The sequence below is a fragment of the Pseudomonas asgharzadehiana genome, from assembly GCF_019139815.1.
Classification (GTDB): Bacteria; Pseudomonadota; Gammaproteobacteria; order Pseudomonadales; family Pseudomonadaceae; genus Aquipseudomonas; species Aquipseudomonas asgharzadehiana.
The window spans coordinates 5,783,434-6,010,354 of sequence record NZ_CP077079.1 but is presented as its reverse complement, the minus strand read 5'-3'; the positions used below and the strand labels follow the sequence as shown (position 1 = coordinate 6,010,354).

Below are 226,921 nucleotides of genomic sequence, written 5' to 3'. Positions count from 1 at the left end.
AGCGTCCACACTAATCGATCTAAAAAAGTGCTGACAAATACCCTTTAGGAATGAGCTTATGGAACGGTTGGTCTACCCTGACTGCTCCATGTCACGCAAAGGCTTATTCCCGAATCGTATGAAAAAGAATGAAATAATTCTTTTTGGGTGTATGAAAAACTCATTACCCTGCAAGGACCAAATCAACTGTGATTAGACGAAGGTAGTAGACACACAAGGTTACGATTGACTTGCCAGTCACTATCCGGTGCTAATCGCGCATCTGTGGATCGAAGGCGTCAGACCTGAGACCAAAGAAATACAAAAATTAGAAATGAGAGGAGCGGTACATGAAGAAGTCCACCTTGGCTTTGGCTGTAGCTTTGGGCGCAATCGCCCAGCAAGCAGGCGCTGCCGGTTTTATCGAAGACAGTAAGGCCACACTGGGCCTGCGTAACTTCTACATCAACACGGATAACCGTGACGACGCGACCAAAGCGGCCGGCGCGCAGAACAAGCAAGAAGAATGGGGCCAAGCCTTCGACTTGCGTTTCATCTCCGGTTACACCCAAGGCACCGTGGGCTTCGGTCTTGACGCTATCGGCCTGCTGGGCGTGCGTCTGGATTCGGGTGGCGGCACCAACGGCGCTACCGCTGCGTCGGCTGGTAACGCTGGCTCTTACGGCGGCACGGTTTTCCCGAGCAAGTCCAATGGCGAAGCCGTTGATAACTACTCCAGCCTGGGCCTGACCGCTAAAGTCAAAATCTCCCAGACCGAACTGAAGTTGGGTACTTTGCAGCCTAAGCTGCCGGTAATCGTCACCAACGACGGTCGTCTGCTGCCGCAGACTTTCCAGGGTGGCCAGATCACCACCAACGACATCAAGGACCTGACGCTGGTTGCCGGTCAGATCGAAAAGGCCAAGGGTCGTAACTCCAGCAACGTCGAGAACCTGTCTCTGGCGGGTGCCAACGGCCGTACTGCCGCTGGCCGCGACAGCAACAAGTTTCTCTACGCCGGTGGTGACTACAAGATCACCAAGGACCTGACTGCCCAGTACTACTACGGCAATCTGGACCAGTTCTACAAACAGCACTTCCTGGGCTTGCTGCACAACTGGGCAATCGGTCCTGGCGTGTTGAAAACCGACTTGCGCTACTTCAATAGCCGCGCTGACGGTGCCAACAGCCACGACGCCAACTACTTCACCACCGGCGACTACGGCACTAACGCTGCGGGCGCTAACGTCACCAAAGGTAAAGTCGACAACAACCTGTACAGCGGCTTGTTCCTGTATTCGGTGGCCGGTCACACCTTCGGTGGTGGTTATCAGGTCAGCAACGGTGACAGCGACTTCCCATGGTTGAACCAGGGTGACGGCTCGTCGGCTTACCTGACCACTGACTCGCAGATCTCCAAGTTTGCCCGTGCTGGCGAACGTACCTGGCAAGCTCGCTACGCTTACGACTTCGCCAAGGTTGGCGTACCAGGCTTGACCGCCGGTGTGGTTTACCTGCGTGGCGACAATATTGATACCCGCGGCCGAATCGGTGTAGCTCAGACCAACGTGAACTCCAATGGCGCGAACGAGTGGGAACGTGACATCACTGTTGCCTACGTCGTACCAGAAGGTACGTTCAAGAACGTTGGTGTGGCCTGGAAAAACGCCATGTGGCGCAACGATATTGCCGGTCAGCGCAACCAAGACGAAAACCGCGTGATCGTCAGCTACTCGCTGCCACTGCTGTAATAGCGTAAAGCTGTTGTAAGACCGTAAACCTTGCCCGGCGCAATGCCGGGCAAGGTGTCTTGCTTTCAAGTCGGGCTAAACCCCCGCAAGCCCGTCCTGAACCCCTCTTTGTACGGCGTCTCAAGGCCTTCTCGAACCTTGGAGGCGATATTGCACCCCGCCCTTTCTCGCGTCCAATGAACACATTTTTAATATTCTTTTATCGTCTAGATAAATCGATATTTATTCTTTTTAAATCAGCGTCAATCCATGCACAGTGGGCTCCATAAGCACTCATCAGGAGCCACACCATGAGCCTAAGACTGGGCGATATCGCCCCCGACTTCGAACAGGATTCCAGCGCCGGCAAGATTCGTTTTCACGAATGGCTTGGTGACAGCTGGGGTGTGTTGTTTTCCCATCCGGCGGACTTCACCCCGGTGTGCACCACCGAGCTGGGCTTTACCGCCAAGCTCAAGGATGAATTCGCCAGGCGTGGCGTCAAGGCCATCGCCCTGTCGGTCGACCCGGTGGACTCGCATCACAAGTGGATCGAAGACATCAATGAGACCCAGAACACCGTCGTCAACTTCCCGATCCTGGCGGACGCCGACCGCAAGGTCTCGGACCTTTACGACCTGATCCATCCCAACGCCAGTGACACCCTCACCGTGCGTTCCCTGTTCGTGATCGACCCGAACAAAAAGATTCGCCTGACCATCACCTACCCGGCGAGTACCGGCCGTAACTTCCACGAAATCCTGCGAGTCATCGACTCGCTGCAACTGACCGACAACCACAAGGTCGCCACCCCGGCCAACTGGCAGGACGGCGATGAAGTGGTGATCGTGCCGTCGCTCAAGGACGAGGAAGAGATCAAGAAGCGCTTTCCAAAGGGTTACAGGGCAGTGAAGCCGTATCTGCGGCTTACCCCACAACCTAACCGCTGACGCGGGACCTCTGTGGGAGGGAGCAAGACCCCTCCCACAGGTTGACCGCATTTCAACACTCACATTGCAGGGGTTTTCAGGCCGTTTTTACGGCCTTTTTTTTCGCCTGGCGGTTTATGAACCGTATATGCACTTAAGGAATAAACAAATGAAAAAATAAGATTTATAGATATATAAATCTGCTGATAAGGTCTGTCACATATTGGCGCCATCGCCCACCCAGCGAACCGCCGGCACTTGCTCAAGGAATTCCCGCATGTTGGTCGTCACACTCGGAGGCAGCCCCAGCCAGCGTTCCCGCTCCGGGGTCTTGCTGGAAAAAACCCGTCAATGGTTGCAAGGCAAAGGCGTTGAGGTGGTGAGTTACCAGGTACGGGACTTCCCGGCCGAAGACTTGCTGCATGCGCGCTTCGACAGCCCCAGGGTTATCGATCTGTTGCAGCAGGTGGCTAACGCCGATGGCCTGGTAATCGCCACGCCGGTGTACAAGGCCTCGTTCTCCGGCGCGCTGAAAACCCTGCTCGACCTGCTGCCCGAACGCGCCCTGGCCCACAAGGTCGTGTTGCCGATGGCTACAGGCGGCAGCATCGCCCACATGCTGGCGGTGGACTACGCCTTGAAGCCGGTGTTGTCGGCCCTCAAAGCCCAGGAGTTGCTCCACGGTATTTTTGCCGAGGACAGCCAGATCGCCTATGGCGAAGGCAGCGTGCAGGCGCAATTGGTGCCGGTGCTGGAGCAGCGTTTGCACGAAGCGCTGGAAACCCTCTACAGCGCCATGGCCCGCCGCCCGAAACCGCTGGACCCACATGTGCTCAATGAGCGTTTGTTGACTGCTCGCTGGAGCATCTGAGCCTTACCCATTTAAGAAACACTCACCTTACTCAGCCGCCAACGGCCAAGCAGGTGCAGCCAAAACCCTCATCGCATAATTGGAGAGAGCGCCATGCGCACTGTCATCTTGCGTCGTGGTCTGGTCGCACTGTTTGCTGCGGCTGTGTCCTTCGGCGCCATTGTTCAAGCCCAAGCTGCCGAGACCTTGCGGATCGGTTATCAGAAATACGGCACGTTGGTGCTGCTCAAAGCCAAGGGCACCCTGGAAAAACGCCTGGCTGCCCAAGGCGTACAGGTGCAATGGACGGAGTTTCCCGGCGGCCCGCAGTTGCTCGAGGGCTTGAACGTCGGCTCCATCGACTTTGGTGTTACCGGCGAAACCCCGCCGGTGTTCGCCCAGGCCGCCGGCGCCGACCTGCTTTACGTGGCCTACGAGCCACCGGCACCGACCAGCGAAGCGATCCTGGTGCCCAAAGACTCGACGATCAAATCTGTGGCCGAGCTCAAGGGCAAGAAAATCGTGCTCAATAAGGGCTCCAACGTGCACTACCTGCTGGTGCGTGCCCTGGAAGACGCCGGCCTGAAATACACCGACGTACACACCGTATTCCTGCCGCCCGCCGATGCCCGCGCCGCGTTCGAGCGTGGCAGCGTGGACGCCTGGGTGATCTGGGACCCGTACCAGGCCGCCGCCGAGAAACAACTGCAAGCGCGCACGCTGCGCGACGGCACCGGTATCGCCGATAACCACCAGTTTTACCTGGCGACCAAGCCGTATGCCGAGCAACACCCGCAGGTGATCAAGGCGCTGATCGAGGAAGTGCGCGCGGTGGGCGAATGGTCCAAGGCCAACCCACAGGAAGTCACCGAACAAGTCGCGCCGCTGCTTGGCCTGCCGGCTGACATCACCCTGACCTCGGTGAAGCGCCAGGGCTATGGCGCGCTGTTCCTGACCCCGGAAGTGGTTGCCGCCCAGCAGAAAATCGCCGACAGCTTTTACCAACTCAAATTGATCCCCAAGCCCTTGAGCATCAAGGACGTGATCTGGACGCCATCCGCTGCCGTGGCCAAAGCGCCGTAATCCGACTTCTTCAGGAGACAACTCCATGAGCCTCACTATTTTCTGGTTCCTGCCTACCCACGGCGACGGCCATTACCTTGGCACCGCCGAAGGCGCTCGCGCCGTCGACCACGGTTATTTGCAGCAAGTGGCCCAGGCCGCTGACCGCCTGGGTTTCGGTGGAGTGCTGATCCCCACCGGGCGTTCCTGCGAAGACTCGTGGCTGGTGGCCGCGTCGCTGATCCCGGTGACCCAGCGTTTGAAATTTCTGGTCGCCCTGCGCCCCGGGATCATTTCCCCAACGGTGGCCGCGCGTCAGGCCGCGACCCTGGATCGTTTGTCCGGTGGCCGCGCGTTGTTCAACCTGGTCACCGGTGGTGATCCGGACGAGTTGGCCGGCGATGGCTTGTTCCTCAGCCACGAAGAGCGCTACCAGGCTTCGGTCGAGTTCACGCGCATCTGGCGTCGTGTGCTGGAGGGCGAAACCGTGGATTACGATGGCGAACACATCAGCGTCAAAGGCGCCAAATTGCTTTACCCACCGATCCAGCAACCGCGCCCGCCGTTGTACTTTGGCGGTTCTTCCGAAGCCGCCCAGGACCTGGCCGCCGAGCAAGTGGAAATGGTGCTGACCTGGGGCGAGCCACCGGCCGCGGTTGCCGAGAAGATCGAACAAGTGCGGGCCAAGGCGGCCAAGCTCGGGCGTACCGTGCGCTTTGGCATTCGCCTGCATGTGATCGTGCGCGAGACCACCGACGAAGCCTGGAAAGCCGCCGACAAACTGATCTCCCATCTGGACGACGACACCATCGCCCGTGCCCAGGCCTCCCTGGCGCGCTTCGATTCGGTTGGCCAGCAACGCATGGCCGCGTTGCACGGCGGCAACCGCGACCATCTGGAAGTGAGCCCCAACCTGTGGGCCGGCGTCGGCCTGGTGCGTGGCGGTGCGGGTACGGCGCTGGTGGGTGATGGCCCGACCGTTGCGGCGCGGGTCAAGGAATACGCCGCGCTGGGCATCGACACCTTTATCTTCTCCGGTTATCCACACCTGGAAGAGTCGTATCGGGTCGCTGAGCTGCTGTTCCCGCACCTGGACATCGAGCGTCCGGAACTGCCGAAAAGCGCCGGCTATGTGAGCCCGTTCGGCGAGATGGTCGCCAACGATATCCTTCCCAAAGCGGCGTCACAGAGCTGAGGTGGCGTTATGAATTATGAAAAATTGAGCCATCGCGTGGCGCCTTGGGCGCTGCCTGTTTTATTGCTGGCGGTGTGGCAGTTGTCCGTGTCGGCGGGCTGGTTGTCGACGCGCATTCTGCCGGCCCCGAGTGCCGTGATTGAAGCCGGGGTGCATCTTGTGGCCAGCGGCGAAATCTGGACCCACCTGGCCATCAGCGGCTGGCGCGCGGGCCTGGGCTTTGTGATCGGTGGCGGCATCGGCCTGGCGCTGGGGTTTATCACTGGCTTGTCGACGTGGGGCGAGCGCCTGCTGGACAGCTCGGTGCAGATGATCCGCAACGTGCCGCACCTGGCGCTGATCCCGCTGGTGATCCTGTGGTTCGGGATCGACGAGACCGCAAAGATTTTCCTGGTGGCCCTCGGTACGTTGTTCCCGATTTACCTCAACACCTACCACGGCATCCGCAACGTCGACCCGGCGTTGGTGGAAATGTCGCGCAGCTATGGCTTGTCCGGGTTCAGCCTGTTCTGGCAAGTCATCCTGCCGGGCGCCCTGCCGTCGATCCTGGTGGGCGTGCGGTTTGCCCTGGGCTTTATGTGGTTGACGCTGATTGTGGCGGAAACCATCTCCGCCAGCTCCGGCATCGGCTACCTGGCGATGAACGCACGTGAGTTCCTGCAAACCGACGTGGTGGTGCTGGCCATCGTGATGTACGCCATTCTCGGCAAGCTGGCCGACCTGGCGGCACGTGGCCTGGAACGTGTGTGGCTGCGCTGGCACCCGGCGTATCAAGTGAATAAAGGCGGTGCGGCATGACAGCTCAACAACCTCCGCGCCTGCTTAAAGGGATCCCCCTGGCAGTGCGCAAATTGCGCAAATCATTTGGCGCACGGCACGTGCTCAAAGAGATTGACCTGCACATTCCGGCAGGCCAGTTCGTGGCCGTGGTCGGCCGCAGTGGTTGCGGCAAAAGTACCTTGCTGCGCCTGCTGGCCGGCTTGGACAAAGCCAGTGGCGGCGAGCTGCTGGCCGGTTCCGCAGCGCTCGGCGAAGCAATTGAAGACACGCGGTTGATGTTCCAGGAAGCGCGCTTGTTGCCGTGGAAAAAAATCATCGACAACGTGGGCCTGGGCCTCAAGGGCGACTGGCGCCCCAAAGCGCTGCAAGCCTTGGACGCGGTCGGCCTGGCGGAGCGCGCCAATGAATGGCCGGCGGCATTGTCCGGTGGCCAGAAGCAACGCGTGGCCCTCGCGCGCGCCCTGATCCACCAACCGCGCTTGCTGTTGCTCGATGAGCCGCTGGGCGCGCTGGATGCCCTGACCCGCATCGAGATGCAGCAACTGATCGAAAACCTGTGGCGCCAGCACGGCTTCACCGTGTTGCTGGTAACCCATGACGTCAGCGAAGCCGTGGCGATTGCCGACCGGGTGATCCTGATCGAAGACGGCGAAATCGGCCTCGACCTGATCGTCGACCTGCCACGCCCACGGGCCCGTGGCTCTCATCGCCTGGCGGCGCTGGAGGCCGAAGTGCTCAACCGTGTGCTGTCGTTGCCCGGCGCTCCGCCGGAACCCGAACCTGTTTCACCGCTGCCTACGCAATTGCGTTGGGCTCAATAACTCACTTGTCCCACGAAGGAAGAACACCATGACCATTAAAGCCATCAACGTGCGTAACCAGTTCAAAGGCACCATCAAGGACATCGTAGTCGGCGACGTGCTGTCGGAAATCGATGTGCAGACCGCCTCCGGTATCGTCACTTCGGTGATCACCACCCGCTCGGTCAAAGAGCTGGAACTGGTGATCGGCAGTGAGGTGATTGCCTTTGTGAAGTCCACTGAGGTGTCGATCGCCAAGTTGTGAGGGGTGTCGGTCTTGAGGCCGTCATCGGGAGCAAGCCCCCTCCCACATTTGAGTGCATTCCAGAGTTGAAACGCGGTCAATGTGGGAGGGGGCTTGCTCCCGATGAGGCCTACCGGTCACCGCAAGGCTCAGCGCTTGGGCAAATAGGCTGGCAGGTAGAGCCCCACATACGCATCAAACACCCGCATCCCTTCCTCCGCCATACGCGGCGTAATCTGCCCATGCTGATGCACCGAGCGCGCATACACGCGGTCGCTCAGCTCCAGCGCCAGGGCGAACACATCCACGTCGGCTGGCAACCTCGGCACTTCAAAGTGGCGGTTGAACACGGTCAGCATCAGATGTCCCAATTCCAGATCGTGCTGGCGGTCGGCCTGGGTGACTTCGGTGAGGCCATGCTGGGCCAGGATCAGCTGGCGGGCGGCGGCGTCATGTTCATAGATAGTCAGCATGCGCTGTTCGACGATACTGGACAGGTCTCGCCAAGTGTTGAGCGCGTCATGTTCGATGGGCGCCTCAATGGCCGCGCGGAAGGCCGCATGCACATCGGCCGTCAACGCCTCCAGTAACGCCGGCACGTTGGCGAAAAAGTGGTACACCGACGACGGCGGAATCTGCGCCCGTTCGGCCACGCTGTAGATCGACAAACTGTCCACGCCTTCGGCGGCCAGCAAGGTGCGGGCGGCATCGAGGATTGCGTCGATACGTGCCTGGCTGCGGGCGCGGGGTTTGCGAGTGGCGGCGGGGCGGGTGGTCATGGAAGTCTCCTACAAGGCAGCGGGCATTGTATGAGCAGGGAGATTTAACTGCATTCACAAATCAAAGTGTGGGAGGGGCGGTGCGACGATTCGACTTGCTCCCGATGAGGCCACCTCGGTATCCCAAAAGAAACCCATAAAAAAACGCCACTGACCAAAGTCAGCGGCGTTCCCTTTTACTGCTTCAACCGCTTACACGGTATGCAGGTACCAGTTGTACTCAAGGTCGGAGATGGAGTGTTCGAACTCTTCCAGCTCACTTTCCTTACAGGCGACGAAGATATCGATGTATTTAGGATCGATGTACTTGGCCATCACCTCGCTGTCGTCCAACTCACGCAGGGCATCGCGCAGGTTGTTCGGCAGGCTTTGCTCGTTCTGCTCGTAGCTGTTGCCTTCCACTGGAGCGCCCGGTTCGATCTTGTTGGTCAGACCATGGTGCACGCCTGCCAGGACCGAAGCCATCAGCAGGTAAGGGTTGGCGTCGGCGCCGGCCACGCGGTGTTCGATACGTACCGCGTCGGACGAGCCGGTCGGTACGCGAATCGCTACGGTGCGGTTGTCCAGGCCCCAGCACGGCGAGTTCGGCACGTAGAACTGTGCGCCGAAACGACGGTAGGAGTTGACGTTGGGGCACAGGAACGCCATCTGGGCGGGTAGGGTCTCCAGCACACCGCCGATCGCGTGACGCAATGCGGCGTTCTGCTCGGGATCCTCGCTGGCGAAGATGTTCTTGCCGTCCTTGTCCAGGATCGAAATATGCACGTGCAGCCCGTTGCCTGCCTGGCCTGGGTAAGGCTTGGCCATGAAGGTGGTGTCCATCTCATGGTCGTAGGCGATGTTCTTGATCAGGCGCTTGAGCAGTACCGCGTAGTCGCAGGCCTTGATCGGGTCGGCCACGTGGTGCAGGTTCACTTCGAACTGCGCCGGGGCACTTTCCTTGACGATGGCGTCGGCCGGGATGCCTTGCTCCTTGGCACCTTCGAGGATGTCCTGGAGGCAGTCGACGTATTCGTCGAGGTCGTCGATCAGGTAAACCTGTGTCGAATGCGGGCGTTTGCCGGAGATCGGCGAGCGGGGCGGTTGTGGGCGGCCGTTCACGTTCTCCTGGTCGATCAGGTAGAACTCAAGCTCGAAGGCAGCGCAGATGGTCAGGCCCATGTCATCGAACTTGCTGACGACTTGGCGGAGCACTTCGCGCGGATCGGCGAAGAAAGGTTCACCTTCAAGTTCGTGCATGGTCATCAGCAGTTGCGCGGTAGGGCGCTTTTGCCAGGGCTCATTGCACAGGGTGTCGGGGATTGGATAACAGATTCGGTCAGCATCACCGATGTCCAGGCCCAGGCCGGTGCTTTCCACCGTCGAGCCGTTGATATCCAGGGCAAATAAAGAGGCAGGCAGGTTAATGCCCTTCTCGTAAACCTTGTGGAGGCTGGTGCGTTCGATGCGCTTGCCGCGCACCACACCATTCATATCCGCAATTAGAAGGTCTACGTACAGAACCTCAGGATGATCCTTAAGGAACGCGTTCGCTTCGTTAAGCTGAACGGCACGCGGGGGTACCGACATGATGCAACACCTTTGTTGTTAAAAATATCAATCATTGATCTTTTCTGGTTTCAGTCAACCCGAACGGCATGCCGAAGTCAAGCGAGGCCTTTTTTGCCCTAAAAAAGCGCTCCGCAGGCTTTTTTGGGGCTTTTTAGGGCGGTTTTTTGGGTTTGATGGGCTTGGGACTCGCGGGCTTGAGCGGGCCGTGTTGTATTTTTTACGGGGGTGTTGTGTAAAAAAATGAACAAGGCTAAGCTCGATTCAAACCCATAACAGCAATAATACCGGGGTGCTTCATGTTTCACCTGCCGCCATTCGGCGTCTCTGCCTGCTTGCGCCAGGCTTTGTCCGCAGTTCATTCATCCCGTGTGAATACCCACGCTCCGGCCAATATTCTTGACGGCCTGTCCGACCTCTTCCTTGCCCTCGCCACCGCCGATGAACGGCCCTCATCCGTTGCGCCGATCAAGATTGCGCACAACTTTGGCGTGAGGAATGCAACGCTGCAGCAAATGGCAGGTAAGCTCCTACCCTGAACGAAAAAACGACGCGGATGCTGCGTCAACCAACGCCTGGCCTTTAATGGATGCCAGGAAACCCAGCCCAGAGGCATTTATGAGTAACAACCTCGACCAGCTCACCGATTGGTTGAAAGACCACAAGATCACAGAAGTCGAATGCATGATTGGCGACCTCACCGGCATCACCCGGGGCAAGATCTCGCCGACCAACAAATTCATCGCCGAAAAGGGCATGCGCCTGCCCGAGAGCGTGCTGTTGCAGACCGTGACCGGCGACTATGTCGAAGACGACATCTATTACGAACTGCTCGACCCGGCCGACATCGACATGATCTGCCGCCCCGACCAGAACGCGGTGTTCCTGGTGCCCTGGGCCATCGAGCCGACCGCCCAGGTGATCCACGATACCTACGACAAGCAAGGCAACCCGATCGAGCTGTCGCCGCGCAACGTGCTCAAGAAAGTCCTCAAGCTCTACGCCGACAAAGGTTGGCAGCCCATCGTGGCGCCGGAGATGGAGTTCTACCTGACCAAGCGCTGCGAAGACCCGGACTTCCCGCTGCAACCGCCGATCGGCCGTTCCGGGCGCCCGGAGACGGGTCGCCAGTCCTTCTCTATTGAAGCCGCCAACGAATTCGACCCGCTCTTCGAAGACGTCTACGACTGGTGCGAACTGCAGGAGCTGGACCTCGACACCCTGATCCACGAAGACGGCACCGCGCAGATGGAAATCAACTTCCGTCACGGCGACGCGCTGTCGCTGGCCGATCAGATCCTGGTGTTCAAGCGCACCATGCGTGAAGCCGCGCTCAAGCACGACGTGGCCGCCACCTTCATGGCCAAGCCGATGACCGGCGAGCCCGGCAGCGCGATGCACCTGCACCAGAGCATCATCGACATCGCCACGGGCAAGAACGTCTTCTCCAATGAAGACGGAAGCATGAGCCAGCTGTTTCTCAACCACATTGGCGGCCTGCAGAAATTCATCCCTGAATTGCTGCCGCTGTTTGCCCCTAATGTGAACTCGTTCCGCCGCTTCCTGCCCGACACCTCGGCGCCGGTGAACGTGGAATGGGGCGAAGAAAACCGCACTGTCGGCCTGCGCGTACCGGATGCCGGCCCGCAGAACCGCCGTGTCGAGAACCGCCTGCCGGGCGCCGACGCCAACCCGTACCTGGCGATTGCCGCCAGCCTGCTGTGCGGCTACATCGGCATGGTCGAAGGCCATAACCCGAGCGCGCCGGTGGTTGGGCGTGGTTACGAGCGGCGCAACCTGCGCCTGCCGTTGACCATCGAAGACGCCCTGGAACGCATGGAAAACAGCAAGACCATCGAGAAATACCTGGGTCAGAAATTCATCACAGGCTACGTCGCGGTCAAGCGGGCCGAGCACGAAAACTTCAAGCGCGTCATCAGTTCGTGGGAGCGGGAATTCCTGCTCTTCGCCGTCTGATGCGCCGGGCGTGCGGCTCGCGCCGTGCGCCCCTCACCGAAATTTGAGGAGATTGGTATGTCCAGCAACAACCCGCAAACCCGTGAATGGCAAGCCTTGAGCAACGATCACCATCTGGCGCCGTTCAGCGACTTCAAGCAATTGAAAGAGAAAGGCCCACGGATCATCACCAAAGCCCACGGCGTGTACTTGTGGGACAGCGAAGGCAACAAGATCCTCGACGGCATGGCCGGCCTGTGGTGCGTGGCAATCGGTTACGGTCGCGATGAACTCGCCGACGCCGCCGCCAAGCAAATGAAAGAACTGCCGTATTACAACCTGTTCTTCCAGACCGCTCACCCGCCCGTGCTGGAACTGGCCAAAGCCATTTCCGATATCGCGCCCGCCGGCATGAACCACGTGTTCTTCACCGGTTCCGGCTCCGAAGGCAACGACACCATGTTGCGCATGGTTCGCCATTACTGGGCGATCAAAGGCCAACCGAACAAGAAAACCATCATCAGCCGCAAGAATGGCTACCACGGCTCCACCGTGGCCGGCGCCAGCCTGGGCGGCATGACGTATATGCATGAACAGGGCGACTTGCCGATCCCGGGCATCACCCACATCGCCCAGCCGTACTGGTTTGGCGAAGGCGGCGACATGAGCCCCGACGAGTTCGGGACCTGGGCCGCCAACCAGTTGGAAGAAAAAATCCTGGAGTTGGGCGTGGACAACGTCGGTGCCTTTATTGCCGAGCCGATCCAGGGCGCCGGTGGCGTCATCGTGCCGCCCGCCACTTACTGGCCGCGCATCAAGGAAATCCTCGCCAAGTACGACATCCTGTTCATTGCCGACGAAGTGATCTGCGGGTTCGGCCGTACCGGTGAGTGGTTCGGGAGCGATTTCTACGACCTCACGCCACACATGATGACCATCGCCAAGGGCCTTACCTCGGGTTACATCCCCATGGGCGGCCTGATCGTGCGCGACGACGTGGTCGCCGTGCTCAATGAAGGCGGTGATTTCAACCACGGCTTCACCTACTCCGGCCACCCGGTGGCGGCGGCGGTGGCCATGGAAAACATCCGCATCATGCGCGATGAAAAAATCGTCAGCCGCGTTCACGATGAAACGGCACCGTATTTGCAAAAGCGTTTGAGGGAATTGGCGGATCACCCGTTGGTGGGCGAAGTTCGCGGCGTGGGCATGCTCGGTGCAATCGAGCTGGTTCAAGACAAGGCCACCCGCAAGCGTTATGAAGGCAAGGGCGCGGGCATGATTTGCCGCACTTTCTGCTTCAACAACGGCCTGATCATGCGCGCCGTGGGTGACACCATGATCATTTCGCCGCCGCTGGTGATCAGCAAGGCCGAAATCGATGAGCTGGTGACCAAGGCGCGTACGTGCCTGGACCTGACTTTGGCGGCGTTGCAGGGCTAAGTGCTAGGCTCAGTGCGCGGTGCATTGAGCAGTTACAAATGTTGGGGGCTCTGGTTGAAAGCCGGCCCCTGAACTTGCCAGACTGTCGCCCTGTTTTGTTGCCCTCTGGAAGGGCCGCTGAACATAAAAAAACGTGGCCCAAAAAAGAAAAATTGGAGCATCACCAAATGAAGGCATTAGGTTTGAAGAACGCCGGCAAGACCCTCCTCGCCTTGTCCCTGATGGGCGCAATGGCGGGCGGCGCCCAGGCAGCCGATAAAGTGCTGCACGTCTACAACTGGTCCGACTACATCGCACCGGACACCATCGCCAACTTTGAAAAAGAGTCGGGCATTAAAGTGGTGTATGACGTCTTCGACAGCAACGAGACCCTCGAAGCCAAGTTGCTGGCAGGCAAGTCCGGCTACGACATCGTCGTACCGTCGAACAACTTCCTCGCCAAGCAGATCAAGGCCGGTGTTTACCAGGAGCTGGACAAGTCCAAGCTGTCCAACTACAGCAACCTGAACACATCCCTGCTTAAAGCCGTGTCGGTCAGCGACCCGGATAACAAGCATGCCTTCCCGTACATGTGGGGTTCGATCGGCATCGGCTACAACCCGGAGAAGGTCAAGGCCGCGCTGGGCGTGGACAAGATCGACTCCTGGGATGTGCTGATGAAGCCTGAAAACATCGCCAAGCTGAAAAGCTGCGGCGTGAGCTTCCTCGATTCGCCGACCGAAATGCTGCCGGTGGCGCTGCACTACCTGGGCCTGCCGACCGACACTCAGAAGAAGGCCGATCTGAAGCAGGCTGAAGACCTGTTCCTGAAAATCCGTCCTTCGATCGGCTACTTCCACTCCTCCAAGTACATCTCGGACCTGGCCAACGGCAACATCTGCGTGGCCGTGGGTTACTCGGGCGACATCCAGCAGGCCAAGTCCCGCGCGGCTGAAGCCGGTGGCAAGGTCAAGGTTGCCTATGACATTCCGAAGGAAGGCGCCGGTAGCTTCTTCGACATGGTCGCCATCCCTAAAGATGCCGAAAACGTCGACGCCGCCTACACGTTCCTCAACTACCTGCTCAAGCCTGAAGTGATGGCCTCCATCACCAACAGCGTGCGTTTCCCGAACGGTAACGAGAAGGCCACCGCACTGGTCGACAAAGACATCACCAGCGACCCGGGCATCTACCCACCAGCCGATGTCCAGGCCAAGCTCTACGCGATTGCTGACTTGCCGGCTGCGACCCAGCGTGAAATGACACGCAGCTGGACCAAGATCAAATCCGGTAAATAAGCCGTGCTACCTGTGGAAGGGGGCTTGCTCCCTTCCACACATAAAATGACAGAAAGTTTTGCCGGATCGGTTTATCGAGGGTAAGTTGCGCGCCGGTTTTGTTGCCGGGCAACAACTTTGGGCCCAACTATTTAAGAGGACCTCCACGTGCCAATTTCTTTATTTCGCCAAGCCATGCTGGTGGGCGCGGGTATCACGCTGGCGTTGAGCGTGCAGGCCGCACCGACGGTGCATATTTATAACTGGTCGGACTACATCGGTACCGACACCCTGGCCAACTTCGAAAAGGCCACCGGTATCAAGCCCGTGTATGACGTGTTTGATTCCAACGAAACCCTGGAAGGCAAACTGCTGGCCGGGCGTACCGGCTACGACGTGGTGGTGCCGTCCAACCACTTCCTCGGCAAGCAGATCAAGGCCGGGGCGTTCCAGAAACTCGACAAGTCATTGCTCACGAACTACGCCAACCTCGACCCGGCACTGCTCAAGCGCCTGGAAAAGAACGACCCGGGCAACCAGTACGCGGTGCCGTACCTGTGGGGCACCAATGGCATCGGCTACAACGTCGACAAAGTGAAGCAAGTGCTGGGTGTCGACAAGATCGATTCCTGGGCCGTGTTGTTCGAACCGGAAAACATGAAGAAGCTGGCCACCTGCGGCGTGTCCTTCATGGACTCGGCGGATGAAATGCTGCCGGCTGTACTCAACTACATGGGCCTGGACCCGAACAGCACCAACCCGGCGGACTACAAAAAGGCCGAGGAAAAGCTGCTGAAAGTGCGGCCCTACGTGACCTACTTCCACTCATCCAAATACATCTCGGACCTGGCCAACGGCAACATCTGCGTGGCCGCCGGGTTCTCCGGCGATGTGTTCCAGGCCAAGGCCCGTGCGGCCGAGGCGGGCAAAGGCGTGAACATCGCCTACGCGATTCCCAAAGAAGGCGGCAACCTGTGGTTTGACGTGTTGGCGATCCCCAAGGATGCCGCCAACGTCAAAGAGGCCCACGCCTTCATCAACTATTTGCTGCAACCTGAGGTGATCGCCCAGGTCAGTGATTACGTCGGTTACGCCAACCCTAACCCTGGGGCGGACAAGCTGATGGAGCAATCGATACGCACCGACGAAGCGGTTTACCCACCGCAGGCGGTTCTCGAGCGGACATTCGTCAACTTCGAGCTACCCCCGAACGTGCAGCGTTTAATGACCCGTAGCTGGACCAAGGTCAAGACGGGCAAGTAAGGCTCAAACTATCCAAGGCTGGCCCGCATTGGGCCGGCTGCACAGTTTTTTTGGGAGTTTCGTAAATGGCAGTTGCCTCCGGCGCCTATAAGAAAGCCCTCGAGGGCGACCAGACACCGAAGAAGGTGCTGGTCAAAATCGACCGGGTCACGAAGAAGTTCGACGAGACGATTGCCGTGGACGATGTGTCCCTGGAAATCAAGAAAGGCGAGATCTTCGCCTTGCTCGGCGGTTCGGGTTCGGGCAAGTCCACCTTGCTGCGCATGCTCGCAGGCTTCGAGCGCCCGACCGAAGGCCGCATCTACCTCGACGGTGTGGACATCACCGACATGCCGCCCTACGAGCGGCCGATCAACATGATGTTCCAGTCCTACGCCCTGTTCCCGCACATGACCGTGGCGCAGAACATTGCCTTCGGCCTGCAACAGGACAAGATCCCCAAGGCCGAGGTCGACGCCCGCGTGGCCGAGATGCTCAAGCTGGTGCAGATGAGCCAGTACGCCAAGCGCAAGCCGCACCAGTTGTCCGGTGGCCAGCGCCAGCGGGTTGCCCTGGCGCGCTCCCTGGCCAAACGCCCGAAGCTGCTGCTGCTCGATGAGCCGATGGGCGCACTGGACAAGAAGCTGCGTTCGCAGATGCAGCTTGAGCTTGTCGAAATCATCGAGCGCGTCGGCGTGACCTGCGTGATGGTGACCCACGACCAGGAAGAGGCCATGACCATGGCCGAACGCATCGCGATCATGCACCTGGGCTGGATCGCGCAGATCGGCAGCCCCATCGATATCTACGAAACCCCCACCAGCCGCCTGGTGTGCGAGTTCATCGGCAACGTCAACATTTTCGACACCCAGGTGGTCGACGACGCCGAAGGCCACGCGGTGCTCAAGTGCCCGGACCTGGACCGCGACATCTACGTGGGCTACGGCATCGCCACCTCGGTGGAAGACAAGTCGGTGACCTACGCCATTCGCCCGGAAAAGCTGCTGGTCACCACCGAAATGCCGACCTGCGAACACAACTGGTCCAGCGGCAAGGTGCACGACATCGCCTACCTGGGCGGCCACTCGGTGTTCTACGTAGAGCTGCCGAGCGGCAAGCTGGTGCAGTCCTTCGTCGCTAACGCCGAACGCCGTGGTCAGCGGCCGACCTGGGGTGACCAGGTCTACGTGTGGTGGGAAGACGACAGCGGCGTGGTACTGCGCTCATGAACATGAAGAAGCTCAAGCGGCGCTTGCACCGCATCGTCCCCAGCGGCAAGCAGGTGGTCATCGGGATTCCGTTCCTGTGGCTGTTCCTGTTTTTCGCCTTGCCGTTTTTCATTGTCCTGAAAATCAGCTTTGCCGAAGCCGACGTGGCGATCCCGCCGTATACCGAGATCTACACCTACGTTGAGCAAAAACTGCAGGTGGTGCTGAACCTGGCCAACTACCAGTTACTGGCGGGGGATGAGCTGTATATCTCCGCCTACCTGGGCTCGCTGAAGATGGCCTTTTTCAGCACGCTGCTGTGCCTGCTGATCGGCTATCCGATGGCCTACGCCATTGCTACCGCGCGCAAAGAAATGCAGACCGTGCTGGTGCTGCTGATCATGATGCCGACCTGGACCGCCATTTTGATCCGCGTGTATGCGTGGATGGGCATCCTCAGCAACAACGGTTTGCTCAATGGTTTCCTGATGTCCATGGGGCTGATCAACGAGCCGCTGCAGATCCTCAACACCAACATCGCGGTGTATATCGGCGTGGTTTATTCATACCTGCCGTTCATGATCCTGCCGCTGTACGCCAACCTGGTGAAGCACGACCAGAGCCTGCTTGAAGCTGCATCGGACCTGGGTTCGAGCACGTTCAACAGCTTCTGGAAGATCACCGTGCCGTTGTCCAAGAACGGCATCATCGCCGGTTGCATGCTGGTGTTTATCCCGGTGGTGGGCGAGTTCGTGATCCCTGAACTGCTCGGCGGCCCGGAAACCCTGATGATCGGTAAAGTGCTGTGGCAAGAGTTCTTCAACAACCGTGACTGGCCGGTGGCGTCTGCCCTGGCGGTGGTGATGCTGGCGATCCTGATCGTGCCGATCATCCTGTTTAACCGCAGCCAAGCCAAAGAGATGGAGGGCAAGATATGAAGCGCGTCAGTTTCTCAAGCTTCATGCTGGTGGCGGGGTTGTTGTTTATCTACCTGCCGATGCTGATCCTGGTGATCTACTCGTTCAACGAATCCAAACTGGTGACGGTGTGGGGCGGTTGGTCGATCAAGTGGTACGTGGGCCTGCTGGACAACACCCAACTGATGGGCTCGGTGGCGCGCTCCCTGGAGATCGCCTGCTACACGGCGGTGGCCGCGGTGGCACTGGGTACATTGGCGGCGTTCGTGCTCACGCGCATCAGCCAGTTCAAGGGCCGCACGTTGTTCGGCGGCCTGGTGACCGCGCCGTTGGTGATGCCCGAAGTGATCACCGGTCTGTCGCTGTTGCTGCTGTTCGTGGCCATGGCGCAACTGATCGGCTGGCCCCAGGAGCGTGGCATCGTCACCATCTGGATCGCCCACACCACGTTCTGTGCGGCGTATGTGGCGGTGGTGGTGTCGGCGCGTTTGCGTGAGCTGGACCTGTCGATCGAAGAAGCGGCGATGGACCTGGGCGCGCGGCCGTGGAAGGTGTTCTTCCTGATCACTATCCCGATGATCGCGCCGTCGCTGGCCGCCGGCGGCATGATGTCGTTTGCGTTGTCCCTGGATGACCTGGTACTGGCCAGCTTCGTGTCCGGCCCGGGCTCCACTACCTTGCCGATGGAAGTGTTTTCGGCCGTGCGGCTTGGGGTTAAACCCGAGATCAACGCGGTGGCCAGCCTGATTCTGTTGGCGGTGTCGCTGGTGACCTTTCTGGTGTGGTTCTTCAGCCGTCGTGCCGAGGAACACCGCAAGAAGGCGATCCAGCAGGCGATTGAAGAAGCCGCTGCCGATGGCTGGCAGCAGCCGGACAAGCGTCGGGCGCCAGCGCCGGTCTAACTGACGGAGCAGGCGCAAACTGTGGGAGCAGGCTTGCCCCCTCCCACAGTGTTGATCCGTTATCGAACTGGCAGCAGTTTCAGCGTGCCCCGAGTATTCGCCGTGATTTCCTCTTCGGTGAAATGCGCCTGTTCGTAACCGCCTTCGATGTAGGTTTCGGCCTGGTCGCTGTAGTGGCGATCAAACGGTACACCGCTTTGTCCCACTGGGTTGATGGTCAGCGCATGGGCCGCGTCGGCGAAGTCGATCAGGCGGCGGGTCGAGGGGCCGTAGGTCACCGGCCACGGTGCGGGGCCGATCGCGGCCGATTGGTTGTTTGGCACCTCGTGGCTGCCGGGGGCCGGGAAGGGGCCGACATTGACGATCAGGTCCAAGGGCTTTTGTGAACCCAGTGGGTGGCCATGGGTAAGGGTGTGCGCCTTGCCCCATTGCCATTGGGCGGGGTCGTCGCCGAAGGTGGCCTTGAGGTGCGCGAGGCTGTTGTCCCAGGCGAGCTTGACGGCGTCGGCGCGTTTGCCGTCCCACCAGGGCGAACTCGGGTCGGCGGCCAGGCGCGGTAAGGCGGCGTCGATTGCCCGGGTGCCGAGCAAGGTCTTGAACAGGTTATCGCCCAGTTTTGGGTGGAAGGCCGCATCCGCCAGGTTGAACAGGAACTGGTTGAACAGCGTGGCGCTGATGGAGTCCAGCGGGTAATCGCCTTTCCAGGCGGCCAGTTGTTCCACCAGCTTGAGTTGCGACGGGTCCTTGACCACCTCGCGCAACACCGGCAACAGCGGCGCCAGCAAGCGCGGGCCGAAGGCGGTCGTGGTGCCCAGTTGCAAGGCTTGGCTGTTGTTTACATCCCACTTCACGCTTTTATCGCTCAACTGCGCGTTCAACTGCTGGCCCCGGTCGGCCAGGTTGTAGTAGCCGGGGATCTCCATGCCGCTGGGCGATACCGGTTGGGCATTGGCCGAAACCACATAGCCGCGCGCCGGGTTTTCTTCCTGGGGGTTGGCGCTGAAGGGGTAAAAGCCCAGCTTGTCGGCCTGGGCGGTGCTGCCGTCGAGGATAAACCCAGGGTTGGCACCGGCCGGGCGGATCGGCAGTTGCGCCGCGGCCCACCAGCCGATATCGCCCTTGGCATTGGCCCACACAATATTCAGCCCCGGCGCAGAGACCTTGGCCGCTGCGGCCCGGGCCTTGGCCAGGGTATCGGCGCGGTTGAGCTGGTAGAAACCTTCGAGGATCGGGTTCTGGGTGTCGAGGAATGCCCACCACATCGCGATTGGCGTGTTGCCGGCGTTCTCGCCGAGTACGTCATTGATGATCGGCCCATGGGGCGACTGACGCAGCGTGAGGGTGACCGGGGCCTGGCCCTTCACCGCGATCTGTTGCGCGCTGCTGGTCATGTCTACCCACTGGTCGTGGTACCAGACCTGATTGGGGTTGGCCGGGTTGACCTTTTCGGCGATCAGGTCAAGGTCGTCGTTCTGGAACATGGTCAGGCTCCAGCCGAAGTCCAGGTTGTGCCCCAGGAACGCCACCGGCACCAGCGCGTTGTGATAGCCATACAGCTCGAAGCCCGGCGCCGACAGCTGCGCTTCGTACCATACCGACGGCACTGAAAAGCGAATATGCGGGTCGCCCGCCAGCAAGGGTTTGCCGCTTTTGGTGCGGCTGCCGCTGATGGCCCAGGCATTGCTGCCTTCGAACTGCGGCAAGCCATTGTCGGCCAGGGCCTGGTCGCTCAGGGCGGCTATCGCGCCCAGGGTTTGCCAGTCACCGGCAGCCAGGTTCAGCGCGCCCTTGGGTTGCCAGCCCAGGTCGAAGACGTTCAGGTACTCGCTGCCCAACTGGTCGCGGACGTAAGTCAGCAATGGCTCGGTACGAAACGCGGCGGCAAAACTGTAGGCCAGGTAGCCGGCGACGCTGATGGTGTCTTCGGCGGTGAACCGGCGTTTGGGAATGCCCAGCACGTCGAACTCCATGGGGCTGGCGTGGCTGTCCTGATACTGGTTTATGCCGTCCAGGTAGGCTTGCAGGGCTTCCCATGCGGGGGACTCATGGTCCATGTGTTCCACGTAGCTCAAGGCGCGTTCACGAATGCGCAGGCTGCGAAACAGCTTGTCGGTTTCCAGCAGCTTGGGCCCCAGCACCTCGGCCAGTTCGCCACGGGCCAGGCGCCGCATGATCTCCATCTGGAACAACCGGTCCTGGGCGTGCACGTAGCCCAGCGCGCGATACAGGTCGGCCTCGTTCTCGGCGCGGATGTGCGGCACGCCACGGTCGTCGTAGCGCACCGTGACCGAGCCTCGCAGGTTGGCCAGCGAAACCGTGCCCTGGCGGGTGGGTTGCTTGCTGTACACGTACCAGCCGGCACCGAGGGTGATCAGCACCAGCAGCACCGCGAGAACCCGCAAGACGCGCTTCATGGACTTTCCTTACAGAGAGTGGAGTGACTAACGAGCTTCAGGCCACGAACAATAGCAGCCCACCGCCAGGGTGTGCGTGGCATTCACGTCGCGCCCCGTTCCAAGGGCTTTGAGGATCGGCTCGATGAAGCTGTTGCTCGAATTGCACGTCAGCCCTTCGCTGTAGGGCCCGAAATACGCAAGCTTGCCGCTGCGATCCCAGATGCCCACGGCGGGGCTGGCGGGCACTTGATCGGCGCCGGGCAGGGTTGTGAGGGTTTTCATGGTGCGCAGGTTATCGGGCAGTTGGCCGTGGCTGCCGGGCTTTTGCAGGGCATAGAACTCAACGCCCTGGGGCGCGTACTGCTCGATCAGTTCGCCCAGGTGCTGCTGGTTGCCGACATTGCATGGGCAGGCCGGGTCCCAGAAGTGCACCAGGCGAATCGGGCCTGGCCCGGCGAGGTCGGCGGGCAGTTTCAAGGGGTCACCGGAAAACACCGCCGTGTGCTCGCTGAACGCACGCAGGTAGCGGCCCTGGAACCAGTTATATGCCGCCCATAGCACGCCGGCGCAGAGGATCAGGACCAGGCTGGCGAACAGGGCGTTACGGTAGGGCGGTCGCATTCAGATCTATCCTCGAAGGTCGCGTAGCTTGCCATGCTTGCCCTGACAGATGAATATCGCAGCTCGATATTCATCTTCGCCGTCAGTCTGGAAGCCTTTATGCCCGTCACCTTTGACCCCGATCATCTGCGCGACAGCTTGCGACCCCTGGTGGATGCGCAGCCGCTCAGCGCCGAGGCGCGGGTGTATCAGCGTTTCTACGGCTTGGACCTGGCCGCGCGCAAAGTGCCGGCCGTGAGCCGCCTGGGGCGTTTGGAGGTTGACGGGTTCGCGGTGGTGGCGCAGGTGTGGTGGCCACCCGCTCCGGTGGCGACGATGTTCATGTTCCACGGCTTCTACGACCATATGGGCCTATACCGCCACGTAGTGGACTGGGCGCTGGACCAAGGCTTTGTGGTGATTGCCTGCGACCTGCCGGGCCATGGTTTGTCCAGCGGCGCACGGGCCAGCATCGATGACTTCGCGGTGTACCAGAACGTGGTGCAGGCGCTGTTCGCCCAGGCCGAGGCGCTGCACCTGCCGCAGCCCTGGCACCTGTTCGGGCAGAGTACTGGCGGCGCGGTGGTGGTGGATCATTTGCTCCACCACGGCGCCGACAGCCCGGCGCAGGGCAAGACCTTCCTGCTGTCGCCGCTGGTGCGTCCGCGTGCCTGGGGCTGGTCCCAGCTGAGTTATTACCTGCTGCGGCCGTTCGTCAACGGTATCGCCCGGCGATTCAGCGAGAACACCAACGATCCTGAATTCAAGCCGTTTTTGGAAGCCGACCCGCTGCAACCGCGCCAACTGCCCACCGCCTGGGTGGGTGCGTTGTTGCGCTGGATCAAGCGCATCGAAGCCGCGCCGCGCAGCCCACGGCGGCCGATAATCGTGCAGGGCGAGGAAGATATGACGGTGGACTGGCAGCACAATTTGCAGGTGCTGCGGGGTAAGTTTGATCAGCCGCAGGTGTTGATGCTCAAGCGCGGTCGGCACCATTTGGCGAACGAGATTCCCGAGATTCGCGATGAATATTTCAGCTTTCTCACGGATCAATTGAAGTAACACAGTCCAAATGTGGGAGGGGGCTTGCTCCCGATAGCAGTGTGTCAGGCAAACATTTTTTGCTGATCCACCGCTATCGGGAGCAAGCCCCCTCCCACATTTTTATTACTGCGTCAGGCTTGAGGTGCTTTGGCCAACCGCAAGACCTGCGCGAATGGCGGCCAACGCCGCCTGGTAATACGCCTTGCCTTCCGGCGACTCCGCAAACGTCGCGAATTCTTCCAGCTCGGGGTCAGACAAGTCTCGATAGACGTACAGCAACGTGTTGTTCAGGTCGTTGCCAATCTGCTGCATCAAGCGTTCGCGCTGCCCATTCAACATGCCTTGTGCCTGGCCGCCGCCCAGTAGGCCGGGGATCATCTGGCTCAAGCTGTCTGCGGCCACGCCGGCAATCGCCAGGCTCACTTCGGCCCCGGCTTCACGGGCAGGCAATGCCTGGGCCAGGTGGCCGATGATCAGGCTGCGGGTCGCGTCGGCTTCGATCTTCGGCAGGCCCTGAGCGTTTTTTGCCAGTTGGTCGCGGCGGGTGGTGAGCAACTCGGCGGCGACAATCTTGCGGCCCAATGGCGATTGGAAGAACGCCAGCGCAGGCTTTGGGTCCGCCAGGTTTTTGCGCAACTGCGCCTCGGCGCGTTGGTCCATGGCCTGGGCGGCAAAGCGCTTGTTGCTGTTGTCCACCAACGCCTGATACACCGCCGGCGGCAGGCTATTGCGGTAGCGCTGCTGGGCCGCACTGAGGGCGTCATTGAAATGCGCACGTTGTTCGGCCCAGCCGGCGACCTTGTACAACTGGTCATGGCCGTCTGCCCAGGCGGGCAAAACGCAGAACATCAGCAAGGAAAAAAACAAACGACGCATATGGACTCCTGTCAGTCGGCCACTATTGTCCGTGTCGGGCGTAGGATTTGTCGAGAAGTCCTATCAGTCACCTGACTAAAGTGTATTCAGACGCTCGACGGCGCTGTCGGATTTGAAGACGTATGGATACTATGCGCGCCATGCAAATGCCCCTTGATCATCCCCTGCTGCAACGCATCGTCGACGACCTGGCCGAAAAAGGTTGGTCGCAGCAGAACGGCTTCCTGCCCCAGGCTCTGACCCTGGAACTGGCGGCTGAGTGCCGTAAACGTGCGGTCGAAGGTGAGTTGGCGCCGGCAGCGGTGGGGCGTGGGCCGGCCCAGGAGATTCGCGAAGGTATTCGCGGCGACCATATCCAGTGGCTGGAGGCGGGCGACGCCGCCGTCTGCGACCGCTACATGGCGGTGATGGACAGCCTGCGCCTGGCGATGAACCGGGGTCTGTTCCTCGGCCTGGAAGATTTCGAAAGCCATTTCGCGATGTACCCGCCGGGGGCGTTTTACCTCAAGCACCTGGATCGTTTTCGCGACGATGACCGGCGCATGGTCTCGGCGGTGATCTACTTGAACGATGCCTGGTTGCCGGAACACGGCGGCCAGTTGCGCATGTACCTCAAGGACGGCGTCGAATACGACGTGGTGCCCAGCGGCGGATGCCTGGTGGTGTTCCTGTCGGGCGAAGTGCCCCACGAAGTCATGCCTGCCACGCGCGAACGCCTGTCCCTCACCGGCTGGTTTCGCCGGCGCGGCAATGAGCCCTTTTGACATGCAAAAGATCCTGGTCAGCCGCTGCTTGCTCGGACACAAAGTGCGCTAAGACGGCGGCGCCAGTGGGCCGTTCGATCAACTGGCCGTGTGGCAAGCCGAAGGGCGCGTGATTGCGATCTGCCCGGAAGTGGCAGGCGGTTTGCCGACGCCCAGGCCTCCTGCCGAGATCCCCGGTGGGCAGGGCATCGATGTGTGGGACGGTCGGGCCCAGGTGCTGACCGCCGAGGGCGAAGATTTCAGCGCCGCCTTCCTCGACGGGGCCCGGCAGGCGTTGGCATTGGTGCAACGGCACGGCATCCGTATCGCCATCCTCAAGGCCAACAGCCCGTCCTGCGGCAACCTGCTGACCTATGACGGCACCTTCAGCGGCGTGAAGGTCACTGGCGAAGGCGTCACGGCGGCGCTGCTCAAGCGCCACGGTGTACAGGTGTTCAGTGAGCTGGAGTTGCCGGCGGCGGCGGTGCATCTCTCAAGTCTTGAGTAAGTGGGAGGGCAAGCCCCCCACTACTTTAGGATCTACTCAGACTTATCCACCGGTGTTGTTCCTTCAAGCCACTTCTGCGCCAGCGCCTTCAGCCGGCCATCATCCTTTACCCGCTTCAACGCGCCGTCCAAGCTGCTCTTGAACGCCGGGTTGCCCTTCTGGAACGGGATCGCCAGCTCGGGTTTCTCGTGATAAGCCTCGCTGAAATCGAACTGATTCTCTAGCTCGGCAGTCTTAGCGATATGGTTGATGGCCACGTCGTATTTGCCGCTTTCTACACCGGCAAGCAGGTCGGCCTCATCGGTGGTGATAAACGAGGAGCGTACGTCCATTTCCTTGGCCAACTGTTCACCCAGCTCCACTTCAAAGCCGGTGAGCTTGTCGCCTTCCTTGAAGTTGTAGGGCGGGGTGTTGGCTTCAAGGACGATGCGCAGCTCACCCCGATCATTGACGTCGTCGATCAGTTCGGCATGAGCCAGGGGGCTCAGCAGGGGAAGCAACAGTAACAGGCCAGGCGAAACGCGCATGGTCACTCCTAAAGAATTCGAATGTGCGAGGCGCCGTTCCGCATCGCTTTGCTATGGTGGTGAGTGCCTTGGACAGCAATTTGTCGCGAAGTTGTCATAACCCTACAGATTTCACAGAAAAACTGGAGAAGCGAATGAAAGCCTTTTTGACCCGTGCAACCGTTGGCAGCCTGCTGCTGGGGGCCTCGCTGTTGGCCAACGCCGCCGATGTTCCGCATACCCCTGCGCCGAAGGGGGCTGAGGTGTTTATCGTATCGCCCAAAGACGGTGCCACTGTCGACAAGACGTTCACCGTCAAATTCGGGGTAAAAGGCCTGGACCTGGAGCCGATCGACAAACAAGTGCCAGGGGCTGGTCACCATCACCTGCTAGTTGACCGGGACGTGCAATCGCTCAAGGCGGACGAGGCTATTCCAGCCGATGCGACCTCCATTCACTTCGGCAAGGCCCAAACCGAAACCGAACTGACCTTGACCCCCGGTAAGCACACGCTGCAATTGGTGGCCGGGGACAACGTGCATCGCCAATTCGAGCCCACGGTCGCCTCCAAAGTCATCACGGTGACCGTCAAGTAAGCGTTATTCGGACAAAAAAATGGGAGGCCCCTGCGGGTCTCCCATTTTTTGTGCCGCGCTTTTAAAGCGTTAGAACAACACGCGGCTACGGATAGTGCCGTTGATGTGCTGCAGCTTCTCTTGCGCCAGGTCCGAGTATTCGGCGTCTACGTCGATTACCACGTAGCCGACCTTCTCGTTGGTCTGCAGGAACTGACCGGAGATGTTGATGCCGTTTTCCGCGAAGACCTTGTTGATCTCCATCATCACGCCAGGAATGTTCTGGTGGATGTGCAACAGGCGGTGCTTGCCAGGGTGAGCCGGCAATGCCACTTCCGGGAAATTCACGGACGATACCGAGGTACCGTTGTCGCTGTACTTGACCAGCTTTTCCGAGACTTCCAGACCAATGTTGGCCTGGGCTTCAGCGGTGGAGCCGCCGATGTGCGGGGTCAGGATCACGTTGTCCAGGCCACGCAGCGGGCTTTCGAAGATGTCGTCGTTGGAGCGCGGCTCCACCGGGAACACATCGATGGCGGCGCCGATCAGGTGCTTGTCCTTGATCGCATCGGCCAGGGCGTCCAGCTCGACCACGGTGCCGCGTGCAGCGTTGATCAGAATGCCGCCTTTCTTGATCGCGCGGATTTCCTTCTCACCAATCATCCACTGGGTCTCAGCGGTTTCCGGAACGTGCAGGGTCACGATGTCGGACATGCCCAGCAGCTCGGTCAGGCTCGACACTTGCGTGGCGTTGCCCAATGGCAGCTTGGTCAGGGTGTCGTAGAAGAACACCTGCATGCCAAGGCCTTCAGCCAGTACCGACAACTGAGTGCCGATCGAGCCGTAACCGACGATACCCAGCTTCTTGCCGCGGATTTCGAAGGAGTTGGCCGCGCTTTTGATCCAGCCGCCACGGTGGCAGGAAGCGTTCTTCTCGGGAATACCGCGCAGCAACAGGATGGCCTCGGCCAGCACCAGCTCCGCAACGGAACGGGTATTGGAATACGGTGCGTTGAACACCGCGATGCCGCGCTCGCGTGCTGCGTTGAGGTCGACCTGGTTGGTGCCGATGCAGAAACAGCCCACTGCCACGAGTTTCTTGGCGTGATCGAAGATCTCTTCGGTCAGCTGAGTGCGGGAGCGAATGCCGATGAAGTGCGCGTCGGCGATCTTTTCCTTGAGCTGGGCTTCCGGCAGAGAACTGGTGATGTACTCAATGCTGGTGTACCCGGCGGCTTTCAGAACGTCGACAGCCGATGGGTGGACGCCTTCCAGAAGAAGGAACTTGATCTTGCTCTTATCGAGAGAAGTCTTGCTCATCTGCGTAAACCTGTATCCCGGAGAAAATTGGCAGGGAATCGGATCGCTTAAGCTGACCCGGACGGCAGGAAAGCCGTCACCGCAGAAACGCCCTTGGGCTCTGTCCTGCGGGGGCGGTATGCTAGCATACGCGCCCCGCTAACACTCATTCCTGCGACGTGAAGCGTTCTCAGGATGACCATGAATTGTTCGAGAGTTCTGTCGATGACCCATCCTGCCCTGATTGATGAGCTAAAGACCCTGGTTGAGCCCGGCAAAGTGCTGACCGACGCAGACTCCCTGGAGGCTTACGGCAAGGATTGGACCAAGCACTTCGCACCCGCGCCCACCGCCATCGTCTTCCCCAAGACCGTTGAGCAGGTCCAGGCCATTGTGCGTTGGGCCAATGAACGTAAGGTGGCGCTGGTGCCATCGGGCGGTCGCACCGGCTTGTCAGCAGCCGCTGTGGCGGCCAATGGCGAAGTGGTGGTGTCCTTCGACTATATGAACCAGATCCTCGACGTGAACCTCACCGATCGCACCGCCGTGTGCCAGCCGGGCGTGGTCACCAAGCAATTGCAGAACGTCGCCGAAGAAAACGGCCTGTACTACCCGGTGGATTTTGCCTCGTCCGGTTCCAGCCAGATCGGCGGCAACATCGGCACCAATGCCGGCGGGATCAAGGTGATTCGCTACGGTATGACCCGTAACTGGGTGGCGGGCATGAAGGTCGTCACCGGCAAGGGCGATGTACTGGAACTGAACCGCGATCTGATCAAAAACGCCACCGGCTACGACATGCGCCAGCTGTTTATCGGCGCTGAAGGCACCCTGGGGTTTGTGGTCGAAGCCACCATGCGCCTGGATCGTGCGCCGAAAAACCTCACCGCCATGGTGCTGGGCACCACCGATTTCGACTCGATCATGCCGGTGCTGCACGCCTTCCAGAGCAAGCTGGACCTGACGGCCTTTGAGTTCTTCTCGGATAAGGCCCTGGCCAAAGTCCTCGGTCGTGGCGATGTGCCTGCGCCGTTCGAAACCGAGTGCCCGTTCTACGCGTTGCTTGAATTCGAAGCCACCACCGAAGAAGTCGCCAACCACGCCCTGGAAACGTTCGAACATTGCGTCGAGCAGGGCTGGGTGCTGGATGGCGTGATGAGCCAGAGCGAAACCCAGCTGCATAACCTGTGGAAGCTGCGCGAGTACATCTCCGAGACCATCTCCCACTGGACGCCCTACAAAAACGACATCTCGGTTACTGTGTCCAAAGTGCCGGCGTTTTTGCGGGAAATTGACGACATCGTCGGCGAACACTACCCGGACTTCGAAATCGTATGGTTCGGCCACATCGGCGACGGCAACCTGCACCTGAACATCCTCAAGCCGGAAAACCTGAGCAAGGACGAGTTCTTCGCCAAATGCGCCACCGTCAACAAGTGGGTGTTCGAGACCGTCGAGAAGTACAACGGCTCGATCTCCGCCGAGCACGGCGTGGGCATGACCAAGCGCGATTACCTCACCTACAGTCGCTCACCGGTTGAAATCGAATACATGAAGGCCGTGAAAGCGGTGTTCGACCCTAACGGGATCATGAACCCAGGCAAGATCTTCGCTATTTAAGGAGTCGTTCCATGAGCTACCAGCACAAATACGTCGACGGCACCAACGTCCACTTCCCGGTGGGTAAAGTGGTGTGCATTGGGCGTAACTACGCCGAACATGCCAAGGAACTGGACAACCCGGTACCGACCGAGCCGTTGCTGTTCATCAAGCCGGGCAGTTGCGTGGTGCCGCTGGAAGGTGGTTTCGCCATTCCGACCGAGCGCGGTTCGGTGCATTACGAAGCGGAAATCGCGGTATTGATCGGCAAGCCGCTGTCGAACAAGCCAAGCCGTGAAGAAGTGCTGGACGCCATTTCCGGTTTCGCCCCGGCGTTGGATTTGACCCTGCGCGACAAGCAGGCCGAGTTGAAGGCCAAGGGCCTGCCGTGGGAAATCGCCAAGTCCTTCGATGGCGCGGCGGTGATCGCACCTTTTGTGGTGAGCAGTACCTTTGCCGACGTGACCGACATCGGCATCCGGCTGACCATCAATGGTGAAGTGCGCCAGGACGGCAACAGTTCGCAGATGCTCAACCCCATCGTGCCGATGATTCAGCACATGGCCGGCTGCTTCTCGCTGCAGGCCGGCGACGTGATCCTCACCGGCACCCCGGCTGGCGTGGGCCCGCTGAATGTGGGCGATGAGCTGGTGCTGGAACTGGCCGGCGTGAATCGCTTCGAAAGCGTCGTTCGCTGATTAACATGTGGGAGGAGGCGTGCCCCCTCCCACCTTGGCTGGGTGTACACCTTTGCATTTTTTTCACACGCCATCCGGATAATCCCCAGCCTCGACCGCGCGGGCCCGTTGATCCTGTGCTATCACCTACGCTGACTTTCCGGAAAAGCGCCCAATGGCCGTGTCCCTGCCCTCCGCCACACCCAAGCTGCGTTCTCGTTTCGCCCTGCGCTGGTATTCCTGGCTGTTTCTGGCGGGCGTGATCGTCTATGGCGTTTCCTGGGCCATGCATTGGGATGATCGCGGTGTGCTGTGGGTATTGGAGCGATTTGAAACCTCCACCGAACGCAGCGAAAGTGTGTGGCTGCCGGACTATCACGCCGTCATCGATGCCAAGGTGCTGCCGGGCATGGAGAAGGATGAGGCCTCGGACGTCTCTTACAACCCGCAGACCAAAACCCTGTTTTCCGTCATGGGCAAAAACCCCTTCCTCGTTGAGTTGACCCTGCAAGGCGATGTGCTGCGCAAAATGCCACTTAATGGCTGGAGCAACCCGGAAGGGGTGACAGTCATGGAAAATGGCCTGCTGGCGGTGGTCGACGAGCGTGATCACAGCCTGACCATTGTTAAGGTCGACGCCACCACCCAGCACTTGAACAAGGCCGATTTCCCGAGTTACGACCTGGGGCCGTCCAAGGATCAGAACAAAGCGTTCGAAGGCGTTACATGGGACCCGCGCAACCAGCAGTTTGTATTGGGCGAAGAACGCCCGCCGGCGTTGTTCACCTGGAAAAGCGACGGCAGCCAGACCCTGGTTGGCGCCAAGCAAAAACTGGCCAGTGAAGAACTGGACATGCGCAACCTCTCGGCCCTGGCCATCGACCCGCGCACCGGCCACCTGCTGGTGCTGTCGGCCGACTCGCACCTGCTGCTGGAGCTGAACGAGAAGGGCGAACAAGTCAGCTTCATGACCCTGCTCGGCGGTTTCAACGGCCTCAAGAACACCATCCCGCGCGCCGAAGGTGTGACCATGGACGAGAACGGCACCCTGTACGTGGTCAGTGAGCCGAACCTGTTCTATCGTTTCGAAAAGCAGAAGTAGCACACCGATTACGTCGAATACGTCTCCAGTTGCGGCATTCGCCAGACAGACGGGCGCGTTTAAGTTTAAATTCAGACAGGCGTGATATTCATTCGCCACTTTTGATTTTGAGCCCGCCCAATGCGTCGACTAGCCCGCCCCAAACCCATTCTCATTGTGCTTGCGCTGATCGCCCTGATCGGCGCCGGGGCCGTGGCGCAGCATTTTCGCCTGTTCGAGCGTGCCTGGTTCAACTGGCAGGCCTGGCGCCAGCCGACGGATGCGCGTTCCATTGGCCTGGCGGATTACCGCGTGGACTTGCAAGCCCAGGTGATCGAGGGGCTCGACGATGATGTCTCGGCCCTCACCTATGACCCGGTGCGCAAAAGCCTGTTTACCGTCACCAATAAAAACGCCGAACTGATCGAGCTGTCCCTGCAAGGCAAGATCCTGCGGCGTATTCCCCTGGTGGGCTTTGGCGACGCCGAGGCGGTGGAATTTATCAGCGACAACATCTACGTCATCACCGACGAGCGTCAGCAACGCCTGATCAAGGTGCATGTCGACGACGATACCCGCTTCCTCGATGCCGCCGATGCCGAACAAATGACCTTGGGCGTGCACGTCGGCGGTAACAAGGGGTTTGAAGGGTTGGCCTATGACTCGGCGGGCAAGCGCCTGTTCGTGGCCAAGGAGCGCGACCCGATGCTGATCTACGAGGTTCACGGGTTTCCCCATTTCAAACCGGAAAAAACCTACTCGGTGCACGTGATCAACAACCCCAAGCGTGACGCCGGGCTGTTTGTGCGCGACCTGTCGAGCCTGCAATACGACGAGCGCAGCGGCCATTTGCTGGCGCTGTCGGATGAGTCGTTCCTGGTGTTGGAGCTGGATATCGACGGTCGTCCGCTGAGCAGTCTTTCTCTACTCAACGGGCGTCATGGCCTGAGCAAGCGCGTGCCGCAGGCCGAAGGGATCGCCATGGACGACGAAGGCACGTTGTACCTGGTCAGTGAGCCGAACCTGTTCTACGTCTTCAAGAAACCCAACCCCTGACACACCGCCGAGCAAAAGTGTGTGAGGGGGCTTGCATCAGGCCTTGAGGGTTTTGACGCCTTCAGCGGTGCCCAGCAGCAGCACATCCGCCGGGCGCGCGGCGAACAGGCCATTGGTGACCACGCCGACAATCGCATTGATCTGCGTCTCGAGCTTCACCGGATCGGTGATCTGCATGTTGAACACGTCGAGGATGATGTTGCCGTTGTCGGTCAACACGCCTTCGCGGTATACCGGGTCACCGCCCAGTTTCACCAGCTCGCGGGCCACGTGGCTGCGGGCCATGGGGATCACTTCCACCGGCAGCGGGAAGGCGCCGAGTACCGGCACCAGCTTGCTGGCGTCGGCGATGCAGATAAAGGTCTTGGCCACGGCCGCGACGATCTTCTCGCGGGTCAGGGCCGCGCCGCCGCCCTTGATCAGGTTCAGGTGTTCGTCGCTTTCATCGGCGCCGTCGACGTAGAACTCCAGATCACTCACGGTGTTGAGTTCGTATACCGCAATGCCGTGGCCTTTGAGGCGCGCCGCGGTGGCTTCGGAGCTCGCTACCGCGCCATCGAACGCGCCCTTGTGGCGGGCCAGCGCATCGATAAAGCAGTTGGCGGTGGAGCCGGTGCCGACACCGACGATGCTCTTGTCGTCGAGTTTGGGAAGGATTAAATCGACAGCGGCCTGGGCCACTGCCTGTTTGAGTTGATCCTGGGTCATGCGGGCTCCGGAACGGGCGGGGAGTTATCGAGGGGCGCGAGTATAACCCAACAAAACCTCGGGATTCGTGTGGTCGTGCGGCCAAAAGCCGGGTTAGACTCCTCGGCCCTGCCCAACCCGCCCAGTGATGCTTTCCGATGCTCGAACAGTACGTCAAAAAGATTCTCACCTCGCGCGTTTACGACGTTGCCGTGGAAACACCGTTGCAGACCGCCCGCCAGCTCTCGGAGCGGCTGGGCAACAAGGTCTGGCTCAAGCGCGAAGACTTGCAGCCGGTGTTCTCGTTCAAGATTCGCGGTGCCTACAACAAGCTGACCCAGTTGAGCGCCGAAGAACGTGCGCGTGGCGTGGTCACGGCGTCGGCGGGCAACCATGCGCAGGGCCTGGCCCTGGCGGCCAAGGTGCTGGGGGTCAAGGCCACGATCGTGATGCCCAAGACCACGCCCGAAATCAAGGTCGAAGGCGTGCGCTCGCGTGGCGGCAAAGTGGTGTTGCACGGTGATTCCTTCCCGGAAGCCCTGGCCTACTCGCTCAAACTGGTCGACGAAAAAGGCTACGTCTACATCCACCCTTACGATGATCCACACACCATTGCCGGGCAGGGCACCGTGGCGATGGAGATCCTGCGCCAGCACCCGGGGCCGCTGGATGCGATTTTTGTTCCGGTGGGCGGCGGCGGGCTGATCGCCGGCATCGCGGCATATGTGAAGTACCTGCGCCCCGAGATCAAGATCATCGGCGTAGAGCCGGACGACTCCAACTGCCTGCAAGCGGCCATGGCGGCGGGCGAACGCGTGGTCTTGCCGACGGTGGGTATTTTTGCCGATGGCGTGGCGGTGGCGCAGATCGGCCAGCACACCTTCGATATCTGCAAAGACTATGTCGATGAAGTGATTACCGTGAGCACCGATGAAATCTGTGCGGCCATCAAGGACATCTACGACGACACCCGCTCCATCACCGAGCCTGCGGGCGCGTTGGGTGTGGCGGGCATCAAGAAGTACGTGGAGAGCCGTGGTGTCAGCGGCCAGACCTTCGTCGCCATTGATTCCGGGGCGAATGTCAACTTCGACCGCCTGCGCCACGTGGCTGAGCGCGCCGAGTTGGGCGAAGGCCGCGAAGCCATCATCGCCGTGACCATTCCCGAACAACCGGGCAGCTTCAAGGCGTTCTGCGAGGCCGTGGGCAAACGCCAGATCACCGAATTCAACTACCGCTATCACTCCGGCAGCGAGGCGCACATTTTTGTCGGCGTGCAGACCCACCCGGAAACCGACCCGCGCAGCGCGCTGATCGCCAGCCTCACAGAGCAAGGCTTCCCCGTGCTGGACCTCACGGAGAACGAGCTGGCCAAGCTGCACATTCGCCATATGGTTGGCGGGCATGCGGCGCACGTCAGCAACGAAGTGGTGTTTCGCTTTGAGTTCCCGGAGCGTCCGGGGGCGCTGTTCAACTTCCTTAACAAGTTGGGCGGGCGCTGGAACATCTCGATGTTCCACTATCGCAACCACGGCGCAGCCGATGGCCGTGTGGTGGCCGGCCTGCAAGTGCCGGCGAGCGAGCGTCACCTGGTGCCGGCGGCCCTGGAGGCGATTGGCTACCCGTACTGGGATGAAAGTGATAACCCGGCCTATAAACTGTTCCTCGGTTGAGCGACTACGCTGATTAGGGCGCGGCCTTTAAGGAAGACGACACATGGAAACCCTGATCACCCTGAAAGTTATCCACATCGCGGCCACCGTGGTGTTGCTGCTCAGCGGCCTCGGCCTGGCGCTGCTGGCCTGGCGCAAACGCAGCGCCGGCGCGGCGGTGACCGTGCAACGCCCGTGGGCGTTCGTGTGGTTGTTGATGGGCATATGCGTGGTGAGCATGCCGTTCACCGGCTGGTGGCTGGTGCACCTGACCGGCTGGCCGCTGGGGCAAACCTGGATCCTGGGCTCCAGCATCCTCTACACCGTCGCGGCGTTGGCCTGGTTCTGGCTGGTGGCGCGGCTTAATCGCCTGCGTAAGGGGGAGGGCGGCAGCTTGAATTTCACCCTGGTGCTGGCGGTGGTCAGCCTGCTGGGGTTTGTGGCGATTGCGGGGTTGATGGGGGCTAAGCCGGTTTAAGGCTTGAGACAGAGTTGCCTGCATCGGGAGCAAGCCCCCTCCCACATTTGAATGTATTCACACCTCAAAGTGTGGGAGGGGGCTTGCCCCCGATAGGGCCATCAGCTGCGCAGGGTCATCACCGGCCACCCACGCTTTTCGGCCTCGGCGCGCAAATTCGGGTCCGGATCCACCGCCACCGGGTGGGTCACCTGCTCCAGCAGCGGCAGATCATTCATCGAATCGCTATAAAAATAGCTGTCTTCCAAGCTATGCCCAGTCTCTTCGAGCCAACGATTCAAGCGCGTCACCTTGCCCTCGCGAAAGCACGGCACATCGGTACTGCGCCCGGTATAACGGCCATCTTGCATCTCGCACTCGGTGGCGATCAGGGTTTCGACACCCAGGCGTGCGGCAATTGGCGCGGTGACGAAACGGTTGGTGGCGGTGATGATCACCAGCTTGTCGCCGGCGGCGCGGTGTTTGGCCAGCAGTTCCACGGCCTTGGGCAACATGATCGGTTCGATGCAGTCGCGCATATAGTCGTTGTGCCACTCATCCAACTGGGTCATCTCGGTGCGGCCAAGGATTTCCAGGCAGAAGTTCAGGTAGGCGGCGTTATCCAGGCGGCCGGCAAGATAGTCCTGATAAAACTCGTCGTTGCGAGCCTTGTAGGCTACCGCGTCGAGAATCCCGCGTTCGCACAGGTAATCGCCCCACGCGTGGTCGCTGTCACCGCCGAGAAGGGTGTTGTCCAAGTCGAATAAAGCCAGGCGCATTGCAGTTACTCGCTGAAAAGTCTGTAAAAAGGCGTCCAGAATACGGTCTTTTCACAAGAGTGCACATAAGCTAAGAAGCCTCGTTGCCGCTGGAACAACCTTTGTGGAACAATGCGGCGACATGCGTTTGCGAGGTTGTTGCCGTGATCGACCCCGATGGTTTCCGTCCTAATGTCGGCATTATTCTTACGAATGACGCCGGACAGGTGCTATGGGCTCGCCGAATCAACCAAGATGCCTGGCAGTTTCCTCAAGGTGGAATCAACCCCGATGAAACCCCTGAAGACGCCTTGTACCGTGAGTTGAATGAAGAAGTCGGCCTTGAGCGTGAAGATGTGCAAATTTTGGCCTGTACCCGCGGTTGGTTGCGCTATCGTTTGCCGCAACGCCTGGTACGTACCCACAGCCAACCGCTGTGCATCGGCCAGAAGCAAAAATGGTTTCTCCTGCGCCTGATCTCTAACGAGCAGCGGGTGCGGATGGATTTGACCGGTAAACCGGAGTTCGATGGCTGGCGTTGGGTCAGCTATTGGTACCCGCTGGGCCAGGTGGTGACATTCAAGCGCGAGGTTTATCGTCGCGCTCTCAAAGAGCTTGCCCCGCGCCTTTTAGCGCGCGACTGACGACGGAGTTCGACCCCGAGCCATGCTCAATACGCTGCGCAAGATCGTCCAGGAAGTTAACTCCGCCAAGGATCTCAAGGCGGCGTTGGGGATTATTGTGTTGCGCGTCAAGGAAGCCATGGGCAGCCAGGTCTGCTCGGTTTACCTGCTGGACCCAGAGACCAACCGTTTTGTGCTGATGGCCACGGAGGGCTTGAACAAGCGCTCCATCGGCAAGGTCAGCATGGCGCCCAATGAAGGTCTGGTTGGCCTGGTGGGGACGCGTGAAGAACCCCTGAACCTTGAAAACGCGGCCGATCACCCGCGTTATCGCTACTTTGCCGAAACCGGCGAAGAGCGTTACGCCTCGTTCCTCGGCGCACCGATCATTCACCACCGCCGCGTTGTCGGCGTGTTGGTTATCCAGCAGAAAGAACGCCGCCAGTTCGACGAAGGTGAAGAAGCCTTCCTCGTGACCATGAGCGCGCAGCTCGCCGGCGTAATTGCCCACGCCGAAGCCACCGGGTCGATCCGTGGCCTGGGCCGCCAGGGCAAGGGCATCCAGGAAGCCAAGTTCGTCGGTGTGCCGGGTTCACCGGGCGCCGCCGTCGGTACGGCCGTGGTCATGTTGCCGCCGGCCGACCTCGATGTGGTGCCGGACAAGTCCGTCGACGACATCGACGCCGAGATCAAACTGTTCAAGACCGCCCTGGAAGGCGTGCGCGCCGACATGCGCAACCTGTCGACCAAGCTGGCGACACAACTGCGCCCCGAAGAGCGTGCGCTGTTCGACGTGTACCAGATGATGCTCGACGACGCGTCGCTGGGTAATGAAGTCAAGACCGTGATCAAGACCGGCCAGTGGGCCCAGGGCGCACTGCGCCAGGTGGTGACCGATCACGTCAACCGTTTCGAATTGATGGACGACGCCTACCTGCGCGAGCGCGCCTCGGACGTGCGCGACCTTGGCCGCCGGTTGCTGGCGTACCTGCAGGAAGATCGCTCCACCAACCTGGTCTACCCCGACAACACCATCCTGATCAGTGAAGAACTGACCGCCACCATGCTCGGCGAAGTGCCCGAGGGCAAGCTGGTGGGCCTGGTCTCGGTACTCGGTTCGGGTAACTCTCACGTCGCGATCCTGGCCCGGGCCATGGGTATTCCGACGGTGATGGGCCTGGTTGACCTGCCGTACTCCAAGGTCGACGGCATCGACATGATCGTCGATGGCCATCGTGGCGAAGTGTTCACCAACCCCAGCGAAGTACTGCGCAAGCAATACGCCGAGGTGGTTGAAGAAGAGAAACAACTGGCGCTGGGCCTCGATTCATTGCGCGAGCTGCCGTGCGTGACCACCGATGGCCACCGTGTGCCGCTGCTGGTCAATACCGGCCTGTTGGCTGACGTGGCCCGCGCGCAACAACGGGGCGCCGAAGGGGTGGGGTTGTACCGCACCGAAGTGCCGTTCATGATCAACCAGCGCTTCCCGAGCGAGAAGGAGCAGCTGGCGATCTATCGCGAGCAACTGCAAGCCTTCCACCCGCTGCCGGTGACCATGCGCAGCCTGGACATCGGCGGCGACAAGTCACTGTCGTATTTCCCCATCAAGGAAGACAACCCCTTCCTCGGCTGGCGCGGCATCCGCGTGACCCTCGACCATCCCGAGATCTTCCTGGTACAGACCCGCGCCATGCTCAAGGCCAGCGAAGGCCTGAACAACCTGCGCATTCTGCTGCCGATGATCTCCGGCACCCATGAGCTGGAAGAAGCCCTGCACCTGATCCACCGCGCCTGGGGCGAAGTGCGCGACGAAGGCGCCGACGTACCGATGCCGCCGATTGGCGTGATGATCGAAATCCCGGCGGCGGTGTACCAGGCCAAGGAATTGGCGCGGCAGGTGGACTTCCTGTCGGTGGGCTCCAACGACCTGACCCAATACCTGCTGGCCGTGGATCGCAACAACCCACGGGTGGCCGACCTTTACGACTACCTGCACCCGGCGGTGCTGCAAGCCCTGCAACATGTGGTGCGCGACGCCCATGCCGAAGGCAAGCCGGTGAGTATCTGCGGCGAAATGGCCGGCGACCCGGCGGCGGCGGTGCTGTTGATGGCGATGGGTTTTGACAGCCTGTCGATGAACGCCACCAACTTGCCGAAAGTGAAGTGGATGCTGCGCCAGGTTGAACTGAGCATGGCCAAGGACCTGCTGGCCGAGCTGATGACCATTGACAACCCGCAAGTTATCCACAGCTCGCTGCAGTTGGCGCTGAAGAATTTGGGGCTGACACGGATGATCAACCCGGCGTCTGCGAAAACCTTGTAACCGACGCTGATCAAAATGTGGGGGGCTTGCCCCCTCCCACATTCTTTTCAGGGTGTGGTTATAAATTGAGTTCGACCTCGCCCAACCGCCCACCCTGCGGCCCGAAACTGCGCTCCACCATCCGCCGTGTCCCATCGGCATTCACAATCAACGCCGTACTGGCCCGTGTTCCATAACTGGGGCTGGCGATAAACACGCTCGACAGCAGACTCTCGGTGGCCAGGCCCACGCCGGTATCCGGCAGCTCGGCAAACGGCGCTGTCTGCGGATCGCTCAGAACCTCCAATAGCGCTTCGGGCTGCGGATCGGTCAGCAATTCGCTCAGCGCGGCTTTGGCCTTAAGCAGTTTTGGCCAAGGCGTGTCCAGCCCTGCGTTGGATAACCCATACACGCCCGGTTTCAACTGCGTGGGCTCGGTGTGATTGGCGTTGTAGTGCCACAACTCATCCCGCGTCCCCACCAGCAGGTTGAACCCGGCATATTCAATCGAACGGCCGTTAACCTCGGCCAAATAATCCTCAATCGACAGCGAACCACTGAGAAACCGCGCCACCAATTCCCCGCGAGACTTGCGTGCCGGCGGCTGATGCGGATCACGGATATTGGTCAGGGCCGCAAATCGCCCTTCGGCATTGACCCCCAACCAGGTGCCGCCCGCTTCCAGATCGCGGCCGGCATAGACATGGGGCGCGTCCTCCCACTGGGCCAAGGGCAGGCTGGGGCGTGCATAAAACTCATCACGGTTGGCCGCGACGATCAGCGGTTGGGCGTGGCCCGGTCGCCAGGCGAAAACAATCAGGCACATCAGGCGATTTCCCTTTGTGTTTTTTTGCCACTCTACCCACTCAACCGCAGGCGTTCCATCGTATCCAGTTGGGTAGCACGCCTTCCATCCGTTAACATGCCGGACTTGATTCGGGGGCTCCCATGGAATTTCTGCTGTATTTGCTGCTGGGCGCCTGCGCGGGCGTGCTCGCGGGGCTGTTCGGCGTGGGCGGTGGGATTATCATTGTGCCGGTGCTGGTGTTCAGCTTCACCGCGCAGGGCTTCGACCCGCAGGTGCTGACCCATCTGGCCGTGGGCACGTCCCTGGCGACGATCATTTTTACTTCGGTCAATGCCGTGCGTGAGCACCACCGACGTGGCGCGGTGCGTTGGCCGATCTTCCTGTGGATGACGGTAGGCATTTTGATCGGCGCAGGCTTCGGCGCGCTGACGGCCGAGGCGATTTCCGGCCCGCACTTGCAGAAGATCATTGGCGTGTTCGCGCTGATCGTGGCCCTGCAATTGGGCCTGGATTTCAAACCCAAGGCCAGCCGCACGGTGCCGGGCAAGGTCGGGCTGACCCTGGCCGGTACGGTGATCGGCTGGGCCTCGGCGATTTTCGGCATCGGTGGCGGCTCGCTGACCGTACCGTTCCTGACCTGGCGCAGCGTGCCCATGCAACAGGCGGTGGCCACCTCGTCGGCCTGCGGCCTGCCGATCGCCCTGGCGAGTGCATTAAGTTTCATGATTCTGGGCTGGCACGACCCGCTGTTGCCCGCTCATAGTCTGGGGTTCGTGTATTTGCCGGCGCTGCTGGGCATTGCCTTGACCAGCATGGTGTTTGCGCGCTTTGGCGCACGCCTGGCGCACCGGTTGTCGCCACGCCTGTTGAAGCGGCTGTTCGCCGGCCTGCTGTTCTGCGTCGGTATAAACTTTCTGATTTAACGGCAATAGCTGTAACGCACGCTTAATCGCGCCCGGGCATGGTCCGGTCGCTATCACGAATGAGTTAACGAGGAGTCGCAATGCTGCCTTACCCGCAGATCGACCCGGTGGCCCTGGCCATCGGTCCGCTGAAAATCCACTGGTACGGGTTGATGTACCTGATCGGCATCGGCGGTGCCTGGCTGTTGGCGTCTCGGCGCCTGAACCGTTTCGACCCGACCTGGACCAAGGAGAAACTCTCCGACATGGTGTTCTGGCTGTCGATGGGGGTGATTGTCGGCGGGCGTCTGGGGTATGTGTTGTTCTACGATCTTCCGGCGTATATCGCCAACCCGATGCTGATTTTCGAAGTGTGGAAGGGCGGCATGGCGTTCCACGGTGGCTTCATCGGTGTGATGATCGCCGCCTGGTGGTTTGGCCGGCGCAACGGCAAATCGTTCTTCGAACTGATGGATTTCGTCGCGCCATTGGTGCCGATCGGCCTGGGCGCCGGGCGTATCGGTAACTTCATCAATGCCGAGCTGTGGGGCAAGCCGACCGACGTGCCGTGGGCCATGGTCTTCCCGCCGTTCAGCGACCCGGCGCAACTGCCGCGCCATCCGTCGCAGTTGTACCAGTTCGCCCTGGAAGGTGTGGCGCTGTTCCTGATCCTTTATCTGTTCTCGCGCAAGCCACGCCCGACCATGGCGGTGTCCGGTATGTTCGCGTTGTTCTACGGGATCTTCCGCTTTATCGTCGAGTTCGTGCGTGTGCCGGACGCACAGCTGGGCTACCTGGCGTGGGGCTGGTTGACCATGGGGCAGGTGCTCAGCATGCCGATGATTCTCGTGGGCCTGGGCCTGCTGTGGTGGGCGTACAATCGCCCGCAACCGTTGAAGAACACCGCGCTTTGAATTCGAACGCCGGGGCCTGCGAGGTCTCGGCTTCAACGATACAGGTAATGATATGAAGCAATATCTCGAGCTGCTGAACGACGTCGTGACCAATGGCCTGACCAAGGGCGATCGCACCGGCACCGGCACCAAGGCTGTGTTCGCCCGTCAGTATCGGCATAACCTGGCCGACGGTTTCCCGCTGCTGACCACCAAGAAGCTTCACTTCAAAAGCATCGCCAACGAGCTGATCTGGATGTTGAGCGGCAATACCAATATCAAGTGGCTAAACGAAAACGGCGTGCGCATCTGGGACGAATGGGCCACCGAAGACGGCGACCTGGGCCCGGTATACGGCGAACAGTGGACCGCCTGGCCGACCAAGGACGGCGGCACGATCAATCAGATCGACTATATGGTTCATACGCTCAAGACCAACCCTAACAGCCGCCGCATCCTGTTCCACGGCTGGAACGTCGAATATCTGCCGGACGAAACCAAGAGCCCCCAGGAAAACGCGCAAAACGGCAAGCAAGCCCTGCCGCCGTGCCATTTGCTGTACCAGGCATTCGTGCATGAGGGGCATCTGTCGATGCAGTTGTACATTCGCAGTTCCGATGTGTTCCTCGGCCTGCCGTACAACACGGCGGCCCTGGCCCTGCTCACCCATATGCTGGCCCAACAGTGCGACCTGATCCCCCACGAGATCATCGTCACCACCGGCGACACCCACGCCTACAGCAACCATATGGAACAGATCCGCACCCAGCTGGCGCGCACGCCGAAGAAGCTGCCGGAACTGGTGATCAAGCGTAAGCCTGCGTCTATCTACGATTACAAATTCGAAGATTTTGAGATCGTGGGCTACGACGCCGACCCAAGCATCAAGGCCGACGTCGCGATCTAAAGCCGGTCACGGCTCAAGTGTGGGAGCAAGCCCCCTCCCACATTTGAACTGCGTTCGCTTGAATTAATGGCCATGGCTTCTGCCCACATGCGAAGGCTCAGCCTCGCTGGCCTGCACACTTCCGCTGACCTCCAGCCGTTGCAAAATCCCGCACTGCTCCCCACCCCCACAGCGCTGGCGCAGGTCCAGCAGTTGCTCCTGCAACGCCAACAGCCCATCGATCCGCGCTTTTACGTGATGGATGTGTTCGTCGATCAACGCATTCACGCTTTCGCACTGGTCCTGAGGGCTGTCGCGCAGGCTGAGCAGGCTGCGGATTTCTGCCAGGGTCATGTCGAGGCTGCGGCAGTTACGGATAAAGACCAGCCGTTCGGTGTGCGCCTGGGTGTACACGCGGTAGTTGGCGTCAGTGCGTGCCGGGGGCGGCAGCAGGCTTTCTTTCTCGTAATAGCGGATGGTTTCCACCGGGCAATCGGTGAGTTTGGCCAGTTCGCCGATCTTCATCGCAGCAATCTCCAAATGGGTGCTTGACCCTATAGTGGCTACAGGGTCTTTACTTGGCAACAGGCACCTTTATGGACGCGACCTGATGAGCGATTCCCTGCACACCCCACACAAACACGACCATGACCACGGCGAGAAGAAGCTGACGCCCGTGCATAACCACGGCCACGGCGGCGCCTGTTGTTCCGGCACGCCGGCCCCTGCGGTGGTGCAACTGAGCGAAGCGCCTACCGCCGGCTCACGCCTGAGCACATTCCGTATCGAGGCCATGGACTGCCCCACCGAGCAAACACTGATCCAAAACAAGCTGGGCAAGCTGGCCGGCGTGCAGCAGTTGGAATTCAACCTGATCAACCGCATCCTCGGCGTCACCCATGACCTGCCGAGCACGGCGCCGATCATCGACGCGATCAAATCCCTCGGCATGCAGGCCGACCCGATTGAACAAGGCACACCGGCCGCCGAGCCGCCCGCCAAGAAACACTGGTGGCCGCTGGCGTTGTCCGGCGTAGGGGCGTTGGCGGCCGAAGTACTGCACTTCACCAACGCTGCGCCCACGTGGGTGATTGCCATCGTGGCGCTGGTGTCGATCCTCAGCGGCGGCCTCACCACCTACAAAAAGGGCTGGATTGCCCTGAAAAACCTCAACCTGAACATCAACGCGTTGATGAGCATCGCTGTCACCGGCGCGGTGCTGATCGGCCAATGGCCGGAAGCCGCCATGGTGATGTTCCTGTTCACCGTGGCCGAACTGATCGAAGCCAAGTCCCTGGACCGTGCGCGCAATGCCATCAGCGGCTTGATGCAGATGACGCCGGAGCAGGCGACGGTGCGACAGGCTGACGGCAGTTGGGCGGAACAGGAGGTCAAAAACGTCGAAATTGGGGCTATTGTGCGGGTAAAGCCAGGCGAGCGGATTGGCCTGGACGGAGAGGTCACGGTAGGTCAATCCACCATTGACCAAGCGCCGATTACCGGCGAAAGCCTACCGATTGAAAAGACCGTGGGCGACAAAGTCTTCGCCGGCACCATCAACCAGGCCGGTTCCCTGGAATACGCCGTGACGGCAGCGGCCAACAACTCGACGCTGGCGCGGATCATCCACGCCGTTGAGCAGGCCCAAGGGGCCCGCGCACCGACTCAGCGCTTCGTTGACAGTTTTTCCAGGGTCTACACCCCGGCGGTGTTCCTGTTTGCCCTGGGTGTGGCGGTTATCCCGCCGCTGTTCATGGGCGGTATGTGGTTCGACTGGGTCTACCGCGCCCTGGTGCTGCTGGTGGTCGCATGCCCCTGCGCGCTGGTGATTTCCACCCCGGTGACCATCGTCAGCGGCCTGGCGGCGGCGGCGCGCAAAGGCATCCTGATCAAGGGCGGCGTGTACTTGGAAGGCGGTTACAAGCTCGACTACCTGGCGCTGGACAAGACCGGCACGATTACCCACGGCAAGCCGGTGCAAACCGATTACCTGGCACTGTTCCCCAACGTTGAAGACCACGCGCAGGCCTTGGCCGCGAGCCTGGCCGGGCGGTCGGACCACCCCGTGTCGCTGGCCATCGCCAACGCGGCTGTGGATAAACACCTGCCGACCCACACGGTGGATAACTTCGAAGCCCTGGCCGGTCGGGGTGTGCGCGGTGATATCAACGGCCAGACCTACCACTTGGGCAATCACCGTCTGGTGGAAGACCTTGGCCTGTGTTCATCGGCGCTGGAAGAAAAACTCTTCGCCCTGGAGAAACAAGGCAAGTCCGTGGTGCTGCTGCTCGACAAGTCCGGCCCGCTGGCACTGTTCGCCGTGGCCGACACGGTCAAGGACAGTAGCCGCGAAGCCATCCAGCAACTGCACGAGCTGGGCATCAAGACCCTGATGCTCACGGGCGACAACACCCATACCGCCCAGGCGATTGCGGCTCAGGTGGGCATCGACCAGGCCCAGGGCGACCTGTTGCCCACCGACAAATTGCACGCCATCGAAACCCTCTACAGCCACGGCAGCCGCGTGGGCATGGTGGGTGACGGCATCAACGACGCCCCGGCGCTGGCCCGCGCCGAAATTGGCTTTGCCATGGCCGCCGCCGGCACCGACACCGCCATCGAGACCGCCGACGTGGCGCTGATGGACGATGATTTGCGCAAGATCCCGGCTTTCATTCGGTTGTCGCGGCAAACGTCGAGTATCCTCAAGCAGAACATCGCCCTGGCGTTGGTGATCAAGGCCATCTTCCTGGCAGTCACGTTCCTGGGCATGGCCACCATGTGGATGGCCGTGTTCGCCGACATGGGCGTGAGCCTGCTGGTGGTGTTCAATGGCCTGCGCCTGTTGCGCAAATGAGGATGAGAGGGTGGTGTGCTGAGTGCTGAGCTGAAGGCGTTTTTCATGGTCGCCCGCCTGGGCAGCATCACCCAGGCGGCGAAAAAACTCGGCCTCAGCCAGCCCACGGTTACCACCCAGATACGCAACCTGGAAAGTCATTACGGCGTCGAGCTGTTCTACCGTGGCGGCCGCCGCCTTACCGTCAGCGACGAGGGCGCGCGGCTGTTGCCGATGGTCAAGGCGCTGTTGCAGCAGGAAGCGGATATCGAATTTTTCCTGCGCAACAACGGCCAGGTCCAGGGCGCCTTGCGCATTGCGGCAACGGCGCCGTATTACATTCTTGATCTGGTCAAAGCCTTTCGCGAGCGCCTGCCGCAAGTGGACGTGTCGGTAGAAATCGGCAACTCCCAACAAGTCCTCGAAGCGTTGGACGAATACCGCGTCGATGTCGCCGCCTCGTCGCAGTTGCTCGAAGACCCGCGCCTGATCCGCCGTGTGCTCGGTACCGACCCCCTGGTGCTGGCGGTGCACCGCAATCATCCCCTGGCCCAGCACGAGCATGTGCCGTTGACCGCACTGGCCGGGCACACGTTGTTGATGCGCGAAGCCGGTTCCACGACACGGCGCCTGACCGAAGAGATGTTGCAAGGGGCCGGCGTCAGCTGCGGCCCGCTGCTGGAAATCGGCAGCCGCGAATCGATCCGCGAGGCCGTGCTGCGCAATATCGGCATCAGCATCATTGCCCGCCAGGAAGTGCCTCATGACCCGCAACTGCGGGTGCTGACCTTGGAGAATGCGCCGCAGATCGCGGAGTATCTGTACTGCCTCAAAGAGCGCAAAGCCGCGCGGCTGCCGGCGGCGTTCCTCGGGTTGGCGCAGGAGATGTCGCCGCTCTGAAGCGTTGTGGTGGCCTTTGGGCCAATCGGGAGCAGGCCCCCTCCCACATTTGAAGGTATTCACACATCAAAATGTGGGAGGGGGCTTGCTCCCGATAGCGGCACACCAGGCAAGCCCTTCCACAAGTCCTACACAAATCCACCAATACCACTATTGCTCCCTTTTGCCTTCCTGCCACACGAGCGACGCATTGCCTGCCTAGCATGGCCTTCATCCGTTTGATGAGGTGCCACCATGAACACAGCCCTGAGCCAACCCGGCGCGCCGATGAAGGTGCGCGGTATCCAGAAACGCTTCGGCGCCTTTAACGCGCTGGACAACGTGTCTCTGGATGTCGCCGCCGGCGAGTTGGTGTGCCTGCTGGGGCCGTCCGGTTGCGGCAAGACCACGTTGCTGCGCTGCATCGCCGGCCTGGAGCGCCAGGACAGCGGTGAGCTTTACCTGGGCCACCGCGATGTTTCCCTGCTGCCGCCGCAGGCCCGGGACTACGGTATTTTGTTCCAGTCCTACGCGCTGTTTCCCAACCTCACCGTCGAAGCGAACATTGGCTACGGCCTCACCGGCAGCGGCCGCGATGAAGCGCGCAAGCGCGTCGGGCAGATGCTCGAACTGGTCGGCTTGCTGGGCAGCGAAAAGAAATACCCAGGCCAACTCTCCGGCGGCCAGCAGCAGCGGGTGGCTCTGGCCCGCGCCTTGGCCCCGGCGCCGTCATTATTGTTGCTCGACGAGCCCATGTCGGCCCTCGATGCCCGCGTGCGTGAGCACCTGTGCACCGAGCTGCGCCAACTGCAGCGGCGCCTGGGCATCACCACCTTGATGGTCACCCATAATCAGGACGAGGCCATGTTGATGGCCGACCGCATCGCTGTGATGAACAACGGCAAGGTCGAGCAATACGCCACGCCCCAGGAGATTTACGACCGCCCGGCCACGCCGTTCGTGGCGGAGTTTGTCGGCCAGGGCAACTGGCTGCCATTCAGCCGCAGCAGCGCCAGCCATGCCCAAGTCGGCGGGATGAACATGCGCCTGGCCGATGATGCCGGCGGGGCCAGGTCCGGTCGTCTGTTCTGCCGCCCGGAAGCCATCAGCGTGAACCCCCCTGTGCATGAAGAAAACCTGTTCCCGGCCAAGGTGCGCGAGATCACCTTCCTCGGCAACCGCTGTCGCATGAGCTTTGAGCTGGAGCAATTGCCCGGTCACCCGCTGCTGGCCGAGCTGGCTCCCGAAGCCATGCCGCGCCTGGGCGCCCAGGACATTTGGGTGGCCCTGCCGCCACGCAGCCTGCAGGTGTTTGCCTGAGATGGCCGTTGATATGACATTGCCGATACCGCGTGAGGTGTCGCGCGCTGAAAGGGGCGATCGCCTGTTTGTGGTCGGCGGCAAGGTGCTGTGGCTGTGCCTGTTGGGCATCGCGGTGTTGATGCCATTGCTGGCGATTTTCTGGCGTGGTTTCAGCAGCGAGGCCGGGCAGGGCGGCGGCCTGATAGCGGCGCGGGAGCTGCTGAGCAGCGCGAATTTCCATTGGCTGTTGGGCAACAGCCTCAAAGTTTCCCTCAGCGTTGCGGCCATCGTCGTACCGTTGGCCTACCTGTTTGCCTACGCCCTGCAACGCACGATGATTCCCGGCAAGGCCATCTGGCGCGGCCTGTCCCTGCTGCCGTTGATGGCGCCATCGATGCTGCCGGGCATTGCGCTGGTGTACCTGTTCGGTAACCAGGGCCTGCTGCGCGGGCTGCTTGCAGAGAATGTCTACGGCTTCTGGGGGATTGTTTTGGGGGAGGTGATCTACACCTTCCCACATGCGCTGATGATCTTGCTGTCGGCGCTGTCGCTGGCGGATGCGCGGCTGTTCGATGCGGCCTCCAGCATGGGCGCCAGCCCGGCGCGGGCGTTTCGCAGCATCACCTGGCCGGCCACACGCCAGGCGGTGTTTGCCGCGTTTTGCCTGGTGTTCACCCTGACCATCACCGACTTCGGCGTGCCCGTGGTGGTGGGGGGCGACTACCAGGTGCTGGCGCTGGAAGCCTACAAGGCGGTGGTGGGCCAGCAGCAGTTCGGACGCGGCGCGTTGATCGGCATGGTGTTGCTGCTGCCGGCGCTGTTCAGCTTTGGTGTGGATGCGTGGTTACGCCGGCGGCATGGCGACGCCATGAGCGGCCGTGCTCAGGTCTTCCAGCCGGCGCCGTCGCGCCTCAGGGATGGCTGCTACCTGGCGATCGTCCTGCTGATTTGCGCGGTGTTGTTGCTGGTGTTCGGCATGGCGGTGTATTCCTCGCTGGTGAAATTCTGGCCGTACAATCTGTCGCTGTCGCTCAACCACTACCGGTTTGAAGACACGGCGGGCGGCGGTTGGCTGGCCTATCGCAACAGCCTGACCCTGGCGCTGTGTACCGCATTGGCCGGCAGCGTGCTGATTTTCACCGGCGCCTACCTGATGGAAAAGACCCAGGGCCAGAAGGGCCTGACCCTGGCGCTGCGCCTGCTCAGCTTTGTGCCGATGGCCGTGCCGGGGTTGGTGTTGGGGCTAGGCTACGTGTTTTTTTTCAACCTCAACGGCAACCCGCTGCATGTGTTCTACGGGACCATGACCCTGCTGGTGGCGTGCACCATTGCTCATTATTTGACCACCGCGCAGATGACCGCCACCACGGCGCTGCGCCAACTGGACGCCGAATTCGAAGCCGCCGCGCTGTCGCTCAAGGCGCCGCTGTACCGCCACTTTTTGCGCGTCACCGTGCCGATCTGCCTACCGGCGCTGCTGGATATCGTGCGCTACCTGTTTGTGTCGGCGATGACCACCGTGTCTGCCGCGATCTTCCTCTACAGCCCCAGCACCATCCTCGCCGCCGTCGCCGTGTTGAACATGGACGACGCCGGCAATGTGGGCGGTGCGGCGGCCATGTCGAGCCTGATCCTGTTCACTTCGGCCGGTGTCTCGCTGCTGCTGGCGTGGGCCTCACGTGGCGCGTTGCGCCGCTCCCAAGCCTGGCGCCAGAGCGCGCCGGGCCAATAAACATCCTGAAAGGAGATGCTCCATGTTCAAGCCATTGGCCCTGGTCGTTGTCGTGCTTAGCGCATTCAGCCTGAATGCCTTCGCCAAGACCGAACTCACCGTGTACACGGCCCTCGAAGCCGAGCAATTGAAGACCTACAAAAAGGCCTTCGAACAGGCCAACCCCGACGTCGAGATCAAATGGGTGCGCGACTCCACCGGCATCATCACCGCCAAACTGCTGGCCGAAAAAGACCGCCCGCAGGCTGACGTGGTGTGGGGCCTGGCTGCCTCCAGCCTGGCGATCCTCGACCAGCAGGGCATGCTCGACAACTACGCACCCAAGGACCTGGACAAGATCGGCAAAAACTACCGCGACGCCGCCAACCCACCGGCGTGGGTCGGCATGGACGTGTGGGCCGCGACCCTCTGTTTCAATACCGTCGAAGCCGAGAAGCAGGGCCTCACCAAACCGGTGAGCTGGCAGGACCTGACCAAGCCTGAGTACAAGGGCAAGATCGTCATGCCTAACCCGGCGTCCTCGGGCACCGGCTTTCTGGACGTGAGTGCCTGGCTGCAGACCTTCGGCGAGAAGCAGGGCTGGCAGTACATGGACGACTTGCACCAGAACATCGGCCAGTACGTCCACTCCGGTTCCAAGCCGTGCAAGCTGGCGGCTTCCGGCGAGTTCCCGATTGGTATTTCGTTCGAATACCCGGCCGTACAGCTCAAGCGCCAGGGCGCACCGCTGGACATCATCCTGCCGAAGGAAGGCCTGGGTTGGGAGATCGAAGCCACGGCGGTGATCAAGGGCACCGCCCACGCCGAGGCCGCGAAAAAACTCGCCGACTTCTCCGCCAGCCCCGCAGCGATGGAGCTGTACAAGGACAACTTCGCCGTCCTCGCGCAGCCGGGTATCGCCAAGCCGCAAACCGAATTGCCGGCCGATTACGAGCAGCGGTTGATCAAGAACGACTTTGCCTGGGCCTCGAAGCATCGCGACAGCATCCTGGCTGAGTGGCGCAAGCGTTATGACGGCAAGTCGGAGAAGGTGGCCGGTCAGTAAGGTTTTCGTTAGGGCTGATGGCCTCATCGGGGGCTTGCCCCCGATGACGGCTTCGAATTCAGGACATCACTTCATGACACACCACAGCGACCTGCTGATAGTCGGCGCCGGCATCCTCGGCCTGTCCCACGCCTATGCCGCCGCCAAGCGCGGCCTAAAGGTCAAGGTGTTCGAGCGCAGCGCCACGCCGTTGGGCGCGTCAGTGCGCAACTTCGGCCAGGCATTGGTCACCGGCCAGCCGCCTGGGCCGATGCTCGACCTGGCACGGGAAAGCCGCGAAATCTGGGGCCATTGGGCGCAGGTGGCAGGCCTGCAACTCAAGCGCAAGGGCGCGTACCTGTTTGCCCGCACCGAAGCCGAAGAGCACCTGCTCGAAGCTTTCTGCGCCGGGCGCGCACGGCAGCACGGCTACAACGTCGAGCTGTTGCAAGGCGCGGCGCTGAGGGATCTGTATGGCGGCCAGTTTCGTCATCACCGCGCGGCGCTGCATGGCAAGGACGATCAGCAACTGTATTCGCGCGAAGCCATCCCGGCGCTGATCCACTACCTGAGCCAGCAGCTTGACGTGGAGTTTCATTTTTCCACCCTGGTGCGCGACGTCGAGCCGGGCCAGTTGCACAGCACGGCGGGGAGTTTTCGCGGCAAGCAGATCATCGTGTGCTCCGGCCACGATTACCAAACCCTGCTGGCCGAGGCGCTGGCCGAACTCAACCCGCACGTCTGCCGCCTGCAAATGCTGCGGGCCCGGCCGGCGCTTAACCTGAACCTGCAACATGCGTTGCTCACGGGCCTCAGTTGCGTGCATTACGGCGCCTTCGCCGACCTGCCGGAAGCCGCGCCGGTGCAGGCGCAGATCCTGCGTGAAGCCCCGCACCTGCAGGCGCACGGGATTCACCTGCTGATCAGCCCGACGCCCCATGGCGAACTGATCATCGGCGACTCCCACGACTACGGCAGCGATGCGTCGCCGTTCAATGCCGAGCAGGTCGATGACTGGATGATTGAACTGGCCGAGCAGACCTTGGGCTGCACGATCCAAGTGGTGGAGCGTTGGCAGGGTGTGTATGGCGCGCGCGGGCCGGGGCCGTTCTCGTTCGTGCGCGTGGCGCCAGGCGTGAGCGCGGCGTTGATGCACACCGGGGTGGGCATGAGCGTGGGGCCGGCGATGGCCGAGCGCAATATCCGCGCGTTATGGGGCGAGGCGTGATGCATCGGGAACAGGTGATGGCAGCCGATCAGGATTCGTCCAGGCGCTGAGCCAATGCTTCGATCTGTTCCTGACGCTCGGCCTGGCTCAGTCTGGCGTGAGGGTTGAGGGACGACCACTGCGGATGGGCGCGGGCCTTGTGCAGCGCGTCCGGCAACTTGCCTTCACGCCAGGTTTTGTCTTGGGGCGTGTCGACCTTGATGCTGTGCATCGCCGCGTGGCCGCGCAGATTCAGGGCTTTGAGCAATTGGCGTTGGCGCAGGGCGAGCAGGCGCAGCACGCTGTCGTCGACGGTCAGCTCGCGCTGGCCTTTGATTTTGCCCAGCAGGCGGCTGCCATAACCGCGCGCGGTTTGCAGCGCGCCCCCGGCGATGGCACCGGCTAAGGCGGCAGCGCCCAGCGTCAGGCCACCGACCAGCAGGTCTACGCCGGCACCGGCCGCCGCGCCGGCCGCGATCCCACCGCCCACGCGCACGCCGAGTTGCTTGAGGGTTTCCGGGTTGAACAGGTCATCGCCCCAGCGGCCGTCGAGCAGCGGTAGATCGTTGGCGGCAGCGTCCTGCGGGCGGAACCCGAACAGCTTGAGCAACGCCTCCACGCATTTTTGTTCGCGCTGGCGCACGGCTTTACGCAACTCGCTGATGGCTTGCGGCTCATCTTCAGTGACCACGCTGCGCCGGCACGCGGCGCAATCGATCAACAGCTCGGCAATCAACTGCGCGGCGCTTTGCTGGCGGGCCTGGCGTTGGGCTTCTTGATCCAGAATCAAGCGTTCCAATTGCGGCCGTGCGTTTTCCAGCAACAAGGCGAGGCTTTCATACAGGCGACGCTCGCCGTCTTGCGGCGGCGCCACGCTGTCAAACCGCACCAGTGCATGCAGGCCAAGGCGGGCCAGGGCTTCGCGCCACTCCGGTTCGCGGTGCCCGCTGCTGCTGACGAAATTGAGCACCGGCAGCAGCGGTTTGCCGCAACTGGCCAGTACTTGCAGCTCATCACGGTACTTGGCCAGCACCGGCTCGCGGGCGTCGATCACATACAGGCCGGCATCCGAGGCCAGCAGTTGGCGCAATACCTTGGCCTCTTGCTCGAAACGCTGGCGGGCTTCGCTGCCTTCGAGGAACCGTGAGAGGCGCGCCGGGCCATCCAGGCGTTCGCCGGGGCGGTCGAGGCGTTCCAGGTAGTCGAGCAGGGCGATGGCATCTTCCAGGCCGGGCGTGTCGTACAGCTCCAGCAGGGCTTGGCCCTCCACCGACAAGCGCGCGCCTTCCACATGCCGCGTGGTGCTGGGGCGATGGGAGACCTCGCCGAAGCCCACATCGCGGGTCAGCGTGCGCAGCAGCGAGGTCTTGCCCACATTGGTGTGGCCGACCACGGCGAGTTTCAGCGGTTTAGTCATGACCGGTCTCCAGCCAGTTCAGCGGCGCGCAGTCGGCAAACGGCAGCTGCAACTGTTGCAGCGCGGTGTGCCAATCGCCCAGGCGCTCGGCGTCCAGCGCCTGGCCCGGTGGCGCTTGCAGCAACCACACGCGGGTGGCCCCGGCACTGCGCGCCAGTTCGCCGATCAGCGCCAGGCTGCCGCGATCCGGCGAGCGACGAGGGTCGCAGGCAATGGCCAGGCGCGCGGGCGGGAAGCGCGTGAGTTGCTCCAGCAGTTTGTGACGCGATTCGCGGCTGTCGAGAATGCCGGCGTCTTTTACGTTGCCGGGCAATGTGGGCGGCCAGGGGCGTTGATCGTCCAGTTCGATCGCCACCACCAGCGCGCCGTCGCTTTGCAGTTCGCTCACGCCGCCGCTGACGGGGTGCAGGTGTTCCGGGGCGGCGTCGTTGACCCCGAGGCGTTCGCTGCTCGGCATCAAGCGTTCGCGCAATTGGCTGTAGCCGGGCAGGTTCAGGTCCAGGCGCAACGCGGCACGCCCGCGTTTCCAGCGCCATAGGCACAGCAGGGCGAGGATCAACCTTGGCAGCAGGCCATAGACCAGCAACACGCCCACCAGCCAGGCGGCCCAGGCTTGGCGGGCGTTTTCGATAGTCAGTGCCGAGTCGCCGCTGGCGCGGATCATCTCGACGGTCGGCACGTTGAAGCCGAGCCAGGCAGGCAGGGTGCCGAGGGCTTGGGTGACGGCGACAAAGGTGTCGGCGCCGAGGATGGTGGTTTCCCACACGAAGCCGTAGCGCCTTGTGGCAAGCAGCGTCAGCAGGATCACCAACGCACTGAGCAACGCCAGCAGCCATAGGCCGTTGACCAGCGCGCCGACGGCCCAGCGATTGAGCTTTTGGCGCTGCAACAACAGCACTAACGCCGGCGCCAGTTGCGCGGCCTTGGCGTCACGCGCCAGTTTTTCGCTGAGCCATAGCCACAGGCGGCCGAGACTGGCGCTGTGCTCGCCGGCAAACAGCAGGCCCAGGGCCCAACTGAGCAGCAGGATCAGGTTCAAGCCGAGCAGGCTGCCCAGGGCCCAGAACACGTTCACCGGGGCCTGGCCGTTGCCCAGCGCGGCAAAGGCCAGGCCGGCGCCGCTGACAACGGCAACGATCGCCAGCAACACCAGCGCCAGCCGCGCACCTTGCAGCCAGCGGGTGAGGGCGGCGCTGAGGCCATCGCGCTCGGCCAAGTGCAGGGCGCGGTGCTGGATGCGCGCCGGCAGGTCGCCGCCGGCCGTGCGGGCCAGTCGGTTGGCTTCCTGGTCTTCCAGGGGGCCGGCGTGTTCTTCACGCAGGCGCACGGTTTCTGTCAGCCAGAGTGTGTGCAGGGGAGTCAGTGCAGTCACGCGCCGTCCTGTTGAGCAAGTGAGGTTGGAGCATAACCGCTGGCTTGCAGCTCTGGTATTCTCGTCGCCATGAAAAAAACTCTCCCTTTAAGCCTGATCGCAGCCCTCGGTGAAAACCGTGTGATCGGCGTCGATAACCGCATGCCCTGGCATTTGCCGGGGGATTTCAAATATTTCAAGGCCACCACCCTGGGCAAGCCGATCATCATGGGGCGCAAGACCTGGGATTCCCTGGGCCGACCCTTGCCGGGGCGCTTGAACCTTGTGGTCAGCCGTCAGACCGACCTGATGCTGGAAGGTGCGGAAGTTTTTCCGTCACTGGACGCGGCGGTCGAGCGGGCGCAAGCCTGGGCGCTGGAGCAGGGCGTGGATGAACTGATGCTGATCGGCGGTGCGCAGTTGTATGCGCAGGGGTTGGAACAGGCGGATCGCCTGTATCTGACGCGGGTGGCGCTGAGCCCTGAGGGCGATGCGTGGTTTCCGGCGTTTGATGCGAACCAGTGGACGCTGGTTTCCAACCTGCCGAACCCAGCTGAAGGTGATAAGCCGGCCTACAACTTTGAGGTTTGGAAGAGGGCCTAAAAGCATCGGGGGCAAGCCCTCCCACATTGAAATGCATTCCAAATGTGGGAGGGGGCTTGCCCCCGATAGCGGTCTATCAGGCCTGCGCTAACTCCGCATGCTCATCGGCCTCCAGCAACGCTTTATCCGTCTGCCCCATGATCTGGCTGGTGATCGCCCCGGCCGTCATCGAACCATTCACGTTCAAGGCCGTGCGGCCCATGTCGATCAGCGGCTCCACGGAAATCAGCAGCGCCACCAGTGACACCGGCAAGCCCATCGCCGGCAGCACGATCAGCGCGGCAAACGTCGCACCGCCGCCCACGCCCGCCACACCGGCCGAACTCAGGGTCACAATGGCCACCAGGGTCGCGATCCACAGCGGGTCCAGTGGGTTGATGCCCACGGTGGGCGCCACCATCACCGCCAACATCGCAGGATAAAGACCGGCGCAACCGTTCTGGCCGATGGTCGCGCCAAACGAGGCGGCGAAGCCGGCGATGGACTGCGGGATGCCCAGGCGACGGGTTTGCGCTTCGATGCTCAGCGGAATCGCCGCCGCACTGGAGCGGCTGGTGAAAGCAAAGGTCAGCACCGGCCAGACCTTACGGAAAAACCGCAGCGGGTTGACCCCGGCCAGCGACAGCAGCAGGCCATGCACCACGAACATCAGGCCCAGAGCCAGGTACGACACCAGCACAAAACTGCCGAGCTTGATGATGTCTTGCAGGTTGGAGCCGGCGACCACTTTGGTCATCAGCGCCAATACGCCGTACGGGGTCAGCTTCATCACCAGGCGCACCAGGCGCATCACCCAGGCTTGCAGGGTGTCGATGGCATTGAGCACCTTCTGGCCCTTTTCCACGTCGTCCTTGAGCAGTTGCAGCGCGGCAACCCCCAGGAACGCGGCGAAAATCACCACGCTGATAATCGACGTCGGCTTGGCCCGGGCCAGGTCGGCGAACGGGTTGGCCGGCACGAACGAGAGCAGCAACTGCGGGATATTCAGGTCGGCGACCTTGCCCGCGTAATCACTTTGGATTACTTGCAGGCGCGCCATTTCCTGGGTGCCGGCCACCAGGCCGTCGGCGGTGAGGCCGAACAGGTTGGTCAGGCCGATGCCGATCAAGGCCGCAATCGCGGTGGTGAACAGCAGCGTGCCGATGGTCAGGAAGCTGATCTTGCCCAGGGACGCCGCGTTATGCAGGCGTGCCACCGCGCTGAGGATCGAGGCAAATACCAGCGGGATCACGATCATTTGCAGCAATTGTACGTAGCCGTTACCGATCAGATCGAACCAGCCGATGGAGGCCTTGAGCACCGGGTTACCGTCGCCATAGATCGTGTGCAACGCCGCGCCGAACAGCACGCCCAGCACCAGGGCGAACAGCACCTTCTTGGCCAGGCTCCAGTTAGTACGGCGGGTTTGTGCCAGGCCCAGCAACAGGGCCACGAACACCAATAAATTGAGAATCAGGGGCAGATTCATTGAAGCTCCGTTGAGAAGGCAGCCAATCGCGTGAGCCTGCGATTGCGAACCGGGAAGCCTAACAGCTTGAAATATAATGATTTAATACCGATATGGAATGGCGACTGTCGTTTTTGGAATAAGTGGTTGGCGCTCAGGCGTATGCCGCTGGCGGGATCAGGACGCGTACTGTCGTGCTCGACACGGGAACTGTCACAGGGATTTGTTAGCGTCGATGTCTTTCACTTGAGGGAGACAACGCCTATGAAGCTCGCGCCGAAACTACTGGTATCCGCCGCACTTTGCCTGGGGCTCGCCGGCCAGGCGTTTGCCGCCACCGAGTTGAAACACTGGCCGGCACCCGCCGCCAAGCAACTGAATGAAATGATCGCCGCCAACGCCAACAAGGGTAACTTCGCGGTGTTCGACATGGACAACACCAGCTATCGCTACGACCTCGAAGAGTCCCTGCTGCCCTACATGGAAAACAAGGGCCTGATCACCCGCGAGAGCCTTGACCCTTCGCTCAAGCTGATGCCGTTCAAAGACACCGCCGACCACAAAGAGAGCCTGTTCAGTTACTACTATCGCCTGTGCGAAGTGGACGACATGGTCTGCTACCCGTGGGTGGCCCAGGTGTTCTCTGGCTTCACCCTCAAGGAACTCAAGGTTCAGGTGGATGAGCTGATGGCCTCCGGCAAGCCGGTGCCGGTCAGTTATTTTGAAGGCGACGCGGTGAAGACATCCGAGGTGCAGCCGCCCAAAGTCTTCACCGGCCAGGCCGAGCTGTACAACAAGCTGATGGAAAACGGCATCGAGGTGTATGTGATGACGGCCGCTTCCGAGGAGCTGGTGCGCATGGTCGCCGCCGATCCGAAGTACGGCTACAACGTCAAACCCGAAAACGTCATCGGCGTGACCACCCTGCTCAAGGACCGCAAGACCGGCGAGCTGACCACCGCCCGCAAGCAGATCAGCGCCGGCAAGTATGACGAGAAGGCCAACCTCGGCCTGGAACTCACCCCCTACCTGTGGACCCCGGCAACCTGGATGGCCGGCAAACACGCAGCGATCCTCACCTACATCGACGAATGGAAAAAACCAGTGATTGTCGGCGGTGACACACCGACCAGCGACGGCTACATGCTGTTCCACGATGTGGACGTGGCCAAGGGCGGCGTCCACCTGTGGATCAACCGCAAAGACAAGTACATGACCCAACTCAACGGCATGATCGCCAAGCACGCGGCGGCGCAGGCCAAGGAAGGGCTGCCGGTGACGGCGGATAAAAACTGGGTGATCGTGAAGCCGGAAGATATCCAGTGACCATGGATGTAAGCCGGTAAATGTGGGAGCGGGCTTGCTCGCGAATGCGGCCGGTCAGTAACAGATGAGATGACTGACCCAACGCTTTCGCGAGCAAGCCCGCTCCCACATTTTGATCTTCAGCGTCCTGAGTTTTTCTCCAGGCAAAAAAAGCCCCGCACCTGGCGGGGCTTTTTTATGCGCGAAGCTTACAGGCCGTCGAGCATGGCTTTGTTGCGTACCGCACCCTTGTCGGCGCTGGTGGCCAACAATGCGTACGCCTTCAGCGCGGTAGTCACTTTGCGCGGACGCTTCTCTACCGGCTTCCAACCTTTCTTGTCCTGCTCAACCCGGCGTGCCGCCAGTTCTTCGTCGCTGATCAACAGGTTGATCGAGCGGTTTGGAATGTCGATCAGCACCTTGTCGCCATCCTGCACCAGGCCAATCGCGCCGCCGGCAGCGGCTTCCGGCGAAGCATGGCCGATCGACAGGCCCGAGGTGCCGCCGGAGAAGCGGCCGTCGGTGAGCAGGGCGCAAGCTTTGCCCAGGCCCTTGGACTTCAGGTACGACGTGGGGTACAGCATCTCCTGCATACCCGGGCCGCCTTTCGGGCCTTCGTAGCGGATGATCACGATGTCGCCTTCCTTCACTTCGTCAGCGAGGATGCCGCGGACCGAGCTGTCCTGGCTTTCGTAGATCTTGGCGCGGCCTTCGAAGACGTGGATGGACTCATCCACACCGGCGGTTTTGACCACGCAGCCGTCGAGGGCGATGTTGCCGTACAGCACGGCCAGACCGCCTTCCTTGGAGTAGGCGTGTTCGACACTGCGGATGCAGCCGTTTTCACGGTCGGCGTCCAGGGTGTCCCAACGGGTCGACTGGCTGAACGCGGTCTGGGTCGGAATGCCGGCCGGGCCTGCCTTGAAGAAGGTGTGCACGGCTTCGTCGTCGGTCTGGGTGATGTCCCACTTGGCGATGCCTTCGGCCAGGGACGTGCTGTGCACGGTCGGCAGGTCGGTGTGCAGCAGGCCGCCACGGGCCAGGGAGCCGAGGATCGAGAAGATCCCGCCGGCGCGATGCACGTCTTCCATGTGGTACTTCTGGATATTCGGCGCGACCTTGCACAGTTGCGGCACGTGACGGGACAGGCGGTCGATGTCGCGCAGGTCGAAATCGATCTCGGCTTCCTGGGCCGCGGCCAGCAAGTGCAGGATGGTGTTGGTGGAACCGCCCATGGCGATGTCCAGGGTCATGGCGTTTTCGAACGCCTTGAAGTTGGCGATGTTGCGCGGCAACACCGACTCATCGTTCTCGCCGTAGTAGCGCTTGCACAGCTCGACGATGGTACGGCCGGCCTGCAGGAACAGCTGCTCGCGGTCGCTGTGGGTGGCCAGCGTGGAACCGTTGCCCGGTAAGGCCAGCCCTAAGGCTTCCACCAGGCAGTTCATCGAGTTGGCGGTGAACATGCCGGAGCACGAACCGCAGGTCGGGCAGGCGCTGCGCTCGTATTCCGCGACCTTCTCGTCAGATGCGCTGGAATCGGCGGCGATGACCATGGCGTCGACCAGATCGAGGCCGTGGCTGGCCAATTTGGTCTTGCCGGCTTCCATCGGGCCGCCGGAAACGAAGATCACCGGGATGTTCAGGCGCAGGGCGGCCATCAGCATGCCGGGGGTGATCTTGTCGCAGTTGGAGATGCACACGATGGCGTCGGCGCAGTGGGCGTTGACCATGTACTCCACGGAGTCGGCGATGATCTCGCGGCTCGGCAGGGAATACAGCATGCCGTCATGGCCCATGGCGATGCCGTCGTCCACGGCGATGGTGTTGAATTCCTTGGCCACGCCGCCGGCGCGTTCGATTTCGCGGGCGACCAGTTGGCCCAGGTCCTTGAGGTGGACGTGGCCCGGTACGAACTGGGTAAACGAGTTGGCAATCGCGATGATCGGCTTTTTGAAGTCGTCATCTTTCATCCCCGTGGCACGCCACAGCGCGCGCGCACCGGCCATGTTGCGGCCGTGGGTGGATGTTTTCGAGCGGTAATCTGGCATGGAGCACTCCGGGCGGCTAATCGGTATCAAAGGGGAGTGAGCTTCTATTGACGTCTGGAACACCCGAAAAATGGCACTGGTGTCCGGAAGTTGCCGCAAACGTTACGGGATCGCCGTGCGCAGTGGCCTTGAGCTCATAAACCCGCCGGGGGATGACTGGCGATGAATAGGGCCGATTCTACACCGCTGGCGGCTGGAGGGAATGGGGCAATACTCAGCGCCGCCGGCTTTGTTTAGACTAGCGGCCCTTTGCCCTCACCTCGCTCCAAAGGAATTGGAATGCCCGCTATTCACCGTTTTCTAGGGTTCTACCTGCTGATCGGCCTGATCCAGGGAATCGTCTGCTATTACGCCGGACAACTGCATCGCTTGAGCGAGACGCTGTTTTTTGTCACCGGCACCGTTGTGTTGGTAGGTGGTACGGCCTTGCAGTTGCTGGGCGAAAAAGCCCGACATTGGCGCTCATTGCTGCCTACGCTGGCGTTTACCTTGCTGATGGGTGGCATGACGCTGTGGGTCTGCCAGGGCCTTGACCCTGAGGGCAATCCTCGCTGGGCGATCAATTCGTGGGTCATCAGCCTGGTGGTGTTGAGTTATGTCTGCGCCACGTTTCTGTTCGCCTGGCCTGCGGCCAAAGGCGAGCGCTGGCGTTATGAAGCCCTGTTCCTGCAAGCCTGGAGCAGTGTGTTTATTGTGCTGTACGCCCTGATTCTGGTGGCGGTGTTCATGCTGTTGCTCAAGCTCTGGGGCCAACTGTTCCTGATGCTGGGCATCGAGTTTTTCGAGCATCACTTCTGGAGCAAGCTATTCCTGTGCTTCAGCCTGCCGCTGGTGTTCGCCCTGGGGATGTACCTGGCGGCGCGCAGCGAGAAGGTTATCGGCCAGATGCGCGGCATGTTGTTGAGCGCTTGTGGTCTGTTGTTACCGTTGATCGCGCTGATCAGCGTGTTGTTTACCCTGACCTTGCCCTTCACCGGGCTGTCGCGGATTTGGGCGACGGGCTACTCCACCCCGATTCTGCTGGTGCTGGCCGGGGCGCAGTTGTTCCTGCTCAATGGGGTTTTCCAGGATGGCGTGCAACCCCGCCCGTATCCCAAATGGTTGACGCACTTTATCGAGTTGAGCCTGCTGTGCCTGCCGATACTCGCAGGGTTAGCGTTTTACTCAAGCTGGCTGCGGGTCGAGCAATATGCCTTGTCGCCACTGCGCTTCATCGCGCTGGCACTGGCCGTGCTGTGCGGCTTGTATGGCCTGGCGGCGGTGTGGGCGGTGGCCTTGCGCTCGCCGGTCTGGCTGGGCAACTTGCGGCTGACCAACCCGGCCCTGGCGTTGCTGTTCTGTGGGCTGCTGGTGCTGATCAACACGCCGCTCCTGGACCCGGTGCGCCTGAGCGTCGACGATCAGGTGCGGCGTTTGCTCGACGGACGCATCAAGGCTGAAGCGTTTGATGCGCATAACCTGCGATTCGGCTTGGAGAAGGCGGGCCAGGAGGCCTATGCGAAGTTGCAGGTCGACCTGGACCAGGAGCGCATCCTGAACCCGGAGTCACGCCGCGCCCTGCGCGAGCGCATGGACGACACCTCGCTGAGTTTCAGCGAACAGTACGAAAAAGAACGCGCCCAGCGGCCCAAGCCCAAACTGGAATGGATCGGGCCGCAGCCCAAAGACAGCGAACAGTTCGCCGAACTCAGCCTGGACACCGACTCACCCTGCGAGCCCGGCTGTGTACTGTGGGCAGTGGACCTCGATGAAGATGGCCGGCCCGAAGTGCTGGCAATACCCCGCACCAGCTACCGCCACGACTTCAAGCCACCGCGCATTTTTGTGCAGGACAGTAAGGGTGAATGGGACGATCGCGGCCCCTTGCTGTGGACGCAACTGCCGGACGGAGCCGTCGACACTGAAACGCTGATCCACGACATCCGCGCGGGGAAGGTCTCGTTGGCCAAGCCACGTTACCTGCAATTGGAGTCCAGCGACATGTTGCTCACCCCAGTGATTCGGGAGCGATAGTCGCGCCTGCTCGGCGATTGGTTACCAGCCCCCATAGGCTGAACCCGATGAAACTGAAGGCGATGGCCAGCAGCAGATGATTGTCCGCCTGGGCCAGTGCCGCGCTGCTGACGGCGGCGGTGAGGAACATAATGCTGTTTCCCGCCGAGGCCGCCGTACCCGCACGGCTGGAAAACAACAGCATTGCGGCAGAAATGGCGGCGGGCCGAACCAACGTGACGGCGAGGGCGCTGATCAGCATCGGGATCAGCAGGGTGACGGTGGTGATGGCATCCAGGCTTAGGATCAGCGTCAACAGTACGCCGGCGATGCAGAGTAAGCCGAGACCGATATTGATTTGCCGGGACAGCGAAATACGCTTCTGCCAATACGACGCCGCCACACCGCCGAACAGATAAGCCCCGCCGTACACCATCAGCACCAGCGCATATTGGTATGCCGATAGCTTGAGTGTGTCCATGAAGATCAGCGGCGTCACGCTGATCAGGGCGAAGTAGCAGGCGAACACCAGCGCGGCGATCCACCAATAGCGCAGGAAATCGCGATTGGCGGCCACCGCCTTGAGTGTGCTGGTGATCGATACCGACGGGTGGTTCGCACTGGCGGATCTGGACGGCAGGATGCAAAACGCATGGATCAACATGCCCAGCGCCATCAAGGCGAAGCCGTAGAAGCTGCCTTGCCAATCGAAGGTGGTTTGCAGCCAGGAGCCGATCAGCGGTGACAGGGCGACAAAGGAACCGCTGAAGGTCATGTAATAAAGGCGTACTCGGGCCCGGTCCTGTTCTTCGAACAGGTCTTCCACCAGTGCGTGTCCCAAGACGAAGAAACCGCAACCCATGGCCTGGACTGAGCGAAACAGCAGAAAACTCAGGTAGTCAGGCGCCATTGCGCAGCCTATAGCGCCCAAGATCGATAGCGTGATGCAGCCAAGCAAAACTTCCTTACGGCCCCATTTATCCGAGAGTGGGCCGGCGACCAGTTGCGAGATCGAAAACACCAACGTGAACAGGCTGATCGACAGCGCGATGTCTGCGCTGGGGGTGTCGAACCTGGCTGCCAGGGCGGGGAAGGAGGGTAGAAGGATATTGATCGGGAAGAAGCTGATCAGGGAAATGCAGGTGATGAGGGTGAAGCGGGAGAGGGTGGACCCAGACATTGTTTTTATTTTCCGGAGTAAAACCAGAAACCGATACTAGTCCGCGAAAAGTGGAATTCAATCAAAAGTGATGTGGGAAATTTCCGGAAATCACGCACTTTAAATGTGGGAGGGCTTGCCCCTCCCACATTTACATCTGCGCTTGATCTCAGCTGTTAGGCAACAACCGGCACGTAATGCTCTTGATGTACCGCGTCTCCACGATCGCCGGGTGCACCGGATGGTCCGGGCCCTGGCCGCCGCGTTCGAGCATCTGGATGTTGCGGTCCAGGTGGCGGGCGCTGGTGAGCAGGATGTTTTGCAGGTCGTCTTCCGGCAGGTGCATGGAGCACGAGGCGCTGACGAGGATGCCGTCTTTGCTGAGCAGGCGCATGGCTTGCTCGTTGAGGCGGCGGTAGGCGCCTTCGCCGTTTTTCATGTCTTTTTTGCGCTTGATGAAGGCCGGTGGGTCGGCGACGATCACGTCGAAGCGTTCTTCGCTGGCTTTCAGTTCTTTAAGCGCTTCAAAGACGTCGCCTTCGATGCAGGTCATCTTCTCGGCAAAGCCGTTCAGCGCGGCGTTGCGCTCTACGCCGTCGAGGGCGAAGGCCGAAGCGTCGACGCAGAACACTTCACTGGCACCAAAGGCGGCGGCTTGCACGCCCCAGCCGCCGATGTAGCTGTACAGGTCGAGTACGCGTTTGCCTTTGGCATACGGCGCCAGGCGGGCACGGTTCATGCGGTGGTCGTAGAACCAGCCGGTTTTCTGGCCCTGGATCACCGGGGCTTCGAATTTCACGCCGTTCTCTTCCAGCGCAACCCACTCCGGCACCAGGCCGAACACGGTTTCGACGTAGCGGTTGAGGCCTTCGGCGTCGCGCGCGGCGGAGTCGTTCTTGAACAGGATGCCGCTTGGCTTGAGCACTTGGGTCAGTGCGGCGATCACGTCTTCTTTATGCGCTTCCATGGTCGCCGAGGCGATCTGTACCACCAGGATGTCGCCGAAACGGTCGACCACCAGGCCCGGCAGCAGGTCGGAATCACCGTAGACCAGGCGGTAGAACGGCTTGTCGAACAGCCGGTCACGCAGGGACAGGGCGACGTTGAGGCGGTGCACCAGCAGCGACTTGTCCAGCGGCAACTTGATGTCGCGCGACAGCAGGCGCGCGCAGATCAGGTTGTTCGGGCTCATGGCCACGATGCCCAGGGTCTTGCCGCCGGCTGCTTCCAGGATAGCCTGGTCGCCTGCCTGGAAGCCGTGGAGTGGGGTGGCGGCCACGTCGATTTCGTTGCTGTAGACCCACAGGTGGCCGTTGCGCAAACGACGATCGGCGTTGGCTTTGAGACGCAGGCTTGGCAGGGACATGACGTCGCTCCGGAAAAAAGAGCGGGAGTATACCTGTTGCGGCACGGTTCATGTGGGAGCTGGCTTGCCTGCGATGCGGGCGCTGCGGTGTATCTGACGTACGGTGTCGATGCTATCGCGGGCAAGCCCGGCTCCCCCACTGGGTCTGCGTCCAATCCGGTATTTGAGGTGTCGGTCAGCTTTGCTTAGGGGTTAGAATCCTCGCCTAGCCCAGAGTGTGTACTTATGTCCCAAGAGCTTTCCGCCGAACAGATCCAGCAGGCCCTGCAGGGCATCAGCGTGCCCCCTCAGCCGCAAATCATGGTGGATTTGCAGATGGAGCAGTACATGCCCGACCCGGACCTGGAGGTGATCGCGCGGTTGATCTCCCAAGACCCGGGCCTCTCCGGCGCGCTGCTGAAAATCGTCAACTCGTCGTATTACGGGCTGAGCAACAAGATTGCTTCGATCCAGCGTGCGGTGAACCTGCTCGGCAGCCGTTCGATCATCAACCTGATCAACGCCCTGTCGATCAAGGGCGAGATGAGCGATGACACCATCGTCACCCTCAACCGCTTCTGGGATACCGCCCAGGATGTGGCCATGACCTGCCTGACCCTGGCCAAGCGCACCGGCGCCCAGGCAGTCGACGAGGCCTACGCCCTGGGGTTGTTCCACGATTGCGGCGTGCCGCTGATGCTCAAGCGTTTCCCCCAATACATGACCGTGCTTGAACAGGCTTATGCCAACGCGGGGCCCGAGAGCCGCATAGTCGATACCGAAAACACGGCGTTCAACACCAACCATGCGGTGGTCGGCTACTACACGGCCAAGTCCTGGCGCCTGCCGGAGCATGTGACCGACGCCATTGCCAACCACCACAACGCCCTGGCGATTTTCAGCGATGAGTCGACGCGCAATCCGCAGCTGAAGAATCTGCTGGCGATCCTGAAGATGGCCGAGCACATTTGCTCGTCCTACCGGGTGCTGGGCAACCAGGCGGTCGATCATGAGTGGGCGGCCGTCGGCCCTCTGGTGCTGGACTACGTGGGCCTGTCGGAATACGACTTCGAGAGCATGAAGTTGTCGATCCGCGAGCTGGGCGCGCACTGACCCTTCCTTCAAGAGGTACACATGCCCGAGTTACCCGAAGTCGAAACCACCCGGCGCGGGATCGCGCCGCACCTGGAAGGCCAGCGCGTCAGCCGTGTGGTGGTGCGTGAGCGCCGCCTGCGCTGGCCGATCCCGGAAGACCTGGATGTGCGCCTGTCCGGGCAGCGCATCGTGCTGGTGGAGCGGCGCGCCAAGTACCTGCTGATCAACGCCGAAGTCGGCACCTTGATCAGCCACTTGGGGATGTCGGGCAACCTGCGCCTGGTGGAAATCGGCATGCCGGCGGCCAAGCATGAGCATGTGGACATCGAGCTGGAATCGGGCCTGGCCCTGCGCTACACCGACCCACGGCGCTTCGGCGCGATGCTCTGGAGCCAGGACCCACACAACCACGAGCTGCTGATCCGCCTGGGGCCGGAGCCGTTGACCGAGCTGTTTGATGGCGAGCGCCTGTTCCAGCTGTCCCGTGGGCGGTCGATGGCGGTGAAGCCGTTCATCATGGACAACGCGGTGGTGGTGGGCGTAGGCAATATCTATGCGACCGAAGCGCTGTTTGCGGCGGGGATCGATCCGCGTCGCGCGGCGGGCGGTATTTCGCGAGCGCGTTATTTGAAGCTGGCGATCGAGATCAAGCGCGTACTGGCTGCCGCCATCGAGCGTGGCGGGACCACGTTGCGGGACTTTATCGGCGGCGACGGGCAGCCGGGGTATTTCCAGCAGGAGCTGTTCGTCTATGGCCGCGCAGGCGAGGCGTGCAAGGTCTGCGGGACAGAGTTGCGCAATGTGGTGCTGGGGCAGCGGGCGAGTGTGTTTTGCCCTAAGTGCCAGCGCTGATTGCTATGTGAAGGCTGATATAGCCATTGGGGGCAAGCCCCCTCCCACACTTGGAATGCGTTGCAAATGTGGGAGGGGGCTTGCCCCCGATGAGGCCCTTACAGGCACCAAAGAACCTCAAGCCTTACCGGTAATGTTCCGATACTTCTCCATCAACTGCTCGTGCGTCTCCGGATGGGCTTCATCCAGTGGAATGCAATCCACCGGGCACACCTGCTGGCACTGAGGTTCGTCATAGTGGCCGACACACTGGGTACACAGGTTGGGGTCGATCACGTAGATCTCCTCACCTTGGGAAATAGCAGCGTTCGGGCACTCGGGTTCGCAGACGTCGCAATTGATGCAATCGTCGGTGATGATCAGGGACATGGAAACTCCTGCCAGGGCACTCGGCCAAGGCATCTGAAAACGAATGCGCGCAATTGTGCCGCATTGGCGCGCGCAGTGCGAGCAGGCGCCGATTAAGCGGTCTTACTTCTTGAAGCGCAGCGTCAGCGCATCCGCCACGGCCGGGTGGACGAACTTGGTGATATCTCCGCCCAAAGCGGCGATTTCACGGACCAACGTCGAAGAAATGAACGAATAACGCTCAGACGGCGTGAGAAACAGGCTCTCAACCTCCGGCGCCAGTTGCCGGTTCATGTTGGCCAGCTGGAATTCATATTCGAAGTCCGACACCGCGCGCAGGCCACGCAGGAACACGTTGGCGTTCTGCTCCTTGGCGAAATGTGCCAGCAGTGTCGAAAAGCCCACCACTTCTACGTTGGGCAGGTGCTTGGTGACCTCTCGCGCCAGCTCCACGCGCTGCTCCAGGGGAAACAGCGGGTTTTTCTTGGGGCTGGCCGCGACCGCGATGATCACATGGTCGAACAAGCGAGAGGCGCGTTCGACCAGATCGCCATGGCCTTTGGTAATCGGGTCGAAGGTACCTGGGTACAACACTCGGTTCATCGCGTCGTCCTGGCGGAGTCCGTTGGGGAACCGGATGGTATCGCAGCCATCCCGGTCGGCCAAGTCGACTTATGTAGATAGAGGCCGCGAATCGAACGTTTTTTCACGCTGTTTTCAGACGTTCGGCCAATGCGCTGGCCAGTTGTGCGGTCAATCCGTAGACCGATAATTGCGGGTTGGCCCCAATACTGGTGGGGAACAGCGAGCCATCGTGGATCGATAGATTGCGTAATTGGTGATGACGACCGAGGCTGTCGGCCACCGCGTTTGTCGGGTCTTCACCCATGGCGCAACCGCCCATCACATGAGCGCTGCCCAGGCAGGTGCGGTGCAGTTCCAGGTTCAAGCCGTCGATCAAGGTACGCGCTTCGGCCAAGGTTTTTATGTAGCGCGCATCGTGGTGCAGCGGTTTGACGGACTTGGCGCCCGCCGCGAACTGGATCTCGGCCATGCTGTGAAACGCCCGGCGCAGGCCGTCCCACGCATAGGGCGACACCTGATAGTCGAGCACCGGCGTGCCGTCGCCGCGCAGTTCCACGTTGCCGCCGGGGCTGTCGGGGTGGAAGCCGTCGCGCAGCAGCGCGAGCATGGCGTGGGTGTTGGGCAGTTGGCTCATGTCCAGGGCGTTTTGCGTGCCGTAGCCCCCCAGCAAGGTGCTGGCCAAGGCCGGATGCAAGGGGGGCGCCTCAAGCTTGTAGGACATTTTGCCAGTGGTGCCATCCTGCCACTGGAAATGGTCGGAGTAGATGGACTGTGGCGCGCCGTAGAACGGGTTGATCACCTCGTCGAACAAGGCGGCGGAAAAATTCACCAAGTGCAAAAAGGTGCGCTTGCCCAGCCGCGAGTGCGGGTCGGGTGCGTCCGAGCGCATCAGCAGCGCCGGGCTGTTGATGCCGCCGCCCGACAGCACGTAGTGCTTGGCCTTCACGGTAATCTTGCGCCCGGTGGGGGCTACGCAGCGCGCGTCCATCGCCAGGCATTCCAGGCTGCTGATGCGGTCGCCGCTGTAGTTCAAGCGTTCGGCGCGAGCCAGGTACAGCAGCTCGCCGCCTTTTTCCAGGGTGGATGGGATGGTGGTCACCAGCATCGATTGCTTGGCGTTGACCGGGCAACCCATGCCGCAATAGCCCAGGTTGAAGCAGCCACGCACATTGCGCGGGATCACATGCCAGCTGTAGCCCAGTTGCTCGCAGCCCTTGCGGATCACGTCGTTGTTAGCGTTCGGTGGCACGGCCCAAGGCGCGATGCCCAGGCGTTGTTCCATCTTCTCGAACCACGGCGCCATCTCGGCACTGCTGTGGCCTTTGACCGCATATTCGCTGGCCCAGTGGGCGAGGGTGGCGTCCGGGGTGCGGAAGCTGGAGGTCCAGTTGATCAACGTAGTGCCGCCCACGGCTCGGCCCTGCAGGATAGTGATCGCGCCGTCCTTGCTCATGCGGCCGATACCCTCCTGGTACAGGCTGGTGTAGGCCTCGTCCTCGAGCAACTTGAAGTCGCTGCTGGTCTTGAGCGGGCCTTCTTCGATCAGCAGCACCTTGTAGCCGGCGGCGCTGAGGATCTCGGCGGTGGTGCCACCACCTGCGCCGCTGCCGATGATGGCCACGTCGGCTTCCAGGGTCAGGTCGTTATCGAGGGCGGCGCCGTTGTGGGTTTTCCAGCCACGGGCAAGGCCTTCGCGGAACAGATCGGGTACGGGCATCAGGGTCGTCTCTTGTTTTTATTGTGGGGGATGCGAATCAGATCTTCGGCGGGCCGGGATAGCCGCAATGGGCCCACGCGGCCGGTTGGAAGTACCAGGCCATGATCACCAGTTTGAGCAGTGAGCCCTGGCCCATGCGCAGCAGGTTCAGGTAGCTGTTCTCCCAGCGGTGCAGGAAGTTGCGGATCTGTTCGCTGTCGGCGTTTTCCCAACTGCCCCAGATGCCGGTCAAAGGGCCGCGGGTGATGCCCATGCTCAATACGTCGAACAGTTGCTGCGTGAGCTTGAACATCTCGGGCGACAGGTGCTGCAGGCTGAAATCGAGTTTTTTCAGGGTGTCTTCGACGCCGCTGGCGATTTGCTGGGCACTGGCGACGCCCTCCAGCAACACCGGGATCACCGCGCGCAGAAACGGCAGATCGCTACTGCGCAGCAGGGCAAAGCCGCTGGCCGGTGTGCTGCTGGAGCAGCCGCTGAGGCTGGCGCCCAACCCGGCGGTGGCTAGGAAGGCGCTGGCGCACAGGCCGATTTTTAAGACGCCGCGCCGCGACAGCACGGGTGTTTCAGTCAGGCTAGGGTTCATTGTTATTGTTGTCCCGTGGGTGGCGGTATCAGCGAACGAATAACGTCTGGATCAACTTCTGGATGGATTTACCGTAGGGCGGGTAGATCAACTTGGCGGCGTTCAGGCGCTGTTTCACCAGCACACCCTTGGCCTTGCTGAAGGTCAGGAAACCTTCGTGGCCGTGGTAATGGCCCATGCCCGAAGGGCCGATGCCGCCGAATGGCATGTCGTCCTGGGCCACGTGCAGCAGCGTGTCGTTCAGGCAGACGCCGCCGGAATGGGTTTCGTGAAGGACGCGGCTCTGCTCGCCCTTGTTGTAGCCGAAGTAGTACAGCGCCAGTGGGCGAGGGCGCTGGTTGATGTAGGCAAACGCCTGGTCGATACCGCGATAGGGCACGATCGGCAGCACGGGGCCGAAGATTTCATCTTGCATCACCGTCATGTCGTCGCTGACATTCAGCAACAGGCTGTGGGCCATGCGCCGTGCCTGGCCTTGGTCGTACAGCGCAATCAGGGTGGCGCCTTTGTCGGTGGCGTCCTTGACGTAACTGTTGAGTCGCGCCAGTTGTCGCTCGTTGATGATGGCGGTGTAGTCCGGGTTGTCCGCCAGTGTCGGATAAAACCCGCGAACCGCTTTGCTGTAGGCCTCGATAAACCCATCGACGCGGTCTTCCGGCACCAGCACGTAGTCCGGCGCCACGCAGGTTTGTCCGGCATTCAAGGCTTTGCCGAAGGCAATGCGCTCGGCGGCGTCCTTGAGCGGCACATCGTCCGAGACGATGGCGGGCGACTTACCGCCCAGTTCCAGGGTGACCGGCGTGAGATGTTCGGCCGCCGCGCGCATCACATGCTTGCCGATGCTGGTGGCGCCGGTGAACAGCAGGTGATCGAAGCGCAGCCTGGAAAACGCCATGCCCACTTCGGCCTCGCCCAGCACCACGCACACCAGGTCTTCGGGGAAAATCTTCGCCAGCAGCGTTTTGAGCAGCTCACCGGTGGCCGGGGTGGATTCGCTGAGCTTGAGCATCACCCGGTTGCCTGCCGCCAACGCGCCGACCAGCGGCCCAATGGCCAGGTACAGCGGATAGTTCCACGGCACAATCACGCCAACCACGCCCAGCGGCTGATAAATGACTTTGGCTGACGCGGGTTGGAAGGCAATGCCTACAGAGCGGCGGGACGGTTTCATCCAGCCCTTGAGGTGTTTGCTGGCGTAGTGAATGCCGTGCAGGCTGGGCATCAATTCGGCGAACAGGGTTTCATCCGCGCTGCGGTGGCTGAAGTCCTGGCTGATGGCGTTGATCAGCGCCTGGCGCTCGTTGCTGAGCAGGTCACGCAGGGCCTTGAGCCATTGCTGACGCTGCCCGGCCGGTGGCATCGGGTTGGCCGCATAGGCGCGACGTTGTGCGTCGAACAGGGTCTGGAGTTGATCCAGCGCCTGGGAATCTTGCAGGTAGGCAACGTTGGCAGACATGGCGCGGCACCGATTGTTATTGGTCTGCCTGGATTTTTAGAGTCATTGCTCTAAATTGTCAAATAACATTGCAGCAACATGCAGATTTATCCTGGCAAGGATAGGCCGTAAGATGCTCTATCCCGTGTATAGAAGCTGATTCCCCTATGGCACCACGAGTAAAGACCAGCGAACGCATTGTGCAAACCAGCCTGGAGCTTTTTAACCAGCAGGGCGAGCGCAGTGTCAGCACCAACCATATCGCCGCCCATATGGAAATTTCCCCGGGCAACCTGTACTACCACTTCCCCAACAAGCAGGCGATTATCGCCGTGCTGTTCCGTGAATACGAAGCGCTGGTGGACAGTTTCCTACGCCCGCCCCAGGGGCGCGGTATGGTCGTGGAAGACAAGCGCTTTTACTTGCAGGCCGTACTGGCCGGTATGTGGCGCTACCGTTTTTTACATCGCGATCTTGAACACTTGCTGGAAAGCGACCCTGAACTGGCCACCGGCTACAGGCGGTTTTCCCAACGTTGCCTGACCCAGGGGGGCGCCATTTACCGAGGGTTTGTCGATGCCGGCATCCTCAATATGAACCCCGTGCAAACCGAAGCCCTGACCCTCAATGCCTGGATTATCCTCACCTCCTGGGTGCGGTTTTTGTGCACTACCAATGAAAACTCCGCGCACCTGAGTGCCGAAGCCATCAAGCGCGGGGTGTACCAGGTGTTGGTGTTGGAGGCGGGTTTTGTCACGCCCCAGGCCAAAGAGGCGGTGGATGCACTGTTCAAAGAGTTTTACGTGCCGTTGAACCAGGCACTGGAAGAAGTGAAGTAGCGCTTTCCCACATGCATTCGTAGGAGTTCGTCATGCCGCTTGCCCAACTGATCAGCCCCCAGCAATTGGCCGAACGCCGCGAGTGCGGTGCCTTGGTGATTCTTGATTGCCGCTTTGCCCTGGAAGATCCGGATTACGGTCATTGCAGCTACGCCGAAGGGCATATCGAAGGCGCGCATTATGCCGACCTGGATCGCCATCTCAGCGGGCCGGTGACCAAGGGCGTGACCGGCCGTCACCCTCTGCCGGACGCGAACACATTCGCCGAGCAACTACGGGCCTGGGGTATCAGCGCCGACACCGATGTGGTGCTGTACGACGACGGCCCCGGCGCTTATGCCGCCCGCGCGTGGTGGCTGCTGGCCTGGCTGGGCAAGCGCGATGGCGTGTTTATTCTGGACGGTGGCCTCAAGGCCTGGCACAGCGCTGGTTTCCCATTGAGCCTGGACGCGCCGGTAATCGCGACGGGAAGCTTTGTCGGCAAGCCGGACAATCACCTGCTGCTGGACGCCGAGCACCTGCAAAAACGCCTGGGCCAGCCGGGCCTGACTTTGATCGACGCGCGCGCACCCGCGCGTTTTCGCGGCGAAGTGGAGCCCATCGATCCGATTGCCGGGCATATCCCCGGTGCGCAATGCGCGGCGTTCAACGAAAACCTCGGCAGTGATGGCCGCTTTCTGCCGGCCGAGCACCTCAAGCAGCGCTTTGCCGCGCAATTGCAGGGGCGCTCGCCAGAGGACCTGGTGGCGTATTGCGGTTCCGGGGTGACGGCCTGCCATAACCTGTTTGCCCTGAGCCTGGCGGGATACCCGTTGGGCAAGTTATATGCGGGGTCGTGGAGTGAGTGGATTACTGATCCGGCGCGGGCAATTGCTACGGGCGACTGAGTTTTCAGCCGTGTAAACCCAATCCAAATGTGGGAGGGCAAGCCCCTTCCACATGTTTAACCGTGTTGTGCCCTAAGCCATTGGGGAATGCGCCGCTCAAGGTAGTAGCCGGGGCGTTTCAGTGAGCCATCGACGAAGCCCACGTGCCCACCTTTGGCCGTCAGTTCAAACTCGGTGCACGCCGACAGTTCGCTGGCTTGCGGCAGGCTGTGCGCAAACACGAACGGATCATCCGCCGCCTGGATAATCAGCGTCGGCGTACGGATGGCGCCCAGGTAATAGCGGCTCGACGCCTGGCGGTAATAGTCCTCGGCACTCAAAAAGCCGTGCAGCGGCGCGGTCACCCGGCCATCGAAATCCCAGAACGTGCGCATCTTCTCCAGTGAGCCCAGGGCGCCCAGGGTTTTCAGGCCTTCTTCCCGGCCATCCTGTAGAAACTGGTGCTGCTTGACGCGGATATACGCCAGCATCTCGCGCATGAAGTGCTTCTGATACACCCGCGAAAAGCCCAGCCCGATGCGGTCTGCGCACTGGTCCAGGCGAAACGGTACCGACACCGCCGCAGCGCCTTGCAGCCCGGACGTTTCGCCGGTTTCGCCCAAATGCTTGAGCAGCACATTACCGCCCAGGGAATAACCCACGGCATACAACGGTGCCAACGGCCGCTTGGCGCGCAGATGGGCAATCGTTGCCGCCAAGTCTTCGCTGGCACCCGAGTGATAGCTGCGGGCCAATAGGTTCGGCTCGCCGGAGCAGCCACGCCAGTTCAGCGCCACGCTGGCCCAGCCTTGAGCACCGAGGACTTTTTGCAGGCCGGCCACGTAGGGCGAGTTGGATGAACCGGTCAACCCATGCAGCACCAGCACCAACGGCGCTTGCACGTCATGGGGGCCATGCCAGTCGAGGTCGAGAAAGTCGCCATCGTCCAGCCACAGGCGTTCGCGTTGACGCTCGATAGGGGTGGAGGGACGCCACAGCGGCCCCCACAGGGTTTGCAGGTGGGGGTTGCCGAGGCCGAAGGCGGGTTTGAAGTGGTCAGACGGGTTCATGAACATCTCTTTGTGGCGGGCGAGCAAGCTCGCCACGACAGCCGGCTTGCCTGACAGCCCGCTCGCTGGCCTTTATTCGGCACTCTCGACCAAACGATGCCACAGCGCGTAATACACCCGCCCGGACTTCTGCTCCCGATGCAGGCGCCACGCACCCGGCAAGCCCAGGCTGGACGGCGCGGTCTCGCTTTCGGTGTAGACCCACGCATCCGGCGCCAGCCATTGGCGCTCTTCCAGCAGCGTGCACACGGTAGGCAACAGGTTCTGGTTGAACGGTGGGTCGAGGAACACCACGTCGTATTCGCTGGCCGCCTGGGTTTCCAGGTAGCGCAGCGCGTCGGCGGTTTGCACCTGGCCGTTGGTGCAACGCAAGGTGCCCAGGTGTTCCTTGAGGCTGGACACCGCCACATTGCTCGCATCCAGCGCCTGGGCCTGCGCCGCACCACGGGACAGCGCTTCCAGGAACAGCGCGCCACTGCCGGCAAACGGGTCCAGCACCTTGGCGCCCGCGATATATGGTGCGAGCCAGTTGAACAGGGTTTCACGCACGCGATCCGGCGTGGGGCGCAAGCCCACGACGTCAGGGAAGCTCAGCTTGCGGCTGCCCCATTCACCGCCAATGATGCGCAGTTGGCCCACACCGTTGTGTACGTTGTGGACAGGTTTTTTCGGGCGAGATGAACTGGCCATTAATGCTCCGGAACCCCGAGCGGCTGCTCGGCGGGTTTGTCAGTGGGGGGCGGTAGTGGCTTTTGCGCAATCGTCGGGCCGGCGGTCACGATGACCATCTTGTCGGCGCTCAAGTGTTTGTTCAAGGCAGCCTTGACCTGCTCTACGGTCAGGGCCTGGGATTGTTTCATGAAATCTTCCAGATAGCTCAGCGGCAGGTTGTAGAAACCCATGACGCCCAACTGGCCGACGATATCGGCGTTGCTCGCGGTCGACAGCGGGAAACTGCCGGCCAGCTCGCGCTTGGCGTCATCCAGTTCTTTCTGCGTCGGGCCGGTCTTGAGGTAATCGGCCAGCACCTCCTCGACCAGGCGCAGGGTGCCGCCACTCATTTCGGCGCGGGTTTGCAGGTTGATCATGAACGGGCCGCGCACCTGCATCGGCGAGAAACTTGAGTACACGCCGTAGGTCAGGCCGCGCTTCTCGCGCACCTCGCTCATCAAGCGGGTGCCAAAGCCACCGCCGCCAAGGATCTGGTTGCCCAGGGACAAGGCTGCGTAGTCCGGGTCGGCGCGGTCGATGCCCAACTGGGCGAACAGTAGGTGGGTCTGCTTGGACGGGAATTCGATACGGCTCAGGCCTGCCTTGGGTTCGGTCGGCTGGGCGATTTTCGCCAGGGCCGGGCCTTTGGGCAGCGACGCGGAGACCTTGGCCGTCATGGCCTCGGCTTCGGCGCGGGTCAGGTCGCCCACCACTGCAATCACCGCATTGCCGGCGGCGTACGCCTTGGCATGGAACGCGTGCAGCTGCGCCTGGGTAATCTTCGGCACGCTTTCAGGCGTGCCTTCGCTCGGGTGCGCGTAAGGATGGTCGCCATACAAGCGCTTGAACAGCTCCAGGCTCGCCAGTTTGCCGGGGTTTTGCTTTTGGTATTCGAAGCCGGCGAGGATCTGGTTTTTGATGCGCGCCAGGGAGTCGGCGGGGAAGGTCGGCTGGCCGAGCACCTGGTCAAACAGCGCCAGGGCGGCTTCGCGCTTGTCGCTCGCGCTTAGGCTGCGCAGGGACACCAGCGCCATATCGCGGTAAGCGCCATTGCCGAAGTCGGCACCCAGGCCCTCGAAGCCACTGGCGATCTGGCTGACATCCTTGCCCGGCACGCCTTCGTTGAGCATGGCGTTGGTCATCAATGCCAGGCCCGGCACATCGCCGTCCTGGCTGCTGCCAGCGGCGAACAGGATGCGCACGTCGAACATCGGCAGCTCATGGGCTTCGACGAACAGCACCTTGGCGCCTTCGGCGGTGGTCCAGGTTTGCACGTCGAGCTTGCGGTTGGTCGGCGCCTTGCCGTCCAGCTCTGCCAGCGATTGCAGTTTTTCGGCTGATTGCGCCTTGTCCAGGGCCTGGCTGGCGACCGACTCGCTGGGGCGCAGGAGATACACGGCGCTGGCGGCGATCAATGTAACGGCGATCAGGCCGGGCAGGATCAGGCGGCTGCTTTTGCGATCACTCATGAGCGGTCTCCTCAGGCAGAACATGGGCGACGCTCAGACGTTCGCGGGTGAAATAGGTGCGTGCGGCCTTCTGGATATCTTCCGGGGTCACGCTTTGCAGGTCGGCCAACTCAGAATCCATCAGCTTCCAGGACAGGCCAACGGTTTCCAGGGAGCCGATGGCCGTGGCCTGGCTGGTGATCGAATCGCGCTGGTACACCAGGCCGGCAATGACCTGGGCGCGGATACGCTCCAGTTCTTCGGCGGTCGGCGGCTTGGCCTTCAACTCTTCCAGCAGGCGCCACAGGCCGGCTTCGGCTTGGGCGACGGTTTTTTTCTTTTGTTGATTGGGGGTGGCCGTCAGCATGAACACCGTGTCGCCACGGGTGTAGGCGTCGTAGTTGGTGGAAGCGGCGGAGACCAACTCTTCACCGCGTTCCAGCTGTTCGGAGATGCGCGCGCTGTAGCCGCCGTCCAACAGGGCTGAAATCAGGCGCAGGGCCTGCACCGAGCGCTTGTCTTCGGCAGTGGCCAGGCCGGGCACGTTGAAACCCAGGATCACACTGGGCAGTTGGGTCTGCACATGCAGGGTCAGCAGGCGTTCGCCGGGTTCGGCCAGCTCCATCGGGATCTTGGCCGGAGGAACGTCACGCTTGGGGATCGGGCCGAAGTAGCGCTGGGCCAGGCTTTTTACTTCGTCCGGGGTCACGTCGCCGACCACCACCAGGGTGGCGTTGTTCGGCACATACCAGGACTGATACCAGTGGCGCAGCTCTTCGACTTTCATGCGGTCCAGGTCGGCCATCCAGCCGATGGTCGGCGTGTGGTAACCGCTGGCCGGGAAAGCCATGGCCTTGAAGCGCTCAAAGGCCTTGGACATCGGGTTATCGTCGGTGCGCAGGCGGCGCTCTTCTTTAATAACCTCGATTTCGCGGCTGAACTCGTCGGCCGGCAGGCGCAGGCTGGCCATGCGGTCGGCTTCGAGTTCAAAGGCCACGCCCAGGCGATCACGGGCCAATACCTGGTAGTAGGCGGTGTAGTCGTCGCTGGTGAACGCGTTTTCTTCAGCGCCCAGGTCACGCAGGATCAGCGAAGCTTCGCCGGGGCCGACTTTGGCGCTGCCCTTGAACATCATGTGCTCCAGGGCGTGGGACAAGCCGGTCTGGCCCGGGGTTTCGTAGCTCGAACCGACTTTGTACCAAACCTGGGAAACCACCACCGGGGCGCGATGATCTTCGCGGACGACGACCTTGAGGCCGTTGTCCAGCGTGAATTCATGGGTGGGTTGTGGGTCGGCGGCCAAAGCTGAAAGGGGCAGACAAACTGTGCTGAGCAGCAGGCCTGCGGCGCGGCGGGCTAGAGCATTCATTCGTTTTTAAACCTGTTGGGCTGCCCGCTTGGTCTTAGCGTCGGCGGGCGAGGAGGTGCTAGGATACTGGTCCGACTTAAGGACGGCCACTGCGGCTGTCTTGTTAAGGCTCTATTTAGGCCTTACAAAATGTTGCGCATGAACGAGCTGGCTAAAAAACAGTCTGTTACGCATCGTATTTTATTTACCGACGCGCCCCTTGGCGCGTCGCTACCTTGAGATAGCCGTCTCCATGTTTGGTTCCAACGACGACAAGAAGACCCCAGCTGCGGCTGGCGAGAAGAAAGGCCTGTTCGGATGGCTGCGCAAAAAGCCGCAGGAAACCGTCGTCGAACAGCCGCAGGTTCAAGCTGAACCGACCCCTGAACCCGTAATCGATGCCGAACCGGTTGCCGAAGCGCCGGCGCCGGTGGTGTTGCCGATGGCTGAGCCGGTGTTGCAGCCGGTCGCCGAGGCCGCACCGGAGCCCGAGCATACGCCATGGCCGCAGTTGCCGGTGGCCGAAGAGCCGGTCGCTCTGGTTGAGGATGTGCAGGCCGAGCACGTGGTGCCGCCGATTCCAACGGTGATTGAACCGGAGCCGGTAGAACACGTCGTGGTTCAAGCGCCGCCGGTCGTTGAAGTCCCCGCGCCTCTGGTTGCCGCACCTGCTGTCGTCGAGCCTGCGCCCGTCGCGACATCAACCGAAACCGGCAAGACCGGCTTCTTCGCCCGCCTCAAGCAAGGCCTGAGCAAAACCAGCGCCAGCATTGGCGAAGGCATGGCCAGCCTGTTCCTGGGCAAAAAGACCATCGATGACGAACTGCTGGAAGACATCGAAACCCGTCTGCTCACCGCCGACGTGGGTGTAGAAGCCACCGCCGTGATCATCCAGAGCCTCACGCAGAAGGTTGCGCGCAAGCAGTTGACCGATGCCGACGCACTGTACAAATCCTTGCAGGCCGAGCTGGCTGCGATGCTCAAGCCTGTTGAAGCACCGCTGGTGATCACCCCGAAAAAACCGTTTGTGATCCTGGTGGTGGGCGTCAACGGCGCCGGCAAGACCACCACCATCGGCAAATTGGCCAAGAAGCTGCAACTGGAAGGCAAGAAAGTCATGCTGGCCGCCGGCGACACCTTCCGCGCCGCTGCCGTCGAGCAGTTGCAAGTGTGGGGTGAGCGCAACAAGATCCCGGTGATCGCCCAGCACACCGGTGCCGACTCCGCTTCGGTGATCTTCGATGCCGTGCAAGCCGCCAAGGCGCGCAACATCGACGTGCTGATCGCCGACACCGCCGGGCGCCTGCACACCAAAGACAACCTGATGGAAGAGCTGAAGAAAGTGCGCCGCGTGATCGGCAAGCTTGACGCCGACGCGCCCCACGAAGTGCTGCTGGTGCTCGACGCCGGCACCGGCCAGAACGCCATCAGCCAGGCCAAGCAATTCAACCAGACGGTGCAACTGACCGGCCTGGCGTTGACCAAGCTCGACGGCACGGCCAAAGGCGGCGTGATCTTTGCCCTGGCCAAACAGTTCGGGTTGCCGATTCGTTATATCGGCGTCGGTGAAGGCATCGACGACCTGCGCACCTTTGAAGCCGAACCCTTTGTACAGGCACTGTTTGCCGAGCGGGAGCGTTCATGATTCGATTCGAACAGGTCGGTAAACGCTATGCCAACGGGCATGTGGGCTTGCATGAGCTGAGCTTTCGAGTGCGTCGCGGCGAGTTCTTGTTTGTGACCGGCCATTCCGGCGCCGGCAAAAGTACCCTGTTACGCCTGCTGCTGGCCATGGAACGCCCCACCACTGGCAAACTGCTGCTGGCAGGCCAAGACCTGGCCACCATCAGCAATGCGCAGATTCCGTTCCTGCGCCGTCAGATCGGCGTGGTGTTCCAGAACCACCAGCTGCTGTTCGATCGCACCGTCTTCAACAACGTTGCGTTGCCGTTGCAGATCCTGGGGTTGTCCAAGGCCGAAATCATCAAGCGCGTGGATTCGGCCCTGGAGCGCGTGGCGCTGTCGGACAAGACCGACCTCTACCCTGGCGATCTGTCCACGGGCCAGCAACAGCGCGTCGGCATTGCCCGCGCCATTGTCCACCGCCCGGCCTTGCTGCTGGCCGACGAGCCCACCGGTAACCTCGACCCGCGCCTGGCGGCCGAGATCATGGGGGTGTTCGAAGACATCAACCGCCTGGGCACCAGCGTACTCATCGCCAGTCACGACCTGGCGCTGATCGCACGTATGCGCCACCGCATGCTGACCCTGCAACGCGGTCGCCTGATCGGTGACGGGGAGGCCGGCGTATGAGTGCCACACGCAGCCCTAAAGTATCCGAACGCGTGGCGCCCAAGCCGGCCGACCCGCAACCGAAAAAGAAAAAACACGACGACGATGACGGCCCGGACTTCAGCACCCTGCTGCGCGCCTGGATCGAAAGCCATCGCGCCAGCCTGATCGACAGCCTGCGCCGCCTGGGCAAACAGCCAATCGGTAGCTTTTTCACCTGCCTGGTGATGGCTGTGGCCTTGAGCCTGCCGATGGGCTTGTCGCTGTTGCTCAATAATGTGGAACGCCTGGGCGGCTCCTGGCAACGTGCGGCGCAGATTTCGCTGTACCTGAACCTGGACGCCAGCACGCAGCAGGGCGAAGCGTTGCGCGACGACATCAAGAACATGCCCGGCGTGGCGGATGCCGAGTACGTCAGCCGCGATCAGGCGCTTGAAGAGTTCCAGCAACAGTCCGGCCTGGGCGAGGCGCTCAAGGAGCTGCCGCAGAACCCGCTGCCGGGCGTGGTGCTGGTGACGCCGAATGAAGTCGACAAACCGGCCCTGGAAGCCCTGCGACAAAAACTCGCAGAGCTGCCCAAGGTGCAACAGGCGCAACTTGATCTAGTCTGGGTAGAGCGCCTGGCCGCGATCCTCAAGCTGGGTGACCGTTTTGTGTTCGGCCTGACGGTGTTGTTGGTGTCTGCATTACTTTTGGTGATAGGTAATACCATTCGTCTTCATATTGAAAACCGTCGCACCGAGATAGAAGTGATTAAACTGGTCGGCGGCACGGACAGCTATGTGCGTCGGCCTTTTCTGTACATGGGCGCGCTATATGGCTTCGGTGCTGGGATTTTGTCCTGGGGAGTGCTGGCATTTGGCCTGAACTGGCTGAATGACGCGGTTGTCGGGCTTGCTGGCTTGTACGGCAGCGATTTTGCCCTGGCCGGCGTGCCGGTGGCCGATGGTCTGAGTCTCTTGCTTGGCGCGGTCTTGTTGGGGTATATCGGTGCGTGGATCGCGGTGGCGCGGCATTTACGCGAGCTGGCGCCGAAGTAGTTAATGTCAGATTAATGTGGTTTCGTTTGTATTGGCCGTATCAGCGGTTTAGGGAACTTGTCCTACGGTTCCCAGGTCAATTTTCGCAGTGCTGAACTGCACGAGTTATGTGAGTCGGAGGTTTTTTCGTATGACCACTTCTTTGCAACCTGCTTATGCCTTGGTCCCGGGTGCGAACCTTGAGGCCTATGTGCACACGGTCAACAGCATTCCCTTGCTGACGCCCGAGCAGGAGCGTGAACTGGCCGAGAGTCTCTACTATGAGCAGGATTTGGGGGCGGCTCGGCAGATGGTGCTCGCCCACCTGCGTTTTGTCGTACATATCGCCCGTAGCTACAGCGGCTACGGCCTGGCCCAGGCTGACCTGATCCAGGAAGGCAACGTTGGCCTGATGAAGGCGGTAAAGCGCTTCAACCCTGAAATGGGTGTGCGCCTGGTGTCGTTCGCCGTGCACTGGATCAAGGCGGAAATCCACGAGTTCATCCTGCGCAACTGGCGCATTGTGAAAGTCGCGACCACCAAGGCCCAGCGCAAATTGTTCTTCAACCTGCGCAGCCAGAAGAAACGCCTGGCGTGGCTGAACAACGAGGAAGTCCATCGCGTGGCTGAAAGCCTCGGTGTGGAGCCCCGCGAAGTGCGCGAGATGGAAAGCCGCCTGACCGGCCATGACATGGCCTTCGACCCGGCTGCCGAAGCGGACGACGACAGCGCCTTCCAATCGCCGGCCAACTACCTGGAAGACCACCGGTACGACCCGGCGCGTCAACTGGAAGACGCCGACTGGAGCGACAACTCCAACCACAACCTGCACGAAGCCCTGGAAGTGCTGGACGATCGCAGCCGTGACATCCTCTACCAGCGCTGGCTGGCGGAAGAAAAAGCCACGCTGCACGACCTGGCCCAGAAGTACAACGTGTCGGCCGAGCGGATTCGTCAGCTTGAGAAAAGCGCGATGAACAAGTTGAAACTGTCGATCGCCGCTTAACGGGCGACACGATCAAACGGTGGGAGGAGGCTTGCTCCCGATAGCAGAGTGTCAGTCCACATCCACGTGGCTGACCTACTGCAATCGGGAGCAAGCCCCCTCCCACATTTGTTTTGTGTCGTGTCAGTCGGACCAGGGTGCTTTGCGAGCGTTGTTCAGTTCCGCGAGATAGCCGTCCCCACCTAACTGGCTCATCTGCTGGCGAATCCACGCCGCGCGCCGTGCCACGTACGCCGTTGGATGGCTGGCGCTCCACACCCGCGGATTAGGCAATACCGCCGCCAGGTAACTGGCTTGCTGCCGCGACAGCCCCTTGGCACTCACCCCAAAATGGTGCCGCGCCGCCGCTTCGGCACCAAACACCCCTTCATCCCATTCCACGCTGTTGAGGTACACCTCAAGAATCCGCTGCTTGGGCCACAACACCTCGATCAGTCCGGTGAACCACGCCTCCAGGCCTTTGCGCAAATAACTGCGACCGGCCCATAGGAACAGGTTTTTCGACACCTGTTGGCTCAACGTACTGGCGCCGCGAATCGATCCGCCACGCTCGTTGTGCAGGATCGCCGCCTGGATCGCGCCGAAATCGAAGCCCCAGTGCTGCGGGAAGCGCTGGTCTTCACCGGCCATCACCGCGACTTTGAGGTCATCGGAAATCTCGTCCCACGGCACCCAGGTGCGTTGCAGGTCGATAGGCTCACCGTCGAACCAGGATTCGACCTTGCGTTCCACCATCAGCGCAGTGAACGGTGGCGGGACGACACGCAACAGCAGCACCAGCAAGACACTGCCAATGGCAAACCATTTCATGACGTTGAGACAGCGTTTGAAGAGGAGACGCAGCATAGAGATGGCTTGGCCGAACCCGTTGAGCGGGCCATTATACAGACCCTGCCCGATGAGTCTGACTGGAGTTCCTCATGCTGCGTAGCTTTCTGATGCTGGCTGCCTTTTTCGGCTTCACCGGTGTGGCCCTCGGCGCCTTCGCCGCCCACGGCCTGAAAAACCGCCTGAGCGCCGAATACCTGGCAATCTTCCACACCGGCGTGACGTACCAACTGGTGCACACCCTGGCCCTGTTCGGCGTTGCGTTGCTGGCGGCGCACCTGCCGGGCCGCCTGGTGACCTGGGCGGGCATCGCGTTCGTGGTCGGCATCCTGCTGTTCTCCGGCAGCCTGTACGTGCTGACCCTGACCGGCATCAGCAAACTCGGCATCATCACGCCGTTCGGCGGTCTGGCCTTCCTGCTCGGCTGGTTGCTGTTGGGGCTGGCCGCTTGGCGCTTGCAGCTGTGACCGCTTGACGCTTGGAGCTGACCTTCATGCCCCAATCGGGCTAGAATGCTGGCCCCTAAAAACGATGGCGGCCCGTGGCATGCGCATTCAGTTGAACGGCGAACCCTTTGAACTGCCCGACGGTGAAACCGTTGCGGCCCTGCTGATCCGCCTGGACCTGACCGGGCGTCGCGTCGCAGTGGAGCTCAACCTGGATATCGTCCCGCGTAGCCAGCACGCCGAGACCGCGCTGAAAGAAAACGATCAGGTCGAAGTGGTCCATGCCATTGGCGGCGGCTAGTCGCCTCCCCGGATTCTGCAGAACCTCACCCCATTACGAGGATTTCCCATGAGCATCGTTCGTAGCGACAAGCCTTTCGTCCTGGCCGGTCGTACCTACCAGTCCCGTTTGCTGGTCGGCACCGGCAAGTACCGCGACATGGAAGAGACCCGCCTGGCCATCGAAGCCTCGGGCGCCGAAATCGTCACCTTCGCCGTGCGTCGCACCAACCTCGGCCAGATCGAGGGCGAGCCGAACCTGCTCGAAGTGCTGTCACCGGACCGCTACACCTTTTTGCCGAACACCGCCGGTTGCTACGACGCCATCGAAGCCGTGCGCACCTGCCGCCTGGCCCGCGAGCTGCTCGACGGTCATAACCTGGTGAAGCTGGAAGTGCTGGCCGACCAGAAAACCCTGTTTCCCAACGTGATCGAAACCCTCAAGGCCGCCGAGACCCTGGTCAAGGAAGGCTTTGACGTGATGGTCTATACCAGCGATGACCCCATCATTGCACGTCAACTGGCCGAAATCGGCTGCATCGCAGTGATGCCGCTGGCCGGTCTGATCGGCTCCGGCCTGGGTATCTGCAACCCTTACAACCTGCAAATCATCCTCGAAGAAGCCAAGATCCCGGTGCTGGTGGATGCGGGCGTGGGCACTGCCTCCGACGCGACCATCGCCATGGAACTGGGCTGCGACGCGGTGCTGATGAACTCGGCCATCGCTCATGCCCAGCAACCGATCATGATGGCGCAAGCCATGAACCACGCCATCGTCGCGGGCCGCCTGGCCTACCTCGCCGGGCGCATGCCGAAAAAACTCTACGCCAGCGCCTCTTCGCCGCTGGATGGTCTGATCAAGTAAGAGCCATTGATGACTGAATCAAACGAAACGCCGAACACCCTGGAAGCAGGCGACGAGTCCAAGCACCGTCGCATCAAGAGCTTTGTGATGCGCGCCGGTCGCATGACCGAAGGCCAGCAAAAAGGCCTGGAGCAAGGCACGCCGCTGTTCGTATTGCCGCTTGCCGACGCGCCGGTGGATTACGACCAGGTGTTCGGCCGTTCGGCCCCGCGTTCCCTGGAAATCGGCTTCGGCATGGGCCATTCCCTGCTGGAAATGGCCGCCGCCGCGCCGGACCAGGACTTCATCGGCGTGGAAGTACACCGTCCGGGTGTCGGTGCTTTGCTCAACGGCGTGCTGACCCAGGGCCTGACCAACCTACGGGTTTACGACTGCGACGCGATCGAAGTGCTCAACCGCTGCATCGCCGACAACAGCCTCGATCGTCTGATGCTGTTCTTCCCCGACCCTTGGCACAAAGCCCGTCATCACAAGCGCCGCATCGTCCAGGCGTCCTTCGCCGAACTGGTGCGCAGCAAGCTGAAAGTGGGCGGCATTCTGCACATGGCCACCGACTGGGAGCCGTATGCCGAATACATGCTGGAAGTGATGAACGTCGCCCCTGGCTACCGCAACCTGGCAGAGGACGGCAAATGCGTGCCGCGCCCGGCTGAGCGTCCAATCACCAAGTTCGAGCGTCGCGGTGAGCGATTGGGGCATGGGGTTTGGGATTTGAAGTTCGAGAAGTTGGCTTAACTCGCCACTGACTTGTAATGCAAGCAAATGTGGGAGGGGGCAAGCCCCCTCCCACATTTGTTATGTGTTGGGTTTGAGATCAGCGGCGGTCAGCCACTACCCCAATCAACACCAGCACCACCACCAGCACCGGCGCCAGGCTGTAGTTGTTGAACTGGCTCAACCCTCGCACAATCCACGGCGTGGCGTAGATCAGCGCGGCACCGCTGCCGATCATGCATAGCAGGGCCATCAGCGGCACGCGCAGGGCGCCGGCGATGCTGCCCAGGCGCGCTTCGACCCAGCCCTTGATGTCGGCGCCGAACAGCACCAGCAAGCAGCCGACGAGGGCCAGGGAGATTTCCGACAGGTTGCTACGGCTCCAGCGGGATACGGTGGCGAGCAGGTCGAGTACCAAATCCATTCGATTTCCTTAAGAGCGTCAGCTCAAAAACTTCTGCAGCAGGTCATTGAGAAAGAGTTGCCCGCGGTCGGTAGCCGCCAGGCGTGACGGTTCGACCTGCATTAAGCCACTTTGTTCTGCCTCGCGACGCGCCTCGTCAAGGCTGGCCAGGTCGAGGCCGGTACGTTCGGCATAAAGCCTGGCGTCGACGCCGTCGGTGAGGCGCAGCGCGTTCATCAGGAACTCGAAGGGCAGCTCGTCGTTGGTCAGTTCCTTCGCACCGGCCTGGAAGCTTTTGGCCGGGTTGAGGTAGTCCTTTGGTGCGCGGGTTTTCCAGGTGCGCACGATACGCCCGTCCGGATGGCTGAGCTTGCCATGGGCGCCGGCGCCGATGCCGATAAAGTCGCCGAAGCTCCAGTAATTCAGGTTGTGCCGTGCCGGGCGGCCCGGTTGGGCGTAGGCCGACACTTCGTATTGGGCGTAACCGTGCTCGGCCAGCAGTGCCTGGCCAGCTTCCTGAATGTCCCACAGGGTGTCGTCTTCCGGCAGCGCGGGCGGCTGGTTCCAGAACACGGTGTTGGGTTCCAGGGTCAACTGGTACCACGACAAATGTGTGGGCTTGAGTGCGATGGCCTGGCGCAGGTCGCTCAGGGCGTCGTCGAGGGACTGGTCGGGCAAGCCGTGCATCAGGTCCAGGTTGAAGTTATCGAACCCGGCCTGGCGCGCCATGCCGGCGGCGCGAACGGCCTCATCGCCGTTGTGGATGCGGCCCAGCGCCTCGAGTTTTGCCTGTTGGAAGCTCTGGATGCCGATGGACAGGCGATTGATCCCCAGTTTGCGATACGCCACGAACTTTTCTTGTTCGAAGGTGCCGGGGTTGGCTTCCAGGGTAATTTCGATATCGCCGGCAAACGGGATGCGCGCTTCCACGCCCTCGAGCAGGCGGCCCAGTGCCGCTGCGCTGAACAGGCTGGGCGTGCCGCCACCAAAGAAGATCGAGCTCAGCTCCCGCCCGTAAACGGCGTGCAGGTCCTGGTCCAGGTCAGCCAGCAAGGCGTCTACGTACTCTTCTTCCGGAAGCACTGCGCTTGCGGTATGGGAGTTGAAGTCGCAATAGGGGCATTTGCGCACGCACCACGGGATGTGGATATACAGCGCCAGGGGCGGCAGTACCGGCAAGGCCGCCCGAGGTGGTTGCGCGCCGCCATGGATCAGCGCCAGCGCCGGAGTGTCGTGGGTCATTTCAGGCCCAGGCGTTGGCGCAGCAGATCCATTGCACGGGCGCGGTGGCTGATCTGGTTCTTGTCGGCCGGGCTCAGTTCGGCGCTGGAGACATTGCGCTCCGGCACCCAGAACAGCGGGTCATAGCCAAAACCATGCTCGCCACTGGCCGCATGCAGGATGCGCCCGTGCCACAAGCCTTCGCAAAGGATCGGCAGTGGGTCGTCCGCATGGCGCACCAAGGCCAGCACACAGACGAACTGCGCGCCGCGCATCACGTCCGGCACGTCCTTGAGAGCGTCGAGCAGCTTGGCGTTGTTGGCGGCATCGCCTTTGCCGTCGGCGTAACGGGCCGAGTAGATGCCAGGGGCGCCGCCGAGGAAGTCCACGGCCAGGCCAGAGTCATCCGCCAACGCCGGCAGGCCGGAAATGCGCGCGGCATTGCGGGCCTTGAGGATGGCGTTCTCGACAAACGACAGGCCGGTCTCTTCGGGCTCCACCTGGCTGAACTCGCCAATTGAGCGCAGTTGCACGGACTCGCCGAGCATGGCCTGCAGTTCTTTGAGTTTGCCGGCGTTGTGGCTGGCCAGTACGAGTTGTGTGAGCGTCATCAGTTGGCCGGGAACAGTTCTTGGTTGAATTGGAAACCGTGGGCTTTGCCACCGGTTTCGACGTTGATGGTGAACGTCTTGTATTCGCGCTGCGTCACGGAGTAGGGCGCCAGGTAGCTGATCCCGCCTTTCTCTTCGATTTGCTTGAACGTCAGGATCTCGCTTTTACCACCCAAGTCCTTGATGGTCCCGGTCACCTGCGCGGCGACTGGGGTCACGCCCTTGATCACGGTCACATTGATCAAGCCCTTTTCCTTGCTGCGCACCACGCCGATTTTCTGGGCAGTCTCTGGCGGCAGGAAGCTTGAGGTAAAGGTGTTGTAGTGAACCGTGATGTCACCGAAGTCTTTCTTGCGATTCGCGTCGATAGTGTCCGCAGCCATGGCGTTGGCGCCCAGGCACGCAGTCAGTAGAAAAATAGCCAGACGACTCATGAGCGTCCCTCTTGAAATGATTAGACGGCAATCTTGTGGTCGGTCAGGCCAGGGCTGCTGACCCGGTAGATACCGATTTCGCCCAACAGGTTGGGCCATAGCTTACTCGCCCAGCCGTGGCGATGCTGTTGATCGACGGCCAGGCGGTTGATCACCTTGGCTTCACGCTCGCCACATAGCGCTTCGAAGTCTTCAAAGGTGCAGAAGTGGATGTTCGGCGTGTTGTACCAGGTGTAGGGCAGGAAATCCGATACCGGCATGCGGCCCTTGGTGGCCAGGTACCAGCGGCAGCGCCAGTGCCCGAAATTGGGGAAGGTGATGATGCACTGGCGGCCTACGCGCAGCATTTCGTCGAGGATCCGGTCCGGGTAATGCACCGCTTGCAGGGCCTGGGTCATCACCACGATGTCGAAGCTGTTGCTGGCAAAGTTGCCGAGGCCCTTGTCCAGGTCCTGCTCAATGACGTTGATGCCCTTGGCCACGCACTGGGCGATGTTGTCCGGATCGTTTTCCAGGCCGTAGCCGGTGACTTGCTTGTGGTCGCGCAGCCAGCTCAGCAGTTCGCCATCGCCGCAGCCCAGGTCGAGCACGCGGCTGCCGGCGGGGATCCAGTCTTGGATGATGTCCAGGTCGGCTCTCATGGCGTTCTCACAAGCGAAATACGGTTCATGTAGTTACTGAACGCCTGCAGGTAGCGTGGGATCGGAATCAGGAAGGCGTCGTGGCCTTGCGGTGCGTCGATCTCCAGGTAGCAGACGTCTTTCTTGGCGGCCATCAGGGCATCCACCAGCTCACGCGAGCGCGCCGGTGAGAAGCGCCAGTCGGTGGTGAATGACATCACGCAGAACTTGGCTGTGGCGTGCTCGAAGGTTTTCGCCAGGTCATCGTCGTGATTGGCCGCCGGGTCGAAATAGTCCAGGGCCTTGGTCATCAGCAGGTAGGTATTGGCGTCGAAACGCCCGGAAAACTCCTCGCCCTGATAGCGCAGGTAGCTTTCCACCTGGAATTCGACGCTGTGGAAGTCGTAGTTGAGCTTCTCGCTCTTGAGGCCACGGCCGAATTTCTCGCCCATGGAATCGTCGGACAGGTAAGTGATATGCCCGACCATCCGCGCCAGCATCAAGCCGCGCTTGGGGATCACACCCGCTTCCTGGAACGAGCCGCCGTGGAACTCGGGGTCGGTAAGGATTGCCTGGCGCGCCACTTCGTTGAAGGCGATGTTCTGTGCCGACAACTTGGGGGCCGAGGCGATGGCCAGGCAATGGCGCACGCGATCCGGGTAAGTGATGGTCCATTGCAATGCCTGCATGCCGCCCAGGCTGCCGCCGATCACCGCCGCCCACTGGTTGATGCCGAGCAGGTCGGCCAGGCGCGCCTGGCTGTGCACCCAGTCTTCCACGGTGAGCACGGGGAAGTCGGCGCCGAATGGCTTGCCGGTTTCCGGGTTGAGGCTGCTGGGGCCGGTGGAACCGTTGCAACCGCCGAGGTTGTTCAGGCTGACCACAAAGAACTTGGTGGTATCGATGGGCTTGCCGGGGCCGATGCAGCTGTCCCACCAGCCGGGCTTGCGCTCGTCGGCAGAGTGGAAACCGGCGGCGTGGTGATGGCCGGACAGGGCGTGGCAGATCAGCACGGCGTTGCTCGCCGTGGCATTCAATTGGCCGTAGGTTTCATAGATCAGGTCGTAGGCTGGCAGCGAGCGACCGCAGGCCAAGGCCAGGGGTTCGCTGAAGTGCGCCACTTGCGGCACGACCAGTCCAACAGAATCGGGGGGGAAGGCAGCTGGCATCGACCCTGCTCTCGTTTAAATGAGGCGTAAGTCTAAAGAGCGGGAACCCCAGCGGCAAGCAAAGGCCCGCACGGAGCAAAATGTGGGAGCGCGGTGCGCGACTTGCTCCCACATTTGTTCCGCGTGTCAGATCAAGCCAAACAGCTCTTTAGGCATGAACGCATAGAATGCCAGGCGCGGAATCACCCAGCTCTGGATCAGTTGGATCGCGATAAACGCGAAGATCGGCGAGATATCCAGGCCGCCCAGGTTGGGGATCAGGCGACGGAACGGCGCCAGCACCGGCTCGGTGATCTGGTACACCAGTTCTGCCCCAGGGCTGCGGCTGCCGGGTGCGACCCAGGAGAGGATCACGCTGATGATCATCGACCAGAAGATGATCTTCAAAAACAGCGAGAAGATACCGATCAGCGCCCACGGCAACAGCAGCACCGTGAAGGCCTGGTAGCCATTTAGCATCAAGACCACCACAAACAGCAGGATCTGCAGCAGCAGTGCCAGCACCAGCGACGACATGTCCAGGCCGAACATGCTCGGCACTATGCGGCGCAGTGGCTTGAGCAGCGGCTGGGTGGCTTTCACCACGAACTGGCACAGCGGGTTGTAGAAGTTCGCCCGCACCAGTTGCAGGATAAAACGCATCAGCACGATCAGCAGGTACAGGCTGCCCAAGGTCTGGATGATGAAGATCAGGGCGTCATTGAGTCCAAGCATCATGTATTCCTTCGTAGGGAGACGACTATTTGCCCAGCTGCTCGGCCATTTCGGCCGAACGATGCGCCGCGGCACCCAGTGCTTTTTCTACCAGGGCTTCAAAGCCCCCGGCCTGGAACGATTCGATCGCAGCTTGCGTGGTGCCGCCCGGTGACGTTACGCGACGGCGCAACTCGGCCGCGTCCACATCGCTTGTGACGGCCATCTTCGCCGCGCCCAGGGCGGTTTGCTCGGCCAGTTGCTCGGCAACTTCCTTGGAGAGCCCCAGCTTCACGCCGGCGGCGGTCATGGCCTCGATCAGCAGGAAGAAATAGGCCGGGCCGCTGCCGGACACGGCGGTGACCGCGTCCAGTTGCTGCTCCTGTTCCAGCCACAGGGCAATGCCCACGGCGGACAGCAACTCCTGGGCCTGCTCACGCTGTTCGGCGCTCACTTGGGCGGTGGCGTACAGGCCGCTTACACCCTGGCGCAGCAGCGCCGGGGTATTGGGCATGCAGCGCACGATCGGCTGGGCGCCGAGCCAATTGTTCATGCTGGCGCAGGTGATGCCGGCGGCAATGGACACCACCAGTTGGTGCGGCTGCAGGCTCGGGCGCAGGCTCTCGCACACGGCCTTCATGGCCTGCGGCTTGACCGCCAGCACGATCACGTCGACGCCCTGGATGGCCTCGGCATTGTCGGCGAAGGTGTTGATGCCATGTTCGGTGCTGATGCGGGCGCGGGTCTCTTCACCCGGATCGCTGGCGCGGATCTGCGTGGAGTCCAGGCCCTTGGCCCGCAGGCCGCCGATCAGGCTGGCCGCCATGTTTCCGGCGCCGATAAAGGCAATACGCGTGTTGCTCATGACAGGTCCTTACTCAGAGGGAAGTCAGCCATTTCATGGCTGGCCGTAGTCGCGGGCACCAAACAGGGCGGTACCGATCCGCACCCAGGTGGCACCCTGGGCGATAGCCGACTCAAGGTCGTGGCTCATGCCCATGGAAAGTGTGTCGAGCGGCAGGTTCAAACGGGCTTGCAGGTCGCACACGGTGGCGAACGCCGCATCTTGCTCGGCCCGATCTTCTGTCGGCTCGGGAATCGCCATCAAACCGCGCAGCTTCAAGTGCGGCAGGGCGCTGATCGCGTTGGCCAGGGCCGGCAGGTCGGCGGGCGTGCAGCCGGACTTGCTGGCTTCGCCACTCACGTTGACCTGAATGCAAATGTTCAGCGGCGGCAGCTCGGCCGGGCGTTGTTCGGACAGGCGTTGGGCAATTTTGAGGCGGTCCACGGAATGCACCCAGTCGAAGTTCTCGGCGATGGCGCGAGTCTTATTCGATTGAATGGGGCCGATGAAGTGCCAACTCAAGGGCAGGTCGGTCAATTCGGCCTGTTTACCCAAGGCTTCCTGCAGATAGTTCTCGCCAAAGTCGCGCAGCCCGGCGGCATAGGCTTCGCGCACAGCTGGCGCGGGTTTGGTCTTGCTCACGGCCAGCAGGTGGATGCTGTTTGCGTCACGTTGCACGGCCTCGGCCGCGGCGCGGATGCGCCCGCTAACCTGGCCGATATTGTCTGCTATCGTCGACATTCAAGATGCGCCCGTGGATATGGAGTCCGCGGCATTCTACTGGAAATGGAAAGCCCTATGGATATCACTGAATTGCTTACGGTTGGGGTGCGCCGGGGCGCCTCCGACCTGCATCTGTCGGCTGGCCTGGTGCCCATGCTGAGAATCGATGGCGAGGTTTGGCCCCTGGATTGGCCGGTGCTTTCATCCCGGCAAGTTGCGGACTTGTTAAGCCCTTTGCTCAACGAGCACCAACAAAACGATTTCGAAACATCTCTTGAAACGGATTTTTCCTTCGAGCTGCCCGGCGTGGCGCGGTTCCGGGCAAACGTGTTCCAGCAGGATCGCGGCATGGGCGCAGTGTTTCGCGCCATCCCGGCCGAGGTCCAGAGTTTGGAGAACCTGGGCTTGGGCGATGTATTCCAGCGTATCGCCCGGTTGCCGCGCGGCCTGGTACTGGTGACCGGGCCTACCGGCTCCGGCAAGTCCACCACCCTGGCGGCGATGATCGATCATCTCAACCAGCACCGGCGCCAGCACATCCTCACGTTGGAAGACCCCATCGAATTTATCCACAGGCCGAAAACCGCGCTGATCAATCAACGCCAGGTACACCGTGATACGCACAGCTTTGCGGCAGCGCTGCGCTCGGCACTGCGCGAAGACCCGGATGTGATCCTGGTGGGCGAGTTGCGCGACCTGGAAACCATTCGCCTGGCGTTGACGGCGGCAGAGACCGGGCACTTGGTGTTCGGCACCTTGCACACCACCTCGGCGGCAAAGACCGTAGACCGCCTGGTGGATGTGTTCCCAGCAGGTGAAAAAGCCATGGTGCGTTCGATGCTGTCGGAGTCGCTGCAAGCCGTGGTGTCCCAGGTACTGGTGAAGAGGCTCGGCGGCGGGCGCGTGGCGGCCCATGAAATCATGCTGGGCACACCAGCCATTCGTAACCTGATCCGCGAGGACAAGGTGGCGCAGATGGTCTCGGCGATCCAGACGGGCGGGGCGCTGGGGATGAAAACGCTGGATATGAGTTTGAAGGCGCTGGTCACGGAGGGAGTGATCAGCCGTGAAGAGGCGCGAGAGAAAGCGCGGGTGCCTGGGGATATCTGAGGGTTTGTGAACGACAAAAATCAAATGTGGGAGGGGCGGTGCGACGATTCGACTTGCTCCCGATAGCGGTGGATCAGTCAGCTTATTTGTAGCTGACTCACTGCCATCGGGAGCAAACCCCCCACATTTACGGCGTTTCAGCTTTGGATCAGCGCTGCACTACCCGCAAGCTGTTCTGCTCTTTGGGCAGAACCCGCTTGGCAATCACGTAGTTCTTGTCCCAGAACGGTTTTTTCAGGGTGTCGATGCTTACCGACTTGCCACGACGCGGTGCGTGAATGAAGCGGTCGTTGCCCAGGTAGATGGCAACGTGGTTCACCTGGCGGCTCTTGAGTTTGAAGAACAATAGGTCGCCGGGTTTCAGATCCTTGCGGTCAACCTTCTGCCCGTGGCCAGCGGCCATGGCATTGGAGGTGCGTGGCAAGTCCACGGCGGCGACGTCGTTAAACGCATATTTCACCAGGCCGCTGCAGTCGAACCCTTTACTTGGGCTGCTGCCGCCCCAACGATAAGGCGTACCGAGCACATTTACAGCGCGGCTGAGGACGTTGCTGCTTTGCTTGGTGTTGACTGCCATCAGGCCTGGGGCTGTTTTACCGTGGGCCTTGCTCAGTTGAGTCGGGCGGCTGACGGTCGGCTTTACCGATTTGGCAGTGCTTGGGGTGCTGTGGACTTTAGGGGTAAAACCGTTAACGTTCGGAAGTCGTTGCTCACGATTGGTGGCGTGGGCGGCCAGTGGCATTAATAGGCAAATGGTTAGCCATGTCTTGAAAAATGGTCGCATTAGGCGTGGCTCTTATGGGTTTGCGCGCAACTTTATAACAGCTTTTTGTGTCGTTCTCAGGCCGTTTGTCGACTGAACCTTGGGGTCAAAACCCGGAAAAACGCGACGATTCGCCGCAATTGTCCTACACAAGTCAGGTGGCATAAGGCTTTCAGGGCAGTGAAGATACCATTTGCCGTACGTCGGGCGCGCGTAAAAAAGTCACAAAGAAAGTGAAAAAATTTATCTATCGAAGCAAAAGAGGTACGCCATGAACACCTATCAACAGGTTGGTCCGCAGCAAGACACCCACAGTAAGGTGATCGGTTACCTATTGTGGATTTTCGGTTTTACCGGGGCGCACCGCTTTTATTACGGTAAACCCGTTACCGGTACGATCTGGTTTTTCACCCTTGGCTTGTTGGGTATTGGCTGGTTGATCGACCTGTTCCTGATCCCGGCCATGGACCGTGAAGCCGACCTGCGTTTTACCGCCGGGCCCATCGAATACAACGTGGCCTGGATCCTGTTGGCGTTTCTTGGGGTGTTCGGTGTGCATCGCATGTACCAGGGCAAATGGATCTCTGGCCTGATCTACCTGCTGACCGGCGGCTTGTTCCTGGTGGGGGTGCTGTATGACTTCTGGACGCTGAATACGCAGATCTCGATTCGCAATGCCGAGCGCAATGGCGGACGTTGACTCCAGAAGCCTACACATAACCAACTGTGGGAGGGGGCTTGCTCCCGATTGCGGTGCATCAGTAAACAATTAAGTGACTGATACACCGCTATCGGGAGCAGGCCCCCTCCCACATGGTTACTGTGCTCGCTCTAGACTGATTTTAGGCCTGGTAGCTGATGCGGCCGTCTACCAGCGTGTAACGCACCGTCGCCGGCAATGCATGGCCGATGAACGGGCAGTTCTCGCCCTTGGACAACCAGTGTTCGCCGGCAATCGTGGAGCTTGCCGGATCAAACAGCACCAGGTCCGCCGCCGCACCCACCGCCAGCTTACCCGCCGGCAGGCGCAAGGCTTCGGCCGGGCCGGCGCTCAGGCGCGCCAGCAATGTCGGCAAGTCCAGCAAGCCATCTTCCACCAGCGTCATCGCCAACGGCAGCAACAGCTCGACGCTGCTGATACCCGGTTCTGTCGCGCCAAACGGCGCCAGCTTGGCGTCGCGCTCGTGGGGTTGGTGGTGGCTGGAGATCGCCGAGACCACACCCGACTTCACGGCCGCGCGCAAACCGTCGCGGTCGGCCAGGGTGCGCAGCGGCGGCTGCACGTGGTACAGGCTGGAGAAGTCGATCAGCGCCTCATCCGTCAGGATCAACTGATACAACGCCACATCCGCCGTCACCGGCAGGCCACGGGCCTGGGCCTGGGCAATCAGGGCCACGCCTCGGGCGCTGGTCAGTTGGCTGAAGTGCGCACGCACGCCGCTTTGTTCCACCAGCAGCAGGTCGCGGGCCAGGGCCACGGTTTCGGCGGTTTCCGGAATGCCCGGCAGGCCGAGGAAGCTGGCCACGGCGCCTTCATGGGCCAGGCCGCCTTCGGCCAGGTCGCGGTCCTGGGAGTGGAAGATCACCGTTAGATCGAAGGTGGCCGCATATTCCAGCGCGCGGCACAGGGTGCGGGTGCTGCGAAAGCTCTCCAAACCGTTGCCGAAGGCCACGCAACCGGCGTCGCGCAGCGCAATGAGCTCTGCAAGCTGTTCGCCTTCCAGGCCTTTGCTCAGGGCGCCGATGGGGAACACTTTGCAATTGCCGGCTTCACGGGCACGGTCGAGGATCAGCTCGGTCACCGCCGAGGTGTCCAGGATTGGTTTGGTATGCGGCGGGCAGCACAGGCTGGTCACGCCACCGGCCGCGGCGGCGCGGGTTTCGCTGGCGATGCTGCCTTTGCGGCTGTAACCGGGCTCGCGCAGGGCGACGTTCAGGTCCACCAGGCCAGGCGCGGCGACCAGGCCTTTGGCGTCGATGGTCTGGCTGGCACTGAAGCCGATGGGGGCGGCACCGAGGGCAATGATCTTGCCGGCTTCCAGATGAAGATCGGTCACTTGATCCAGGCCACTGGCCGGGTCGATAACGCGAGCGCCAATAATGCTGAGCTTCACTGGGCGTTCTCCTGCTCGAATTGACGTTGCGCGGTTTGCCCGCTCATGGCCATGGACAACACTGCCATGCGCACGGCGATGCCGTAGGTGACCTGGTTGAGGATCACCGACTGGTTGCCGTCGGCCACTGCCGACTCAATCTCCACCCCTCGGTTGATCGGGCCCGGGTGCATCACGATGGCATCCGGCTTGGCCCCGGCCAGGCGTGCGGTGGTCAGGCCGAACAGGCGATAGAATTCACCTTCGCTCGGCAGCAGGCCACCGGCCATGCGCTCGCGTTGCAGGCGCAGCATGATCACCACGTCCACGCCCTTGAGGCCTTCGGCCATGTCGGTGTAGACCTTCACGCCGTATTGCTCGATACCGATCGGCAGCAGGGTCTTTGGCGCGATGACGCGGATGTCGGGGCAACCCAGGGTTTTCAGGGCCAGCATGTTCGAGCGCGCGACACGCGAATGCAGGATGTCGCCGACGATGGCCACCGAGAGGTTTTCAAAGCTGCCCTTGTGCCGACGAATGGTGAGCATGTCGAGCATGCCCTGGGTCGGGTGGGCGTGGCGGCCGTCGCCGCCGTTGATGATCGCCACTTGCGGGCACACGTGCTCGGCGATGAAATGCGCGGCGCCGGAGTCGCCATGGCGTACCACGAACATGTCGGCGGCCATGGCTTCCAGGTTGCGCAGGGTGTCGAGCAGTGTCTCGCCCTTGCTCGCCGACGAGGTGGACACGTTCAGCGTGATCACGTCGGCCGACAGCCGCTGGGCCGCCAGTTCAAAGGTGGTACGGGTGCGCGTGGAGTTCTCGAAGAACACGTTGCAGATGGTTTTGCCGCGCAGCAGTGGGACTTTCTTCACCGCCCGGCCACCGACTTCGAGAAACGAGTCGGCCGTGTCGAGGATTTCGGTGAGCAGTTCGCGGGGCAAACCGTCGAGGGACAAGAAGTGTTGCAACTGGCCCTGAGCATTGAGCTGCAGCGGGCGCTTGGCATCTAGAGGCGTCATCGCGGGGACTCTTTACAAGGCGGTTTAAAGGGCAAGGTCTTGCAGTTCGAGTTCGAGCGGCGTGGGACCGGACAATTTTACCCGTTGCCGGGCGGCAAGCGACAGCGTGGCGCCGACCACATCCGGGCTGATCGGCAGTTCGCCGGCGTCCAGGTCCAGCAGGCAGACCAGCGTGATGCTGGCCGGGCGGCCGTAGTCGAACAGCTCGTTCATGGCGGCGCGGATGGTGCGGCCGCTCATCAGCACGTCGTCGATCAACACCAGATGCTGGCCTTCGATCTCGAACGGCAGGGCGGAAGGGCGCACCTGCGGGTGCAGGCCGTTCTGGCTGAAGTCGTCGCGGTAGAAGGATACGTCCAGGGTGCCCAGGGGCGAATCGCTGTCCAGTGCCTCCAGCAGCGCCTGCGCCACCCACACACCGCCGGTGCGAATGCCGATAAAGCGCGGCTCGCTGATGCTGCGGTGTTCCAGGTGCGCCTTGAGGCGTGTCGCCATCTGGGCGATCAGTTCGGTGGGATTCGGCAGGCTCATGGTGGCTCCTTCAAACGCCTTGCGCGGCGGGTGGCCTGCAAGGTCCGGGCTCAAACGTAAAAAGACGCGGCAAGCCGCGTCAGTCAGGATTCAAATAACGCCGTGTTTTCATCCAGCCAACCCTGCAACAGCAGCGCGGCCGCGATAGCGTCCACGGGGTTGTCGCGGTAGCTGCCCTTTTGCCCGCCACGGTCACGTCGCTCACCCTTGGCTTCGAAGGTGGTCAGGCGTTCGTCGTGGGTATAGAAGGGAATGTTGTAGCGGCCGTTGAGGCGGCGGGCGAACTTTTCGGCGCGCAGGCACATGTCGCTGGGGGTGCCGTCCATGTTCAGAGGCAGGCCGACCACCACCGCATCGGGTTTCCATTCGTTGATCAACGCTTCGACCTGATTCCAGTCCGGTATGCCGTTCTGGGCCTTGAGGGTGCACAGTTCGCGGGCCTGGCCGGTGATGACCTGGCCGACCGCAACGCCGATCTGTTTGGTGCCGTAGTCAAAACCCAGGATCAGACGCAAGGCCATCAGGCGTGCCCTGCCTGGCTGGTCAACAAACTAAGGTTGACTCGCAGCTTGGCGGCGGCCGCTTCAAGGCGCAGTTCGCTGGCGGTGTTGAACAGGATGTCGGCGTCGAACGGGCAGGTCAGCCAGGCATTACTGGCCAGTTCGGTTTCCAACTGCCCGGCTTCCCAGCCGGCGTAACCCAGGGTGATGACGCTTTGCTCGGGGCCCACGCCATCGGCAATCGCAAACAACACGTCCTGGGAGGTGGACAGCGACACACCGTCCAGGTCCACCGTGGCCTGGAACTTGGGCCCGGTGGGGTGCAGCACAAAACCTCGATCAGTCTGCACCGGCCCGCCGATGTAGATCGGCACATGCTGGCAACGGGCCGGCGGCTCTATCTCGGGGCGCAACTGCTCGAGGATATCGGCCAGGCTCAGCTCCTGCGGGCGGTTTACCACCAACCCCATGGCACCATTGGCCGTGTGCTCGACGATATAGGTCAAGGTCTGCGCAAAGTTCGGGTCGGCCATGTGGGGCATGGCAATCAGGAATTGGTGCTTGAGGTAAGTCGGGCTGACATTTTTCATGTCCGCTAGTGTGGCGTTGGAGGGGCGAACTGACAAGCTGGAGTTCTTGTGTTGTGCGCTCACTACACAGGCAGCGGTCAGTTGCTGGAGAGCCGATCGCCCTTGGCGAATTTCCAGGTGCGGATGATTTCCAGACGGTCCACGTCGTTCAAGTCCCCGGTAAACGGGGCGAACGGCGCGGCCAGGCGCACGATGCGCTGGGCGGCCTGGTCCAACAGCGGCTGGCCGGAGGATTCCAGCACCTGTACCTCATAGAGCGAGCCATCGCGGTTGATCGACACCAATAGCCGCAAGTTGCCGTAAATCTGTTGGCGACGGGCCTCGTCCGGGTAATTGAGGTTGCCGATACGCTCGACCTTCTTGCGCCACTCGTCCTTATACCAGGCGCCTTTATCGCGCATGGTGGAGGCGGCGTTCAGGCGGTAGATGCGTGGGCGCTTGGCGTACAGCTGCTGTTCATTGGCCAGTTCGGCTTCCAGGCTGGAGATCTGGTCGGACAGCTGCGAGCTGTCAAACGTCGGCGCTGGCTTCACCGGTTCCGGCTGCGGCTCGGTCTTGGTTTTTTCGCGCTGGACCGGCGCTTTTTGCGGTTTGGGCGCGACGGTGGCCACCGCTGGCTTGGGCGTGGCCTGCTTGATTTCGGGCTTGGGCGCCGGAGGGGGCGTGACTTTGTTGACCTTGTTGTCCTGGAACGGCGCCACTTCAGTGGTCTTGGGGATGGCTTTCTTGTCCAGGGTGCCGCTGCCCTGCTGGTTGTCCTGGGCGAGAAAGTCTGCCTTCTCAGGCTTTTTTTCGCTTTTGAACGTGGCGAGGGTGATTTCCAGGGTCTTGGTGATCTGCTTGGGCTCGACCATGGTGAACCCCACGCCGAGGAGCACGGCCAGGTGAATCAGCGCGGCCAGAAACAGGGTAAAACCGAGCCGATCAGCCGGGCGCACGCCGCTGTGGGAGAGTTCGGGAGGCAGATTGGACGGGAGTGTCATGACAAAAAAACCAACATCGCGCGTTTCACAGGTCGCGCATGATAACGCAATGTTGGTGCGTGTCCGGCTGTTCTATGTCACTTGGCTTGTAGCTTGCGCTCAATGGCGGCCATCAGCATTTCGCCGATGTTCGTGCCAAATGCATTGTCGATCTCACGGATACAGGTGGGGCTGGTGACGTTGATTTCGGTGAGGTTCTCACCAATTACGTCAAGGCCTACAAACAGCAAGCTCTTTTCCCGCAGCGTCGGGCCAACCTGGCTGGCGATCCAGCGGTCCTTGTCCGACAACGGCCGCGCTTCGCCACGACCGCCTGCCGCCAGGTTGCCACGGGTCTCGCCCGCTGCCGGGATGCGCGCCAGGCAGTAATCCACCGGCTCGCCGTCGATCATCAGGATGCGCTTGTCGCCATCCTTGATTGCCGGCAGGTAGGCCTGGCCCATGATCTGCTGGGTGCCCAGGGCGGTCAGGGTTTCGAGGATCACCGACAGGTTCGGGTCGCCGGCGCGATGACGGAAAATCGAGGTGCCGCCCATGCCGTCCAGCGGCTTGAGGATCACATCGCCATGCTTGGCGGCAAATTCACGCAGCACATCGGCGCGGCGGCTGACCACGGTCGGCGGCGTGCACTGCGGGAACAACGTGGCGAACAGTTTTTCGTTGCAGTCGCGCAGGCTCTGCGGCTTGTTGACGATCAGCACGCCGGCGCGCTCGGCCTGCTCCAGCAGGTAGGTGGAGTAGACAAATTCCATGTCGAACGGCGGGTCCTTGCGCATCAGGATCACGTCCAGATCGCTCAACGGGCTGTCGATCTCGTCTGAAAGCTCAAACCACTTCTCGGGGTTGGCGAACACCTGCAACGGGCGCATGCGTGCGCGGGCCTCGCCGTCGCCCTGGTACAAGTCGCGCTGTTCCATATAGAACAGGGTCCAGCCGCGGGCCTGGGCGGCCAGGAGCATGGCCAGCGAGCTGTCCTTTTTATAGGAGATGCTGGCGATAGGGTCCATGACAATGCCGACGCGAACGCTCATGGGGGATTTCCTCTAGCAAATTAGGGCGCATAAAAGTGGCGTCAGAGTGGCGCTGCAGTTGTTGTGGGTCAAGGAAAAACCACCGGGCGAGTGCCTCGATAGATTGCTCTTCGAGACTGTGCTAAAAAGGCTGCCACGGCGCAGCAGCCCTTGAATTCCAAGGCCTGCGGCGCTCATCCTGTGCAACATCAGGCAGTACGCACCGAAAACCGATTCGCTGTGGCGATGGTAGAGCAGATATGGAACAGCATTCCAACGCCTTGAGAGTGATGGTGATCGACGATTCGAAAACGATCCGCCGCACCGCCGAGACGCTGTTGAAGAACGTGGGCTGCGATGTCATCACGGCCATCGACGGTTTCGATGCCCTGGCCCGGATTGTTGATCATCACCCGCACATTATCTTTGTCGACATCATGATGCCGCGCCTGGATGGCTATCAGACCTGCGCCTTGGTGAAGAACAACCCGGCGTTCAAGTCGATCCCGGTGATCATGCTGTCCTCCAAGGACGGCCTGTTCGACAAGGCCAAGGGGCGCATCGTCGGTGTCGATCAGTTTTTGACCAAGCCTTTCAGCAAGGAAGAACTGCTGAGCGCGATCAAGGCCTACGTGCCGGGGTTCGCCGCAGTTGAACAAGCACACTGACGTCGCCTTACAAGGGCCGGCGCCGACCAATGTAATGGGGAAAACCATGGCACGTGTTCTGATCGTCGACGATTCGCCGACTGAAATGTACAAACTGACCGGCATGCTGGAAAAGCACGGCCACCAGGTCCTCAAGGCCGAAAACGGCGCCGATGGCGTAGCCCTGGCCCGCCAGGAAAAACCCGATGCGGTCCTGATGGACATCGTGATGCCGGGCCTCAATGGCTTCCAGGCCACCCGCCAATTGTCCAAGGAGCCGGAAACCAACGGCATCCCCATCATCATCATCACCACCAAAGACCAGGAAACCGACAAGATCTGGGGCGCGCGCCAGGGCGCCAAGGACTACCTGACCAAGCCGGTGGACGAAGAAACCCTGATCGCCACCTTGAACAAGGTACTGGCCGGCTGACGGCACGCCATCATGACCGAGTCGCAAACCGCCTTCGAGCTGTTGCTGGACATCGACCGCCGCTGCCGCCTGTTGGCCGCCGACCTGCCGTCCCAGGAAGCCCGCCTGCAGCGCTGGAGTGGTATCGGCTTTCGCCTGGGTGAGCATTGTTATGTGGCGCCGATGGGCGAAGTCGCCGAGGTGCTGCACGAGCCGCGCTGCACGTTGATGCCGGGCGTCAAGGCCTGGGTCAAAGGGGTGGCCAACCTGCGCGGGCGCCTGCTGCCGGTGATGGACCTGGGCGGTTTCCTTGGCCTTGCGCTGTCCAAGGTGCGCAAGCAACGCCGGGTGCTGGTGGTGGAATACAACGATCTGTTTGTCGGGCTGCTGGTGGACGAGGTGGTGGGGATGCAGCATTTCGCACAAGACGCCTTGCTGGCCAATGCCAGCCCCGGCGCGCCGTTTATCCAGGGCCGGTTTGACGGCGACCCGTCCTGGCAGGTCTTCAGCCCCTTCGCTCTGGCCCGGGCCCCGGGTTTCTTGGATGTCGCCGCATGACCACCGTTACCCCACCCAAACCCCAGGCCGGCTCGCGCAGCCGCTCACAGATCATCGTGCTGTTTATCGCGTTGATCGTGTTCATCATGCTGTTGTTTGCCAACTTCGCGTACCTCAACACCCAGTCCACCTACGACAAACAGTACATCGGCCACGCCGGTGAACTGCGTGTGCTGTCGCAACGTATTGCCAAAAACGCCACCGAGGCCGCCGCCGGCAAGGCTGCCGCCTTCAAACTGCTGGGCGATGCGCGCAACGACTTCGCCCAGCGTTGGGGCTACCTGAAAAAAGGCGACCCGGATACCGGCCTGCCGGCCGCGCCCGGTGCGGTACGCGCCGAAATGCGCGCGGTGCAGACCGACTGGGAAGCACTGCTGAAAAACACCGACGCGATCCTCGCCAGCGAACAGACCGTGTTGTCCCTGCACCAAGTGGCCGCGACCCTGGCCGAAACCGTGCCGCAATTGCAGATGGAGTCGGAAAAAGTCGTCGACATCCTGTTGCAACGCGGTGCACCGGCCAGCCAGGTGGCGGTTGCCCAGCGCCAGTCGCTGTTGGCCGAGCGTATTCTGGGCGCGGTCAATACGGTGCTGGCCGGTGACGAAACCGCCGTGCAGGCCGCCGATGCCTTTGGCCGTGATGCCGCGCGCTTCGGCCAGGTGCTCAATGGCATGCTCAACGGTAACCCGGGCCTGCGCATCACCCAGGTCGAAGACCGCGACGCCCGCGCGCGGCTGACGGAAATCGCCGAGCTGTTCGAGTTCGTCTCAGGCTCGGTGGATGAAATCCTCGAAACCTCGCCGCAGCTGTTCCAGGTGCGCGCCTCGGCGAGCAATATTTTCAACCTGTCGCAAACCCTGCTCGATGAAGCCTCGCACCTGGCCACCGGTTTCGAGAACCTGGCCAGCGGGCGCAGTTTCGACACCATCGGCGGCTATGTGCTGGGCCTGCTGGCGTTGACCTCGATTATCCTGATCGGCCTGGTGATGGTGCGCGAGACCAACCGCCAACTGCACGAGACCGCCGAGAAGAACGAGCGCAACCAGAACGCGATCATGCGCCTGCTCGATGAAATCGAAGACTTGGCCGACGGCGACCTCACCGTGACCGCCTCGGTGACCGAAGACTTCACCGGCACCATCGCCGACTCGATCAACTACTCCGTGGACCAGCTGCGTGACCTGGTCGCAACGATCAACCTCACCGCCGGGCAGGTGGCCGGCGCGGTGCAGGACACCCAGGCCACCGCCATGCACCTGGCCCAGGCCTCGGAGCATCAAGCCCAGCAGATCGCCGAAGCCTCCACGGCGATCAACCAGATGGCCCAGTCCATCGACCAGGTATCGGCCAACGCCGCTGAGTCGTCGGCGGTGGCGGAGCGCTCGGTAGAAATCGCCAACAAGGGCAACGAGGTGGTGCACAACACCATCCACGGCATGGACAACATCCGCGAACAGATCCAGGACACCGCCAAGCGCATCAAGCGCCTGGGTGAATCGTCCCAAGAGATCGGCGACATCGTCAGCCTGATCGACGACATTGCCGAACAGACCAACATCCTCGCCCTCAACGCGGCGATCCAGGCGAGCATGGCCGGCGATGCCGGGCGCGGTTTCGCAGTGGTGGCCGATGAAGTGCAACGGCTGGCCGAACGCTCGTCGGCGGCCACCCGGCAGATCGAGACCCTGGTGCGGGCGATCCAGGCCGACACCAACGAAGCGGTCATCTCCATGGAGCAGACCACCACCGAAGTGGTACGCGGCGCCCGGCTGGCTCAGGACGCAGGCGTGGCGCTGGAAGAGATCGAAGGCGTGTCGAAAACCCTGGCGGCGTTGATCCAGAGTATTTCCAACGCGGCGCAACAACAGACCTCGTCGGCGGGGCAGATCTCCCTGACCATGAACGTGATCCAGCAGATCACCACCCAGACGTCGTCCGGTTCCACCGCTACGGCGGAAAGCATCGGCAATTTGGCGAAGATGGCCAGCCAGTTGCGCCGGTCGGTGTCGGGTTTTACCCTGCCACCGCCCAAACAGGCTGATGATTGAAACGCGATCCAAAGACCACCACAGCCCAATGTGGGAGGGGCTTGCCCCCGATAGCTGACTGTCAGTTGATATTTCTGTAGCTGACCCGCCGCCATCGGGAGCAAGCCCCCTCCCACACGGGTTCTCCACCAGCCTGGAGATCCAGGCAACCCACGAATTCCAAGCGGAGCAGTTATGGTTGACCGGCACGACTACGTGGCCCTCGAATGGGTCAAGGGCGACATTGCCGAAACCCTGAAACAGGCCCGTTCGGCGCTGGACGCGTTTGTCGAAACCCATGACGACGACGTGATCAGCCAGTGCCTGGCCGGTATCCACCAAGTGCACGGCGCGCTGCAAATGGTCGAGTTCTATGGCGCGGCGCTGCTGGCCGAAGAAATCGAAGCGCTGGCCCTGGCGCTTAAAGCCGGGCAGGTCGGCCAGCGCGACGAGAGCATCCGCCTGCTGCAACAGGCCCTGGGTCAACTGCCGCTGTACCTCGACCGCGTGCACAGCGCCCGCCGTGACTTGCCGCTGGTCGTCCTGCCGCTGCTCAACGACCTGCGCAGCGCCCGCGGTGAAAGCCTGTTGTCGGAAACCAGCCTGTTCAGCCCCCAACTGCTGTCGATTGCGCCATTGCCCGACGAAACCCTGGCCCAGCGCGCGGCGCCCAACCTGCATGAACAACTGCGCCAATGGCACCTGTTGTTGCAACAAGCCCTCGCCGGGTTGCTGCGTGAAGACCACGGCCCAAGCAACCTGGAAGACATGGCGCGGGTGTTCGCGCGTCTTGAAGCCCTGTGCCAAGGCGCGCCGTTGTTGCCTTTGTGGCAAGTCACCTCGGCGCTGGTCGAGGGCATGCTCACCGGTGTGGTCGCCAACAGCCCGGCGCTGCGCAGTTTGCTCAAGGCCAGCGGCAAGCAACTCAAGCGCTTGCTGGCTCAAGGCATTGGCGGTATCAACCAACCAGCGCCGGATGACCTGCTCAAAAGCCTGTTGTTCTACGTGGCCAAAGTCACCCGACCGACGCCGCGCATGCAAAGCCTCAAGGAACGCTACGGCCTCGATGAGGCATTACCCGACAGTGCCGTGGTTGACGCCGAGCGCGCCCGCCTGGCCGGGCCGGACCGCAATGCCATGGGCTCGGTGCTCGGTGCGCTGTGCGAGGAACTGGTGCGCGTCAAGGAACGCCTCGACCTATTCGTGCGCAGTGACCGCCAGCACACCGGCGACCTCGATGCGCTGCTGGCGCCGTTGCGGCAAATTGCCGACACCTTGGCCGTGCTGGGCTTCGGCCAGCCACGCAAAGTGATTATCGACCAGTTGGCGGTCGTGCTGAGCCTGGCCCAGGGGCAGCGCGCGCCCAACGACGCGATACTGATGGACGTGGCCGGCGCGCTGCTCTACGTGGAAGCCACGCTGGCCGGAATGGCCGGCACCGTCGAGCCGGAAAGCCGCGAAGAAAGCCGCCTGCCCACCACCGACCTGACTCAGATTCACCAGTTGGTGATCCGCGAGTCCTGCCAATGCCTGAGGCAGGCCAAAGAACTGGTGATCGACTGCATCGAGGCCGATTGGGACCGCCAGCGCCTGGAGTCCCTGCCGGAGCTGCTGAGCCAGGTGCGCGGTGCGCTGGCGATGATTCCGCTGCCGCGCGCGGCGAGCCTGATGCGTGGCTGCACCGACTACGTCGGCGAACAGTTGATGATCAACGAACGTCCGCCGTCCGAGGCGCAACTGGGGCATTTTGCTGACGTGATCAGCAGCCTGGAGTACTACCTCGAACGTATGCTCCAAGACCCCGACGCCGCCGGTGAGCGGGTGCTGGAGCTGGCCACCCAAAGCCTGGCGGCGCTGGGCTACCTGCCGGCGGAGAAACCCTGGCGCCAGGCACTGGTGGCGCCCGATGGCGCGTTGTCCAGCGAGATCACGCCCAGCCAGTCCCAGTTCGATGCACTGGCCAACCCCACGTCGCGCCTCAACCCGCCGGCCTTGCAGCGCCCCGGTAGCCTGCTGCCGCCGCCGGCCGATGAAGTGCCTGTCGACGATGAGCTGCGTGAAGTGTTCCTCGAAGAAACCGCCGAAGTCCTTGAGGTGCTGCACCGCCACCTGCCCAACAGCGCCGACAAAACCGCCCAGGGCGAAATGCGCCGTGCCTTCCACACCTTGAAAGGCAGCGGCCGCATGGTGCGCGCCCTGGTGCTGGCGGAGCTGGCCTGGGCCGTCGAAAACCTGCTCAACCGTGTGCTGGAACGCAGCGTGGCCCTTGGCCCGCAGGTACAACAGGTACTGGACGAAGCGGTGGCCCTGCTGCCGGAACTGATCGCTGACTTTGCCGGCGACGACCAACACCAGCGCAACGAAGTCGATGCCCTGGCCGCCCGCGCCCACGCTTTGGCCAGCGGTGCCGCCGAGTCGACCGCCGAACCCCACGACCCGATGCTGTTGGAGATCTTCCGCAACGAAGCGCAGAGCCACCTGGACAGCCTCAACCACTTCCTGCAACAGGCTGCCGAACACGTGCCGCTGCAAGTCAGCGATGAGTTGCAGCGTGCCCTGCATACCCTCAAGGGCAGCGCCTACATGGCCGGCGTGTTGCCGATCGCTGAACTGGTCCGCCCGCTGGATCACCTGACCCGTGAATACAAAGCCCATCGCCTGCCGCTGGACCTGGACGAAGTGGAATTGCTGCTTGAAGCCGAAGGCCTGTTCCAACGCAGCCTGCGCCAGCTGGACCGCGACCCGTTGGTGCCGATCAAGGGCGCGCAAGACCTGATCAACCGCACGCAAGCCTTGCTCGACCATCAACTGGCAGCGCTGCTCGACGCCCCCAACACCGGCCTGCGTATCAAGCGCGACCCACAACTGATCGCCAACTTCCTGGCCCAGGGCATGGACATTCTGCTCGACGCCGAAAGCCTGCTGCGCCGCTGGCAACAACACCCCGGCCAGCGCCAGGAACTCACCGCGCTGCTGGACGAATTGACCACGCTGGGGGAGGGCGCGCACATCGCCGATCTGCACCCTATCGATGAATTATGCGAAGCGTTGCTCGACCTCTACGGCGCCGTCGAAGAAAGCAGCCTGGCGGTCGGCGAGCGGTTTTTTCATGAGGCCGAACAGGCCCATGAAGCGCTGATCAACATGCTCGACCAACTGGCCGCCGGCCAGGAAATCAGCCCGGCGCCGGCTCGTGTGCAGGCCCTGCGCGAATTGCTGGACGGTGCCCTCGACCCGTCCGCCACCGGGTTGATCAAAAGCGACGGCAGCCGTGCGCTGAGTATCGCCGAGCTGGGCGCCGCCACCGCGCAGTTGAATCACCAAACCAAGCTGGACGACGAGATCGTCGAGATCTTCCTCGAAGAGGCGGTGGACATCCTCGACAGCGCCGGGCAGGCCCTCAAACGCTGGTTGCTGGAACCCGAAAACGCTGCGCCGTTGTCCTCGTTGCAGCGCGACCTGCACACCCTCAAGGGCGGTGCGCGTATGGCTGAAATCGGCCCGGTGGGCGATCTGGCCCATGAGTTGGAATGCCTTTACGAAGGCCTGGTGGACCGTCGCTACAGCTACTCCACCGAGCTGTCGCAAGTACTGATGGCCAGCCATGAACGCCTCGCCTTGCAATTGGAGGAACTGCACCGCCAGCAACCCCTGAGCGACAGCGCCGAACTGGTCGCCAAACTGCGCGCGATACGCCAGAGCAGCACGCCCATGGCCCAGGCCGAGGCGCCGCCTGCAACAGGCGCCGACCCTGAATTGCTGGAGATCTTCCTCGAAGAAGCCGCCGACATCCTCGATAGCTCAGGCAGCGCACTGCTGCGCTGGCAGGCCGAGCCTGCCAGCCGCCAGGAAGTCGAAACCCTGCTGCGCGACCTGCACACCCTCAAGGGGGGCGCGCGCATGGTCGAGATCGGGCCGATTGGCGACTTGGCCCATGAGCTGGAATTTCTCTACGAAGGGCTGTCCGCCGGCTCGCTTGCGCTGTCCCCGGATTTGTTTGCGTTGCTGCAGGGCTGCCATGACCGCCTGGCGCAAATGGTCGACGCCGTGACGGATGGCTTGCCGGTGGGCTCGGTGGACAAGCTGATCGAACGCATCAAAAGCCTGGTGCACCCCAGTGATGAGCCGCCCGTGCCGGTAGCGTTGCCCGCAGGCAAGGCCGAAGCGGTGGTTGATCCGGCTGCCGATATGGTGAAAATCTCCGCCGAGCTGCTGGACGACTTGGTCAACCTGGCCGGCGAAACCTCGATTTTCCGGGGGCGTATCGAGCAGCAAGTGAACGATGCGCGCATCGCCCTGCATGAGGTCGAGACCACCATCGAGCGCATGCGCGACCAATTGCGCCGCCTCGATACCGAAACCCAGGGCCGTATCCTCAGCCGTCAGCAGGCCGAGGCCGAGCGCCTGTATGAAGAATTCGACCCGCTGGAAATGGACCGTCATTCCCAGTTGCAGCAACTGTCCCGCGCGCTGTCCGAATCGGCCTCTGACCTGCTCGACCTCAAGGACACTCTCGACCGGCGTAACGAGGACGCGCACGACCTGTTGCAGCAACAGGCGCGTATCAACACCGAGCTGCAAGAAGGCTTGATGCGCACGCGCATGGTGCCGTTCGAACGCATGCTGCCACGCCTCAAGCGCATCGTGCGCCAGGTGGCGGGCGAGTTGGGCAAAGACGTGGAGTTCATCGTCGGCAATGCCGAGGGCGAAATGGACCGTAACGTGCTGGAGCGCATGGCGGCGCCGCTGGAGCACATGCTGCGCAATGCCGTGGACCATGGCCTGGAGTCGCGCGACGTTCGGTTGGCGGCGGGTAAACCAGAGAAGGGTCGCATCACCCTGGACTTGACCCACGAAGGCGGCGATATCGTGTTCGACATGCGCGACGACGGTGCCGGCGTGCCTCTGGAAGCGGTGCGGCGCAAGGCGATCAAGCGCGGCCTGCTGGCGCCCCATCAAGAGATGAGCGACCGCGACGTGTTGCAGTTCATCCTGCAGCCGGGGTTTTCCACCGCCGAAAAAATCACCCAGATTTCCGGGCGTGGCGTGGGCATGGACGTAGTGCACGAAGAGGTGCGCCAACTCGGTGGCTCGATGGTGATCGACTCGACGCCGGGCGCCGGCGTGCACTTTCGCATTCGCCTGCCGTTTACCGTGTCGGTCAACCGTGCGCTGATGGTGCAATGCGCGGACGAGCAATACGCGATCCCGCTCAACACCATCGAAGGCCTGGTGCGGGTGCTGCCCCATGAATTGGCGGGGCACTATCAGCAGGACCCGCCGTGCTACGAATATGCCGGCCAGCGCTACGAATTGTTCTACTTGGACGACCTGCTGCACACCGGCGGCCGCCCGAAATTGCTGGGACAATACCAGCCCGTGCCGGTGTTGCTGGTGCAGTGCAATGAGCGGCACGTGGCGGTGCATGTGGATGCCATGGCCGGTACCCGCGAAATCGTGGTCAAGGGCCTGGGCCCGCAGTTTTCCGGGGTGCAGGGGTTGTCTGGGGCGACCATCCTGGGCGACGGCCGCGTGGTGTTGATCATCGATTTGCTGGCGCATATTCGCGCGCGGCCACCGGCCTTGCCGGCGCAGGCGGTGGATGCGCCGCTGATCCTCAACGACCCGCTGAAAAAGCGCCCGCTGCTGGTGCTGGTGGTGGACGACTCGGTCACCGTGCGCAAAGTCACCAGCCGCCTGCTGGAGCGCAACGGCATGAACGTGCTCACCGCCAAGGACGGCATCGACGCCCTCGCCGTGCTTGAAGAACATACCCCGGACTTGATGCTGCTCGACATCGAAATGCCGCGCATGGACGGCTTCGAAGTGGCGATCCAGGTGCGCAACGACCCGCGCCTGATGCGCCTGCCGATCATCATGATCACCTCGCGCACCGGCCAGAAACACCGCGACCGCGCCATGGCCATCGGTGTTAACGACTACCTCGGCAAGCCGTATCAAGAGTCGGTGCTGCTGGAAAGCATCGCCTACTGGAGCAAGTCACATGCTTGACCACCGCACCAGCCAACTCACCGGCCTGCTGCTGCCCCTGGCCGACCGGCACCTGATACTGCCGAATGTCGCCGTGGCTGAGCTTATCGACTTTCAACGCGGCGAACCGGCCAGTGACGCACCGCCGTGGTACCTGCGCCAAGTCACCTGGCGGGATCGACAAATCCCGCTGATCAGCTTTGAAGCCGCATGCGGTGAGGCCAGCGTGACCGGCGAACGCTCGCGGATCGTGGTGTTGAACGCCTTGGGCGCGCGGCCGACGTTGAAGTTCATTGCGCTGGTGATCCAGGGGATTCCGCGCTCGTACAAGCTCGATAGCGAATTGAGCTACGTCGACGTGCCGTTGTGCCCACTGGAACTGGCGGCGGTGCAGGTGGGCGAACAAGTGGCGAAGGTGCCGGACCTTATGGGGTTGGAAGCGCTATTGGTCGAGTCCGGCTTGGCCTGACCCCTCATTCTCAATCCCAGTGAATATCAAAATGTGGGAGGGGGCTACCCCGATGGCTGACTGTCAGTTGATACTTCTATACCTGAACCACCGAAATCGGGGGCAAGCCCTGTCTTACATTTGATCCTCTGTGTTTGACAGGCCGTCGCGACCCTTGCCGCCCAAAAATGTCGGAACTGAATGTTATTTGTGTAAGTAATTTCTTTAACAGGATTGGGCCGGTTTTCTGGCCTGAGTGGGATGCTAGGTTCGGCGCTTCCCTATGCCAGTAAGGACACGCAAATGGCTGTGCCGTTAATGCCTCCCGGTGTTTCAATGTTTGAAATATGGCGATTGCCAAGTGCAAGCGCATCCATCTCAGGCCGGGTTCGGCGTTCGCCTATTCTTGGTTTTATTCGCAGGTCAGAGCTGCAGGGCCGTGGAACTACAAGAAGCAAGGGCGTCAATACGAGGCTTTTGGTAACTTCAATTACGGTGCTACAGGTACGGTACTGGGGATTCTCGAGCATGTTCTGTTGTGGGCGGCAGGCGTGGCTCAAACATTCGCAAAAACCACCAAGTCGGAGTTTGGATCATGGTGGGGCGATAACCCTTTTGGCGATGATCCTCGCGATCAATATTGGATAGGGAGGGGGGTTGGATATGCAGTTTCTCAGGGCTACTAAGAGCCTCTTACCTGTCCTGCGTAACTGCCTTCTGGTGGCCTGCCTGATATACATCGGAGCCAATTGGATCATGTCCTCCGGTACGCCGAAGCTGGACGAAGTGGTTTTGAAACGCTCCTTGGGCAACGGCGGCTCAATTTATGGCGCGCGTGACGGGCAGGGCGGGGCGACAGTGGGGTTTTCCTACAGGTACTACGTTCATAAGGACCTGGGCAGTGATCAAGAGATACTGACGGCACTGGTCTCGGCACATCCATTTCTAAAAACCAAGGAGCCTGATGTTCAAGTGACCCAGGCGGATGGAGCCATCCGCCTCATTGTCCGTGGGGAGGTTTATGAGTACCGCAGCTACCCGCTTGAAGGCTTGGGGGCTGTGAGCATAGACATGAGGTTGTAGGCCTGCGCCTGCTGGCTTCGGATTTTTCCTGCAAGATTTTGGGCTGTGCGTGAACGTGGACGCCGGTAATGCCCAGTTGTCGTTCGCCAGCCGTTTCGACCTGGCTTACAACGCCACCCATGCTCTTGCACTCACCGCCTTGCGAAACGCTATCTGGTCTTTCAATGTCTGGTTCACACCACCGAAGTAAGTAAGGTGGCGGTAAGGTTGTTGGCCCTGTGTCATGAGCGTCGAAACCTGGCCCTGCTAGACCAGTTGATTGATAGTGCGACGGTGCTGCTGAATAACGTGAAGAATCTGTTGACTGGCCATGAGTGGAGATAGCGCGGTTCGTTCAGACACCGCCAGTACCACATGAAATGGTGTTCTTTTTTTGAGCTCAATCAATCCGCGAAAACCGCTCGCTCAATGCAGCGCCAGAAAATCGGCAATCAACATTCCTGCCAGGTAGACCATCAAAATTGCCACACCCGCATCCAATAGACGCCAGACCTTTGCCGAACGAAACAGCCCCGTCAACCGTTGACATCCCAACGCCAAAACCACAAACCACACCAGAGACGCGGTCATCGCTCCGCTGGCAAACGACGCTTGTTGGCTGACGGGCTTTGCGGCACCAATAGAGCCAATCAGCACGACGGTATCGAGCCAGGCATACGGATTGGCAAACCCAAGTATTACGGTCGTGCGTAGCAGTCCCCGTTGTGAGTTGAGTGCGCCCGGACTCTCTGGCGTCGACCGGTTACGAGCACACGCCAAAAACCTCTGCCAGCCGAACCACAACAGATAGGCCGCTCCCGATAACAGCAGAAGCGCCACCAGACCGGGCTGACTGTCGAGCAACGATCCCAACCCCAATACCCCGAGACCGATAAGAATGATATCGGCGAACACGCATACGGCTACCACCCCCCAGATAGGACCGCGACTGACACCCTGGCGAATGACCAGCGTGTCCTTTGGTCCAGGCGCGGCGAACAGTCCGATGCCCAATAGCAGACCTTCGAGATAAAGGGCGTTGAGGTCAGGAATCATTAAGTGCTCGGTCGCCTGGGTATCAGGTCAATTGAAGGGGGTGATTGCCGAAACCGGTATGGCGTGCATTGACGGTGGCTTTCAAGTCGATCGGCTGATGGCGGAAAAAACCTGTCAGTTCCTGCTCCGCATCAGGGTTGACGAAGTAAATAAGAGAGCTGCGTGCCGTTGATGTTCGAGGCGTCAGAACCGCGTGGTATGCAGCGGGAATCGCGTAGTCTGAGAGCTCGGTCAGTAACGATCCGGCCAGGATTGCAATCTCGTTCTCTAGGAGGCGTACTGGCTCCAGTGAGCTGCCTCGAACCAGAACGAGGCCGTCACGAGTCGGCTTGATAAACGACAGCAAATGTCCATCTTCGTGAGGGTCCTGAGCAAACCGGCGCTCATCGGATCCGGTGTTGGCTCCATAGACACACAGTTGCAGGTAGGACGCTGCACGCAAGGAAGACAACGGAGTGGCCCCGAACTCCGCGCAAACTCCGTCCATCAGTTCCTGTGCTAGCTCGCTGATCTGACGTTCAAAAGCATCAACGGCAGCAAAAAACTCACTTCGTATGAACTCAAAAGCCTTTCGTTTTGATGAATGCGCAGGCCAGTAACAAAATCGCTCACACAGATCTGGCTGATCCTCAATGCTCGAGTACTCGGCGCCAAAGGGGAAAAATCCGTCGGTGTCTTTTGCGAGGGAAAACGAGGTCTTGGTGGCTGTCGATATTGCGGAGTATTCATCAACGATTTTTTTGTAATTCTGCAGCATGGCTTCTGATATTTGCAGGCTGCCGAAGCCTGTTCGAACAATGGATTCACAGCACGCTTTGATGTGGGTCATGGCTATATCCAAGGTAGATGTAAAGGAATGCAACAAACACTAGGTTCGCAAGCATGCGAGAAACTACGACACTGGATATGACCGATTAAAAGGGACCCATCCATGTCCTTCACAACATCGCCAGCAGATGGCGATTGTGCATGACTCAAAACACGTGGCGGCGGACAGGTTGTCTTTTTTGGCGGACAAAGACATCACGTTCACCCAAAGAGTGGGAACTGAAAACTGCGCATGAACATAAAAACGCGAGATACCCTCAAGTCACTGATTGCGCGGCGCGGCCGAGAGTTGGGCAAGCCCCTGACGAGGTTGGCCAAGGAGGCGGGGATCTCCAGGACCTACCTGTACGGTCTGGCGAATGGGGCGTCCAAAGACCCGTCGGTACGCACGCTGATCAAGCTGGCCAAGGCATTGCAAGTTTCTCCTCTGTTGCTGTTTCGCTACTTTGCTGACCTGACAGGTGCGCCCGCAAATGCTTGCTCGATGGCTATGACCAATCGAGCCATTGGTGTTCATGATCCGCAGGACGTCGCAGTGTTCAATGCCGATGTCACGATGCCTGATCAAACTGTCGTAATGCCAGGGGAGGTGTTTCAGAAAACCTGGGAGATTCAGAACCTGGGCACACGCCCATGGCGCGGGCGACGACTGGTGCGTGTGGACGGGGAATATGTGATTGCTCGCCGGGCTGATGCACAAGGTCAGTTGGAGGTCGTGCTGGACACTCACCTGCGTAGCTTGCACAGCGAACTCCCCATTGCCGATACGCTGCCGGGGCAGCCCGTGCATATCAGTGTGGAGTTTGCGGCCCCCAGGGAAACCTGCACGTTGGCTTCAATCTGGAGAATTGAGGATGCGCAGGGAAAACCTTGCTATGGGCCTGCGTTCATTTTGCATGTGTTGGTCAACGTTATGGCGCGTTGAACGTTGCGGACAGTGTTGGTGCATAGCGCTCTGGAGCAGGTCAGCCCTTCGCCGCAAAAGGTCCCGAACAGGGGCTGATCATTCCCTCTTTGGGACCGCTATCCCACCAACACCACTGAGCAAAATGTGGGAGGGAGCTCGCTCCCGATAACAGTGGATCAGCCACCAGATGTAGTGACTGACTCACCGGCATCGGGAGCAAGCCCCCTCCCACAATTCGATCTTCGTTACTCCAGGCGTAACGGTCTGCTACTGAGCTTGATTGATGGCCCCCTGAATCACTCCTAAGGTAAGCCCCACGACAGCAAACCCCGTGGAGTGACCATGACAACAACAATAAACCCCGACTCGCGCTGGACGCGGCGGCGCGACGAGAAGCAGCGGCGGCTCGGGCTGGTCAAACAATACGCAGAGGGCGCGGTGTTGCCCAGCGACAGGATCGTCGAAGCGCTTGAGGCGCTGATCCTGCCCGGCGACCGTGTGGTGCTGGAAGGCAACAACCAGAAGCAGGCCGACTTCCTCTCTCGCTCCCTGGCCAAGGCCGACCCCGCCAAGCTCCATGATTTGCACATGATCATGCCCAGCGTCGGGCGTTCCGAGCATCTGGACCTGTTTGAAAAGGGCATCGCGCGCAAGCTGGACTTTTCCTTCGCCGGCACCCAATCCCTGCGCATCAGCCAGTTGCTGGAAGACGGCATGCTGGAAATCGGCGCGATCCATACCTACATCGAACTCTATGCCCGCCTGGTGGTGGACCTGATCCCCAACGTCGTACTTTCCGCCGGTTTCATGGCCGACCGCGCCGGCAATATCTACACCGGCGCCAGCACGGAAGATTCGCCCGCGCTGATCGAGCCGGCGGCCTTCAGCGATGGCATCGTCATCGTGCAGGTCAACCAGTTGGTGGACGACGTCAGCGACTTGCCGCGCGTCGACATCCCCGCCAGTTGGGTGGATTTTGTGGTGGTGGCCGACAAGCCGTTCTACATCGAGCCGCTGTTCACCCGTGACCCACGCCATATCAAACCGGTGCACGTGTTGATGGCGATGATGGCGATCCGTGGCATCTACGAAAAACACAATGTGCAATCGCTCAACCATGGCATCGGCTTCAACACTGCCGCCATTGAGTTGATCCTGCCCACCTACGGCGAGTCCCTGGGCCTGAAGGGCAAGATCTGCCGCAACTGGACCCTCAACCCGCACCCCACGCTGATCCCGGCGATTGAAAGCGGTTGGGTGCAAAGCGTGCATTGTTTCGGCACTGAACTGGGCATGGAAAACTACATCGCCGCCCGGCCGGATGTGTTCTTTACCGGTCGCGACGGCTCGATGCGCTCCAACCGCATGTTTTGCCAACTGGCCGGCCAGTACGCGGTGGACCTGTTTATCGGCGCCACCCTGCAAGTCGACGGCGACGGTCATTCCAGCACCGTGACCCGTGGCCGTCTTGCCGGTTTCGGGGGGGCGCCGAACATGGGCCACGACCCGCGCGGCCGTCGCCACGGCACCCCGGCCTGGCTGGACATGCGCCACGACGATGCGCCCGAAGCCCTGCTCGAACGCGGCAAAAAACTCGTGGTGCAGATGGTCGAAACCTTCCAGGAAGGCGGCAAACCCACCTTCGTCGACACTCTGGATGCGGTCGAAGTGGCGCGCAAAAGCGGCATGCCCCTGGCGCCGATCATGATCTACGGCGACGACGTGACCCACCTGCTGACCGAAGAAGGCATCGCTTACCTGTACAAGGCGCGCTCCCTGGAAGAGCGCCAGGCGATGATTGCCGCCGTTGCCGGAGTGACCGCCATCGGCCTGCGCCACAACCCCAAGGACACCGCACGCATGCGCCGCGAAGGCTTGATCGCCTTGCCCGAAGACCTCGGCATCCGCCGCACCGACGCCACCCGCGAGTTGCTGGCCGCCAAGAGCGTGGCCGACCTGGTGGAATGGTCCGGTGGCTTGTACAACCCGCCCGCCAAATTCAGGAGCTGGTAAATGCGCGCCCTCAAACTGCACTCACTGAGCCTCGCCGAGCGCCTGGCGGATATGGCCGTCGATGCACTGATTGACGAAGCCGACCTGTCGCCCAAACCCGCCCTGGTGGATCGTCGCGGCAACGGCGCCCACAGCGATTTGCACTTGGGCCTGATGCACGCCTCGGCGCTGTCGCTATGGCCGATGTTCAAGGAAATGGCCGAGGCGGCCATTGAATTCGGCGAGGTCGGTTTGCCGCTGCGCGAAGCCCTCGGCCGCATCGGTCGTGAAGGCGAGCAGGCGATGCTCACCACCACCCAAGGCGTGAACACCCATCGCGGCGCGATCTGGGCACTTGGCCTGCTGACCGCCGCGGCAGCCCTGCAACCGCGCGCCATAACGCTGAATGCCGCCAGATTAGCCCTGCTCAACGACCGGCACGCGCCCCAACCAATGAGCCACGGCGCCCAGGTCGCGCAACGCTACGGCGCACGCGGTGCCCGTGAAGAAGCGCAATTGGGCTTCCCCGCCGTGACGCAACGCGGCCTGCCGCAACTGCACAAAAGCCGCCGCCAAAACGTCGGTGAACAGAACGCTCGCCTCGACGCCTTGCTGGCGATCATGACCGAGCTGGCCGACACCTGCGTGCTTTACCGCGCCGGCACCGACGGCCTGCGGGCGATGCAACACGGCGCTCAAGCGGTGCTCGACGCCGGCGGCAGCGCGACCCTGGCCGGTCGCCGCCAGTTGCACGAACTCGACAACCAACTCTTGGCCCTGAATGCCTCCCCCGGTGGCGCCGCCGACCTGTTGGCCGCCTGCCTGTTTATCGACCGCCTCGACGGAGCGTTGTGATGGAAACCTTGTCCTTTGAATTCCCCGCCGGGCAACCGCCCAAAGGCCGTGCGCTGGTGGGTTGCGTCGGCTCGGGCGACCTGGAAGTGCTGCTGGAGCCGGGCACGCCCGGCACGCTGACCATCCAGGTACAGACCTCGGTGAACGGCGCGCAGCAACGCTGGCAGCACCTGTTCGAACGGATTTTCCAGGAGCAGACGCCACCGGCATTGAACATTGATATCCACGATTTCGGCGCCACCCCCGGCGTGGTGCGCTTGCGCCTGGAGCAGGGTTTCGAGGAGATCGGCCATGACTGACTTGCTCGCCAAACATAGCTTTGTCGAACTCGGTGCGCGCCAGCGGGCCAAGGCCTTGCTGGACGCCGGTTCCTACCGTGAACTGCTCGACCCGTTCCAACGCGTCATGTCGCCCTGGCTCAGCCGCCAGGGCGTGGTGCCCCAGGCTGACGACGGGGTGATCATCGCCAAAGGCAACATCGACGGCTTGCCGGTGGTGGTGGCGGCCATCGAAGGTAACTTCCAGGGCGGCAGCCTGGGTGAGGTGGGTGGCGCCAAAATCGCCGGTGCACTGGAACTGGCGGCCGAAGACAACCGCAACGGTATCCCGACCCGCGCCGTGCTGCTGCTGGAAACCGGCGGCGTGCGCTTGCAGGAAGCCAACCTGGGCCTGGCCGCGATTGCCGATATTCATGCGGCGATTGTCGACCTGCGCCAGTACCAGCCGGTGATCGGCGTGGTGGCGGGCAGCGTTGGCTGCTTTGGCGGCATGTCCATCGCGGCCGGGTTATGCAGCTATCTGGTGGTGACCCGCGAAGCGCGCCTGGGCCTCAACGGCCCGCAAGTGATCGAGCAGGAAGCCGGGCTGCAAGAATACGACTCCCGTGACCGGCCGTTTATCTGGAGCCTTACCGGCGGCGAGCAGCGCTTCAACAGTGGCCTGGCCGACCGTTATGTGGCCGACGATGTGGCACAGATCCAACAGACCGTCACCGCGCTGCTGCACGAAGGCTTGCCTGCCCAGCAGCGCAGCCGGCAGGCCGACTTGTACCTCGCGCGCCTGGCCGAATTGGACGCCACGGCGCAAATCGATCCGGCGACGGTTCGCGACCTGTATCAGGGAGAACGCTCATGAGAGGTTTGCAGTGGTTCAACGCATTGAGCGCTGGAGCGACGCCTGTCGAAGGGTTGCCGGCTTCGCTGAGAGTCGCCGATGGCCAGGCAGGACGTTTTATCGCGGTGGTCACGGATGAGCACAATCGGTTCCCCCGCGCACGTAATGGCGAAGTCGGCTTGCTGGAAGGCTGGGGCCTGGCCAAAGCGGTGGATGAAGCCATTGCCCGTGGCGACAAGCGCCCGATCATCGCGATCGTCGATGTGCCGAGCCAAGCCTATGGCCGTCGCGAAGAAGCCCTCGGTATCCATCAAGCCCTGGCCGCCGCCGCCGATGCCTACGCTCGCGCGCGCTTGGCCGGGCACCCGGTGATTGCGCTGTTGGTGGGCAAGGCTATGTCCGGTGCGTTCCTCGCCCACGGCTACCAGGCCAACCGCCTGATTGCCCTGCGTGACCCCGGCGTGATGGTACACGCCATGGGCAAGGCCTCGGCCGCGCGGGTGACTTTGCGCAGTGTCGAAGAGTTGGAAACCCTGGCCGCCAGCGTGCCGCCGATGGCCTATGACATCGACAGCTATGCCAGCCTAGGTTTGTTGTGGGAGACCTTATCGGTGAGCCGGATTGAACAACCGACGCCGGAGGATGTGGCGCGGGTCCGCGAGTGCCTGGCGGCGGCGATCAAGGATATTACCGCTACCGATTTGAGCGGGCGCCTTGGCGCACCTCATCGCGCCGCCTCCAGCCACGTGCGCCAGCTGTTGCGGGAGCAATGGTGAACGCCCATGACCTGCTCTGGGGCATGACCCCGGCGCACCTGCCCGCCGATGCTCCGGCCTGGGCGGTGGACGCGATCAGCGCCGGGCAACCGGTGGTGGTGCGTCGCGCCCTCGCCGAGCCGGGCCAGGTGGCGGTGGGTGTGCGCGGGCGTTTGCGCGAGCAGCGGTTTGCCGCCCACATGCCAATTGCCGCCGTGCGTCGGCGTGTGGTGCCCGAAGCGCTGCGCGGCGTGATCTCGCCCCGTGTTTTGCCCGCATTGCAGGCGCTGGAGCAACTGCGGCCGGTTCTGGCGCAGGCCAACTGGGGTGTCAGCGGCAGCGCCGGTTTTGAGCTGGCCACCGGCATTGAAGCGCTGCATGCCTCGAGTGACCTGGATTTGATCCTGCGCGCCCCCGAGCCGCTGGCGCGCGACAGCGCCCGAGACCTGCTGGCGAGGTTGGACAAGTCGGTATGCGCGGTCGACCTGCAACTGCAAACCCCGTTTGGCGCGGTGGCCTTGCGTGAGTGGGCTGGCCCCTCGCGGCGGGTGCTGCTCAAGACCGCCGGCGGCGCGCACCTTGTGCTCGACCCCTGGCAGGCGGTGGCATGAGCAGCCTGCTGGTCTTCCCAGGGCAGGGCGCGCAACGGCCGGGCATGCTCCGGTCATTGCCTGCCCAGGTGTTGGATGAAGCCAGCCAGGCCTTGGGCGAGGACGTTCGCCGGCTCGATGACGCACAGGCCCTGGCGTCGACCCGCGCGGTTCAGCTGTGCCTGTTGATCGCCGGCGTCGCCCATGCGCGCCTGCTGCAACACACGCCGGACTATGTGGCGGGCCTGTCCATCGGCGCCTACCCGGCGGCGGTGATCGCCGGTGCGCTGGACTTCGTCGATGCGGTCAAACTGGTCAGCCTGCGCGGTGAACTGATGCAACAGGCTTATCCGCAGGGCTACGGCATGACCGCGCTTATCGGCCCGCAGTTATCCACGGTCGAACAGCTGCTCGCCGACGTCCACAGCGCGCAAACGCCGGTATACCTGGCCAATATCAATGCCGATAACCAGACCGTGATCGCCGGCAGCGACGCCGCCATGGCACGTGTCGCCCAGCGCATCAAGGGTAACGGCATCGCCAAGCGCCTGGCTGTCAGCGTGCCATCCCATTGCGCACTGTTGGAGCAACCGGCCCAGGCACTGGCCCGAGCGTTCGTCGCGCTCAAGACGCCGCGCATCACCTACCTGAGCAGTACCCGTGCGCGGCCGATCCACAACCCCGAGCAATTGCGCGACGACCTGGCCTTCAACATGTGCCGCATCGTCGACTGGCGCGGCACCGTGCAAAGCGCTTACGAGCGCGGCGTGCGCCTGCAAATCGAACTGCCCCCGGGCGCCGTGCTCACTGGTTTGTCACGGCGCGTATTTGAACAAGGTACGGTGATCGCCTGCGAAGGCGCGCGCCTGGACACCTTGCAGGCCCTGCTGCAAGAGGAGGAGCGCCGCCACCGATAAAGCATCACCCGAGGCTTTCGAAGCACAAAAACAACAATTTCGATCGAGCACTTTGAGGACAACAACAATGATTATTTACGGTGTGGCATTTTTGGCGCTTTGCACATTGTTCGGCCTGTTTATTGGTGAGCTGCTGGGTAAATGGATGGGCATTCCGGCCAACGTCGGCGGGGTAGGTATCGCCATGTTGCTGTTGATCGGGCTGGGCAGTTATCTGGCCAAACGGGGGGCTGTTTACCGGTAAGTCGGAGCAAGGCGTGAGCTTCTGGGCCGCGATTTATATCCCGATTGTGGTGGCCATGGCTGCCCAGCAGAACGTGTATGGCGCCATCAGCGGCGGGCCCATGGCGATTCTGGCCGGTACGCTTGCGGTAGTGCTGGGCTTTGCCCTGGTGCCGGTGCTGTCGCGCATCGGCAATCGTGAGCCGAGTGCAGCTGTTCCCACCAAAGACGCCGGGTGATCGCCATGTACGAATCCATGATGAAAGTGATCACCGGCTACGGCCTGATCAGCGGTTTTGCGGTGATCGGCCTGACCATGTGGGTGTCCTACTGGATCTCCGACACCTTCACCAAAGGCCGCCTGCACGGTTCGGCCATCGCCATTCTGCTGGGCCTGGTGCTGTCGTATGTGGGCGGGGCCTTTACCGGTGGCTCCAAGGGTGTGGTGGATATTCCGTTGCTGTCGGGTATCGGCCTGTTGGGCGGCGCGATGCTGCGGGACTTCGCCATCGTCGCCACGGCGTTTGGGGTCAGTGTCGATGAACTCAAGCGCGCGGGCTACGTGGGGGTGCTGGCGCTGTTCGTCGGCGTTGGCTCATCGTTTGTGGCGGGTGTCGGCGTGGCCATGGCGTTCGGTTACACCGATGCCGTGAGCCTCACCACCATTGGTGCGGGCGCCGTCACCTACATCGTCGGCCCGGTGACGGGCGCGGCGATTGGCGCCAGTTCCGAAGTGATGGCGTTGTCGATTGCGGCGGGGTTGATCAAGGCCATTCTGGTGATGGTGATGACCCCGTTCGTGGCGCCGCTGATTGGGCTCAACAACCCGCGCAGCGCGGTGATTTTCGGCGGGTTGATGGGCACCTCCAGCGGTGTGGCGGGCGGGCTGGCGGCGACCGATCCGAAGCTGGTGCCATATGGCTGTTTGACGGCGGCGTTTTATACGGCGCTGGGCTGTCTGCTGGGGCCGTCGTTGTTGTTTCTGCTGATGCGGGGGTTGGTGGGCTGACCTCGGGGCTTGCTCCCGATGGCGGAGTCTCAGGCTGGCACCTGCCGATTGGCATACATCCGGCACTCCGCCAACAACGCCAGCAAGTTCGGGTCACGCTCCTTGGCCTTCAAGAACACCACGCCAATATGCTGCTGCAACCGATACCTGGCTTGCAGCGGTATCAGCTTTACGCGGTTCTCATACACCGCCGCAATCCGCCCCGGCAGCAGTGCATAACCCACCCCCGAACTGACCATGCTCAACAGCGTGAAGATGTCATTGACCTGCATCGCCACCTTCGGCTCGAACCCCGCTTGCTTGAACACCCGGTTGCCGTCCTGGTGGGTGGCGAAGCCTTGGGTGAGGGTAATGAAGGTGGCGTCGCGCACCTCGGCCAGATCGATTTCCTGGGTGCGGTCCAAGGGCGAGTCGGCCGGCGTGGCGAGGAAGATGTCATCGCTAAACAGTGCGATCTGCTCGCAATCGGGGTCGTTGGCATGTTCGTCAAGGGAGATGAGGATCGCGTCGACTTCCATGTTCTTGAGCTTATAGAGCAGGTCGAAATTGGAGCCCAGGATCAGGTCGATGTTGAGCTCGCTGCGGCGAATCTTCAGGCCCATGATCAGTTGCGGCACGGTCTTGACCGTCAGCGAATACAGCGAGCCGAGTTTGAAGCGTTCAGCCGAGAAACCAGCGGCTTCGCGAGTGAGGCGCACGCTGTCGACCACATCGGCCACCAGTTTCTGCGCGCGCTCTTCGAGCACGTAGGCGCTTTCGAGCGGGGTGAGGTTACGCCCTTCATGTTTGAACAGCGGGCAACGCAGGGCGTTTTCCAGCGAATGAATGGCGCGGTGCACGCTGACATTGCTGGTCTGCAGCTCGGCGGCGGCGCGGGCCAGGTTGCCGGTGCGCATGAACGCCAGGAAGATCTCGAGCTTTTTGAGGGTGAATTCTTCGTCGATCAGCATGGCCGTGGGCTCTTGTTCGAATGCGGTCGATTGTGCCCGCAAAACCGTGCGGCGTCGCCGGAACGTCACACGGCGCTTGCACTCTGATGCGCAAGGCTGGAGGCTTGCCGCCAGCCGTCAACGGTTACAGGAGGTCAGTGACACATGTATCACGGGGAACGCTTCAACGCCTGGAGCCATTTGCTCGGTGCAGTCGCGGCGTGCATTGGCGCTGTGTGGATGCTGGTGGTGGCGAGCCTGGATGGCAGCCCCTGGAAGATCGTCAGCGTGGTGATCTATGGCTGTACGCTGATGGTGCTGTACAGCGCGTCGACCGTGTACCACAGCGTGCGCGGGCGGCGAAAAGAGATTATGCAAAAGGTCGATCACTTTTCGATCTACCTGTTGATCGCCGGCAGTTACACACCGTTTTGCCTGGTGACGTTGCGTGGTCCGTGGGGCTGGACGTTGTTCGGCATTGTGTGGGGGCTGGCGGTGATCGGGATTTTGCAGGAGATCAAGCCGCGCTCCGAGGCGCGTATCTTGTCCATCGTGATTTACGCGGTGATGGGCTGGATCGTGCTGGTGGCGGTCAAGCCGCTGATCGCCGGGCTGGGTATGGCAGGGTTCACATGGCTGGCGGCGGGTGGTGTGCTGTACACCGTCGGTATCATTTTTTTTGCCTTGGAGGATCGCCTGCGGCATTCCCATGGGATCTGGCATTTGTTTGTGATCGGCGGCAGCCTGCTGCATTTTGTGGCGATCATGCATTACGTGCTTTAAGTGTGGGAGGGAGCAAACCCCCTCCCACCGATCTACGGTGTCCTTAGAGGCGCTCCAATAACTCACACGCCCGCTTACCGAAGATTTCCAGCAACTTGGCCAACATATGCGGCGGCGGCTCGTTGGCGCGGGTCAGGGCATACAAGGTGATCGGCAGCGGCGGGGTGAGTGGGCGGATGCAGGTGGTGGCCGTCGAGGCGCCCAACGCGGTGAATGGGTCGATCACCGTTAAACCGGCACCGGACTCCACCATCGCCCGCGCCAACGAATAGGTTTGTACCGAGATCGTCACCCTCGGCGCCGGCTCAACACTTTCCAGGTAGCTGTCGAGTTTCGCCGCCAGCGGGTCGGCGCTGGACAGGCCTATCAGCGGCGCCCCCGCCAGGTCGGCCAATGGCAACGGCTGATGCAGCTCGGCGTCTGGCCAATAGCCTTTGGAGGCCAGCGCCACGAGCACGCCGTTGGCCAGTGTTTGGGTGGTAAGCCCCGGATGACCGGAAAAGTTGAGGGTCAACGCCAGGTCGATCTCGCGCATCAACAACTTTTGCACCAACTCGCGGCTATGGTCGCTGGACAACTCGCAGGCCATGTCCGGGTAATCGCGTTTCCACTCCAGTATCGCCGGCGGCAGCAGCGACAGGGCCAACGCCGGGGTTGCCCCAATGCGCACACTTTGCCCCGGTGCGCGGCGCAAGCTCTTGGCCAGGCGCCGCACGCCTTGCAGGCTCGCGGTGACTTTCTCCACTTCACCTTCCAGCGCCAGGGCTTCCGGGGTGGGCTGCAATTTGCCACGCACGCGCAAAAACAACGGGAAGCCCAGCTGCAGCTCGGCGTGTTGCAGCACCTTGGTCACCGCCGGTTGCGACACGTGCAACAACTGCGCGGCGGCGCTGATGGAGCCGGTCTGGCGTATGGCCTGGAAGATTTCGATATGACGCAAGCGCATGGCGAGTCCATAACCTTTGTTTATAGGTGGCCCATCTTTATTGATTGTCGGGGTCCTGTCACCTGGGCCTACGCTTGGCTTCTCTTCAATCAACGGCTGGGGGCTGGGATGGCCAGGCAGGTTTGCATCATTGGTGGTGGGGTTATCGGCTTGGCCAGTGCGTATGCGCTGGTGCGGGCCGGCCATGAGGTGACGGTGATCGACGCACGCGACACGCTGGGCAGCGAAACCAGCTTCGCCAATGGCGGGCAACTGTCCTACCGCTATGTCGCGCCGTTGGCGGATGCCGGCGTGCCGCTGCAAGCGCTTGGCTGGCTGCTGCGCGGTGACTCGCCATTGAAGCTGCGTCCACGGCTCGACCCGCAGCAATGGCGTTGGATGGCGGCCTTCATGGGTGCCTGCCGCAGTTCGGTGAACCAACGCAATGCGGGCCACCTGCTGCGCCTGGCGTCCCTGAGCCAAAGCACTTTGCAGCAATGGCGCGAGGACGACTGCCTAGACGGCTTCGACTGGCGCCGCAACGGCAAGTTGGTGACCTTTCGCAACGCCGGCAGCTTTAAACATGCACGCAGCAAAGTCACCGATATCCTGCAGCAGCAGGTGCTCTCGGCCGCCGATTGCACACGCCTGGAGCCGGCGTTGGCGGGCAGTGGGTTTGTCGGCGGGATTTATACGCCAAACGAGGAAGTCGCCGATTGCCATGCCTTCTGCCAGCGTTTGGCGGCGCGGCTGGAGGCGTCCGGGCGCTGTCGCTTTGTGTTGGCGCGCAAGGTCACCGGTGTTCGCCATGCAGGGGGGCTGGTACAGGCCATCGAGCTGGGCGACGAGGTGATGCCGGTCGAGCACCTGGTATTGGCGGCGGGGCATCGCAGCGCCGAACTGCGGCTGCCGGGCCTGGCGCTGCCGCTTTACCCGCTCAAGGGCTACAGCCTGAGCGTGCCGATCGGCGCGCGGCACCAGGCGCCGAGCGTGAGCATCACCGACTACGACCGCAAGGTCGTCTACGCGCGCATCGGTGAACAACTGCGGATCGCGGCCATGGTGGATATCGTCGGCTTCGACGCCGGCCTTGAGCCCAAGCGCCTGGCGCTGATCAAACGTCAGGCTCTAGAGACCTTTCCTACGGCTGGTGACTATGACCATGCAGTGGAATGGGCCGGTATGCGCCCGGCCACGCCAACCGGTGTGCCGCTGATCGGCGCCAGCCACTATCGCAACCTGTGGCTGAACCTCGGCCACGGCGCCTTGGGTTTTACCCTGGCCTGCGGCAGCGGCCAGTTGCTCGCCGAACTGATTGGCCAGCGCAATCCTTCCATTGATATGCAGGGCCTGACGCCCCGCGCCGCTTGAGGATGCCCCCATGAGCATTACCCGAATCAGCAGCAATGAACGTCTCAGCGGTGCCGTCACCTTCAAGGATCTGGTGTTCCTGTCGGGCCAAGTACCGGGCGAGGGCCAGGACATGGCGACCCAGACCCGCGAAGTGCTGGCCAAGATCGATGCACTGCTGGCCGAGGCGGGCAGCGACAAGGATCACCTGCTCAATGCGACCATTTACCTGAAGGACATCGGCAGCGGTTTCGCGCCGATGAACGAAGCGTGGTCCGCATGGCTGACACCGGGGATGGCGCCCACACGGACCACCCTGCAAGCCGAGCTGGCGCGACCCAGCGTGCTGGTGGAAATCAGCGTGATTGCCGTACGTAAATAACTTCACAGAGCCACGGAGAATAACAATGAAAAAGATCCTGTTGACCGGCTGCACCCTGGGGCTTTTGCTGGGCGCGCAGGCACATGCGAATGAACCGGCGCTGGACGGTACGTTGAGCAAGATAGCCAACACCCAGTCCATCACCCTGGGTTATCGCGATGCGTCGGTGCCGTTTTCCTATGTGGGCGATAGCAGCGGCAAACCCATGGGGTATTCGGTTGACCTGGCGAGCAGGATTGTCGAGCGTATCCAGCAGAAAACCGGGGTTGCGAACCTTAAGGTGAACTACACCCTGGTGACCTCCCAGACCCGCATCCCGCTGGTGCAGAACGGCACCGTGGATCTGGAATGCGGCTCTACCGGCGTGACAGCCGAGCGGCAGAAGCAGGTGGCGTTTTCCTACGGTTTTATTTACGTGAAGGGCCAATTGCTCACGGCCAGGGACAGCGGCATCAAGGGCTTTGCCGACCTGGTGGGCAAGAACGTGGTGACCACGGCGGGGACCACCAACGAACGTTTCCTCAAGAGCTACAACGCCGAGCACAAGGCCAATATGTTTGTGATCAGTGCCAAGGACCATGGCGAGGCGTTCAAGATGCTGGAGACGGGCCGCGCGGTGGCGTTCTATATGGACGACGCACTGCTCTACGGCGAGCGCGCCAAGGCCAGGGACCCGCACCACTGGGTGGTGGTGGGCGAGGAGCAATCGCGCGAGATCTACAGCTGCATGGTGCGCAAGGACGACCCGCAGTTTCTCGCGGTGGTCAACGAGACCCTCGGTGAGCTGTACCGCAGCGGTGAAATCAACGGGATTTACCAGCGCTGGTTTGAACAGCCGATTCCGCCCAAGGGCTTGAACCTGGAATTCCCGATGACCAGCGAGTTGAAGGCAATTATTGCCAAGCCGGTCAGTGATCCGGTGGAGTAAGAAGTGGTAACCCGATCAATGTGGGAGGGGGCCCCCTCCCACATTTGGATTGGGTTTACAGCGCGCGGTTAGAAGTCGCCCCACAGTTGTTGCGCGACTGCCAGCGCAACTACCGGCGCGGTCTCGGTGCGCAACACGCGCGGGCCGAGGCGAGCAGCATGGTAGCCGGCGTCTTGAGCGGTTTGGACTTCATTATCGGTCAGCCCACCCTCGGGACCGATCAGGAACGCCAGGCTCGAAGGCTTGGCATGGCTGACCATCGGCTCGGCCACCGGGTGCAGCACCAGCTTGAGGTCGGCCTCGGTCTGCTTCAGCCAGTCCGCCAGCAACAGCGGCGGGTGAATCACCGGCACCGTCGAACGCCCGCATTGCTCGCACGCGCTGATCGCCACCTGGCGCCAGTGCAGCAGGCGTTTGTCGGCGCGTTCGTCCTTGAGGCGCACTTCGCAGCGCTCGCTGAAAATCGGCGTAATCGCGTTGACGCCCAGTTCCGTGGCTTTCTGGATCGCCCAATCCATGCGCTCGCCCCTGGACAGGCCCTGGCCGAGGTGGATGTGCAGCGGCGATTCGGTCTGGCCTGCGAAGTGTTCCGTCAGTTGCACGGTGACGCGTTTTTTACCGACCTCCAGCAACGTGCCGCAAAACTCTTGCCCGGAGCCGTCAAACAATTGCACGGCGTCACCTTCGCCCATGCGCAGCACGCGGCTGATGTAATGCGCCTGGGCTTCGGGCAGTTCAACGTCGCCGAGGCTCAGCGGGGTGTCGGTGAAAAAACGGGACAGTCTCATGTCGGTTCTCTGCAAAATTCAGGTAGGAGCGATCAGCCTGGGTCGCGATAGCCCGGGTGGAAGTCTTTTGGCACGGCGACGCTGACCTTGCTGTTGGTCGCGATATCGATGCCTTCACTGGCAACTTGCGCCAAGAAGTCGATCTGCTCCGGCGTAATCACATACGGCGGCAGGAAATACACCACGCTGCCCAACGGGCGCAACAGGGCGCCGCGCTCCAAGGCATGCTCGAACACCTTGAGGCCACGGCGTTCCTGCCATGGGTAGGCGGCCTTGGTGGCCTTGTCCTGGACCATCTCGATGGCCAGCACCATGCCGGTCTGGCGCACTTCAGACACATGCGGATGATCGACCAGATGCGCGGTGGCCGTGGCCATGCGCTGGGCCAGGGCCTTGTTGTTTTCGATGACGTTGTCTTCTTCGAAAATATCCAGGGTCGCCAAAGCCGCCGCGCACGCCAGCGGGTTGCCGGTGTAGCTGTGGGAATGCAGGAAGGCGCGCAGGGTTGGGTAGTCGTCGTAGAACGCGTCGTAGACATCATCGGTGGTAACCACCGCCGCCAGTGGCAAGTAGCCGCCCGTCAGGGCCTTGGACAGGCACAGGAAGTCCGGACGAATACCGGCCTGTTCACAGGCGAACATGCTGCCGGTGCGGCCGAAGCCTACGGCGATTTCGTCGTGGATCAGGTGCACGCCGTAGCGGTCGCAGGCTTCGCGCAGCAGCTTGAGGTACACCGGGTGGTACATGCGCATGCCACCGGCGCCCTGGATCAGCGGTTCGACGATCACGGCGGCGACGCTGTCGTGGTTGTCCGCCAGGGTCTGTTCCATGGCCTGGAACAGGGTGCGCGAATGTTCTTCCCAGCTCACGCCTTCGGGGCGCAGGTAGCAATCGGGGCTCGGCACTTTAATGGTGTCGAGCAGCAGCGCCTTGTAGGTCTCGGTAAACAGCGGCACGTCACCCACCGACATCGCGGCGATGGTTTCGCCGTGGTAGCTGTTGGTTAACGTGACGAAGCGCTTTTTGTTCGGCAGGCCGCGGTTGAGCCAGTAGTGGAAGCTCATCTTCAGCGCGACTTCGATGCACGACGAGCCGTTATCGGCATAGAAGCAGCGGGTCAGGCCCTCGGGGGTCATCGCGACCAGGCGTTCGGACAACTCGATCACCGGTTGGTGGCTGAAGCCGGCGAGGATCACGTGTTCCAGTTGGTCGACCTGGTCCTTGATGCGCTGGTTGATGCGCGGGTTGGCATGCCCGAAGACGTTGACCCACCAGGAACTGACGGCATCGAGGTAGCGCTTGCCTTCGAAGTCTTCCAGCCAGACGCCTTCGCCGCGCTTGATCGGGATCAGCGGCAGTTGCTGGTGGTCTTTCATCTGGGTGCAGGGATGCCACAGCACCGCGAGGTCGCGTTGCATCCACTGGTTGTTCAAGCCCATCGGTGATCTCCTCGAAGCGGTCCTGCGGGCGGCGCAGGTGAAACAATCGCGCAAGCCTATGCAATGGACGGCTGTGTCACAACCCATTACGCATGAATTGGCGGTAAACACAGGACGGACTGTCACGTTTCTTCTGGATAGTCCTTAATCATTGGTTAATTTACTGTTCATACCCTCAAGATCACATTTCTCGATATTTCAAAGCGAAATTTTCCGCTTTAATTCGATAGGTAAACCGCTAGTCTTGGCGCAGCTCTTTCGGGATTAAGTTCATGCAGTTACGCAATTCACCGGCCCGCTATGGCTGGGTCAGTATGGTTTTGCACTGGGGCGTGGCCCTGGTGGTGGTTGGCCTGTTTGCCCTGGGCCTGTGGATGGTTGGCCTGGACTACTACAGCGCCTGGCGCAAAGACGCGCCGGACCTGCACAAGAGCATCGGCATTACGCTGTTTGCGATCATGCTGGTGCGCATTGTCTGGCGGCTGGTCAGCCCACCGCCGCCGCCATTGGCCAGCTACAGTCGCTTGACCCGGATCGGCGCGGCATTCGGCCATGGGTTCCTGTACCTCGGGCTGTTTGCAGTGATGATTGCCGGTTACCTGATTTCCACCGCAGACGGTGTCGGTATCCCGGTGTTTGGCTTGTTTGAAATTCCCGCCGTGGTTTCCGGTCTACCGGACCAGGCAGACACCGCCGGCGTGGTGCATTTGTATCTCGCCTGGGTGTTGGTGGTCTTCGCCGGCTTGCACGGCGTGGCTGCGTTGAAACACCACTTTATCGATCGCGATGCGACCCTTACGCGAATGCTGGGGCGCAAAGCCTGATGTTCAACCTCGACTCACAAGGAATAGAAAGCATGTTGAAAAAGACCCTCGCTGCTCTGGCAATCGGTACCGCGCTGCTGTCGGCAGGCCAGGTAATGGCCGCTGACTACAAGATCGACAAAGAAGGCCAGCACGCCTTCATCGACTGGAAAATCAGCCACCTGGGCTACAGCTACATCCACGGTACCTTCAAGGATTGGGATGGCACCTTCAGCTGGGATGCCGCCAAGCCTGAAGCCAGCAAAATCGCTGTCGATGTGAAGACTGCCAGCCTGTGGTCCAACCACGCAGAACGTGACAAGCACATCGCCAGCAAGGATTTCCTGGACGTCGCCAAGTTCGCTGACGCCAAGTTCGTATCCACCGCGGTTAAATCCACCGGTGAGAAAACTGCTGACGTGACCGGCGACCTGACCTTCCACGGCGTCACCAAGCCAGTGGTCTTCAAGGCCACCTTCAACGGTGAAGGCAAGGATCCATGGGGCGGCGAACGTGCCGGCTTCAATGCCAAGGCGACCGTTAACTTGAACGACTTCGGCATCAAAGGCCCAGGCCCGTCTTCGCAGACCGTTGACCTGGACATCTCGCTGGAAGGCGTGAAGCAGAAGTAATCAGCTTCTCTGCGTTACTGTCAAAGCGCCGACCTCAGGGTCGGCGTTTTGCTGTGTGCAGGATGCCAGGCTGTCTTGATAGAGGGCGATCTGGTCCTTGAGCCAGTGATGCAGATCGCTCAGCGCTGCCGAAGGTTTGCGGCCGGTAGGCCACACCAGGTAGTAGCGTGAGGCGTGCGCCGGCTCGACCTCTGTCAGCTTGACCAACTCCCCGCGTTGAAGCAGCCCATGGGCAATCGAGCGTCGGGTCAGTGCGACGCCGTGCCCAAGCCTGACGGCTTCGAGCATTAACGTGGAGTCGGTGAACTCCAGCGAAGCGTGAGGGCGTACCCCTTCCACGCCAGCGGCGCCAAGCCAGATGGGCCAACTTTCACTGGCGTGCAACAGCGGCAGCTCGAGGACGGCTTGCGCCGTGTCCGGCAGGACGCCGTGGTTGAAGTCGCGCGCGGCGACCACCAGCAACGAATCCCCCATCAAAGCCTCGCAATGCACATCCGGCCACTGGCCGTGGCCGAAGCGGATCGCGCCATCGAGTGGGCCTTGCCCGAAATGGCTGAACTCCATGCTTGAATCCAGTCTCAGGTGCAACTCGGGGTGAGCGGCCCTGAAGTCATGTAAACGCGGGAGTAACCAATGCATGGCATAGGAGGGCAATACTGAAACGGTTAACTGCGGGTGTTTGGTTTTCGCCAATAACTTTTCGGTTACCCCGGCGATCTCGCCCAGTGCCTGTCTGATCTGGTAGGCATACACGCGGCCCTCATCAGTCAACGTCAGCGAGCGTTTGCTGCGAATGACCAGCGCCAGGCCCAAATACTCTTCAAGCGAGCGGATTTGATGGCTGACGGCACTGTGGGTGACGTGCAGTTCGAGCGCGGCCAGGTTCACCTTGCCCAGCCTGGCCAAGGCCTCGAAGGCACGTAACGCCGCGAGGGGAGGGAGTTTCAATAGGTGAATTCCTTTCACGTAAAAGCCTAATAATAGCCGCTATACCTGAAACGAGTGGGCTACCGATAATGGCGCGAAGTTATTTATTCAACTAACACCGTTCTCGGAGTTGTGCTCATGATTGAGGAAATTCAAGCGTTTCTGAAAGACTACTTTAATGTCTTACAAACCCAGGACTTGAAAAAGTTCGATCACGTATTCCATCGTGGCTGCGTGTTATACAGCGCGCAGAATTCAGTGGTGGTGGTTCGACCGTTCGAGGAATACCGGAGCATGGTTGAGGGGCGTGAATCGCCGCGGGCCGGCGGTTTTCCGCAACTTGATGAAGTGTTGATGATTGACGTGATGTCGCCGGAAATGGCCATGGTCAAAGTACGTTTGCGCTTGTTCAATAACCTGATGGTGGACTACTTGAACTTGATGAAAGTGGAGGGGCGCTGGATGATCTTTGCCAAACTCTTTCACAAGGCCGGTGAAGTAACGGCTTAATAAGCCAAGCGCCGCATACAAAAACGCCCCAAACAGTCGGGGCGTTTTTTGTATGGAAAAACTCAGCGGTTGCGGGTCAGCAGCGCTGGTTTTTCACCACGAGGACGGCCTGGCAACTGATCCAGTTGCTCGGGTGTCGGGAATCGGTCGGCTTTCGACTCCTTGTGGATGATTTTGGGGGCTGGGCCGCCGCGCGGGTTCTGCACCGCTGGCTCGGACGAACGAGGCTGGTCGTCACGGGCCGGACGGCGGTTGTTGCTGCGCGAATCTTCGCGACGAGCCTGGCCGTCACGCGGTGCGCCGTTACGCGGGCCGCTGCGTTTGGCAGGTGGCGTACCGGTGGTGCCGCCGCTGCTGTTGCGTGGGCCGTTCTGACGAGCGCCCTGAGGCTGGCCGCTGCGTGGTGCCGCGGCGCCTGCGCCCTGTGCCGGTGCGCCTGGACGACGACCACGGCCCTGTGCCGGTTTGGCCTGGGGCACGTAGTCAACGCGGTTACCGAAGTTATCCACGTCGTCGTCGAGGAACTCGTCCGGCGCGCGGTCGGCGGCTGCGCGTGGCGGCTGGCTCGGCTGGCGCTGTTCGCGTGCCGGGGTGCCTTCGCGTGGTTTCTGCTCACGGGCTGGGCGTTCGCCACGGCCGTTGGTTGGCGCTTTGTCTTTGCCGCCCTTGTCTTTGCCCTTGTCGCGACGACCACCGCCACCACCGCCGCCGTTCGGGCCATCGCCCTTCGGACCGCGTGGGTTGCGTGGGTTACGCACATCGGGACGCTCGCGTACTTCAGGCTTCTCGGCCTCTACCGCGCTGGCATCGAAGCCCATCAGGTCGCCGTCGGCGATTTTCTGCTTGGTCATGCGCTCGATGCTTTTGAGCAGTTTTTCTTCGTCCGGGGCTACCAGGGAGATGGCTTCACCCGAACGACCGGCACGGCCGGTACGGCCGATACGGTGCACATAGTCTTCATCGACGTTCGGCAGCTCGAAGTTGACCACGTGCGGCAGCTGGTCGATATCCAGGCCGCGGGCGGCGATGTCGGTGGCCACCAGGATACGCACGGAACCGGCCTTGAAGTCGGCGAGGGCTTTGGTGCGTGCGTTCTGGCTCTTGTTGCCGTGGATGGCGACGGCGGTGAGGCCGTGTTTGTCCAGGTATTCGGCCAGGCGGTTGGCGCCGTGCTTGGTGCGGGTGAACACCAATACCTGCTCCCACGCGCCATGGGTAATCAGGTGGGCCAGCAACGAGCGCTTGTGGCTGGCGGCCAGGCGGAAGACGCGTTGTTCGATACGCTCGACCGTGGTGTTCGGCGGCGTGACTTCGATGCGTTCCGGGTTGTGCAGCAGCTTGCCGGCCAGGGCGGTGATGTCCTGGGAGAACGTTGCCGAGAACAGCAGGTTCTGACGTTTGGCCGGCAGGCGGGCGAGGACCTTTTTCACGTCATGGACAAAGCCCATGTCGAGCATGCGGTCGGCTTCGTCCAGCACGAGGATTTCCACGTGGGACAAATCGACGCTGCCTTGGCCGCACAGGTCGAGCAAACGACCGGGGCACGCTACCAGCACGTCAACACCACGGGACATGGCCTGAACCTGCGGGTTCATGCCGACGCCGCCGAATATGCAGGCGCTGACGAACTTCAAGTCGCGGGCGTACAGCTTGAAGCTGTCATGCACCTGGGCGGCCAGTTCGCGGGTTGGGGTCAGGACCAGTACGCGCGGTTGGCGCGGGCCGTGACGCTGGGATTTGTCCGGGTGACCGTTGGGGAACAACCGCTCCAGGATCGGGAGGGCGAAACCGCCGGTTTTACCAGTACCTGTCTGAGCCGCAACCATGAGGTCGCGACCTTGCAACACGGCGGGAATGGCCCGCTGTTGCACCGGAGTAGGCTCGGTATAGCCCGCTGCCTCGATGGCGCGGACTAAAGCCTCGGAGAGACCGAGGGAAGCAAAGGACATGAGTAATCCTGTTTTAGTTAGGGCTTGGCCCAAAGGGATAATCTTGCCGGGCGTGAATGGCGCTTAGGGGAGCGCAACCCCGTCCGGTCCTGCTGCGCCTGGCGGGCACTCCACCGGCTCGCGCGGGCTGAAAGCTGCGCTGTAGCGGGGTTGGGTGCCTTTTTCAAGACCTCAGCGGCCGGGCGTGAGCCTGGCGGAAAGGCCGGAGTATAACAGAGCAATCACTGTGCGCTGCTTTCCTGCTGCTCAACGGTGTGTCCTGAGGCCGTAATATCGGGGATTGCGCCATATTTTTCACTCAAGATGGCGTAGGCCGGTTCCTGTTTAAAGCGTTTGAGTTCGGCGGCGAAGCGTTGCGCCAGCAGGTCCATGCCCGCGCCACGGCGCACGGCGAGGTATTGCTGCTGGCGGCTGATAACGATCGGCGCCTGGCTGACCATACCCTCCAGGCCCATGGCCTTGATCACATGCTGGCCGACCCGCCGGTCGGTAATGACCAGGTCAATGCGCCCCAGCAGCAATTTGCCGAAGTTCGCCTCGTGACTGGGTGCCGGCTCACGCTTGAACAATGTGGAATCGCTGAAAGGCGCGCCATACAGGTAGCCCGGCGAGGTGCCCACCGACAGGCCTTGCAGGTCGTCGAGGCGGCGGGCCAGGTGAGGGCGCGCGTTGGCATAGAACAGCACAAACTCGACCTCTGACAGCGGTTCGCTGGGGTACAGCAACAAAGCGTCGCGGTCGTGGCTGTGGAAAATATCCAGCGCGCCGTCGGCCTGGCCTTGCTCAAGCATGGCCAGGCAACGCTTCCAGGGAAGGAATTGCCATTGCACCTCTACGCCAAGGCGCTGGAACACGATCACCGTGGCTTCATAGTCCAGCCCATGCATGACGCCCTGCTCGTCATACACATACGGCGCCCAGGGCTCGGTGACAATGCGCAATTTCTCGCCATAAGCGGCCAGGCTCAGGCAAGTGAAAAGGGCAGCGGTCAATAACTTCAGGATGACGGGCATGCCTGAGGTTACGACGCCGCTGCGCTAAAGAGAAGCTCTGGCGCACGCCTGTGCGGGCGAGGGCGCGCAAATAAAAAGGCCCTCGTATTGACGAGGGCCCGGGTACCGCAGGGCAAGCCTCAGCGGGGCAGCTTGAGGTTGTTCCAGATAGCAAGGCTCGGCTCAGCCTGGTTCAGGGTATAAAAGTGCAACCCTGGCGCGCCGCCTTGCAGCAGGCGCTCGCACATTTCGCTGATGACCTGTTCGCCGAATGCCTGGATGCTCTTGACGTCGTCGCCGTAGGCTTCCAGTTGCTTGCGTACCCAGCGTGGGATTTCGGCGCCGCAGGCATCGGAAAAACGTGCCAGCTTGCTGTAGTTGGTGATTGGCATGATGCCCGGCACGATCGGGATATTCACACCCAGTGCCCGCACACGCTCGACGAAATAGAAGTAACTGTCGGCGTTGAAGAAGTACTGCGTGATCGCACTGTCGGCGCCGGCGTTGGCCTTGCGCACGAAATTCTTCAGGTCTTCTTCGAAGTTACGCGCCTGGGGATGCATCTCCGGATAGGCTGCTACTTCGATATGAAAGTGGTCGCCGCTTTCTTCGCGGATGAAGCTCACCAGGTCATTGGCGTAGCGCAACTCGCCGCTGGCCATGCCCATGCCGGACGGCAGGTCGCCACGCAGGGCGACGATGCGCTTGATGCCGGCTGCCTTGTATTGAGTCAGCAGGCCGCGCAGGTCGGCCTTGCTGTCGCCCACGCAGGATAAATGCGGAGCGGCGGGAACTTTGACTTCGCTTTCCAACTGCAACACGGTGTTGATCGTGCGGTCACGGGTCGAACCGCCGGCGCCGTAGGTGCAGGAAAAGAAGTCGGGTTGGTAGCTGGCCAACTGCTTGGCAGTCGCCATCAGTTTTTCATGCCCAGCATCGGTCTTGGTCGGGAAGAACTCGAAGCTGTAGCGACGGTCTTGGGACATGGTCGTATCCTTGGAAACTCAAAAAACCGGAAAGTGTTCACCGTCAATGTGGGAGCGGGCTTGCTCGCGAAGGGTCGTGTCAGTCGACATAAATTAACAACTGACACTCCGCCTTCGCGAGCAAGCCCGCTCCCACACAAGCTCGCTCCGACAGGGAGAGAGCGGGCTACTTAGTAACGGTAAGCATGCGGCTTGAACGGGCCTTCAACCGTCACGCCGATGTAGTCGGCCTGGGTCTTGGTCAGTTGAGTCACCACGCCGCCGAAGCCGCGGACCATCTCCAGGGCCACTTCTTCGTCGAGTTTCTTCGGCAGGACTTCCACGGTCAGGCGCTCGGCTTTCTGGGCCGGCGACAGGTCGGCGTATTTCTGGCCGAACAGGAAGATCTGGGCCAGTACCTGGTTGGCGAACGAGCCATCCATGATGCGGCTTGGGTGGCCGGTGGCGTTGCCCAGGTTAACCAGACGGCCTTCAGCCAGCAGGATCAGGTAGTCGTCGTTCTGTGGGTCGAAAGCGCCGGCACCGGTACGGTGAACCTTGTGTACCTGTGGCTTCACTTCTTCCCATGCCCAGTTCTTGCGCATGAAAGCGGTGTCGATTTCGTTGTCAAAGTGACCGATGTTGCAGACAACGGCGCGCTTTTTCAGGGCCTTGAGCATGTTCGCGTCGCAAACATTCACGTTGCCGGTGGTGGTCACGATCAGATCGATCTTGCCCAGCAGAGCCTTGTCGATGCTCGCTTCGGTGCCGTCGTTGATACCGTCGATGAACGGCGAAACCACTTCGAAACCGTCCATGCAGGCCTGCATGGCGCAGATCGGGTCGACTTCGGAGACTTTAACGATCATGCCTTCCTGACGCAGGGACTGGGACGAACCCTTGCCCACGTCACCGTAGCCGATCACCAGGGCTTGCTTGCCCGACAGCAGGTGGTCGGTGCCGCGCTTGATGGCGTCGTTCAGGCTGTGACGGCAGCCGTACTTGTTGTCGTTCTTGCTCTTGGTCACCGAGTCGTTGACGTTGATGGCCGGGATTTTCAGCTCGCCCTTGGCCAGCATGTCCAGCAGGCGGTGCACGCCGGTGGTGGTTTCTTCGGTCACGCCGTGGACGCGGTCGAGGATGGCTGGGTACTTCTTGTGCAGCAGCTCGGTCAGGTCGCCGCCGTCGTCGAGGATCATGTTGGCATCCCAAGGCGCGCCATCCTTGAGGATGGTTTGCTCCAGGCACCACTCGTACTCTTCTTCGGTCTCGCCTTTCCAGGCGAATACCGGGATACCGGCGGCAGCGATAGCGGCAGCGGCCTGGTCTTGAGTGGAGAAGATATTGCACGACGACCAACGCACTTCGGCACCCAGGGCAACCAGGGTTTCGATCAGCACGGCAGTCTGGATGGTCATGTGGATGCAGCCGAGAATCTTCGCGCCCTTGAGCGGTTGCTCTGCGGCGTACTTGCGACGCAGGCCCATCAGGGCAGGCATTTCGGATTCGGCGATAAAGGTTTCGCGACGGCCCCAGGCAGCGAGGGACATGTCGGCGACTTTGTAGTCGGTGAAATCTGCAGGCGTGATTACAGCGCTCATAGAGAGCCTCCATTCGTAGTGTGCGAATGGGCGCCGTTGTGCGTTTAGTATCCAGCTGGACGACCAGGCCGGACAACGCCCCATCCGAGCCTGACAGGCCAAGCCTGCTGCAGCGCCCCTCGGACAGGTGGCGGGAGAACGGTATCAATTGAAGATGACCGTTTTGAAGCGGTGGCGATTATAGCTGTGTGCGCCGGACTTCCCAAGCCTTTCTGTCGGCGGCATGAAGATCGCTCATGGGCTTGATAGGCAATGGCTCATAGAGCTTGGGCCTGGGCTCTGCCATGATGTTGCCCATCATTTCGCAAGACGCTTTGGAGTGACCATGAACTTCCACACCCGCAAATGGGTAAAACCTGAAGACCTCAACCCCAACGGCACCCTGTTCGGTGGCAGCCTGCTGCGCTGGATCGACGAAGAAGCGGCGATCTACGCCATTGTCCAGTTGGGCAACCAACGTGTGGTGACCAAGTACATCTCCGAAATCAACTTCGTCAGCGCCTCGCGCCAGGGCGACATCATCGAGTTGGGCATCACCGCCACCGAATTTGGTCGCACCTCCATCACGCTTACCTGTGAAGTGCGCAACAAGATCACCCGCAAAAGCATCCTGACGGTTGAGAAAATGGTCTTCGTCAACCTCGGCGAAGACGGTTTGCCGGCACCTCATGGGCGTACCGAAATCAAGTACGTCAAAGACCAGTTTCAGGAATAACCCCATCGCGCGTTGATTGTTTGCCGAATCATTGCGCATGGAAATTACCTGGCCACTGAACAGCCATCGCTGGGGCGTGTCGTAGCTACAGGCACCCCTTGGATTCTGGACCTCATGGCCACACACGAAGACGGCAACACCCCCAACCTGTCGCAGGAAGAGCAGCAGGACGTGGACAAGAGCCAGCCGCCTCGGGCAGCGGTGCTGCATGAAATCATCCGTACCCAGGGCGACCAGGAGCTTGAGCGCAATGTCGCCGCCCTATGGTGGTCGGCATTGGCGGCGGGTCTTACCATGGGCCTGTCGTTGATGGCCATGGGGCTGCTCAACTCACGCCTGCCGGACGCGGAAGGCTTCAAGGTCATCGCCAGCTTTGGCTATTGCGCGGGCTTTTTGGCGGTGATCCTGGCGCGTCAGCAACTGTTTACCGAAAACACCCTCACCGCCGTGCTGCCCGTGATGAGCAAACCCACGCTGGCCAACTTCGGGCGCCTGTTGCGGCTATGGACGGTGGTCTTGGTGGGCAACCTGTGCGGCACACTGTTGGTCGCTTACGTGATGCTGCACCTGCCGATCTTCGATACCAAGACCGACCTGGCCTTCCTCGAGATCGGGCGCAAGGTCATGGAAAACCATCCTGGCCAGATGTTCGCCAAAGGCATCGTCTCCGGTTGGATGATCGCGACCATGGTGTGGATGATCCCGTCGATGGAAAGCGCCAAGATGTGGATCATCATTCTGATCACTTACCTGATGGCCTTGGGCGACTTCACCCATATCGTGGTGGGTTCAGCGGAAGTGTCCTACCTGGTGTTTGCCGGCGAACTGCCGTGGAAGGATTTCTGGCTGGTGTTTGCCGGCCCGACACTGGCGGGCAATATCATCGGCGGCAGCTTTATCTTTGCCCTGATCAGCCACGCGCAGATCCGCAGCGAAGGCAGCCTGCCGGGCAAGAAGGCTGCAGACCCGAGGCATCCGCAGCAGATTGACAAGAACCAGTGAATGTCAGGCGTGGCCCGGGGCGGTCCGGTTGTGCGCTTGACCCTCATGCGCGCGATCGAACCTTTCGGCGCGCCACGGCTCCTAGCGGGTAGGTGCGATGTCTGATGTTTAGTGCTAGAACTCTAATTGCTGCATAAAACTACATAAGGAATGAGTGATGACGGTTGCTTTCTGGTGTGTGTTAATCGCCATTTTTCTGCCTTACCTGTGTACAGGTGTGGCCAAGTTCAGTGACGGCAAATTCGGCGCGCGTGATAACCACGACCCTCGGGCTTTTCTGGACAACCTCGAAGGGGTTGCCAAACGTGCCCACAGCGCACAGCTCAACAGCTTTGAAGTGACGCCGGCGTTCGCGGCGGCGGTGATTATCGCCCACCTGGCCGGCACCGCCGAACTGGTGACCATCAACGTGTTGGCCGTGCTGTTTATCACCAGCCGCCTGCTGTACATCATTTGCTACCTGGCCGACTGGGCGATATTGCGTTCGCTGGTGTGGACGGTGGGCATGGCCTTGATTGCGAGTTTCTTCTTTGTCTCGATCTAAGGTCTGATGCAGGCCCAGTGTGGGAGCCCGCTCACCACACTGGGCCTGCTTCACATTTTGACTTTCAGTGTCTGTCAGCTCCCGGCGGGTGCATCCGGCACCTGCGGCAACGCCGCGCCTTTAGGCCACAGCATCCAGATTTGCCCCTGCTGCTTCATGTTCCCCGCCAGTTCACCCGCGGCTTCGCCGGTGCCCCAGAACAAATCCGCGCGTACTTCGCCGGTGATTGCACCGCCGGTATCTTGCGCGGCGACAGGGCGTGCCAGTGGCGTGCCGTCGGGCTTGGTAGTCGACAGCCACAACAGGCTGCCCAGCGGAATCACCTTGCGGTCCACCGCCACGCTGTAGCCGGCGGTGAGTGGCACGTTCAGCGAACCGCGCGGGCCTTCGTTGCTGTCAGGGCGAGCGCTGAAGAATACGTAGCTGGGGTTGCTGGCCAGCAACTGCGTAATTCGCTCCGGATGCGCCGTGGCCCAGGCGCTGATCGCGCCCATGGTCACGTCTTCTTTCTTCAGCTCGCCTTGTTCCACCAGCCAGCGGCCGATAGGACGATACGGGTAGCCGTTCTGGTCGCCATACCCGACGCGCAGTTGACGCCCACCCTTGAGCTGAATGCGGCCGGAACCCTGGATCTGCAGGAACTGCAGGTCCATCGGGTTGGTCAGCCAGGCGATCGGTTTGGCGGTGGAGCCTTGGCCGTTGATGGCGCCGGCGTCGTCATAAGGTTTGAGTACACGGCCCTCCAGGCGGCCACGCAGGCGTTTACCCTTGAGTTCGGGGTAGATGCTTTCCAGGTTGACGATGATCAGGTCGTCCGGCACGCCGTACACCGGCACATTTGCTGTGGCGGTCTTGGTCAGGCTGCCGGGATAGACCGGTTCGTAGTAGCCGGTGATCAAGCCGTTCGGGGTATCGTCGGCCGAGCGCAGGCCGAACACATCCAGGCGCTCCTTGAGAAAACCCCGCACGGCTGGCGCATTGCCCGGCACCGTGGCCGCCGCCGCGCAGGTCGCGCCCCATACAGGGTCGGCCTTGAGGCGCTGGCAGGCACTGCGCCAGGATTCAAAACCCGCTAGCAGGTCGCTGTCGGACACCGCCGGCAGGGCCTCCCATACCGCGCTCACATAGGTGGCGACGGCGTGGGGTTTGGCGGGTTCAACAGAGGGGGGTTGTTTACCGCTATCCTTGCCCGCGTCGCAGCCGGCCAGCAGTGCGATCATCGGCAGAGCCCACGCCAGGCGGCGGCTCCAGGGGTTCAACGAGAGGTTCATGCAAGCGATTCCTGAAGTGGTTGCCCGCGCCGTAGCGCCGAGGGGCGACCCTTATTATTAATAGGGCTATTGGTGTTTACGGACGGGGCGGGGATACTGGCCACCGTTTCCCGTGACCCTGAGCCACCATGACTTGTAAAAAAATGACGGTTGTACTGCTGGCCTGCCTGGCATTGTCTGCCTGTGGCGGCGTTGATCCGAATTCGCCGCTGGGCCAGCGCAAGGCGATCTTCAAGCAAATGCTCAAGACCGCTGAAGACCTGGGCGGCATGCTGCGCGGGCGCATCCCGTTCGATGGCGCGAAATTCGCCGAAGGCGCGGTCAAGCTTGACGCGCTGTCCCATGAACCGTGGCAGCACTTCCCGAGCGTACGAGAAGAAGATCACACCAGCGCCAAGGACGACGTGTGGCAAAAACAGGCGCAGTTCCAGCAACTGGCCCGCGACCTGGAAGCGGCCACCGGTGAATTGGTGATCGCCAGCCAAGTTCAGCCCTACAAGGCCAGTAACCTTTCGCCTGCCATACAGAAAGTCGAAGATGCGTGCAGCGCTTGCCATAAACAATTTCGAGACCATTGACCGGGTTTACTGGTCGAGTTCTTCCACGGCGTCCTGCAGTGCTTTGCGGGACTCGGCGAGTTTGTCTTTGCGTTTGTTGATCTTGTCGGCATCGCCCTTTTTCATCGCCTTGTCGAGGTCGGCCTGGCGGCGGCTGACTTCATGCTTGGCGTCGAGCACCTTGTTTTCCCGCTCCTTTTTCAAGGAGGCGTCGGTGCAGTGGGCGGTGACTTCGCTCAGGGCTGTTTCCAGGCCTGCCTGTTGTTCGCTGTTGCCGTGAGCCTTGGCTTGTTCGATCTGGGTGGTGATGGCTTGGCGCTTGGCGGCACAGCCAGTGAGTGGGGAAGCTTCCTCGGCTGCCAGCAGAGGGGTGGCCATAAAGCTTGCGACGGTCAGTAGGGCAAAAGGGGCTAGACATTTCATGTGGGGCTCCGGGGTCGTAAATGGCAGGGTGAATTCTGCCGTGGTTTGAAGGTGGCTGGGTGCGGTCAAAACCCGTCTATTCCGGCCACGTGTAATGTTTCGGCCAGCGCCTGTACCTGCGGGTCGCGAAAAAAAGCACTCAGTTGCGCTGCGCGACCTGGGCCTATGCCATCGATAGCCAGCCAGGCCTGGGTGTCTCTGGCGGCCAGCGCCTGCCAGTCGCCCTTGAGGTTGTTGCGTGCCGCAGGCGGTACGCCCATAGCTTTGAGCCATTGTGCAAAGGGCCGTTGTCGCGCGCTAGCGAGGCTGTCGAGCAGCCGCGCGCGGCTTTGATCGCCGAAGCCGTCAATGTTAGCAAGCTCTGCCGCATCCAGGGTCAACCAATCGAGAAAGCCTGCGATTAGACCCGCCTGGATCAAAGCGTTCCACGTTTCGCGGCCCAAGTAGGGCAAGGCCAGGCCCTGGTTGCCACTCAGCCAGGTGAGGCGCGCCAGCAACTGGTCTTCGCAGCCGGGGTCCAGTTGCCAGCAACTCAAGGCATGGAAGTCGCGAGGGTCGGGTACTGCAAGGTCGAGCCGGGTGGCATTGCGCAAAATTACCTGGTCCAGGCGAGGGATCACCTGCCCCGCGAGGCTGATGGACACCTGGTCGCCGGGGCGTATATCCAGCGCCTGCCAGCGTTTCAAAGAGCCGGCGCTGACCCGGCTGATCTGCCGGTCATCCAGCCGTACCGGCTCCAATTCCAGAATGGGTGTAATGCGCCCGGTTCGACCGATCTTGAACCGCACCTTGCGCACCAGGGCCAAGGCTTTGGAGGCCGGGTACTTCCAGGCTACAGCCCAGTAAGGCGCACTGGCCCGCCAGCGCTCGGCGGGCGCGCGCGATGCCTGGTGCAACACAACCCCGTCGCTGGCGAAAGGCAGTGGGTGGTTGTACCAATAAGTACGCCAGTGCGCGGCTTCGGTGATGTTCTGCACGGGGTGGCTGTAACGCTGACTGTCGGTGAAACCCCAGCGTGCCAGCGTGGCCAGACGCTCGCTGAACGCCGTAGGGCCTTCGGGCCAGGCCCAGACAAACAGGCCGATGCCGGCGGCGTCGGTATCGCTCAAATGTTTACGGTTCAGCAGCCCGGATACTTTGCTGCGAGCATTGCGCCCGCCCTGGGCCGATTGCACATGGTCGTTGAGGCGCCAATAGAGTTCGCCTTGCAGCACCAGGTCGATGGGTTCCGGCAGTTGCTGGACAATGCCCGGGATCTTGCGCGCGGAGGCGGACCAGTCCTGGCCGAGCACCCCATCGCCGCGACTGACCACCTGCTTCAAGCGGCCCTGGCGATACACCAGCGTCACCGCTACGCCGTCGACCTTGGGTTGAATCCATACGTCCTGGCGGGTGCCCAGCCAGGCGCCCGCCGCCTGTTCATTTGGCAGTTTTTCCAGGCCGGTATGCGCAATTGGGTGAGGCACGGTACCCCGTGAGCTGGCCAGCGGGTTGCCCGGTGCCGCGCTGGTCGGGGCGAAGCACTCGCGCCAATGGGCCAGGCGCTGGCGAGCCTGGTCGTAGAGTTCATCATGGACAGGCGATTGGCCGAGACGGTGATAACTGTCATCCCACAGGCGGATCTGTTCGGCCAGGGTGCTGACCTGTGTCCGGGCTTCGTCCGGGCAGGCTTCGGCCCAGACCCGGTAGGGTAACGCGATGAGTAAAAGGGCGATCAATAAGCGCATCGTGAGCATCCTTGCTCGGAAGGGGCGCCCAGCCTAAATGAACTCCTCAGGCATAAAAAAGCCCCGGCAGTGCGGGGCTTTTTGCGAGGTGTTTCTGCTTACTTGAACAGACCGCCCAGGGCTTTCACGGCATCCGGCTTATCAGCCTTGGCTTCCTGGGTTTGCTGCTTGGCGTCGGCCTTGGCCTGGGCTTCGGCGAGTTTGTCACAACCTTTGTTGATCTGGTCTTGCGCTGCTTTGAAGGCCTTCACTTTCAAGGTGTCTTTGCTGGCTTCGGCCGCATCGATCTTGGTTTGCAGGTCTGCGGATTGTTTCTGGCAGTCGCCGGAATTGCCGCCACCCAACTGGGAAGTCAGGGCGCCGCTCAGTGCGCTCAGGTCAGCGGCGTGGGCCGGCAGGGCGAACAGGCTGAGCAAAAGGGCGGCGGGGGCGAGCGTGGAGATGCGCATGAAAAACCTCAATGTTCGATTGCCTGCACGCTGATGAGTCCCGGGCGGGCGCAGCGCAATATCCAAATTAGGTTAAGGGGCCCGAGAGGGCGCGGATTCTAGTGGGCCATTATTTAGCCTGCAAGGTTTGGATCCAAAAAATGTGAACATCACCGCGAAACACCGGGCAATAAAAAGCCCCGCCGGGCGAACCCGGCGGGGCTTTGGGGTGCGGCGAGCGATTACAGGCCGGCTGCCGTGCGCAGGTCGTCGGCGCGGTCGGTTTTTTCCCAGGTGAAGGTGGTGAAGGTGTCGTCACCGACGGTTTTCTGCGCAGGGGTACGGCCGAAGTGGCCGTAGGCTGCGGTTTCCTGGTACATCGGGTGCAGCAGGTCGAGCATGGTGGTGATCGCATAAGGGCGCAGGTCGAAAACCTCGCGCACCAGTTTGACGATCTTGTCATCGCTGATCTTGCCGGTGCCGAAGGTATTCAGCGAGATCGATGTAGGCTGCGCTACGCCGATCGCGTAGGAAACCTGAATCTCGCAACGTTCGGCGAGGCCGGCCGCCACAATGTTCTTGGCCACGTAACGACCGGCATACGCTGCGGAACGGTCAACCTTGGACGGGTCTTTACCCGAGAACGCACCACCGCCGTGACGGGCCATGCCGCCGTAGCTGTCGACGATGATTTTGCGACCGGTCAGGCCGCAGTCACCCACTGGGCCACCGATGATGAACTGGCCGGTCGGGTTGATGTGGAACTGGGTGTCCTTGCTCAGCAGTTCGGCAGGCAGCACGTGCTTGACGATCAGCTCCATCACGCCTTCACGCAGGTCGGTGTAGGAAACGTCCGGGTTGTGTTGGGTCGAAAGAACCACAGCGTCGATACCGACGACTTTTCCGCCTTCATAACGGCAGGTTACCTGGGACTTGGCGTCCGGGCGCAGCCATGGCAGCAGGCCGGATTTACGCGCTTCGGCCTGACGCTGCACAAGCTGGTGCGAGAAGGTGATCGGCGCCGGCATCAGCACTTCGGTTTCGTTGCTGGCGTAGCCGAACATCAGGCCCTGGTCGCCGGCACCCTGGTCTTCCGGCTTGGCGCGGTCGACACCCTGGTTGATGTCCGGGGACTGCTTGCCGATGATGTTCATCACGCCGCAGGTCGCACCGTCGAAGCCGACGTCGGAGCTGTTGTAGCCGATGTCGGTGATCACGTCACGGACGATCTGCTCCAGATCAACCCAGGCCGTAGTGGTCACTTCACCCGCGATGATTGCTACACCGGTTTTCACCAGAGTCTCGCACGCCACGCGGGCGAACTTGTCTTGCGCAATGATGGCGTCCAGCACCGCATCAGAAATCTGGTCGGCGATTTTGTCCGGATGCCCTTCAGACACGGACTCGGAGGTGAAAAGGGAGTATTCGCTCATCTCGATGTTTTCCTGATATTACCGATGGTGAGTGTCGCCAGCCGGTCGCTGAAAGTGGCGGACCTGGATCTGGAAACCATTACGTAAGCCTATATAGAGGCTTTCCCCGGGAACGAGCCCCGCAGCGGTGGCCCAACGGGCCAGATCGTCCTGTTCAAATCCCAACCAGAGATCACCGCAGGCCTCCCTGGCCCAATTCTGGTTGTGGCTGCATAAATCCGTAACCAGCAGGCTACCGCCGGGGTGCAGCAACCCGGCCATTTGCTTGAGCGCGTCGGCAGGGGCGGCGAAATGGTGCAAGACCATGTTCAGCACCACGCAGTCGGCCTTGATCGTCGTGCTGTTGAGCGCGTCAGCCAACTGCAGGCTGACGTTGCCCAGTGCCTCGCGTTCGCACAGCTGGCGCGCCAGTTCGAGCATGGCCGGGCTGTTATCCAGCGCAGTGACCTGCTGGAAGCGGCGCGCCAGTTCCGGCAGGAAACCGCCATCCCCTGGGCCGACTTCCAAGGCAGTTGCCCCTTCACTGAAGCTCAGCTTGTCCAGCAGTGCCAGTACGCTGTCGCGGTATTGGGCAAGACCGGCAATCAGGTCTTGCTGGGCGCGAAATTTCTCGGCCACCCGTGCGAAAAAGTCTTGGCTCGCCGCTGCGCGCTGCCCATGGACCTGGCTGATGCGCGACTGTACGTCGCCGGGCAGGCTCAGGTTGTCGACTTCTTCAAGCAACGCGGCATGCAGCTTGCCGCCGAGCAAGTCGGTATGGGGCAGGGCGCGGCGGTAGAAAATTGCATTGCCCTCGCGGCGAGTGGCCACCAGGTCGGCCTGGGACAGCACCTTCAAATGGTGGCTCATGCCCGATTGGCCGATGGCGAAGATCTTCGCCAGTTCCAATACGCCGAAGGAGTCATTGGCCAGTGCGCGTAAAACGTTCAAGCGCAGCGGGTCTCCAGCGGCCTTGCACAGGGCTGCCAGTTCATCGCCGTCGTCTGGACGTAGTGAGGGCACGGGTAGGTTCATAAGGCCAGCAGTCTAGTGACGGGCGGGCATACCCGCAAGGTCAATATCAAAAAGTTTTGATATTGATCGATAAGTGGCGGTTATAAGCAGCCGCTATACCCTCTAGACGAACGGGTGTCCGGTTTCTGCAAGGGAATGCCGGGTAAACCGCAGGAAAAACACCCTCAAGTGACTATCTGTCATTGCCCGCAGGCGGTGGCTGAGGGAAAATGCCGGTCCTTTTTTCCGTTTCTTTATTCAAGCCCCCAGGAGATCAGCGATGCCCAGCCGTCGTGAGCGTGCCAACGCCATTCGTGCCCTCAGCATGGATGCCGTGCAAAAAGCCAACAGCGGCCATCCCGGTGCCCCGATGGGCATGGCGGATATCGCCGAGGTACTTTGGCGTGATTACCTGAAACACAACCCGAGCAATCCGTCGTTCGCCGACCGCGACCGCTTCGTGCTGTCCAACGGCCACGGTTCGATGCTGATCTACTCGCTGCTGCACCTGACCGGCTACGACGTCACCATCGACGACCTCAAGAGCTTCCGCCAGTTGCACAGCCGCACCCCGGGCCACCCGGAGTTCGGCTACACCCCAGGCGTCGAGACCACCACCGGTCCCCTGGGCCAAGGCCTGGCCAACGCGGTTGGCTTCGCGCTGGCGGAAAAAGTGCTGGGCGCGCAGTTCAACCGCCCTGGCCACGATATCGTCGACCACCACACCTACGTGTTCCTGGGTGATGGCTGCATGATGGAAGGCATCTCCCACGAAGTCGCCTCCCTGGCCGGTACCTTGGGCCTGGGCAAGCTGATCGCCTTCTACGATGACAACGGCATCTCCATTGATGGCGAAGTCGAAGGCTGGTTCACCGACGACACGCCAAAGCGTTTCGAAGCCTACAACTGGCAGGTGATCCGCAATGTCGACGGCCACGATCCGGAAGAGATCAAGACTGCCATCGACACCGCCCGCAAGAGCGCGCAGCCGACCCTGATCTGCTGCAAGACCACCATCGGTTTCGGTTCACCGAACAAGCAAGGCAAGGAAGACTGTCACGGCGCTCCACTGGGTGACGCGGAAATCGCCCTGACCCGCGAAGCGCTGAAGTGGAATCACGGCCCGTTCGAAATCCCGGCCGACATCTACGCCGAATGGGACGCCAAAGAAAAAGGCCTGGCCACCGAAGCCGAGTGGGACCAGCGTTTCGCGGCCTACTCCGCCGAATTCCCTGAGCTTGCCAACGAACTGGTCCGCCGCCTGGCAGGCGACCTGCCTGCCGACTTCTCGGAAAAAGCCTCGGCCTACATCGCCGAAGTCGCGGCCAAGGGCGAAACCATCGCCAGCCGTAAAGCCAGCCAGAACACCCTGAACGCTTTTGGCCCGCTGCTGCCTGAGTTCCTCGGCGGTTCGGCCGACCTGGCCGGTTCCAACCTGACCCTGTGGAAGGGCTGCAAAGGTGTCTCGGCCGAAGACGCCAGCGGCAATTACATGTACTACGGCGTGCGCGAGTTCGGCATGAGCGCCATCATGAACGGCGTGTCCCTGCACGGCGGCCTGGTGCCTTACGGCGCGACCTTCCTGATGTTCATGGAGTACGCACGTAACGCCGTACGCATGGCCGCGCTGATGAAGAAGCGTGTGATCCATGTGTACACCCACGACTCCATCGGCCTGGGCGAAGACGGCCCGACGCACCAGCCGGTCGAGCAACTGACCAGCCTGCGCACCACGCCGAACCTGGACTGCTGGCGCCCAGCCGACGCGGTGGAATCCGCCGTGGCCTGGAAGCACGCCATCGAGCGCAAGGACGGCCCGTCGGCGCTGATCTTCTCGCGTCAGAACCTGCAACATCAGGTGCGCACCGACGCGCAGATCGCTGACATCAGCCGCGGTGGCTACGTGCTCAAGGATTGCATCGGCGAGCCGGAGTTGATCCTGATCTCCACCGGTTCCGAAGTGGGCCTGACCGTTCAGGCTTACGACAAGCTGACCGCCCAGGGCCGCAACGTGCGTGTGGTGTCCATGCCGTGCACCAGCGTGTTCGAAGCCCAGGACGCCGACTACAAGCAATCGGTGCTGCCGTTGCAGGTCAGCGCGCGTATCGCCATCGAAGCGGCACATGCCGACTACTGGTACAAGTACGTGGGCCTGGAAGGCCGCGTCATCGGCATGACCACCTACGGTGAGTCGGCGCCGGCGCCAGCGTTGTTCGAAGAGTTCGGTTTCACCCTGGAAAACATCCTGGGCCAGGCTGAAGAACTGCTGGAAGACTAAGGCTGTAGATTGAGGTGGCTGTGCTGGCCTCTTCGCGAACAAGCCCGCTCCCACATTTGATCGGGTTCACACAGTTGCAATTGTGAACCCATTCAAGTGTGGGAGCGGGCTTGCTCGCGAAGGTGGTGGCACATTCACCCCTTCACCCAAGTTGATCGAGAACCCCATGCCCCAACCGCGTCCCTACAAAGTTGCACTCAACGGCTACGGCCGCATTGGTCGTTGCGTCTTGCGTGCTCTGTTCGAGCGAGGGGGCGCCGCCGGGTTTGAAATTGTTGCGATCAACGATTTGGCCGACATGGCCAGCATCGAATACCTGACACGCTTTGACTCCACCCACGGCCGCTTTCCCGGCGAAGTGCGGGTTGACGGCGATTGTCTGCATATCAACGGCAACTGCGTGAAAGTACTGCGCAGTGCCACCCCCGAGGGCATCGACTGGGCGGCGCTAGGCGTCGACCTGGTATTGGAATGCTCAGGTGCCTACAACACCCGTGCCGATGGCCAGCGTTTTCTCGACGCCGGAGCACCGCGTGTGTTGTTTTCCCAGCCGATGGCCAGCGAGGCGGATGTCGACGCCACCATCGTCTATGGCATTAACCAGGATTGCCTGACCGGCAGTGAGCTGCTGGTGTCCAACGCTTCCTGCACCACCAACTGCAGCGTGCCGCTGTTGCGCCTGCTGGATCAGTCGATTGGTATTGATTACGTGTCGATCACCACGATTCACTCGGCGATGAACGACCAGCCGGTGATCGACGCCTATCACCATGAAGACCTGCGCCGCACACGCTCGGCGTTCCAGTCGGTGATCCCGGTGTCCACCGGCCTGGCCCGTGGCATCGAACGTCTGCTGCCGGAACTTGCCGGGCGAATCCAGGCCAAAGCCGTACGGGTGCCGACGGTGAACGTCTCCTGCCTGGATATCACCTTGCAAACCGTCAGCGACACCGATGCCGTGGAGGTCAACCGGATCCTGCGCGACGCCGCTACCAGCGGCCCGCTCAAAGGCCTGCTGGCCTATACCGAGTTGCCCCACGCCAGTTGTGATTTCAACCATGACCCGCATTCGGCGATCGTCGATGCCAGCCAGACCCGTGTTTCCGGCCCGAGGCTGGTGAACATCCTGGCCTGGTTCGACAACGAATGGGGTTTTGCCAACCGAATGCTCGACGTTGCGGAACATTATCTGCATATCGCCTCTAAACAACCTCAACAGTAATTCAGGAACTGCGACCCATGACCGTGTTGAAGATGACCGACCTCGATCTGCAAGGTAAGCGCGTACTGATTCGCGAAGACCTCAACGTCCCAGTCAAGGACGGTGTAGTCACCAGCGATGCGCGAATCCTGGCCTCGCTGCCGACCATCAAGCTGGCCCTGGAAAAAGGCGCGGCCGTGATGGTCTGCTCCCACCTGGGTCGCCCGACCGAAGGTGAGTTCTCCGCCGAAAACAGCCTCAAGCCGGTGGCCGACTACCTCAGCCGTGCCCTGGGCCGCGACGTGCCGCTGGTGGCTGATTACCTGGGCGGCGTGGACGTGAAGGCCGGCGATATCGTGCTGTTCGAAAACGTGCGCTTCAACAAAGGCGAGAAAAAGAACAGCGACGAACTGGCCCAGCAATACGCGGCCCTGTGCGACGTATTCGTGATGGACGCTTTCGGTACCGCTCACCGTGCCGAAGGCTCGACCCACGGCGTGGCCAAGTTCGCCAAGGTTGCGGCAGCCGGCCCACTGCTGGCCGCTGAACTGGACGCACTGGGCAAAGCCCTGGGCGCACCGGCGCAACCGATGGCCGCCATCGTGGCCGGCTCCAAGGTGTCGACCAAGCTGGACGTGCTTAACAGCCTGAGCCAGATCTGCAACCAACTGATCGTCGGCGGCGGCATTGCCAATACGTTCCTGGCCGCAGCCGGTCACCCGGTGGGCAAGTCGCTGTACGAACCGGACCTGCTCGACACCGCCCGCGCCATCGCCGCCAAGGTCAGCGTGCCATTGCCGGTCGATGTGGTTGTTGCCAAGGAATTCGCTGAAAGCGCCGCCGCCACCGTCAAGCTGATCGCTGACGTAGCCGACGACGACATGATCCTGGACATCGGCCCGCAAACCGCGGCCAACTTCGCTGAACTGCTGAAAGCCTCCCAGACCATCCTGTGGAACGGCCCGGTCGGCGTATTCGAGTTCGACCAGTTCGGCAACGGCACCAAAGTGCTGGCCAAGGCGATTGCCGAAAGCTCGGCCTTCTCCATCGCCGGCGGTGGTGACACCCTGGCGGCCATCGACAAATATGGCGTGGCTGACCAGATCTCCTACATTTCTACCGGTGGCGGCGCGTTTCTAGAATTCGTCGAAGGCAAGGTCCTGCCTGCGGTGCAAATGCTGGAAACCCGAGCCAAAGGTTAAGGCACGTGATCAGGAAAAGGAGCATTCCCATGATCAAGTCGTTGGCACTGGTGATTGCAGCGGGCGTGTTGGCCGGCTGTGGCAGCACGCCAAGCGCGGCGCAGGAGGCGAGCAAGCCTGCGCCCGCACAGGATAAAAACTGCTATCAGGCTGACTGGCAAGCCGAGACCATGCCGGTGATCAACAAGCGCATCGGCAACGAACGGCTGGAGAAATACGACTCTGCGCCCAACGGTCAGGAACAGGGTTGCCCTTGACGGGTCTGATCAACTAACCGACAGCAGTGGCGGCCTTTGGGCCGTCGTTCGAGGATTGGCAATGAAAGGCGTTTTCGCCCTGGCGGCACTGGCCCTACTGGCTGGTTGCAGCAGCATGAACATGTTCAATAAGGCAGAACCTGCCGATAAGTGGACCACCTGGACCTGCGACAGCAAGGCCGAGGTCAACTGGCGTTTTGCCAACCAGGCCCGTTCCGAGGTGGATGTACGCCTCGGCGGTTCCGACCAGGTTTACCGTCTTAAACAGGACGTTGCCGCCTCGGGCGTGCTGTACAGCAACGACCAGTTGGCGTTTCACACAAAAGGTGAGGAAGGCCTGGTTTACTGGGTTGCCACCGACGATTTGATCGGGCGTGGCTGCAAGGCCCAATAAGATTTCAAATTTGATGAAATCCAAATGTGGGAGGGGCTTGCCCCTTCCTACATTAAATCCGGTTCCAAAGTGGCATAGGTGGTGGGCCGGACACTGCAATAACGATTCAGCGGGCCAGGCATGCAAAACCTGACCGGCAATAACTTGAATAGCAGCCGCCGCTACGGCAGGCTTGCACGATTAACGACCCTCGACCGGGAGAGACAACACAATGGCACTTATCAGCATGCGTCAAATGCTGGACCACGCAGCCGAGTTCGGCTACGGCGTCCCAGCCTTTAACGTCAACAACCTTGAGCAGATGCGCGCCATCATGGAAGCCGCTGACAAGACCGACTCCCCAGTGATCGTCCAGGCTTCGGCCGGTGCGCGCAAATACGCCGGTGCCCCGTTCCTGCGTCACCTGATCCTCGCCGCGATTGAAGAATTCCCGCACATCCCGGTGTGCATGCACCAAGACCACGGCACCAGCCCTGACGTGTGCCAGCGCTCCATCCAACTGGGCTTCAGCTCGGTCATGATGGACGGCTCCCTCGGCGAAGACGGCAAGACCCCCACCGACTACGAATACAACGTACGCGTGACCCAACAAACCGTAGCCATGGCTCACGCCTGCGGCGTTTCGGTTGAAGGCGAGCTGGGTTGCCTGGGCTCCCTGGAAACCGGCATGGCCGGCGAAGAAGACGGCATCGGCGCCGAAGGTGTGCTGGATCACAGCCAAATGCTGACCGACCCGGAAGAAGCTGCGGACTTCGTCAAGAAAACCCAGGTCGACGCCCTGGCCATCGCCATCGGCACCAGCCACGGCGCCTACAAGTTCACCAAGCCGCCCACCGGCGACGTACTGGCCATCGACCGCATCAAGGAAATCCACAAACGCATCCCCAACACCCACCTGGTGATGCACGGCTCTTCATCGGTACCGCAAGAGTGGCTGGCGATCATCAACCAGTACGGCGGCGACATCAAAGAAACCTACGGCGTACCGGTTGAAGAAATCGTCGAAGGCATCAAGCATGGCGTGCGTAAGGTCAACATCGACACCGACCTGCGTTTGGCCTCCACCGGTGCCATGCGTCGCCTGATGGCCACCAACCCGAGCGAATTCGACCCACGTAAATTCTTCGGTGCTACCGTGACCGCGATGCGTGATGTGTGTATCGCACGCTATGAAGCGTTTGGTACTGCCGGCAATGCCTCGAAGATCAAGCCGATCTCGCTGGAAGCGATGTACCAGCGTTATTTGAAAGGTGAGTTGAACGCTAAGGTGAACTGAGCCTCAGGTGTTTAAAAAGAAGCCCGCAGCGATGCGGGCTTCTTTTTGTGGCCGGATTTTGATCAGCTTGGCGGTGAAGTATCGAACCCTCGCTGTTCAACCACCCGAAACACATCACTCACATCCTGCACCAGAATGCGCGCGGTATTGGCCACGTTATTCAAGTCGCACTCTGCAAAGTCCGGCAGGCTGGAGCAGGCCATCAGGTTGAGGTGTTCGAGGGCGGCGTTGAGGCGTTCGCGCAGGCAGGCGTGGAGGTCGAGCAATGGGGCGTCGCTGTCGATGAGGAGCACTGGGTAATCGGTGGCGGTTTCGGTGCAGGGCGTGAAGCGGCGGGGTGGGAGTTGTTGAACCATGGCAAATATTCCTCGTATCTAAAAGGACTACCGCCGTTCGCTGCGAAACGAATGGGTGGTAGCTGTGTGCGGGTTCGCAGACCGAGGATACGAGGAACCCGGCAGACCCGAAGGTCTCCCACACACAGCCACCATAAAACAGACGTCGGGCGCAGATGCACTCGTCATTGTATTCATGATGCTTGGTTACACACGTATCGTTAGGGCTGCGAAACCCTATCGCCATTCAATGCCGGCGACGGGGCGAACTATAAGCGTCGACTTGGCATGCCGCAACGGTCGTGTAGGACGAGCGCAGCGTCTTCAGGCAAAGTAGATCAACTGTGGGAACCGCGCTTGTCCGCGATGGCTCCCACAGGGGTTGAATGGTGTGTTTAAGATGTCGGCGATTATTTGCGAATCGTCCTTGGGACTACCGGGACAATTCACGCAAGATCAATACCCAACCGCACAAACGTCACCTGTTTTAATCGCCAAAAACTATAGTCCACTGTTAGTTCTCACAGTTGTTTATGGCGATAGGCGCGCGATGCTAAGGCGGTAAAGCATCACTGACGGGAGCGATAGTGCATGAGCACTCGCAAACCGGTCGCTCCAATGTGGCCACCACCGGGTCGGTTTCCCCCGCCACGCGAGCCCGAGCTAATGCCGATAACGCCCAAAGCCTCAGCGCCGGTTCCTCGCGCGCCTGCAAAGCCACGCTCAAAGGGATAGGCGCTGGGTTCTCTGGTTGCATTGAGTTCCGTTTACAGGGGACGGCGTTTATTCGTGATCAATATCCAACTTTTCAAATACCACCTTCGCGCCTTCCTTGCTGTCCCCACTGTTGTCCTGCACATACGCGCCCGCCTTGAAGTACAGCGGTTTGTCGCCCCACGCCGCGCCGATGCGCTCGTTCCATTCGCTGTCGGCGGCGTACACGCTGAGCAGCCCGGCTTTGTTGAGGTTGATTACATAGGTGAAGCTTTTCTCCAGTGGCACATTGGAGGCGACGATGATCACGCGACTGGTGTCTTCATCCGGGCGCATGCGCACTTTGGCGACGATATTGCCGGTCTGAGTCTTTTCCTTGAACTGGTATTCGAGCTTGATCAGTGGCCTTTGGCTGTCGTAGGCGTGGATCTGCCCGATGACGATCTTGCCGCTGGAGGGCACTTGGTTGACCGCCAGGGTGGCGCGCAGGAAGTTGTCGGCTTCGGGGTAGGTCCAGTTGCGCAGACGCCCGTCAGCGTAGGTTTCGCGCAGTTCGCTGCGCGGGTAGATGGCGTTTTCGGTGCGGGTGCCGGTGACGGGGGTCCAGAATTGCACGTTGCTGCCTTCGGCCTGGAAGTACTGGTCGTTGAAGCCGCTGAGCAGTTTCGGTGTTTCGATAGTCGCGGGGGGCGAGCCGACCGGAATGCTCAGGTTCCAAGTGGAGAGGTCGATCATGGTGTTGGCCTTATACAGGGGGTGAAGGCTTTGGCCCGAGGGCCTTACAGGTTCTTTATAGGCGGTGGTCAACCAGTTGTTAAACATTTACTGGCAATTTATTGGCGCCAAGGGAATGCCAAAAAGCCATGTTTCCCATGAATCGTGGCTTGTAGAGGGTGACCGTTAGTCGGCTGACTGAACTTTGGCGCAATGATGGCATCCACGTCACTTCTGATTTTCAGGATCCAGGGCTAGAGTGAGGCCTTGATGTTTGTCCGGGTTTTCTGTCAGAAGTGACCGGAGTAGACCTAAGGAAGAGTCCCAGCATGGAATGCGCTCCACATCACGGCGATGGCAGTTCGGTTCTTCTGGTGGTCGATGACTACCCGGAAAACCTGATCAGCATGCGCGCACTCTTGCAATGTGATGACTGGCAGGTGGTCACCGCAGCGTCCGGCGTGGAAGCCCTAGAGTTGTTGTTGTCCCACGAAGTCGACCTGGTATTGCTGGATGTGATGATGCCCGGCATGGACGGCTTCGAAGTCGCCCGCTTGATGCGCGGCAGCCAGCGAACGCGCATGACGCCGATCATCTTTTTGAGTGCCAACGCCCAGTCACCCGCGGCGGTGCTGGAAGGCTATGCCAGCGGCGCCATTGATTACCTGTTCAAGCCCTTCGACCCGCATATCCTCAAGCCCAAGGTCCAGGCTTTGCTGGAGCATCAGCGTAATCGCCGGGCGTTGCAGCGCCTGAGCCATGACCTGGAATCCGCCCGCGCCTTCAATGCCTCGGTATTGGACAACGCCGCCGAAGGCATCCTGGTCGTCAGTGAGGAGGGCGTGATTGCGTACGCCAACCCGGCGATTTCGCGCCTGCTCAATGCCACGATCCACGAGTTGCAAGGCCAGGAGTTCCTGAGCTTCCTGCAAAAGCCACACGTGCCGGTCTGGTCGGACTCGCAAATGCACGCCGGTTACCGCAAGGGCGAAACCTGGCGCCTGCATGATGCGATCCTGCGTACCGGGCGCGGTCAGCAAGTGTCGGTGGCCTTGTCCTGCGCGCCGTTACCCGCGGAGCAGAAGGCCATGGTGGTGACGGTGTTGGACATGTCTGAAGTGCGCCATTTGCACCAGCAGTTGGAGTTCCAGGCCGTGACCGACCCGCTGACCGGGTTGCTGAACCGGCGTGGTTTCTACCAGGCGGTAGAAAATACCCTGTTGCGCGTCGAGCGGGCCGAGCAGTCCCTGGTGTTGTTGTACCTGGACCTGGATGGCTTCAAGCGGGTCAACGACTCCCTGGGCCATGATGCCGGCGACCGTGTACTGCGTTGGGTTTCCGAGCAACTGCAGGGGTGTCTGCGTTCCTACGACATTATTGGCCGCATGGGGGGGGATGAATTTACCGCGTTGCTGGAGTTGGAGTTCCCGGAGCAGGCCGCGAAAATTTCGGAAAAGTTGATCGAACGGGTGTCCGTGTGCCATCAGGTCGACGGTTTGGATGTGATGCTCGGCGTGAGCATTGGCATCGCAACCTACCCCGATTGCGGCGCGGATTTGAACGGCCTGTTGCGTGCCGCCGACATCGCCATGTACGAAGCCAAGCGTGCGGGGCGTCAGCAATATCGCTATTACGATCAGGAAATGAACGGCCGCGCCCGCTCCCGCCTGATGCTTGAAGACAGCGTGCGCACGGCCATTCAAAACAAGGATTTCGTCCTGGTCTACCAGCCCCAGGTTTCCCTGGCGGACGGGCGTTTGCGCGGGGTTGAGGCGCTGTTGCGGTGGCAGCACCCCAGTGTCGGCGATGTGCCGCCGGGGTTGTTCTTGCCGTTGCTGGAAGAAGCGCGGCTGATCAGCCAATTAAGCGCATGGATCTACCAACAGGCCGCTGCCCAGCGTCAGGCGTGGCAAGCCACCTTCGACGATGACCTGGTGTTGAGCGTGAGCCTGAGCAGCAACCAGTTCAATATGCCCAACCTGGTGACGCAACTGCAGCAGGTGCTGGAGCGACATGGGTTACAGGGGCGTCAGTTGGAGGTGCAAATCAGCGAAGACAGCTTGATGAGCAACCTGGAAGCATCTGCCAAGCAGCTCAAGTTGCTGCGCCAAATCGGCGTGCGCATCGCCCTGGATGACTTCGGTTCGGGCAGCTGTTCCCTGGCCCACCTGCGCGACCTGGCGTTCGACACCCTCAAGCTCGACCCGCAATTGGTCGCGCGCCTGCCCGGCTCGGCCCGCGACGCGGCGATGGCGCGCAGCATTATCGAGCTGTGCGCGCATTTTGAGGTGCTGGTGGTGGCCGAGGGCGTGGAAACCCAGGAGCAAGCCAACTGGCTCAAGGCCCAGGGTTGCCCGTTTGTCCAGGGGGCATGGGCGGCGCCACCGCTGATGGCCTCGGAAGTAGCCGACTGGGCGCGCGCCCGCCTGCGTTGAATTCGCTACACTGACGGCCATTCGAACCTTGTTGCAGACCTCAATGACCGCGCTGAAATACCTCCAGGCCTACCCGCCCGCTCTTCAGGAACAAGTGCGCCAACTGATCGCCAAGGACCAGTTGGGTGCCTATCTGGACCAGCGTTACCCCGAACGCCATGCCGTACAGAGCGATAAGGCCCTGTACGCCTACGCCTTGGCCTTGAAGCAGGAGCACCTGCGCAACGCCCCCGCCATCGACAAAGTGCTGTTCGATAACCGCCTGGACCTGACCCACCGCGCCCTCGGCCTGCACACCACGATTTCGCGGGTGCAGGGCGGCAACCTGAAGGCCAAGAAAGAGATCCGCATTGCCGCGCTGTTCAAAGAGGCGGCACCGCAATTCCTGCGCATGATCGTGGTACATGAGCTGGCGCACTTCAAGGAATCGGACCACAACAAGGCGTTCTACAAACTCTGCGACTACATGATGCCAGGCTACCACCAGGTGGAATTCGACCTGCGCGTGTACCTCACGTATCGCGACCTGCAGGGCAAACCCTGACCGCACAAGGCGACCCACCATGGAAGTGAGCAAGACCAAAAGCAGTTTCTATCGCCGTCTGTACGTGGCGTACCTGATCGACAGTGGGCTGGCCAGCAGCGTCCCGGCGTTGACCGACGTCACCGGCATGCCCCGACGCACGGCGCAGGACACGATTGCGGCGTTGGCCGATCTGGATATCGTGTGTGAATTCGAGCAGGAGGAAGGTGCCCGCAACCATGCCGGGCAGTATCGGATTCGTGATTGGGGGGCGATTGATCGGCGTTGGATCGAGGGTAATCTGGCGGCCATCAAACAGGTTTTGGGTTATCCCTGACGTTTTGCGCTGAACCGGCTGGCGCCATCGGGAGCAAGCCCCCTTCCACATGTGAGGGGGGAGATGTGGCCCCTCAAGCGCGCCGCATACCGATATGAGGGATGTCATCCTCAAGGTATTCCTCACCCGCCACCACAAACCCGTACTTCCCGTAATACCCCTGCAAATGCGCCTGGGCTGACAGAAAAATCGGCGTTTCGGGCCAGATCTCTTTGATCTGACGCAGAGTTTCTTCCATCATCTGGTGCCCCAAACCAGTACCGCGTGCCGCTGGCGCAACGATCACCCGGCCGACCACTACGTCACCGCCCTGGGATTCCGGGTCCAGCAGGCGCAGGTAGGCCACCAACTCATCATTTTTCCAGGCCATCAAGTGGTGGGTATCGCCAGCCAGGTCCTGCCCGTCGATGTCCTGATAAACGCACTTCTGCTCGACAACGAAGACTTCGCTGCGCAAACGCAGGATGGCATACAGCTGCTCCTTGCCCAGGTCGCTGTGATGTTTGCAAACCCAATCGACTGTCATGGTGTGGTCTCACGTAAATGTCTGTGCTGGATAGTAAGCGCGGTGGGCGGCGGTGTCTAAATCAACTATTTTTGTGAATGAAATCAATTTGCCATCATTGAGTGCGTTCACCGGCCGTTTCTTTGTGTAATCTGAGCTAATGTTAGAGCCTCAGGCATTGCCTGAACCAAGGCCATTGCCTGCCCGCCAAGGACTTTGAGCATGCTGCGACTCTCTCGTGCCGTTGCGTTGATTGGAGTGTTGTTGCTGGCGGCGCCTGCGTTTGCAGAGCGTCTGCGCCTGCGTTTGGTTGCAGATGCCTGGCCCCCCTTTACCGATGCCACGTTGATCAACGGCGGGCTGGCGACCGATATCGTCAGCACCGCCCTGGCCCGTGCGGGTTATGCCAGTGAGTTTGAACAGGTGCCGTGGGCTCGGGCGCTGATGGGCGTGGGCGACGGGCGCTATGACGTGCTGATCAACGCCTGGTACGACGATGCCCGCACGCACCTGGGAGAGTTCTCCGGCGAGTACCTGGTCAACCGCGTGCGGTTTATCAAGCGTCGCGACGACCCCATCGAGTATCAGAACCTTGAACAATTGCACGACTACCCCGTCGCCGTGGTGCGGGGGTATGCGTATTCAGCAGCGTTCGATGGGGATACGCAGTTACAGAAAGTCCCGGTGCATAACTTCGCCATGGCCGTGCGCATGCTGGCGGCGCAGCGGGTGCGGCTGACGGTGGAGGATGAATATGTCGCGCGCTATTACTTGTCCCGCGAATCGCCCAAAGTGCGCAATGCGGTGGAGTTCCTGCCCAAGCCGCTGAGTGAAAACAGTCTGCATATCCTGGTAAGCCTCAAGCACCCCGAGCACGCGCAGATCGTGGCCGGGTTTGATCGGGAGATTGCCAGGATGAAGGCCGATGGCAGCTATGCACGGTTGATGAGTGCACATGGGATGTAGCGGCCTAAGCCGCGCTGGTGTCCTTGATCAAATGCGCCGCCAACGTACGCAGCGGCCCCAACTGCCGGCAGATCAACGCCAACTGCGTCTGCACCAGTCGCTGCCCTTCATCTATCTCATCCGGCATCTGCTCCAGGTCCGCGGCCAGGGCTTCCTCGGCATCGCTCTGGATCGCAATGGGTTGCTTGTTGGCCAGCCCCGTGGCGATCTCATCGATGCTCGCCGCGAGGGTCTTGCCCGCGCCGTCGATCAGGTGTTCGTGCACCTCGGCCGGCAGTTGCGTGTCGCGGTGCGCGCCGAGCCCTGACAAGTAGCTGAGCAAGGTATGGGACAGCACCAGGAAACGGAAACCCACGTCCGCTTCCTTACGGAAATGCCCCGGCTCCATCAACATATTGGCCAGGGTGGTCGACAGTGCCGCGTCGGCGTTGTGCGCGTTGCGCCGGGCCAGGCGATAAGCCAGGTCGTCGCTCTTGCCGGCGGCATATTGCTGCATGATCTGGCGCAGGTAGATGCTGTTGCAGGTCAGGGTGTTGGCCAGCACTTTGTTCAGGCGGCGGCCCTGCCAGTCCGGCAGGAACAGGAACACCGCCAGGCCGGCGATCAGGCTGCCGAGCAACGTGTCGAGCAACCGTGGCAAAAACAGCCCGTAGCCATCGCCCACCTGATTGAAGCAGAACAGCACCATCAAGGTAATGGCCGCGGTCGCGAGGGTGTAGCGCGTGGTGCGGTTGATAAAGAACACCAGGCCTGCGGCGATGGCGAACATCGATTGCACCAGCGGGCTGGGGAACAGGTCGAACAGCGCCCAGGCCACGGTGAGGCCGATGGCGGTACCGATGATCCGCTGGCCAAGCTTGCGCCGGGTCGCACCGTAGTTCGGCTGGCACACAAACAGGGTGGTCAGGATGATCCAGTAACCCTGGGACGCGTGAATGACATGCAAGGTGCCGTAGCCGATGCTCAGCGCCAGGGACAGGCGCAGGGCATGGCGAAACAGCAGCGACGTCGGCGTGAGCTGCGTGCGCAGGCGCGTCCACATTTCCTTGAGGTTGCGCGGGGCGCGGTCCAGCAGGTTGCTATCGGTGGCGTCGGCCAGGGCGTCGGGGTTGCTGGCGTCGCCGAGCAGGCGGTCGAGCGTCGACAGGTTGGCCGCCAGCGCCCGCAGCGAGCGCAGCAGGCCGCGCCAGGCCGGGTTGCTCTGGATGCGCAGGTGTTCCAGCGAGGCGTTCAGGTCACTGAGGGCCTCGGCGAAGCTGTCGTCATAGATGAACGGCTGGCGCAACTGGATCGACTCGGCCAGGGCCTGGCAGGCCTTGCCTTGCTGACGCAACAGGCGCTGGCAGCGGAACAGCACATCGCTGTGGAAGAACGCTTCGGCCAGGGCGTTGTAAGGGTAATGGGATGAGCTGGCGCGTTCGTGGATGTCCTGGGCCAGGAAGTACAGTTTGAGGTAGCGACTGACCTTCGAGCCCGGTCGACCATTGCCCACGCGGTGCAGGATGATTTCCTTCGCGGCATTCAGCGCAGCCACGACTCGGCCGTTTTGCTGGGCCAGTTCCAGGCGCCGTGCTTCCACATCCAGTTGGCGGATCGGTTCGAACAACGACGATTTGAGCTTGAGGTAACGCCCCAACTCGCGGAACAACCGCGCCAGGCTCTGCTGCACCGGCTGGTTGGAAAACAGCGCCTGCCACAGCACCGACAACGCGCCGTACCAGGCGGCACCCGCCACCAACAGCAGTGGCTCGTGCCAGAAATCATTCACGGCACCACCGCGCTGGTCCACACCGATCATGGTGTACACCGACAGAATCAGCGTGGCCGATGCAATCGCCCCATAACGTTCGCCCAAGGCGCCGAGCATGGTCAGGCCGAACGTCGCCAGGGCCAGGGAAATGGCGAAAATCCACGGGTAGGGGAACAGCAACTCCACCGACAGCGCGGCGATGCTGAAACACACCAGCGTCACCGCCAGGGCATTGAGGCGGCCTTGCCAGCTGTCGTCGGTCTCGGCCAGGGCGCTGGCGATAATCCCCAGGAACAGTGGGATCAGCAGGGTCATTTCATCCTGGTACCAGCACAGCGCCATACTGCCGGTAAGGGCGATGAATACCCGAATGCTGTAACTGAATTTATCCAGCGCCCACAGGCGCCGCATGGACTGCTTGAACGAGGTCGATGACATGAAGTCTGGAGTCTTCCGGAGCGATGCCGCTAAATTGAGCTATCAAGGACGCCACGGCAAGGGTGGCGATCACATCCCCGCGCAAATATTTCCCAGGCACGCCGCAAATCAAAATGTGGGAGGGGGCAAGCCCCCTCCCACATGTTTTACCGTGCTGTGTCAGACGTATTGCGCGGCCGCGTAGCCCGAAGCCCACGCCCACTGGAAATTGAACCCGCCCAGGTGACCGGTCACGTCCAGCACCTCGCCGATAAAATACAGCCCCGGGCTTTTCAGCGACTCCATGGTCTTGGACGACACTTCCCGCGTATCCACCCCACCCAGCGTCACCTCGGCGGTGCGATAGCCTTCGGTACCCGCCGGCACCAGCTGCCAGCTCCCCAGTTTTTGCGCGATGTCGGCAATTTCGGCGTGGGTGTATTGCTTCATCGGCTTGGACACGAACCAGGTTTGCGCCAGCAGGTTGGCCATCTTCTTGGTGAAGATTTCACCCAGCAAGGTTTTCAGCTCGCTGTCCGGGCGCTCGGCTTGTTGCTGTTGCAGCCAGGTGTGGGCGTCGTGGTCGGGCAGCAGGTTAATCTCTACGGTGTCGCCGGGTTCCCAGTAGGACGAAATCTGCAGGATCGCCGGCCCGCTCAGGCCACGGTGGGTGAACAGGATGTTTTCGCGAAAGCTCTCGTTGTTGCAACTGACCAGGCAGTCCACGGAGGTGCCCGACAGCTCTGCGCACAACTCCTTGAGCTGATCGGTGATGGTGAACGGCACCAGCCCCGCGCGGGTGGGCAGCAGTTCATGGCTGAATTGCCTGGCCACCTGGTAACCGAAACCGGTCGCGCCCAGGGTTGGGATCGACAAACCGCCGGTGGCGATCACCAGGGATTCACACCGCAGCTCGCCCAAGGTGGTCTGCAATTGGTAGCCGCTGTCGAGCCTGGCAATTTCCTCGATGGAGGTGTCCAGGTGCAGGCTGACGCCGGTCTGGATGCACTCATCGAGCAACATGCCGAGGATGTCGCTGGACTTGTTATCGCAGAACAGCTGGCCGAGCTTTTTCTCGTGGTACGGCACGCCGTGCTTGGCCACCAGCCCGATAAAGTCCCACTGGGTGTAGCGGGCCAGCGCGGATTTGCAGAAGTGCGCGTTGTGCGAGAGAAAGTTGGCCGGCTCGGTGTACAGGTTGGTGAAATTGCAGCGGCCACCGCCGGACATCAGGATCTTTTTGCCGGCCTTGTTGGCGTGGTCGATCAGCATCACCTTGCGTCCACGCCCGGCGGCGGTCAGCGCGCACATCAAGCCTGCGGCGCCGGCGCCAATGATCACAACTTCGGTCGAGCGCACAGCAATGTCCTCATACAAATTCTGATGTGAAATACAGTCAAATGTGGGAGGGGGCTTGCTCCCGATTGCGATGTATCAGTAACAGATGTACTGACTGACACACTGCTATCGGGGGCAAGCCCCCTCCCACATTGGATCTCCGATAAATTTGGAGGTCCGTGTTACAGAATGCGAACGCGCAACGAACGGCCCTTGATCTTGCCGTCATTCAGCCGCTGCAACGCCTGTTTGGCGATGCCACGCTCCACAGCCACGAAGGCCTGGAAATCAAAGATCGCGATCTTGCCCACCTGGGCGCCCGGGATGCCGGCTTCGCCAGTCAACGCGCCAAGAATGTCACCTGGGCGAACCTTGTCTTTACGCCCGGCGGCGATACACAAGGTGCTCATCTGCGGCAGCAACGGGCCACCGCCTTGCGGCTTGAGGTTGTCCAACTGGTCCCAGTTCAGCGGCGATTTCTGCAACTGCTCGATGGCCTGGGCGCGGTGGGCTTCGGACGGCGCGACCAGGCTGATGGCGATGCCGGTCTCACCGGCGCGGCCGGTGCGGCCCACGCGGTGGATGTGGATTTCCGAGTCGCGGGCCAGTTCGACGTTGATCACCATGTCCAGCGCATCAATGTCCAGGCCGCGAGCGGCAACGTCGGTGGCAACCAGTACCGAGGTGCTGCGGTTTGCGAACATCGCCAGCACCTGGTCACGGTCGCGCTGCTCCAGGTCGCCATGCAGGCCGACGGCGGAAATGCCCTTGGCCGTCAGGTGATCCACGGTTTCCTGCACTTGCTGCTTGGTAAAGCAGAACGCCACGCAGGAGGCTGGACGGAAGTGCGCGAGGACCTTGCTCACCGCGTCCATGCGCTCTTGCGGCGAGATCTCGTAGAAACGCTGCTCGATCTGGTCGTCGGAGTGGAACGCTTCGGCTTTCACTTGCTGAGGCGCACGCATGAACTTGGAGGCCAGTTGCTTGATGCTCACCGGGTAAGTGGCCGAGAACAGCAGGGTCTGGCGGCGCGGTGGGGTCTTGCTGATGATGTCTTCGATGGCGTCGTAGAAGCCCATGTCGAGCATGCGGTCGGCTTCGTCGAGGATCAGGGTGTTCAAGCCGTCGAGTACCAGCGAGCCCTTGCGCAGGTGTTGCTGGATGCGGCCCGGGGTGCCGACGATGACGTGGGCACCGTGTTCCAGGGACGCGATCTGCGGGCCGAGGGACACGCCCCCGCACAGGGTCAGCACCTTGATGTTGTCTTCGGCGCGGGCCAGGCGGCGGATTTCCTTGGCAACCTGGTCGGCCAGCTCACGCGTCGGGCACATCACCAGCGCCTGGCAGCCGAAGTAACGCGGGTTGATCGGGTTCAACAGGCCGATACCAAATGCAGCGGTCTTGCCGCTGCCGGTCTTGGCCTGGGCAATCAGGTCCAGCCCTTTGAGGATCACCGGCAAGCTTTGCGCCTGGATCTGCGTCATCTCGACATAACCCAGCGAGTCGAGGTTAGCCAGCATGGCGGCGGACAAGGGCAAAGTATTAAAAGCGGTGGCGATGGTAGTCACGGGGCTGGCTCTGCAAAACAAAATGTCGCGCAGTGTACCAGCCCTGTGGGAATTTCCCTGCAAGTTCTAGACGAGACGCCGGTCAATGCTCGATATGCTGCTCTGGGCTGGCCGCGCGTTTGCCGTCTGTTGGCGACAGTTGCAGGAAGATCCCCGCGGCCAGCATCGCCATGATGCCCACGGTGAGGAAGGTCAACTGGAACGCGCCGAGCACCGTGCTCACGCCGTCGTTGCCGGTTTCTGCGGTAAAACCGCCGAGCAACGCGCCGGCGCATGCCACGCCGAGGCTCAGGGACAGTTGCGCCACGACCGACAGCAAACTGTTGCCGCTGCTGGCCTGGGCGTCGTCGAGGTCGATCAGGGTGACGGTATTCATCGCGGTAAATTGCAGCGAGTTGATGGCCCCCAAAACCGCCAGCATGCCCAGCAGCAACGGGTAGGGCGTGTGCTCCGTAACCAGCCCCATGCTGGCCAACATGATCCCCAACGCCAGGGTGTTGCCGGTGAGCACCACGCGGTAACCCAGGCGCTCGATCAGCGGGCGGGCGATGGACTTGGCAAACATCGCCGCCGCCGCCAGAGGCAACATGCTCATGCCGGCCTGCGACGGCGAATAACCCAGCGCCACTTGCAACAGCAGCGGCACCAGGAACGGCAGCGCACCACTGCCCAACCGTGCGAACAGGTTGCCCAGGATGCCCACCGCGAAAGTGCGCGTCTTGAACAGCACCGGCGAGAACAGCGCATTGTCGATATGCCCGGCGCGCAGCCAATACGCCGCCAGGCACGCCAGCCCGCCGAACAGCAGTAACATCACCCGCAGGTGCGGCAGGTGCAGTTCGCCCAGGCCTTCCATGGCGATGGTGATCAGCACCATCGCCGCGCCAAACAGCAAAAAGCCCGCGCCGTCGAAGCGTGTGCGCTCGCTGCCGCGCAAGTCGGGGATGAATTTCCACACGGCGTAGCAGCCGATCATGCCCACCGGCAGGTTGATCAGGAAGATCCAGTGCCAGGTCAGGTATTGCACCATCCAGCCGCCCATGGTCGGGCCGAGCAGGGGGCCGAGCAGGCCGGGGATGGTAATGAAGCCCATGATTCGCACCAGTTCGGAGCGGGGGTAGGCGCGTAACACCACCAGCCGCCCGACCGGCAGCATCAACGCACCGCCCAGACCCTGCACCACCCGTGCACCCACCAACATGGTCAGGCTGCTGGACAAGGCGCACAGCAAGGAGCCGATGCTGAACAGCATGATCGCGCCAAAGAAGATTTTCTTGGTGCCGAAGCGGTCGGCGATCCAGCCCGATGCCGGGATCAGCAACGCGACGGTGAGCATGTAGGCGATCACCACGCCTTGCATGCGCAGCGGGTTTTCCGCCAGGTCTCGGGCCATGGCCGGCAGCGCCGTGTTCAGAATCGTCCCGTCCAGCGACTGCATGAAGAAGGCGATCGCTACCACCCAGGGGAGCCAGCGGGCGGTCTTGGCATCGAGAGGGGCGCGATTCGGCATGGGATCCCTTTTGTTAGCAGGCTATGTGTCGGCGATTATGCGCCATCCGCCTCTGCTTTTCCCACTGGCGGTTCGTCTAAGTCCGACAACGCCGCGTGCTCGCCCACCAAAAAATTCAACAGCGCACGATGCACCGCCAACGCGGCTTCGCGGGACTCCAGATCAAGCAAGTGGCCAGTGTGCTCGGCGACGGCGAAGCTGCTGCGCCCCACGTACTGCTTGAACAACCGGGCATCGGCGGCCGGCGTGTATTGATCCAGCGCGCCATTGAGGAAATGCACCGGCGTTTCAATCTGCCTGAGTGCTGGCAAGTAGTTGCCATCCCCCAACGCCAGCACCTGATGGATATGAAAGCGCGCCTGGCGGTACTCGGTGGTGGCCATGTTCGCCAGGTGACGATGGTTGTTGCGCTTGAGACGCGGCGACAGGTATTGGCCCACCGTCTCGTTGAGCAAGTGGCCGACGGCGGATTTGTCATCGGCCTCGATCAGCACGCGCACGCGCTCCACATAGTCGAGCATCGCCGGGTTGAGGTTGGGCGCCAGGGCCATCACCACCGAGCTTTCGATGGAGGGCGGGTTATGCGCCAGGGTCAGCAGCGTCGAGATGCCGCCCCACGAGGCCGACACCAGGTGGTTGACCTCAAAACGCTCGACCAGGGCGCGCAGCATCTGCACTTCGTCGTCCTTGGTTACCAGGTCCAGGTCGGTGTTGTACTCACGCGAATAGCCGGAGAACGGCAGATCAAACAGCAGCACATTGAAATGCTCCGCCAGGCATTTGCTGGTGCGGGCGAAGGAGCGCGTGGTCGACAGTGCGCCGTTGACCATCAGCACGGTCTTCTTGTGCGGGTCGTTGCCGAGTTGTTCGACGTGGACGTTGTAGTGTTTGAACAACTTTTGTATGACCAAACTTCCATGGTTCATCGCAGCACTCCCTGTGGTGTGGCGGTATGCCATTAACCCTTATAACGAGGTTTTTTGCAGGCGACAACAGGCCGCCCATGCACGCGGGGGGGGAAGAGAATTGACTGAAGGAAGGGCCGAAACCGAGCTGTCTGAAATTAACGCAATACGGTGTGGGAGGGAGAGCAAGCCCCCTCCCACAGGGATTTTTGGTGTTTAAAGGGTCAGGGTCAGGCGCTTGATCAAGGCACCGGGAAGCAGATTGGATGAAGTATTGCGCTGCCCATAGGTGCTGGCCGACAGCAGCAGCTCGCGTTCCGCCGTCAGCGCTTCCAATTGCGAACCCAGCAAGCTGTAGACGCTGTCATCAAAGCGCATGGTGCTGATCGGCGCCTTGATTTTGCCGTCTTCTACCCAGAATGTGGCGAAGCGCGTCATGCCGGTCAGGCGCGCCGCCGGCAGGTCGGAGTAATTGAGGTACCACAGGTTGCTGATGTACAGCCCGGTGCCCAACTGTTTGAGGATATCGGCCTGGGCCAGGCTGCCCGCCGCCATCTGCAAGGCGCTGGGGGCTTCGTCGCTGCTGGCGCCGTTGGCGCTCAGGCCATACTCGGCGGCGCTGCGCGAATTGACCAGTCGGCCGTCGGCCTTGCCGGCGTTAATCAGGGTCACATCGCTGCGCGGGTAGCCTTCCGTGGAGAACGCCTGGCTCAGGGAGCCGCTGATCTGTTCATTCACGGTCACCAGCGGGCTCAGGTGCTGCTCACCGGCATACAGTCGTTGCAATGAGCTGCCCTTGCTGGCGATGGCTTGGGCGGAGAACCCACCCCAGGTGATGATGCCGATGATTTCTTCCAGCGCGGCCGGCGCCAGATAGGCGCGGTACTCTCCGGGCGGCAATGGGTGCAGTGGGCGGTCGAGGAACACCAATTGCTCGCGCGCCTGCTGCAAGCGCGCGGTGAACTCGGCGCTGTCCCAGGTGTGCCCGGCGTAGCTGGCTTTGACCGCTTCGCCATTGGCATGGAACAGGCTGAAATCGAAGTTGAAGCTATTGGCCTGGTGCCAGCCGAACGCGCCGTCGGAGCTGGCAAAGCCACGGCTGATCGGGCCGGCGGCGTAGATGCCGACCAGGTCTACGCCGGCGGCGGCCTGGCTGATGTCTTCCAACACCTGCGCCAGTTGGGGCAGTGGCCGCGCCTGTTCATTGCTGCTTTGCCAGGCGTTGTGGTTGAGCAACAGGTACGGGTCCGGCGGCAACAACGGCAAGGTTTCGCGCAGTTGCTGCAAGCCCTCGGCGAGGCGTTGGCGGTCCAGTTGCGGCTCGCCGGCCAGGGTAATGCCCAGGTCGGCATGCCGGCCGTTATTGATCAGTTTCAGGTTGAGGCTGGCCTGCTGCACCTGGCCGGCCTGGCGTACCTTGGCATGGTTGAAGCGCACGAACTCAGAGGCTTCCGCCGCGTAGCCGAGGTGAAATTGTTCCTTGTCGGTGACGGCCTGTTTGAGCCACTCCACCAGCGCCTTGAAATCATTCATCAGGCATCTCCCCCAAATACGTCGACATTGCTGAATACACAGGCCGGCGATGCATGGCCGACGCGGATCACCTGGTTGGGCTCGCCCTTGCCGCAATTTGGCGTGCCCAACACCTTGAAGGTGCTGGCGTCGCCCACGGCGCTGAGCTTGCGCCAGAACTGCGCGGAAATGGCGCGGTAGTTGGGGTTCTTCACCACACCCTTGAACTCGCCGTTTTCGATCAACTGGCCCCATTCGCAGCCGAATTGGAACTTGTTGCGTGCGTCATCAATGGACCATGAGCGGTTGGTCGACATCAGGATGCCGTTTTCGATGCCGCCCACCAGTTGTGCCAGGCTCTTGTCGCCCGCTTCGATATTCAGGTTGGCCATACGGTCGATCGGCGGGCGGTTCCAACTGCTCGCACGGCTGTTGGCCACGCCGCCCAGCCCGGCGCGAAATTGCGACAACGCCCCACCCAGCGGCTTGAGCAGCAGCCCCTCGCGGATCAGGAATTGCTTGCTGGCGCGGGTGCCGTCGTCGTCGTGGCTGTAGCTGGCGAGCTGCTCGGGAATGTCCGGGTCGAAGGTCACGTTGAGCAGCTTGGAGCCGTATTGCAGATGGCCGAAGTCGCTGGCCTTCACAAAGCTGGTGCCGGCGTAGTTGCGCTCGTCACCAAGAATGCGGTCCAGTTCCAGCGGGTGGCCGATGGATTCGTGGATCTGCAGGATCATCTGGTCGGGCATCAGCAGCAGGTCGCGCGGGCCCTGGGGTGTGTTCGGCGCCAGCAGCAGTTGCAGGGCTTCGTCGGCCACCCGTGGCGCCGCACCGACCAGGTCGAAGCGGTTGATCACATCAAAGCCGCCCTGCTGGCCGAAGTTGGTGCCGCCGAGGGTGCGGGTCTGGCTGTCGCTGCCATCAAAGGCGGTGACGTTGACGCCTGGGAAAACAAAACGCTGGGCCTGGCGCAGTTCGGCGCCGGCGGTGTTCAGGTAGATCTGCTCGACGTGGGTCATGCCCAGGCTCACGTCCCAGCTCACCAGGCGCTCGTCCCTGGGCACGGCGGCCGACGCGTCGCCCAGCAACTGGTAGCAATCGCTCAAGGACGGGAAGGGCTGGCCGAGGTCGGGCGACAGGTAATCGGCGACGTCGCTGGACACCTGTTGCTCGCGCAGGTCGAGCAACGCGTGGGGTTTGATGCGCCGGGCCTGCTGCTCGGCGCGCTCGAGGGCGGCTTGCAGGCCGGCAAGCGAGATATCGTTGGTCGCGGCGTAGGCTTCAACCCCGTTAAGGCGCACGGTGAGCATGGCGCCTTCGTCGTGGCTCAGGTGCGGCGGTTCGGCGACGTTCTTGCGTACCGACAGGTAGTGGCCGGATTCGCGGACGTAGCGCAGGGAGAAAAATTCGGCGGCGGTGCGCAGGGCACTGAAGTGTTTTTTGAGTGTGGCGTGGTGGTCGAACATGGGGCCTTCCTTGTGGGCGGCTCAGCGCGGGCAGGCAAACAGAGTAGGCCTGGGCTGGGGGCTGATCAAGGAAAGTGTAAAGGCAGGGGTGTGGTTTCTGGTCGGGCCTCATCGGGGGCAAGCCCCCTCCCACATTTGACTGTGTTTACACATCTGAATGGGTGAACACAGTCAGTGTGGGAGGGGGCTTGCTCCCGATAGCGGCGCCACGGTGTATCAGTTACTGCGCAATCTCACGCAACGGCTTGCCACGCACCGGCGCATCGCCCGCCACGTAGTAGTCGGCGGTGCTGCGCGGCAGTGGCTTGCGCCCACGAATCTTGTCGGCGATTTTCTCGGCGATCATGATCGTCGGCGCGTTCAGGTTGCCGGTGGTGATGATCGGCATGATCGACGCATCGACCACACGCAGGCCTTGCATGCCATGCACGCGACCTTCGCCATCCACCACGGCCATCTCGTCGGTGCCCATCTTGCACGAGCACGAAGGGTGGAACGCAGTCTCGGCGTGCTCGCGGATGAACCTGTCCAGTTGCTCATCGGTTTGCACCTCGATACCGGGGCTGATTTCGCGGCCACGGTACGGGTCCAGTGCCGGTTGCTGCATGATTTCACGGGTCAGGCGGATGCCATCGCGAAATTCCTGCCAGTCCTGTTCGGTGGCCATGTAGTTGAAGAGGATGCTCGGGTAGTCCCGTGGGTTCTTCGACTTCAGCTGGATACGGCCACGGCTCGGCGAACGCATGGAGCCCATGTGCGCCTGGAACCCGTGCTCTTTCACACCATTGCTGCCGTTGTAGTTAATCGCTACCGGCAGGAAGTGGTACTGGATATTCGGCCATTCGAATTCTTCACGGGTACGGATAAAACCGCCCGCCTCGAACTGGTTGCTGGCGCCGATACCGGTACCGTTGAACAGCCATTCGGCACCGATGGCCGGCTGGTTGTACCAGAGCAGCGACGGGTACAGCGACACCGGCTGGGTGCACGCATATTGCAGGTACAGCTCAAGGTGGTCCTGCAGGTTTTCACCCACGCCGGGCAGGTCGTGAACCACCGGGATGTCGAGGCTTTCCAGCAATTTGGCCGGGCCCACGCCGGAGCGTTGCAGCAATTGCGGCGAAGCGATGGCGCCGCTGCACACTAGTACTTCCTTGCGTGCACGGGCTTCAACGCGCTCTTCGGCGGCGCCGATCAGGTAACGCACGCCCACCGCGCGCTTGCCTTCGAACAACACCTTATCGGTGAGGGCGTGGGTGACGATGGTCAGGGTCGAGCGCTTTTTAGCCGTGTCCAGGTACCCGCGTGCGGTGCTGGCGCGACGGCCGTTGGGCGTGACGGTACGGTCCATCGGGCCGAAACCTTCCTGCTGGTAGCCGTTCAAGTCTTCGGTACGCGGGTAACCGGCCTGCACGCCGGCTTCGACCATGGCGTGAAACAGCGGGTTATTGCCGGCTTTAGGCGTGGTCACGCTGACCGGGCCATCGCCGCCGTGCCAATCGTTGGGGCCGATGTCGCGGGTTTCGGCCTTGCGGAAATACGGCAGGCAGTCGAGGTAGGTCCAGTCTTCCAGGCCCGGCAGTTTCGACCAGTTGTCGTAGTCCATGGCGTTGCCACGGATGTAGCACATGCCGTTGATCAGCGAAGAGCCACCCAGGCCCTTGCCGCGACCGCATTCCATCCGGCGGCCGTCCATGTGCGGCTCCGGATCGGTTTCGTAGGCCCAGTTGTAGCGACGGCCTTGCAGGGGGAACGCCAGGGCGGCAGGCATCTGGGTACGGAAGTCGAGGCGGTAGTCCGGGCCACCGGCTTCCAGCAACAGGACGGTGACGCCTTCGTCTTCGGTCAGACGGGTCGCCAGGGTGTTACCGGCGGAGCCGGCACCCACAATGATGTAATCGTATTCTTGGGACATTGGATGCACCCTCTTTGAGGTGGGGTCAGGTCGGGCCTCATCGGGGGCAAGCCCCTCCCACATTTGGAATGTGTTCACAAATCAAAGTGTGGGAGGGGGCTTGCCCCCGATGGCGGCCTCAAAGGCACTACAAATCTCGGGTGTTAGAACACCGAGGCGTAGTCGCCCAGCTCAACCTGTACCGATTTGATGCGAGTGAAGTTGTTCAGCGAGCTGATGCCGTTCTCACGGCCCACGCCCGACTGCTTGTAGCCACCCACCGGCATCTTCGCGTCGGACTCGCCCCAGGCGTTGATCCAGCAGATACCCGCTTCCAACTGATGAATCACGCGGTGGGCGCGGTTCAGGTCCTTGGTGACCAGGCCGGCGGCCAGGCCGAAGTCGGTGTCGTTGGCGCGGCGGATCACTTCTTCTTCAGTCTCGTAGGTGAGGATGCTCATCACCGGGCCGAAGATTTCTTCGCGCACGATCACCATGTCGTCGGTGCAGTCGGTGAACACGGTCGGTGCCACGAATGCGCCTTTGGCCAGGTCGCCCTCGGTCAGGCGGTCGCCGCCGCACAGCAGGCGGGCGCCTTGCTCTTTGCCCTTGGCGATATAGCCCAGCACGCTTTCCATATGGGCAAAGCTGACCAGCGGGCCGAAGTTGGTGTTTTCGTCTTGCGGGTTGCCGATGCGAATGCGCGCCACGCGCTCGACGATCTTGGCTTCGAACGCCGCTTGCAAATGCTTGGGCACGAACACGCGGGTGCCGTTGGTGCAGACCTGGCCGGAGCTGTAGAAGTTGGCCATCATCGCGGTGTCGGCGGCGCGGTCGAGGTCGGCATCGTCGAAAATGATCAGCGGGGACTTGCCGCCCAGCTCCATGGTCACGTCCTTGAGCGACGAACTCGACGCGCTGGCCATGACTTTCTTGCCGGTGTCGGTGCCGCCGGTGAACGAGACTTTCTCGATGCGCGGATGCTCGGTCAGCCAGGTGCCGACTTCACGGCCGCTGCCGGTCAGCACGTTGAACACGCCCGCCGGTACGCCGGCTTCGGTGTAAATCTCGGCCAGTTTCAGGGTTGTCAGCGAGGTGACTTCGCTGGGCTTGAAGATCATCGCGTTACCGGCCGCCAGCGCCGGTGCGGATTTCCACAGGGCGATCTGGATCGGGTAGTTCCACGCGCCGATACCGGCGACCACGCCCAGTGGCTCGCGGCGGGTGTAGACGAAGGCGGTGTCGCGCAGCGGGATCTGCTCGCCTTCGATGGCCGGCACCAGGCCTGCGTAGTATTCCAGCACGTCGGCGCCGGTGACGATGTCGACGTACTTGGTTTCGGAGAAGGCTTTACCGGTGTCCAGGGTTTCCAGGGCGGCCAGTTCATCGTTGCGCTCGCGCAGGATGTCGACGGCACGACGCAGGATGCGCGAACGCTCCATGGCGGTCATGGCGGCCCAGATTTTCTGGCCTTTTTCGGCGCTGACCACGGCACGTTCAACGTCGTCTTTGGTGGCGCGTTGCACTTGGGCGAGAACTTCACCGTTAGCCGGGTTGATGGCTTCGAAGGTGGCATCGCTGCCAGCGTCGCTGTAGCCGCCGTCAATGTAGAGTTTTTGCAGGTCGAAACGGGCCATAAAGTCCTCGCAAGTGCATAAGTGGTTGGCGTTACCCGCCGCACAAGGGGCGGCGGACGTTCAGGGGTTGAGCGGTTATAGGTGCTCTAACTCACCTGCTTGGCCAATTGGAAATCCATGTATTCGTGAGCGATGCGTTGCGCCTGCTCCGTATCGAAAGCGTCTCCCGACAGGGCACCGCGCAACCACAAACCGTCGATCAGGGCCGCCAGGCCTCGGGCTGCGCTGCGTGCCTCGGGCAACGGCAGCGTGCGGCGGAACTGGCAGCACAGGTTGGAATACAGACGCTGATCGTTGATCCGCTGCAACCTGTGCAAAGACGGGTGATGCATGCTGGAGGCCCAGAAGGCCAGCCAGGTTTTCATTGCCGGGCCGTTGACCTGGCTGGCGTCGAAGTTGCCGGCGACGATCACCTGGAGGTGAGCGCGTGGGCTGTCGTCTTTCAACGCCTGTCGACGGGCGTGGATGTTTTCCATCAGCACGCTCATCAAGTACTGCATCGTCGCTGCGATCAGGCCGTTCTTGTCCCGAAAGTAGTGACTGATGATGCCGTTCGAAACGCCGGCCAAACGGGCGATCAACGCAATGCTGGCATCTCCCATCCCGACCTGATCGATGGCCGTCATCGTGGCTTCGATCAATTGCTGGCGGCGTATGGGTTGCATACCGACCTTGGGCATGTAGCACCTCTCCTTAGGCCTGCCGACGGGCGATCACGTCCATCGGCTTGAAGGCCAGTCTATTTTGTTTTGATTGAACGTTCAATCAACAAAGAATAAGCTCTGCGACAAATCGTCGCTGCTGGCAGGTATTTCCTACTTGAAAGACAGCGACATCTGACACCTGGAAAACCCCGCAAACGCCCTATGCACCGCCTCGGCGGGGGCAGGGATTTTCGGGCTGTCTTTATAACACCCGTCCGTCGACTGCCGAAAAATCGATGGCGCGGGATAACCGTTGCCTTGTGTTTCTCTCTCGCACTGCCTGGAGCATCTGCGCCATGAGTTCTGCCTCTCTAATAAAGACCCCGCCGGAAAAGGTGCGGGTCAACGGTTGGGTGTTCTACACCTCCACCGCGCTGATTCTGTTGTTGACCGCCATCCTGATCATCGCCCCGCAGGAGGCCGGGCGCATGCTCGGCGTCGCCCAGGCCTGGCTTTCCAAAAGCTTCGGCTGGTACTACATGGTGGTGATCGCCGCTTACCTGGTGTTCGTGGTCGGCCTGGCGTTTTCGTCCTACGGCAAGTTGAAATTGGGCAGCAAGGACGACACCCCGGACTTCAGCTACGGCGCCTGGGCCGGGATGCTGTTTTCGTCGGGCATCGGCATTTCGCTGCTGTACTTCGGTGCGTCCGAACCGTTGGACCACTACTTCAACCCGCCCGAAGGCGCGGCGGCCAGCAATGGCGCGGCACGCCAGGCATTGCAACTGACCTTCCTGCATTGGGGCCTGCATGGCTGGGCGATCTACGCCCTGGTCGGCCTGGCCGTGGCGTACTTTGCGTACCGCCACAACCAGCCGCTGGCCTTGCGTTCGGCGCTGTACCCGCTGGTGGGCGAGCGGTGGGTGAAGGGCGCGGCCGGCCACGCGGTGGACGGTTTCGGCATGTTCGTAACCCTGCTGGGCCTGGTGACCAACCTGGGGATCGGCGCGATGCAGGTGTCGTCCGGGCTGGAAAACCTGTTCGGCATGCAGCACAACAACACCAACCTGTTGATCGTGATCATCGTGATGAGCACCGTGGCGACCATCGCCGCCGTGTCGGGGGTGGAGAACGGCATTCGTCGCTTGTCCAACCTCAACATCGTGCTGTTCAGCGGTTTGCTGATCTTTGTGCTGTTGTTCGGCCCCACCCTGCACTTGCTCAACGGCCTGGTGCAGAACACCGGTGACTACCTCAACGGCATCGTGCTGAAAACCTTCGACCTGTATGTGTACGCAGGCGATGGCGACAAAACCGAGCGCTGGATGGGCCTGTGGACCCTGTTTTACTGGGCCTGGTGGATTTCCTGGGCACCGTTCGTGGGCATGTTCATCGCGCGTATTTCCCGTGGCCGCACGGTACGTGAACTGGTGGCCGGCGTACTGCTGATCCCGCTGGGCTTCACCCTGGCGTGGCTGTCGATCTTCGGTAACTCGGCGCTGGACCTGGTGCTGAACCAGGGTGCGGTGGCGTTGGGCAAGACCGCCCTGGAACAACCCTCCATGGCGATCTACCAACTGCTGGAACATTACCCGGCGTCGAACATTGTTATCGGTGTGTCGATCTTCGTGGGCTTTGTGCTGTTCCTGACCCCGGCGGATTCCGGCGCGGTGATGATGGCCAACCTTTCCTGCAAAGGCGGCAACGTAGACGAAGATGCGCCGCACTGGCTGCGGATCTTCTGGTCGGCGGTGATCACCCTGGTGACCATCGGCCTGTTGTTTGCCGGTAACTTCGAAGCCATGCAGACCATGGTGGTGCTGGCGGGGCTGCCGTTCTCGGTGGTGTTGATTTGCTTTATGTTCGGTTTGCACAAGGCCATGCGCCAGGATGTGGCCATCGAACAGGAGCAGGCGCAATTGGCTGAACGTGGGCGCCGTGGTTTCAGCGAGCGCTTGACCGCCCTGGACCTGCAACCGAGCCAGGCCACCGTGCAACGCTTTATGGACAAACACGTGACGCCGGCGCTGGAAGAGGCCGCGACTGCGTTGCGTGAGCAAGGGCAGGATGTGCAGACGCTGCTGGGTAAATCCAAGCGTTGCATTGGCGTGCGCATCGAGATGGAGGAGGGCAACCCGTTTGTCTACGAAGTGAGCCTGGATGCTTACTCGGCGGCGCCGAGCGACGTGCCGGAAGAAGAACGCATCCGCTATTACCGGGCCGAGGTGTACCTGCACAACGGGCCTCAGGAGTACGACCTGATGGGCTTCGCCCAGGAACAGATTACCCGGGACGTGCTCGATCAGTTTGAAAGCCATCGGCAGCTCCTTGGCCGGGTCTATAGCTGACAGTTGAGCTTGGCAGTGCTTTAAATGTGGGAGGGGGCTTGCTCCCGATGGCAGTGTGTCAGTCAGTACCGCTGTTACTGATACACCGTCATCGGGAGCAAGCCCCCTCCCACATTGACCCTGTTTCTTCAGTGGGTTTTGCAGTGTGGGTCAGCCCAGGTTTTTGCCCAGCAGGGCATGGTAGAGCTCACTGTCGCCCAGAATTCCCACCACCTTGTTGTTGTCGTGCAACACCAGCTTGTTTCCCGTCTGGTAACGAATCTGCAACGCATCGCGCATGCCGATATTGGAGTCCACCAGCGTCGGCACGCGGCCCAAACCTTCCACGGCTTGCCCCGGTGCCCAGTTCTGCAGGTTCATCACCACGCCATTCTGGCGCGCGCCCTGAATGGTGTTGCCTTCGGCCAGGTCCAGCCATGAGTCGCCGCCCGGGTCCAGGCATACCGAGCCGTTGACGCGCGTGCAGTTGTCCAGCGTGCGCATCAGGCTGCGGCCGCACAGTACGTTCAGCGGGTTGGTATGGGCGACGAAGGTGCGTACATAGTCGTCCGCCGGGTTCAGCACGATCTCTTCCGGCACGCTGTACTGGATGATCTTGCCGTCTTTCATGATCGCAATACGGCTGCCCAGCTTGAGCGCCTCGTCGAGGTCGTGACTGACGAACACGATGGTTTTGCTCAGCTTGCGTTGCAGCTCCAGCAGTTCGTCCTGCAAGCCTTGGCGGATCAGCGGGTCGAGAGCGGAGAAGGGTTCGTCCATCAGCAGGATGTCGGCGTCCATCGCCAACGCGCGCGCCAGGCCGACGCGCTGCTGCATGCCGCCGGACAGCTCATCGGGCTTCTTGTTGCGCCATTGGGTCAGGCCCACCAGCTCCAGTTTCTCGTCCACCAGCTTGCGCCGTTCTTTCTCGGGGCGGCCCTGCATTTCCAGGCCGAAGCTGATGTTTTCGCGCACCGTCAGCCAGGGCATCAGGGCGAACTTCTGGAACACCATGGCGATGCGCTTGGTGCGCATCATTTTCAGCTCGGCCGGGGTGCACGAGGCGATGTCGATCTGGCGACCTTCATGCTCCACAAACAGCTGGCCACGGCTCACGGTGTTGAGGCCGTTGATGCAGCGCAGCAAGCTCGACTTGCCGGAGCCCGACAGGCCCATCAGCACGCAGATCTCGCCTTTCTCGATGTCCAGGCTGGCTTTTTCAACGCCGACGATCTGCCCGGTCTTTTTCAGAATCTCGTTACGGCTCATGCCCTGGTCCAGCAGCTTGAGCGCTTCGCGTGGGTCTTTGGAGAAGATCACGTCGACTTTGTCGAATCGGATAATGCTCATGCATCACCCCCTACTTTAGCGTCGGGTTGTTTGCAGATGCGGTCGAGCATGATGGCCAGCAACACAATCGCCAGGCCGGCTTCGAAGCCCAGGGCAATGTCGGCGGTGTTCAGTGCGTTGACCACCGGCTTGCCGAGGCCATCGGCACCTACCAGGGCGGCGATCACCACCATCGACAGCGACAGCATGATGCATTGGGTAATGCCGGCGGCAATGCTCGGCATGGCGTGGGGCAGTTCAATGCGCGAGAGCAACTGACGGCGCGAGCAGCCAAAGGCCTTGCCGGCGTCCATCAACTCTTGCGGTACATCGCGGATACCCAGGTAAGTCAGGCGGATGGGCGCGGCAATCGCGAACACCACCGTGGAAATCAAACCAGGCACCACACCCAGCCCGAAGAGGGTCAGGGTAGGGATGAGGTAGACGAAGGTCGGTACGGTCTGCATCAGATCGAGCACCGGCCGCATCATGGTGTAGAACATCGGTTTGTGCGCGGCAACAATGCCCAGCGGCACGCCGATGACCACGCAGACCAGCGTGGCGAACAGCACCTGCGCGAGGGTCTCCATGGTTTCCTGCCAGTACCCCAGGTTGAGGATCAGCAGGAAGGAGGCGATGACAAAAACAGTCAGTCCCCATTTACGTTGAATAAAGTGAGCCAGCAGCGCAATCAGACCGATCAATGCCAGCGGATTGAACCAGGTCAGCGCAAACGTCACGCCGTGGATCATCGTTTCCAGTGTCGATGCGATTGCGTCGAAGTAGTTGGCGCCGTGTTGGGTCAACCATTCGACGAAGGCAGCGATGTACTGGCCTAGTGGGATTTTCTGTTCAGTCAGCATGGTAGTGAATGTCCACATGCGAAGAGGGAAACGTCCCGGGCCAGCGCACCGGCCCGGGGTCAGCAGGTATTACTTGGCGAGGTAAGCTTTGACTGCATCGAGCCCTGGTTTGCCATCAACGGTGGTGACACCGGCGAGCCAGGTGTCGAGCACTTGCGGGTTCTTTTTCAGCCAGGCCTTGGCGGCGGCGTCGGCCTTCATTTTGTCGTCCAGGACGTTACCCATCAGCGTGCTTTCCATGTCCAGCGTGAACACCAGGTTTTTCAGCAACTGACCCACGTTGCTGCATTCCTGGGTGTAGCCCTTGCGGACGTTGGTGTAGATGGTGGCCTGACCGTAGTTGGGGCCGAACGAGTCGTCACCGCCGGTCAGGTACTTCATCTTGAAGCGGGTGTTCATCGGATGCGGTTCCCAGCCCAGGAACACGATGGCCTGGTCGCGCTTGGAGGCGCGTTCGACCTGGGAGAGCATGCCGGCTTCGCTGGACTCGACCACCTTGAAGCCGGCGGTTTTGAGGCCGAAGGCGTCTTTGTCGATCAGCGTCTGGATGGTGCGGTTGCCGTCGTTACCTGGCTCGATGCCGTAGATCTTGCCACCCAGCTCATCCTTGAATTTGGCGATGTCGGCGAAGTCTTTCAGGCCTTTGTCGTACAGCGCCTGTGGGACCGCCAGGGTGTACTTGGCGTTCTCCAGGTTGGCGCGCACGGTTTCCACGGTGCCCGCATCACGGTACTGCTTGATGTCGTTTTCCATGGTCGGCATCCAGTTGCCGAGGAAGATGTCCATGTTCTTGCCGTCAGCCAGTGACTTGTAGGTCACCGGTACCGAAATCATCGTGGTGCGCGGCTTGTAGCCCAGGCCCTTGAGGATTTCGCTGGTGGTCGCGGTGGTGACGGTGATGTCGGTCCAGCCGACATCGGAGAAGTTGACGGTCTTGCACTGTTCCGGTTCTGCAGCGTGCGCCATGACTGGCAGACTCAGCATGGCGGCCAACAACAACGAGGGTGAACCTTTCATCTGGGTAGACTCCTGTGTTTTTTCTGGCGGCCTTCGCCGCGCTTTATAAGTGTTGCGGTTGGAGCGTGCGACAACAGCTCTGCCACGGTGCCTTGCAAACGAGTCGAGACTGATCATGTACCAGTGAAAATCTGACGCCTACAGGGTGCGTCGTATCCAGTACAGGGAGGGTCGTATCCAGTGTTGGTGACGTCGTTTACAGCTTTTTCCCAAGGTAAAACCACGGGATTTGCTCATCTGCACCGCAAAAAACGGCCAAAAACAGTGTTCGCATGCAAGCGACGCTGGTGAGCATGGGTGCGTCGGTGTGAGACGCCGTGACGGGCAACAAAAACTGGATGATGCCGCCATCTGGGCGATCTGAGCGTAGCACCTCGTTCAAGCCTGGCCGCGCTTATCGAGGAGTTCTACCGCAATGGCTATCAGCGTTTTCGACCTGTTCAAGATCGGCATCGGGCCTTCGAGTTCTCACACCGTCGGCCCCATGCGCGCCGCGGCGTTGTTCGTCCAGGCACTGCGTGGGCGCGAATGGTTGGAACAGGTTCGGCGTGTCGAAGTTCAGCTGTACGGCTCATTGTCGGCCACCGGCATCGGCCATGGCAGCGACACCGCCACCATCATGGGCCTGATGGGCGAATGGCCGGACGCGATCGACCCCTCGCAAATCGGCCCACGCATCCATACCCTGCGCGAAACCGACACCCTGCTGCTGGACGGGCGTTTGCCGGTGCCGTTTGTGTGGGCCCGGGACATGCGCCTGCTCGATGAAAACCTGCCGTTCCATCCCAACGCCATGACCCTGGTGGTGTATGGCGATGACGGTGAGCTGCACCGCGACACTTACTACTCGGTGGGCGGCGGTTTTGTGGTGGATGAAGCCCAGGCCCAAAGCGGCGTGGCGGACATGGACCGCACCGAACTGCCCTATGACTTTTCCAGCGCCGTGGAGCTGTTGCACCTGTGCAAGACCCACAACCTGCGCGTCGCCGAGTTGATGCTGGCGAATGAAAAGGTCTGGCGCTCCGAAGAAGAAATCCGCAGCGGCTTGATGAAACTCTGGCGTGCCATGCAGGACTGCGTGGAGCAGGGCCTCAAGCACGAAGGCATCCTGCCTGGCGGCCTGAACGTGCGCCGTCGCGCGGCCAAGTTGCACCGCAGTTTGCAGGAGCTGGGCAAACCCAATGTGATCGGCTCGACCCTCAGCGCCATGGAGTGGGTCAACCTGTTCGCCCTGGCGGTCAACGAAGAAAACGCCGCCGGTGGGCGCATGGTCACCGCACCCACCAATGGCGCGGCGGGCATCATCCCGGCGGTGCTGCACTACTTTATGAAGTTCAGTGAAGAAGTCACCGAGGCCAATGTGGTCGACTACCTGCTCGGCGCGGCGGCGGTAGGGATCCTGTGCAAGAAGAACGCTTCGATCTCCGGCGCCGAAGTCGGCTGCCAGGGTGAGGTGGGTTCGGCGTGCGCGATGGCTGCGGCGGGGCTCGCGGAAATCCTGGGCGCCACGCCGGAGCAACTGTGCAACGCCGCCGAAATCGGCCTGGAACATAACCTCGGCCTGACCTGCGACCCGGTGGGCGGGTTGGTGCAAGTGCCGTGCATCGAGCGCAACGCAATCGCGGCGGTCAAGGCGATCAACGCCGCGCAAATGGCCCTGCGTGGCGACGGCCAGCACTTTATCTCCCTGGACCGGGTGATCCGCACCATGCGCGATACCGGCGCAGACATGCATGACAAGTACAAAGAGACGTCGCGGGGTGGCTTGGCGGTCAGCGCGGTTGAGTGCTGAGACCGGGTCGCCTGCATCGCGGTGGTTCAGGCGACACTGCTCATAAAGTGAACACCCAAGCCAAAAGCGCCACCTTTTAGCGCGTCGCAAACAGATAAGTAGCTCCCAAACGATTTCCCCTCGACCTTCTGTCGCCCGTGCTTTGGGTGACAGACCCGTCCCACCCCCCTCAAAGCGCCTTCCCACAAGTGCTACCGATCTGCTCACGCACTGTGGCGAGCCTGCTCCTACGTCGTTTTCAGGCTATATCCCGCACATCCCGCGCGGGCTTATATAGACGCGTCAACAGGTCGTTTTCAGGATTTATTGAATACGCATTCAATTTTAGGCACGGCATTTGCTCTATCCATTCAAAGCCTCTCTTCTTTACAGATGAAGAGCGCAATAACAAGAGCCTCGCCTGAGGCCATCACCCGCTTTGTGTGAGGAGATACCGCGATGACGTCGTTCAACTCAGGGGCCCAACCCCAGAACCGTGCGCCTCAATCCATCGGCTTTTTGCTGCTGGACAATTTCACGCTGATTTCCCTGGCGTCGGCAGTCGAACCGCTGCGCATGGCCAACCAGTTGTCCGGTCGCGAGCTGTATCGCTGGACCACGCTGAGTGTGGATGGCAACCAGGTCTGGGCCAGCGACGGTCTGCAAATCACTCCCGATGCCTCCATGCACAAAGCCCCGGTGCTCGACACCGTCATCGTATGCGGCGGCGTGGGGATCCAGCGCACCGTCACCCGTGAACACGTGTCGTGGCTGCAAAGCCAGGCGCGCCAGTCCCGTCGCCTCGGCGCGGTGTGCACCGGCAGTTGGGCCCTGGCCTGCGCCGGTCTGCTCGACGGATTCGATTGCAGTGTGCATTGGGAATGCCTGGCCTCGATGCAGGAAGCCTTCCCCCGTGTATCGATGAGCACCCGCCTGTTCACCCTCGACCGCAACCGCTTCACCAGCTCCGGCGGCACTGCGCCGCTGGACATGATGCTGCACCTGATCAGCCGCGACCACGGTCGTGAACTGTCGGCCGCCATCTCCGAGATGTTCGTGTACGAACGCATCCGCAACGAACAGGATCACCAGCGCGTGCCGCTCAAGCACATGCTCGGCACCAACCAGCCGAAGCTGCAGGAAATCGTCGCGCTGATGGAAGCCAACCTGGAAGAGCCGATCGACCTGGACGAACTGGCGGTGTACGTCGCCGTGTCGCGTCGCCAGTTGGAGCGCCTGTTCCAGAAATACCTGCACTGCTCACCGTCGCGCTACTACCTCAAGCTGCGCCTGATTCGTGCACGGCAGCTGCTCAAGCAAACGCCGATGTCGATCATCGAAGTGGCGTCGGTGTGCGGGTTTGTGTCCACGCCGCACTTCTCCAAGTGCTACCGCGAATACTTCGGCATTCCGCCACGCGATGAGCGCGTGGGTTCCAACACTGCCCAGCAGGTGGCGATGATGCCGATTCCGCAGGCGCTGGTGCTGGCGCCGTTGGCGGGGCCGATGTCGGCGTTGAGCCAGGCGCGCAATGAGTCGACGTTTGCCAGCGTAAGGCTTTAAACCGAGTTGACCGCATCGCAGGCAAGCCTCCTCCCACACTGGACCATGGACGGACGCGGTCAAGTGTGGGAGGTGGGCTTGCCCCCGATAGCGATCTGTCAGGCGCCAGAGTTCTGCTTGAACTGCATCAACGCCGGCAACAACTGCTTATCAATCGCCTGACGCACCGCCGGCAAAATCGTCGCGCTACTGGTGTACATCTGCTCAACCATGCCCTTGAGCGCCTTGGCCCGTGCTTCGCTCAAGCCGCGCACGGCGCACTCGCAGGCCTGTTCGGCGCTGGCGCCGCTGGACACTTCGAAACCCAACGAGCGCAGTTGGTCCAACAGGTCATTCTGGTCAATCAAATCCGCGTGCATCATGACGTTTATCCTGTGAGGGGAGCGGGGTCTGAGCTGGATTCTGGTAGCCGCCCAGGCACGCGGCAAGGGCAGAATGCGCGAATGCCTCGGATGGCTATGAGCGTGTCGTTTTCGGGCCATGTACCGAACGCACTTACCGGCACACTGAACCCAGGCCCACAGCTTGAAGGTTTGGTCACCCTCGGGATGTACAGCTCACACAAGGCACCTCTGCCCCGATCCAGTCACGGCTGGATCGGGGCTTTTTTTGCCGGTAAGCCGATGGCCCGGCCGAGCAGGGCAGGCCTTGGCAGGTCGGCTTGTTCAGCGCTGATGGCGTTGAGTCTTTCCAGCGTAGCCTCACTGAACGGCGTGGCATGCGGCCCGGCAAGGTCGACGTGCAACAGCATCTGCTCATTGCCCGCGAGGGACTTCCCATCACCCGCCAGGTGCAGGCTGTGATAGAGGTGCAGGCGCTTGGCGTCGTGGGCGATCAGTTGGGTATGTACCTCAACCTCGGCGCCGAGTTTCACTTCGTGCAGGTAGTTCAGGTGCAGCTCCAGGGTGAACAGCGAGTGGCCGCTGGCTTCGCGGTTGTCGCTGTCCAGGCCCAGGGTGTCCATCAGCGCGTCGGTGGCGTAGCTGAAAATCAGCAAATAGAACGCGTCGCGCAGATGGCCGTTGTAGTCGACCCAGGCGGGCTGGATTTTTGTGGTGTAGGTGGTCAATGCAGGCATGAGTCCGTACTCGGTCGAAGGTGGGAGGGAGCAAGCCCCCTCCCACAGGGTTATTCAGCGAAGCTCATGCCGTGCTTGGCTTTGGTGGTTTTCACCGCCTCCAGTACCGCCAGCAGGCAATCATCACGATAGCGCTCCAGCGCCGAAATGCTGTGCGTGCCCAACTGGTCACGGGTGCCATCGACCACCTCGTCGATCAATTTGTCGGTCAGTTCCGGCGCCGGCAAATAGGTCCACGGCAACTGCAACGCCGGGCCGAACTGCGCCATGAAGTGGCGCATACCCGCATCACCGCCCGCCAGGGTGTAGGTGAGGAAGGTGCCCATGAACGACCAGCGCAACCCGGCGCCAAAGCGAATGGCATCGTCGATTTCGCCGGTGGTGGCCACGCCGTCATTGACCAGGTGCAGCGCCTCGCGCCATAGCGCTTCGAGCAGGCGATCGGCGATAAACCCCGGGACTTCCTTGCGCACATGCAGCGGGCGCATGCCGAGGGATTCATACACCGTGATCGCCGCCTGGATCGCCTCCGGTGCGGTATTTTTACCGCCCACCACCTCCACCAATGGCAGCAGGTAAACCGGGTTGAACGGGTGCCCGACCACACAGCGTTCCGGGTGGGTCGAACCCTCATAGAACTCGCTCGGCAACAGGCCCGAGGTGCTCGAACCGATCAACGCATTCGGTTTGGCCGCTGCGCTGATCTTGCCGTGCAGTTCCAGCTTCAGCTCCAGGCGTTCGGGGGCGCTTTCCTGGATGAAGTCGGCATCTTTCACGCAGGCTTCGATGGTGGTGACAAAGCGCAGGCGGTCCTGGGACGCGCCGGGCGCCAGGCCCTGTTTCTCCAAGGCGCCCCAGGCATTGGCGACGCGTTTGCGCAGCGCCGCTTCGGCGCCGGGGGCCGGGTCCCAGGCCACTACATCCAGGCCATGGGCCAACGCGCGGGCTACCCAGCCGCTGCCGATGACACCGCTGCCGAGGGCGGCGAAGGTTTTGATTTCTGTAATAAAGCGCATGGCACATTCCTAAAGAGTTCGGTGATCCCCTGTGGGAGGGGGCAAGCCCCCACATTTTTAGCCGCGTTTGGTCAGGCCCATCCTGATTCGGCCTTCGGCCGGGCTCAGCACCCGCGCGCCCAACCGGCTGAGGATTTCCCCCGCGCGTTCCACCAGTTGACCATTGGTGGCAAGCACGCCCTTGTCCAGCCACAGGTTGTCTTCCAGGCCGACCCGCACGTTGCCGCCCAGCAGCACCGCCTGCGCCGCCATCGGCATTTGCATGCGGCCGATGCCGAAGCCGGCCCACACCGCGTCGGCGGGCAGGTTGTCGACCATGGCTTTCATGGTGGTGGTATCGGCCGGCGCGCCCCATGGGATGCCCAGGCACAGTTGGAACAGCGGGTTGTCCAGCAGGCCTTCCTTGATCATCTGCTTGGCGAACCACAGGTGGCCGGTGTCGAAGATTTCCAGCTCGGCCTTTACGCCCAGTGCTTGGATGCGTTTGGCCCCGGCACGCAGTTGCGCCGGGGTGGACACGTAAATGGTGTCGCCATCGCCGAAGTTCAGGGTGCCGCAGTCCAGCGTGCAGATTTCCGGCAGCAGTTCTTCGACATGCGCCAGGCGCGTCAACGGGCCGACCAGATCGGTGTTGGGGCCGAACTCCATCGGGTTCTCGCCGCCACCGATCTCCAGGTCGCCACCCATGCCGGCGGTCAGGTTGACGATGATGTCGATGTCGGCCTCGCGGATGCGCTCCATCACTTCGCGGTACAGCGCCACATCGCGGCTGAACCTGCCGGTTGCGGGGTCGCGCACATGGCAATGGACCACGGTGGCGCCGGCCTTGGCCGCTTCAACCGCCGCTGCGGCGATCTGTTTGGGGGTGACCGGCACGTGCGGGCTTCTGCTGGTCGTGTCGCCAGCACCGGTGAGTGCGCAGGTGATGATGACGTCGTGGTTCATGAGTCGGTTCCTTACAGGCGTGGTGGTGCCGTTCGCAGCCGTACTAGGCTGCGAAGCGGTGATTCAAAAGGGTTATTGGCGGGTCAATTGCAGGTTTGCCGCGGCCGGTTTGCCATCGAAGGTGGTCACGCCTTCCAGCCAGCGCGCCTGGTCTTGCGGGTGCTCCTTGAGCCACTGCCTGGCGGATTCCAGGGCATCTTTGTGATCCAGCAGCGGCTGCATCATCCGGCTCTCGTCGGCGGCGGTGAAGGTCAGGTTGGTCAGCAGCTTATGTACGTTGGGGCACTGTTCGGCGTAGGTGGGCGATGTTACGGTCCAGACGGTGGCCATGCCTTCGTTCGGGCCCAGGGCGTCTTCGCTGCCGCTGAGGTAGGTCATCGCGACGTTGACGTTCATCGGGTGCGGCGCCCAGCCGAAGAACACCACGGCTTCCTTGCGGCGCACGGCGCGGTCCACGGCAGCGAGCATGCCGGCTTCGCTGGACTCCACCAGCTGGAACTTGCCCAGGCCGAACTGGTTCTTGGCAATCATCGCCTTGATCTGCGTATTGGCGCCCGAACCTGGCTCGATACCATAGATCTTGCCGCCCAGTTCTTTCTCGAAGCTGGCGATGTCGGCGAAGGTCTTCAGGCCCTTGTCGGCCAGGTACGTGGGCACGGCGAGGGTGGCGCGGGCGTCTTGCAGGCTGGGTTTGTCGAGAACCTTGACCTGCTTGGCATCGACGAAGGGGCTGATGGTCTGGGTCATCAGCGGGTTCCAGTAGCCCAGGAACAGGTCCAGGCGCTGGTCGCGGATGCCGGCGAAGATGATTTGCTGGGAGGCGCTGGTCTGTTTGGTCTGGTAGCCGAGGCCGTCGAGCAACACTTGGGTCATGGCGCTGGTGGCGATGACGTCGGTCCAGTTCACCACGCCCATGCGCACATTCCGGCAGGATTGCGCGTCGGCGGCGAATACGCTGGTGCTCAAGATGGCGCTGGCGCTGAGTGCGAGCACGCAGCGGCGGATCAGTCGGTTCATGGTGGGGCCCTCGGCAGGTCGTTATTGTGGGGTCCGGCGTCTTTGTGCGCCGTGAGGCCAAGTTACGTACCTTCGCAGCCGACAAAACGCACGGCGGCGACCGGCTCTTGCACTGGAGCGACCTGTCCCCTTGAATCCGCGGGTGAACGGGAGTATCACAGTGCCACGCTGCCCGTATGACGAGAGCGCCACCATGTCCCAGGATTTCTACTTTCTGCTGATGCCGGGGTTCTCGGCCATCGGGTTTATTTCCGCGCTGGAACCGCTGCGGGTGGCCAACCGTTTTCGCGGCGAGCTGTACCGCTGGCATGTGTTGAGCGCCGACGGCGGCGCGGTGCTGGCGAGCAATGGCATGTCGGTCAACGCCGACGCGGCGTTGGAGCCGCTGAAAAAAGGCGCGACCTTACTGGTGGTGGCGGGTTTCGAACCGCTGCAGTTCGCCACCCCCGCGCTGGAACATTGGCTGCGCCGCCTCGACCATGACGGTGTGACCCTCGGCGCCATCGACACCGGCGCCTGCGTGCTCGCCGAAGCGGGCCTGCTCGACGGCCATCGGCTGACCCTGCACTGGGAAGCCATCGATGCGTTCAAGGAGTCTTATCCACAGCTGACGGTGACCCAGGAGCTGTTCGAGATCGACCGTCGTCGCATCACCTGCGCCGGCGGCACCGCGTCCATCGACCTGATGCTCGACCTGATCGCCCAGGCCCACGGTTCGGAGTTGGCCATTCAAGTGTCCGAGCAATTCGTGCTCGGCCGTATCCGCCCGCGCAAAGACCATCAGCGCATGCAGATCGCCACGCGCTACGGCATCAACAACAAAAAACTGGTGCAGGTGATCGGAGAAATGGAACAGCACACCGAACCGCCGCTGAGCACGCTGGCGCTGGCTGAAGCGATCAAGGTTACCCGGCGCCAGTTGGAGCGCTTGTTCCGTCTGCATCTGAACGATACGCCGAGCAACTTCTACTTGGGCCTGCGCCTGGAAAAAGCCCGGCAACTGCTGCGCCAAAGTGACCTGAGTGTGCTGGAAGTGAGTATTGCCTGTGGGTTTGAGTCGCCGTCGTATTTCACGCGCAGTTACCGAGCGCGGTTTGCCAAATGCCCACGGGAGGATCGGCGACGGGAGGTGGTTTGACGGGCGATTATAGTCAATTATACTCAGCGCTATAATTTATAGCGTTTTGAATAATTGAGTATAAAGCCATGTCCAAGCACAGCGGTTTTGTGTTCCGCCGTCCCGCCCTGGCAAGCAGCATTGCCGATGGTCTGGTGGGCGCCGGTATTCAGGATTTCACCTCCGGGCTGTTCCTTGCGGCGCCGCGTCGCACCGGCAAAAGTACATTTTTGCGCGAGGATCTGATCCCTGAGTGTCAGCTGCGAGGTTGGCTTGCCGTGTACGTCGACCTGTGGGCCGACAAAGACAAAGACCCGGCGGAGTTGATCGCCAGTGCTATTGCCGCCGCCCTGGTGCCCTATGAAAAAGGCATTCGCAAACTGGCCAAGAACATTGGCATCGAGAAACTGAGCTTTCTGCGTACCTTGTCCTGGGACTTCAGCAAGCCCCAATTGCCCGTCGGCGCGACGTTGACCCAGGCCTTGGAGTTGCTGCACAGCGCTGCCGAAAAACCCGTGGTGCTGGTGATTGACGAAGCGCAGCACGCGTTAAGCAGCGATTCGGGAATCAACGCGATGTTCGCGCTCAAGGCCGCCCGGGATCAGCTCAACCAAGGCCGTGACGAGGACGGCAGTGGCTTGCACCTGGTGTTCACCGGCTCCAACCGCGACAAGCTGGCCCATCTGGTCCTGGGCAAAAGCCAGCCGTTCTTTGGCTCCAGCATCACGCCGTTTCCGCTGCTGGGCAAAGCGTTCACCCAAGCCTACACCGCGCACCTTAATGCCCACCTGGCCACGACCAACCAGTTCAAGGCGGCGGATATCGACGACGCCTTCGAGCTGGTCGGCCGCCGCCCCGAGATGCTGCGCACCATCATCGGCGAGGTCGCCTTGGAGTTGGGCGAGGCGAGCAATCTGGGCGAATTGCTGCACAGCCGCGCCGAATTGCTGCGCGCCGGTGTATGGACCGAATTCGAAAGCGCCTGGAACGCGCTGACCATCCCGCAGCGTGCAGTGCTGCAGGTGATGGTGGAGCGCTTGCACGGCAATCAACCCTTTGCGCCGTTTACCGACAGCACCATTACGGCGGTCAGCAAGGCACTGGAGGATATGGGCAGCGATGTGGTGCCGGGTACCCAGACTATTCAGGCCTGTATCGATGCCTTGCGTGACAAGGAATTGGTATGGAAGTCGAGCCGGGGCGGCTATGCGCTGGAAGACAAGGCGTTCGGGGATTGGCTGCTGTACAAGCGCCCTACACCCCAACTGAAAACAACCTGAATCCAATGTGAACCGGGTCTGACTGTGGTGTGGCTTACTTTTTCATCAGTACCGAACAGGCTGCTTTATAAGCCTCATGCTGATACTTGTTCAGCGTCGCCGGCAGTTCAAAACCGTGCTTCTTGTTCTGCGCATTGATCGTCTGCGGCGACAGCAGCGTCACCTCGACCGCCTCCAGCAGCTGAAACACGCCTTCAATCTTGAACGTGGTCGGCCCGCCGGCGAATTCGCCTTTCTTGCTGCGCTTCTTGATCGCGATGCGAGTGATGGCGTTGGCCTGCACAAAGGCCTTCACCTGGGCGGCAAAGGCTTTGACGTTGGCCGCTTCGTCGTCATCTTCCAGCGCGATTTTCTTGGTGGCCAGGGCGACATGGGTCAGCGCCTGGTTGTCCAGCGAGGCGACGGCGATGATGGCTTCGCTGCCTTTGATTTCGATACCGCAGATGCTCATGAATGGCCTTGGTTCAGATTAAAAGTGGCAGGGATTGTCGCTTATTCCTGCCCAATCGACTCCAAAAACTCCGACCGCTCATCGCTCATGCGCGCCAGGCAATCATTTTGCGCAATCGCATACGCCTTGGTGCCGGTCACCGCCGGGAAGGTGTCCACGGCGCAATCGGCGTCACGCAGTTTTTCCCACTTCTGCTGGGCGTCCTTCAGACGAGCGGTAATGTCCGCCAGCTTGGTCTTGTCGCTGCCGTAGGTCGAAGCCATGCGTTCGAGCAGGCCCTGATAGTTGTCTTTTAACAACTGTTCAGCGGTGGTTTTGTTGTAGGAGGCGCATTCCAGGGTTTGTTTGTCGTTTTCGATGCCATCGCACGGCGTGCTGTCGGTGTCTTCGGCCGCGTGGACGCCGGTTGCGATGAGTGCCAAAGCCAGGAAAATCGATTTCATTGCGCCGTCTCATATCAGGTAATGGCCGAATTCTGGCTCAAGCGTAAGACAAATAACAGCCGCTAGTCAGACACCTCTTAACACCCTTTGTCGCGGATTGACGCTTTCGGCAATTCCCCTGTCGTTTTTGCACCCGGCTCGGTCGGCCCCTGGGCATATGCTGGCCCCAAAGCGCCGGCAGACGATTCGGCGCATGAATCGCCAATAAGGGGACGCCTGATGAGCCCAGCCGAGTTGCACGCCGACAGCATCGTTATCGACGGGCTGATTATTGCCAAGTGGAATCGCGACCTGTTCGAGGACATGCGCAAAGGCGGCCTCACCGCCGCCAACTGCACCGTGTCGGTGTGGGAAGGCTTCCAGGCCACGATCAATAACATCGTCGCCAGCCAGACCCTGATCCGCGAGAACAGCGACCTGGTGATCCCGGTGAAAACCACCGCCGACATCCGTCGCGCCAAAGAGCAGGGCAAGACCGGCATTATTTTCGGTTTCCAGAATGCCCACGCGTTTGAAGACCAGCTCGGCTACGTCGAGATCTTCAAGCAGCTCGGCGTCGGTGTGGTGCAGATGTGCTACAACACCCAGAACCTGGTGGGCACCGGCTGCTATGAGCGTGACGGCGGCCTGTCGGGCTTCGGGCGTGAGATCGTTGGCGAGATGAACCGCGTCGGCATCATGTGCGACCTGTCCCACGTGGGTTCCAAGACCAGCGAAGAAGTCATCCTCGAATCGAAAAAACCGGTGTGCTACTCCCACTGCCTGCCGTCGGGCCTTAAAGAGCACCCGCGTAACAAGTCCGATGAAGAACTCAAGTTCATTGCCGACCATGGCGGTTTTGTCGGTGTGACCATGTTCGCGCCGTTCCTGGCCAAGGGCATCGATTCGACCATCGACGACTACGCCGAAGCCATTGAATACACCATGAACATCGTCGGCGAAGACGCCATCGGCATCGGCACCGACTTCACCCAGGGCCATGGCCAGGATTTCTTCGAAATGCTCACCCATGACAAGGGCTACGCCCGCCGCCTGACCAGCTTCGGCAAGATCATCAACCCGCTGGGCATCCGCACCGTGGGCGAGTTCCCCAACCTCACCGAGACCCTGCTCAAGCGCGGCCATCCTGAGCGCGTGGTGCGCAAGATCATGGGCGAGAACTGGGTGAACGTCCTAAAGGACGTCTGGGGCGAATAAGCCACCGCTCGCTTGATCCTTCACCCGTCGCCATTCGCGCGGCGGGCATCAAAACGAATTTTCTGGAGTTAAGTTTCCATGGCCAAGATCGCCCCGCAATTGCCAATCGAAGTCGACAGCGAAACCGGTGTCTGGACCTCCGACGCCCTGCCGATGCTGTACGTGCCGCGCCATTTCTTCGTCAACAACCACATGGGCATCGAAGAAGTACTGGGCGCCGACGCCTACGCCGAGATTCTCTACAAGGCCGGCTACAAGTCCGCCTGGCACTGGTGTGAAAAAGAAGCCGAGTGCCACGGCCTGGAAGGCGTCGCGGTGTTCGAGCACTACATGAAGCGCCTGTCGCAACGCGGCTGGGGCCTGTTCAAGATCCAGGACATCGACCTCGACAAAGGCACCGCCAGCGTCACGCTTGAGCACTCGGCATTCGTCTATGTGTACGGCAAGGTCGGGCGCAAGGTCGACTACATGTTCACCGGCTGGTTTGCCGGTGCCATGGACCAGATCCTGGAAGCCCGTGGCAGCAAGATCCGCACCGTCGCCGAACAAGTCTACGGAGGCTCCGAAGAGGGCTTTGATTCTGGTTTGTTCACCGTCAAGCCGTTGTAAGCCGAGGACCGTGCCATGGCTTTCGAAGCAATGTTCCAGCCGATCCAGATCGGCAAACTGACTATCCGCAACCGCGTACTCAGTACTGCCCATGCCGAGGTGTATGCCACCGACGGCGGCATGACCACTGACCGCTACGTGAAGTACTACGAAGAGAAAGCCAAGGGCGGTATCGGCCTGGCGATCTGCGGCGGCTCCTCGGTGGTGGCCATCGACAGCCCCCAGGAATGGTGGAGCTCGGTGAACCTGTCCACCGACCGCATCATCCCGCACTTCCAGAACCTGGCCGACGCCATGCACAAGCATGGCGCCAAGATCATGATCCAGATTACCCACATGGGCCGTCGCTCGCGTTGGGACGGCTTCAACTGGCCGACCCTGATGTCGCCGTCCGGCGTGCGCGAGCCGGTGCACCGCGCTACCTGCAAGACCATCGAGCCGGAAGAGATCTGGCGCGTGATCAGCAACTACGCCCAGGCTGCGCGCCGGGCCAAGGCCGGCGGCCTGGACGGTGTGGAACTGTCCGCGGTGCACCAGCACATGATCGACCAGTTCTGGAGCCCGCGGGTCAACAAGCGTACCGACGAATGGGGCGGCAGCTTTGAAGGCCGCATGAAGTTCGGCCTGGAAGTACTCAAGGCCGTGCGTGCCGAAGTGGGCGATGACTTCTGCGTGGGCATGCGCCTGTGCGGCGACGAGTTCCATCCGGACGGCCTGTCCCACGAGGACATGAAGCAGATCGCCAAGTACTACGACGACACCGGCATGCTCGACTTCATCGGTGTGGTGGGCTCGGGTTGCGACACCCACAACACCCTGGCCAACGTGATCCCGAACATGAGTTACCCGCCGGAGCCGTTCCTGCACCTGGCGGCCGGCATCAAGGAAGTGGTCAAGGTCCCGGTGCTGCACGCGCAGAACATCAAGGACCCGAACCAGGCCACGCGGATTCTGGAAGGCGGCTATGTGGACATGGTCGGCATGACCCGTGCGCACATCGCCGACCCGCACCTGATCGCCAAGATCAAGATGGGTCAGATCGACCAGATCAAGCAGTGTGTCGGCGCCAACTACTGCATTGACCGCCAGTATCAGGGCCTGGACGTGCTGTGCATCCAGAACGCCGCGACCTCCCGTGAATACATGGGCGTGCCGCACATCATCGAAAAATCCACCGGGCCCAAGCGCAAAGTCGTGGTGGTCGGTGCCGGCCCAGCCGGGATGGAAGCGGCGCGCGTCGCCGCCGAGCGTGGCCACGACGTGACCTTGCTGGAGAAAAAAGAATTTATCGGCGGGCAAATCACCACGGCTTCCAAAGCGCCGCAGCGCGACCAGATTGCCGGCATCACGCGCTGGTTCCAGCTGGAACTGGCGCGCTTGAAAGTCGACCTGCGCCTGGGCGTGGCGGCCGATGCAGACACCATCCTGGACCTGCGTCCGGACGTGGTCGTGCTGGCGGTCGGCGGGCACCCGTTTATCGAGCAGAACGAACACTGGGGCGCCGCCGAAGGTTTAGTGGTGAGCAGTTGGGACGTGCTCGACGGCAAAGTCGCGCCGGGCAAGAACGTGCTGGTGTACGACACCATCTGCGAATTCACCGGCATGTCGGTGGCCGACTTCCTGGCCGACAAAGGCTGCCAGGTGGAGATCGTCACCGACGACATCAAGCCGGGCGTTGCCATTGGCGGTACGTCGTTCCCCACCTACTACCGCAGCATGTACCCCAAGGAAGTGATCATGACCGGCGACATGATGCTGGAGAAGGTCTATCGCGAGGGTGACAAGCTGGTGGCGGTGCTGGAGAACGAATACACCGGTGCCAAGGAAGAACGGGTGGTCGACCAGGTGGTAGTGGAGAACGGCGTGCGTCCGGACGAGGCCATTTACTACGGGCTCAAGGAAGGCTCGCGCAACAAGGGCCAGATCGACGTCGAAGCGCTGTTCGCGATCAAGCCGCAGCCGTGCCTGAGCGAGGCGGGCGAGGGGTACTTGCTGTTCCGCATCGGTGACTGTGTGGCGCAGCGTAATACCCACGCCGCCATCTATGACGCCCTGCGCTTGTGCAAGGATTTCTGACCCGACTGGGTTCAAATGTGGGAGGGGGCTTGCCCCCGATGGCGGAGTGTCAGTTGATACAGCTGTAGCTGACCCACCGCTATCGGGGGCAAGCCCCCTCCCACATTAGTTTTGTGTGGTCTGTGGGAGCTTCACCATGTTGAACACCTTGCTGCCTATTCTCCTGTTTGCCGCCCTGGGCCTCGCCGTCCTCGGCGCCCTGCGCCGCGTGAACATGTGGCGCCGTGGCCGCGCCTCCAAAGTCGACCTGCTGGGCGGCCTGCTGGCCATGCCCAAGCGCTATATGGTCGACCTGCACCACGTGGTCGCCCGCGACAAATACATCGCCAATACCCACGTCGCCACGGCGTTGGGTTTTGTGCTGTCGGCGCTGCTGGCGATCCTGGTACACGGTTTCGGCCTGCAAAGTCGCATTCTTGGCTACGCGCTGCTGTTGGCGTCGACATTGATGTTTGTCGGCGCGATCTTCATGTACCTGCGCCGCCGCAACCCACCCGCGCGCCTGTCCAAAGGCCCCTGGATGCGCCTGCCGAAAAGCCTGCTGGCGTTCTCGGTGAGCTTCTTCCTGGTGACCTTGCCGGTGGCCGGGATTCTGCCGGCGGACTTCGGCGGCTGGTTGCTCGCGGCGCTGCTCGGTGTGGGCGTGCTGTGGGGCGTGTCCGAGATGTTCTTCGGCATGACCTGGGGCGGGCCGATGAAACACGCCTTCGCCGGTGCCCTGCACCTGGCCTGGCACCGCCGTGCCGAGCGCTTCGGCGGCGGCCGTTCCACCGGTTTGAAGCCGCTGGACCTGAGCGATAAAACCGCGCCCCTGGGGGTGGAAAAACCCAAGGATTTCACCTGGAACCAACTGCTCGGCTTTGATGCCTGCGTGCAGTGCGGCAAGTGCGAAGCGGCGTGCCCGGCGTTTGCCGCCGGCCAGCCGCTGAACCCGAAAAAACTCATCCAGGACATGGTGGTCGGCCTGGCCGGTGGCACCGATGCCAAGTTCGCCGGCAGCCCGTACCCTGGCAAACCGATCGGCGAGCACGGCGGCAACCCGCACCAGCCGATCGTCAATGGTTTGGTGGACGCCGAGACCCTGTGGTCGTGCACCACCTGCCGCGCCTGCGTGGAAGAGTGCCCGATGATGATCGAGCACGTGGACGCCATCGTCGACATGCGCCGCCATCTCACCCTGGAAAAAGGCGCCACGCCAAACAAGGGTGCCGAAGTCCTCGAAAACCTGATCGCCACCGACAACCCCGGCGGTTTCGCGCCGGGCGGTCGCCTGAACTGGGCGGCGGATTTGAACCTGCCGTTGCTCAGCGACAAAGGCAGTTGCGACGTGCTGTTCTGGGTCGGTGACGGTGCCTTCGACATGCGCAACCAGCGCACCCTGCGCGCTTTCGTCAAGGTACTGAAGGCGGCCAAGGTCGACTTCGCCGTACTCGGCCTGGAAGAACGCGACAGCGGCGACGTGGCGCGACGCCTGGGCGATGAAGCGACCTTCCAATTGCTGGCTTCGCGCAATATCCAGACCCTGGCCAAATACAGCTTCAAACACATCGTCACCTGCGACCCGCACAGTTTCCATGTGCTGAAAAACGAATACGGCGCCTTCAACGGCAACTACCTCGTGCGGCATCACAGCACCTTCATGGCCGAGCTGATCGGCGACGGCGCGCTGAACCTGGGCCAGCACAAAGGCAACAGCGTGACTTACCACGACCCGTGCTACCTGGGCCGTTACAACGGTGAGTACGAGGCGCCGCGCCAAGTGCTGCGTGCGTTGGGCATTGAGGTCAAGGAAATGCAGCGCTCGGGCTTCCGTTCGCGTTGCTGCGGCGGTGGCGGCGGCGCGCCGATCACCGACATTCCCGGCAAGCAACGGATCCCGGACATGCGCATGGAAGACATCCGCGAAACCGGCGCCGAACTGGTGGCCGTGGGTTGCCCGCAATGCACCGCGATGCTTGAAGGTGTGGTCGAACCCCGCCCATTGATCAAAGACATTGCCGAACTGGTGGCCGACGCCTTGCTTGAAGAACCCACACCGGCGAAAGCGCCTAAACGTGAACCAGCGGAGGTGCACTGATGAGCGACATTATCCGCCGCGACCCCCGTGCCGAATGGATCGCCCGTAACCGTCTGCACCCGCTGCACGCGGCGATGCAGCCGGCGCAACACAGCTGGATGGGGCCTAACGGCGTTGTCCGCAAAAACGTGCATGGCGTGGGTTTTATCGGCCCCAACGGCATCAAGCGTATCGACCGCAGCGGCGCCCAGCAGGGCGGCGCGGCCAAACGCAGCGCTGCGGTAGAGGTGCAATTGCCGCTGCATCAGGTGCCGGCGCCTGCGTTCTACATCAACGTAGTGCCGGACATGGTCGGCGGCCGCCTGAGCAGTCACGACCGCGACCTGCTGGGCCTGGCGCGGCAACTGGCCGGTGACGACGGCGCGGTGTTGGCGGTGGTGTTTGGTGAGCACAAGGAAAGCGCGTTCGCCACCGCCGGCGTCGACCGCCTGCTGGTGCTCGAAGGTCACGAATTCGAAGGTTATTCACCGGAGCAACGCGTGCAGGGTCTGCGCGCTGTGGATAACCAGTTCAACCCGCGCCACTGGCTGTTGCCCGACAGCCGTAGCGGCGGGGGCGAGTTGGGTCGGCGTTTTGCCGCCAGCCTCAAGGAACGCCCAGCCACACGGGTGTGGCAGATCAAGGGCGAGGAGTGCATCGGCCGCGCCGGTGCGGGCCAGCAAGACGTGGCGCGGCCATTACCGCGCTTGATCCTGGCTGCCGTGGAATGCGCCGATCCGGTCAGCGAAACCCGCCACGAAGTACTGCCCGTGGAGTTATCCACAACCCTGGCCCGCAGCCTGCCGCGTATCGAAGACCTCGGCGCGGTGGCGGTGGACCCGGCGGCGATCCCAATGGCCGAGGCGGAATTCATTTTTTCCGGCGGCAATGGCGTGAAGGACTGGGCACTGTTCCACCAGACCGCCGCCGCGCTCGGCGCCACCGAAGGCGCCTCGCGGGTCGCGGTGGACGATGGCTTTATGGCGCGTGACCGGCAGGTGGGCGCCAGTGGCACCTGGGTGACGGCGCGGGTGTATGTGGCCGTGGGGATTTCCGGGGCGATCCAGCACCTGCAAGGCATTGGTGCCTGCGACAAGGTGGTGGCGATCAACCTCGACCCCGGTTGCGACATGATCAAGCGTGCCGACCTGTCGGTGATCGGCGAAAGCGCCGCGATACTGCAAGCCTTGATCGATGCGGTCGAGGCCTACCGCAACGGCGCCAAGCGCGATGCGGCTTAAGCAAAGGATATGGCCATGACGACCAATGTAATCAGCCTGGTGTCCATCGGTGCCCACCCCACCTCGGGTCGCCCACGGCGCGCGGAGCAAGATGCGCGTGCCGTGGAATTGGGCCTGCAGATGGCTGGGGATAAGTTGCAGGTGCTGCACGCCGGCAACATCGCCGAACCCACGTTGCGCAGCTACCTGGGCATGGGGCTGCCACACCTGCATGTACTCGAACAACCGGCCGGTGCCGACGCATTGCCGGTGCTCAGCGACTATTTACGCGAGGCTGGTGCGCAGGTGGTGCTCACCGGCAGCCAGGCGGAAACCGGCGAAGGCTCGGGCATGCTGCCGTTCCTGCTGGCCGAGCAATTGGGCTGGCCGTTGATTGTGGGGCTGGCTCAGGTCGAGTCGATCGAAGGTGGCGTAGCCCACGTGCTGCAGGCCTTGCCGCGCGGTCAGCGGCGGCGCTTGAAGGTACGTTTGCCGTTTTTGGCGACGGTGGATAACGCGGCGCCCAAGCCCCGGCAAAGCGCGTACGGCCCGGCGCAACGCGGTGAGCTGGCGGCCCATGAAGTTGAAGTTGAAGAAGACGAGTTATTCACAGGCGCGGTGCTGCAACCGGCCAAGCCTCGGCCCAAGCGCCTCAAGGTGATCAAGGCCAAGAGCGGTGCCGACCGTATGAAAGCCGCCACGGCCAAGGCCAGCGGCGGCGGTGGGCAGGTGCTCAAGGGGCTGAGCCCCGAAGAGGGCGCGCAAGCCATTCTCAAGCTGCTCATAGAAGAGGGCGTCGTCCGCTGATCCACCGTGGGAGGGGCAAGCCCTCTCCCACAGGGTTGTGGAGTTTACCCACAATGCCTGTTGATCCGCCTGTGGATAACCTGTTCGCGGCTGCCCACAGCCTATATGAATCAAGCGCTCCAGCCCCCCGTACAAAAAATAACCAGGCTAACTCACGGTTTTTCATGGGTTTTTCCCCAGCGCACGGCGCAGACTTGCCCCCAAAGTCTGTTGGCGCTTCTGTGGATAAGATGTTTGCTGTCGCGTGCAGCCCTTATAAACAAAGGCTTGCAGAGCTTTGATCATATTTTGATCAAATAAGCAGTTTTAACCGTTTGATGGTCCGCAAAGCCTCGGTTTATGACGCTTCCAGCGGGTTTTCCACAATGCCGCCGAAGTTGCCCCCAAAGTCTGTTGGTGCTTCTGTGGATAAGGTGTTCGCGCACCGCTGTGACCCACGTTATTCGTGGGTTACAAGCAATTGATCAATAAGTGATCAGGCGCACTGGAAACCCTGAAACTTGAATAAGTCACGGATTTTCTTCAGTTAATTTTTGCGCAGGGAAGCAGTTGCCCACAATTGCTGTGGGTGGCTCTGTGGATAAGTTGTTGGGTAACGGCTGCAGGCCAGGGTTACACAGGGCTGTGAGGGCTCTGGCTGTTTTTTGTACAGCCAGAGCCCCGACAGTCGCGGCCTCACTCGTGGGCGGCTATGCCTTTGAGGTAAGGCGCGGGCGCCGCACCCAGGTTGCTCAGCATGCGTTCGCTGTACCAGTCCACAAAGTTCACCACGCCGAACTCATAGGTCTTGGAGTACGGGCCAGGCTGGTAGGCGGTGGAGTTGATGCCGCGCTGGTTCTCTTCGGCCAGGCGACGGTCCTGGTCGTTGGTGGCGTCCCACACCTGGCGCATGCGCTCCACGTCATAGTCCACGCCTTCGACGGCGTCCTTGTGGACGATCCACTTGGTGGTGACCATGGTTTCCTGGGCGCTGATCGGCCACACGGTGAACACAATGATGTGATCGCCCATGCAGTGGTTCCACGAGTGCGGCAGGTGCAGGATGCGCATCGAGCCCAGGTCCGGGTTCTTGATGCGACCCATGAGCTTGGCGCAGCCTTGTTTGCCGTCCAGGGTCATCGACACGGTGCCTTTGAGCAGCGGCATGCGCACGATGCGGTTACGCAGGCCGAAGCTGGCGTGGGCGTAAGGGATTTTTTCGGCATCCCAGGCGGCGGCGGAGGCGGCGACGTGGTCCTTGAACGCCTGGTCGGCGCGTGGGTCGGTGACGTCATCCCATTCCAGCAGGGTTTTCAGCAATTCCGGGTGCGAGGCATTGCAGTGGTAGCACTCGCGGTTGTTTTCCAGCACCAGTTTCCAGTTGGCTTTCTCGAACAAGGTGGTTTGAATGGCCACCTTGGTGTTCTCCATGTCGTACGGTTCCATGTAATGGTTCAGTGTCGACAGGAAGTCATCGATGGCCGGCGGGTTCTCGGCCAGGCTGATGAAGATGTAGCCGCCGGCGGTCTTCACGTTCACCGGTTTAAGGCCGTATTGCTTCATGTCGAAGTCGGCGCCCATCTCGGTGCCGGCGAACAACAGGCGGCCGTCCAGTTCGTAGGTCCACTGGTGGTAGTGGCAAACGAGCTTGGCGACCTTGCCCTTGTCGCTGGTGCACAGGCGCGAGCCACGGTGGCGGCACACGTTGTGAAACGCATGCACCACGCCGTCGGCGCCACGGATCACGATGATCGGGTTCTTGCCCACTTGCAGGGTCAGGTAGTTGCCCTTGGTGGGGATCTCGCAGGTCATGCCAGCGATCAGCCACTCTTTCTGGAAGATCTCCTGCATGTCGATATCAAACAGCCGCTCATCAGAGTAAAACGGCTGCGGCAGCGAAAAGGTGCGCTCGCGCTCTTGCAGCATCTGCGCGGTGGCCTTGCGTGCGGGTTCCAGCGGATCGCCCAAGCTTAAGGTTGCGGTGACGTCCATCGTGTATGTCCTCATGGCCATTCTGTGTGGCCGGCGAATAGTGGCTACGGTTGTTGCAATGCAAGGCGTAAAGAAAGCGTTGTCGTTGGCAGCGAGTGTGGGCCTGCGGTTGCCTCGAACCTTATCCATGGGCGACATGGCCCAATCTGATCCCGACGCGCAAGCCCCGGTAGTTGGGGGCTGGTCGCGATAAGTATGTGAATGTCGCAGATAGGTAAATGGGTGGTTCTCGCGTTACGCAGAATCGCCACCATAAAGCCGAACATCGGCAGTGGAGAATCAGCATGTCCAACAGCTTCCTGAATCCGGTAACCACCCAGACCTGGGCCAATGGTCGGCACATCGTCCGTTGCGTCAAAGTCATCCAGGAAACCTGGGACGTGCGCACCTTTTGCTTTATGGCCGACCAGCCGATCCTGTTCTTTTTCAAGCCGGGGCAATTCGTCACCCTGGAGCTTGAGATCGAAGGCCAGCCGATCATGCGCTCGTACACCATTTCCAGCTCGCCTTCGGTGCCTTACAGCTTCTCGGTGACCATCAAGCGCGTACCCGGCGGCAGGGTTTCCAACTGGCTGCACGACACGCTGCACGAAGGCCAGGAGCTGGCGGTACACGGCCCGGTCGGGCTGTTCAACGCCATCGACTTCCCAAGTCCGAAAGTGTTGTACCTCAGCGGCGGCGTGGGTATCACCCCGGTGATGTCCATGGCGCGTTGGTTCTACGACACCAACGCCAACGTCGACATGACGTTTGTGCACAGCGCCCGCTCGCCCAAAGACATCATCTACCATCGCGAGCTGGAGCATATGGCCTCGCGGATCGACAACTTCAGCCTGCACCTGATCTGTGAAAAGCACGGCCTGGGTGAACCCTGGGCCGGTTATCGCGGTTACCTGAACCACAAGATGCTCGAACTGATGGTGCCGGACTTCCTGGAGCGCGAAGTGTTCTGCTGCGGTCCGACGCCTTACATGAGCGCAGTCAAGCGCCTGTTGGAAGCCGCCGGTTTCGATATGGCGCGCTATCACGAGGAATCCTTCGGCGCCACGCCACCGGAAGCGCGGGCCGATGCGGTGGAGCAAGCCGAACAAGCGGCGGATGCGCCGGAAGTCGACCTGGCGGACCTGCATCAGGTGGAGTTCATTGCGTCGGGCAAGAGCATCCGCGTAGCACCGGGCGAAACCGTGCATGCGGCGGCGGCCAAGCTCGGGTTGATGATCCCCAAGGCCTGCGGCATGGGCATCTGCGGCACCTGCAAGGTGATGAAACTGGGCGGGGAAGTGGAGATGGAGCACAACGGCGGGATCACCGAGGAAGACGAGGCCGAGGGGTACATCCTGTCGTGCTGCAGCGTGCCGAAGGGCGACGTGCGTATCGAGTTCTAACAGCGAGTACCGCCCAATGTGGGAGGGGGCAAGCCCTTCCCACAGGTTGATTTGCGTTCATCCGTGAGGGTCAGGCGCCCATGACTTCGCGAATGTCCGCCGCCAGTTCCCGCACGCGTTCTTCTTCGGTGTCCCACGCACACATGAACCGCGCGCCGCCTTTACCGATGAAGGTATAGAAGCGCCAGCCCTTGGCCGTCAGCGCGGCAATCGCTGGTTCCGAGAGTTGCAGGAACACGCCGTTGGCCTGTACCGGGAACATCAGCTCCACGCCGGGAATGTCCGCCACCAGGCTGCTCAGCAGTTGGGCGCAGTGGTTGGCGTGGCGGGCGTGTTTGAGCCAGGCGTCGTTTTCCAGCAGGCCCACCCATGGGGCCGACAAAAAGCGCATTTTCGAGGCGAGCTGGCCGGCTTGTTTGCAGCGGTAATCGAAGTCTTCGGCCAGCGTGTGGTTGAAGAACAGAATCGCCTCGCCCACGGCCATGCCGTTCTTGGTGCCGCCAAAACACAGCACGTCTACCCCGGCTTTCCAGGTCAGATCGGCCGGTGAGCAGCCGAGGAACGCGCAGGCGTTGGAAAAACGCGCGCCGTCCATGTGCAGGTTCAGGCCCAGTTCTTTGCAGGTGGCGCTGATGGCGCGGATTTCTTCCGGGGTGTAGACGCTGCCGACTTCGGTGGCCTGGGTCAGCGTGACGACGCGCGGCTTGGGGTAGTGGATGTCCTGGCGCTTGAGGGCGATCTCGCGGATCGACTCCGGGGTCAGCTTGCCGTTTTCGGTGCGCGCGGTGAGCAGCTTGGAGCCGTTGGAGAAAAACTCCGGCGCGCCGCATTCGTCGGTTTCGACGTGGGCGGTTTCCGAGCAAATCACGCTATGGTAGCTCTGGCACAAGGATGACAGCGCCAGCGAGTTGGCGGCGGTGCCGTTGAAGGCGAAGAACACTTCGCAGTCGGTTTCGAACAGGTTGCGGAAACCGTCGGCGGCGCGGTGGGTCCACTCATCATCGCCATAGGCGCGTTGATGGCCGTGGTTGGCTTGTTCCATGGCGGCCCAGGCTTCCGGGCAGATGCCCGAATAGTTGTCGCTGGCGAATTGTTGGCTCTTGTCAGTCATGGCCCATTCCTGTGGTCGATATTGGTGCGCACTTTAACCAACATTGGCTGGGGTGCGCACGCGCTGTAAATGCAAAGTCAGTGGGGAATTATGCACGCTACTGCAACGATGCCTGTCGGACGTGTCCGCGACGGCGCTTTGGATCTGCTCAAGTGGCTGGCGCTGGTGTGCATGGTGCTGGACCACCTGCGTTATGTCGGTTTGAGCCTCGATGGCTTGTATGTGCCGGGGCGCCTGGCGTTCCCGTGGTTCTGCCTGGCGATTGCGGCTAACGTGCAGCGGGTGCGAAATACGCCCTTGGCCGGGCACTGGCGCTACCTGGGCTGGTTGCTGTTGTTCAGTGCGCTCAGCGAAGTGCCATACCGGTTGTTTATCGAGGATGCCGATACGTTGAATGTGCTGCCGACTCTGGCGCTGGGTTTGCTGGTTGCCAGAGGATGGCAGCAGAAGGCGCCTGTTGGTCGGGGGTTGGCGCTGATTGCGCTGTTGCTTGCGGGTGTGTTCAGCGCGCAGTTGATGTTCGGTTTATTTGGTGTATTGCTGCCGTTGGCCATGCTGCTGGTGTTCACCCGCCCTTGGTATTTCTGCCTGCTACCGGGCCTGGTGTGCGTGGCCGCCAACCAATGGCAAACCCTGCTCAATAGCGGCACGCCGGTGGCGCTGTTGGGGTTGGTCGCATGCCTGATCGCGCCATGGGTGGGTTTGGTCTTATTGCGACACGCCAAACATGTCGCGCCACCGCCCATGCGCCGCTGGGCGTATGCCGCTTATCCACTGCATTTCCTCCTGCTGCTGCTCGCCCGCCAGATCATCGCCTGACCCCCTCCCACACACGGCCTGTTCCACATTTGTTCTGCGTCGCAGAGGGAATGTCGTAAACGCACCTTTGCGTGGCGTCCGTAGGCATTTGACCTGCCTGCGCCAGCCCTACCATCGCATCAAAGGGCCCTGCACGGGCCTCAACAATACGAAAGGCTGGGAGAGACGCGATGTTCAGCAAGAAAGACCAGATCCAGGGTTATGACGATGCACTGCTGGCGGCGATGAACGCCGAGGAGCAGCGTCAGGAAGATCATATCGAGCTGATCGCGTCAGAGAACTACACCAGCAAGCGTGTGATGGAAGCGCAAGGCAGCGGCCTCACCAACAAATACGCCGAAGGCTACCCGGGCAAGCGCTACTACGGCGGCTGTGAGCACGTGGACAAGGTCGAGGCCCTGGCCATCGAACGCGCCAAGCAGCTGTTCGGCGCCGATTACGCCAACGTGCAGCCGCACTCCGGTTCGTCCGCCAACAGCGCCGTGTACCTGGCGCTGATCAATGCCGGCGACACCATCCTGGGCATGAGCCTGGCCCACGGCGGTCACCTGACCCACGGCGCCAAAGTGTCGTCCTCGGGCAAGCTGTACAACGCGGTGCAATACGGCATCAACACCGATACCGGCCTGATCGACTACGACGAAGTCGAGCGCCTGGCCGTCGAGTGCCAGCCGAAAATGATCGTGGCCGGTTTCTCCGCCTACTCCAAGACCCTGGACTTCCCACGCTTTCGCGCCATCGCCGACAAAGTAGGCGCGTTGCTGTTCGTGGACATGGCCCACGTCGCCGGCCTGGTCGCCGCCGGCCTGTACCCGAACCCGCTGCCGTACGCCGACGTGGTCACCACCACCACCCACAAGACCCTGCGCGGTCCACGGGGCGGCCTGATTTTGGCCAAGGCCAACGAAGCGATTGAAAAGAAACTCAACGCCGCCGTATTCCCCGGCGCCCAGGGCGGCCCGCTGATGCACGTCATCGCCGGCAAGGCCGTGTGCTTCAAGGAAGCGCTGGAGCCAGGCTTCAAGGCCTACCAGCAACAAGTGATCGACAATGCCCAGGCCATGGCGAGCGTGTTTATCAAACGCGGCTACGATGTAGTGTCCGGCGGCACCGATAACCACCTGTTCCTGGTCAGCCTGATCCGTCAGGGCTTGACCGGCAAAGAGGCGGACGCCGCCCTCGGTCGCGCTCACATCACCGTCAACAAGAACGCGGTGCCGAATGACCCGCAGTCGCCGTTCGTGACCTCGGGCCTGCGTATCGGTACCCCGGCGGTGACCACGCGTGGTTTCAAAGTGCCGCAGTGCATCGAACTGGCCGGCTGGATCTGCGACATCCTCGACAACCTCGGCGACGCCGATGTCGAGGCCAACGTGGCCAAGCACGTGTCTGCCCTGTGCGCTGATTTCCCGGTTTATCGCTGAGCGCGGTTTTGGAGTAATGACTATGCAACGCTACTCGGGCTTCGGCCTCTTCAAGCACTCCCTCAGCCATCACGAAAACTGGCAGAAGATGTGGCGCACGCCGACCCCGAAAAAGGTCTACGACGTGGTCATCGTCGGCGGTGGCGGGCATGGTCTGGCGACCGCGTACTACCTGGCCAAAGAGCACGGCATCACCAACGTGGCCGTGGTCGAAAAAGGCTGGTTGGGCGGCGGTAACACCGCGCGCAACACCACCATCGTGCGCTCCAACTACCTGTGGGATGAGTCGGCGCACCTGTACGAACACGCGATGAAACTGTGGGAAGGCCTGTCCCAGGACCTCAACTACAACGTGATGTTCTCCCAGCGTGGCGTGTACAACCTGTGCCACACCTTGCAGGACATCCGCGATTCCGAACGCCGGGTGAGCGCCAACCGCCTCAACGGCGTGGACGGCGAACTGCTCAACGCCAAGCAAGTGGCCGACGAGATCCCGTACCTGGACTGCTCCAAGAACACCCGCTACCCGGTGCTCGGCGCCACCGTGCAACGGCGCGGCGGCGTGGCCCGTCACGATGCCGTGGCCTGGGGTTTTGCCCGCGCCGCTGACGCGCTCGGCGTGGACTTGATCCAGCAGACCGAAGTGATCGGGTTCCGTAAGGAAAACGGCGTGTGCATCGGTGTGGAAACCAACAAGGGTTTTATCGGCGCCAAGCGCGTCGGCGTGGTCACCGCCGGTAACTCCGGGCACATGGCCTCGCTGGCGGGCTTTCGCCTGCCGATCGAATCCCACCCGCTGCAAGCGTTGGTGTCGGAGCCGATCAAGCCGATCATCGACAGCGTGATCATGTCCAACGCCGTGCACGGTTACATCAGCCAGTCCGACAAGGGCGACCTGGTGATCGGCGCCGGTATCGACGGCTACAACGGCTACGGCCAGCGTGGTTCGTACCCGGTGATCGAGCACACCATCCAGGCTATCGTCGAGATGTTCCCGGTGCTGTCGCGGGTGCGCATGAACCGCCAGTGGGGCGGCATCGTCGACACCACGCCGGACGCCTGCCCGATCATCTCCAAGACCCCGGTGCCGAACATGTTCTTCAACTGCGGTTGGGGCACCGGTGGCTTCAAGGCCACCCCAGGCTCAGGCAACGTGTTTGCCGCCAGCCTGGCCAAGGGTGAAATGCACCCATTGGCCGCACCTTTTTCCATCGACCGTTTCCACAACGGTGCGCTGATCGACGAACACGGCGCTGCGGCCGTCGCCCACTAACAGGAGAAATCCCCTATGTTGCATATCTTCTGTCCTCACTGTGGCGAACTGCGCTCCGAAGAGGAATTCCACGCCGCCGGCCAAGCGCACATCCCGCGCCCGCTGGACCCGAATGCCTGCACCGACGAGCAGTGGGGCGACTACATGTTCTTTCGCGATAACCCGCGTGGCCTGCACCACGAGCTGTGGATTCACGCCGCCGGCTGCCGTCAGTATTTCAACGCCACCCGCGACACCCTGACCTACGAAATTCTTGAAACCTACAAGATCGGTGAGAAGCCTCAGTTCACCGCCAAGGCCTCTGGAGAGAAGGTATGAGCCAGATCAATCGCCTGTCCAACGGTGGCCGGATCGACCGTAATAAAGTCCTGACCTTCAGCTTCAACGGCCAGAGCTACAAAGGCTTTGAAGGCGACACCCTGGCCGCAGCCCTGCTGGCCAACGGCGTCGACATCATCGGCCGCAGCTTCAAGTACTCGCGCCCACGCGGTATCTTCGCCGCCGGCGCCGAGGAGCCGAACGCGGTGCTGCAGATCGGCGCCACCGAAGCCACGCAAATCCCTAACGTGCGCGCCACGCAACAGGCGCTGTACCAGGGCCTCGTCGCCACCAGCACCAACGGCTGGCCGAGCGTCAACAACGACATGATGGGGATTCTCGGCAAGGTCGGCGGCAAGCTGATGCCGCCGGGTTTCTACTACAAAACCTTTATGTACCCGCAATCGTTCTGGATGACTTACGAGAAGTACATCCGCAAGGCGGCGGGCCTGGGCCGTTCGCCCACCGAGAACGACCCGGACACCTACGATAACTTCAACCGTCACTGCGACGTGCTGGTCGTGGGCGCAGGCCCTGCGGGTTTGGCGGCTGCACTGGCGGCTGCACGCAGCGGTGCCCGTGTGATCATCGCCGATGAGCAGGAAGAGTTCGGCGGTTCCTTGCTCGATTCTCGCGAAAGCCTCGATGGCAAACCGGCCACCGAGTGGGTAGCCAGCGTTATCGCTGAACTCAAAGCCCTGCCGGACGTGGTGCTGTTGCCCCGCGCCACCGTCAACGGCTACCACGACCATAACTTCCTGACCATTCACGAGCGCCTCACCGACCACCTCGGTGATCGCGCGCCGATCGGCGTAGTGCGTCAGCGTATCCACCGTGTACGTGCCAAGCGTGTGGTGCTGGCCACCGGTGCGTGCGAGCGTCCGCTGGTGTACGGCAACAACGACGTGCCGGGCAACATGCTGGCCGGCGCGGTTTCCACCTACGTGCGTCGCTATGGCGTGGCGCCGGGTAAAAAACTGGTGCTGTCGACCAACAACGACCACGCCTACCGCGTTGCGCTGGACTGGCTGGATGCCGGCCTGCAGGTGGTGGCGGTGGCGGATGTGCGCCACAACCCACGCGGCGCGCTGGTGGAAGAAGCCCGCGCCAAAGGCATTCGGATCCTCACCGGCAGCGCTGTGGTCGAGGCTCGTGGCACCAAGCGTGTGAGCGCTGCGCGTGTCGCCGCGATTGACGTCAAGGCACACAAAGTCACCAGCCCCGGCGAGTGGCTGGACTGCGACCTGGTCGCCAGCTCCGGCGGCTACAGCCCGGTGGTCCACTTGGCTTCGCACTTGGGTGGCAAGCCGACCTGGCGTGAAGACATCCTCGGCTTTGTACCCGGTGAAGCCCCGCAAAAACGCGTGTGCGTGGGCGGCATCAATGGCGTCTACGGCCTCGGCGATTCCCTGGCCGACGGTTTTGAAGGCGGCGTGCGCGCCGCCAGCGAAGCCGGTTTTGCCCCGGTCGAAGGGACCCTGCCAAAGGCCCTGAGCCGGCTGGAAGAGCCGACCCTGGCGATTTACCAGGTGCCGCACGACAAGCCGACCGCACGTGCGCCCAAGCAATTCGTCGACCTGCAAAACGACGTCACCGCGGCCGCCATCGAACTGGCGACCCGCGAAGGTTTCGAGTCGGTCGAGCACGTCAAACGCTACACCGCGTTGGGCTTCGGCACCGACCAGGGCAAGTTGGGTAACGTCAACGGCCTGGCGATTGCTGCACGTTCGCTGAACGTGACCATCCCGCAGATGGGCACCACCATGTTCCGTCCCAACTACACGCCGGTAACCTTCGGCGCGGTGGCGGGCCGTCACTGTGGGCACATCTTCGAACCGGTGCGCTACACCGCGCTGCAAGCCTGGCACGTGAAGAACGGCGCCGAGTTTGAAGACGTCGGCCAGTGGAAACGCCCGTGGTACTTCCCACGTAACGGTGAAGACCTGCACGCCGCCGTGAAACGCGAATGCCTGGCGGTGCGCGACAGCGTCGGCCTGCTGGACGCGTCCACCCTCGGCAAGATCGACATTCAAGGCCCGGATGCCCGCGAGTTCCTCAACCGCATCTACACCAACGCCTGGACCAAGCTCGATGTGGGCAAGGCGCGCTACGGCCTGATGTGCAAGGAAGACGGCATGGTCTTCGACGACGGTGTGACCGCCTGCCTGGCCGATAACCACTTCCTGATGACCACCACCACCGGCGGCGCGGCGCGCGTTCTGCAGTGGCTGGAAATCTACCAACAGACCGAATGGCCGGACCTGAAGGTGTACTTCACCTCGGTCACCGATCACTGGGCCACCATGACGTTGTCCGGCCCCAACAGCCGCAAGCTGCTCAGTGAAGTGACTGATATCGACCTGGACAAGGACGGCTTCCCGTTCATGACCTGGAAGGAAGGCCTGGTGGGCGGTGTACCGGCACGGGTGTTCCGTATCTCGTTTACCGGTGAGCTGTCGTATGAAGTGAACGTGCAGGCCGACTACGCCATGGGCGTGCTGGAAAAAATCGTCGAGGCCGGCAAGAAATACAACCTGACCCCGTACGGCACCGAAACCATGCACGTGCTGCGGGCCGAGAAGGGCTTCATCATCGTCGGCCAGGACACCGACGGCTCGATGACCCCGGACGACCTGAACATGGGCTGGTGCGTAGGCCGTACCAAGCCGTTCTCGTGGATCGGCTGGCGCGGGATGAACCGTGAAGACTGCGTGCGCGAAGAGCGTAAGCAGTTGGTGGGGCTCAAGCCGATCGACCCGAACGTGTGGCTGCCGGAAGGCGCGCAGTTGGTGTTCGATCCGAAGCAGACGATCCCGATGAAGATGGTGGGTCACGTTACCTCAAGCTATGCGCATAACTCCCTGGGCTACTCGTTTGCCATGGGTGTGGTCAAGGGCGGCTTGAAGCGCATCGGTGAGCGGGTGTTCTCGCCCCAGGCGGATGGCAGCGTGATCGAGGCGGAGATTGTGTCTTCGGTGTTCTTTGACCCGAAAGGCGATCGCCAGAACATCTGATAGACCGAGTTGCCTGCATCGGGGGCTTGCCCCCGATGAGGCCATCAGCCTCAAAACAGAATTCAAAACAGGTGCTTTATGACAGCAGCCAATGTTTACCAACAACGCCCCACCTCCGGCGCCAAGGCCGAGTCGTCGCTGCACCATGCCGACCTCGCCAGCCTGGTCGGCAAGGGCCGCAAGAACGCCGGCGTAACGGTGCGTGAAAAGAAACTCCTGGGTCACCTGACCCTTCGTGGCGATGGCCATGACGCCGCGTTCGCCGCTGGCGTACACAAGGCCCTGGGCATCGAACTGCCCGGCGCACTGAGCGTCATCGTCAAAGGCGACACCAGCCTGCAATGGCTTGGCCCTGACGAGTGGCTGTTGATCGTGCCGAGCGGTGAAGAGTTCGCCGCCGAGCAAAACCTGCGTGCCGCCCTGGGTGACTTGCATATCCAGATCGTCAACGTCAGTGGCGGCCAGCAGATCCTTGAACTCAGCGGCCCGAACGTGCGCGATGTGCTGATGAAGTCCACCAGCTACGACGTGCACCCCAACAACTTCCCGGTGGGCAAGGCGGTGGGCACGGTGTTCGCCAAGTCGCAACTGGTGATCCGTCACACCGCTGAAGACACCTGGGAACTGCTGATTCGTCGCAGCTTCTCGGACTACTGGTGGTTGTGGCTGCAAGACGCCTCGGCCGAATTTGGCCTGAGCGTTCAAGCCTGAGGAATCGCCGATGAGCCGCGCACCCGATACATGGATTTTGACCGCCGACTGCCCCAGCGTGCTCGGTACGGTGGACGCGGTTACCCGCTACCTGTTCGAGCAGGGTTGCTATGTGACCGAACACCACTCGTTCGATGACCGCCTCTCTGGCCGGTTTTTTATTCGGGTGGAATTCCGTCAGCCCGACGGCTTCGACGAGCAGGCGTTCCGCGATGGCCTGGCCACGCGCGGCGAAGCCTTTGGCATGATCTTCGAGCTGACGGCGCCGAACTACCGGCCAAAAGTGGTGATCATGGTCTCCAAGGCCGATCACTGCCTGAATGACCTGCTGTACCGTCAGCGCATCGGCCAGCTATCGATGGACGTGGTCGCGGTGGTGTCCAACCACCCCGATCTCAAACCTTTGGCCGACTGGCACCAGATTCCCTACTACCATTTCCCCCTCGACCCTAACGACAAACCGTCCCAGGAGCGTCAAGTGTGGCAAGTGGTGGAAGACACCGGCGCGGAACTGGTGATCCTTGCGCGTTACATGCAAGTGCTGTCGCCAGAGCTATGCCGAAAGCTCGATGGCAAGGCCATCAACATCCACCACTCGTTGCTACCGGGGTTCAAGGGCGCCAAGCCGTACCACCAGGCATACAACAAGGGCGTGAAACTGGTGGGCGCCACCGCGCATTACATCAACAACGATCTGGACGAAGGCCCGATCATCGCCCAGGGCGTGGAGGTGGTGGACCACAGCCACTATCCCGAGGATCTGATTGCCAAGGGGCGGGACATCGAAGGGCTGACATTGGCGCGGGCGGTGGGGTATCACATTGAGCGGCGGGTGTTTTTGAACGCCAACCGCACGGTGGTGCTCTGACTGACGCCATCGGGAGCAAGCCCCCGATGAGGCCCTTACAAACAACACAAGCAACAGCATCTGTACCCGAGCACTTAACGCGCTGCCCCAAGGGCAACGCAGTTCCATAAAAACAACAGCGAGGTGAAAGCATGTCTGGTAATCGTGGTGTCGTGTATCTCGGCAACGGCAAGGTCGAAGTACAGAAAATCGACTATCCCAAAATGCAGGACCCCCGTGGCAGGAAGATTGAGCACGGCGTCATCCTGCGCGTGGTCTCCACCAACATCTGCGGCTCCGACCAACACATGGTGCGCGGCCGCACCACCGCCCAGACCGGCCTGGTGCTCGGTCACGAGATCACCGGTGAAGTGATCGAGAAGGGCAGCGACGTCGAAAACCTGAAAATCGGCGACCTGGTTTCGGTACCCTTCAACGTGGCGTGCGGCCGCTGCCGTTCGTGCAAAGAGCAACACACCGGCGTGTGCCTCACCGTTAACCCGGCACGTGCCGGCGGTGCCTACGGCTACGTCGACATGGGTGACTGGACCGGCGGCCAGGCCGAATACGTGCTGGTGCCGTACGCCGACTTCAACCTGCTGAAACTGCCGGATCGCGACAAGGCCATGGAGAAAATCCGTGACCTGACCTGCCTCTCCGACATTCTCCCCACCGGCTACCACGGCGCCGTCACTGCCGGCGTTGGCCCAGGCAGCACCGTGTACATCGCCGGTGCCGGCCCGGTCGGCCTGGCCGCTGCCGCTTCCGCCCGCCTGCTCGGCGCGGCGGTGGTGATCGTGGGTGACGTCAACTCCATCCGCCTGGCCCACGCCAAGGCCCAGGGCTTTGAAGTGGTCGACCTGTCCACCGATACCCCGCTGCACGAACAGATCGCCGCATTGCTCGGCGAGCCGGAAGTGGACTGCGCCGTCGACTGCGTAGGTTTTGAAGCGCGCGGCCACGGCCACGATGGCGTCAAGGCCGAAGCCCCGGCCACCGTGCTCAACTCATTGATGGGCGTGGTACGCGTGGCCGGCAAGATCGGTATCCCTGGCCTGTACGTCACCGAAGACCCAGGCGCTGTCGACGCTGCCGCCAAAATGGGCAGCCTGAGCATCCGCTTCGGCCTGGGCTGGGCCAAATCCCACAGCTTCCACACCGGGCAGACGCCAGTGATGAAGTACAACCGCCAACTGATGCAGGCGATCATGTGGGACCGCATCAACATTGCCGAAATCGTCGGCGTGCAGGTGATCAGCCTGGATGACGCGCCACGGGGCTATGGCGAGTTCGATGCGGGCGTGCCGAAGAAGTTTGTGATTGATCCGCATAGGTTGTTCAGTGCGGCGTAACGCGGCGGAAAAATGAAAAGGGCGGCCTACGGGTCGCCCTTTTTTGTGTCTGCCGCTTAGCCTGCAACCGCTGAGCTATACGCCCCCTCCCACATGGATTTTGTGGTGCCTGGAGAGGCCCGGAACAATGTGTCGGATACCCAGTCCAACGCCTGCTTTCGCCCTATATCCAGAGGTTGTCCCCATGAAGATTTCACGCGGTTTCGCCCTTTCCTGCCTGCTGGCCATGGCCGCCGGCCCGGTGTTCGCCGCAGGCTTCAGCCTTGGCGATGCGGCGAACGCCATTGCCGGCATGCAGGGCGGGAACAATAAAGCCGCTGCCGCTGCGCCGTCGTCCGAGACGGCCGACCTGTTGACCGCGTTGACCTCGCAATTGAATGTCACCCCCGAGCAAGCCATCGGCGGCACGGGCGCGATGCTGGGGTTGGCCAAGAACCAACTGGGCGGTAATGACTACTCGCAACTGGCCAAGAGCGTGCCCGGGCTGGACAAGCTGTCCGGCGACAATGCACTGGGCAGCCTCGGCGCCTTGAGCGGCTTGCTCGGCCAGACCGGTGGCAGCAAGACCAGCGGCCTGGATGGCCTGCTGGGTAACGTGAAAGACACCAACGACCTGAACACCGCGTTCAGCGCTCTGGGTATGGACGGCGGCATGATCAGCCAGTTTGCACCCGTGATCCTGAGCTACCTGGGCAGCCAGGGCACCAGCAGCTCAGTGTTGGACAAGTTGGCCCAGGCCTGGGGCACCGGCAGCTAAATACACTCCGCGCGCGACGCTTGGATGCGTGCATCCTTCTCCTGCCAGAGCTGGTTGACCCAGTTCTGGACGGTCTGGCGAAACGCCGGATCATTTTCGTAGTCCCCTTGCCACAATGCCGGGTCAAGCTCGCGGGTGCGGATATCGATGATCACCTTCGGCACCGCGCCGCTGATCAAGTCCCAGAAACCCGGAATTTTCTGCTGCGGATACACCACGGTGACGTCGAGGATCGCATCCAGCTGTTCACCCATCGCCGCCAGCACAAACGCCACGCCGCCCGCCTTGGGCTTGAGCAACCGCGTGAATGGCGAACCCTGCTGTTTGCGCTTGGCCTCGCTGAACCGCGTGCCTTCCAGGTAATTGACCACCGTGACCGGTTGACGCTTGAACAGCTCGCAGGCCGCTTTGGTGATCTTCAGGTCCTGCCCGGCCAGCTCCGGGTATTTGGCCAGGAACGCCTTGGTGTAGCGCTTCATGAAGGGGTAGTCCAGCGCCCACCAGGCCAGGCCCAGGAAGGGTACCCAGATCAGCTCTTTTTTCAGGAAGAATTTGAAGAACGGCGTGCGTCGGTTCAGCGCCTGGATCAGTGCCGGGATATCCACCCAGGACTGGTGGTTGCTGATCACCAGGTAGCTGGTGTCGCCACGCAGGTTCTCGCCGCCGCGAATATCCCATTGGGTCGGGATGCACATCGCGAAGATCGCCTTGTCGATCTCGGCCCAGGTTTCGGCGATCCACATCACCGCCCATGACATGTAGTCGCGAGAGCGACCCGGTGCCACCAGCTTGAGCAGGGCGAACACCATCAAGGGGCCGATCAGGATCAGCGTATTGAGTAACAGCAGCAGTGTGACCAGACAGCCGGTGAGCAGGCGGCGCATAAGCAACTCTTGGAAGGGTGTGGGCGGGCCATGATAAGAGAGCCGGGCCCGCAGGCCAAATTGCAAACCGACGGACGAATATTTCACCCGGTGCCCGTTATGCTCGGGCGAGCTAACTAAGTGCTGCCTTTGCGGTCTAGAATCCGTCTACTTCTTTCCGAGGACATCCCTTCGTGAAACTGCTATTTGCCTCGCTCGTCCTGGTTGCCCTGCCCGTCATGGCCGCCGAGCCGACCCTCTACGGTCGCTACGAATACATCCAGTTGCCGGAGATCGGCGAAACCTTCAAGGCCAAGATGGACACCGGCGCGCTGACCGCCTCGCTGTCGGCCCGTGACATCGAAACCTTCACCCGTGATGGCGATGACTGGGTGCGCTTCCGTCTCGGTGGCAAGGACGCGTCCAACAAGGTCTACGAACACAAGGTGTCGCGCATCAGCAAGATCAAGAGCCGCGCCGACGAAGACGACGACAAGGACGAGGCCAGCGTGACCAAGCGCCCGGTGGTCGACCTGGAAATGTGCCTGGGCAACGTCAAGCGCACCGTCGAGGTCAACCTCACCGACCGCAGCAGCTTCAACTACCCGCTGCTGATCGGCGCCAAGGCCCTGCGTGAATTCGGCGCTGCGGTAAACCCGGCTCGTCGGTACACTGCCGACAAACCGGACTGCTGACGGACCAAAATGCCCCACATCCTGATTGTCGAAGACGAAGCGGCGATAGCCGACACGCTGATATTCGCCCTGCAAGGCGAGGGCTTCACCACCACCTGGCTGAGCCTTGGCCAGGCGGCGTTGGAGCATCAGCGCCAGGCCCCGGCCGACCTGATCATCCTCGACATCGGCCTGCCCGACATCAGCGGTTTTGAAACCTGCAAGCAATTGCGCCGCTTCAGTGAAGTGCCGGTGATGTTCCTCAGCGCCCGGGACGGCGAGATCGACCGCGTGGTGGGGCTGGAGATCGGCGCCGACGATTATGTGGTCAAGCCGTTCAGCCCACGGGAAGTGGCGGCGCGGGTGCGGGCGATCCTCAAGCGGGTCGGCCCCGGTGCCGCGCCGGCGCTGTTCCAGGTCGACCTGGAACGCATGCAGATCCACTATCGCGGCCAGCCCCTGAACCTGACCCGTCACGAATTCCGCCTGCTGCAAAGCCTGCTGGACCAACCCGAGCGGGTCTTCAGCCGCGAGCAATTGCTGGATGCGGTGGGCGTGCCGGCCGATGCCGGTTACGAGCGCAATATCGACAGCCATATCAAAAGCCTGCGCAGCAAACTGCGGGCCGTGGCGGCGCAGGCTGAGCCGATCCAGACCCATCGCGGCCTCGGCTACAGCTATAGCCCGAGCAACAGCTGATGCGCCTGGGGCTGCGGATTTTCCTGGTGTACGCGCTGTTTATCGGCCTCACCGGTTACTTCGTGCTCAGCACGGTGATGCAGGAGATCCGCCCTGGCGTGCGCCAGTCCACCGAAGAAACCCTGGTGGACACCGCCAACCTGCTGGCCGAGATCCTGCGCGAAGACGTGAAGAACCGCACCCTTGGCCAAAGCCACTGGCCGCAGGTGCTCAAGGCCTACGGCAATCGTCAGCCGGGCGCGACCATCTGGGGCCTGCCGAAAAACCAGGTCAATCACCGTATCTACGTGACCGACGCCAAGGGCACGGTGTTGCTCGACTCCAGCGGCGACGCGGTGGGCCAGGACTACTCCAAATGGAACGACGTGTACCTGACCCTGCGCGGCGAATACGGTGCGCGCTCCACCCGCAGCAACGCAGATGACGCCACGTCGTCGGTGATGCACGTGGGCGCGCCGATCCGCGACAACGGCCATATCATCGGCGTGGTCACCGTGGCCAAGCCCAACAGCTCGTTGCAACCCTATGTCGACCGCACTGAGCGGCGCCTGCTGTGGTACGGCGCCGGGTTGGTGATCCTGGGTTTGCTGTTGGGCGCGTTGTTGTCGTGGTGGCTGAGCGTGGCCTTGCGACGCCTGACCGCCTACGCCGAAGCGGTCAGCGAGGGGCGACGGGCCGAGTTGCCGCATTATCGCGGCGGTGAGTTGAAGCAGTTATCCACGGCGGTGGAGCACATGCGCACGCAACTGGAGGGCAAGGCCTACGTCGAACATTACGTGCACACCCTGACCCACGAGCTGAAAAGCCCATTGGCCGCGATCCGTGGCGCGGCGGAACTGCTGCAGGGCGATATGAGCCGCGAGCAGCAGCAGCGCTTTGTCGGCAATATCGACAGTGAGAGTGCGCGCCTGCAACAGTTGATCGAGCGCCTGCTGAACCTGGCGCAGGTGGAGCAGCGCCAGGGGTTGGAAGAGCAGTCGAGCATCGCGCTGGGTGCCTTGGTCGACGCGGTGCTCAAGGCTCAATGCGCACGAATCGAAGGGGCTGGGCTGCGTGTGGAGCAGGCGATTGCGGCTGACGTGAAGGTGTTCGGCGAACCCTTCCTGCTGCGCCAGGCCCTGGGCAACCTGCTGGAAAACGCCCTGGACTTCACACCGCCCGGCGGTCTGTTGAAGTTCAGTGCGCAGACGCTGCACAACGATGTGCAGGTTAGCCTGTTCAACCAGGCCGCACCGATTCCCGACTATGCATTGCCGCGCCTGAGCGAACGTTTTTATTCGCTGCCACGCCCCGCGAGCGGGCGCAAAAGCACGGGCCTGGGCCTCAATTTTGTCGAAGAGGTGATGAAGCTGCACGGCGGCGCGTTGCAGATCGGCAATGTGCCGGGCGGCGTGCAGGTGGTGCTGCATCTCCACACAGTCTCCACATTGCCCACATAAAACACCCACATGCGCGGCTCACTCTGCCCTCATCAAAACAGGGAGAGACCCATGAACCGCAGCCTGCTTTTCAAACTTGGCGCGATTGCGCTGCTGATCCTGCTGTTGCTGATTCCGTTGCTGATGATCAACGGCATCATCAGCGACCGCCAGCAACTGCGCGACGGCGTATTGATGGACATCGCGCGCAGCTCCAGTTACGCCCAACGTATTACCGGGCCGGTGATGGTGGTGCCGTATCGCAAGACCGTGCGTGAGTGGAAGCTTAATGAAAAGCTCAACAAGCGCTACGAGGTCACCCGTGAAGAGCGCGGCCGCCTGTACTTCCTGCCGGACCGTTTTGAACTCGACGGCAAGGTGCAGACCGAACTGCGCGCACGCGGCATTTACCAGGCGCGGTTGTTTCATGCCGATAACCGCATCGCGGGGCGTTTCGAGCTGCCTGCACAGTTGGGGATCACTGAAAACTTTGCCGACTACCGCTTCGAACCGGCCTTTCTGGCGGTGGGTATCAGCGACATTCGCGGCATTGAAAACTCACTGAACCTTGAGCTTGGCAGCCAGCGCCTGGAGTTCTCGCCGGGCTCTCAAGTGGATTGGCTGGGCGAAGGCGTGCACGTGGCGCTGCCCGAGCTGGACAGTAAAAAACCGGCCGTGGTGGACTTCGCCTTTGACCTGCGCCTGCAAGGCACCGAGCAACTGCAAGTGGTGCCGGTGGGCAAGACCAGCCAGGTGTCACTGGCCTCCAACTGGCCGCACCCCAGCTTTATCGGCAACTTTCTGCCGACACAACGGGCGATCGACGAGAAGGGGTTTACGGCCAACTGGCAGACCTCGTTCTTCTCAACCAACCTCGAACAAGCCCTGCAAACCTGCCTGGACGCACAAGGCTGTGATGACTTCAACAGCCGCAGCTTCGGCGTGAACTTCATCGACCCGGTGGACCAGTACCTCAAGAGCGACCGCGCGATCAAATATGCGCTGCTGTTTATCGCCCTGACCTTTGCCGGCTTCTTCCTGTTCGAAGTGCTCAAGAGCCTGGCGGTACACCCGATTCAATATGCACTGGTGGGGGTGGCCCTGGCGTTTTTCTACCTGTTGCTGTTGTCGTTGTCCGAGCACCTGGGGTTTGCCTTGGCGTACCTGATCTCGGCGAGTGCCTGCGTGTTGCTGATCGGGTTTTACGTGTGCCATGTGCTGCGCAGCGTGACCCGTGGCCTGGGGTTCTCGGCGGGGTTGGCGGCGTTGTATGGCTTGTTGTACGGGCTGTTGAGCGCCGAGGACTATGCGTTGCTGATGGGCTCGCTGTTGCTGTTCGGCCTGCTGGGCACGGTGATGGTGCTGACACGTAAGCTCGATTGGTATGGCGTGGGCAAGCGCAAGGGGGTTGAACCGTTGGCGTTTGATCTGGAGGCAGTGCAATGATCGGGTTGCGCGAGGATCAGCAAGAGGGGGCGCAGTTGGCCGCAAGGATCGTCACCTTCCTCACGACCACCATCGCCCACTGTGGCAAGCCCCCTCTCACATTGGCTGGGCGTGAATGTCAGATCGGCGGCTGGGTCTGCTGCATCGAAGGCCGCTGGCTGACCTCCGCGTACCAGGCGGCAAGCTGTGGGTTGGCCGACCGCCAGGGCATGTCCGGATGGCGAAAATCCAGGTAACCCAAGGCGCAGGCCACGCTGATGGCGGCGATGTCGAAATGGCTGGCCAGTTCGGCAATGGCGTCCTGCTCCAGCTCGGCGAGGGTGCGGTTGATCTTGTTGCGCTGTTCGTCGAGCCACTGGTCCCAGTGTTTTTCCACCGGGCGCAGGGCGGTTTCGTAACGTACCAGCACGGCGGCGTCCATGATGCCGTCGGCCATGGAGGCCAGGGTCAGGCGACGCCAGCGCGCCGAGCCGTCGCGGGGGATCAGTGGGTTGCCGACGTGCTGGTGGTCGAAGTAATCCAGGATCACCCGGCTGTCGTGCAGCACGCTGCCGTCGGCCAGGCGCAGGGCGGGGATCTTGCCCACGGGGTTGCCTTGTATCACCTGGGCATCCGGGGTTACCGGGGTCGGCACGCAGGCGTGCAGGCCCACGCGGTCCTGCTGGCCGGTTTCGAGCAGCAACACGCGGACTTTGCGCACGAACGGTGAAGCGGGGTTGTGGAACAAGGTCATGCTGGGCGCGGACATGGGCATTCCTCTCAATGGGCTGTGGCTAGCCTAGAGGGTTGCGCGCCGCTTGAACAACCCCCAAACGCCTATCACAGCAGGCACGCCCAACCCCACCCAACTGAGCGAATCCCACAGCCCATCCCCCAGCAACGCCGCGCACAGCCCGGCGGCGCTGAGCAGGCCAACCCCCAGCGGCAGGCCAAACACCTTCCAGAAGTTCGACTGGCGCGGCTTCATGCCTTGCCCGCCTTGCGCCGCGCGATCCACAGGTAAACGCCACTGCCGAGCACGATGATGGTCAGCACGTCCAGCACCGCCCACAGGATCTTCATCGGCATGCCGCCGTAGTCACCAAAGTGCAGCGGCTGGGACAGGCCCATGGCGTCCATGTACCACGGCCGTTCGGCGATGGCGGTGACAGCCAGGGTGCGGGCATCGATCAGCACCGGGGTGAGCAAATGCGACGTCAGGTGGGTGCCGCCTTTCATGAATACGGCGTAGTGATGCTCGCTGGAAAAGCGCGTGCCGGGGAAGGCAATGAAGTCCGGCTGCATGCCGGGCGCCGCCTTGGCGGCGATGCTCAGCAGGTCGCTGGCGGGTGCGCGTTGGGTCAGTGGCGGGGCGTTTGTGTAGGGCGCGATCATCGCGCTGAGGCTGTCCTGGCGCCAGGCGGCGATGATCAGGTCGGCGCAGGCGCTGATCACGCCGGTCACGCCCACCACCAGCGCCCAGGTCAGCGTGACCACGCCGATCAGGTTATGCAGGTCGAGCCAGCGCAGGCGGGTGGACTTGTCCCGGCGCACGGTGGCGAACTTCAAGCGGCGCATGAACGGCAGGTACAGCACGGTGCCGGAGATCATCGCGAGCACAAACAGAACACCCATGAACGCCAGCCATAACTTGCCCGGCAGCCCGGCAAACATATCCACATGCAAGCGCAGCAGGAACAGCGTGAAGCCGCCGTTGGCCGCCGGCATTGGCACCGACTCGCCGGTGCGCGCATCGAGCATGAAGGTATGGGACGCATTGGGCTCGGTGCCGGCGGTGGCGGCCATGATTGCGATCACGCCGTTCTTGTCATCCTCGTCCCAGGCCAAGTACTGCAGCGCCTCGCCGGGGCGTTGGGCCTGGGCCTTGGCCACCAGTTGCTCAAGGTTGAGCTGCGGCGTATCGGCGGGCATCCGCGCCAGTTCGGGCTCGTTGCCCAGCAGGTGATCGATCTCATGGTGAAACACCAGCGGCAGGCCGGTGAGGGCGAGCAGCAGCAGGAACAGCGTGCAGATCAGGCTGGTCCAGGTGTGGATGAAGGACCAGCGGCGGATGGTTTTGCTTTTCATGTTCTAGCCTTGGCCATTTACCACTGGTAGGTGGCGCTGGCGACGACGCTGCGTTGGTCGCCGAAGTAGCAGTAGTTGCCATCACAGGTGGACAGGTAATCCTTGTTGAACAGGTTGGTGGCGTTCACCTTCACCGACGCGCCCTTCAGGTTGTTGTCGAGGCGGCCGAGGTCGTAGTGCACCGCGCCGTCGAACACGGTGTAGGCGTTGGCCTTGCCCAGCCAGGTATTGGCCTGGTCGCCGTAGGTGTTGCCGGTATAGCGGGCGCCGAAGCCGATGCCAAAGCCGTCGAGGATGCCGGTGTGCCAGGTGTAGTCGGTCCACAGCGAGGCTTGCTGGTTGGGCATCAATTGCAGACGGTTGCCTTGGTTGATGCCTTTTTGCACCTCGGACTTGGCCAAGGTGTACGCGGCGATGACCTTGAGGTTCTCGGTCACATCGGAGACCGCTTCCAGTTCCAGGCCTTTGACTTTCACTTCGCCAGTCTGGCTGTTGATTTGCTGGCCCCCTGGGCCGATGGTGGTCACCTGCACGTTCTTCTGGGTCAGGTCATAGACGGCCGCGCTCAACAGCGTATTGCTGCCGGGCGGCTGGTACTTGACCCCCAGTTCCCATTGTTTGCCTTCGGTCGGTTTAAACGTGGTGAGCGCATTGGTATCGGCGTTGCTCGCCGGTTGGAACGACTCGGCGTAGGACAAGTAAGGCACGAAGCCCGAGTCGAACACATAGCTAAGTGCCGCGTTGCCACTGAAGTGTTTGATGCGGTCAGTGTTGGTCGCATCGCTGTCATTGAAGTAAGTAGTGCCCTGATGCACCCAGTCTTCACGACCGCCCAGCGTCAGACGCCACTGGTCCAGGGCCATCTGATCCTGAACGTAGAGGCCGGTTTGCACGGTTGTCTGGTTGTAGTCGTAAAACGGCCGGACATCGGTGGGGCGCAGGGTTGGCTGGGTATTGATCGGGTTGAAAATATTGGTCCCTGACGCAGTGCCGAATATCGCCCGATAGGACGTGTCGGTGCGCTGGTGATCCAGGCCCAGCAGCAGGGTGTGCAGGATGTCACCGGTCGCGAAGTCAGCCTGGAAATGGTTGTCCACCGCGAACTGGCTGATGTCCTCGTCAACGTTGGTGGTGGAGCGGGTGATATTGCCCGCCGCGTCCGCCTGTGAGAACGCGTAGGAACCCACGGTCAACTGCTGGAACGACAGGTCCGATTTGGTGTAGCGCAGGTTCTGCTTGAACTGCCACGTATCGTTGAAGCGATGCTCAAAGGCATAGCCCAGCGCGTAGTAGGTGCGGTCGTAGTATTCGTAGTCCGGGTCGCCCAGGTTCTTGTGATGTGACACCTCGCCCAGCGGCGACTTGATCTTGGTGCCCTGGATCGGCAGGAACTGGCTGGTGGTACCGGTATCGTCGCGCGTGAACTGCGACAGGAAAGTCAGCTGGGTATCCGGGTCGATATTCCAGGTCAGGCTCGGTGCAAGGTTGTAGCGCTTGTTGTCGATGTGATCGACCTGGGTGCCCGCATCACGCACCACGCCGCTGAGGCCATAGAGAAACTGGCCTTCGTCATCGATCTTGCCGGTGCTGGCAAAGTTGATCTGGCGATAGTTGTCGCTGCCGTATTGCACCTGGATGGCACTGCTCTGCTCGGCGCTGGGACGGCGGCTGACCATGTCCAGCAGGCCTCCCGGCGGGGTCTGGCCGTACACCGATGACGCCGGGCCACGCAGCAGGGCGAGGCGGTCGAGGTTCCAGGTTTCGGCTTTCGGGTTGGCGTACACGCCACGAGGCAGTGGCAGGCCGTCGAGGAATTGGGTGGGTTCGAAGCCGCGTACGCGCATCCAGTCATAACGGGTATCGCTGCCGTAGCTGGCGGAGACGATGCCGGGCATGTACTTCACCGCGTCATCCAGGTTTTGCACGTTGCGGTCCTGCATTTGTTCGCGGGTGGCGATGGAGATCGAGCGGGGTGCTTCGACCAGCGCGGTGTCGGTCTTGGTGCCGGCGGCGGTGCGCTTGGCCAGGTAACCGTCGACCGGGCCCCAGGCGCTTTCATAGCTGTCCTGGCCAGTGATGCTGGTGGTGGGTAGCGCCAGCGCACCCTCCGGAACCGCCACCAGGCTGAACGTCCCGGCGCTGCTCTGCTCCAGTTGCAAGCCTGTGCCGTGCAGGGCCTCACGCAGCGCGCCCGGTGCATCAAACTGGCCCTGGACCGGTGCCGAGGTCTTGCCCGACGCCAGCGCCGGGTTGAGGGTCAGTGCCAGGCCGGCCTGGCTGGCGATCTGGTTCAGCGTGGTCGCCAGGGGCGCCGCCGGCAGGTTGTAGGCGCGCACGCTTGAGGCTTGTTCGGCGGCGAACAGCACGGTGCTGGCCAGCGGGGCGCTGAGGGCAATGGCCACGGCTAACAGGCTGGGGCGCAACAAGGTGTCTAGCGTGCGGGACATGGGCGGCTCCTGAGTGAAAATATTTCTCAATTGCCTAGGTGCCGAACGAGAAGCGAAAAGTGATAGGGCAGGGTGAAATTTTTTTGTGGTGTGTTTGAGGGGCTCATCGGGGGCAAGCCCCTCCCACACACATCAAAATGTGGGAGGGGGCTTGCCCCCGATAGCGATAGCCCAGGCGCCGGAAAACCTAAGGCTTACCTTTGACCACCACCCACCACGGTGTGTGTTGCTCGATGCGCACCGGCAGGGTGGGCAGCAGGGCGTTGAGCGCCAGGGTGGTGTCGTGCAGCGGGAAGCTGCCGGTGATGCGCAGGTCGGCCACGTTTTTATCCACAGCCAAATAACCGCTGCGGTAGCGGCTGAGCTCCTCGACCACATCCTCCAGACGGGCGTTGTCGACCACCAGCATGCCGCGGGTCCAGGCGTCTGTGGCGGGGGTGACGGCAAGCGCAGGGCCAAGGCCATCGCTGCGCATCAGCACTTGCTGGCCTTCCTTGAACACCTGTTCCTGGTGCAAGGCCTGTGGTTGCGCCGCCACCGCCGATTGCAGGACGCTCAAGCGCGTGGCGTCGTCTTCGCGCTTGACGATAAACCGTGTGCCCAGCGCCCGCAGGCTACCGTCGCGGGTCTGCACGTAGAACGGGCGCGCATCGTTGTGGCCGGTCTCGACGAAGATTTCGCCTTCCTGCAACACAATCAGCCGGCGTTGCTCATCAAAACGCACGTCGATGGCGCTATGGGTATTGAGGTTGATCCGGGTGCCATCGGCCAGTTTCAGCGTGCGCTGCTCGCCGGTGGCGGTGCGCTGGTCGGCCAGCCAATAGTGGATCGGTACGTAGCGTTCGCCGGCGAACAACGCCAAGCCGCACACCAGCGCGATACTGGCAAGGCCGGTGCCCAACTTGCGCACACGCTGGCGGATGCCCTCACGCGACTGCAACAACGCCGCCCGCGCCGGGCCCGAGGCCACGCGAAAGCGCTGGTCGAGCATGCCCAACTGGCGCCAGGCACGGGCGTGCTCTTCATTGCTGGCCAGCCATTTGCCGAACTCTTCGCGCTCCACGGCGCTGCCGTCGCCTGAATCCAGAGACAGCTGCCAGGCAATCGCCGCGTCCAGCACCCGGGCCGAGACCGGCTTGGAACCGCTGATGCTCACGACGGCTCGCCATACAGCGCGATGTAGCACTGGCGAATGCCCTGGGCCAGGTACTGGCGCACACGCGGCACCGATACCCCCAGGCGCTGGGCGATTTGCGCGTGGCCCAGGCCGTCGAGGCGGTTATAGAGGAAGGCGGCGCGGGCCTTGCTGGACAGTTTGCCGAGCAGGCGGTCGATGGCCTTGAGGTCTTCGAGGATCAGTTGTTGTTCTTCGGGCGAGGGGTGTTCGCTGGGCGGGATCAACATCAATTCGCTGAGGTAGGCCTGCTCCAGGGCTGCGCGACGGAAGTAGTCGAACAACAAGCCTTTGGCGATCGCCACCAGAAATGCGCGGGGCTCGCGCGGGGCGCGCAACTCGTCACGGCCGAGCAGGCGCATGAACGTGTCCTGGCTCAGGTCTTCGGCGCGGCTGGGGCAGGCCACATTGCGTCGCAGCCAGGCCAGCAGCCAGCCACGATGGTCGCGGTACAACGCGCCAACAAGCTCACTGTGTGGGTTCTGGACCGACGACAAGGCATCACCGAATAAACAAGAGGTTTAAACTAACGAGAATTATTCGCGATTGTGTCAGAGGCGTGGGAAGGGCGCAATTGGCGTCTGTCGGGAGATGAGATTAAAACGATGGCGCTTGTTTACGCCGTTTCCATTGGCTCAAACGCGTGTGCAGCGCGTGGGGGGTGTCGATGTGGTGCCGGCGCGCGCGACTGAACAGGATGAGCATCAGCTCGGCTGTGGCCAGGGCATCGGCGCTGGCGTGATGGCGTTCGCCCACCTGCAGGTTGAAATGCTTGATCCAGTCGTCCAACCCGGCTTCGCGGATGTGCGCCTCGGGGCACACCAGCGGGGCGATGTCGGCCACATCGAGGAACGGATGAGCCAGGCGATAACCCAGGCTGTCCTTGAGTGCGCGGCCGAGCATGTGCTGATCGAACGGCGCATGGAACGCCAGCAGCGGGCTGTCGCCGACAAACTCCATGAAGTCCAGCAAGGCTTCGACCGGATCGCTGCCGGCGGCGATGGCGCTGGGGCCCAGGCCGTGGATCAGCACACTGGGGCTGAGTTTGGTGTCGGTGCGCTGCAAGGTGCGTTCGAACAACTGGGAAAAATCCACCGCGCCGTCTTCGATCACCACCGCGCCGATGGACAGCACCTGGTCGCGGTTGAGGTTCAGGCCGCTGGTTTCCAGGTCCACCACCACCCAGCGTTGGGTGCGCAACGCACTGTCGCCCAAGGCGATGGGCTTGGGCAGTTGCTCCAGGCGCCGCTGTTGCGCCGCATCCAGCCTGGGTTTGGTTGTGCGCAACCAACTGAACAGGCTCACAGTTGGTACCGCAAGGTCAGGCTGCTTTGCAGGCGTTGGGCCTGGCGCAGGGATTCACGCAGGATGCGCCGGTCCAGATGGTTAAGGCTGTCGGGGTCGACGCGGTTGGAATACGGCTGGTTCTCGCGGGTTTGCAGTTGGTGCTGTTGCATGCGGGTTTGCTGGATAAAGTGGTACGCCTCTTCATAGGCGGCGCCGTCCAGCGGTTCGATGACTTCCTTGATCACCAACTGGCGCAGGCGCTCCAGGGTGTTGTTGGCACGGATGCCATTGGCCAGGGCCAGCAGGCGCGCGCCGTCGACAAACGGTGTGAGGCCTTGCACCTTGAGGTCCAGCGTGGCCTTTTCGCTGCCTTTGCGCGTCAGCACAAATTCACGGAAGCGGCCCACCGGCGGGCGCTGGCGCAAGGCGTTCTCGGCGAGCATGCGCTGGAACAGCCGGTTGTCCGCCACCTGGTCCAGGATGCCTTGGCGCAACTGCTCGCAGCCGTGTTCGTCGCCCCACACCACGCGCAGGTCGAAATAGATGCTTGAACCCAGCAGGTTCTCCGGCGTCGCTTCGCGAATAAACGCCGCAAAGCGTCGCGCCCATTCGGCCCGCGACAAGCACAACTCGGGGTTGCCGGCCATGATATTGCCCTTGCACAGGCTGAACCCGCACAGTGCCAGGCTCTGGTTGATCTGCTGCGCCAGGGGCAGCAGGCGCCCGCGGATCTCGGCGGCTTCCACCGCATCCTTGGCTTCGAACAGAATGCCGTTGTCCTGGTCGGTGTACAGCGTCTGCTCACGACGGCCTTCGCTGCCGAAACACAACCAACTGAACGGCACGCCAGGGTCGCCTTTTTCGGCAAGGCTCAGCTCGATCACCCGGCACACGGTGTGATCGTTGAGCAGCGTAATGATGTGGGTGATCTGGGTGGACGACGCGCCATGGGCCAGCATGCGTTCCACCAATTGGCCGATCTCGCCGCGCAGCGCCACCAGGTGCTCTACCCGTGGCGCATTGCGGATGGTGCGGGCCAGGTGCACCAGGTCGACGCGCTGCAGGGAAAACAGGTCGCGTTCGGACACCACGCCACACAAGCGCTGGTCCTTGACCAGACACACATGGGCGATATGCCGCTCGGTCATGGCGATGGCGGCGTCGAACGCGCTGTGATCCGGCGTCAGGAAGAACGGCGCCTGGGTCATGTGCGCGGCGATCGGCTGGCTGAAATCGCCGGTGCCATCGGCCACCACCTGGCGAAGGTCGCGCAAGGTGAAAATGCCCAGTGGCGCCTTGTGTTCGTCGACGATCACGATGCTGCCCACTTGCTGCTCGTGCATCAGCGTCACCGCTTCGCGCAGCGGTGTGTCCGGGTTGCACGTGACCGGGTGGCGCATGGCCAATTCGCCCAGGCGGGTGTTCAAGGAGTATTGCGTGCCGAGGGTTTCCACGGCCTTTTGCTGCACCTGCTGGTTGACCTGGTCCAGCAGGCTGCTGACGCCGCGCAGGGCAAAGTCGCGAAACGGGCTGGAGAGGGCAAACAGCTTGATAAAGGCCGGTTTGTTCAGTTGCAGGCAGAAGGTGTCTTCGGCGGCCTTGTGCTCGGTGCGCGTGGCGCGTTCACCCAGGAGCGCGGCGAGGGGGAAACATTCGCCGGTGGTGATTTCGAAGGTGGTGTGCTCCGAGTCCGGTCGCTCGCCCACCACACGACCTTGCTTGACGATATAAAAGTGCTCCACCGGTCCCCCGGACGGCTTGAGAATGCTCTCGCCGGGGCCGAAAAAGCGTAACTGGCACTGCTCGACCAGAAACGCCAGGTGCGCGTTTTCCATCTGGTTGAACGGGGGGAAGCGTTGCAGGAATTGCAGGGTGCCGTGGATGTTCTGCAACACGGCGGTTTTACCCGCCTGCGTGAAAGCATCAGCTTTACTCATAACAGTGACCGCAGTTTTTTTGTCGTTATCGTCCTGCATGGTCGACTCCTGCGCGGCGGGTGCCCATTGGACGTAAGTCTAGGTCGCTGCAAACGGCGTGAAGCTAGGGAAAAACCTTACGTGAATATCGTCCAAACCCCGTAGAACACCTACTAGGCAAAGTTTCCGACGAAAGGCACATTGATCGTCCTTCAGCAGATGTCTGACGAGTGTGCTGTGAGAGTGATGAGAGCTGCTGAGAACCGTATGTCCGACCACGATATTTTGAGTGATGCCGAGCGCGAGGCGCTGAGCGCCGTGATGCTGGAGCCTGATTTGCCGCCACAACGTGTGCTGATCGTTGACGACGATAAAGACGCGCGCGAACTGCTGGCTGAAATCCTGGGCCTCGATGGCATTCGCTGCATGACCGCCGACAGTGGCGAGAGGGCGTGGGACTTGCTGAAGTCCAGCAGCTCGATCGGTTTGCTGATCACCGACCTGCGCATGGCGCCGAGCAATGGCCTGGAGTTGATTCGCCA

The 226,921-nt window shown here is 61.6% G+C and carries 212 protein-coding genes, 3 pseudogenes and 1 riboswitch (1 of these 216 cut by a window edge); of the genes and pseudogenes, 120 read left to right on the top strand and 95 right to left on the bottom strand.

What is annotated here, in order from left to right; translation table 11 throughout:
* Positions 1–329: 329 nt before the first annotated feature.
* The 8 genes from KSS96_RS27390 to KSS96_RS27355 all read left to right on the top strand — a co-directional run bounded on the left by KSS96_RS27390 (position 330) and on the right by KSS96_RS27355 (position 7,590).
* Entirely contained in the window at positions 330–1,730 is a 1,401-nt protein-coding gene (locus tag KSS96_RS27390) for an OprD family porin (RefSeq protein ID WP_116078129.1), read from the top strand.
* A 290-nt stretch (positions 1,731–2,020) separates the two neighbouring features.
* Positions 2,021–2,659 carry a peroxiredoxin gene (locus KSS96_RS27385; protein ID WP_003176789.1) on the top strand — a complete coding sequence of 213 codons (639 nt, stop codon included), beginning with the start codon at positions 2,021–2,023 and terminating at the stop codon, positions 2,657–2,659.
* Between the two features lie 256 nt (positions 2,660–2,915).
* A complete protein-coding gene (gene ssuE / locus KSS96_RS27380; protein WP_065879293.1) occupies positions 2,916–3,509 on the top strand; it encodes an NADPH-dependent FMN reductase in 594 nt (197 codons plus the stop codon).
* Positions 3,510–3,602: 93 nt separating this feature from the next.
* Positions 3,603–4,571 (top strand): sulfonate ABC transporter substrate-binding protein, encoded by a 969-nt coding sequence (locus KSS96_RS27375; protein WP_068933698.1) that lies wholly within the window; start codon positions 3,603–3,605, stop codon positions 4,569–4,571.
* A 25-nt stretch (positions 4,572–4,596) separates the two neighbouring features.
* Entirely contained in the window at positions 4,597–5,745 is a 1,149-nt protein-coding gene (gene ssuD / locus KSS96_RS27370; protein WP_017530896.1) for an FMNH2-dependent alkanesulfonate monooxygenase, read from the top strand.
* 9 nt (positions 5,746–5,754) lie between these two features.
* Positions 5,755–6,543: an aliphatic sulfonate ABC transporter permease SsuC gene (ssuC, locus tag KSS96_RS27365; protein WP_017530897.1), complete on the top strand. Its 789-nt coding sequence runs from the start codon at positions 5,755–5,757 to the stop codon at positions 6,541–6,543.
* Positions 6,540–7,346 carry an aliphatic sulfonates ABC transporter ATP-binding protein gene (ssuB, locus tag KSS96_RS27360; protein ID WP_017530898.1) on the top strand — a complete coding sequence of 269 codons (807 nt, stop codon included), beginning with the start codon at positions 6,540–6,542 and terminating at the stop codon, positions 7,344–7,346. The genes ssuC and ssuB overlap by 4 nt, the downstream gene beginning before the upstream one ends.
* A gap of 28 nt (positions 7,347–7,374) precedes the next feature.
* Positions 7,375–7,590: a TOBE domain-containing protein gene (locus KSS96_RS27355; RefSeq protein ID WP_217855539.1), complete on the top strand. Its 216-nt coding sequence runs from the start codon at positions 7,375–7,377 to the stop codon at positions 7,588–7,590.
* 128 nt (positions 7,591–7,718) lie between these two features.
* Here the strand turns inward: KSS96_RS27355 and KSS96_RS27350 are convergent, their stop codons facing one another.
* Positions 7,719–8,348: a TetR/AcrR family transcriptional regulator gene (locus KSS96_RS27350; protein WP_065879294.1), complete on the bottom strand. Its 630-nt coding sequence runs from the start codon at positions 8,346–8,348 to the stop codon at positions 7,719–7,721.
* A 192-nt stretch (positions 8,349–8,540) separates the two neighbouring features.
* Complete coding sequence (locus KSS96_RS27345; protein WP_003176781.1) at positions 8,541–9,917, bottom strand: glutamine synthetase family protein; 1,377 nt, start codon at positions 9,915–9,917, stop codon at positions 8,541–8,543.
* Between the two features lie 278 nt (positions 9,918–10,195).
* On the opposite strand from KSS96_RS27345, the gene KSS96_RS27340 reads away from it, so the two are divergent.
* The 8 genes from KSS96_RS27340 (at position 10,196) to KSS96_RS27305 (ending at position 18,820) form a co-directional block, all read left to right on the top strand.
* Positions 10,196–10,435, top strand: a complete 240-nt coding sequence (locus KSS96_RS27340; RefSeq protein WP_080598201.1) for a hypothetical protein — start codon at positions 10,196–10,198, stop codon at positions 10,433–10,435.
* A gap of 79 nt (positions 10,436–10,514) precedes the next feature.
* Complete coding sequence (locus tag KSS96_RS27335; RefSeq protein WP_017530900.1) at positions 10,515–11,873, top strand: glutamine synthetase family protein; 1,359 nt, start codon at positions 10,515–10,517, stop codon at positions 11,871–11,873.
* A gap of 57 nt (positions 11,874–11,930) precedes the next feature.
* Complete coding sequence (locus KSS96_RS27330) at positions 11,931–13,295, top strand: aspartate aminotransferase family protein (protein WP_017530901.1); 1,365 nt, start codon at positions 11,931–11,933, stop codon at positions 13,293–13,295.
* A 182-nt stretch (positions 13,296–13,477) separates the two neighbouring features.
* Positions 13,478–14,572: a polyamine ABC transporter substrate-binding protein gene (locus KSS96_RS27325; protein WP_026067502.1), complete on the top strand. Its 1,095-nt coding sequence runs from the start codon at positions 13,478–13,480 to the stop codon at positions 14,570–14,572.
* Positions 14,573–14,719: 147 nt separating this feature from the next.
* Entirely contained in the window at positions 14,720–15,814 is a 1,095-nt protein-coding gene (locus tag KSS96_RS27320; protein ID WP_017530903.1) for a polyamine ABC transporter substrate-binding protein, read from the top strand.
* Between the two features lie 65 nt (positions 15,815–15,879).
* Positions 15,880–17,022 (top strand): ABC transporter ATP-binding protein, encoded by a 1,143-nt coding sequence (locus KSS96_RS27315; RefSeq protein ID WP_003195240.1) that lies wholly within the window; start codon positions 15,880–15,882, stop codon positions 17,020–17,022.
* Complete coding sequence (locus KSS96_RS27310) at positions 17,019–17,939, top strand: ABC transporter permease subunit (protein ID WP_017530904.1); 921 nt, start codon at positions 17,019–17,021, stop codon at positions 17,937–17,939. The genes KSS96_RS27315 and KSS96_RS27310 overlap by 4 nt, the downstream gene beginning before the upstream one ends.
* Positions 17,936–18,820, top strand: coding sequence for an ABC transporter permease subunit (locus tag KSS96_RS27305; protein ID WP_017530905.1), 885 nt, complete (start codon positions 17,936–17,938; stop codon positions 18,818–18,820). Before KSS96_RS27310 ends, KSS96_RS27305 begins: the two co-directional genes overlap by 4 nt.
* Before the next feature lie 59 nt (positions 18,821–18,879).
* Here KSS96_RS27305 and KSS96_RS27300 read toward each other — a convergent pair whose 3' ends face one another.
* Both KSS96_RS27300 and KSS96_RS27295 read right to left on the bottom strand, forming a co-directional pair.
* Complete coding sequence (locus KSS96_RS27300; RefSeq protein WP_217855538.1) at positions 18,880–21,234, bottom strand: penicillin acylase family protein; 2,355 nt, start codon at positions 21,232–21,234, stop codon at positions 18,880–18,882.
* Positions 21,235–21,261: 27 nt separating this feature from the next.
* Positions 21,262–21,837, bottom strand: coding sequence for a DUF6436 domain-containing protein (locus KSS96_RS27295; protein ID WP_017530907.1), 576 nt, complete (start codon positions 21,835–21,837; stop codon positions 21,262–21,264).
* Between the two features lie 99 nt (positions 21,838–21,936).
* Between KSS96_RS27295 and bipL the strand changes: the two genes are divergently transcribed.
* Positions 21,937–22,878 carry a phospholipase BipL gene (bipL, locus tag KSS96_RS27290; RefSeq protein ID WP_026067503.1) on the top strand — a complete coding sequence of 314 codons (942 nt, stop codon included), beginning with the start codon at positions 21,937–21,939 and terminating at the stop codon, positions 22,876–22,878.
* A 105-nt stretch (positions 22,879–22,983) separates the two neighbouring features.
* Here the strand turns inward: bipL and KSS96_RS27285 are convergent, their stop codons facing one another.
* A complete protein-coding gene (locus tag KSS96_RS27285; protein WP_217855536.1) occupies positions 22,984–23,736 on the bottom strand; it encodes a DUF2059 domain-containing protein in 753 nt (250 codons plus the stop codon).
* 131 nt (positions 23,737–23,867) lie between these two features.
* Here KSS96_RS27285 and KSS96_RS27280 point away from each other — a divergent pair, with 131 nt between their 5' ends.
* Both KSS96_RS27280 and KSS96_RS27275 read left to right on the top strand, forming a co-directional pair.
* Entirely contained in the window at positions 23,868–24,500 is a 633-nt protein-coding gene (locus tag KSS96_RS27280; protein WP_065879394.1) for a 2OG-Fe(II) oxygenase, read from the top strand.
* A 1-nt stretch (position 24,501) separates the two neighbouring features.
* A pseudogene (locus KSS96_RS27275) lies at positions 24,502–24,987 on the top strand (2-thiouracil desulfurase family protein).
* Between the two features lie 32 nt (positions 24,988–25,019).
* On the opposite strand, the gene KSS96_RS27270 reads toward KSS96_RS27275, so the two are convergent.
* Entirely contained in the window at positions 25,020–25,514 is a 495-nt protein-coding gene (locus KSS96_RS27270) for a transporter substrate-binding domain-containing protein (RefSeq protein ID WP_017530912.1), read from the bottom strand.
* Positions 25,515–25,648: 134 nt separating this feature from the next.
* Between KSS96_RS27270 and KSS96_RS27265 the strand changes: the two genes are divergently transcribed.
* The gene (locus KSS96_RS27265; RefSeq protein WP_017530913.1) at positions 25,649–26,089 is read left to right on the top strand and encodes a DUF4399 domain-containing protein; all 441 of its coding nucleotides are present in this window, start codon (positions 25,649–25,651) and stop codon (positions 26,087–26,089) included.
* A gap of 69 nt (positions 26,090–26,158) precedes the next feature.
* Here the strand turns inward: KSS96_RS27265 and serA are convergent, their stop codons facing one another.
* Entirely contained in the window at positions 26,159–27,388 is a 1,230-nt protein-coding gene (serA, locus tag KSS96_RS27260; RefSeq protein WP_003176761.1) for a phosphoglycerate dehydrogenase, read from the bottom strand.
* Positions 27,389–27,592: 204 nt separating this feature from the next.
* Here serA and KSS96_RS27255 point away from each other — a divergent pair, with 204 nt between their 5' ends.
* From KSS96_RS27255 to KSS96_RS27240, 4 genes are all read left to right on the top strand, one after another.
* Positions 27,593–28,987 carry a D-2-hydroxyglutarate dehydrogenase gene (locus KSS96_RS27255; RefSeq protein ID WP_065879297.1) on the top strand — a complete coding sequence of 465 codons (1,395 nt, stop codon included), beginning with the start codon at positions 27,593–27,595 and terminating at the stop codon, positions 28,985–28,987.
* Positions 28,988–28,998: 11 nt separating this feature from the next.
* Positions 28,999–29,664 carry a fumarylacetoacetate hydrolase family protein gene (locus tag KSS96_RS27250; RefSeq protein WP_017530915.1) on the top strand — a complete coding sequence of 222 codons (666 nt, stop codon included), beginning with the start codon at positions 28,999–29,001 and terminating at the stop codon, positions 29,662–29,664.
* A gap of 154 nt (positions 29,665–29,818) precedes the next feature.
* The gene (locus KSS96_RS27245; protein WP_017530916.1) at positions 29,819–30,745 is read left to right on the top strand and encodes an SdiA-regulated domain-containing protein; all 927 of its coding nucleotides are present in this window, start codon (positions 29,819–29,821) and stop codon (positions 30,743–30,745) included.
* Between the two features lie 120 nt (positions 30,746–30,865).
* Entirely contained in the window at positions 30,866–31,780 is a 915-nt protein-coding gene (locus KSS96_RS27240; RefSeq protein ID WP_017530917.1) for an SdiA-regulated domain-containing protein, read from the top strand.
* A 36-nt stretch (positions 31,781–31,816) separates the two neighbouring features.
* Here the strand turns inward: KSS96_RS27240 and rpiA are convergent, their stop codons facing one another.
* A complete protein-coding gene (gene rpiA / locus KSS96_RS27235) occupies positions 31,817–32,488 on the bottom strand; it encodes a ribose-5-phosphate isomerase RpiA (RefSeq protein ID WP_017530918.1) in 672 nt (223 codons plus the stop codon).
* 137 nt (positions 32,489–32,625) lie between these two features.
* On the opposite strand from rpiA, the gene ilvA reads away from it, so the two are divergent.
* Complete coding sequence (gene ilvA, locus KSS96_RS27230) at positions 32,626–34,140, top strand: threonine ammonia-lyase, biosynthetic (RefSeq protein ID WP_017530919.1); 1,515 nt, start codon at positions 32,626–32,628, stop codon at positions 34,138–34,140.
* A gap of 43 nt (positions 34,141–34,183) precedes the next feature.
* Complete coding sequence (locus tag KSS96_RS27225) at positions 34,184–34,597, top strand: DUF2269 family protein (protein WP_017530920.1); 414 nt, start codon at positions 34,184–34,186, stop codon at positions 34,595–34,597.
* Between the two features lie 101 nt (positions 34,598–34,698).
* Here KSS96_RS27225 and KSS96_RS27220 read toward each other — a convergent pair whose 3' ends face one another.
* Positions 34,699–35,355, bottom strand: coding sequence for a histidinol-phosphatase (locus tag KSS96_RS27220; RefSeq protein WP_217855534.1), 657 nt, complete (start codon positions 35,353–35,355; stop codon positions 34,699–34,701).
* 143 nt (positions 35,356–35,498) lie between these two features.
* On the opposite strand from KSS96_RS27220, the gene KSS96_RS27215 reads away from it, so the two are divergent.
* Both KSS96_RS27215 and ptsP read left to right on the top strand, forming a co-directional pair.
* Positions 35,499–35,978 carry an RNA pyrophosphohydrolase gene (locus KSS96_RS27215; RefSeq protein ID WP_003176750.1) on the top strand — a complete coding sequence of 160 codons (480 nt, stop codon included), beginning with the start codon at positions 35,499–35,501 and terminating at the stop codon, positions 35,976–35,978.
* 22 nt (positions 35,979–36,000) lie between these two features.
* Positions 36,001–38,280 carry a phosphoenolpyruvate--protein phosphotransferase gene (gene ptsP, locus KSS96_RS27210; protein ID WP_017530922.1) on the top strand — a complete coding sequence of 760 codons (2,280 nt, stop codon included), beginning with the start codon at positions 36,001–36,003 and terminating at the stop codon, positions 38,278–38,280.
* Between the two features lie 58 nt (positions 38,281–38,338).
* Here ptsP and KSS96_RS27205 read toward each other — a convergent pair whose 3' ends face one another.
* Complete coding sequence (locus tag KSS96_RS27205; RefSeq protein ID WP_017530923.1) at positions 38,339–39,085, bottom strand: NRDE family protein; 747 nt, start codon at positions 39,083–39,085, stop codon at positions 38,339–38,341.
* 122 nt (positions 39,086–39,207) lie between these two features.
* Between KSS96_RS27205 and KSS96_RS27200 the strand changes: the two genes are divergently transcribed.
* The 3 genes from KSS96_RS27200 to KSS96_RS27190 all read left to right on the top strand — a co-directional run bounded on the left by KSS96_RS27200 (position 39,208) and on the right by KSS96_RS27190 (position 41,769).
* A complete protein-coding gene (locus KSS96_RS27200) occupies positions 39,208–39,990 on the top strand; it encodes a sulfite exporter TauE/SafE family protein (protein WP_017530924.1) in 783 nt (260 codons plus the stop codon).
* Between the two features lie 80 nt (positions 39,991–40,070).
* Positions 40,071–40,883 carry a prolipoprotein diacylglyceryl transferase gene (gene lgt, locus KSS96_RS27195; protein WP_017530925.1) on the top strand — a complete coding sequence of 271 codons (813 nt, stop codon included), beginning with the start codon at positions 40,071–40,073 and terminating at the stop codon, positions 40,881–40,883.
* 52 nt (positions 40,884–40,935) lie between these two features.
* Positions 40,936–41,769 carry a thymidylate synthase gene (locus KSS96_RS27190; protein WP_017530926.1) on the top strand — a complete coding sequence of 278 codons (834 nt, stop codon included), beginning with the start codon at positions 40,936–40,938 and terminating at the stop codon, positions 41,767–41,769.
* A gap of 63 nt (positions 41,770–41,832) precedes the next feature.
* On the opposite strand, the gene cadR is transcribed toward KSS96_RS27190, so the two are convergent.
* Positions 41,833–42,273: a Cd(II)/Pb(II)-responsive transcriptional regulator gene (gene cadR, locus KSS96_RS27185; protein ID WP_217855532.1), complete on the bottom strand. Its 441-nt coding sequence runs from the start codon at positions 42,271–42,273 to the stop codon at positions 41,833–41,835.
* A gap of 85 nt (positions 42,274–42,358) precedes the next feature.
* Here cadR and KSS96_RS27180 point away from each other — a divergent pair, with 85 nt between their 5' ends.
* The 6 genes from KSS96_RS27180 to KSS96_RS27155 all read left to right on the top strand — a co-directional run bounded on the left by KSS96_RS27180 (position 42,359) and on the right by KSS96_RS27155 (position 50,749).
* Positions 42,359–44,605, top strand: a complete 2,247-nt coding sequence (locus tag KSS96_RS27180; protein ID WP_065879299.1) for a heavy metal translocating P-type ATPase — start codon at positions 42,359–42,361, stop codon at positions 44,603–44,605.
* Between the two features lie 15 nt (positions 44,606–44,620).
* Positions 44,621–45,484 (top strand): LysR family transcriptional regulator, encoded by an 864-nt coding sequence (locus KSS96_RS27175; RefSeq protein ID WP_217855530.1) that lies wholly within the window; start codon positions 44,621–44,623, stop codon positions 45,482–45,484.
* 234 nt (positions 45,485–45,718) lie between these two features.
* Positions 45,719–46,783, top strand: a complete 1,065-nt coding sequence (locus KSS96_RS27170) for a putative 2-aminoethylphosphonate ABC transporter ATP-binding protein (protein WP_017530930.1) — start codon at positions 45,719–45,721, stop codon at positions 46,781–46,783.
* Position 46,784: 1 nt separating this feature from the next.
* Positions 46,785–48,497: a putative 2-aminoethylphosphonate ABC transporter permease subunit gene (locus tag KSS96_RS27165; RefSeq protein ID WP_065879300.1), complete on the top strand. Its 1,713-nt coding sequence runs from the start codon at positions 46,785–46,787 to the stop codon at positions 48,495–48,497.
* A gap of 22 nt (positions 48,498–48,519) precedes the next feature.
* Positions 48,520–49,542, top strand: a complete 1,023-nt coding sequence (locus KSS96_RS27160; RefSeq protein ID WP_217855528.1) for a putative 2-aminoethylphosphonate ABC transporter substrate-binding protein — start codon at positions 48,520–48,522, stop codon at positions 49,540–49,542.
* 73 nt (positions 49,543–49,615) lie between these two features.
* Positions 49,616–50,749, top strand: coding sequence for a TIGR03364 family FAD-dependent oxidoreductase (locus KSS96_RS27155; protein WP_017530933.1), 1,134 nt, complete (start codon positions 49,616–49,618; stop codon positions 50,747–50,749).
* Positions 50,750–50,777: 28 nt separating this feature from the next.
* Here KSS96_RS27155 and KSS96_RS27150 read toward each other — a convergent pair whose 3' ends face one another.
* Together KSS96_RS27150 and KSS96_RS27145 are read right to left on the bottom strand one after the other, a co-directional pair.
* Positions 50,778–52,145, bottom strand: a complete 1,368-nt coding sequence (locus KSS96_RS27150) for a GTPase/DUF3482 domain-containing protein (protein WP_137220020.1) — start codon at positions 52,143–52,145, stop codon at positions 50,778–50,780.
* Complete coding sequence (locus KSS96_RS27145; protein WP_017530935.1) at positions 52,138–53,517, bottom strand: DUF2868 domain-containing protein; 1,380 nt, start codon at positions 53,515–53,517, stop codon at positions 52,138–52,140. The genes KSS96_RS27150 and KSS96_RS27145 overlap by 8 nt, the downstream gene beginning before the upstream one ends.
* A 69-nt stretch (positions 53,518–53,586) precedes the next feature.
* On the opposite strand from KSS96_RS27145, the gene KSS96_RS27140 reads away from it, so the two are divergent.
* A complete protein-coding gene (locus KSS96_RS27140) occupies positions 53,587–54,099 on the top strand; it encodes a dihydrofolate reductase (RefSeq protein ID WP_065879301.1) in 513 nt (170 codons plus the stop codon).
* A 76-nt stretch (positions 54,100–54,175) separates the two neighbouring features.
* Here KSS96_RS27140 and KSS96_RS27135 read toward each other — a convergent pair whose 3' ends face one another.
* Positions 54,176–55,567, bottom strand: a complete 1,392-nt coding sequence (locus KSS96_RS27135; protein ID WP_065879302.1) for an L-cystine transporter — start codon at positions 55,565–55,567, stop codon at positions 54,176–54,178.
* A 243-nt stretch (positions 55,568–55,810) separates the two neighbouring features.
* On the opposite strand from KSS96_RS27135, the gene KSS96_RS27130 reads away from it, so the two are divergent.
* Positions 55,811–56,872 (top strand): phosphorylcholine phosphatase, encoded by a 1,062-nt coding sequence (locus KSS96_RS27130; protein ID WP_068938094.1) that lies wholly within the window; start codon positions 55,811–55,813, stop codon positions 56,870–56,872.
* 188 nt (positions 56,873–57,060) lie between these two features.
* Here the strand turns inward: KSS96_RS27130 and ilvD are convergent, their stop codons facing one another.
* Positions 57,061–58,902: a dihydroxy-acid dehydratase gene (gene ilvD / locus KSS96_RS27125; protein ID WP_003176721.1), complete on the bottom strand. Its 1,842-nt coding sequence runs from the start codon at positions 58,900–58,902 to the stop codon at positions 57,061–57,063.
* Between the two features lie 279 nt (positions 58,903–59,181).
* Between ilvD and KSS96_RS27120 the strand changes: the two genes are divergently transcribed.
* On the top strand, positions 59,182–60,915 hold the full coding sequence (locus tag KSS96_RS27120; RefSeq protein WP_065879304.1) for a DUF4153 domain-containing protein: 1,734 nt from the start codon (positions 59,182–59,184) through the stop codon (positions 60,913–60,915).
* Here KSS96_RS27120 and KSS96_RS27115 read toward each other — a convergent pair.
* Positions 60,890–62,074, bottom strand: coding sequence for an MFS transporter (locus KSS96_RS27115; RefSeq protein WP_065879305.1), 1,185 nt, complete (start codon positions 62,072–62,074; stop codon positions 60,890–60,892). The two genes, KSS96_RS27120 and KSS96_RS27115, sit on opposite strands and share 26 nt — an antisense overlap.
* A 148-nt stretch (positions 62,075–62,222) precedes the next feature.
* Positions 62,223–63,419 carry a class I SAM-dependent rRNA methyltransferase gene (locus tag KSS96_RS27110; RefSeq protein WP_005792302.1) on the bottom strand — a complete coding sequence of 399 codons (1,197 nt, stop codon included), beginning with the start codon at positions 63,417–63,419 and terminating at the stop codon, positions 62,223–62,225.
* Between the two features lie 279 nt (positions 63,420–63,698).
* Here KSS96_RS27110 and KSS96_RS27105 point away from each other — a divergent pair, with 279 nt between their 5' ends.
* Positions 63,699–64,511, top strand: a complete 813-nt coding sequence (locus KSS96_RS27105) for an HDOD domain-containing protein (RefSeq protein WP_175404224.1) — start codon at positions 63,699–63,701, stop codon at positions 64,509–64,511.
* Between the two features lie 21 nt (positions 64,512–64,532).
* Entirely contained in the window at positions 64,533–65,345 is an 813-nt protein-coding gene (gene mutM, locus KSS96_RS27100) for a bifunctional DNA-formamidopyrimidine glycosylase/DNA-(apurinic or apyrimidinic site) lyase (protein ID WP_217855526.1), read from the top strand.
* 117 nt (positions 65,346–65,462) lie between these two features.
* Here the strand turns inward: mutM and KSS96_RS27095 are convergent, their stop codons facing one another.
* The 5 genes from KSS96_RS27095 to KSS96_RS27075 form a co-directional block, all read right to left on the bottom strand.
* Positions 65,463–65,714, bottom strand: a complete 252-nt coding sequence (locus KSS96_RS27095; protein ID WP_065879308.1) for a YfhL family 4Fe-4S dicluster ferredoxin — start codon at positions 65,712–65,714, stop codon at positions 65,463–65,465.
* A gap of 102 nt (positions 65,715–65,816) precedes the next feature.
* Positions 65,817–66,296 (bottom strand): pantetheine-phosphate adenylyltransferase, encoded by a 480-nt coding sequence (gene coaD, locus KSS96_RS27090; protein WP_065879309.1) that lies wholly within the window; start codon positions 66,294–66,296, stop codon positions 65,817–65,819.
* A 103-nt stretch (positions 66,297–66,399) separates the two neighbouring features.
* Entirely contained in the window at positions 66,400–67,995 is a 1,596-nt protein-coding gene (locus tag KSS96_RS27085; protein ID WP_065879310.1) for a GMC family oxidoreductase, read from the bottom strand.
* Positions 67,996–68,032: 37 nt separating this feature from the next.
* Positions 68,033–68,578, bottom strand: coding sequence for a hypothetical protein (locus KSS96_RS27080; protein ID WP_017530947.1), 546 nt, complete (start codon positions 68,576–68,578; stop codon positions 68,033–68,035).
* Positions 68,579–68,606: 28 nt separating this feature from the next.
* Positions 68,607–70,034 (bottom strand): coniferyl aldehyde dehydrogenase, encoded by a 1,428-nt coding sequence (locus KSS96_RS27075; RefSeq protein ID WP_217855524.1) that lies wholly within the window; start codon positions 70,032–70,034, stop codon positions 68,607–68,609.
* A gap of 146 nt (positions 70,035–70,180) precedes the next feature.
* On the opposite strand from KSS96_RS27075, the gene KSS96_RS27070 reads away from it, so the two are divergent.
* Together KSS96_RS27070 and KSS96_RS27065 are read left to right on the top strand one after the other, a co-directional pair.
* Positions 70,181–70,852: a TetR/AcrR family transcriptional regulator gene (locus KSS96_RS27070; protein ID WP_017530949.1), complete on the top strand. Its 672-nt coding sequence runs from the start codon at positions 70,181–70,183 to the stop codon at positions 70,850–70,852.
* Positions 70,853–70,884: 32 nt separating this feature from the next.
* Positions 70,885–71,739 carry a sulfurtransferase gene (locus KSS96_RS27065; protein WP_217855522.1) on the top strand — a complete coding sequence of 285 codons (855 nt, stop codon included), beginning with the start codon at positions 70,885–70,887 and terminating at the stop codon, positions 71,737–71,739.
* 56 nt (positions 71,740–71,795) lie between these two features.
* Here the strand turns inward: KSS96_RS27065 and KSS96_RS27060 are convergent, their stop codons facing one another.
* The 4 genes from KSS96_RS27060 to KSS96_RS27045 all read right to left on the bottom strand — a co-directional run bounded on the left by KSS96_RS27060 (position 71,796) and on the right by KSS96_RS27045 (position 76,316).
* Positions 71,796–72,788, bottom strand: coding sequence for a hydrolase (locus KSS96_RS27060; RefSeq protein WP_065879312.1), 993 nt, complete (start codon positions 72,786–72,788; stop codon positions 71,796–71,798).
* A 72-nt stretch (positions 72,789–72,860) separates the two neighbouring features.
* The gene (gene rsmD, locus KSS96_RS27055; protein WP_017530952.1) at positions 72,861–73,478 is read right to left on the bottom strand and encodes a 16S rRNA (guanine(966)-N(2))-methyltransferase RsmD; all 618 of its coding nucleotides are present in this window, start codon (positions 73,476–73,478) and stop codon (positions 72,861–72,863) included.
* Positions 73,478–74,968 carry a M16 family metallopeptidase gene (locus KSS96_RS27050; protein ID WP_017530953.1) on the bottom strand — a complete coding sequence of 497 codons (1,491 nt, stop codon included), beginning with the start codon at positions 74,966–74,968 and terminating at the stop codon, positions 73,478–73,480. Before KSS96_RS27050 ends, rsmD begins: the two co-directional genes overlap by 1 nt.
* The gene (locus tag KSS96_RS27045) at positions 74,961–76,316 is read right to left on the bottom strand and encodes a M16 family metallopeptidase (RefSeq protein WP_217855520.1); all 1,356 of its coding nucleotides are present in this window, start codon (positions 76,314–76,316) and stop codon (positions 74,961–74,963) included. Before KSS96_RS27045 ends, KSS96_RS27050 begins: the two co-directional genes overlap by 8 nt.
* Positions 76,317–76,548: 232 nt before the next feature.
* Between KSS96_RS27045 and ftsY the strand changes: the two genes are divergently transcribed.
* From ftsY to rpoH, 4 genes are all read left to right on the top strand, one after another.
* Positions 76,549–77,940, top strand: coding sequence for a signal recognition particle-docking protein FtsY (gene ftsY / locus KSS96_RS27040; RefSeq protein WP_068938096.1), 1,392 nt, complete (start codon positions 76,549–76,551; stop codon positions 77,938–77,940).
* Positions 77,937–78,608: a cell division ATP-binding protein FtsE gene (ftsE, locus tag KSS96_RS27035; protein ID WP_003176700.1), complete on the top strand. Its 672-nt coding sequence runs from the start codon at positions 77,937–77,939 to the stop codon at positions 78,606–78,608. The genes ftsY and ftsE overlap by 4 nt, the downstream gene beginning before the upstream one ends.
* Positions 78,605–79,627 carry a permease-like cell division protein FtsX gene (gene ftsX, locus KSS96_RS27030; RefSeq protein ID WP_017530956.1) on the top strand — a complete coding sequence of 341 codons (1,023 nt, stop codon included), beginning with the start codon at positions 78,605–78,607 and terminating at the stop codon, positions 79,625–79,627. The genes ftsE and ftsX overlap by 4 nt, the downstream gene beginning before the upstream one ends.
* A 130-nt stretch (positions 79,628–79,757) precedes the next feature.
* A complete protein-coding gene (gene rpoH / locus KSS96_RS27025; RefSeq protein WP_003176698.1) occupies positions 79,758–80,612 on the top strand; it encodes an RNA polymerase sigma factor RpoH in 855 nt (284 codons plus the stop codon).
* Positions 80,613–80,735: 123 nt separating this feature from the next.
* Here the strand turns inward: rpoH and mtgA are convergent, their stop codons facing one another.
* Positions 80,736–81,458 carry a monofunctional biosynthetic peptidoglycan transglycosylase gene (gene mtgA / locus KSS96_RS27020; RefSeq protein WP_017530957.1) on the bottom strand — a complete coding sequence of 241 codons (723 nt, stop codon included), beginning with the start codon at positions 81,456–81,458 and terminating at the stop codon, positions 80,736–80,738.
* A 74-nt stretch (positions 81,459–81,532) separates the two neighbouring features.
* Between mtgA and KSS96_RS27015 the strand changes: the two genes are divergently transcribed.
* From KSS96_RS27015 to trmB, 4 genes are all read left to right on the top strand, one after another.
* On the top strand, positions 81,533–81,907 hold the full coding sequence (locus tag KSS96_RS27015; protein WP_017530958.1) for a DUF423 domain-containing protein: 375 nt from the start codon (positions 81,533–81,535) through the stop codon (positions 81,905–81,907).
* A gap of 79 nt (positions 81,908–81,986) precedes the next feature.
* The gene (gene thiS / locus KSS96_RS27010; protein WP_217855518.1) at positions 81,987–82,187 is read left to right on the top strand and encodes a sulfur carrier protein ThiS; all 201 of its coding nucleotides are present in this window, start codon (positions 81,987–81,989) and stop codon (positions 82,185–82,187) included.
* A 48-nt stretch (positions 82,188–82,235) separates the two neighbouring features.
* Positions 82,236–83,030 carry a thiazole synthase gene (locus KSS96_RS27005; RefSeq protein ID WP_017530960.1) on the top strand — a complete coding sequence of 265 codons (795 nt, stop codon included), beginning with the start codon at positions 82,236–82,238 and terminating at the stop codon, positions 83,028–83,030.
* A 9-nt stretch (positions 83,031–83,039) separates the two neighbouring features.
* A complete protein-coding gene (gene trmB, locus KSS96_RS27000) occupies positions 83,040–83,765 on the top strand; it encodes a tRNA (guanosine(46)-N7)-methyltransferase TrmB (RefSeq protein WP_058426548.1) in 726 nt (241 codons plus the stop codon).
* A gap of 79 nt (positions 83,766–83,844) precedes the next feature.
* Here trmB and KSS96_RS26995 read toward each other — a convergent pair whose 3' ends face one another.
* The 9 genes from KSS96_RS26995 to KSS96_RS26955 all read right to left on the bottom strand — a co-directional run bounded on the left by KSS96_RS26995 (position 83,845) and on the right by KSS96_RS26955 (position 90,480).
* Positions 83,845–84,168, bottom strand: coding sequence for a DUF3392 domain-containing protein (locus KSS96_RS26995; RefSeq protein WP_003176691.1), 324 nt, complete (start codon positions 84,166–84,168; stop codon positions 83,845–83,847).
* An 18-nt stretch (positions 84,169–84,186) separates the two neighbouring features.
* Positions 84,187–85,389, bottom strand: a complete 1,203-nt coding sequence (gene hemW, locus KSS96_RS26990) for a radical SAM family heme chaperone HemW (protein ID WP_017530961.1) — start codon at positions 85,387–85,389, stop codon at positions 84,187–84,189.
* Positions 85,386–85,982 carry an RdgB/HAM1 family non-canonical purine NTP pyrophosphatase gene (gene rdgB, locus KSS96_RS26985; RefSeq protein WP_026067507.1) on the bottom strand — a complete coding sequence of 199 codons (597 nt, stop codon included), beginning with the start codon at positions 85,980–85,982 and terminating at the stop codon, positions 85,386–85,388. Before rdgB ends, hemW begins: the two co-directional genes overlap by 4 nt.
* Positions 85,979–86,413 carry a DUF4426 domain-containing protein gene (locus KSS96_RS26980; RefSeq protein ID WP_017530963.1) on the bottom strand — a complete coding sequence of 145 codons (435 nt, stop codon included), beginning with the start codon at positions 86,411–86,413 and terminating at the stop codon, positions 85,979–85,981. Before KSS96_RS26980 ends, rdgB begins: the two co-directional genes overlap by 4 nt.
* A gap of 20 nt (positions 86,414–86,433) precedes the next feature.
* Complete coding sequence (gene metW, locus KSS96_RS26975; protein ID WP_003234603.1) at positions 86,434–87,054, bottom strand: methionine biosynthesis protein MetW; 621 nt, start codon at positions 87,052–87,054, stop codon at positions 86,434–86,436.
* Positions 87,051–88,202, bottom strand: coding sequence for a homoserine O-succinyltransferase MetX (metX, locus tag KSS96_RS26970; protein ID WP_017530964.1), 1,152 nt, complete (start codon positions 88,200–88,202; stop codon positions 87,051–87,053). Before metX ends, metW begins: the two co-directional genes overlap by 4 nt.
* Positions 88,203–88,328: 126 nt before the next feature.
* A complete protein-coding gene (locus KSS96_RS26965) occupies positions 88,329–88,916 on the bottom strand; it encodes a YggT family protein (protein WP_065879314.1) in 588 nt (195 codons plus the stop codon).
* A 25-nt stretch (positions 88,917–88,941) separates the two neighbouring features.
* Positions 88,942–89,760, bottom strand: a complete 819-nt coding sequence (gene proC / locus KSS96_RS26960; RefSeq protein WP_065879315.1) for a pyrroline-5-carboxylate reductase — start codon at positions 89,758–89,760, stop codon at positions 88,942–88,944.
* 33 nt (positions 89,761–89,793) lie between these two features.
* Positions 89,794–90,480 carry a YggS family pyridoxal phosphate-dependent enzyme gene (locus tag KSS96_RS26955; protein ID WP_217855516.1) on the bottom strand — a complete coding sequence of 229 codons (687 nt, stop codon included), beginning with the start codon at positions 90,478–90,480 and terminating at the stop codon, positions 89,794–89,796.
* Between the two features lie 57 nt (positions 90,481–90,537).
* Between KSS96_RS26955 and KSS96_RS26950 the strand changes: the two genes are divergently transcribed.
* Positions 90,538–91,572 carry a type IV pilus twitching motility protein PilT gene (locus tag KSS96_RS26950; protein ID WP_017530968.1) on the top strand — a complete coding sequence of 345 codons (1,035 nt, stop codon included), beginning with the start codon at positions 90,538–90,540 and terminating at the stop codon, positions 91,570–91,572.
* A gap of 148 nt (positions 91,573–91,720) precedes the next feature.
* Here the strand turns inward: KSS96_RS26950 and KSS96_RS26945 are convergent, their stop codons facing one another.
* Entirely contained in the window at positions 91,721–92,356 is a 636-nt protein-coding gene (locus KSS96_RS26945) for a C40 family peptidase (protein WP_017530969.1), read from the bottom strand.
* A 250-nt stretch (positions 92,357–92,606) separates the two neighbouring features.
* On the opposite strand from KSS96_RS26945, the gene KSS96_RS26940 reads away from it, so the two are divergent.
* Entirely contained in the window at positions 92,607–93,035 is a 429-nt protein-coding gene (locus tag KSS96_RS26940) for an NINE protein (protein ID WP_017530970.1), read from the top strand.
* A gap of 142 nt (positions 93,036–93,177) precedes the next feature.
* Here KSS96_RS26940 and KSS96_RS26935 read toward each other — a convergent pair whose 3' ends face one another.
* The 7 genes from KSS96_RS26935 to gshB all read right to left on the bottom strand — a co-directional run bounded on the left by KSS96_RS26935 (position 93,178) and on the right by gshB (position 99,085).
* Positions 93,178–94,449, bottom strand: coding sequence for a dihydroorotase (locus KSS96_RS26935; RefSeq protein WP_217855513.1), 1,272 nt, complete (start codon positions 94,447–94,449; stop codon positions 93,178–93,180).
* Positions 94,446–95,450: an aspartate carbamoyltransferase catalytic subunit gene (locus KSS96_RS26930; RefSeq protein ID WP_017530972.1), complete on the bottom strand. Its 1,005-nt coding sequence runs from the start codon at positions 95,448–95,450 to the stop codon at positions 94,446–94,448. The genes KSS96_RS26935 and KSS96_RS26930 overlap by 4 nt, the downstream gene beginning before the upstream one ends.
* A gap of 24 nt (positions 95,451–95,474) precedes the next feature.
* Positions 95,475–95,981: a bifunctional pyr operon transcriptional regulator/uracil phosphoribosyltransferase PyrR gene (gene pyrR / locus KSS96_RS26925; RefSeq protein WP_065879317.1), complete on the bottom strand. Its 507-nt coding sequence runs from the start codon at positions 95,979–95,981 to the stop codon at positions 95,475–95,477.
* A gap of 83 nt (positions 95,982–96,064) precedes the next feature.
* Positions 96,065–96,502 carry a Holliday junction resolvase RuvX gene (ruvX, locus tag KSS96_RS26920; RefSeq protein WP_017530974.1) on the bottom strand — a complete coding sequence of 146 codons (438 nt, stop codon included), beginning with the start codon at positions 96,500–96,502 and terminating at the stop codon, positions 96,065–96,067.
* Complete coding sequence (locus KSS96_RS26915) at positions 96,502–97,071, bottom strand: YqgE/AlgH family protein (protein ID WP_017530975.1); 570 nt, start codon at positions 97,069–97,071, stop codon at positions 96,502–96,504. Before KSS96_RS26915 ends, ruvX begins: the two co-directional genes overlap by 1 nt.
* Positions 97,072–97,148: 77 nt before the next feature.
* Positions 97,149–98,054 carry an energy transducer TonB gene (locus tag KSS96_RS26910; RefSeq protein ID WP_017530976.1) on the bottom strand — a complete coding sequence of 302 codons (906 nt, stop codon included), beginning with the start codon at positions 98,052–98,054 and terminating at the stop codon, positions 97,149–97,151.
* Positions 98,055–98,131: 77 nt separating this feature from the next.
* Complete coding sequence (gene gshB / locus KSS96_RS26905) at positions 98,132–99,085, bottom strand: glutathione synthase (RefSeq protein ID WP_217855511.1); 954 nt, start codon at positions 99,083–99,085, stop codon at positions 98,132–98,134.
* 239 nt (positions 99,086–99,324) lie between these two features.
* Here gshB and pilG point away from each other — a divergent pair, with 239 nt between their 5' ends.
* The 9 genes and pseudogenes from pilG to KSS96_RS28080 all read left to right on the top strand — a co-directional run.
* Positions 99,325–99,732: a twitching motility response regulator PilG gene (pilG, locus tag KSS96_RS26900; RefSeq protein WP_003176671.1), complete on the top strand. Its 408-nt coding sequence runs from the start codon at positions 99,325–99,327 to the stop codon at positions 99,730–99,732.
* A 46-nt stretch (positions 99,733–99,778) separates the two neighbouring features.
* Positions 99,779–100,144, top strand: coding sequence for a twitching motility response regulator PilH (gene pilH / locus KSS96_RS26895; protein WP_014720320.1), 366 nt, complete (start codon positions 99,779–99,781; stop codon positions 100,142–100,144).
* Positions 100,145–100,156: 12 nt separating this feature from the next.
* Positions 100,157–100,681: a chemotaxis protein CheW gene (locus KSS96_RS26890; protein ID WP_017530978.1), complete on the top strand. Its 525-nt coding sequence runs from the start codon at positions 100,157–100,159 to the stop codon at positions 100,679–100,681.
* The gene (locus KSS96_RS26885; RefSeq protein WP_017530979.1) at positions 100,678–102,729 is read left to right on the top strand and encodes a methyl-accepting chemotaxis protein; all 2,052 of its coding nucleotides are present in this window, start codon (positions 100,678–100,680) and stop codon (positions 102,727–102,729) included. The genes KSS96_RS26890 and KSS96_RS26885 overlap by 4 nt, the downstream gene beginning before the upstream one ends.
* Before the next feature lie 174 nt (positions 102,730–102,903).
* Positions 102,904–108,720 carry an Hpt domain-containing protein gene (locus KSS96_RS26880; RefSeq protein ID WP_217855509.1) on the top strand — a complete coding sequence of 1,939 codons (5,817 nt, stop codon included), beginning with the start codon at positions 102,904–102,906 and terminating at the stop codon, positions 108,718–108,720.
* Positions 108,713–109,168: a chemotaxis protein CheW gene (locus KSS96_RS26875; protein ID WP_068938098.1), complete on the top strand. Its 456-nt coding sequence runs from the start codon at positions 108,713–108,715 to the stop codon at positions 109,166–109,168. Before KSS96_RS26880 ends, KSS96_RS26875 begins: the two co-directional genes overlap by 8 nt.
* A 326-nt stretch (positions 109,169–109,494) precedes the next feature.
* Complete coding sequence (locus KSS96_RS26870; RefSeq protein ID WP_080598202.1) at positions 109,495–109,833, top strand: polymorphic toxin type 44 domain-containing protein; 339 nt, start codon at positions 109,495–109,497, stop codon at positions 109,831–109,833.
* Positions 109,811–110,230 (top strand): hypothetical protein, encoded by a 420-nt coding sequence (locus KSS96_RS26865; RefSeq protein WP_065879320.1) that lies wholly within the window; start codon positions 109,811–109,813, stop codon positions 110,228–110,230. Before KSS96_RS26870 ends, KSS96_RS26865 begins: the two co-directional genes overlap by 23 nt.
* Before the next feature lie 58 nt (positions 110,231–110,288).
* A pseudogene (locus tag KSS96_RS28080) lies at positions 110,289–110,554 on the top strand (hypothetical protein); the annotation flags it as partial.
* A gap of 81 nt (positions 110,555–110,635) precedes the next feature.
* On the opposite strand, the gene KSS96_RS26860 reads toward KSS96_RS28080, so the two are convergent.
* Positions 110,636–111,265 carry a LysE/ArgO family amino acid transporter gene (locus tag KSS96_RS26860; RefSeq protein WP_068938099.1) on the bottom strand — a complete coding sequence of 210 codons (630 nt, stop codon included), beginning with the start codon at positions 111,263–111,265 and terminating at the stop codon, positions 110,636–110,638.
* A gap of 22 nt (positions 111,266–111,287) precedes the next feature.
* Positions 111,288–112,094: an isopenicillin N synthase family oxygenase gene (locus KSS96_RS26855; RefSeq protein ID WP_217855507.1), complete on the bottom strand. Its 807-nt coding sequence runs from the start codon at positions 112,092–112,094 to the stop codon at positions 111,288–111,290.
* Positions 112,095–112,325: 231 nt separating this feature from the next.
* On the opposite strand from KSS96_RS26855, the gene KSS96_RS26850 reads away from it, so the two are divergent.
* The 10 genes and pseudogenes from KSS96_RS26850 (at position 112,326) to madM (ending at position 120,453) form a co-directional block, all read left to right on the top strand.
* On the top strand, positions 112,326–113,018 hold the full coding sequence (locus tag KSS96_RS26850) for an NBR1-Ig-like domain-containing protein (RefSeq protein ID WP_017530985.1): 693 nt from the start codon (positions 112,326–112,328) through the stop codon (positions 113,016–113,018).
* A gap of 324 nt (positions 113,019–113,342) precedes the next feature.
* Positions 113,343–115,013 carry a malonate decarboxylase subunit alpha gene (gene mdcA, locus KSS96_RS26845; RefSeq protein WP_135196570.1) on the top strand — a complete coding sequence of 557 codons (1,671 nt, stop codon included), beginning with the start codon at positions 113,343–113,345 and terminating at the stop codon, positions 115,011–115,013.
* Positions 115,014–115,847, top strand: coding sequence for a triphosphoribosyl-dephospho-CoA synthase (locus tag KSS96_RS26840; RefSeq protein WP_017530987.1), 834 nt, complete (start codon positions 115,014–115,016; stop codon positions 115,845–115,847).
* Positions 115,847–116,146, top strand: coding sequence for a malonate decarboxylase subunit delta (locus KSS96_RS26835; RefSeq protein ID WP_014720312.1), 300 nt, complete (start codon positions 115,847–115,849; stop codon positions 116,144–116,146). Before KSS96_RS26840 ends, KSS96_RS26835 begins: the two co-directional genes overlap by 1 nt.
* Positions 116,139–116,981: a biotin-independent malonate decarboxylase subunit beta gene (locus tag KSS96_RS26830; protein WP_065879324.1), complete on the top strand. Its 843-nt coding sequence runs from the start codon at positions 116,139–116,141 to the stop codon at positions 116,979–116,981. Before KSS96_RS26835 ends, KSS96_RS26830 begins: the two co-directional genes overlap by 8 nt.
* Complete coding sequence (gene mdcE, locus KSS96_RS26825) at positions 116,978–117,736, top strand: biotin-independent malonate decarboxylase subunit gamma (protein ID WP_068938101.1); 759 nt, start codon at positions 116,978–116,980, stop codon at positions 117,734–117,736. Before KSS96_RS26830 ends, mdcE begins: the two co-directional genes overlap by 4 nt.
* The gene (locus KSS96_RS26820) at positions 117,730–118,326 is read left to right on the top strand and encodes a malonate decarboxylase holo-ACP synthase (RefSeq protein WP_217855506.1); all 597 of its coding nucleotides are present in this window, start codon (positions 117,730–117,732) and stop codon (positions 118,324–118,326) included. The genes mdcE and KSS96_RS26820 overlap by 7 nt, the downstream gene beginning before the upstream one ends.
* A complete protein-coding gene (gene mdcH / locus KSS96_RS26815) occupies positions 118,323–119,222 on the top strand; it encodes a malonate decarboxylase subunit epsilon (RefSeq protein WP_017530991.1) in 900 nt (299 codons plus the stop codon). The genes KSS96_RS26820 and mdcH overlap by 4 nt, the downstream gene beginning before the upstream one ends.
* 67 nt (positions 119,223–119,289) lie before the next feature.
* Positions 119,290–119,683 (top strand): annotated as a pseudogene (gene madL, locus KSS96_RS26810) (malonate transporter subunit MadL).
* Between the two features lie 5 nt (positions 119,684–119,688).
* Positions 119,689–120,453: a malonate transporter subunit MadM gene (gene madM / locus KSS96_RS26805; RefSeq protein ID WP_026067508.1), complete on the top strand. Its 765-nt coding sequence runs from the start codon at positions 119,689–119,691 to the stop codon at positions 120,451–120,453.
* Between the two features lie 29 nt (positions 120,454–120,482).
* Here the strand turns inward: madM and KSS96_RS26800 are convergent, their stop codons facing one another.
* The gene (locus KSS96_RS26800; RefSeq protein WP_017530994.1) at positions 120,483–121,403 is read right to left on the bottom strand and encodes a LysR family transcriptional regulator; all 921 of its coding nucleotides are present in this window, start codon (positions 121,401–121,403) and stop codon (positions 120,483–120,485) included.
* A 144-nt stretch (positions 121,404–121,547) separates the two neighbouring features.
* Here KSS96_RS26800 and trhA point away from each other — a divergent pair, with 144 nt between their 5' ends.
* Positions 121,548–122,165: a PAQR family membrane homeostasis protein TrhA gene (gene trhA, locus KSS96_RS26795; RefSeq protein WP_217855505.1), complete on the top strand. Its 618-nt coding sequence runs from the start codon at positions 121,548–121,550 to the stop codon at positions 122,163–122,165.
* Between the two features lie 43 nt (positions 122,166–122,208).
* Here trhA and KSS96_RS26790 read toward each other — a convergent pair whose 3' ends face one another.
* On the bottom strand, positions 122,209–123,111 hold the full coding sequence (locus KSS96_RS26790; protein WP_017530996.1) for a LysR family transcriptional regulator: 903 nt from the start codon (positions 123,109–123,111) through the stop codon (positions 122,209–122,211).
* 108 nt (positions 123,112–123,219) lie between these two features.
* Between KSS96_RS26790 and KSS96_RS26785 the strand changes: the two genes are divergently transcribed.
* Genes KSS96_RS26785 through KSS96_RS26775 form a run of 3 tightly spaced genes read left to right on the top strand, consistent with a single transcriptional unit; the run spans position 123,220 to position 125,750 of the window.
* Positions 123,220–124,461 (top strand): D-amino acid dehydrogenase, encoded by a 1,242-nt coding sequence (locus tag KSS96_RS26785; protein WP_017530997.1) that lies wholly within the window; start codon positions 123,220–123,222, stop codon positions 124,459–124,461.
* Positions 124,462–124,471: 10 nt separating this feature from the next.
* Positions 124,472–124,822 (top strand): RidA family protein, encoded by a 351-nt coding sequence (locus KSS96_RS26780; RefSeq protein WP_017530998.1) that lies wholly within the window; start codon positions 124,472–124,474, stop codon positions 124,820–124,822.
* Between the two features lie 25 nt (positions 124,823–124,847).
* Entirely contained in the window at positions 124,848–125,750 is a 903-nt protein-coding gene (locus tag KSS96_RS26775) for a transporter substrate-binding domain-containing protein (protein WP_065879330.1), read from the top strand.
* A 68-nt stretch (positions 125,751–125,818) separates the two neighbouring features.
* Here the strand turns inward: KSS96_RS26775 and KSS96_RS26770 are convergent, their stop codons facing one another.
* On the bottom strand, positions 125,819–126,538 hold the full coding sequence (locus KSS96_RS26770) for a 16S rRNA (uracil(1498)-N(3))-methyltransferase (RefSeq protein ID WP_065879331.1): 720 nt from the start codon (positions 126,536–126,538) through the stop codon (positions 125,819–125,821).
* A gap of 32 nt (positions 126,539–126,570) precedes the next feature.
* Positions 126,571–127,977, bottom strand: a complete 1,407-nt coding sequence (locus KSS96_RS26765) for an adenosylmethionine--8-amino-7-oxononanoate transaminase (RefSeq protein ID WP_065879332.1) — start codon at positions 127,975–127,977, stop codon at positions 126,571–126,573.
* A 272-nt stretch (positions 127,978–128,249) separates the two neighbouring features.
* Between KSS96_RS26765 and KSS96_RS26760 the strand changes: the two genes are divergently transcribed.
* Positions 128,250–128,801: a cytochrome b gene (locus KSS96_RS26760; protein WP_017531002.1), complete on the top strand. Its 552-nt coding sequence runs from the start codon at positions 128,250–128,252 to the stop codon at positions 128,799–128,801.
* Between the two features lie 32 nt (positions 128,802–128,833).
* Positions 128,834–129,412: a YceI family protein gene (locus KSS96_RS26755; protein ID WP_017531003.1), complete on the top strand. Its 579-nt coding sequence runs from the start codon at positions 128,834–128,836 to the stop codon at positions 129,410–129,412.
* Here KSS96_RS26755 and KSS96_RS26750 read toward each other — a convergent pair whose 3' ends face one another.
* The gene (locus KSS96_RS26750) at positions 129,413–130,360 is read right to left on the bottom strand and encodes a LysR substrate-binding domain-containing protein (protein ID WP_065879333.1); all 948 of its coding nucleotides are present in this window, start codon (positions 130,358–130,360) and stop codon (positions 129,413–129,415) included.
* A 117-nt stretch (positions 130,361–130,477) separates the two neighbouring features.
* Here KSS96_RS26750 and KSS96_RS26745 point away from each other — a divergent pair, with 117 nt between their 5' ends.
* Positions 130,478–130,849, top strand: a complete 372-nt coding sequence (locus KSS96_RS26745) for a nuclear transport factor 2 family protein (RefSeq protein ID WP_017531005.1) — start codon at positions 130,478–130,480, stop codon at positions 130,847–130,849.
* Between the two features lie 62 nt (positions 130,850–130,911).
* On the opposite strand, the gene rhlE2 is transcribed toward KSS96_RS26745, so the two are convergent.
* From rhlE2 to ahcY, 4 genes are all read right to left on the bottom strand, one after another.
* Entirely contained in the window at positions 130,912–132,798 is a 1,887-nt protein-coding gene (rhlE2, locus tag KSS96_RS26740; protein WP_017531006.1) for an RNA helicase RhlE2, read from the bottom strand.
* A 221-nt stretch (positions 132,799–133,019) separates the two neighbouring features.
* The gene (locus KSS96_RS26735) at positions 133,020–133,811 is read right to left on the bottom strand and encodes a substrate-binding periplasmic protein (protein WP_017531007.1); all 792 of its coding nucleotides are present in this window, start codon (positions 133,809–133,811) and stop codon (positions 133,020–133,022) included.
* 119 nt (positions 133,812–133,930) lie between these two features.
* Complete coding sequence (metF, locus tag KSS96_RS26730; protein WP_017531008.1) at positions 133,931–134,776, bottom strand: methylenetetrahydrofolate reductase [NAD(P)H]; 846 nt, start codon at positions 134,774–134,776, stop codon at positions 133,931–133,933.
* A gap of 170 nt (positions 134,777–134,946) precedes the next feature.
* Positions 134,947–136,356, bottom strand: coding sequence for an adenosylhomocysteinase (ahcY, locus tag KSS96_RS26725; protein WP_017531009.1), 1,410 nt, complete (start codon positions 136,354–136,356; stop codon positions 134,947–134,949).
* 21 nt (positions 136,357–136,377) lie between these two features.
* Positions 136,378–136,483: riboswitch (S-adenosyl-L-homocysteine riboswitch) on the bottom strand.
* A gap of 198 nt (positions 136,484–136,681) precedes the next feature.
* Here ahcY and KSS96_RS26720 point away from each other — a divergent pair.
* The 3 genes from KSS96_RS26720 to KSS96_RS26710 all read left to right on the top strand — a co-directional run bounded on the left by KSS96_RS26720 (position 136,682) and on the right by KSS96_RS26710 (position 138,617).
* Positions 136,682–137,071 (top strand): acyl-CoA thioesterase, encoded by a 390-nt coding sequence (locus tag KSS96_RS26720; RefSeq protein WP_017531011.1) that lies wholly within the window; start codon positions 136,682–136,684, stop codon positions 137,069–137,071.
* Positions 137,072–137,185: 114 nt separating this feature from the next.
* Positions 137,186–138,073, top strand: coding sequence for a formate/nitrite transporter family protein (locus KSS96_RS26715; protein WP_065879334.1), 888 nt, complete (start codon positions 137,186–137,188; stop codon positions 138,071–138,073).
* A 157-nt stretch (positions 138,074–138,230) separates the two neighbouring features.
* Positions 138,231–138,617, top strand: a complete 387-nt coding sequence (locus KSS96_RS26710) for an MAPEG family protein (RefSeq protein WP_116078186.1) — start codon at positions 138,231–138,233, stop codon at positions 138,615–138,617.
* Positions 138,618–138,691: 74 nt separating this feature from the next.
* On the opposite strand, the gene mltA is transcribed toward KSS96_RS26710, so the two are convergent.
* Positions 138,692–139,888 (bottom strand): murein transglycosylase A, encoded by a 1,197-nt coding sequence (gene mltA, locus KSS96_RS26705; protein WP_217855504.1) that lies wholly within the window; start codon positions 139,886–139,888, stop codon positions 138,692–138,694.
* A gap of 128 nt (positions 139,889–140,016) precedes the next feature.
* On the opposite strand from mltA, the gene KSS96_RS26700 reads away from it, so the two are divergent.
* Entirely contained in the window at positions 140,017–140,466 is a 450-nt protein-coding gene (locus KSS96_RS26700; protein ID WP_017531015.1) for a c-type cytochrome, read from the top strand.
* 6 nt (positions 140,467–140,472) lie between these two features.
* Here the strand turns inward: KSS96_RS26700 and KSS96_RS26695 are convergent, their stop codons facing one another.
* From KSS96_RS26695 to KSS96_RS26675, 5 genes are all read right to left on the bottom strand, one after another.
* On the bottom strand, positions 140,473–140,868 hold the full coding sequence (locus KSS96_RS26695; protein WP_017531016.1) for a DUF1090 domain-containing protein: 396 nt from the start codon (positions 140,866–140,868) through the stop codon (positions 140,473–140,475).
* A 65-nt stretch (positions 140,869–140,933) separates the two neighbouring features.
* Positions 140,934–142,595: an NAD-dependent DNA ligase LigB gene (gene ligB / locus KSS96_RS26690; RefSeq protein WP_068938109.1), complete on the bottom strand. Its 1,662-nt coding sequence runs from the start codon at positions 142,593–142,595 to the stop codon at positions 140,934–140,936.
* A gap of 98 nt (positions 142,596–142,693) precedes the next feature.
* Positions 142,694–143,044 (bottom strand): hypothetical protein, encoded by a 351-nt coding sequence (locus KSS96_RS26685; RefSeq protein WP_017531018.1) that lies wholly within the window; start codon positions 143,042–143,044, stop codon positions 142,694–142,696.
* Between the two features lie 221 nt (positions 143,045–143,265).
* A complete protein-coding gene (metK, locus tag KSS96_RS26680) occupies positions 143,266–144,456 on the bottom strand; it encodes a methionine adenosyltransferase (RefSeq protein WP_017531019.1) in 1,191 nt (396 codons plus the stop codon).
* An 18-nt stretch (positions 144,457–144,474) separates the two neighbouring features.
* On the bottom strand, positions 144,475–145,470 hold the full coding sequence (locus tag KSS96_RS26675) for an ArsR/SmtB family transcription factor (RefSeq protein ID WP_017531020.1): 996 nt from the start codon (positions 145,468–145,470) through the stop codon (positions 144,475–144,477).
* Between the two features lie 259 nt (positions 145,471–145,729).
* Here KSS96_RS26675 and tkt point away from each other — a divergent pair, with 259 nt between their 5' ends.
* From tkt to fba, 6 genes are all read left to right on the top strand, one after another.
* Positions 145,730–147,727, top strand: coding sequence for a transketolase (tkt, locus tag KSS96_RS26670; protein ID WP_017531021.1), 1,998 nt, complete (start codon positions 145,730–145,732; stop codon positions 147,725–147,727).
* Positions 147,728–147,893: 166 nt separating this feature from the next.
* Entirely contained in the window at positions 147,894–148,949 is a 1,056-nt protein-coding gene (epd, locus tag KSS96_RS26665) for an erythrose-4-phosphate dehydrogenase (RefSeq protein ID WP_017531022.1), read from the top strand.
* A 17-nt stretch (positions 148,950–148,966) separates the two neighbouring features.
* Entirely contained in the window at positions 148,967–150,130 is a 1,164-nt protein-coding gene (locus KSS96_RS26660; RefSeq protein ID WP_017531023.1) for a phosphoglycerate kinase, read from the top strand.
* A gap of 29 nt (positions 150,131–150,159) precedes the next feature.
* Complete coding sequence (locus tag KSS96_RS26655) at positions 150,160–150,387, top strand: hypothetical protein (RefSeq protein ID WP_065879338.1); 228 nt, start codon at positions 150,160–150,162, stop codon at positions 150,385–150,387.
* A 61-nt stretch (positions 150,388–150,448) separates the two neighbouring features.
* Positions 150,449–150,781, top strand: a complete 333-nt coding sequence (locus tag KSS96_RS26650) for an MliC family protein (protein ID WP_017531025.1) — start codon at positions 150,449–150,451, stop codon at positions 150,779–150,781.
* Positions 150,782–150,992: 211 nt separating this feature from the next.
* Positions 150,993–152,057 carry a class II fructose-bisphosphate aldolase gene (gene fba, locus KSS96_RS26645; RefSeq protein WP_003234513.1) on the top strand — a complete coding sequence of 355 codons (1,065 nt, stop codon included), beginning with the start codon at positions 150,993–150,995 and terminating at the stop codon, positions 152,055–152,057.
* A gap of 62 nt (positions 152,058–152,119) precedes the next feature.
* On the opposite strand, the gene KSS96_RS26640 is transcribed toward fba, so the two are convergent.
* On the bottom strand, positions 152,120–152,413 hold the full coding sequence (locus tag KSS96_RS26640) for a fructose-bisphosphate aldolase (protein ID WP_065879340.1): 294 nt from the start codon (positions 152,411–152,413) through the stop codon (positions 152,120–152,122).
* Positions 152,414–153,175: 762 nt separating this feature from the next.
* On the bottom strand, positions 153,176–153,841 hold the full coding sequence (locus tag KSS96_RS26630) for a polysaccharide lyase family 7 protein (RefSeq protein ID WP_065879395.1): 666 nt from the start codon (positions 153,839–153,841) through the stop codon (positions 153,176–153,178).
* A gap of 308 nt (positions 153,842–154,149) precedes the next feature.
* Between KSS96_RS26630 and KSS96_RS26625 the strand changes: the two genes are divergently transcribed.
* Genes KSS96_RS26625 through KSS96_RS26615 form a run of 3 tightly spaced genes read left to right on the top strand, consistent with a single transcriptional unit; the run spans position 154,150 to position 157,115 of the window.
* On the top strand, positions 154,150–156,255 hold the full coding sequence (locus KSS96_RS26625; RefSeq protein ID WP_065879341.1) for a putative bifunctional diguanylate cyclase/phosphodiesterase: 2,106 nt from the start codon (positions 154,150–154,152) through the stop codon (positions 156,253–156,255).
* Positions 156,256–156,298: 43 nt separating this feature from the next.
* Positions 156,299–156,799 (top strand): M48 metallopeptidase family protein, encoded by a 501-nt coding sequence (locus KSS96_RS26620; protein ID WP_017531032.1) that lies wholly within the window; start codon positions 156,299–156,301, stop codon positions 156,797–156,799.
* A 19-nt stretch (positions 156,800–156,818) separates the two neighbouring features.
* A complete protein-coding gene (locus KSS96_RS26615; RefSeq protein WP_065879342.1) occupies positions 156,819–157,115 on the top strand; it encodes a winged helix-turn-helix domain-containing protein in 297 nt (98 codons plus the stop codon).
* A gap of 73 nt (positions 157,116–157,188) precedes the next feature.
* On the opposite strand, the gene KSS96_RS26610 is transcribed toward KSS96_RS26615, so the two are convergent.
* On the bottom strand, positions 157,189–157,641 hold the full coding sequence (locus KSS96_RS26610; RefSeq protein WP_017531034.1) for a GNAT family N-acetyltransferase: 453 nt from the start codon (positions 157,639–157,641) through the stop codon (positions 157,189–157,191).
* Between the two features lie 201 nt (positions 157,642–157,842).
* Between KSS96_RS26610 and KSS96_RS26605 the strand changes: the two genes are divergently transcribed.
* On the top strand, positions 157,843–158,586 hold the full coding sequence (locus KSS96_RS26605; protein WP_017531035.1) for a substrate-binding periplasmic protein: 744 nt from the start codon (positions 157,843–157,845) through the stop codon (positions 158,584–158,586).
* A 4-nt stretch (positions 158,587–158,590) separates the two neighbouring features.
* Here KSS96_RS26605 and yccS read toward each other — a convergent pair whose 3' ends face one another.
* The 10 genes from yccS to betI all read right to left on the bottom strand — a co-directional run bounded on the left by yccS (position 158,591) and on the right by betI (position 173,260).
* Positions 158,591–160,774: a YccS family putative transporter gene (gene yccS / locus KSS96_RS26600; protein ID WP_017531036.1), complete on the bottom strand. Its 2,184-nt coding sequence runs from the start codon at positions 160,772–160,774 to the stop codon at positions 158,591–158,593.
* Between the two features lie 159 nt (positions 160,775–160,933).
* Positions 160,934–162,112, bottom strand: coding sequence for a BaiN/RdsA family NAD(P)/FAD-dependent oxidoreductase (locus KSS96_RS26595; protein ID WP_217855502.1), 1,179 nt, complete (start codon positions 162,110–162,112; stop codon positions 160,934–160,936).
* Between the two features lie 161 nt (positions 162,113–162,273).
* Positions 162,274–163,611 (bottom strand): ATP-dependent RNA helicase DbpA, encoded by a 1,338-nt coding sequence (dbpA, locus tag KSS96_RS26590; protein ID WP_263978346.1) that lies wholly within the window; start codon positions 163,609–163,611, stop codon positions 162,274–162,276.
* Positions 163,612–163,741: 130 nt separating this feature from the next.
* A complete protein-coding gene (mdtD, locus tag KSS96_RS26585; RefSeq protein WP_017531039.1) occupies positions 163,742–165,169 on the bottom strand; it encodes a multidrug transporter subunit MdtD in 1,428 nt (475 codons plus the stop codon).
* Between the two features lie 35 nt (positions 165,170–165,204).
* Positions 165,205–166,095 (bottom strand): alpha/beta fold hydrolase, encoded by an 891-nt coding sequence (locus KSS96_RS26580; protein ID WP_017531040.1) that lies wholly within the window; start codon positions 166,093–166,095, stop codon positions 165,205–165,207.
* Positions 166,096–166,290: 195 nt separating this feature from the next.
* Positions 166,291–167,607, bottom strand: a complete 1,317-nt coding sequence (locus KSS96_RS26575) for a TldD/PmbA family protein (protein ID WP_217855499.1) — start codon at positions 167,605–167,607, stop codon at positions 166,291–166,293.
* Positions 167,607–169,049 (bottom strand): TldD/PmbA family protein, encoded by a 1,443-nt coding sequence (locus KSS96_RS26570; RefSeq protein WP_065879345.1) that lies wholly within the window; start codon positions 169,047–169,049, stop codon positions 167,607–167,609. The genes KSS96_RS26575 and KSS96_RS26570 overlap by 1 nt, the downstream gene beginning before the upstream one ends.
* Positions 169,050–169,269: 220 nt before the next feature.
* Positions 169,270–170,964, bottom strand: a complete 1,695-nt coding sequence (gene betA / locus KSS96_RS26565) for a choline dehydrogenase (RefSeq protein ID WP_068938114.1) — start codon at positions 170,962–170,964, stop codon at positions 169,270–169,272.
* A gap of 143 nt (positions 170,965–171,107) precedes the next feature.
* Complete coding sequence (gene betB / locus KSS96_RS26560) at positions 171,108–172,580, bottom strand: betaine-aldehyde dehydrogenase (protein WP_065879347.1); 1,473 nt, start codon at positions 172,578–172,580, stop codon at positions 171,108–171,110.
* Positions 172,581–172,666: 86 nt separating this feature from the next.
* On the bottom strand, positions 172,667–173,260 hold the full coding sequence (betI, locus tag KSS96_RS26555) for a transcriptional regulator BetI (protein ID WP_003176593.1): 594 nt from the start codon (positions 173,258–173,260) through the stop codon (positions 172,667–172,669).
* A 377-nt stretch (positions 173,261–173,637) separates the two neighbouring features.
* On the opposite strand from betI, the gene KSS96_RS26550 reads away from it, so the two are divergent.
* Entirely contained in the window at positions 173,638–175,572 is a 1,935-nt protein-coding gene (locus KSS96_RS26550; RefSeq protein ID WP_223271450.1) for a BCCT family transporter, read from the top strand.
* A 150-nt stretch (positions 175,573–175,722) separates the two neighbouring features.
* On the opposite strand, the gene choV is transcribed toward KSS96_RS26550, so the two are convergent.
* The 3 genes from choV to KSS96_RS26535 form a co-directional block, all read right to left on the bottom strand.
* A complete protein-coding gene (choV, locus tag KSS96_RS26545) occupies positions 175,723–176,901 on the bottom strand; it encodes a choline ABC transporter ATP-binding protein (RefSeq protein WP_017531046.1) in 1,179 nt (392 codons plus the stop codon).
* Positions 176,898–177,743, bottom strand: a complete 846-nt coding sequence (gene choW, locus KSS96_RS26540) for a choline ABC transporter permease subunit (RefSeq protein WP_010207125.1) — start codon at positions 177,741–177,743, stop codon at positions 176,898–176,900. Before choW ends, choV begins: the two co-directional genes overlap by 4 nt.
* A 69-nt stretch (positions 177,744–177,812) precedes the next feature.
* Positions 177,813–178,760 carry a choline ABC transporter substrate-binding protein gene (locus KSS96_RS26535; protein WP_017531047.1) on the bottom strand — a complete coding sequence of 316 codons (948 nt, stop codon included), beginning with the start codon at positions 178,758–178,760 and terminating at the stop codon, positions 177,813–177,815.
* 415 nt (positions 178,761–179,175) lie between these two features.
* Between KSS96_RS26535 and KSS96_RS26530 the strand changes: the two genes are divergently transcribed.
* Together KSS96_RS26530 and gbdR are read left to right on the top strand one after the other, a co-directional pair.
* Positions 179,176–180,552 (top strand): L-serine ammonia-lyase, encoded by a 1,377-nt coding sequence (locus tag KSS96_RS26530; RefSeq protein ID WP_065879348.1) that lies wholly within the window; start codon positions 179,176–179,178, stop codon positions 180,550–180,552.
* 438 nt (positions 180,553–180,990) lie between these two features.
* Positions 180,991–182,094: a choline metabolism transcriptional regulator GbdR gene (gbdR, locus tag KSS96_RS26525; RefSeq protein ID WP_065879349.1), complete on the top strand. Its 1,104-nt coding sequence runs from the start codon at positions 180,991–180,993 to the stop codon at positions 182,092–182,094.
* Positions 182,095–182,192: 98 nt separating this feature from the next.
* On the opposite strand, the gene KSS96_RS26520 is transcribed toward gbdR, so the two are convergent.
* From KSS96_RS26520 to KSS96_RS26500, 5 genes are all read right to left on the bottom strand, one after another.
* Positions 182,193–182,456, bottom strand: coding sequence for a hypothetical protein (locus KSS96_RS26520; RefSeq protein ID WP_017531050.1), 264 nt, complete (start codon positions 182,454–182,456; stop codon positions 182,193–182,195).
* 224 nt (positions 182,457–182,680) lie between these two features.
* A complete protein-coding gene (locus KSS96_RS26515) occupies positions 182,681–183,172 on the bottom strand; it encodes a thioesterase family protein (protein WP_017531051.1) in 492 nt (163 codons plus the stop codon).
* A 50-nt stretch (positions 183,173–183,222) separates the two neighbouring features.
* Positions 183,223–184,188 (bottom strand): L-carnitine dehydrogenase, encoded by a 966-nt coding sequence (locus tag KSS96_RS26510; RefSeq protein WP_017531052.1) that lies wholly within the window; start codon positions 184,186–184,188, stop codon positions 183,223–183,225.
* Positions 184,189–184,245: 57 nt separating this feature from the next.
* Positions 184,246–185,133, bottom strand: a complete 888-nt coding sequence (gene cdhC / locus KSS96_RS26505) for a 3-dehydrocarnitine:acetyl-CoA trimethylamine transferase CdhC (RefSeq protein ID WP_017531053.1) — start codon at positions 185,131–185,133, stop codon at positions 184,246–184,248.
* Positions 185,134–185,205: 72 nt separating this feature from the next.
* Positions 185,206–186,150, bottom strand: a complete 945-nt coding sequence (locus KSS96_RS26500) for a choline ABC transporter substrate-binding protein (protein ID WP_065879351.1) — start codon at positions 186,148–186,150, stop codon at positions 185,206–185,208.
* Between the two features lie 193 nt (positions 186,151–186,343).
* Here KSS96_RS26500 and KSS96_RS26495 point away from each other — a divergent pair, with 193 nt between their 5' ends.
* Both KSS96_RS26495 and KSS96_RS26490 read left to right on the top strand, forming a co-directional pair.
* The gene (locus KSS96_RS26495) at positions 186,344–187,288 is read left to right on the top strand and encodes a GlxA family transcriptional regulator (RefSeq protein WP_217855496.1); all 945 of its coding nucleotides are present in this window, start codon (positions 186,344–186,346) and stop codon (positions 187,286–187,288) included.
* Between the two features lie 68 nt (positions 187,289–187,356).
* The gene (locus KSS96_RS26490) at positions 187,357–188,547 is read left to right on the top strand and encodes an AAA family ATPase (RefSeq protein ID WP_017531056.1); all 1,191 of its coding nucleotides are present in this window, start codon (positions 187,357–187,359) and stop codon (positions 188,545–188,547) included.
* A 34-nt stretch (positions 188,548–188,581) separates the two neighbouring features.
* On the opposite strand, the gene KSS96_RS26485 is transcribed toward KSS96_RS26490, so the two are convergent.
* Both KSS96_RS26485 and KSS96_RS26480 read right to left on the bottom strand, forming a co-directional pair.
* On the bottom strand, positions 188,582–188,998 hold the full coding sequence (locus KSS96_RS26485) for a DUF3010 family protein (protein WP_017531057.1): 417 nt from the start codon (positions 188,996–188,998) through the stop codon (positions 188,582–188,584).
* 41 nt (positions 188,999–189,039) lie between these two features.
* Positions 189,040–189,441 (bottom strand): lysozyme inhibitor LprI family protein, encoded by a 402-nt coding sequence (locus tag KSS96_RS26480; protein WP_017531058.1) that lies wholly within the window; start codon positions 189,439–189,441, stop codon positions 189,040–189,042.
* Positions 189,442–189,660: 219 nt separating this feature from the next.
* On the opposite strand from KSS96_RS26480, the gene KSS96_RS26475 reads away from it, so the two are divergent.
* From KSS96_RS26475 to etfB, 6 genes are all read left to right on the top strand, one after another.
* A complete protein-coding gene (locus KSS96_RS26475) occupies positions 189,661–190,638 on the top strand; it encodes a dipeptidase (protein WP_017531059.1) in 978 nt (325 codons plus the stop codon).
* 78 nt (positions 190,639–190,716) lie between these two features.
* Entirely contained in the window at positions 190,717–191,247 is a 531-nt protein-coding gene (locus tag KSS96_RS26470) for a DUF5943 domain-containing protein (RefSeq protein WP_017531060.1), read from the top strand.
* 15 nt (positions 191,248–191,262) lie between these two features.
* Positions 191,263–193,323: a dimethylglycine demethylation protein DgcA gene (dgcA, locus tag KSS96_RS26465; RefSeq protein WP_217855494.1), complete on the top strand. Its 2,061-nt coding sequence runs from the start codon at positions 191,263–191,265 to the stop codon at positions 193,321–193,323.
* Positions 193,324–193,459: 136 nt separating this feature from the next.
* Positions 193,460–195,400 (top strand): dimethylglycine demethylation protein DgcB, encoded by a 1,941-nt coding sequence (gene dgcB / locus KSS96_RS26460; protein ID WP_217855492.1) that lies wholly within the window; start codon positions 193,460–193,462, stop codon positions 195,398–195,400.
* Entirely contained in the window at positions 195,400–196,620 is a 1,221-nt protein-coding gene (etfA, locus tag KSS96_RS26455) for an electron transfer flavoprotein subunit alpha (protein ID WP_017530740.1), read from the top strand. The genes dgcB and etfA overlap by 1 nt, the downstream gene beginning before the upstream one ends.
* A 15-nt stretch (positions 196,621–196,635) precedes the next feature.
* A complete protein-coding gene (gene etfB, locus KSS96_RS26450; protein ID WP_017530741.1) occupies positions 196,636–197,406 on the top strand; it encodes an electron transfer flavoprotein subunit beta in 771 nt (256 codons plus the stop codon).
* A 675-nt stretch (positions 197,407–198,081) separates the two neighbouring features.
* On the opposite strand, the gene gbca is transcribed toward etfB, so the two are convergent.
* On the bottom strand, positions 198,082–199,377 hold the full coding sequence (gene gbca / locus KSS96_RS26445) for a glycine betaine monooxygenase oxygenase subunit (protein WP_017530742.1): 1,296 nt from the start codon (positions 199,375–199,377) through the stop codon (positions 198,082–198,084).
* Positions 199,378–199,661: 284 nt separating this feature from the next.
* On the opposite strand from gbca, the gene gbcB reads away from it, so the two are divergent.
* The gene (gbcB, locus tag KSS96_RS26440; protein WP_017530743.1) at positions 199,662–200,762 is read left to right on the top strand and encodes a glycine betaine monooxygenase reductase subunit; all 1,101 of its coding nucleotides are present in this window, start codon (positions 199,662–199,664) and stop codon (positions 200,760–200,762) included.
* A 70-nt stretch (positions 200,763–200,832) separates the two neighbouring features.
* On the opposite strand, the gene KSS96_RS26435 is transcribed toward gbcB, so the two are convergent.
* Complete coding sequence (locus tag KSS96_RS26435; RefSeq protein WP_017530744.1) at positions 200,833–201,873, bottom strand: threonine aldolase family protein; 1,041 nt, start codon at positions 201,871–201,873, stop codon at positions 200,833–200,835.
* Between the two features lie 90 nt (positions 201,874–201,963).
* Here KSS96_RS26435 and KSS96_RS26430 point away from each other — a divergent pair, with 90 nt between their 5' ends.
* The 9 genes from KSS96_RS26430 (at position 201,964) to KSS96_RS26390 (ending at position 212,388) form a co-directional block, all read left to right on the top strand.
* Entirely contained in the window at positions 201,964–202,692 is a 729-nt protein-coding gene (locus KSS96_RS26430; RefSeq protein WP_065879356.1) for a TraX family protein, read from the top strand.
* Positions 202,693–202,862: 170 nt separating this feature from the next.
* Positions 202,863–204,116: a serine hydroxymethyltransferase gene (gene glyA / locus KSS96_RS26425; RefSeq protein WP_065879357.1), complete on the top strand. Its 1,254-nt coding sequence runs from the start codon at positions 202,863–202,865 to the stop codon at positions 204,114–204,116.
* Positions 204,117–204,138: 22 nt separating this feature from the next.
* Positions 204,139–205,389 carry a sarcosine oxidase subunit beta gene (locus tag KSS96_RS26420; protein ID WP_010207084.1) on the top strand — a complete coding sequence of 417 codons (1,251 nt, stop codon included), beginning with the start codon at positions 204,139–204,141 and terminating at the stop codon, positions 205,387–205,389.
* Positions 205,390–205,404: 15 nt separating this feature from the next.
* Entirely contained in the window at positions 205,405–205,707 is a 303-nt protein-coding gene (locus tag KSS96_RS26415; protein ID WP_017530747.1) for a sarcosine oxidase subunit delta, read from the top strand.
* Positions 205,704–208,721: a sarcosine oxidase subunit alpha gene (locus tag KSS96_RS26410; RefSeq protein WP_017530748.1), complete on the top strand. Its 3,018-nt coding sequence runs from the start codon at positions 205,704–205,706 to the stop codon at positions 208,719–208,721. The genes KSS96_RS26415 and KSS96_RS26410 overlap by 4 nt, the downstream gene beginning before the upstream one ends.
* Positions 208,722–208,799: 78 nt before the next feature.
* Complete coding sequence (locus KSS96_RS26405) at positions 208,800–209,432, top strand: sarcosine oxidase subunit gamma (RefSeq protein ID WP_017530749.1); 633 nt, start codon at positions 208,800–208,802, stop codon at positions 209,430–209,432.
* Between the two features lie 10 nt (positions 209,433–209,442).
* A complete protein-coding gene (purU, locus tag KSS96_RS26400) occupies positions 209,443–210,300 on the top strand; it encodes a formyltetrahydrofolate deformylase (protein WP_005792124.1) in 858 nt (285 codons plus the stop codon).
* Between the two features lie 131 nt (positions 210,301–210,431).
* Positions 210,432–211,631: a formaldehyde dehydrogenase, glutathione-independent gene (fdhA, locus tag KSS96_RS26395; RefSeq protein WP_068935670.1), complete on the top strand. Its 1,200-nt coding sequence runs from the start codon at positions 210,432–210,434 to the stop codon at positions 211,629–211,631.
* Positions 211,632–211,815: 184 nt separating this feature from the next.
* Positions 211,816–212,388 carry a DUF2780 domain-containing protein gene (locus KSS96_RS26390; RefSeq protein ID WP_217855490.1) on the top strand — a complete coding sequence of 191 codons (573 nt, stop codon included), beginning with the start codon at positions 211,816–211,818 and terminating at the stop codon, positions 212,386–212,388.
* On the opposite strand, the gene yihG is transcribed toward KSS96_RS26390, so the two are convergent.
* Positions 212,385–213,272: a 1-acylglycerol-3-phosphate O-acyltransferase, YihG family gene (gene yihG, locus KSS96_RS26385; protein ID WP_065879360.1), complete on the bottom strand. Its 888-nt coding sequence runs from the start codon at positions 213,270–213,272 to the stop codon at positions 212,385–212,387. The two genes, KSS96_RS26390 and yihG, sit on opposite strands and share 4 nt — an antisense overlap.
* Positions 213,273–213,445: 173 nt before the next feature.
* On the opposite strand from yihG, the gene rloA2 reads away from it, so the two are divergent.
* From rloA2 to creD, 4 genes are read left to right on the top strand one after another with little or no spacing between them, the layout of a single operon-like run.
* Entirely contained in the window at positions 213,446–213,946 is a 501-nt protein-coding gene (gene rloA2, locus KSS96_RS26380; RefSeq protein WP_017530753.1) for a retropepsin-like aspartic peptidase RloA2, read from the top strand.
* A 9-nt stretch (positions 213,947–213,955) separates the two neighbouring features.
* Positions 213,956–214,624, top strand: coding sequence for a two-component system response regulator CreB (gene creB, locus KSS96_RS26375; protein ID WP_017530754.1), 669 nt, complete (start codon positions 213,956–213,958; stop codon positions 214,622–214,624).
* The gene (gene creC, locus KSS96_RS26370) at positions 214,624–216,063 is read left to right on the top strand and encodes a two-component system sensor histidine kinase CreC (RefSeq protein ID WP_017530755.1); all 1,440 of its coding nucleotides are present in this window, start codon (positions 214,624–214,626) and stop codon (positions 216,061–216,063) included. Before creB ends, creC begins: the two co-directional genes overlap by 1 nt.
* A gap of 51 nt (positions 216,064–216,114) precedes the next feature.
* Positions 216,115–217,488 (top strand): cell envelope integrity protein CreD, encoded by a 1,374-nt coding sequence (creD, locus tag KSS96_RS26365; RefSeq protein WP_017530756.1) that lies wholly within the window; start codon positions 216,115–216,117, stop codon positions 217,486–217,488.
* A 118-nt stretch (positions 217,489–217,606) separates the two neighbouring features.
* On the opposite strand, the gene KSS96_RS26360 is transcribed toward creD, so the two are convergent.
* The 8 genes from KSS96_RS26360 to KSS96_RS26325 all read right to left on the bottom strand — a co-directional run bounded on the left by KSS96_RS26360 (position 217,607) and on the right by KSS96_RS26325 (position 226,400).
* The gene (locus KSS96_RS26360) at positions 217,607–218,236 is read right to left on the bottom strand and encodes a glutathione S-transferase family protein (RefSeq protein WP_017530757.1); all 630 of its coding nucleotides are present in this window, start codon (positions 218,234–218,236) and stop codon (positions 217,607–217,609) included.
* 30 nt (positions 218,237–218,266) lie between these two features.
* Complete coding sequence (locus tag KSS96_RS26355) at positions 218,267–218,455, bottom strand: hypothetical protein (protein WP_017530758.1); 189 nt, start codon at positions 218,453–218,455, stop codon at positions 218,267–218,269.
* Entirely contained in the window at positions 218,452–219,555 is a 1,104-nt protein-coding gene (locus tag KSS96_RS26350) for a PepSY-associated TM helix domain-containing protein (RefSeq protein ID WP_068935664.1), read from the bottom strand. Before KSS96_RS26350 ends, KSS96_RS26355 begins: the two co-directional genes overlap by 4 nt.
* Before the next feature lie 17 nt (positions 219,556–219,572).
* Positions 219,573–222,002, bottom strand: coding sequence for a TonB-dependent siderophore receptor (locus KSS96_RS26345; protein WP_217855488.1), 2,430 nt, complete (start codon positions 222,000–222,002; stop codon positions 219,573–219,575).
* A 187-nt stretch (positions 222,003–222,189) separates the two neighbouring features.
* Positions 222,190–223,158, bottom strand: a complete 969-nt coding sequence (locus tag KSS96_RS26340; protein ID WP_065879364.1) for a FecR family protein — start codon at positions 223,156–223,158, stop codon at positions 222,190–222,192.
* Complete coding sequence (locus KSS96_RS26335) at positions 223,155–223,673, bottom strand: RNA polymerase sigma factor (protein ID WP_017530762.1); 519 nt, start codon at positions 223,671–223,673, stop codon at positions 223,155–223,157. The genes KSS96_RS26340 and KSS96_RS26335 overlap by 4 nt, the downstream gene beginning before the upstream one ends.
* Before the next feature lie 100 nt (positions 223,674–223,773).
* Positions 223,774–224,481 (bottom strand): 3'-5' exonuclease, encoded by a 708-nt coding sequence (locus KSS96_RS26330; protein ID WP_017530763.1) that lies wholly within the window; start codon positions 224,479–224,481, stop codon positions 223,774–223,776.
* A complete protein-coding gene (locus KSS96_RS26325) occupies positions 224,478–226,400 on the bottom strand; it encodes a putative nucleotidyltransferase substrate binding domain-containing protein (RefSeq protein WP_026067493.1) in 1,923 nt (640 codons plus the stop codon). Before KSS96_RS26325 ends, KSS96_RS26330 begins: the two co-directional genes overlap by 4 nt.
* A 246-nt stretch (positions 226,401–226,646) precedes the next feature.
* Here KSS96_RS26325 and KSS96_RS26320 point away from each other — a divergent pair, with 246 nt between their 5' ends.
* A protein-coding gene (locus tag KSS96_RS26320) for a response regulator (protein ID WP_017530765.1) crosses the window boundary here: on the top strand, positions 226,647–226,921 show its 5' portion. The gene runs 172 nt beyond the window's last position; the window shows 275 of its 447 coding nt (coding positions 1–275); it begins with the start codon at positions 226,647–226,649; its stop codon lies off the right edge, out of view.

Coding starts and splice junctions, on each gene's coding strand:
- KSS96_RS27390 (WP_116078129.1), top strand. CDS start 330: ATGAAGAAGTCCACCTTGGCTTTGGCTGTAGCTTTGGGCGCAATCGCC.
- KSS96_RS27385 (WP_003176789.1), top strand. CDS start 2,021: ATGAGCCTAAGACTGGGCGATATCGCCCCCGACTTCGAACAGGATTCC.
- ssuE (WP_065879293.1), top strand. CDS start 2,916: ATGTTGGTCGTCACACTCGGAGGCAGCCCCAGCCAGCGTTCCCGCTCC.
- KSS96_RS27375 (WP_068933698.1), top strand. CDS start 3,603: ATGCGCACTGTCATCTTGCGTCGTGGTCTGGTCGCACTGTTTGCTGCG.
- ssuD (WP_017530896.1), top strand. CDS start 4,597: ATGAGCCTCACTATTTTCTGGTTCCTGCCTACCCACGGCGACGGCCAT.
- ssuC (WP_017530897.1), top strand. CDS start 5,755: ATGAATTATGAAAAATTGAGCCATCGCGTGGCGCCTTGGGCGCTGCCT.
- ssuB (WP_017530898.1), top strand. CDS start 6,540: ATGACAGCTCAACAACCTCCGCGCCTGCTTAAAGGGATCCCCCTGGCA.
- KSS96_RS27355 (WP_217855539.1), top strand. CDS start 7,375: ATGACCATTAAAGCCATCAACGTGCGTAACCAGTTCAAAGGCACCATC.
- KSS96_RS27350 (WP_065879294.1), bottom strand. CDS start 8,348: ATGACCACCCGCCCCGCCGCCACTCGCAAACCCCGCGCCCGCAGCCAG.
- KSS96_RS27345 (WP_003176781.1), bottom strand. CDS start 9,917: ATGTCGGTACCCCCGCGTGCCGTTCAGCTTAACGAAGCGAACGCGTTC.
- KSS96_RS27340 (WP_080598201.1), top strand. CDS start 10,196: ATGTTTCACCTGCCGCCATTCGGCGTCTCTGCCTGCTTGCGCCAGGCT.
- KSS96_RS27335 (WP_017530900.1), top strand. CDS start 10,515: ATGAGTAACAACCTCGACCAGCTCACCGATTGGTTGAAAGACCACAAG.
- KSS96_RS27330 (WP_017530901.1), top strand. CDS start 11,931: ATGTCCAGCAACAACCCGCAAACCCGTGAATGGCAAGCCTTGAGCAAC.
- KSS96_RS27315 (WP_003195240.1), top strand. CDS start 15,880: ATGGCAGTTGCCTCCGGCGCCTATAAGAAAGCCCTCGAGGGCGACCAG.
- KSS96_RS27310 (WP_017530904.1), top strand. CDS start 17,019: ATGAACATGAAGAAGCTCAAGCGGCGCTTGCACCGCATCGTCCCCAGC.
- KSS96_RS27305 (WP_017530905.1), top strand. CDS start 17,936: ATGAAGCGCGTCAGTTTCTCAAGCTTCATGCTGGTGGCGGGGTTGTTG.
- KSS96_RS27300 (WP_217855538.1), bottom strand. CDS start 21,234: ATGAAGCGCGTCTTGCGGGTTCTCGCGGTGCTGCTGGTGCTGATCACC.
- KSS96_RS27295 (WP_017530907.1), bottom strand. CDS start 21,837: ATGCGACCGCCCTACCGTAACGCCCTGTTCGCCAGCCTGGTCCTGATC.
- bipL (WP_026067503.1), top strand. CDS start 21,937: ATGCCCGTCACCTTTGACCCCGATCATCTGCGCGACAGCTTGCGACCC.
- KSS96_RS27285 (WP_217855536.1), bottom strand. CDS start 23,736: ATGCGTCGTTTGTTTTTTTCCTTGCTGATGTTCTGCGTTTTGCCCGCC.
- KSS96_RS27280 (WP_065879394.1), top strand. CDS start 23,868: ATGCGCGCCATGCAAATGCCCCTTGATCATCCCCTGCTGCAACGCATC.
- KSS96_RS27270 (WP_017530912.1), bottom strand. CDS start 25,514: ATGCGCGTTTCGCCTGGCCTGTTACTGTTGCTTCCCCTGCTGAGCCCC.
- KSS96_RS27265 (WP_017530913.1), top strand. CDS start 25,649: ATGAAAGCCTTTTTGACCCGTGCAACCGTTGGCAGCCTGCTGCTGGGG.
- serA (WP_003176761.1), bottom strand. CDS start 27,388: ATGAGCAAGACTTCTCTCGATAAGAGCAAGATCAAGTTCCTTCTTCTG.
- KSS96_RS27255 (WP_065879297.1), top strand. CDS start 27,593: ATGACCCATCCTGCCCTGATTGATGAGCTAAAGACCCTGGTTGAGCCC.
- KSS96_RS27250 (WP_017530915.1), top strand. CDS start 28,999: ATGAGCTACCAGCACAAATACGTCGACGGCACCAACGTCCACTTCCCG.
- KSS96_RS27245 (WP_017530916.1), top strand. CDS start 29,819: ATGGCCGTGTCCCTGCCCTCCGCCACACCCAAGCTGCGTTCTCGTTTC.
- KSS96_RS27240 (WP_017530917.1), top strand. CDS start 30,866: ATGCGTCGACTAGCCCGCCCCAAACCCATTCTCATTGTGCTTGCGCTG.
- rpiA (WP_017530918.1), bottom strand. CDS start 32,488: ATGACCCAGGATCAACTCAAACAGGCAGTGGCCCAGGCCGCTGTCGAT.
- ilvA (WP_017530919.1), top strand. CDS start 32,626: ATGCTCGAACAGTACGTCAAAAAGATTCTCACCTCGCGCGTTTACGAC.
- KSS96_RS27225 (WP_017530920.1), top strand. CDS start 34,184: ATGGAAACCCTGATCACCCTGAAAGTTATCCACATCGCGGCCACCGTG.
- KSS96_RS27220 (WP_217855534.1), bottom strand. CDS start 35,355: ATGCGCCTGGCTTTATTCGACTTGGACAACACCCTTCTCGGCGGTGAC.
- ptsP (WP_017530922.1), top strand. CDS start 36,001: ATGCTCAATACGCTGCGCAAGATCGTCCAGGAAGTTAACTCCGCCAAG.
- KSS96_RS27205 (WP_017530923.1), bottom strand. CDS start 39,085: ATGTGCCTGATTGTTTTCGCCTGGCGACCGGGCCACGCCCAACCGCTG.
- KSS96_RS27200 (WP_017530924.1), top strand. CDS start 39,208: ATGGAATTTCTGCTGTATTTGCTGCTGGGCGCCTGCGCGGGCGTGCTC.
- lgt (WP_017530925.1), top strand. CDS start 40,071: ATGCTGCCTTACCCGCAGATCGACCCGGTGGCCCTGGCCATCGGTCCG.
- KSS96_RS27190 (WP_017530926.1), top strand. CDS start 40,936: ATGAAGCAATATCTCGAGCTGCTGAACGACGTCGTGACCAATGGCCTG.
- cadR (WP_217855532.1), bottom strand. CDS start 42,273: ATGAAGATCGGCGAACTGGCCAAACTCACCGATTGCCCGGTGGAAACC.
- KSS96_RS27180 (WP_065879299.1), top strand. CDS start 42,359: ATGAGCGATTCCCTGCACACCCCACACAAACACGACCATGACCACGGC.
- KSS96_RS27170 (WP_017530930.1), top strand. CDS start 45,719: ATGAACACAGCCCTGAGCCAACCCGGCGCGCCGATGAAGGTGCGCGGT.
- KSS96_RS27165 (WP_065879300.1), top strand. CDS start 46,785: ATGGCCGTTGATATGACATTGCCGATACCGCGTGAGGTGTCGCGCGCT.
- KSS96_RS27160 (WP_217855528.1), top strand. CDS start 48,520: ATGTTCAAGCCATTGGCCCTGGTCGTTGTCGTGCTTAGCGCATTCAGC.
- KSS96_RS27155 (WP_017530933.1), top strand. CDS start 49,616: ATGACACACCACAGCGACCTGCTGATAGTCGGCGCCGGCATCCTCGGC.
- KSS96_RS27150 (WP_137220020.1), bottom strand. CDS start 52,145: ATGACTAAACCGCTGAAACTCGCCGTGGTCGGCCACACCAATGTGGGC.
- KSS96_RS27140 (WP_065879301.1), top strand. CDS start 53,587: ATGAAAAAAACTCTCCCTTTAAGCCTGATCGCAGCCCTCGGTGAAAAC.
- KSS96_RS27135 (WP_065879302.1), bottom strand. CDS start 55,567: ATGAATCTGCCCCTGATTCTCAATTTATTGGTGTTCGTGGCCCTGTTG.
- KSS96_RS27130 (WP_068938094.1), top strand. CDS start 55,811: ATGAAGCTCGCGCCGAAACTACTGGTATCCGCCGCACTTTGCCTGGGG.
- ilvD (WP_003176721.1), bottom strand. CDS start 58,902: ATGCCAGATTACCGCTCGAAAACATCCACCCACGGCCGCAACATGGCC.
- KSS96_RS27120 (WP_065879304.1), top strand. CDS start 59,182: ATGCCCGCTATTCACCGTTTTCTAGGGTTCTACCTGCTGATCGGCCTG.
- KSS96_RS27115 (WP_065879305.1), bottom strand. CDS start 62,074: ATGTCTGGGTCCACCCTCTCCCGCTTCACCCTCATCACCTGCATTTCC.
- KSS96_RS27110 (WP_005792302.1), bottom strand. CDS start 63,419: ATGTCCCTGCCAAGCCTGCGTCTCAAAGCCAACGCCGATCGTCGTTTG.
- mutM (WP_217855526.1), top strand. CDS start 64,533: ATGCCCGAGTTACCCGAAGTCGAAACCACCCGGCGCGGGATCGCGCCG.
- KSS96_RS27095 (WP_065879308.1), bottom strand. CDS start 65,714: ATGTCCCTGATCATCACCGACGATTGCATCAATTGCGACGTCTGCGAA.
- coaD (WP_065879309.1), bottom strand. CDS start 66,296: ATGAACCGAGTGTTGTACCCAGGTACCTTCGACCCGATTACCAAAGGC.
- KSS96_RS27085 (WP_065879310.1), bottom strand. CDS start 67,995: ATGCCCGTACCCGATCTGTTCCGCGAAGGCCTTGCCCGTGGCTGGAAA.
- KSS96_RS27080 (WP_017530947.1), bottom strand. CDS start 68,578: ATGAACCCTAGCCTGACTGAAACACCCGTGCTGTCGCGGCGCGGCGTC.
- KSS96_RS27075 (WP_217855524.1), bottom strand. CDS start 70,034: ATGTCTGCCAACGTTGCCTACCTGCAAGATTCCCAGGCGCTGGATCAA.
- KSS96_RS27070 (WP_017530949.1), top strand. CDS start 70,181: ATGGCACCACGAGTAAAGACCAGCGAACGCATTGTGCAAACCAGCCTG.
- KSS96_RS27065 (WP_217855522.1), top strand. CDS start 70,885: ATGCCGCTTGCCCAACTGATCAGCCCCCAGCAATTGGCCGAACGCCGC.
- KSS96_RS27060 (WP_065879312.1), bottom strand. CDS start 72,788: ATGAACCCGTCTGACCACTTCAAACCCGCCTTCGGCCTCGGCAACCCC.
- rsmD (WP_017530952.1), bottom strand. CDS start 73,478: ATGGCCAGTTCATCTCGCCCGAAAAAACCTGTCCACAACGTACACAAC.
- KSS96_RS27050 (WP_017530953.1), bottom strand. CDS start 74,968: ATGAGTGATCGCAAAAGCAGCCGCCTGATCCTGCCCGGCCTGATCGCC.
- KSS96_RS27045 (WP_217855520.1), bottom strand. CDS start 76,316: ATGAATGCTCTAGCCCGCCGCGCCGCAGGCCTGCTGCTCAGCACAGTT.
- ftsY (WP_068938096.1), top strand. CDS start 76,549: ATGTTTGGTTCCAACGACGACAAGAAGACCCCAGCTGCGGCTGGCGAG.
- ftsE (WP_003176700.1), top strand. CDS start 77,937: ATGATTCGATTCGAACAGGTCGGTAAACGCTATGCCAACGGGCATGTG.
- ftsX (WP_017530956.1), top strand. CDS start 78,605: ATGAGTGCCACACGCAGCCCTAAAGTATCCGAACGCGTGGCGCCCAAG.
- rpoH (WP_003176698.1), top strand. CDS start 79,758: ATGACCACTTCTTTGCAACCTGCTTATGCCTTGGTCCCGGGTGCGAAC.
- mtgA (WP_017530957.1), bottom strand. CDS start 81,458: ATGCTGCGTCTCCTCTTCAAACGCTGTCTCAACGTCATGAAATGGTTT.
- KSS96_RS27015 (WP_017530958.1), top strand. CDS start 81,533: ATGCTGCGTAGCTTTCTGATGCTGGCTGCCTTTTTCGGCTTCACCGGT.
- thiS (WP_217855518.1), top strand. CDS start 81,987: ATGCGCATTCAGTTGAACGGCGAACCCTTTGAACTGCCCGACGGTGAA.
- KSS96_RS27005 (WP_017530960.1), top strand. CDS start 82,236: ATGAGCATCGTTCGTAGCGACAAGCCTTTCGTCCTGGCCGGTCGTACC.
- trmB (WP_058426548.1), top strand. CDS start 83,040: ATGACTGAATCAAACGAAACGCCGAACACCCTGGAAGCAGGCGACGAG.
- KSS96_RS26995 (WP_003176691.1), bottom strand. CDS start 84,168: ATGGATTTGGTACTCGACCTGCTCGCCACCGTATCCCGCTGGAGCCGT.
- hemW (WP_017530961.1), bottom strand. CDS start 85,389: ATGACCCACGACACTCCGGCGCTGGCGCTGATCCATGGCGGCGCGCAA.
- KSS96_RS26980 (WP_017530963.1), bottom strand. CDS start 86,413: ATGAGTCGTCTGGCTATTTTTCTACTGACTGCGTGCCTGGGCGCCAAC.
- metW (WP_003234603.1), bottom strand. CDS start 87,054: ATGAGAGCCGACCTGGACATCATCCAAGACTGGATCCCCGCCGGCAGC.
- metX (WP_017530964.1), bottom strand. CDS start 88,202: ATGCCAGCTGCCTTCCCCCCCGATTCTGTTGGACTGGTCGTGCCGCAA.
- KSS96_RS26965 (WP_065879314.1), bottom strand. CDS start 88,916: ATGCTTGGACTCAATGACGCCCTGATCTTCATCATCCAGACCTTGGGC.
- proC (WP_065879315.1), bottom strand. CDS start 89,760: ATGAGCAACACGCGTATTGCCTTTATCGGCGCCGGAAACATGGCGGCC.
- KSS96_RS26955 (WP_217855516.1), bottom strand. CDS start 90,480: ATGTCGACGATAGCAGACAATATCGGCCAGGTTAGCGGGCGCATCCGC.
- KSS96_RS26950 (WP_017530968.1), top strand. CDS start 90,538: ATGGATATCACTGAATTGCTTACGGTTGGGGTGCGCCGGGGCGCCTCC.
- KSS96_RS26945 (WP_017530969.1), bottom strand. CDS start 92,356: ATGCGACCATTTTTCAAGACATGGCTAACCATTTGCCTATTAATGCCA.
- KSS96_RS26940 (WP_017530970.1), top strand. CDS start 92,607: ATGAACACCTATCAACAGGTTGGTCCGCAGCAAGACACCCACAGTAAG.
- KSS96_RS26930 (WP_017530972.1), bottom strand. CDS start 95,450: ATGACGCCTCTAGATGCCAAGCGCCCGCTGCAGCTCAATGCTCAGGGC.
- pyrR (WP_065879317.1), bottom strand. CDS start 95,981: ATGAGCCTGCCGAATCCCACCGAACTGATCGCCCAGATGGCGACACGC.
- ruvX (WP_017530974.1), bottom strand. CDS start 96,502: ATGGCCTTGCGTCTGATCCTGGGTTTTGACTACGGCACCAAACAGATC.
- KSS96_RS26915 (WP_017530975.1), bottom strand. CDS start 97,071: ATGAAAAATGTCAGCCCGACTTACCTCAAGCACCAATTCCTGATTGCC.
- KSS96_RS26910 (WP_017530976.1), bottom strand. CDS start 98,054: ATGACACTCCCGTCCAATCTGCCTCCCGAACTCTCCCACAGCGGCGTG.
- gshB (WP_217855511.1), bottom strand. CDS start 99,085: ATGAGCGTTCGCGTCGGCATTGTCATGGACCCTATCGCCAGCATCTCC.
- pilG (WP_003176671.1), top strand. CDS start 99,325: ATGGAACAGCATTCCAACGCCTTGAGAGTGATGGTGATCGACGATTCG.
- pilH (WP_014720320.1), top strand. CDS start 99,779: ATGGCACGTGTTCTGATCGTCGACGATTCGCCGACTGAAATGTACAAA.
- KSS96_RS26890 (WP_017530978.1), top strand. CDS start 100,157: ATGACCGAGTCGCAAACCGCCTTCGAGCTGTTGCTGGACATCGACCGC.
- KSS96_RS26885 (WP_017530979.1), top strand. CDS start 100,678: ATGACCACCGTTACCCCACCCAAACCCCAGGCCGGCTCGCGCAGCCGC.
- KSS96_RS26880 (WP_217855509.1), top strand. CDS start 102,904: ATGGTTGACCGGCACGACTACGTGGCCCTCGAATGGGTCAAGGGCGAC.
- KSS96_RS26875 (WP_068938098.1), top strand. CDS start 108,713: ATGCTTGACCACCGCACCAGCCAACTCACCGGCCTGCTGCTGCCCCTG.
- KSS96_RS26870 (WP_080598202.1), top strand. CDS start 109,495: ATGGCGATTGCCAAGTGCAAGCGCATCCATCTCAGGCCGGGTTCGGCG.
- KSS96_RS26865 (WP_065879320.1), top strand. CDS start 109,811: ATGCAGTTTCTCAGGGCTACTAAGAGCCTCTTACCTGTCCTGCGTAAC.
- KSS96_RS26860 (WP_068938099.1), bottom strand. CDS start 111,265: ATGATTCCTGACCTCAACGCCCTTTATCTCGAAGGTCTGCTATTGGGC.
- KSS96_RS26855 (WP_217855507.1), bottom strand. CDS start 112,094: ATGACCCACATCAAAGCGTGCTGTGAATCCATTGTTCGAACAGGCTTC.
- KSS96_RS26850 (WP_017530985.1), top strand. CDS start 112,326: ATGAACATAAAAACGCGAGATACCCTCAAGTCACTGATTGCGCGGCGC.
- mdcA (WP_135196570.1), top strand. CDS start 113,343: ATGACAACAACAATAAACCCCGACTCGCGCTGGACGCGGCGGCGCGAC.
- KSS96_RS26840 (WP_017530987.1), top strand. CDS start 115,014: ATGCGCGCCCTCAAACTGCACTCACTGAGCCTCGCCGAGCGCCTGGCG.
- KSS96_RS26835 (WP_014720312.1), top strand. CDS start 115,847: ATGGAAACCTTGTCCTTTGAATTCCCCGCCGGGCAACCGCCCAAAGGC.
- KSS96_RS26830 (WP_065879324.1), top strand. CDS start 116,139: ATGACTGACTTGCTCGCCAAACATAGCTTTGTCGAACTCGGTGCGCGC.
- mdcE (WP_068938101.1), top strand. CDS start 116,978: ATGAGAGGTTTGCAGTGGTTCAACGCATTGAGCGCTGGAGCGACGCCT.
- KSS96_RS26820 (WP_217855506.1), top strand. CDS start 117,730: ATGGTGAACGCCCATGACCTGCTCTGGGGCATGACCCCGGCGCACCTG.
- mdcH (WP_017530991.1), top strand. CDS start 118,323: ATGAGCAGCCTGCTGGTCTTCCCAGGGCAGGGCGCGCAACGGCCGGGC.
- madM (WP_026067508.1), top strand. CDS start 119,689: ATGTACGAATCCATGATGAAAGTGATCACCGGCTACGGCCTGATCAGC.
- KSS96_RS26800 (WP_017530994.1), bottom strand. CDS start 121,403: ATGCTGATCGACGAAGAATTCACCCTCAAAAAGCTCGAGATCTTCCTG.
- trhA (WP_217855505.1), top strand. CDS start 121,548: ATGTATCACGGGGAACGCTTCAACGCCTGGAGCCATTTGCTCGGTGCA.
- KSS96_RS26790 (WP_017530996.1), bottom strand. CDS start 123,111: ATGCGCTTGCGTCATATCGAAATCTTCCAGGCCATACGCCAGACCGGC.
- KSS96_RS26785 (WP_017530997.1), top strand. CDS start 123,220: ATGGCCAGGCAGGTTTGCATCATTGGTGGTGGGGTTATCGGCTTGGCC.
- KSS96_RS26780 (WP_017530998.1), top strand. CDS start 124,472: ATGAGCATTACCCGAATCAGCAGCAATGAACGTCTCAGCGGTGCCGTC.
- KSS96_RS26775 (WP_065879330.1), top strand. CDS start 124,848: ATGAAAAAGATCCTGTTGACCGGCTGCACCCTGGGGCTTTTGCTGGGC.
- KSS96_RS26770 (WP_065879331.1), bottom strand. CDS start 126,538: ATGAGACTGTCCCGTTTTTTCACCGACACCCCGCTGAGCCTCGGCGAC.
- KSS96_RS26765 (WP_065879332.1), bottom strand. CDS start 127,977: ATGGGCTTGAACAACCAGTGGATGCAACGCGACCTCGCGGTGCTGTGG.
- KSS96_RS26760 (WP_017531002.1), top strand. CDS start 128,250: ATGCAGTTACGCAATTCACCGGCCCGCTATGGCTGGGTCAGTATGGTT.
- KSS96_RS26755 (WP_017531003.1), top strand. CDS start 128,834: ATGTTGAAAAAGACCCTCGCTGCTCTGGCAATCGGTACCGCGCTGCTG.
- KSS96_RS26745 (WP_017531005.1), top strand. CDS start 130,478: ATGATTGAGGAAATTCAAGCGTTTCTGAAAGACTACTTTAATGTCTTA.
- rhlE2 (WP_017531006.1), bottom strand. CDS start 132,798: ATGTCCTTTGCTTCCCTCGGTCTCTCCGAGGCTTTAGTCCGCGCCATC.
- KSS96_RS26735 (WP_017531007.1), bottom strand. CDS start 133,811: ATGCCCGTCATCCTGAAGTTATTGACCGCTGCCCTTTTCACTTGCCTG.
- metF (WP_017531008.1), bottom strand. CDS start 134,776: ATGTCCCAAGACCGTCGCTACAGCTTCGAGTTCTTCCCGACCAAGACC.
- ahcY (WP_017531009.1), bottom strand. CDS start 136,356: ATGAGCGCTGTAATCACGCCTGCAGATTTCACCGACTACAAAGTCGCC.
- KSS96_RS26720 (WP_017531011.1), top strand. CDS start 136,682: ATGAACTTCCACACCCGCAAATGGGTAAAACCTGAAGACCTCAACCCC.
- KSS96_RS26715 (WP_065879334.1), top strand. CDS start 137,186: ATGGCCACACACGAAGACGGCAACACCCCCAACCTGTCGCAGGAAGAG.
- KSS96_RS26710 (WP_116078186.1), top strand. CDS start 138,231: ATGACGGTTGCTTTCTGGTGTGTGTTAATCGCCATTTTTCTGCCTTAC.
- mltA (WP_217855504.1), bottom strand. CDS start 139,888: ATGAACCTCTCGTTGAACCCCTGGAGCCGCCGCCTGGCGTGGGCTCTG.
- KSS96_RS26700 (WP_017531015.1), top strand. CDS start 140,017: ATGACTTGTAAAAAAATGACGGTTGTACTGCTGGCCTGCCTGGCATTG.
- KSS96_RS26695 (WP_017531016.1), bottom strand. CDS start 140,868: ATGAAATGTCTAGCCCCTTTTGCCCTACTGACCGTCGCAAGCTTTATG.
- ligB (WP_068938109.1), bottom strand. CDS start 142,595: ATGCGCTTATTGATCGCCCTTTTACTCATCGCGTTACCCTACCGGGTC.
- KSS96_RS26685 (WP_017531018.1), bottom strand. CDS start 143,044: ATGCGCATCTCCACGCTCGCCCCCGCCGCCCTTTTGCTCAGCCTGTTC.
- metK (WP_017531019.1), bottom strand. CDS start 144,456: ATGAGCGAATACTCCCTTTTCACCTCCGAGTCCGTGTCTGAAGGGCAT.
- KSS96_RS26675 (WP_017531020.1), bottom strand. CDS start 145,470: ATGAACCTACCCGTGCCCTCACTACGTCCAGACGACGGCGATGAACTG.
- tkt (WP_017531021.1), top strand. CDS start 145,730: ATGCCCAGCCGTCGTGAGCGTGCCAACGCCATTCGTGCCCTCAGCATG.
- epd (WP_017531022.1), top strand. CDS start 147,894: ATGCCCCAACCGCGTCCCTACAAAGTTGCACTCAACGGCTACGGCCGC.
- KSS96_RS26660 (WP_017531023.1), top strand. CDS start 148,967: ATGACCGTGTTGAAGATGACCGACCTCGATCTGCAAGGTAAGCGCGTA.
- KSS96_RS26655 (WP_065879338.1), top strand. CDS start 150,160: ATGATCAAGTCGTTGGCACTGGTGATTGCAGCGGGCGTGTTGGCCGGC.
- KSS96_RS26650 (WP_017531025.1), top strand. CDS start 150,449: ATGAAAGGCGTTTTCGCCCTGGCGGCACTGGCCCTACTGGCTGGTTGC.
- fba (WP_003234513.1), top strand. CDS start 150,993: ATGGCACTTATCAGCATGCGTCAAATGCTGGACCACGCAGCCGAGTTC.
- KSS96_RS26640 (WP_065879340.1), bottom strand. CDS start 152,413: ATGGTTCAACAACTCCCACCCCGCCGCTTCACGCCCTGCACCGAAACC.
- KSS96_RS26630 (WP_065879395.1), bottom strand. CDS start 153,841: ATGATCGACCTCTCCACTTGGAACCTGAGCATTCCGGTCGGCTCGCCC.
- KSS96_RS26625 (WP_065879341.1), top strand. CDS start 154,150: ATGGAATGCGCTCCACATCACGGCGATGGCAGTTCGGTTCTTCTGGTG.
- KSS96_RS26620 (WP_017531032.1), top strand. CDS start 156,299: ATGACCGCGCTGAAATACCTCCAGGCCTACCCGCCCGCTCTTCAGGAA.
- KSS96_RS26615 (WP_065879342.1), top strand. CDS start 156,819: ATGGAAGTGAGCAAGACCAAAAGCAGTTTCTATCGCCGTCTGTACGTG.
- KSS96_RS26610 (WP_017531034.1), bottom strand. CDS start 157,641: ATGACAGTCGATTGGGTTTGCAAACATCACAGCGACCTGGGCAAGGAG.
- KSS96_RS26605 (WP_017531035.1), top strand. CDS start 157,843: ATGCTGCGACTCTCTCGTGCCGTTGCGTTGATTGGAGTGTTGTTGCTG.
- yccS (WP_017531036.1), bottom strand. CDS start 160,774: ATGTCATCGACCTCGTTCAAGCAGTCCATGCGGCGCCTGTGGGCGCTG.
- dbpA (WP_263978346.1), bottom strand. CDS start 163,611: ATGCTGGCTAACCTCGACTCGCTGGGTTATGTCGAGATGACGCAGATC.
- mdtD (WP_017531039.1), bottom strand. CDS start 165,169: ATGCCGAATCGCGCCCCTCTCGATGCCAAGACCGCCCGCTGGCTCCCC.
- KSS96_RS26580 (WP_017531040.1), bottom strand. CDS start 166,095: ATGAACCATGGAAGTTTGGTCATACAAAAGTTGTTCAAACACTACAAC.
- KSS96_RS26575 (WP_217855499.1), bottom strand. CDS start 167,607: ATGAATGATTTCAAGGCGCTGGTGGAGTGGCTCAAACAGGCCGTCACC.
- KSS96_RS26570 (WP_065879345.1), bottom strand. CDS start 169,049: ATGTTCGACCACCACGCCACACTCAAAAAACACTTCAGTGCCCTGCGC.
- betA (WP_068938114.1), bottom strand. CDS start 170,964: ATGTCCCAAGAATACGATTACATCATTGTGGGTGCCGGCTCCGCCGGT.
- betB (WP_065879347.1), bottom strand. CDS start 172,580: ATGGCCCGTTTCGACCTGCAAAAACTCTACATTGACGGCGGCTACAGC.
- betI (WP_003176593.1), bottom strand. CDS start 173,260: ATGCCCAAGGTCGGTATGCAACCCATACGCCGCCAGCAATTGATCGAA.
- choV (WP_017531046.1), bottom strand. CDS start 176,901: ATGAGCATTATCCGATTCGACAAAGTCGACGTGATCTTCTCCAAAGAC.
- choW (WP_010207125.1), bottom strand. CDS start 177,743: ATGCTGACTGAACAGAAAATCCCACTAGGCCAGTACATCGCTGCCTTC.
- KSS96_RS26535 (WP_017531047.1), bottom strand. CDS start 178,760: ATGAAAGGTTCACCCTCGTTGTTGTTGGCCGCCATGCTGAGTCTGCCA.
- KSS96_RS26530 (WP_065879348.1), top strand. CDS start 179,176: ATGGCTATCAGCGTTTTCGACCTGTTCAAGATCGGCATCGGGCCTTCG.
- gbdR (WP_065879349.1), top strand. CDS start 180,991: ATGACGTCGTTCAACTCAGGGGCCCAACCCCAGAACCGTGCGCCTCAA.
- KSS96_RS26520 (WP_017531050.1), bottom strand. CDS start 182,456: ATGATGCACGCGGATTTGATTGACCAGAATGACCTGTTGGACCAACTG.
- KSS96_RS26515 (WP_017531051.1), bottom strand. CDS start 183,172: ATGCCTGCATTGACCACCTACACCACAAAAATCCAGCCCGCCTGGGTC.
- KSS96_RS26510 (WP_017531052.1), bottom strand. CDS start 184,188: ATGCGCTTTATTACAGAAATCAAAACCTTCGCCGCCCTCGGCAGCGGT.
- cdhC (WP_017531053.1), bottom strand. CDS start 185,133: ATGAACCACGACGTCATCATCACCTGCGCACTCACCGGTGCTGGCGAC.
- KSS96_RS26500 (WP_065879351.1), bottom strand. CDS start 186,150: ATGAACCGACTGATCCGCCGCTGCGTGCTCGCACTCAGCGCCAGCGCC.
- KSS96_RS26495 (WP_217855496.1), top strand. CDS start 186,344: ATGTCCCAGGATTTCTACTTTCTGCTGATGCCGGGGTTCTCGGCCATC.
- KSS96_RS26490 (WP_017531056.1), top strand. CDS start 187,357: ATGTCCAAGCACAGCGGTTTTGTGTTCCGCCGTCCCGCCCTGGCAAGC.
- KSS96_RS26485 (WP_017531057.1), bottom strand. CDS start 188,998: ATGAGCATCTGCGGTATCGAAATCAAAGGCAGCGAAGCCATCATCGCC.
- KSS96_RS26480 (WP_017531058.1), bottom strand. CDS start 189,441: ATGAAATCGATTTTCCTGGCTTTGGCACTCATCGCAACCGGCGTCCAC.
- KSS96_RS26475 (WP_017531059.1), top strand. CDS start 189,661: ATGAGCCCAGCCGAGTTGCACGCCGACAGCATCGTTATCGACGGGCTG.
- KSS96_RS26470 (WP_017531060.1), top strand. CDS start 190,717: ATGGCCAAGATCGCCCCGCAATTGCCAATCGAAGTCGACAGCGAAACC.
- dgcA (WP_217855494.1), top strand. CDS start 191,263: ATGGCTTTCGAAGCAATGTTCCAGCCGATCCAGATCGGCAAACTGACT.
- dgcB (WP_217855492.1), top strand. CDS start 193,460: ATGTTGAACACCTTGCTGCCTATTCTCCTGTTTGCCGCCCTGGGCCTC.
- etfA (WP_017530740.1), top strand. CDS start 195,400: ATGAGCGACATTATCCGCCGCGACCCCCGTGCCGAATGGATCGCCCGT.
- etfB (WP_017530741.1), top strand. CDS start 196,636: ATGACGACCAATGTAATCAGCCTGGTGTCCATCGGTGCCCACCCCACC.
- gbca (WP_017530742.1), bottom strand. CDS start 199,377: ATGGACGTCACCGCAACCTTAAGCTTGGGCGATCCGCTGGAACCCGCA.
- gbcB (WP_017530743.1), top strand. CDS start 199,662: ATGTCCAACAGCTTCCTGAATCCGGTAACCACCCAGACCTGGGCCAAT.
- KSS96_RS26435 (WP_017530744.1), bottom strand. CDS start 201,873: ATGACTGACAAGAGCCAACAATTCGCCAGCGACAACTATTCGGGCATC.
- KSS96_RS26430 (WP_065879356.1), top strand. CDS start 201,964: ATGCACGCTACTGCAACGATGCCTGTCGGACGTGTCCGCGACGGCGCT.
- glyA (WP_065879357.1), top strand. CDS start 202,863: ATGTTCAGCAAGAAAGACCAGATCCAGGGTTATGACGATGCACTGCTG.
- KSS96_RS26420 (WP_010207084.1), top strand. CDS start 204,139: ATGCAACGCTACTCGGGCTTCGGCCTCTTCAAGCACTCCCTCAGCCAT.
- KSS96_RS26415 (WP_017530747.1), top strand. CDS start 205,405: ATGTTGCATATCTTCTGTCCTCACTGTGGCGAACTGCGCTCCGAAGAG.
- KSS96_RS26410 (WP_017530748.1), top strand. CDS start 205,704: ATGAGCCAGATCAATCGCCTGTCCAACGGTGGCCGGATCGACCGTAAT.
- KSS96_RS26405 (WP_017530749.1), top strand. CDS start 208,800: ATGACAGCAGCCAATGTTTACCAACAACGCCCCACCTCCGGCGCCAAG.
- purU (WP_005792124.1), top strand. CDS start 209,443: ATGAGCCGCGCACCCGATACATGGATTTTGACCGCCGACTGCCCCAGC.
- fdhA (WP_068935670.1), top strand. CDS start 210,432: ATGTCTGGTAATCGTGGTGTCGTGTATCTCGGCAACGGCAAGGTCGAA.
- KSS96_RS26390 (WP_217855490.1), top strand. CDS start 211,816: ATGAAGATTTCACGCGGTTTCGCCCTTTCCTGCCTGCTGGCCATGGCC.
- yihG (WP_065879360.1), bottom strand. CDS start 213,272: ATGCGCCGCCTGCTCACCGGCTGTCTGGTCACACTGCTGCTGTTACTC.
- creB (WP_017530754.1), top strand. CDS start 213,956: ATGCCCCACATCCTGATTGTCGAAGACGAAGCGGCGATAGCCGACACG.
- creC (WP_017530755.1), top strand. CDS start 214,624: ATGCGCCTGGGGCTGCGGATTTTCCTGGTGTACGCGCTGTTTATCGGC.
- creD (WP_017530756.1), top strand. CDS start 216,115: ATGAACCGCAGCCTGCTTTTCAAACTTGGCGCGATTGCGCTGCTGATC.
- KSS96_RS26360 (WP_017530757.1), bottom strand. CDS start 218,236: ATGTCCGCGCCCAGCATGACCTTGTTCCACAACCCCGCTTCACCGTTC.
- KSS96_RS26355 (WP_017530758.1), bottom strand. CDS start 218,455: ATGAAGCCGCGCCAGTCGAACTTCTGGAAGGTGTTTGGCCTGCCGCTG.
- KSS96_RS26350 (WP_068935664.1), bottom strand. CDS start 219,555: ATGAAAAGCAAAACCATCCGCCGCTGGTCCTTCATCCACACCTGGACC.
- KSS96_RS26345 (WP_217855488.1), bottom strand. CDS start 222,002: ATGTCCCGCACGCTAGACACCTTGTTGCGCCCCAGCCTGTTAGCCGTG.
- KSS96_RS26325 (WP_026067493.1), bottom strand. CDS start 226,400: ATGAGTAAAGCTGATGCTTTCACGCAGGCGGGTAAAACCGCCGTGTTG.